The organism is Bradyrhizobium sp. TM102 (assembly GCF_009176685.1).
Lineage (GTDB): Bacteria > Pseudomonadota > Alphaproteobacteria > Rhizobiales > Xanthobacteraceae > Bradyrhizobium > Bradyrhizobium ottawaense.
Genome location: NZ_AP021855.1, coordinates 5,836,972 through 6,065,799 on the forward strand (window position 1 = coordinate 5,836,972; position 228,828 = coordinate 6,065,799).

A 228,828-nucleotide genomic window follows, 5' to 3' on the forward strand; every position below is an offset into this window, starting at 1 on the left:
TGCGATGAGCGGCGACTACGCGGACGATCCGCTGTCGCTGCCGGCGCCCACGACCTCATTCCTGTCGGCGGCTCAGTCCGGCAAGAAGCCGAAGCGCATCGCCTATTCGCCCGATCTCGGCATTACGCCTGTCGATCCCGAGGTGAAGGCGATCACGCGAAAGGCGGCGGAACGCTTTGCCGAGGCCGGCGCCATCGTCGAGGAAGCGCATCCGGACTGGCGCGAGGCGCATGAATGCTTCCACGTGCTGCGCGCCTTCGATTTCGCGATCACCAAGGCCAATCTGCTGCGCACCAAGCGTCACCTGCTCAAGCCCGAGGTGATCTGGAACATCGAGGAAGGCCTCAAGCTCACGGTCGAGCAGCTCGAACGCGCCGAGGCCCAGCGCGTCGGCATGACTGCGCGGGCGGTCGAGTTCTTCAAGACCTACGATTTGTTGCTGACGCCCACCACGATCGTGCCGCCCTTCCCGATCGAACACCGCTATGTCGCCGAATGCGCCGGCAAGAGGTTCGACAATTACGTCGAGTGGCTCGGCATCGTCTACGCCATCACGCTCGCCTGCTGCCCCTCGCTGTCGTTGCCGTGCGGCTTCACGGCGTCTGGCCTGCCGGTCGGCGTGCAGGTCGTTGGCGCACCAAGGGGCGATGCGCAGGTGCTCGCGGGCGCGAAGGTGCTGGAGGATATTCTGGGCCTGCGCAACACGACGCCGATCGATCCGAAGGTGCAAAAGTAATCTCACTCTCGCAGCGCAGCGCCTCTTCGGCGGTGCGCTGCAGAGCGGGGCCCATCCTTCCACGACTTCCCCGTGCATCTTCTGGGTCCCGGCTCTGCGGCACAGCGCTGATGCGCTGCGCCTTGTCCGGGACACGAGATCCTCACGTTCGACTCGTCGCCTCGAGGCTGCGGCTGTAGCGCGACATTGCGAAGCAGAAGATGAAATAGATCGAGGCGACGAAGATGTAGACCTCGACCGAGAACTGCTGCCAGGCGGGATCGATGATCGCCGTCTTCGCCGTCGTCAGCAGATCGAAGATGCCGATGATCAGGACGAGGCTGGTGTCCTTGAAGAAAGCGATGAAGGTGTTGACCAGCGGCGGAATGACATGGCGGATCGCCTGCGGCAGGATGATCAGCCGGTTCTTGCGCCAATAGGACAGCCCCAGCGCATCGGCAGCCTCGTATTGCCCGCGCGGCACGGCCTGAAGGCCGCCGCGGATGACTTCGGCGAGATAGGCACCCGCAAACAGGATGATCGCGATCTGTGCGCGGAGCAGCTTGTCGATATTGAATCCACTGGGCATGAACAGCGGAAACATCACGCTTGCCATGAACAGCAGGCTCACCAGCGGCACGCCGCGGATCAGCTCGACATAGAGCACGCTGAGCGAGCGGATCGCCGGCAGCTTCGAACGCCGGCCGAGCGCGACGAGAATGCCGAGCGGAAACCCGAATGCAAGGCCAAACGTCGCCAGGATCAGCGTGACCGGCAGGCCGCCCCAACGATCCTGCGAAACGAAGGAAAGGCCGAGCACGCCGCCCCACATCAGTACGCTGATCAGCGCGAGCGCTCCGATCCAGAGAAGGACCAGCTCGCGCCGCCACAAAGCGCGACGGGTGGAGAGGTAGAACAGCGCGATGAACAGCAATACCGACAGCGCCGGCCGCCACTGCTCGTCGAACGGATAGGTGCCGAACAGGATGAAGCGGTACTTTTCGGGAATGATCGCCCAGCAGGCGCCGAGGCCACGCACAGCGCGGCAGGCACTGGAATCGTTCGCCGGGGTCAGCCACACGGCATTGGCGATGCCCCACTGCACGAAACTGAAGATGCCCTTGGCGAGGATCGCCAGCAGCACGACGGTGAGGATACCGTTCGGGATCGACGAGAACAGATTGGTGCGCAGCCAGCGCAACGCCGGATTTCCCGTCTGCGGACGGCGGGCGGCGCGCGGCACTTCCGGCATGTCGGCGATCGCGGTCATGTTCAGCGCTCCACCAGCGCGATGCGCGAATTGTACCAGTTCATGAAGAAGCTGATGGAAAGGCTGATGGTCAGGAACACCGCCATGATTAGCGCGATCGCCTCGATCGCCTGCCCGGTCTGGTTCAGCGTGGTGTTGGCGATCGAGACCACGTCCTGGTAGCCGATCGCGACCGCGAGCGAGGAATTCTTGGTCAGGTTGAGATACTGGCTCGTCATCGGCGGCACGATGACGCGCAGCGCCTGCGGCAGGATGATCTGTCGCAGCATGAAGCTGCGGCGCAGGCCAAGCGCGTTGGCAGCATCCCACTGTCCGCGTGGCACCGACTGGATGCCGCTGCGCACGATCTCGGCAATGAAGGCCGAGGTGTAGGTGACGAGCGCGATCAGCAGCGCAAAATATTCCGGGGCAAGCGTCAGCCCGCCGACGAAATTGAAGCCGCGCAGCTCCGGCCATTCGATCTTCCAGGACACGCGAAGCAGTACTGACACCAGCACGGGCAACGCGAGGATGAAGCTCACCGCAAAGGGCCATACCGGCCGCGGCTTGCCGTCGCGCATCTGCTGCGCGATCAGCCATCGCCGGATGAGATAGACCACGGCAAGGCCGAACACCGCCGTGCCGAGCACCCAAAGCTGCGGCGGGCCAAGCGGAATGGCCGGCAGGATCAGGCCGCGATTTGACAGGAACACGCCCTCGATCGGCCGCCATGCCGCGCGCGCGGCCGGCAGCGCCTGCATCAGCACGTACCAGAACAGGAGCTGAAGCAGCAGCGGGATGTCGCGGAGCGTTTCGACATAGACGGCGGCGAGTCGTGACAGCAGCCAGTTGGCCGACAAGCGCGAGATGCCGATCAGCGTGCCCAGGATGGTCGCGAGCACGATGCCGATCACGGCGACGCGCAAGGTGTTGCCGACGCCGACGACGAAGGCCCAGAGATAGGTGTCTCTCGGATTATAGGCGAGCAGGCTGTCGGCGATCGGCATGCCGGCCTCGCGGCCGAGGAAGGCAAAGCCGGTGGTGATGCGGCGCGCCGAGAGGTTGGTGACGGTGTTGGACCAGAGAAACGCGATGACCGCGACCGCGATCCCGACCACCAGCACCTGCCAGAACAGGCCCTGCAACTCGCGGCGTCCCCATGCGCCGAACAGGCGGCGGCGCGGCGGTCTCCGAGCGTCCGTGGTCACAGCGCAAAAATCCTTCTTGAAGAGCGACGATTTCCGACGGCGCACGTCAACTGTTGCACCAATCTATATTTCGTGCAACAAATGTTTCATGCCCGAGCCCGCGAAATCCTCGCCGCTGAGCGAACTGCGCATTGCATTGCCATCGCTGCCGATGCGGCTGCAGGAAGTCGGGCGCTTCGTCGCCGCCAACGATTATGACGCCACCACCCGTTCGATGCGCGACCTCGCGGCCGAAGCCGGTGCCGATCCCGCCGCGTTCACGCGGCTCGCCAAGGCGATCGGTTATTCGGGCTGGGACGAATTGCGCGCGGCGCTGACCGAGGCGCGGCGACCATCGCAGACTTCGCCCTTCTCCGGCCGCGCCAGAAGCCGCCGGCCCGGCCCGAATGCCGATGTCGCGCTGGTCACCGACAAGCTCGAGGCCGAGGCCGCCGGCCTTCCGCGCATTCCGGCGCAGCCGATTGCGGAGGCCGCGCGCTCCCTGCATGAGGCCAAGCGGATCTGGATCGCCGGCTATCGCAGCTGCCGCAGTGTCGCTGAGTTGCTGAACTACGAGCTGCGGCTGTTCCGCCCCGAGCAGGTGCAACTCGTCGGCGTATCCGGTCCCGACGATCTCGATCTCGGCGCCTTCCGGCCCGGCGAGGCCGTCATCGTCATCGGCTTCCTGCCTTACACGCATGCGAGCGTCCGCGTCGCGCAAGCCGCCCATCACAGCGGCGCAACGCTGATTGCCATCGCGGACAGCCTCTCTGCGCCGATGGCCGAGGGCGCCGACCACGTGCTGCTGTTCGAGGCGGCCTCCTCTCCCGGCTTCTTCCCGAGTCTCACCGGCGCCATCGCGATCGCGCAGTCGCTCGCCGCGGTGACGTTCTCGCTCGGCGGCGTGGCTGCGAAGAAGCGCCTGGAGACTACCGAGGCGCGGCTCACTGCTGCCTCCATCTACGTCTCGGAGAAAGGTTGACCCATGGCCCCTCGCACCAGCCGCGTGCTGCACCGCTCGCTCCGCGAGACGCCGCCCAAGGCGATCGGCGGCGAAGGCGTCTATCTCTTTGCCGAGGACGGACGCCGCGTGATCGACGCTTCCGGCGGCGCAGCGGTCTCCTGCCTCGGCCATCAGCATCCACGCGTGATCGCGGCGATGGCGAAGCAGGCCTCGACGCTAGCCTATGCGCATACTGCTTTCTTCTCGTCCGAGCCGGCCGAGGCGCTCGCCGAGACGCTGGTCGGCCACGGGCCCGGCGGTCTCGCTTACGCCTACTTCGTCAGCGGCGGGTCCGAGGCGATCGAAGCCAGCATCAAGCTCGCGAGGCAATATTTCATCGAGCGCGGCGAGCCGCAGCGGCAACATTTCATCGCACGGCGGCAGAGCTACCACGGCAACACGCTGGGCGCCCTTGCGGCCGGCGGCAATGCCTGGCGCCGCGCGCCCTATGCGCCGCTGCTCTCGGCCGCCTTCAGTCATGTGACGCCGGCGTTTGCCTATCACGAGAAGCGCGACGGTGAATCCGATGCGCAGTTCGTGGCGCGCCTGGCGGCGGAGCTCGAAGCGGAATTTCAGCGGCTCGGTCCCAACACGGTCGCGGCGTTCCTCGCCGAGCCCGTCGTCGGCGCCACCGCCGGCGCGGTGACGGCACCGGACGGCTACTTCAGGGCGGTGCGTGAGATCTGCGACCGGCACGGCGCACTGCTCGTCCTCGACGAAGTCATGTGCGGCATGGGCCGCACCGGCACCACGCATGCCTGGGAGCAGGAAGGCGTCGCGCCGGACATCCAGGCGATCGCCAAGGGCCTCGGTGGCGGCTACCAGCCGATTGGGGCGATGCTCGCGAGCGGCAGGATCATCGACACCATCCGCGCGGGCTCAGGTGCCTTTCAGCACGGCCACACTTATCTGGCACATCCCCTCGCCTGCGCCGCCGCACTTGCGGTGCAAGAGGTGATCCGCGAGGACGGCCTGCTCGAGCGCGTGAAGGAGCGCGGCAAGCAGCTCGAACAGCGCCTGACCGAGCGCTTCGGCAATCACCGCCATGTCGGCGATATCAGGGGCCGTGGCCTGTTCTGGGCGATCGAGCTCGTCGCCGATCGCGCCAGCCGCGCCTCGTTCGATCCCGCGCTCAAGCTCAATCAGAAGATCAAGGCGGAGGCCTTCGCTAACGGGCTCGGCTGCTATCCCGGCGGAGGCACCGTGGATGGCGTGCGCGGCGACCACGTGCTGCTGGCACCGCCCTATATCGCCTCGGCCGACGAGATCGACCTGATCGTCGACAAGCTCGGCTCGGCCGTCGACAACGTGTTGCGTAGTGTCAATCACTGAGGGGAGTAGCATGATGAGGAAAGTGGTTATCGCAGCGAGCGTCCTCGCTGCATCGACGGTTGTCGCATCCGCCGCGACGCTCGATACGGTGAAGAGCCGTGGCACGCTGGTGTGCGGCGTCAGCGCCGGCTTTGCCGGCTTCTCGGCGCCCGACTCGCAAGGCAATTACAAAGGTCTCGACGTCGATTATTGCCGCGCGCTCGCTGCTGGCGTGCTCGGTGATGCCAGCAAGGTGCGCTACGTCTCGCTGACGGCGCAGAACCGCTTCACCGCCCTGCAATCGGGCGAGATCGACGTGCTCTACCGCAACTCGACGCAGACCTATCTGCGCGGTGTGACGCTGGGCCTGCGGCAGGGCCCGGTCAACTTCTACGACGGCCAGGGCTTTGTCGTGAAGAAGGACCTGGGCGTCAAGGACATCAAGGATCTCAAAGGCGCCACCGTCTGCGTGGCTCAAGGTACCACGCACGAAGTCACGCTCGGCGATTACGGCCGCGCCAACGGCATCGACTGGAAGCCGCTGGTATTCGACCGCGTCGACACCATGTACCAGACCTTCTTCGGCGGCCGCTGTGATGCCATGACCCAGGACGCCTCCGCACTCGCCGGCGCCGTGACCACCGCGGCGCCGAACCCGGCCGACTACGTCGTGCTGCCGCAGACGATCAGCAAGGAGCCGCTCGGGCCCTTCACCCGCAACGGCGACGAGGTCTGGAGCGACATCGTCACCTGGCTGCATTACGGCCTGATCGAGGCCGAGGAGCTCGGCGTGACGCAGGCCAATGTCGACGAGATGGCGAAGTCGCAGACGCCCGCGATCCAGCGCCTGCTGGGCGCCTCCGGCGACCTCGGCTCGCGGCTCGGGCTCGACAACAAATGGCTGGTCACCGCGATCAAGGTCACCGGCAATTACGGCGAGATCTACGAGCGCAATGTCGGCAAAGCAAGCCCGCTCAAGCTGGACCGCGGCCTCAATGGCCTCTGGAGCAAGGGCGGCTTGATGTACGCGGTGCCGTTCAAGTAGGGAGTTCACCTCTCCCCGCCTGCGGGGAGAGGTCGACCGCGCAGCGGTCGGGTGAGGGGGACTCTCCGCGAGTCCAACTCTCACCGTCCCCGCGGAGACTCCCCCCTCACCCCGACCCTCTCCCCGCAAGCGGGGCGAGGGAGACGAGACATCCCATGCGCATCGCCCTGATCCACGCCCTCAAGCATTCCATCGCCCCGATCGAAGCCGCGTTTGCAAAAGCGTGGCCGGAGGCGCGGCTGATGAACCTGCTCGACGACAGCCTGTCGGCGGATCTTGCCCGGGACGGTGCGCTCAACGATGCCATGACCGATCGCTTCCTCGCACTCGGCGATTATGCGGCGGCGACCGGGGCGAACGGGATCCTGTTCACCTGCTCGGCCTTCGGCCCCTGTATCGAGGCGGTCGCACGCGCGCATGCGCCGATGCCGGTGCTCAAGCCCAACGAAGCCATGATCGAGCGCGCGGCGACGATGGGCAGGCGCATCGGCCTGTTGTCCACTTTCCCCCCGACCCTTGTGTCGATGCCGCCGGAGTTTCCGGCCTCCGTCCAAATCGTGTCGAAGCTTGCCGAGGGCGCGCTGGCGGCGCTCGACCGCGGGGACCGCGCCACCCACGACCGGCTGATCGTCGAAGCGTCAAAGGACCTGCGAGATTGCGACGTCATCGCGCTGGCGCAGTTCAGCATCGCAGCAACGGCACCGCTGGTCTCGGAAGCGACTGGCCGTCCCGTCGTGACCACGCCTGACAGCGCGGTCGACAAGCTGATGAAGCTGCTGAAAGCGAAGGCTTAGGCACCTGTCGCTTTCCGACGCCGCACGTCCTTGATGGCAGCGGCGAGCGCGGCCTTCGTTTCGCTGACGAAATCCTCGACCAGTTCCTCGCGGGTGGCATGCGCGGCCTCGCCGGTGAACAGGCCCTGCTCGGCCAGCATCACCACGCCGTGCAACGCCGCCCAGATCTTGAGCGCCTGGCGCTCGCGCAAATAGCCGACGGCGGGCACTTCCAGGGCTTCGATCACGAGCGAAAAGGTCTCGCGCGTAGCCTCGTGCAGCTCGCTGCCCTTGGCGGCCCATGCCACCGTGCGGGACGCGAACATCAGGCGGTAGATGCCGTTCCGTCGCAATCCGAATTCGAGCATGGCCTGCGCCAGCCGCGACAGTTTAGATTGCGTTGACGGTTTCGCCATCGCCTCCCGAAAGATCGCGCTGAGCTGCCGGAATGCCTCCGCCGTCACCGCCGCGAGCAATGCCTCGCGATCGGCGAAATGCCGGTACGGCGCCGGCTGCGAGACGCCGAGCTGCTTCGCCAGCGCCTTGATGCTGATCGCCTCGGCACCGCCCTGCTCCGCCTCACGCAATGCGGCCTTGATCAGAGCATCGCGAAGGTCGCCATGATGGTAGGTGTTCGCAGGCTTGCGGGCGAGTTGTGAGCGCATGGTGTGGCGAACCTATAAGTTTGCGCTTGACAGGGAAAGCCTGCCGCGAATGTAATAGCATATAACTTAAAGCCCACGGCAAATGCCGCGGACAAAAATCGACATGAGGAACGCGCCGCCCTGCGGGCCCCGCGCATACGACCGAGGATGCCGCCATGACAGAGCGACTGAGGGTTCACGTGGATCCCGACAAATGCCAGGGCCACGCGCGCTGCAAGGCACTCGCGCCGGAACTTTTCGAGCTGGACGAATACGGCAACGCCCACGAAGCCGGCGACGGCACGGTCCCGCCGGGACTCGAGGACAAGGCGTGGCTTGCCAAATCCAACTGCCCGGAAATCGCGATCGATGTGATCGAGGAGTAGTGCGGCCTCTGCCGCCCCGCGTCCTTTCAGCGAACACGAGCCAAGGGATTCCCTGCCATGTCCGACGCCAGTCCGCCCGCCGCCCATCCGCCCGTCACCGACTGGGTCCATGATTTCGACCATACCGATCCGCAATGGACGGAGGATCCCTTCCCGATCTGGGACGAGCTGCGCGCAGCGAGCCCGGTTGTGCACACCGAGCGTTTCCTCGGCTGCTACATGCCGACGACCTATGAGGCGGTACGCGAGATCGCCAACGACACCGAGCATTTCTCCTCGCGCCGCATCATCGTGCGCGACGTCCGTCCCGAGGTGGCGAGGAACGCCGCACCGCCGATCACTTCGGACCCGCCCGTGCACAAGCCGGCCAAGCAGCTGCTGCTGCCGCCTTTCACGCCGGACGCGATGAAGAAGCTGGAACCGCGGATGCGCGCGATCTGCAACGAGCTGATCGACGGCTTCATCGCCGATGGCAAGGTCGACGCCGCCGCACGCTACGCCAAATATATCCCGGTTCGGGCCATCGCCCACATGCTCGGCATCCCCGAGAGCGACAGCGATGTCTTCATCAACTGGATCCACATGATCCTCGAGCTGGGCATCAAGGACGAGAGCAAGCTGCTGCAGGCCGTGCAGGAGATGAGCGCCTATTTCAGGACGCATATCGAAGAGCGCAGATCGAGGCCGACCAGCGATCTCATCTCCTATCTGATGAACGCCAAGGACAAGGAAGGTCAGCCGCTGGAAGAGTCGCACGTGCTGGGCTCGCTGCGCCTGCTCCTGATCGCCGGCATCGACACCACCTGGAGCGCGATCGGTTCCTCGCTCTGGCACCTCGCTAAGACGCCGGGCGATCGCGAACGGCTGATCGCCGAGCCAGGACTGATCCCGATCGCAGTTGAGGAGCTGCTGCGCGCCTATTCGCCGGTGACGATGGCCCGCGAGGTGGTCAAGGAGACCACGATCTCGGGCTGCCCGGTCAAGGCGGGCAACATGGTGCTGCTGTCCTTCCCGGCCGCAAATCGCGACCCCAAGATGTTTCCGGACGCTGACAAAGTCGTGATCGACCGTCGCGAAAACCGGCACGCCGCCTTCGGCCTCGGCATTCACCGCTGCGTCGGTTCCAACCTGGCGCGCATGGAGATGCAGGTTGCGCTGGAGGAATGGCTAAAACGCATTCCAGATTTCCGACTCGATCCGGCAGGCGCCGTGACCTGGTCACAGGGCACGGTGCGGGGCCCCCGCCAGTTGCCATTCTTGCTCGGAAAGGCGATGTAGGCCTTTCCAGACAACGGAGAGGCCGGGCATGACCGAACAAGCAATCGAGCCGGCCTCCGACTACATCGACATCGCCGACGCCAAGCGGCGGATCAAGGCAATCTTCATCGGCTCCATCGGCAATCTGGTCGAATGGTACGATTTCTACGCCTATACGGCGTTCGCGCTCTATTTCGCTCCCGCCTTCTTCCCTGGCAACGACCCCGTCGTGCAGCAATTGAACGTCGCCGTCGTCTTTGCGGCGACGTTCCTGATGCGCCCCCTGGGCGGCTGGTTCTTCGGCTATCTCGCCGACCATTTCGGACGGCGCATCTCGCTCACGCTCTCTGTCGTCTTCATGTGCTTCGGTTCGCTGATCATCGCGCTGACGCCGACCTATGCCACGATCGGATTCGCCGCGCCGGTCATCCTCGCGCTTGCACGCGTCATCGAGGGCCTGAGCCTCGGCGGCGAATATGGCGCCAGCGCCACCTATCTCAGCGAGGTCGCAGATCCCAGGCACCGCGGCTTCTATTCGAGCTTTCAATACGTCACCCTGATCGGCGGCCAGCTCACCGCGATCATCGTGCTGCTGCTCCTGCAAAAGGTCTTCCTCACCCCACAGGAGCTGAAGGACTGGGGGTGGCGTATCCCCTTCGCGATCGGCGCAGCGCTGGCGATCTTCGCAGCGGTGATGCGGCGCGGCCTGCACGAGACGGAGGCGTTCGAGGAAGCCAGGAAGGTGGTGAAGCCGACCGGCTCGATCACCAATTTGCTGCGTTATCCGCGCGAGCTCCTACTCGTGGTCGGCCTCACCGCCGGTGGCACCGCAGCGTTCTACACCTTCACCACCTACATGCAGACCTTCGTCAAGCTTTCGGTCGGGCTGACCGAGGACCAGACCACTTTCGTGATCTTCGGCACCTTGGTCTTCGCGACCATCCTCCAGCCAATCTACGGCGCGATCTCCGACAAGATCGGGCGCAAGCCGCTGCTGATCTTCTTCGGTGTCGCCGGCACGCTCGCGACCGTACCGCTGTTGATGACGCTGAAGGAGACCAAGTCGCCCTTCGTCGCGTTCGTCCTGATCTGCTGTGCCTGGCTGTTCGTCGCCGGTTACACCTCGATCAACGCCGTGGTGAAGGCCGAGCTGTTCCCGACCAATGTCCGCGCGCTCGGCGTCGGCCTGCCCTATGCCATCACGGTGTCGGTCTTCGGCGGCACGGCGCCGGCGATCGCGCTCTATTTCAAGAGCATCGGGCACGAGGAATGGTTCTACTTCTACCTCAGCGGCATCATCTGCCTGTCCTTGATCATCTATGCTACCATGCGCGACACCAAGCACACTTCGGCAATGCATCGGCACGAGTAGACCATGGCTGACGAGACGCCATCCGACAGCAAGCTGACGCGCACCAAGGAGAAATGGGCGCGCGAGGGCCGCTTCCTCACAGGGAAGATCACGCGGCCGGAGGACCAACGGCTGCCGCCCGGCCAGCACCTCACCAAGGACTGGCCTGTGCTCGATCTCGGAGTCGTGCCGCCGGTGTCACGCGAGCGCTGGCGGCTCGACGTCTACGGCGCGATCGAGAGCCCCGTGTTCTGGACCTTCGACGAATTCATCGCGCAGAAGCAGGCCCGGTTCACCTCCGACATCCATTGCGTCACCACCTGGTCGCGCTACGACAATGAGTGGGAAGGGCTTGCCACGCGCGAGCTGCTCGCGGCCTGCCAGCCGCGCGAGGATGCACGCTTCGTGACGCTGCATTCCCATGACGGCTACACCACCAACCTCGCGCTGGAAGACTTTGCCGCCGAGGATGCGCTGCTCGCCCATAGCTGGTCCGGCCAGCCGCTGACGGAGGAGCATGGCGGCCCGGTGCGGCTGGTCGTGCCGCATCTCTATTTCTGGAAGAGCGCGAAATGGCTCCAGGCCATCGAATTCCTGACCGCGGACGCGCCCGGCTTCTGGGAGGTCCGCGGCTATCATAATCGCGGCGACCCCTGGGCCGAGCAACGCTATTCCGACGATTAGAATTCAAGCAGGAACGAGGGGAAGCCCATGTCGACGGAGCGCTTTCAATTCACGGGCGAAGGCGGACATCAGCTTGCCGCCGCGCTGGAGTTGCCGGACGGCGAGCCCGCGGCCTACGCGCTGTTTGCGCACTGCTTCACCTGCGGCAAGGATACGCTCGCCGCCAAGCGCATCTCGGTCGCGCTGGCAGCCAAAGGCATCGCGGTCCTGCGCTTCGACTTCACCGGGCTCGGCTCGAGCGAAGGCGATTTCGCCAATTCGACCTTTTCGTCCAACGTCGCCGATCTCGTCCGCGCAGCCGACCATCTGCGCAACGCCCGCAAGGCGCCGTCGCTCCTGATCGGCCACAGCCTCGGCGGCGCTGCGATCCTCGCGGCAGCCGGACATATCCCGGAAGCCAGGGCAGTTGTGACCATCGCGGCGCCATCCGATCCGGCGCACGTGACCGGCCTCTTCAGGGAGCATCTCGACAACATCCGCGCGCAGGGCGAGGTCGAGGTCTCGCTCGCAGGACGCCCGTTCCGGATCAAGCGCGAGTTCCTCGACGACATCGCCGAGCACGAGCTGATGAAGGACATCACGGGGCTGCACAAGGCGCTGCTGGTGATGCACTCGCCGGTCGACGACACCGTCGGCATCGACAATGCGACCAAGATCTTCGTTGCGGCCAGGCACCCCAAGAGCTTCGTCTCGCTCGACCATGCCGATCATCTGCTCGCCAAGCCCGCCGACGCGCTCTATGCGGCCGATCTGATCGCGGCCTGGTCGAGCCGCTACATCGACACGGCAAAGCCCGCGAAGGCGATGGATCTGCCTGAGGCGCCGCGCCAGGTCGTGGTCCGGGAGACCCGCAAGAGCAAGTTCAACCAGATCATCAGCGTCGGCCCGCATCAGCTTGTGGCAGACGAGCCGGTGGCTGCCGGCGGCGAGGACGCCGGCCCCGGGCCCTACGATTTCCTGCTCGCCGGCTTGGGCGCGTGCACTTCCATGACCATGCGTCTCTATGCCGACCGCAAATCGCTGCCGCTCGACCGCGTCACCGTTACGCTGAAGCATTCGAAAATCTACGCCAAGGATTGCGCGGAGTGCGACACGCGCGAGGGCATGCTCGACCAGATCGAGCGCGACATCGCAATCGACGGCGCGCTGGATGCCGAGCAGCGCAAGAAGCTGATGGAGATCGCCGACAAGTGCCCGGTGCATCGGACACTGACCTCGGAGATCCGCATCGTGACGAAGGCCGTGGGCTAGCGCGACTGCGCTAGAAGCACGATGCCATCGTCCGCAATGCCGCGCTGATCTCGTTCTCACGCCAGGCCGCAAAACCGAGCAGCAGGCCATGATCCCGCGGCCGGTCCAGCGCCAGGCTGGACAGCGCCCGCGTTTCGACGCCCGCGGCAGCCAGTCGTTTGACTGCCGCCCGATCGGCGGTGCCGCGTTTGAGACGGGCGACGAGCTGGATGCCGCCCGCAGGCACTTCGACCGAGAGCATCTCGCCCAGATGGCGCTCCAGTCCTGCAACGAGGTGGTCGCGGCGCGCGTGATAGAGCCGGCGCATCCGGCGCAGATGCGCGAGGATATGCCCGTCGGCGATGAACTCGGCCAGCGCTTCCTGGATGTGGCTCGCGGCAATCAACCCGATGTGCCGCTGCGCGATTTCCAACGTGCTGACCAATGCCGACGGCACGACGAGATAGCCGAGTCGGATATCCGATGTCATCACCTTCGAGAAGGTACCGACATAGAACACGCGGCCATGGGCATCGAGGCCTTGCAAGGCAGGCACCGGCCGGCTGTCATAGTGGAATTCGCCGTCATAATCGTCCTCCACGATCCAGGTCTTGCCGGGCATGCACAGCCCGAGAAATTCGGTGCGGCGCGCCAGTGACATCATCCGTCCGGTGGGATGCTGGTGCGATGGCGTCATGAAGATCAATTTCGGAGCCGCGAGACCCGGCATCCGCTGCATGCCCTCCGTGTCCAGCCTCATGCCGGTCACGCGCGCGCCGGAGGCGCGGAAAGCGGCGGCCGCGCCGGGATAGCCGGGATCCTCGACCCAGACCTCGTCGCCGGGGGAGATGAGAACTGCCGCGATCAAGGTCAGCGCGGTCTGCGCGCTCGGCAGGATCATGACCTGCTCTGCCGTGGCGCGAACGCCTCTGCTCGCGGCCAGATAATGCGCGAGCCCCTCGCGCAGGCGCGTTCGGTTGACGGGTCCGAGCTCGCGTTTGGCCGCACGCACGGCGCTGCGGCGCAGGCAGCGAGCCCAGATCTCGTTCGGAAACTCCCGCGCATCTCCAAGCCCTGGCCGCAACGGTCTGAGCGGCACCTGATAGGACATCGGCCAGTCGGTCTGCTTGAGCTGCGAGGCCCAGGGTGAAAGCCGCAGCTTGCCGGTGCGCACGCGCGCCGCAACGGCCTCCGCTCCTTGACGCCGTTCGCCGCCGTCGACGGTGACCACCGGACGGCGGCCGTGCGACGCCGCGAGATATCCCTCCGCGGCGAGCTGCTCGAACGCATAGGTGACGGTGTTGCGGGAAACGCCGAGATCGCTGGCGAGCCGGCGGCTTGAGGGGAGCGTGCGGCCTTTGCCGAGGCGGCCGGTCGCGATCAAGCCTCGGAGCTGGCTCGTCAGTTGAGCCACCAGCCCGTCGTCGCCGGCCCGCTTCAGGTCGATCAGGGCCGAGATCATATCGTCCAAAACTGGCACCTTGTTCCTTTCCGATCTGGCGCTTTTGTGGGTACCAGTGCGGATGCTATCGGCCGGACCGGACTGCTTCAAGGATCTTGCGATGAACTCCCTGTCCTCCCGCGCGGCCGTCGGCCTGTTCCTCATCGTCGTGCTGGCCTGGGGCGTGAACTGGTCGGTGACGAAGCAATTGGTGCAGCTCGTCCCGCCGCTGTGGAGCTCGGCGATCCGGAGCTGGATCGCGCTGGCAGGATTGTTTGTCATCCTCGGACTGAGCAACAATCTCGTGATTCCGGAGCGGCGCGACGTGCCGGTGGTCCTCAGCGTCGCGCTGCTGCACATGACGCTCTTCTCCATTCTGGTCGCGGCCGGCCTGCGCTTCCTGCCCGCGAGCAAGGGCATCGTGCTCGGCTACACCACGCCGCTCTGGGTCGCGATTGCGGCGCCCCTGCTCGGGAAGGACACGCTGACCGCACCCAAGCTTGCCGGCGCCCTGCTCGGACTGATCGGCCTTGCCGTGATCCTGAATCCGTCCTCAATAGACTGGGGCAATGCCAACGTCGTGCTCGGCGCCGGCATGGTCATCCTGGCCGCGATCTCGTGGGCTGCGAATATCATCTACATCCGCGCGCATCGCTGGATCGCCTCCCCGCTTCAGCTCCTGATCTGGCAGGTGCTCGTGGCCACGGTGATACTCTCGACCCTGGCGATGGTCATCGACGGGCTGCCGCACGTGGAATGGTCGTGGCGGCTGGCTATGCTGTTCCTGTACTCCGGCCTGATCGGAACCGCGCTGGCCTATTGGGCGATGTCGATGGTCAACAAGAGCATCTCGGCGCTGACGACGTCGCTTGGCACCACCGGGACGCCGCTCGTCGGTATCGCCAGTGCCGCGATCCTGCTGGGCGAGCCCCTCGACTTGAGCCTTGCTGTCGCGGCCGGATTGATCGTCACCGGCATAGGACTTGCGACGCTCGGCGACCGGCTGTTGCGCGGTCAGGCCATCGCGAGCGGCTGAACCCGCAGCACGCCACGCAGACCTGCGGTCGTGCCGAGCAGGATGCCGGCGAGCGCGACGAACGAGCCCAGCGCCAGCGTCGACACGCCCGTGAGCCCCTGCCCGATCGAGCAGCCGAATGCCATCACGCCGCCGATGCCCATCAGCGCGGCGCCGCTGCCGGAGCGCAGCATGTGGCGCGGCGAGGAATAGCCCTCAAGCTTGAAGCGGCCCGTGGCGAGTGCGGTGATCAGGCTGCCGGTGAAGACGCCGGCGACCGTCGCAATACCGAAATTGAGCGTCAGGCCGGTCGAGAGCATGGCGTATTGCAGCGCGTCCGCGATCGGCGCGATGAAGGTGAGCGAGGTCACCGGCACCGGATTGAAGTCGTCGGCACCGAGATAGCCGGTGACGAGCCAGCCCGCGGCAACGAGCAGGCCGACGATGATTCCCGCTGCGATCTGACCGGGCGAGCGGCGGAAGGCCGGATGCGCGAAGGCAAACAGGATCAGCACGACGACGAGCACGGCGGCAGCCAGCGCGCGCGAAAGAGCTTCAGCTGGGCCAAGCGTCGCCAGCAGCGACGGCAGCGAATTGGCGCTGACGGTGGTTTGCGAGGCCTGAACCAGCGCGATGCGCGCCGGTGCGATCAGACCCTTGAGGGTCATCTGCGCAGCGATGGCGAGCACGATCACGACGACGAAGGAGCGGAGATTGCCGCGGCCGAGCAGCACCAGGGCGCGCGAGCCGCAGCCGTTCGACAGCACCATGCCGTAACCAAACAGCACCCCGCCGAGGAACAGCACCGGCGCCGAGAACGTCTGCTGCAGGTAGATCGACTTGCCCAAATCGGCCATGCCGTTGCCGGCAAGGAACTGGCTGGCGGCGATCGCGACGGCGATCGCCAGCGCATAGGTCCGCGCCAGCCGCCCGTCTCCTTGCGCGAGCCAGCCGCGCATGCTGCTCATCAGGCAGAAGCCGCTGAGCAAACCGACGGCGCCGTAGACAAGGCCGATGGCGAGGCCGGCGAAGATGACGAGTGCTGCGGACGAATCCATGATTACGGCTTCAGGACCACGCGATCCCGCGAAGAGCCGGCGACCGCGACATACGCCTCCTTGGCGCGCTCCAGCGGATAGACGGCATTCGCCTTGATCGGGAACGGCTTCAGCTGGCCGCTCGCAAAGCCCGCGCCGAGATCGCGCAGCACCGCGCCAGTCGCGGCCGACGACAGGCCGAGCGTGTCGATGCCGACATAGGTGTGCTGGCCCCGGTAGAATTCGAGGATGTTGAACTGCACGATGCGGTCGATCGCGGCGATCAGGATCTGGCGGCCACGCAATGCGAGCGATTTGTGCGCGGCCTGGAAATAGGGATCTCCGACGGTATTGAAGACGATGTCGGCGCCCTTGCCGCCGGTCAATTCGCGCACGCGCGTGGCGACGTCGGTCGCGGACGCGTCGATCACCTCGATGGGGGCATTGGTGTGGCCTTCGTAAGCCTCTGCCTTGCGTACCACGCCGATGACGCGCGCGCCCTGCCAGGTCGCGATCTGCACCGCGGCCTGGCCGACCTTGCCATTGACGCCGAACACCAAAACATTCTCGCCGTTCTTCGGCACGCCCGCGCGGCGAAAACCTTCCATCGCGGTGACGAAGGGCACGCCGATGCCGGCGGCCTCCTCCCAGGACACCGTCTTCGGCTTATCGACGACGGCGTCAGCTTCGACGACGAGATGGGTTGCGTGAGTGCCGTCGCGGCGGATGCCGAGATCCCCGGAGGAGCCGAACACCTCGCGGCCGACCGTGCCGGCCGGCCCGTCGATCACCACGCCGGAATAGTCGCGGCCCGGCGTGCGCGGGAATACGGCATAGGGCATCGACCCGGTCGCGGCCTTCACGTCGGAGGGATTGACGGCGGCGGCCTTCACCTCGATCAGGAGATCATTGGGGCCGCGCGTCAGCGTGTGACGCTCGACCACCGGCGCAACCGCCGCGGCGTTCTCGGCCTTGGCATTGAGGCGCACACAGCGCGCTTCGATGGTTTTGGTATCGGCTGGCGACATGAAAAGACCCGCGATTTCTCGCGGGCCTTGTCGCCTTTGGGGCCGATCAAGTCAATCGGTCAAGTCCGGTCAAATCAGTCCTTGGGCCGCTTATCGTAGAGGCGTTTGGCCTTGCCCAGCGAGCGTTCCAGCGTGGCGGGCGCGACCACCTGCACTCTGGAGGTGATGCCGATGGTGTTCTTGATGTGCGTCGAAATCTGGTCGGCATGGTCGAGAAGACCGCGGCCGTCCCAGCTTTCGGATCGCGCCTCCGCGATGATGGTCAGCTCGTCCATACGGCCTTCGCGGGTCAGTTCCAGGATGAAGTGGCCGCCGCACCAATCGGTCGCGAGCAGCACCTCCTCGATCTGGGTCGGGAACAGGTTGACGCCGCGCAGGATGATCATGTCGTCCGAGCGGCCCGTCACCTTCTCCATCCGCCGCATGCCCGGCCGCGCCGTACCCGGCAGCAGCCGCGTCAGGTCGCGGGTGCGATATCGGATCACCGGAAAGGCTTCCTTGGTGAGCGAGGTGAAGACCAACTCGCCCTTTTCCCCGTCGGGCAGCACGGCACCGGTCTCGGGATCGATCACCTCGGGGTAGAAATGATCCTCCCAGATGTGCAAGCCATCCTTGGTCTCGATGCATTCCTGGGCGACGCCGGGGCCGATCACTTCGGACAGACCATAGATATCGGTCGCGTCCATGTCGAAGGCCTCTTCGATCTCACCGCGCATCGCATTGGTCCAGGGCTCGGCGCCGAAGATGCCGACCTTGAGCGAGCATTGGCGCGGGTCGAGCTTCTGACGCTTGAACTCGTCGAGGATCGCCAGCATGTAGCTCGGCGTCACCGTGATGATGTCGGGCCTGAAATCGTTAATGAGCTGCACCTGCCGCTCGGTCATGCCGCCGGAGATCGGCACCACGGTGCAGCCGAGTTTTTCGGCGCCGTAATGCACGCCAAGGCCGCCGGTGAAGAGGCCATAGCCGTAGGCGTTGTGGATGATCATGCCGGTGCGGCCGCCGGCGGCGCGGATCGAGCGCGCCATCACGTCCGACCAGGTGTCGATGTCTCCTTGCGTATACCCCACCACGATCGGCTTGCCGGTCGTGCCGGAGGACGCATGCACGCGCACCAGCTTTTCGCGCGGCACGGCGAACATGTTGAAGGGATAGTTGTCGCGTAGATCCGTTTTCACCGTGAACGGGAATTTCGCGAGATCGGAGAGCTCGCGAAAATCGGACGGATGCACGCCGGCCTCGTCGAAGGCCTTGCGATAATGCGCCACGTTGTCATAGGCGTGCTTCAGCGACCAGGTCAGCCGCTGCTTCTGCAGCGCCATGATCTCGTCGCGCGAGGCGCGCTCATGCGCGTCCATCTCGGCGCTATAGGCGCTGCCGCCTTCCTTGAGTCTCGTCAAAGCCATCTTCGCTTCCCACCATTGATTAGTTTTTTCTTGATTGATTATTGGTTCTGCGTCGGCAGCCACGTGCCGGGAATGACACGCGAGTGTCCGCGGAATTCGGCGATGACGGTATCGCCTGCGGTAACTCGCACGTCATAGATGCCGGAGCGGCCGCCGCGGGTGACCTCGCACGCCTTCGCAACAAGGCGATCGCCGAGCCTGCCCGGCTTGATGAAGGTGATCTGCCCCTGCGCTGCGACCACGCGTTCGTTGTGCGAGTTGCAGGCAAAGGCGAAGGCGGAATCGGCGAGTGTGAAGATGAAGCCGCCATGGGCGATGCGCTGGCCGTTGACCATATCCGGCCGCACCGTCATCCCGAGCGTTGCATAGCCGGGGCCAATCTCCACGATCTCCATGCCGAGCCCTTTGGAGGCATCGTCCTCCGCCCACATCGCCTCAGCGCAGGCGCGGGCAACATCCTCGGGCGACAGGGCAGCTTTGACGTTCACGCGCTTCTCCCGGCCAGATGGTTTTCCATGATGTTCTGCTGGTTGGCCAAAACTGTCAAATAATGCGACGCATTTGCATCGCCGGCGTCTGAAGCACCTGCTCAGACATGGTCATAATCGACCACGACACGCTCCGACGACGGTTTCGCCTGGCAGGTCAGGACGAACCCGGCCTTCAACTCCCAGGGCTCCAGCGAATAGTTGATGTCCATCGGCGCCTCACCTTCGACCAGCTTGGCGCGGCAGGTCGAGCACATGCCGCCCTTGCAGGCGAAGGGCAGATCGACGCCGGCGCGTAGCGCCGCATCGAGGATCGCCTCGTCCTCGGCGACCGGAACGTCGCGGCGCTTGCCGTCGATGATCAGCGAGGCGATCGCCTTCGGCGGCGCGTCGGGCGCGACCACCTTCTTCGGCCGCGGCTTGCCGCCGAACTCGGAGACGAAGCGCTCGACGTGGATACGCTCTTCCGCGATGCCGAGCTCGCGGCAGGTGGTCTCGATGTCCTCGCTCATGCCGAGAGGGCCACAGATGTAGAGATGATCGACGCTAGCCGCCGGCACCAGCGAGCGCAGCAGCACCCTCACCTTGTCGCCGTCGAGCCGGCCATGCAGGATCGGGATGTCCTGCTCTTCGCCGGAGATAACGTGGAAGATGGAGAGGCGGTCGATGAAGCGATCCTTGAGCTCCTCGAGAGCCTCGAGAAACATGATGTTATCGGTCGTGCGGTTTCCGTAGAACAGGAAGAAGCGACTGCCTTGTTCACGCGCGAGCACGCCCTTCACGATCGACAGGATCGGCGTGATGCCGGAGCCCGCGGCAAAGCCGACATGGATGCGTGCAATATCCGCCGGCGGGACTGCACCGAAGCGCCCGGTCGGCGTCATCACGTCGAGCTCGTCGCCGCATTTGAGATCTTCGGCCGCCCAGTTCGAAAACGCGCCACCGTCGATCTTCTTCACGGCGATACGAATCTCGCCGTCATCAGGGCCGGAACAGATCGAATAGGAGCGGCGCACCTCCTCTCCGTCGAGCGTGGTGCGGAGCGTGAGGTACTGGCCGGGCGTGAAAGCGTAATCGCCGGCGAGATCGCCGGGGATGGCGAAGGTCATCGAGACGGCGTCGGACGCCTCGCGGCGAAGGTCGCTGACGGCCAGGCGATGGAAGCGCGGTGCGGCTGCTGACATGATCAATGACACTTGAAATAGTCGAAGGGTTCGCGGCAGGACTTGCAGCGCCACAGCGCCTTGCAGGAGGTCGAGCCGAATTCAGACAGCAGCTCAGTGTTTTCCGAGCCGCATTGCGGGCAGCCCACCGCCTGTTCACCAAACAGCGCCCGGCGTGAGCTTGATGCCTGCGGCGGCGCGATGCCGTAGGCGCGCAGCTTTTGGCGGCCCTCCTCGCTCATCCAGTCGGTCGTCCAGGCCGGCGACAGCACGGTGCGGACTTTTGACCGGCGAAAACCGGCGCGCTCCAGCGCCAGCTCGATTTCCAGCGCGATCATGTTCATCGCCGGACAGCCGGAATAGGTCGGCGTGATCGCGACCTCGACGTGATCGCCGTCGAGGGAAACCTCGCGCAGCACGCCGAGATCGGCGATGGTCAGCACCGGAATTTCGGGATCGACCACGCTCGCCGCAGCGTCCCAGGCGCGCCGGCGCAGTTCGCTGTCACGATCGAGCAGGCTCACCATGTCAGGCCCGGAAAGGTGCGCTGCATCGATTGCAGCTCGGACAGGAGATGGCCGAGATGTTCGCTGTGCCGGCCCACGCGGCCGCCTTGCTGCATCCAGTCATTCTGCGGCAATACCAGCGTGGCTTCGCTGACGACATCGGAAAGCGTCTGCAACCAGCGACCACGCAAGGTGCCGGGATCGATCGCGATACCAGCATGGATCAGCGCGCGCTCGCCGTCGTCGACGGCAAACATCTCGCCGGTGAAGGCCCAGAGATGATCGATCGCGGCTTGCGCGCGGGCATGACTCTCATCGGTGCCGTCGCCGAGCCGGATGAGCCACTCCGAGGCGTGGCGCAAATGATAGGCGCTCTCCTTCTCCGACTTGGCGGCAATCGCTGCCAGTGTCGTGTCGCGCGAATTCATCATCGCGCGCCAGTAGAGGTCGGCGAACGCGGAATAGAAGAACTGCCGCACCAAAGTCTGGGAAAAATCGCCGTTGGGCTGCTCCACCAGCAGCAGATTGCGGTACTGCCTGACGTCGCGCAGATAAGCGAGCTTGTCCTCGTCGTTATCCCTGCCCTCGGCCTTGGCAGCGTAGGTGTAGAGTTCGCGCGCCTGACCGATCAGGTCGAGCGCGATGTTGGAGAGCGCCATATCCTCTTCCAGCATCGGCGCATGCCCGCACCATTCCGACAGCCTGTGGCCGAGGATCAGCGCATCGTCGGCGCGGCGCAGCGCGTAGAGCACCAGCGGCGTTTCGGAGACATCGATGTTGGCGACCGGCATCACATATGTCCCACTTCTTCCGGCACCTCGTAGAACGTCGGATGCCGGTAGATCTTCGATTCCGCCGGTTCGAACATCATGGCCTTCTCGGCGGGATCGCTCGCAGTGATCGCGGTCGACGGCACGACCCAGATCGACAGGCCCTCGCCGCGGCGGGTGTAGATGTCGCGGGCGGCTTGCAGCGCCATGGTGGCATCGCTCGCATGCAGCGATCCCACATGCTTGTGCGCCAGCCCATTGCGGCTACGAATGAAGACTTCCCACAGCGGCGTGTTCGGAGTGGCCATGTTGATCTCCCTATTCCGCGGCTTGTGCGGTCTGGCGATGCGTGCGCTTGGCGGCGTAGGCGGCGGCGGCTTCGCGTACCCAGGCCCCCTCCGCATGCGCCTTGCGGCGCGCGGCCATGCGGTCGCGATTGCAGGGGCCGTTGCCGGCGAGCACCTGCTTGAACTCGGTCCAGTCGATCTCGCTGTAACGCCAGTGCCCGTCGGCATCCTGAATCATGCCGGGATCGGGGATGGTGAGGCCGAGATATTGCGCCTGCGGCACCGTGGCATCGACGAACTTCTGGCGCAGCTCGTCGTTGGAGAAACGCTTGATCTTCCACTTGGTCGAGGTGTCGCTATGCTGGCTCGTGCTATCTGGCGGGCCGAACATCATCAGCACCGGCCACCACCAGCGGTTCAGCGCATCCTGCGCCATCGCCTTCTGCTCGTCCGAGCCGCGGCACAGCGTCAGCATGATCTCGTAGCCCTGGCGCTGATGGAACGACTCCTCCTTGCAGACCCGGATCATCGCGCGCGCATAGGGGCCGTAGGAGCAGCGGCACAGCGGGATCTGGTTCATGATCGCGGCGCCGTCGACCAGCCAGCCGATGGTGCCGATATCAGCCCAGGTCAGCGTCGGATAGTTGAAGATCGAGGAGTACTTGGCTTTGCCCGCGAGCATGGCATCGACCAGCTCCTCGCGCGATGAGCCGAGCGTCTCGGCCGCAGCATAGAGATAGAGCCCGTGGCCGCACTCGTCCTGCACCTTGGCGAGCAGCGCGGCCTTGCGGCGCAGGGTCGGCGCACGGGTGATCCAGTTGCCCTCAGGCAGCATGCCGACGATTTCGGAATGGGCGTGCTGGGAAATCTGGCGTGTGAGCGTCTTGCGATAGGCCGCCGGCATCCAGTCGTTCGGCTCGATGCGCTCCTCGGCATCGATGCGGGCCTGGAACTGCGCAGCCTTGGCTGCGTCCTCAAGACCGCGGTCGTCGGTCTCGGCCGTATTCAGCGCCTGGGTGTACATGCGCATCCTCCCGATTTATTGGGAGGCAATATATAACAAAAATTACGTCATGCAAGATATTTCTGTAACATAAAACTCAGGCCTCGAACCTCCTTTCCAGAAGCTTTCGCGCCGGCGGCAATGGCCCTTTCTCGTTGGTTCCATGTCCATCAAGCCATTGTTCGGAGGAGGCAAGCAGCGCGCGATAGATTTCGCCGCACAGGTTCCGTGCCGCCCTGCCCGGCCAGTTGGTCGGCAGCAGGCTTTCGGGCAATAGCGGATCGCGCAGCACGACGCGGCGATAGTAGTGGATCAGGAGGATGCGCGCGGTAAACGCGTCGGCCTCGGACAAATCGGTGCCGCGGCCGATCGCGGCGCGCAGCGGCTCGAACGTCTTCATGAATTTCAGATAGGCATCCGCGGTGCGGTCCAGCGGCCAACTCGCACTGAGCAGGCGACGCCCGCTGTCATCCTCAGCCGAAACTTCGAGACGGATCGCGCCCCCGGCTTCATCCGGCACCGGCAGGCCCGACGGCGCGACCCAAACCCCCGGCAGCGGACTGCCGAAGCCGGCGTTACGGAGCGCTTCGCGCGAGACGTCGCGATCTCCGCCATTGCCGATCAGGAGCAGCTCGAAGCGTCCGGTCCAGTCGGATGGCGGCGGATCGTAGATGTGGCGTGTCGCGGCCTCGAAGGTCTGGCGGCCCTTCTCGGCAAGCCGATAGAAGCTGTTGCGGCCGACCTTTTCCCGCGTGAGCCAGCCATCGGCCGCAAGCCGCGACATCGTGGTGCGCACCACGCCGCTGTCGATGTCGAGACCGTCGAAGAATTCGAGCAGCGTGCCGAGCCACACCGAACCGCCGCGGGGCACGATGGCATCGCCGAACACGGTGATGACGATGGAGCCGGTGCGCGACGGTTCACGCTTGAGCTGGTCGATGATGCGGGAGAGCGGATGCGCCATGCGCGAGGCATAGCGCGTTTGATGCGGGCGCGACAATGGACGGGTGCGACGGCTTCTCTTCTCCTCCCCGCTTGCGTGGCCGCAACGAGCTTCGCTCGCGCTGAGAAGGTCGGGATGAGGGGGAGGTTCCGCGGGGACGGAGGGAGTCGGACTCGCGGCGTACTCACAGCGTCATGGCCGGGCCAGTCCCGGCCATCCACGAGCCTTTCACGCAGCACAAAGACGTGGATGCCCGGGACAAGCCCGGGCATGACGATCTCTGCTCAACGTTCAAATCCGATTGCCCTGCCGCACGCGGAAAGAGGCGAAGATCACCGATGCGGATCGGGATAGGCCAAGCTGCGCCAGCCGCTGCGGTCGAATGGCCGCCACTGGCCTTCCTTTTGCGCGAGCCGGTCGGCCACGGCATAGACCGCGGCCGGGTGATGGCCCATGCCGCAATGGCTGCTCTCGATCTCGATGCTCTCGCTCTGCCCGCCCGACTTCTCCATGCAGCCCTGCCAGGCGCAGACGCCGTCAGTGCGGCTGAAGATGGCGGTGGTCGGCACCGGCGGTGGTGCCGCCAGATCGCCGCCGAACCGCGGATCGACCTCGTCCGACTTCCGACCGCTCGCCCATTCATAGACGCGCCAGGCATTGGTTGAACGGGGATCGCCGGCGAAGGGGCTACCAAGCGTGATCACCTGCCGCACGCGCTCGGGCATCATCTTGGCGAGCTGCCGCGCATAGAGGCCGCCAAGGCTCCAACCGACCAGGCTGATCTTGCGGCCATGGGTGTCGCTGAGCTCCTCGACCAGATCGACCATGGCATGCTGCACGCCCTCGCGAAGGCCATAGTTGCGGCCCTGGCGCCAGCCGCTCACCGCATATCCCTTACTGGTCAGAAACGTGCGCAACGCACGCGTGGATGCATCGGAGGCCACGAGGCCCGGCAGCACCAGCACCGGGTGCCCATCACCGCGCGGCGCAAGGCTCAGCAGCGGCAGCGCGCCGAGGAATGCGCCGAACTCGTGGATCGCGCGCCCTTCCATAAACATCAGAGTTCTCGACGGCGGACGCAGCGTCTGGGCAGTAGCGGTCATCAATGTTTCCCCTGAGAAGGCGCCGGGCGCGATACCGGCAAATGGGCATGAATTCCAATACGCCGGCTTCTTGATCGTTCCGCAGCGCAGCATGAATCAGCTAGGCGGCCGGTTCCCGACATTCAAGCGGGAGAGTCGCGGGGCGACAATAGGCCCGCGCGTTAATGCTAACGTCCGTGGCGCAAAAGTCACAGCAATCGGAGCAGGAATTCTACGGAGTAGAGCGCGAGCCCGGCGAGCCCACCGATCAGCGAACCGTTGAAACGGATGTATTGCAGGTCGCGCCCGATGTTGATTTCGATCAGCGAAATCAGCTGCGCCATGTCCCAGGCCTTGACCTGGTCGGAGATGAAGATCGAGACGCCGCTCTTCTGGTCGGCGACGAAGCTGCGCAGCACCGTCACCAGCCCCTTGTTGATCTCGTCGCGCAGCTCGGCATCGCCGGCGAGCGCATCGCCGGCGGAAACGAACATGCCGGCGAGATGATGCTGTAGCACCTGCGTCTCGCCGCTCGCGCTGCGTTCGATGAAGGAGCGTGTGTTGGCCCAGACGGTGCGTGCGAGATCGGCAAGCTCGGGCCGCGCGAGGAGGTCGCGCTTCAAGCCGGCGATGCGGTCGATATAGGCCTGGTCAGTGCCGAGCCGGTCGACGAAGCTCAGCACCATGCGGTCGAACTCGCCGCGGAAGGGATGCTTGGGATCGCTGCGCACCTCGTTGAAGAAGGCGGTCGCGGACGCCACGATCTTGTTCACCAGAAACTTGTCGGCTCGGTAGAGCCGCAGCAGGGTCGGCAATTCCGCGCGCACCTTCTCGCGGATCATCCCCATCGTCTCTTTCTGGTTCAGCGTCTCGTGCATCACGCGCAGGAGATCGTCGAACAGGATCTGATGGCGCCCCTCCGCCACGAAACCGCGCAGCGTGCCGGCGGCGAGTGGCGCAAGGTCGATCGCCTGGAGCTGCGATGACATGCGGCGGATGATGAAGGTCATCAGACCCGAGCTCTCCGTCGCCGAGACGGCCTCCGGCAACAGGCGGAGCGCGAAGCGCGCGAGATCGTCGCTGCGCTTGCGGTCGCGCAGCCAGTCGGCGACGAAGGAGCCGAAATCGATCTCCTTCAGCTTGGCCTCGACCGGTCCCGCCTCGAGGAAATGCACCTGGATGAATTCGCCGAGCTTGTCGGCGATCCGGGCCTGGTTGCTCTGGATGATCGCGGTATGCGGGATCGGCAGGCCGAGCGGCCGCTTGAACAGCGCGACCACGGCATACCAGTCGGCGAGGCCGCCGATGGTCGCGGCTTCCGCGAAGGCGGCGATGAAGCCGAACACGGGATGCGCGTTCAGCAGCAACTTCGCGACGACGAACAGGGCAAGCGTCGAAGCCAGCACCAGCGTCGCCAGCGCTTTCACGCGGCGCAGCTCGGCCGCGCGTTCGGCATCGCCGGGAGTATCGAAGGAGAAGGCGGCGGGTGGGGTCATAGCGGATACTTAGCGTGTCAGTCTCCGCGTGTCCCGGACGCGGTGCAGCGTGCAAACGATGCACCGCAGAGCCGGGACCCAGCAAGCATCCGATGCAGGATGGCCCCCGGATCAGCAGTGCACCACGCCACTGGACGATCCTTCGCATCGCCAGGGGGCGCGCTGCGCTGCATCCGGGGAACGCAAGAGAAGAACAAAAGGCCCGCCGAAGCGGGCCTCAAATTCAGTTTTCACTCAGGGCGCCGGATCAGGCGGTCTTGTTGTAGACCTTGGCAAAATTGTCCTGAGCGGACTTCGCACCGTTGGCGGCGAGCTGGCCGAAATAGTCGGCGGTCGCCTTGGCGCGCGAGACGAACACTTCGCCGCGGGCGCGGAGCAGGCTCGACTGGATCTCGACGGCTTCGCCGACCGACTTGGCGGAAGCAAGCTTGTCGATGCTGGCGAAGAACGCCTGGGCGTCGTCATAGATCGCCTGCTGGATATTGCGGCTGATCTTGCCGGCCTCGGTGACGGACTCGGTCACCGCGTTCTCGACGGCGGCGGTCACGCGCTCGGAGCCAGCGAACACCTCGGCAGCACGGTCCTTGGCGGTGTTGGCGGTCTTCTTGACGAACTCGCGGGCGGCCTCGGGAACTTCCAGGTTCTGGATGTTCTTGAAAGCGTCCTTGAAGCCCTCGAAAGCGGTGTTGGTTTCAGTGGTCATGGGGTTCTCTCCATCCTCATTGGTCTGAGCTATGGGCTCACCCCGTCCTCGATGGCCCGGGGCACGGCTTATATGGCATAGTTAATTGTGCGATGCAATATTCATATTGCAGTGCGATATCACGAAACTGTGAACAGCCTTAACGGGAAGCAATATGATGCCTCCGTGGCCAGGCCGGTTCCCGGAGAGCGGTTGGACCATCTCCCCAGTGCTGGAGACGGCGGTCCTAGTGCTGGACGGCGCGTTTTAGTGCTGGACGGCGCCTGGCAGCCCGTAAGCCTCCATCTGGGCCTGGACCTGCGCGATGTTGTGGCCGAGCACGACGATGTCGTGGGTCTTGCCGTCGACGTCCCGGACGTGATCTCGCAGCAACGCTTCGGCCTTGAAACCGAGGCTCTCGAACACGGCGATCGCGGCCCGCTGGTCGACCGTCATCTGAACCGAGAGTTTTTCCAGGCCCGCGCCGAGCGCGAGCGCGAAGGTCTCCTGCGACAGCGCCCGCCCTACCCCCTTCCCGCGCACATCGAGCGAGACGACCATGCGGATCTCGCCGACATGGGGCGACCAGGAGTGCGGATCGCGCACCAGCGTGCCGCAGCCGACGACCTTGCCGTCCCTGACCGCAAGCAGGCTCGTAATCGCGCCACGCTCGATCTCCTTAACCCAGGCCGACAGCACCTTCGGCTCGCTGATATTGCGCGGCAAAAACAACAGGTCGTGGGTCGGCAGGCCTTTGCCGAAGGCGAGCACCGCGGCTTCATCCGCAGGCGACATCAAGCGGATCTCGATATCGCCGGCGTCGGTCTTGACGTGGCGCGGATAGGAACGCTGCTCGCTCATGTCGATCTCTTCCCTAGCCAGGAATCCAGTTTCGGCCATAGCCGCTTCACGGCGTTGGCTCCCGCGACGAGCGAGACGTGACCGCCCTTCAGCATCACCTCTTCCTTGTCCGCAGATCCGATCTTCGCGATCAGGTGCTTGGCGGCGTCATACGGCACGATGTGATCATGCTCGGCGACCGCATGCAGAATCGGCACCTTGATGTTGTCGAGCTTCGCAGGCCGGCCGCCGACCGACATGGTGTCGTTGAACAGCTTGTTGTCCCACATCAGGTCTTTGGTGATGGCGCGGAAATACTCGCCCGCCAGCGGCAGGGTGTCGGTCGCCCAACGGTCGAACATGCGGTAGGACTTGACGAACTCGTCGTTCCAGATGTTTTCCCAGAGCTGGATCTGGCTCACCGTGCGCGAGGCCGGACGCAGCATCTCGAACGAGGACAGGATCATCTCCGGCGGCACGTTGCCGACGCTGTCGACGAGGCGGTCGACGTCGAAATAGCGACGGTCGGAGAAATTCGAGAACAGCTTCATCTCGCGGAAGTCGATCGGCGTGGTGAAGCAGATCAAATTCTTCATCGGCCCATCCTTGTGGATCGCGCCGTAGAGCAGCGACAGCACGCCGCCGAAGCAATAGCCGATCACGGAGACGTCCTGCTCGCCGGAATCAGCTTGCACCCGGCGAACACAGTCCGGAATGAAGTCGAGGACATAGTCCTCCATCCGCAGGCTCTTCTCCTCCGGCCGCGGCGCGCTCCAGTCGAGCATATAGACGTCGTAACCGCGCTTGAGCAGGAATTCGATAAAACTCTGGCCGGGGACGAGGTCGAGGATGTAGCCGCGGTTGGTGGTGGCCATCACGATCAGCACCGGCACGCGGTAGATCTCGTCCGACATGGGGCGATAATGATAGAGATTCATGGTGCCGCGCGAATGCAGCACGTCCTTGGGCGTCGATCCAAGTGATGGACCCGAGGTCGAGAAATATTCGACGCCCTTGATGCTGCGCTGGATGGCGCGCTGCACCTCGCTCTGCATGCGTTCCGGGATAGAAGCGAAATCAAGTCCGGGAGCTGCATTCATGCCTGCTCTCCGCCCTCAGACGGCGGGCGCTTGGTGCGCGGCGGCCGCAATGCGGAATCGCCCCCCTGAGACACGCCGGCACTTGCAGCCATCTGGTTCAGCAGCGACTTGATCTCACCGATCTGGACTTCGATAGCTTGCAGCCTTTCGGCAAGGCCTGTGACCTGCTCCCGACTCGGCAGGTTCATGGAGACCAAGTACTTCTCCATGAGTTCGCCGAGCTGCTTCTGAGCACCTGCAGCAACTCCCCCCGCACGGTTCATCGCCTGCGAAAACTCGGGCGACGACATGGCCTGGTTGGCGAAGGAGTTGAACCCCTTCTCCATCTCACCAACCATCTTTTGCCACATGGCGACCGGGTCATTGGTCTTGTCGGTCATCGGTGTCCTCCAGATGTCGAGAGCTTCGATGCTCTTCTTTTTCGCCATACCACACCGTTGCGCCGTGCCGGTCAACCGGCAAGCAGCGGCTCGGTGCCGCGCGCGGCTTTCATTGCAACGGGAAACCGTGCGATACAGCATCAGTCAAACGCTTGAGGGAACGCGCCCGTGAACGCCCATCAGCCGCCCCAGACAGTCCGCGCCAATGGCATCGAGATCTGCTACGAGATTTTTGGCAACGACAATGCCGAGCCGCTGCTGCTGATCATGGGATTAGGCGCCCAGATGATCCACTGGGACGATGCGTTCTGCGAGCAGCTTGCCGCACGCGGCTTCCGCGTGATCCGCTTCGACAATCGCGACATCGGCAAGTCGAGCCATCTGACGGGCGGCAAGCGGTTGACCCCGCTCGAGCTGCTTAAGCTGCGATTCTTCAGGATTCCCGTCGCGGCAACCTACAGGCTGATCGACATGGCCAACGATACGATCGGGCTGATGGATGCGCTCGGCATCAAATCGGCGCATCTTGTCGGTGCCTCCATGGGCGGCATGATCGCGCAGGAGGTCACGCTGTCGTTCCCGCAGCGCGTGCGCTCGCTGACCTCGATCATGTCGACGACGGGCAGTCCGCGCGTGCCGCCGCCGACGCGCGAGGCGGCCGCAATGCTGATGGCGCCGCCGCCGCGCAGCAAGGAGGAGTTCATCGTCCGCTACGGCCAGACCTGGAAGGTGTTGCGCGCCGGGCATTTTCCGGAGGAGGAAGCGCTCGACCCGGAACGCGCCGAGCGCGTGTTCGCGCGCGGGCTCAATCCGGCCGGCGTCGGCCGCCAGCTCCGCGCGGTGCTCGCGTCCGGCAGCCGCAAGGAGCGGCTGCATGCCGTGCAGACGCCGACGCTCGTGATCCACGGTACCGTCGATCCCTTGGTGCGGCCTGAGGGCGGCAAGGACACGGCGGCGTCAATCCCGAACGCAAGATTGTTGATGATCGACGGTATGGGCCATGCACTGCCGATGCGGTTCTGGCCTGAGATCATCGGCGCCATCGACAAGCACGCGCATGGCGCGGCGGCGCAGGCAGCTTAACAGTTCTTCGCCATCCAGATCACATGGCGCGCACCGCCGCCCCTGCCGGTCGCGCGGACATTGACCTCGTTGACGTCGAAACCGGCGCTGCGAAGTCGCTTGGTGAAGGCCGGGTTGGGTCCCGACGACCAGACCGCGAGCATGCCGCCCGGCCGCAGCGCCGTCTTCGCCGCCTTCAGCCCGCTCGAACTATAGAGCGCATCATTGCCCTTGCGGGTCAGTCCCTCCGGCCCGTTGTCGACGTCGAGGAGAATGGCGTCGAAAGCCGACCGCTGCGCCCGGATGATTTCGCCGACATCGGTTTCCCGGATGCTCACCCGGGCATCATCGAGGCTCTCGCCGAACACTTCCGCCATCGGGCCCCGCGCCCAGACGACGACCGCCGGCACCAGCTCGGAGACCACGATCTTCGCCTTGGCGCCAAGCACCGCCAACGCCGCACGCAGCGTAAAGCCCATGCCCAATCCGCCGATCAGGACAACGGGCTTGGCGACCGTCTCGATCTGCTTCGCCGCGAGCGTTGCGAGCGCGGCTTCCGAACCCGACAGGCGGTTGTTCATCAGCTCGTTGGTGCCGAGCTTGATGGAGAACTCCTTACCTCGCCGCATCAGGCGAAGCTCTTCGTCGGAGCCGGGGATTTTGGCGGTGTCGATTTTTTCCCAGGGAATCATGAGGGACGTTTAGCATGATCGGGATTCGCAGGGTGGGTTAGCCGAAGGCGTAACCCACCTCTTTACTTTCCACGGGATCAGAAGCGGTGGATTACGCCGGCGGACTGCGCTGCGCGCAGCCGCGGGCTAATCCACCCTACGATCTCTGCCTACCCTCCCGCCCAGACGTCCAGCACATAGCGGTTCTTCGTCCCCATCTCCTCGATCCAGCGCGCACTGACGGCGGCGTCGCTGCCGCTCTTCTCGCGGTGGATCGCGACCAGTGCCGCTTTCACGTCCGGCTCCATCTTGCCGCCGTCGCCGCAGACATAGACGATCGCGCCCTGCTCGATCAGCGGCCAGACCTTGTCCTTCTGCGCGGCGAGCAGGTGCTGCACATAGGTCTTCGGTTCGTCCGCGCGCGAGAACGCAGTGAAGAGTTCCGTGATGCCGCTCGCCGCCAACGCCTTCAGCTCGTCCGCGTAGAGAAAATCCTGGTCGGGATGGCGGCAGCCGAAAAACAGCATCGCGGGTCCGAGGCTGGCGCCCTTCGCCTTGCGTGCGGCCCGTTCCTGAAGGAAGCCGCGGAACGGCGCAAGGCCCGTGCCGGGGCCGATCATGATGATAGGCACCAAGGGATCGTCGGGAAGCCGGAAGCCGGCCTTGGTCTCGCGTACGGTGGCGTAGATCGCATCGCCCGCGCGACGGTTGGCGAGATAGTTCGAACAGATGCCCTTGTAGGTGCCGCGGCCGGAGGCGGCCGGCCCTTCGACCACGCCGACCGTGACACTGCAGCGCGCCGGGTCGACCGACGGCGAGGACGAGATTGAGTAATAGCGCGGCGCCAGCAACGAGAGCATTTCGAGATAGACATGGAACGGCAACTCGCAGGCCGGATATTCGAGCAGAAGATCGAACACCGATTTGCGCCTGGCCAGGATCTCGCCCCGGTAACGCTCGAGCGGCTCAGCTTCCTCGCCGACGAAAGCCAGCAGCTTCGGCTTGGTGACCGGACAGCGGGTGTGCTCGGCCATGATCTGGATCTGCTTGCGCGTCGCCACCTGCTGCAGCTCGACGAACTCGCTGAGCAGGCGGCCGACGGACACGGCATCCCCCACCGGCAATTGCGCGCGGCGGCCCTCGGCGACCTGCAGCCTGATCTGATCGGCGGGCAGGAAGCCGAAGCGGCGCGCGACCGAATCCACTAGCGTGGGATCGTTGCGTGGCACGACACTCAAATGATCGCCGACGCGGTAGCTGGCGTTGGACGGCAGTTGCACCTCGATGTGGCGCGTCGAACGCTCGGAGGGCTTGGACCCGCCCTTGTTCTGAAGCTCGTCATTGACCAGCACTTTCATCGCCACCGCGCCGCCCTGGGCCACGATGGTGTTGACGGCGCTCACCGCCACCGGCTCGATCGCATAGAGCGGATCGTCCTCGGCGGTGCGGGTGAAGTTCCAGTCGATGCCGAATTCCTTGGTCGCGACCTGTGCCGCCGCCGGAAACCATTTCTGGAACTGGCCGTCGAGATCGCTGCGCGCATCGCCCTCGCCGCGCGGATAGACCGCGCGCGCGCCATGCGCCGACAATTGCTCGTCGATCAGACGCGGCACCGATTGATAGGTCGCGGCCCAGTCGCTGTTGCCGCAGCCGAACACGGCGTAGCGCACGCCGGCAAAGGCATCCTTCGGCAGGTCGCCGCCGAGCCATTTGACGAACTGCGTCGCGTTATCAGGCGGCGCGCCGTTATAGGAGGCGCAGATGATCAGAACGCCGCCCTCCTGCGGCAGCTTGCCGACGTAATCGTCGAGCGGGCCGAGATGCACGGCAAAGCCATTGATCTCGGCGAGATCAGCCATGCGCGTCGCCAGCTCCTCGGCGGTGCCGAGATTGGAGCCGTAAAGCACCAGCATCGGCGTGTTGTGGCCGGGCCGGGCGGTCGGCTGGCGCGGCGCCTTCGGCGCCGAAGTAGCGGCCGCGACTGGCCCGCCATAGGCGCCACGCTCGCGATCGACGCGCGGGCGCACTTTGATCTTGAAGCCTTCCGGCTTCATCGTCAGGGTTTCCTTCAGATGCATCTGGTAGCGCTGGTGGTCGATCAGCTTGAAGCGCTGCAGGATCATGCCGAGCGCGAGCGCGGCCTCGTGCATGGCAAAGCCGCGGCCAATGCAGGCGCGCTGGCCGTTGCCGAACGGCTTCCAGGCATTGACCGGCCGCTTGGCTTCCGCCTCGCGGCTGAAATTATCGGGATCGAACGCATCCGGATTCGGTCCCCAGACGCTGGGATCGCGATGCAGCGCGGTTACCAGAATGGTGGTGAAGGTGCCCTTGCGAAGCTTGTACTTGCCGCCGCCGAGCGTCTCGTCCTTGAGCGGCGAGATGCCATAGGCCGGCGCCGGCGGCCACAGCCGCAGCGCCTCTTTCAGGATCTGCGTGATGTAGGTGAGCTGCGTCACCTGCTGGTAGGTCGGCTTCGCGTTGACGTCGGGGCCGAAGACGCGGTCGACCTCGTCATAGGCCTTCTTGAGGATGTCCGGATGCTTGAGCAGCGCATAGAGCGTGTAGGACAACAGGCCGCTGGTGGTCTCGTGGCCGGCGATCAGGAACGTGTTGATCTGGTAGCGGATGTTGACGTCGTCGAGCTGCTCGCCGGTCGAACGATCGACGCCGGTCATCATCGCGGCGAGCATGTCCTTCTTGTCGTCGATCCCCTCCGCGCTCTTGCGGCGCTCGGCAATGATCTCGTCGACCATCTTGTTCATGAAGGCGACGTCTTCGGCGAGCGTCTTGCGCCGCTTCTGCATCCAGATCTGCTCGAACGGCAGGCCGCGTGTCATCATGATGGTTTCGAGCGAGCGCACCAGCGACTCGACGAAGGGATGGTAGTCGCGCCGGTAGAACGAATTGAAGCGATACTCGAAACCGCACAGGCCGATCGTATCCAGCGTCAGCGCCGTCATGTCGTGGACGACGTCGATCTCGTCGTCGGCGTTCAGCCGCTCCCATTTCTGGACGAGCTGCTCGGCGATATCGACCATGCTCGGATGGTAGGACTGCATGGCCCGGTTGCCGAACGGCTGGAGCAGGATGTTGTGCGCCTTGCTCCAATTCGGCTCTTTGGTGTCCGCCGTGAACAGCCCGTCGCCGCCAACCGCGCGTACGCGCCGCAGCGCACCGCGCACGGTCTTGTCGAAGCGCTTCTCATCAGACAGTTCATCGACGAGATCGTGGCCCGAGACGACCACGATCGGCGAGCCCATCATGTCGAGCCAAAAGATCGGACCGAGCTCCTTGGCGAGCCGCGTCAAATGCTGCACGGGGGCGGCCGAGTCCAGCGAAAGCATGTTGCCGACCACCGGCTTGGTCGGCGGATGCGGGATCGGGTCCAGACGGTTCTTGGATGACATTGACGTGCGTTTCCCCTGCCTTGCGTCATTCCGGGATGGTCCGAAGGACCAGACCCGGAATCTCGAGATCCCGGGTTCGACGCTACGCATCGCCCCAGGATGACGACTGCGTCGTCACCCAAACCGCCTTCTACGCCATTCGATCAGCTTGGCGCTGACCTCCTCCGGCTTCTCCTGCTGCGTCCAATGGCCACTGTCGCGGACCAGATATTTTTCGAGATCGGGGATCAGCTTGTCCATGCCATCGGCGGAAGACGGCGGCAACACCGCGTCGTTCTCGGCCATGATCATCAACGACGGCACCCGCACCGTATGATCGAGCCCTTCGGCGCGCGTCCAGTTGCGCGACATGTTGCGGTACCAGTTGATGCCTCCGGTAAAGCCGGTTCTGGTGAAATTGTCGACGAACACCTTCTTCTCTTCCGGCGACAGGATCGGCGTACGCGGATCATGCTTTGCGTCATAGCTGGCGATCATCTGCGGAAACGCCAGATTGACCCGCGGAGAAGCGCCGACGCCGGCAACCACCTCCTCTGCCGGCGCGTCGGCCGGGCGCGGCGCCGGCTTGCGCATGAACGCGTCAAAAGTCTGTTCGACGCGACTTCCGAAAATCCTGTCGGGCTCACGCGCCGGGTCCTGGAACTGCACGATGTACATCTTGTCGCCGAAGCGGGCGCGTAGGAGCTCGATCGGATCGGCCCAGGCACGGTTGGTATGCGGCGTGTTGATGCCGACCACGCCCGCCACCCGGTCGATGTGCCGCAACGGCATCTGCCAGACGATGAAGCCGCCCCAGTCGTGACCGACGAAGACCGCCTTGTCGATCTGCAAATGGTCGAGCAGCCCGACGAGATCACCGGTCAGGTGCTCGATGTCGTAATCCTCGACCGCCTCGGGCCGGTCGGTCGCGCCATAGCCGCGTTGGTCGGGCGCGATCACGCGGATGCCGGCCTCGCTCAGCGCTTTGATCTGGTGGCGCCAGGAGAAGGCCAGCTCGGGCCAGCCATGGCACAGCACGATCGGCGGCGTGTCCGTGATCGGGCCCGCCTCGTAATATCCCATGCGGATTCCGTTCGTGTGCACGAACTTGAGCTGTGGCATTTCAATCATCGAACCATTCCTATTCCGCAGCGCCCTTGATGTCGGTCGCCGGCGGCGCGTAGGCCGCCTCCAGCGCGGCGAACTCCTCCGGCAGCATGTCGCACATCACCTGCACATGTGGAATGATGTTGGCGCCGACGATGAAGCCGAAATCGAGCTGGTCGCGATAGCTCTGCACGGTAATGTTGAGCGCCTGCCCGTGCGTCGAGATCGACACCGGGAAGATGTGCAATAGCTCCGCGCCGGCAGCGTAAAGCGTCTGCCGCGGCCCCGGCACGTTGGACACGGTGATGTTGGCAGCCGGCGGCAGCACGTCCGACAGGTTCGAGCGGCTGTAGAGCAACGCCAGGATCTGCACCATGATCGGCGCGCCCAGCATCGAGATGTTGGAGACCTGGGGCATCAGCGCGCGCAGGGGATGCGACATCTCCTTGGACTTGGTCGATTGCGCGATGATGGCTTCGAGCCGCGCCTTGGGATCGTCGATGTTGGTCGCGATCGCGCAGATCATGCCGAACACCTGGTTGTTGGCTTCGGTGTTGCCCTCCTCGCGCAGCGAGATCGGTACCGCCGCGGTCAGCGATTTCGCCGGCAGCGTGCTGTACTCCTTCAGGTAACGCCGGACCACGCCGGAGGCGAGCGCCAGCACGACGTCGTTGAGCTTGCCGCCGGCCTGCTTGGCCAGCGCCTTCGCGCGAGACAGCGGGATCGACACACCGGCGAAGCTTCGCTCCGACGAGATGGTCTTGTTCAGCATGGTCGGCGGCGACACCATGCTGGCAAGGCTCTCGCGCGATTTGGGATCGGCGACCTTGCCGAGCACATCGGAGACGCTCTTGACCATGGTCGGGATATTGCCCGCGAAGCGCACCGCGCTCTCGATCTGGTACATCGCGTTGTCGAACAGGATCGAGCCGATGTCGCTCTTGCCGGTGCGCGGCAGTTGCAGGTTCTGGGCGGCCTTGCCGGCGTCGAGCGGCTGGTTGAAAAGCTGCTGGTAGGAATCCAGCAGGTTCGCCGCGATGTCGCGCGGCTCCTGTCCGGGCTTGCTGCCAGCCGCCGGCGGATCGACCTTCCGCGGGATCGGCGAGATGTCGTAGATCATGTTGGTCAGCGCCGCACCGGCACCGCCGTCGATGGCGGCATGGTGCATCTTGGAATAGAGCCCGACCTCGTTGTCCTTCATGCCCTCGAACACGTAGAACTCCCAGAGCGGGCGGGCGCGGTTCAACAGCTTGGCGTGCATCCAGCCGACGATGCGCTCCAGCGTGGCGCGGTCGCGCGGCTGCGGCAGGCTGGCACGGAAGATGTGACGGTCGATGTCGAACTGATCGTCCTCGACCCAGGAGGGATGATCGATGTCGAGCGGCGCCTTCTCCAGCCGCGCCTTCAGGATCGGCGCGATATGCAGGCGCGAGACGATCATCGCCTTGAAGTCTTCGAAGAAGTCGCCCTTGTAATCGTCGGGCAGGCGAAAGATCGCCATGCTCCCGACATGCATCGGCATCTCCGGCGTTTCCAGATAGAGAAACGACGCGTCCAGCGACGACAGCTTCTTACCGTCAGCCATAATTCCCTCCCGCAACAATTTTGACGGGCGCCTTCTGGCGCTTCTCGTCAGGCCGATATTGCCTGTTCCGGCGGGGCATATGCAATGGCAAACGGCCCGGCCCGGTCAAATGGCGAGAATTCCCCTTCCGGTTGCGCCAGCCGGTCCGCCACGGCCCATAGCGCCGCGGGGTTCACCCCGAGCCCGATATGGCTCGCCAGGAGCACTTCGATGTTCTCGGCACGGTCGGAGGGACGGAGCAGGCAGGTCCGCCAGTTCACGACGCCGTCGGCCCGCGAATAGATCGACGTCGCCGGCACCGGCAGATCGCCGGCGATCGCCTCGCGCGCCTCAGCAAGATCCTCGACCCGTTCGCCGGACAGCGCTTCGTAGAGCCGCGTCGCGTTGGTCGCCCGCACGTCATTGGCAAACGGGCTGCCGAGCGTGATGACATAGCGAACCATGTCGGGCGCCTGGAGCGCGAGATCGCGGGCATAGACGCCGCCGAGGCTCCATCCGACTAGGCTGACCTTGCGTCCGCTCGCAGCATGGATTTCGGCAAGACGGGCGCGCAGCGACTCCCGAATCCGCCCGAGGCCGCCGAGATTACGGCCCATCCGCCAAGCCTGTGCCTCATAGCCGAGCTCGCTGAGATAGCGCCGCATCGGGGCCATCGAGAGGTCGCTGGCGAGAAAGCCCGGCAGCGCCAGCACCGGATGGCCATCGCCCCTCGGCGCTCGCATCAGGATCGGCGACAGCAACAGGCTTGCATTGAACTCGAACAGGCCGCGCGCTTCTGCAAGCAGCAGGGCGAGGCCCGGCGGACGAAGCCCGCCCGGGGCCTGCCGCCCGTCTGGCCCGGACGGCATTATTTCTTCTTGTCGCTGCTGCGCGTGCCGCCGAGGCCCGCCATCGTGACGAACATGTCCTGAAACCGCTCCGCGATCTTGGGATCGAAGGTGAACCAGCTCTGGATCAGCGATTCCGGCGAGACCTTCTCGATGTTGCTGAGCACCTGCTGCTGCAGCTTGTCCATCACCGCCGTCTGCATCGGTCCCACGTCAGGCAAACCGAAGAACTGGCGGGCCTCGAGGGGGGTGCAGTCGATTTCGATATTAACTTTCATGTCCCCTCCGGATGAGATTCGAGCGGCCTGCCGGCAGTATCGCCGCGAGTTGTGGTGCGACGCAAGCGGCCTGATGCAGGCGCGACATGCCGCGTCCCGCAATCGGCCGATATAGTCAACCAAAGTCGAAAGACGCGGTCCTCCATGCCAGGCGGCACGGTCAGCATTGCTGCACAGCGGTGCAACTTGGCGCGTTCCTTGCTGGAATGGCGCTTGCACCGGTCGAGAACTCTGGGCAACATGGATCAATCAGCCCTGCCGAACAATCAAAAATCATCGGCACGGCAGAGTGGAGAGGGTCAAGAATGTCAGTCGGTCGAAGTCTGTTTGCGGCGACGCTCGCCGGTACGCTTGCGTTGACGGTCGCGCCGGCGTCGAGCCAGACGCTGCGTTATGCCAACCAGGGTGACCTGAAATCCCTTGATCCCTATACGCTGAACGAAAGCACCACCCACGCCCATCTCGGTCACGTCTATCAAGGCCTCACCGCGCGCGACAAGGACCTCAAGATCATTCCGGCGCTGGCGGAAAGCTGGGAAACTCCGGAGCCGACCCGCTGGCGCTTCCATTTGCGCAAGGGCGTGAAATTCCATAACGGCGATCCCTTCACCGCCGACGACGTCGTGTTCTCCGCCGATCGCGTCCGCAAGAAGGGGTCCAATATGCAGACCCGCCTTGCGCCCGACGTCAAGGTCGTCAAGGTCGACGACTACACCGTCGACTTCGTCTTGCCATCGCCCAATCCCATCCTGCATAACTCGTGGGATGTCTGGTACATCATGGACAAGAAATGGGCCGAGGAGAACAACGTCGTCGATCCGACGCCGGTGGCGGCGACCACGCCGAGCTACGCCTCGCTCCACGAGAACGGCACCGGTCCGTTCACCATCGAAAGCCATCAGCCCGGCGTGAAGACGGTTTTCAAGGCCAACCCCAACTACTGGGGCAAGGTCGAGGGTAACCTGAAGGAGATCGTCTTCACCCCGATCGCTTCAGACGCAACCCGCGTCGCTGCGCTGCTCTCGGGCGAAGTCGACGTCATCGAGCCGGTGCCGATCCAGGACATCTCCCGCGTCGATTCCAGCCCCAACGCCCAGGTGCTGAAAGGGCCGGAGCTGCGCACCATCTTCATCGGCTTCGATCAGATGCGCGATGAGCTGCTCTACTCCAACATCAAGGGCAAGAACCCGTTCAAGGACGTCCGCGTCCGCGAAGCCTTCTACAAGGCGATCGACATCGAGCTGATCAAGAAGCGCGTGATGCGCGAGCTGTCGACACCATCGGCGCTGATGATCGCTCCGGAGTTGTTCGTGCTGTCCAAGGAGTTCACGCGGCCGAAATTCGACCCCGATGGAGCCAAGAAGCTCCTGACCGAAGCCGGCTATCCCGATGGCTTCGAGGTCACGATGGATTGTCCGAACGACCGTTACGTCAACGACGCCGCGATCTGCCAGGCCGTCGTCGGCATGCTTGCCCGCATCGGCGTCAAGATCAACCTGCTGGCGCAGCCGAAGGCGCAGTACTTCGCCAAGGTGTTGAAGCAGGGCGGCTACCAGACCTCGTTCTACCTCCTGGGCTGGACGCCGAGCACGATGGACTCCCACAACGTGCTCTATGACATCATGGGCTGCCGCGACGACGCGAAATCCTCACGCGGCGAGGCCAATCTCGGCGGCTACTGCAACAAGGAGTTCGACGCCATCACCGACAAGGTGCTGGTCGAAACCGATACTGCCAAGCGCAACCAGCTGATCAAGCAGGCCTACGAAATAGGCAACAAGGACTGGTCCTACATCCCGCTGCACCAGCAGGCGCTGGCCTGGGGCGTGTCGAAGAAGGTCAACCTGCCGCAGCGCGCCGACAATCTGGTCATGTTCCATTGGGCGACCAAGAAGGAATAGCACCAGTTGAACACGAGGTCCCGGCGGCGTCAGGCATCCGGGACCTTTCCTTTTCCGGCTGACAAAGACGTCGACCGCACGCACACCCAAGGATAGTGGAAGGCATGCTCGCTTTCACTCTTCGCCGCGCCGTTCAGGCCATCGGCGTCATGTTCGCCGTCGGCATCATCGCCTTCTCGATGTTCCGTTTCGCCGGCGACCCCGTCAATCAGATCGTCTCGATCGACACATCGGCGGCCGAACGCGAAGCCGTGCGCAAGTCGCTCGGCCTCGACGATCCCGTGCCGGTGCAGTTCGTGCGTTATTTCGCCGACGCCGCGCAATTCAAGTTCGGCGTCTCCTACCAGTTCCGCCAGCCGGTCTCGACCCTGCTGATGGAACGTATGCCGGCCACGCTGGAACTTGCGATCTGCGCCACCGTGTTTGCAATGGTGTTCGGCATTCTGATGGGCGTCTATTCGGCGCTGAGGCGCGACACCGTGCTCGCCAAATTATTCCAGGCGGTTTCGCTGATCGGCATCTCATTGCCGACTTTCCTGATCGGCATTCTCCTGATCTATCTGTTCGCGGTGACATTGGGCTGGCTGCCCTCGTTCGGCCGCGGCGAGGTGGTCAAGCTCGGCTGGTGGAGCACGGGCCTGCTCACGCTGTCGGGACTGAAGGCATTGATCATGCCCTCGATCACGCTCGGCCTGTTCCAGATGACCCTGATCATGCGACTGGTGCGGGCGGAGATGCTGGAAGTGCTGCGAACCGACTATATTCGTTTCGCCCGCGCCCGCGGGCTGACCACCCGCGCCATTCATTTCGGCCACGCGCTGAAGAACACGCTCATTCCCGTCATCACCGTGGCCGGCCTTCAGTTTGGCTCGGTTATTGCATTTTCGATCATCACCGAAACCGTGTTCCAATGGCCGGGCATGGGACTGCTGTTCGTGCAGGCCGTGCAAAACGTCGATATCCCGATCATGGCGGCCTATCTGCTGATGGTCTCGCTGATCTTCGTCACCATCAACCTAGTGGTCGACATTCTCTACACCGTAGTCGATCCGCGCCTGCGCGCGACCGTCGGCCGCGCTACATAAGGCCCCTGCATGTCCGACGCCGTCGCCTCCAATTCCGACAAGCAGAGCGCGCCGCCCGCGCATGCCGGTCGCAGCTGGCTCAGCCGCGCCCTCGACAGCGACATCTTCTACTCGTTCCGCCGTTCCAAGCTGACCATGGTGGCGGCGGCCATTACCGTGCTGCTCTTCCTGCTCGCGATCTTTGCATCGGCGCTCGCGGTGCAGAACCCGTTCGATCCGGCGCAGCTCCAGTTGATGAACTCGCGCATCTCGCCGCTCTGGACCGCCGACGGCCAAAGCCCGTTCCTGCTCGGCACCGACGAGCAGGGCCGCGACGTGTTCTCCGCCATCCTCTACGGGATGCGCATCTCGCTCGCCGTCGGCGTGGCCGGCGTGATCTTCGCCGGCGCGCTCGGTATCGCGCTCGGCCTGATCGCCGGCTATTTCGGCGGCGCGGTCGATGGCGTGATCATGCGGATCGCCGACGTGCAACTGACCTTTCCCGCCATTCTGATCGCGCTGCTGGTCAATGGCATCGCGAAATCGATCCTCGGCAACCGTCTGGATGCCACCAGCATGTTGGTGGTGCTGGTGATCTCGATCGGCCTCAGTTTCTGGGTCGGGTATGCAAGGACGGTACGCGGCTCCGTGATGGTCGAGAAGAACAAGGACTACGTGGCCGCCGCGCAGCTGATCGGCCTGCCCGCGCCAAAGATCATGCTGCGGCACGTGCTGCCGAACACGATGGGCCCGATCCTGGTCATCGCCACCATCAACCTCGCACTGGCCATCATCACCGAGGCAACGCTGTCCTTCCTCGGCGTCGGCCTGCCCGACACCATGCCCTCGCTGGGCACGCTGATCCGCATCGGCAACAATTATCTGTTCGCGGGCGAATGGTGGATCGTCGCTTTCCCCGGCCTCGCGCTGGCCGGACTGATCCTGTCGATCAACCTGCTCGGCGACTGGCTACGCGACGCGCTCAACCCGAAGCTCCGATGAGCAAAACTTCGATAAGAGCGCCTCACCCATGACCGAGCCCATCCTCTCCGTTCGCAACCTTCAGGTGGAGTTCGCCTCCCGCCGCGGCACGCTGCGCGCCATCGACGGCGTCTCCTTCGACATTGCCAAGGGCGAGGTGCTGGGCGTGGTCGGCGAATCCGGCGCCGGAAAATCCGTGACCGGCCTCGCCGTGATCGGCCTGATCGACCCGCCCGGCCGGATCGCGGGCGGCGAGGTTCGCCTGGCCGGCCTGCGCATCGACAATTTGCCGCCGGAGGAGATGCGCCGCATCCGTGGCAAACGGATCGGCATGATCTTCCAGGACCCCCTCACCTCGCTCAATCCACTCTACCGGGTCGGTGACCAGATCATCGAGACGATCCGAACCCACCTGAACCTGTCCGAGACGGCCGCCCGCCGCCGCGCCATCGACCTGCTTGCCGAGGTCGGCATTCCCGCGCCGGAGAAGCGCATCGACGGCTACCCGCACGAATTCTCCGGCGGCATGCGCCAGCGCGTCGTCATTGCGCTGGCGATCTGCGCCGAGCCCGAGCTGATCATCGCGGACGAGCCGACCACCGCGCTCGACGTCTCCGTGCAGGCGCAGATCATCTCGCTGATCAAGCGGCTCGGCCGCGACCACGGCACCGCCGTGATGCTGGTGACGCACGACATGGGCGTGATCGCGGAGACCTCCGACCGGGTCGCCGTGATGTATGCCGGCCGTGTCGCCGAGATCGGTCCGGTGCAGGATGTCGTCAGAAACCCGCTGCATCCCTATGCCAAGGGCTTGATGGGCGCGATCCCGACGCTGGCCGGCGACGACAAGCGTCTCATGCAGATTCCCGGCTCGATGCCGCGGCTGTCGGCGATCCCGCGCGGCTGCTCGTTCAACCCGCGCTGCGCCTTCGCGTTCGACCGCTGTCGCGTTGATCGACCGGAGCCGCTGCCGCGCGGTGCGCAATCGGTCGCCTGCCATCTCTATGACAGCGTGCCGGCGGAGAGCGCGGCATGAGCGCTTCCTTCGTCCAGGCCACAAATCTGCGCCGGGTGTTCGACGTCTCGAAACCCTGGCTCAACCGCATGCTCGAAGGCGGGCATCTCGAATATCTCAAGGCGGTCGATCACGTCACCTTCGACATCAGGAAGGGCGAGACGTTTGCGCTGGTCGGCGAGTCCGGCTCGGGCAAGACCACGGTGGCGCGGATGGTCGTGGGACTGCTGCCGCCGAGCTCCGGCGATGTCTTGATCGACGGCGTCTCGATGACGGATCCGCGGCAGGCGCCGGCGCGCAGGAAGCTGCGCCGCCGCATCCAGATGATCTTCCAGGACCCCTATGCGAGCCTGAACCCGCGCTTTCGCGTCGATGCCATCATCTCCGAGCCGATCCGCGCCTTCGACCTGATCCAGGGCGAGCGCGACATCCAGGCCCGCGTCGGCGAGCTGCTCAGCCTGGTCGGCCTGCATCCCGACGACCGGCTGAAGTTTCCGCACGAGTTCTCCGGCGGCCAGCGCCAGCGCATCGCGATCGCCCGGGCGCTCGCATCGGACGCCGAGTTCATCGTCTGCGACGAGCCGACTTCGGCGCTCGACGTCTCGGTGCAGGCGCAGATCCTGAACCTGATGCGCGACCTCCAGGACAAGTTCGGCCTGACCTACATGTTCATCAGCCACAACCTCGCCGTGGTCCGCCACATGGCGAGCCGCGTCGGCGTGATGTATCTCGGCCGCATCGTCGAGATCGCTGAAGGCAAGGAGTTGTTCGCACGTCCCCGCATGCCCTACACCAAGATGCTGCTGGGCGCCGTGCCTGATCTTGCCATGAGCGGCCGCCAGCGCATTCCGGTGAAGGGCGAGATCCCGAACCCGATCAATCCGCCGCCCGGCTGCGCCTTCAATCCGCGCTGCCCGCTGGCGTTCGATCTCTGCCGCAAGGAAACGCCGGAACTGATCGACGGCGTCGCCTGCCACGCCGTCAACACCGCGCCGGTCCCGGCGTGATGCGCGCGTGCCATGCCGGCAGCGCATTGGCGGCGCGACATCGCCTGTGATCAATTGCGCGCGCCGCAAATGAGGTAATCCATGGCCAGCATCGTCAATCCCGATCCGTTCACGACCCGCCCCGAGATCGAAGGCACGTTCGGGGTCGTCGCCACTACGCACTGGATCGCGACCGCCGTCGGCATGGCCATCCTGGAAAAGGGCGGCAACGCCTTCGACGCCGGCGTCGCTACCGCCTTCACGCTCCAGGTGGTCGAGCCGCATCTGAACGGCCCCGGCGGCGATGTCCCCATCATCGTCCACGACGTGAAGCGCGGCCGCACCGAGGTGATCTGCGGCCAGGGCCCGGCACCGGCACGCGCCACCATCGCGCATTACAAGAGCGAAGGCCTCGACATGGTGCCCGGCACCGGCCTGCTCGCGGCCTGCGTCCCCGGCACCTTCGAATCCTGGATGATGTTGCTGCGCGATTACGGCACGATGCGCGTGCGCGACGTGCTGGAACCCGCGATCGCCTATGCCCGCGACGGCTATCCACTGGTCGAGCGCGCCTGCGCCACGATCCAGACCGTCGAGCAATTATTCCGCAAGCACTGGCCGACCTCCGCCGCGGTCTATCTCCCCAACGGCGAGGTGCCGAAGCCCGGCACACTCTTTACCAACGAGACGCTGGCCGCGACCTACGCACGGATTCTCAGCGAAGCCGAGAGCGGCGGCGGTGGCCGCGACGCCGAGATCGAGCGCGCGCGCAAAGCCTGGTCGCAAGGCTTCGTCGCGGAAGCCATCGACAAATTCTGCCGCACCCAGGAGGTGATGGACGTCAGCGGCTCGCCGCATCGCGGCGTGCTTTCCGCCGACGACATGGCGCGCTGGCAGCCGACGGTCGAGGCGCCGCTCACCTACGACTATGGCCGCTACACCGTCTGCAAGGCCGGCGTCTGGAGCCAGGGTCCGGTGACGCTGCAACAGCTCGCACTGCTGAAGGGCTTTGCCCTCGACGGGCTCGACCCGACCGGGCCTGAGTTCATCCATCTCCAGATCGAATGCGCAAAACTCGCCTTTGCCGACCGCGAGAAATTCTACGGCGATCCCAAGTTCAGCGAGATCCCGATTACGACGCTGCTATCGGACGCCTATAACGACGAACGTCGTAAGCTAATTACCGAGAAGGCCTCGCTCGATCTCCGGCCCGGCGCGATCGAGGGCTTTGGCGGCGTCGTCAAGCTGCGCCGCGCTGAAGGCCAGCGCGAGGCCGTTGGCGCGCTAGGCGCCGGTGAACCAACCGTGGGGCGCTTCGGCGAGGTGCGCGGCGACACCGTGCATTTCGACATCATCGACAAAGCTGGCAACATGGTGTCTTCGACGCCGTCGGGCGGCTGGCTGCAATCCTCGCCCATCATTCCCGAGCTCGGCTTCTGTCTCGGCAGCCGCGCCCAGATGTTCGATTTGGAGGAGAACCAACCCGGTTCGCTCGCACCGGGCAAGCGGCCGCGCACAACGCTGTCGCCGACCATGGCGCTGCGCGACGGCGAGCCTTACCTCGCCTGGGGTTCGCCCGGCGGCGACCAGCAGGACCAGTGGATCACCCAATTCTTCCTACGCCACGTCCATTGCAATCTCAATCTCCAGGAAGCGATCGACGCGCCGGCCTGGCATTCCGAGCATTTCCCGATCTCGTTCTGGCCGCGTACCGCGCGCCCCGGCGTGCTCGTGGTGGAAAATCGCGTACCCAAGGCGACGATCGAGAACCTTCGTGAGCGCGGGCATATCGTGGAAGTCGGTCCCGACTGGTCCGAAGGCCGGCTCACCGCAGCCTCGCGCGTGGGTCGGCGCCGGCGCGCCGCCGCCAATCCGCGCGGCATGCAAGGTTACGCCGCGGGACGCTGAAGGCAGCACATGACCTGGTCGATCATCGCGCGAGACCCTTTCACCGGCCAGTTCGGCATCGCTGTTGCGACACGTTTTTTCGCCGTCGGCGCACGCGTGCCGTATATTGCCGCCGGCGTCGGCGCCATCGCGACGCAGGCCTTCGTCAATCCCTATTACGGCATCGACGGCGTCAAGCTGTTGCGGGAAGGCCTTAATGCGCGCGACGTGCTGGCCGCGCTACTCGCGACCGACGATGGCCGCGAGAGCCGTCAGATCCACATCATGGATGCGAGCGGCGAGATCGCCGCACATACCGGGCGCGACTGCGTCGACTGGTGCGGGCACATCGCAGGCAGCGGCTTTTCCATCGCCGGCAACATGCTGGCCGGCGCCGACGTGCTCGACGAGACCGCAAAGACCTATATCGCCAACGACAGCCTGCCCTTCCCGCGCCGCCTGCTCGCCGCGATGCGCGCCGGGGAAGCCGCCGGCGGCGACAAGCGCGGCAAGCAGTCTGCCGCGCTGTTGATTCACGGCGAGGAGGAATGGCCGGCGCTGGACATTCGCGCCGACGACCATCCCGATCCGCTCGGCGAACTCGAGCGACTCGAACACGTCAGCCACGAGCTCTGGGTGCATTTTCGCGATTCCATGCCGACGCGACGGAACCCGGCCGGCAATACCGACCGCGGCGTCATCGACGCCAGCATCCAAGCAGCGCGTGCAAGGCAATCATGAGCGCGAGCCCTCTCATCGAGATCAGGGACCTCCGCATCCGCTTCCACGGCGACGACGGCCGCATCACCCACGCGGTCGACAGTGTCGACCTCAGTGTCGCCAACGGCGCGACCCTCGGCCTCGTCGGCGAATCCGGCTGCGGCAAGAGCGTGACCTCGCTGGCGATCATGGGCCTGCTGCCGAAACAAAGCGCGGAGATATCGGGCGCGATCCGCTTCGACGGCCTCGACCTCCTGAAGACGCCGGACCAGACCCTGCGCAATCTGCGCGGCAACCGGCTCGCGATGATCTTCCAGGAACCGATGACCTCGCTCAATCCGAGCTTCACCATCGGCGACCAGATCATCGAGACCATTTTGCGCCACCGCGGCGGCTCGCGGAAAAGCGCGCGCGAGCGGGCGATCGAGCTGCTGCGCCGGGTCCACATCCCCTCGCCCGAGCGGCGCGTCGACGAATATCCGCACAAGCTCTCCGGCGGCATGCGCCAGCGCGTGATGATCGCGATGGCGCTGGCCTGCGACCCGCGCCTGCTGATCGCCGATGAGCCGACCACTGCGCTCGATGTCACCTTGCAGGCGCAAATCCTGGAGCTGATGCGGGAGTTGAAAGCGGCAAGCGGCGCCGCGATCATCCTGATCACGCACGATCTCGGCGTGGTCGCCGAGGTCTGCGACGAGGTCGCGGTGATGTATGCCGGCGAGATCGTCGAGCGCGCGCCGGTGGACGAATTGTTCTCGGCGCCGCAGCACCCCTACACCGTCGGCCTGCTCGGCTCGATCCCGCGGCTCGACCATCGGGCCGAACAGCTTGCCACGATCGAGGGTATGGTGCCGAACATGGCGCAGCCGCCGGCAGGCTGCCGCTTCGCCGCGCGCTGCCCGTTCGTGCTGGACGCCTGCACCACGGCGCCGCCACCACTGATCGAAGTCAGCCCCGGCCACCTCTCGCGCTGCATCCGCGCGCCGCTCGAACGCCTGGTGTCGTGATGGCCACGTTCTCTCTTCCCGTTCCCCGGGGGCAGCGCAGCACAAGCGCAGCGCGGTGGTGCGCTGCTGAACCGGGGCCCATGTGGCGGCAGACTGGCTCCCGGTTCAGCGTCGCAACACTTCGCGTTGCGCCGCGCCCGGGACACGAGACTGAGTTTCGTCGGGATCACGAACGATGACCGCTCTGCTCGAGGTTACAGGCCTGGTCAAGCATTTCGTCGCCGAACGCTCGCTGTTCGGCCGGGCGCTGGCGCATGTCAAAGCCGTTGATGGCGTCTCCTTCTCGCTCGAGGCCGGCAAGACGCTGGCCCTGGTCGGCGAATCCGGTTGCGGCAAATCCACCGTCAGCCGCCTGGTGCTGCGGCTGATCGAGCCGGATGCGGGCACGATCCGGTTCGACGGCCGCGATCTCCTCTCGCTCGATCCCTATGCGCTCCGCGCCTTCCGCCGCGAGGCCCAGATCATCTTCCAGGACCCCTACGCCTCGCTCAATCCGCGCATGACGGTCGGCCAGATCCTGACCGAACCGCTGGCACTGCACGATCTCGTGCCGCCGGCAGAGCGGCGTGCGCGCGTCGCGGAGCTGCTGCGGCTGGTCGGGCTGGAGCCGAGGCTGGCGCGGCGCTATCCGCACGAATTCTCCGGCGGCCAGCGCCAGCGCATCGCCATTGCTCGCGCGCTCGCGGTCGAGCCGAAGCTGATCATCTGCGACGAGCCGGTCTCGGCGCTGGACGTCTCGATCCGCTCGCAGATCCTCAATCTGCTGCGCGAGCTCCAGGACCGGCTCGGCCTCGCCTATATTTTCGTCTCGCACGACCTCGCCGTGGTCAAGCACATCGCCGACCACGTCGCGGTGATGAATCTCGGCCAGATCGTCGAGACGGCGGAGGCGGACGCGCTGTTCGCCTCGCCGCGCCACCCCTATAGCCGGGCGCTGTTGTCCGCGATCCCGCTGCCGCAGCCGAAGGTGAAGCGCGCGACCGTCCTGCTCGAGGGCGAGATCCCGAGCGCGCTCAACCCGCCTTCTGGCTGCCGCTTCCACACCCGCTGCCCGTTCGTGATCGAGCTCTGCCGCAACGAGGCGCCGGCGCTTCTAGCTGACGGCACGGGCCACGCCGCCGCCTGCCACCGCACGGCGGAACTGCCGTCTGCCGACGCCATATTGCCGGCAGCCGGCGGGTTTTCGCCGGCGCTTGCAAAATTGGTCGCCGCCTTCAGCCAAAAGACGGAAGGCGCTGCCACCGCCGGGGTTGGTATACAAGGCACCGCGCCCACAACGACATAGCCGAAGCAATGGGGACTGTCCGATGAAGATGTTTCGCCTGGCCGCAACGGCCGCCGCCGTCCTGCTGTCGCTTGGAGCCGCGCAGGCCCAGACCACGCTGCGCATCGGCCTCGCCGAGGACCCTGACATCCTCGATCCCACGATGGCGCGCACCTATGTCGGCCGCATCGTGTTCTCCGCCTTCTGCGACAAGCTGTTCGACATCGACGAGAAGCTCAACATCGTGCCGCAGCTCGCGCTGTCGAGCGAAACCGCCGACGACGGCAAGGCGCTGGTCATCAAGCTGCGGCCCGGCGTGAAATTCCACGACGGCGAACCGTTCGGCGCGGAAGCCGCCAAGTTCTCGCTGGAACGGCATCTGACGTTCCCCGGATCCTTCCGCAAACCCGAGCTCGCCTCGGTCGATCACATCGAAGTCGTCGATCCCCTCACGGTCAAGCTGGTGCTGAAGTCACCGTTCTCGCCGCTGCTCGCTCAGCTCACCGACCGCGCCGGGATGATGGTGTCGCCTAAGGCGGCGAAAGAGGCCGGCGACAAATTCGGCCTGCGCCCGGTCTGCGCCGGCCCGTATAAATTCGTCGAGCGCGTGCAGCAGGACCGCATCGTGTTCGAAAAGTTCGCGGACTATTGGAACAAGGACAACGTCTTCATCGACAAGATCGTGTTCCAGCCGATCGTCGATGCCACGGTGCGGCTTGCGAACTTGAAATCCGGCGGCCTCGATTTGATCGAGCGCGTGCTTGCCACCGACCTGAAGGAAGTCCGCGCGGATTCACGGCTGAAAGTCGCGACCGCCATCGAGCTCGGCTATCAGGGCATCACGCTCAACATCGGCAAGGACAAGGCCAAGGGGCCGCTCAGCCAATCCGCAAAGGTGCGGCAGGCGCTCGACCTTGCGATCGACCGCGACGCCATCAACCAGGTCGTGTTCAACGGCGAGTTTCAGGTCGGCAATCAATGGGTCAACCCTGATCATCCCTACTATCAGAAATCCCTTCCGGTCCGTCCCCGCAATGTCGAGAAGGCCAAGGCGCTGCTGAAGGAAGCCGGCGCGACACCGCCGGTCAGCGTCGATTTCCTGGTGCCCAAGGGCGCGGAGACCGAGACGCCGGCGCAGGTGATCCAGTCGATGGCGGCCGAGGCTGGGTTCGACATGAAGATCCGCCTCACCGAATTCGCGACCGGGCTGAAGCAGGCCGAGGCCGGCGACTACCAGGCCTATATGCTCGCCTGGAGCGGGCGCGTCGATCCCGACGGCAACAGCTTCGTGTTCCTGCACAGCGGCGCGCCGCAGAATTACGGCGCGTGGAACAACCCGCAGGCCGACAAGGCACTGGAAGACGCGAGATCGGTCACCGATCCCGCCAAGCGCAAGGCCAGCTATGAGGCCCTGGCCAAGCTGGTCCAGGACGAAGAGCCGCTGCTGTACCTCTACCACCGCCGCATCATCATCGCGCACACGACCAAGCTCGAAGGCTACAAGCAGATGCCCGACGGCCTCGTGCGTGTCATCGGACTCAAGCTGAAGTGACGCCGCGAGAATGCTGAACTTCCTCGCCCGCCGCCTTGCGCAGATCGTGCCGACGCTGTTCTTCGTCTCGGTGCTGATCTTCTCGCTGCAGCAATTGCTGCCGGGCGATCCCGCGCTGGTGATGGCGGGCGAAGAGCGCGATCCCGCCGTGATCGAGCAGATCCGTCATCAGTACCGGCTCGATCAGCCGGTCCCGGTGCAGTACGCCTACTGGATCAAGGGCGTGCTCTCGGGCGATTTCGGCGAGTCGCTGCGCAACAAGATGCCGGTGCGCGAGCTGATCGCGCAGAAGCTGCCGGTGACGTTGCAGCTCGGCGGCATGGCGATCGTGATCGCGTTCCTGATCGGCATCCCCGCCGGCATCGTCGCGGCCGTGAAGAAGGGCTCGGCCTGGGACTACGGCGCGAACCTGTTTGCGCTGTGGGGCATCTCGACGCCGAACTTCTGGCTCGGGATCATGCTGATTTTCCTGTTCTCGATCGAGCTCGGCTGGCTGCCGGCGTCCGGCTACGTGCCGCTCACCGAGAACTGGCGCGCGAGCCTGGCGGCCACCATCATGCCGGCTTTCGTGCTCGGCAATGCCATTGCCGCGGTCCTGATGCGGCATACCCGCAGCGCCATGCTGCAGGTGCTGGAAAGCGACTACGTCCGCACCGCCCGGGCCAAGGGACTCCTGGAGCGCTCGGTGATCCTGAAGCACGCCATGCGCAACGCGCTGACGCCCGTCATCACGCTCGGCGCGCTCGAGCTCGGGACGCTGTTGTCCGGCGCAGTCCTGACCGAGCAGATCTTCTCCATCCCCGGCTTCGGCAAGCTGATCGTGGACGCCGTCTTCAACCGCGACTACGCCGTCGTGCAAGGCGTCGTGCTGGTGACGGCCACGATCTACATCACGCTGAATCTCGTTGCCGACATCGCCTATATCCTCGTCAATCCACGGCTGCGGGGCTAGAGCATGACCGACGCCGCGCTGCCCGGCCCTCTCACGCAAGCCGACGAGCTGGATAGCCCGGCCCGCCGCGCGCGCCGGCGGCTGTTCAAGCGCAAGGCGGCGATATTCGGGCTCGTCGTGCTCACGATGTTCATCGTGCTCGCCGTGCTGGCCCCACTGATCGTGCCCTATGATCCCATCGCGACGAGCTGGAGCCTGGTGCGCAAGCCGCCCACCTCGGCGCACTGGTTCGGCACCGATGAGCTCGGCCGCGACATCTTCAGCCGGATCGTCTACGGCGCGCGCGCCTCGCTGCTCGCGGGCCTCATCTCGGTGGCGATCGCGCTCGGCATCGGCGTGCCGCTCGGTCTCGTCGCTGGCTATCGCGGTGGCTTCGTCGATGCGCTGATCAGCCGGATCACGGATGCGATGCTGGCCTGCCCGTTCCTGATCCTGGCGATCGCGCTGGCGGCGTTCCTCGGGCCGAGCCTCGGCAATGCCATGATCGCGATCGGCATCTCCGCAACGCCGATCTTCATCCGCCTGACCCGCGGCCAGGTGCTCGTCGTCAAGGCCGAGGACTATGTCGAGGCCGCGCGCGCGCTCGGCAATCCGCCATGGCGGATCGCGCTCTCGCATATCCTGCCGAACATCCTGCCCGCGCTGCTGGTGCAGGCGACACTGTCGATTGCCGCCGCCATCATCGCCGAAGCCGCGCTGTCGTTCCTCGGCCTCGGCCAGCAGCCGCCGGCGCCGTCCTGGGGCAGCATGCTCAACGCCGCGCAGCGCTTCCTGACCCAGGCGCCGTGGATGGCGATCTGGCCGGGGCTTGCGATCTTCCTCGTGGTGCTGTCGCTGAACCTGCTCGGCGACGGCCTGCGCGACGCGCTCGACCCGCGGCAGCGCTAGATCACCGCTTCCCGCATCACGCGGCGGCAATCCATCTCGTATTCGAGATCGACCACCGGCGGGCGGGCGAAATGCCAGGTCAGGCCGGAGCGCAACGCGCCGCGGCGGACCAGTTCGTCGACGAGCGTATGGTGGAAATCGTGCACTGAATATGCCTGCACCGCAGTGGTGTCGTTCCAGCCGAAGCCGAAAGCCGCCATCCGGTTTTCCATCTGCGACGTCGTGGTGAAGCGCACCTTCTCCCGCAGCCCCTCAGGGCTGAGGTCGCGATAGCGCACGGTGCGCTCGACATAGGTGCCGCTGCCCTCGCGTGCCTCGGCGCCGCCTGATATCACGAAGGACGGCGCTTTCGAGCGGGTCGGACGCGTGAACGAGAACGCATAGAACGACGGCTCGGACGGCGGATCGATCTCGGGACAGACATTGCTGCGCGCCACCGGATTGGTGGTGCCGTCGAAGATGCCCCATTCGGACAGCGTCTTCACATAGTGCAGGTTGAACGCGCGAAAGCCCTCTTCGCTGAAGGCTGCCGGTGAACGCAGCTCGCAGGCACAGAATGCCGTCAACGGCCGCCCGGCCTCCTGGATGAATTTCGCCGCCAGCGCAAACCCTTCCGCGAGCGGGACCACACGGTCGAAGCGGACGCGTTCGATTTCGTAGCCGTCATCCGCGGCGGCGCCCGCCGAATACTGGAACACGGACGGAATGAAACGGTAATTGCCGGCAGAGAAGTCACGCATCATGTCGAACCCCTATTCCAGTTGCATGCGAATGCCCTTGGCGCCGTTGAGCAGGCGCTTCAGGTGAAAGCCGGCCAGGGAATCGTCGGCGTGCATGCCGACCAGCGCGGCAAAGGCCGGCATGGCCGCGGCATCGCCGGCCTCCATCTTGGCGAAAGCCTCCGAATACAGTGCCGTTTCCGGCGCTTCGAACTTGCCCGGTGGCAGCGGCTCGAAGGCGCGCAACGGCTCGCTGCGTCCGCGCAGCATCAGCTCCCCCACGGGGCGGCCTTGAAAATTCTCGGCCGCCTCGGCGACGCTGGCGCTGACGCACATGCGGGTGCCCAGATGCTTGTTGGCGGCCTCCAGCCGCGCCGCAATGTTGATGGAGTCCCCATAGGCGGTGTAGTCGAAGAAGCGATTGCCGCCGAAATTGCCGACCAGCGCGGGACCGGCGTGAATGCCGATGCGGGTGGCACCGAAAGTCACACCCATGGCGCTCTGGCGCGCGCGAAAGTCCTGCGCCCAGGCGTCGAGCTCATGGGCGCAGGCGACCGCACGCGTGGCATAATCCGGCTGATCGCCGGGCGCATTGAAGAGCACCTGGATCGCATCGCCGATGATCTTTGCGACCGTGCCCTCATGGACGAAGACGATTTCGGTCATGCCGCCGACATACTCGTTGAGCAGCTTGCCCAACGTCTCGGGCGGCGCGCTCTCGACCAACGAGGTGAAGCCGGTAATATCGGTGAAGATGGTGGCGACATCGCGCCACTGAACTTCGATCCCCTCTCCGTCGCCGCTGGCGGCCAGACGCTTGGCGAGCTCGGGCGAGAAATGGCGCGACAGCGCGGCGTGGGCGCGCTCGGCTTCCATCTGGCGCCGCCGAACCTCGCGCAGCATCTCGATATGGCGGATGGTCTTCTCGATCGTGGCCTCCAGATCGGCGAAGTCGATCGGCTTGGTCAGGAAGTCGAACGCGCCGCGGTTCATGGCGGTGCGGATATTGCTCATGTCGCCATAGGCCGAGACGATGATGGTCGATTTCTTGTCCTCGGCCTCCTGGAGTTTCGCGAGCAGCGATAGCCCGTCCATCCTGGGCATGTTGATATCGGAGACCACCATGTCGACCTGCGGATTCTGCTCGAGCGAGGCCAGCGCCTCGAGACCGTCGCGAGCGAATATGATGACGACCTGTCCGTCGCGGATCTGCCTGCGAAATTTTTGCAGGACCAGCGCCTCGAGATCCGGCTCGTCGTCGACGAAGAGGATGGTCGCGCTCATGCGGCTTGCTCGAGCCTCGTGTCGATCTCCTGCCGCAGCAAGGCAAAGTCGATCGGCTTGGTGAGGAGCCCGACGGCGCCGCGCTCGATCGCCTTTCGCCGCGTCTCGGCGTCGCCATAGGCCGTGATCATGATGACGGGAACGTCCGGATGCGCGGCACGCACCTTCGGCAGCATGTCGAGCCCGCTCATGCCGGGCATGTTGATGTCGGACAGGATCAGGATCAGCGAGGGATCGCGAACCTCGGCGGCCCGCTTGAGCGCATCGGGCGCGGAGGAGGCGAACTCCATCTGGAAGCGGCCGGCGCGCAGCTCGCGCCGGAATTGCTGCCGGAATAGCGCCTCGACGTCGGGCTCGTCATCGACGACCAGGATGTAAACGTTCACGACTTGCCTCCGGAAGTGCCCTCCGCCGCCATCGTACGCGGCAGGGTGATGATGAACTCGGTGAATACACCTTGCATGGTGTTCACGTCGATGGTGCCGCCGTGCTGCTTCACGACGATATCGTGGCTCATGGACAGGCCGAGCCCGGTGCCCTCGCCGACCGGCTTGGTGGTGAAGAAGGGGTTGAACATCTTCTCCTTCACCTCGGGCGGAATTCCGGTGCCATTGTCACGGATCCGGATCTCGACCCTGTCGCCGAGGTCCTTGGTTGCCGCGCTCAAGGTCGGCTCGAAGGCCTCACCCGCGCTCTCCTTGCGTTTGGCCGTGGCATAGAAGCCGTTCGAGATCAGGTTGAGGAAGACGCGCGTGATCTCCTGCGGATAGATCTCGACCATACCGGCAGCGGGATCGAACGTGCGCTGAAGCGTGACGTTGAAGGAGGGACGTTCGGCCCGCGCGCCGTGATAGGCGAGATTGAGGCTCTCCTCCACGACCGCATTGATGTCGACGGCCCGATGCTCGCCGGAACCTTCGCGCGAATGCAGCAGCATGTTCCTGACGATGGAATCGGCACGCTTGCCGTGCTGCACCACCTTCTCGAGATTGCTCCTGAGCATGCCAGTCAGCTCGTCGACCTCCTCCCTGGTCTTGCCGTCGAGCGCAGCCGATTGCAGGGCCTCCTTGAGCTCGTCGATCAGCTCGGTGGAGACCGCGGAGAAATTGTTGACGAAGTTGAGCGGATTCTTGATCTCGTGGGCGATGCCGGCGGTGAGCTGACCGAGCGAGGCAAGCTTCTCGGTCTGGATCAGGCGATCCTGGGCGGCGCGCAGGTCGTCGAGGGATCGCGACAACTCTGTCGTGCGTTCCTGAACCTCCTCGAACAATCGAACATTTTCGATCGCGATAAGGGCTTGGTCTGCAAAGGTCGTGGCGAGTTCGATTTGCTTCTCGCTGAAGGGACGCACCATATGTCGCGTCAAGACGAACACGCCGATTGGCGATCCTTCTCGAAGCAGGGGGACACCGAGCATCGTACGCACATTGGACCGCCTTCGCGCGGATGAGGGTGCATAGTCCGGATCGGCCTGCACATCGGGGACGTGAACCGTCTTGGCTTCGAGCAGCGTACGCCCGACCACACTTCCCCGTTCTGGTAAAGAAGCAAAGGTCCGAAGCTTGCTTTCCTGCTCCGCATCGAGGCCGCAGCTTGCCGCCAAATAGAAAGCGCCATCGCGCGGTCGAAAGATCGTTCCCTCGTCGGCGTCACACAAGCGGGCGGCCGATCCGACGAGCGTATTCAGCACGGTTTGCAGATCGAACGCCGAGCGGCTGATGACCTTCAGCACGTCGGCGGTCGCCGTCTGCTGCTGGAGAGACTCGCTCAATTCCGCTGTTCGCCGTTCGACCTTGTTTTCGAGATCGGCATAGGATTCCTGCAAGCGCGCGCCCATGTCGTTGAACTGGTCGGCGAGCCCTTCGAGCTCGTCGCCCGTCCGGATCGAGATGCGCTGGGAGAAGTCGCCACCGCCGATCCTTTCCGCGCCGCTGCGCAGCGCCTGGATCGGCCCGACCATGCGGCGCGCCAAAAATATCCCCGCAAGCACCGCGAAGATCGACGCCGCGAGCAGCACGATCGCAAGCCGCTGCAGCGAGGCGTAGAGCGATGCATAGGCCTCCTCGACCGGCAGCTCGACGAACATGGTCCAGTGCAACGGCTCGATCGGCGCCGATGCGGTCAAGACCTTCTGTCCCTGGATGTTGCGCGCTTCCTCGAGCGCGTTCGGCATGGTGCCGCCGGCAGCCTGGGCGGCGCGCACCTGCGCGAGGCCGGACATGTCGGTGTTGCGCAGCACGAGACTGATATCGGGATGCGCGATCAGGCGCCCTTCCGGACCGACGACATAGGCGTGCCCGTGCTGGCCGACCTTGATCTGCGAGACCACGTCCCAGATCAGCTTGAGATTGACCTCGGCAATGCTGACACCGGCATCCCTGCGCGCGCCGGCCAGGGCCAGCGTCATGTAGGGCTCGGACTCCCGGCGGAAATAGACCGGGCCGTAATAGACCTTGTGCGCGACCGCCTCGGTGAACTTCGGATCGTTGGACAGGTCGATCCCGCTCTCGATCGCGTCCATCGCCAGCCGCGAGACACGCAACCGTTCCTTGCCGGTCGAGTCCACCTGGGCAAGCTCGGTAATCCCGGGCACCTGGCGCAACAGCCGCAGCGCGTCGAACCGGCGCTGCTCGATCGAGCCCGCCGACCAGGGCAGTTGCGTGGTCCAGCCGAGCTGGCTCTCGATCTCCTTGACGAACTGGCCGATCTTGGCCGCGGCCGCCTCGGCCTGCTCATGCTGGACCCGGATCAGGGAAGCCTTGTGTTCGCGATAATAGAAGAAGACCTCGAACAGACCGTTGGCCAGCAGCGCGATGGCCACGACAGCCACGAACAGCGCGACATATTTGGTGAACAGCCGGGTCCTGATCCCTCGTCCCGTTCCCCCGCCGGCAGCGACGCCATCCGAGGCCACGCTCGGCAGCGTCCTGGCTTGCGGGGTGTCGGGATGGAGGGAAAGGCTCATCACCCGAAACCTAGCAAGAAGACGGGACCTTGTCTTTCGCAAGCGCGGGATAAGGCCCTCGCCCATCGAAACCGGCGCCCGGGCGCAACGAAAAAGGGCGGCAGCGGACCCGCCGCTGCCGCCCTGGATCGCTTGCGAGCCAGCGGCTTCAGGTCGGCCGCAGGGCCTTGGAGCCGAGGTCGAGCTCGTTGACCTGCTTGTTCCGCTCGGAATCGGCCGCCGCGCGATGGTCGGTCGCCAGCACCACGTAGACCGCGGGCAGCACGAACAGCGTGAACAGCGTGCCGATCGACATGCCGGCGACGACGACCAGGCCGATCGAGAAGCGGCTGGCCGCCCCCGCGCCGGTTGCGGTCAGGAGCGGGATCAGGCCGGTCACCATCGCGGCCGTCGTCATCAGGATCGGCCGCAGGCGGATGCGGGCTGACATTTCGATGGCGGAGCGGCGGTCGAGCCGCTCGTTGACCTGGAGCTCGTTGGCGAACTCCACCATCAGGATGCCGTGCTTGGTGATCAGGCCGACCAGGGTGAGCAGACCGACCTGGGTATAGATGTTCATGGTCGCCACGCCGAAGAACAGCGGGATCAGCGCACCGACGATCGCCATCGGAACCGAGATCATGATCACCAACGGGTCACGCAAGCTCTCGAACTGCGCAGCCAGCACCAGGAAGATGATGATCAGCGCGAAGCCGAAGGTGATCGCGAGCTGATTGCCTTCCTGCACGTACTGCCGGGAGTCCGCGAGATAGTCGTGGCTGAAGCCTTGCGGCAGCTTCTTGGCCTCGCTTTCGAGGAAGTCGACCGCCGCACCGACGGTCACGCCGGGCATCGGCACGGCCGAGAACGTCGCCGAATTGAGCTGATTGTAGTGCGTCAGCGAGTTCGGATCGGTCTTGGTCTCGATCGACACCACCGTCGACAGCGGAAGCTGTTGGCCGGTGTTGGTCGTCACATAGAAGCCGCCGAGCGATTCCGGCGAGAGCCGCTTGGCGCGCGGAACCTGCGGGATCACCTGGTAGGACCGGCCCTCCAGATTGAAGCGATTGACGTAGTTGCCACCCAGCAGGACCGCGAGCGTGGCGCCGAGGTTCTGCATGTTGACGCCGAGATCCTGTGCCTTGGTGCGGTCGATCGTCACCTTCACGTTCGGCTGGTTGTAGGCAAGATCGCTGTCGGAGACGATGAACATGCCGCTCTTGCGCGCAGCGTCCTTCAGCTTCTCCATCTGCTCATAGACCGTCTGGAACCCGGCGGTGGAATTGATCACCATCTGCACCGGAAGACCGCCCGGCCCGCCCGGCAGCGGCGGCAGGTTGAATGCGAAGGCCTGCACGCCCTCGATCTTGGAGAGCTCGGTCTGCACCAGCGGCTTCAACTGGATCGACGAGCGCTTGCGCTCCTCCCAGGGCTTGAGCAGCATGCCGGCGATGCCGCCCTGCGGGCCGTTGATGCCGTTCAGCACGAAACGCAGATCGGTCTCGGGAAATTTCGAAAATTCGTGGTCGAGCTTGTCGCCGTAGAAATCGACATAGTCGATGTTGGCGTATTTCGGCGCCTTGGTCACCGCGAACACGATGCCCTGGTCCTCCTCGGGCGCCAGCTCCTTCGACGTGTGCATGTAAAGGAAGCCGACGAGTCCGAGGATCGTTACCGCGAACAGGCCCGTGATGGCCTTGTAGTCGAGCGAGCGGTCGAGCCTGCGGCCATACCAGCGCGTCAGCGCGCCGAACACCTTGTTGACGGCCTTGGCGAAGCGGCCCTCTTCGGTGTTCTTCAGCAGCACCGAGCACATCATCGGCGACAATGTCAGCGCGATCACGCCCGACACGATCACCGAGCCCGCCAGTGTGAACGCGAATTCGCGGAACAGCGAACCGGTGAGGCCGCCAAGGAAGCCGATCGGCGCGTACACCGCGGCGAGCGTGATGGTCATCGAGATGACCGGGCCGACGATTTCACGCGCGCCTTGCAGCGACGCCTGGACCGGCGTCTTGCCCTCCTCCAGATGGCGATGGATGTTCTCCACCACGACGATGGCGTCGTCGACCACGAGGCCGATCGCCAGCACCATCGCGAGCAGGGTCAAAAGGTTGAAGCTGAATCCCAGCGCCAGCATCAGGGTGCAGACGCCGATCATCGACAGCGGGATGGTGACGACGGGAATGATGACCGACCGCAGCGACGCCAGGAACAGGAAGATGACCACGATCACGATGATCACGGCTTCGCCCAGCGTCTTCTCCACCTCGTCGATCGAGGATTGGATGAACTTGGTCGAGTCGTAGGCGACCTTCATCTTCATCGACGGCGGCAGATTGCGCTCGAGCTCGGGGAACAGCGCGCGCACGCCCTTGACCAGTGTCAGCGGGTTGCCCTGTGGGGTTGCCTGCACGCCGATGAAGATCGCGTGCTCGCCGTTGAACGCGACGCTCGCGTCCGTGCTTTGGGCGGCAAGCTCGACGGTGCCGATGTCCTCCATCCGCACGAAGCCGCCGTCCTTGGCCTTGACGATCATCTTCTTGAACTGGTTGACGTCGGTCAGGCCCGTGTTCGTCGAGACGTTCGAGACGATGAGATAGCCCTTGGTCTGGCCCGCCGCGGACTGGAAGTTGTTGGCGGTGATGGCCGCAGCGACGTCAGCCGGCGACACGTTGCGGCCGGCCATCTTCTCGGGATCGAGCCACAGCCGCATCGCGAAGGTCTGCCCGCCGAGAATGTCGGCGGAAGCCACGCCGTCGACGGTCGACAGCACCGGCTGCACCACACGCGTCAGATAATCCGAGATCGCCGAGCCCGAGAGCTCCTCGGACGAGAAGCCGAGATACATCACGGCCGTGGTCTGGCCCGTGGTCTTGGTGACGATCGGGTCGTTGGATTCCTTCGGGATCAGGTATTTGACCGAATTCGTCTTCGCCAGCACCTCGGTGAGAGCCTGGTTCGGATCGAAGTTCAGCTTGATGTAGACCTGGATCGTCGAGGTGCCGAGCACCGAGGACGAGGTGATGTAGTCGACGCCTTCAGCCGAGGCGACGGCCTGCTCGATCGGCGTCGTGATGAAGCCCTGGATCAGGTCCGCGGACGCGCCCGGATAGACGGTCGTGATGTTGATGACCGTGTTCGACAGCTTGGGATATTGCCGGATCGGCAGCACCATCGCCGCGCGCAGGCCGATCAGCAGGATCAACAGGCTGACGACGACCGACAGGACCGGGCGTTTGATGAAGATGTCGGTAAAGCGCATCGCGGCGATCTCGATTTATATGTCTCAAGAAAAGTGATCCGGCCAAGCCGGATCACTTGAGTGTCATGGATCAGTAGCGCGGCGGCTGCGCCGGGATCTGCGGAGCCGGGTCGGTCGAAATCGACACCGCCGCACCCGATTGCAGCTTGAGCTGGCCGACGGCGACGACCTTGTCGCCCGCCTTCACGCCCTTGATGATTTCGACGCGACCTTCGACCCGGTTGCCGGTCTGCACGAAGGTGCGCACCGCGGACAGGCTGGTCTTGCCGTCGGCTTCCTTCTTCTCGGTGATCACGAACACCGAGTCGCCGTACAGCGTGTAGTCGACCGCCGTCTCCGGAACGGTGATCACGGCCGGCTTGTCCGGCAGCACCACCGTGGTGGTCACGAACATGCCGGGCTTCAGGATCTTCTCCGGATTGGCGATCGTCGCCTGCACGCGGATATTGCGGGTGTCGGTCGAGATTTGCGGTTCGATCGTGGTGATCTTGCCTTCGAAGATGCGGCCCGGATAGGCATCGACCTTCAACTTGACAGTCTGGCCGACCTTGAGGCTGCCGGAATCCTTTTCCGTCACGGTGAAGTTGGCCCACAGCTCCGACAGATCGGTCAACGACACGATCGCCGTACCCGCCGTCAGATACTGACCGACCTCGACCTTGCGGACGCCGAGATCACCGGAGAACGGTGCGCGCACCAGCTTCTGCGAGATCAGCGCTTCGGTCTTGGCGATGCCGGCCTGCGCCTGGTCGTAGGCGGCCTGCGCGGTATCGACGGTCGCCTGCGGACCGAACTGGCGCGCGGCCAGCTGCTTGGCACGATCAAGCGACAGCTGTGCGACGGTCGCCTGGGCCTTGTAATTGGCAAGATCGCCCTGCTCCGGCGCGTCGAACAGCTGGACCAGCGGCGTGCCGGCTTCGACGCGCGTGCCCGGCGCGAACTTGATCTCGGTGACGCGGCCGTTGACGTCGGCACTGACGTCGACCTGGTGCACGGCGACGAGGCCGCCGACCGCGGTGAGCAAGTTCGGCACCACCTCGGACTTGGCCTCTGCCGCGCTGACAGCGGTCGGCGGCGGCTTGTTGTTGGCGAAGAACTGCTTGATCATCTGGCCGCGGAAATAGTTGAACCAGACGAGGCCGCCGACCAGCACCGCCAGGAGCGTGCCGACGATGATGAACCAGAGCACCGGCCGGACCGGACGCTTGGGAGCCTTGTTGTCGATCGGTTCGCCCGAAATCTTGTGTTCGGTTACGATGTTCATGTCATGCACTCTCTGCAATCGCCGCCTTGCCGGCATCCGCGGCCTGATTGTGGCCCAGATGCGAAGCAATTGCGGCGTCGTTAAGTCCGATACCCCTCAGGAGAAACTCACACAGCTGCCGCTCGAGGTCTTCAGCCTTGCCGTAAGCGAGGCAAGGCGTGGCCGGCAGCCTGGTCAGCGCCGCAGTCATCACCGAGTGATGCGCAAACCAGAACAGATTGAGCGGATCGCCGCTGCATAGCCGCGCGTCCCCGGCGGCAACGGCACGTTCGAGCGAGGAAACGAAGATCGCCCCGATCAGCGTCTCGATCTTGGCATACAGCAAACGGGCGAATTCGCCATCATCCAAGTGGCTGGTGGCCATCAGCCGCAGGCGCTGGGCCTCTTCCTGATCGGGACCATCAGCGATGTGCAGGAAATGCTCGACCATGCCGCGGATCACCTCGACCAGCGTGGCGGTCGAAGGCTCCCGCTCGAGAAGCTCGGTGAGCGCCGGGTCCGCCTCGCATTCGTCGCTGAGGATTTCGGCGTAGAGGGCCGCCTTGGACGGGAAATGCTTGAACAGCAACGCCTCGGAAATGGCAGCGGCGGCCGCCACGCTCTTGGTCGTGGTGCCGGTATAGCCATGTCGGGCAAAGCAGCGTTTCGCGGCTCCGAGGATCAATTGACGCCTCAGGTCGCTCGTCATACGCAATGAGCTCATGCTAGTGAGTAAGCACTCACCCACGCAAAAAGTCAAGCACTATGTTGCATCGCAACCTGAATGCGTTGTTAATTTAGTCGAAATTGCCCCCGCCTGCACGGCCTCCGTGCAGGACCTGGGCGCCGGTGGGAATGGACAGGCTCGTCCTAGATTGGCTGGAAGCCGAGGTCGCCGCGGATCCGGTTGAGGATGTAAGTCCCATCCCGGCTTGGCAATATCCGCTCCAGGCTGGCGCTGTCGATCTTCATATTGGCAAAGCGAGGCCCCGCAGAGACGTCGTGAACGGCTTTGGCAAAGGCCTCGACCTCGGCCATGGTCGTGACCGCCCGACTATCCCCGATGCCGCAGGCCCTGGCGACGCCGACGAGGTCGGCGGCAGCGGAGGTGTGGCTGGTCTGGCCGCCCGTTTCGCCATAGGCCTCGTTGTCGAGAACTGCGATCGACAGGTTCGACGGCTTTTGCAGCCCGATGGTGGCCAGGCTGCCCATGCCCATCAGCATCTCGCCGTCGCCGGTGATGACCAATACCGGCAGTTTTGGCTGCGCCAGGGCGAGCCCCAGCCCGATCATCGCGGCGCCGCCCATGCCGCCCCAAAGGTAGAAATTGCGGGCGTGGTCGCCGGCCGCGCACATGTCGTTGGTCGAGGCCCCGAGGCCGCCGATCGCGACGACGTCCTTGCGGTTCGCGAGCAACGTGGACACCACCTGCCGACGGTCGAGGAGATTGGCCTTGCTCATTTGGTGAAAACCTTGGCGCCGATCAGGCGCTGCGACAGAAGGACGGCGGTAGGCGTGAGCGCGTTGTAGGCTTGCGACGCAGCGGCTTCGAGCACGGCCGGCACCTCGGCTGCGTTCGAGGCCCGCAGCACTTGGACACCCGACAGTTCGAACACGCCCTGTGTGGTCGATCCCATCGGCACCTGCCACGGATTGAACTCGCCCCACTCGCCGCGCATGGTCACCAGCGTGAGGAAGGGGAAGCGCAGGATCGGGATCAGCGACAGCATGTTGATGCAATTGCCGACGCCGCTCGACTGCATCAGCAAGACGCCGCGCTGTCCGCCGGCCCAGGCGCCGGCGAGAAGCGCCACGCCCTCCTCCTCCGTCGTGAGCGGAATGCCGCGCATGGTGGATGAGGCCAGCACGCGCTGGATCAGCCTCGAATGGCCGGCATCCGGCACGTAAGGCACCTGCCTGATATCGAAACGTTGCAAGGTCGCGAAAATATCGTCGGGCCAATTCGGCGCCGTGTCGGCAGCGTCAGCGCGTGCGTGCATTTTCCTGTCCGGTCGGCTAGCAAGGTGGGAAGACTGTAGACGCATGCATGCGCCGACCAGAACAACAAAAACGGCATAACGGCTTTAACCGGCGAGTATAACGGGATGAACGCAGATGCGAAGGCGCTGGCGGCAAGCTTCGACCTCGAGAAGCTGACGCCGGAATTTTACGACGACCCCTACCCGACCTATCGTGCACTGCGGGAGAACGAGCCGGTCAAGCGCCTGCCGAACGGCACCGTGTTCCTGACCCGTTATGACGATCTCGTCACCACCTACAAGAACACCAAGTCGTTCAGCTCGGACAAGAAGCGCGAGTTCGCGCCGAAATACGGCGACACCCCGCTCTACGAGCATCACACTACCAGCCTCGTCTTCAACGATCCGCCGGCGCATACCCGCGTACGTCGCCTGATCATGGGCGCGCTGTCGCCGCGAGCGATCGCCGGCATGGAGTCTGACATCATCAAGCTGGTGGACGGCTTGCTCGACGCCGTCGCGGCCAAAGGGGCTTGCGAGCTGATCGAGGATTTCGCGGCGTCCATCCCGATCGAGGTGATCGGCAATCTGCTCGACGTGCCTCATGAGGAACGCGGGCCGCTGCGCGACTGGTCGCTGGCGATCCTTGGTGCGCTCGAACCTGTGGTGTCGCCCGAGGTCGCCGCCCGCGGCAACAAGGCGGTGACGGATTTTCTCAGCTATCTTCAGACGCTGGTGGCACGCCGGCGCGACAAGCCGGGCAATCCCGAGCGCGATGTTCTGACGCGCCTGATCCAGGGTGAGGAGAATGGCGAGCGGCTGACCGAGAAGGAGCTGCTGCACAATTGCATCTTCCTGCTCAATGCCGGCCACGAGACCACCACCAATCTGATCGGCAACGGCCTCGTGGCGCTGGACCGCAATCGCGACCAGAAGCGGCGGCTGATCGGCAGTCCCGATATGATCAAGACCGCCGTCGAAGAGATGCTGCGCTACGAGAGCTCCAACCAGCTCGGCAACCGCATGACCACGGAAAAGGTCGAGCTCGGCGGCGTCACGCTCGATGCCGGCACGTCGGTGACGCTGTGCATCGGGGCGGCCAACCGCGATCCTGCGCAGTTTCCGGACCCTGAAAGCTTCGACATCGCCCGCACGCCGAACCGGCATCTCGCCTTCGCCACCGGCGCGCATCAATGCGCCGGCATGGCGCTGGCGCGGCTCGAAGGCGCGATTGCGATCTCGCGCTTCCTGGCGCGCTTCCCGGACTACGCCGTGAGCGGCCAGCCGGTGCGGGGCGGACGGGTGCGGTTTCGTGGCTTCTTGAACGTGCCGTGTGCGCTTCGCTGAGGACCCGGCACCAAAAACTGCGAAAACAACCCCATGCACAGTAGAGAACCCTCTGATACTTTTGGCAAATCAGATCGGGCTACGCCACCGGAGGGGATGAAGACTTCCAAGGCGGCAAGTTGATACCCAGATCAAGCTGAGGGCCGGCGGTGCAGTCGGGCACCGCCCCGCGCAGCAATGGAGTGACGACAGATGAGCGCGTCGGTCATTGATTTCGTCGCAACGGAAGCACGCTTTGGGGCCCACAATTACGAGCCGATCGGGGTCGTCCTGTCGCGCGGCGAAGGTGTCTGGGTCTGGGATACCGAAGGCAACCGCTATCTCGATTGCCTCTCGGCCTATTCGGCGGTCAGCCAGGGCCACTGCCACCCCAAGATCCTGGCGGCGATGGTGGAACAGGCGCACAGGCTGACGCTGACCTCGCGGGCTTTCCACAACGACCAGCTCGCCCCCTTCTACGAAGAGATCGCGTCGCTCACCGGCTCCCACAAGGTGCTGCCGATGAACAGCGGCGCCGAGGCGGTCGAAAGCGCGATCAAGTCGGTGCGCAAATGGGGCTATGAGGTGAAGGGCGTGCCGGACGGCCACGCCGAGATCATCGTCTGCGCCAATAATTTCCACGGACGCACGCTGGGCATCGTCGGCTTTTCAACCGACCCCGACACGCGCGCACATTTCGGGCCGTTCGCGCCGGGCTTCAAGATCATCCCGTTCGGCGACGCCGCGGCACTGGCGGAGGCAATCACCCCAAACACGGTCGCCTTTCTGGTCGAGCCGATCCAGGGCGAAGCCGGTGTCATCCTTCCTCCGGCCGGCTATTTCACTGAGGTGCGGGAGCTCTGCACCACCAACAACGTGATGCTGGTGCTCGATGAGATCCAGACCGGGCTCGGCCGCACCGGCAAGCTTCTCGCTGAACAGCACGAGGGAATCGAGGCGGACGTGACGCTGCTCGGCAAGGCCTTGTCCGGCGGCTTCTATCCGGTGTCGGCCGTGCTCTCGAACAACGACGTGCTCGGGACATTGAGGCCCGGCCAGCACGGTTCGACGTTCGGCGGCAATCCGCTTGCTTGCGCGGTGGCGCGCGCGGCGCTGCGCGTGCTGACCGAGGAAGGCATGATCGAGAACGCGGCCAGGCAGGGCGCGCGCTTTCTGGAAGGTTTGAAAGACATTCGTGCCAACACGATCCGCGAGGTGCGCGGACGCGGCTTGATGCTGGCGGTCGAACTGCATCCCGAGGCCGGCCGCGCCCGCCGCTACTGCGAGGCGCTTCAGGGCATGGGCATCCTCGCCAAGGATACCCACGAGCAAACGATCCGCATCGCTCCGCCGCTGGTGATCACAAGCGACCAGGTCGACTGGGCGCTGGAGCGGCTCGCCAGCACCCTGACGCAGGATTTCTCCTGAGCGGCCTGCGTCGGAAGATCGCAATGCCGGCCGCGGCCAGCAACGAACGATTCCGCCAGCTGCGCGTTGAACGTCGTGGGCGATTACGAGCTGGGAGCGACAATCATGCTTCCGCATGGCGCTTGCCTTACGGCTGCTTTAGTTGGTGTCTCTGTGCTGGCGACGAGCGTCGGCGCGTTCGCCCAAGGACCCGGCCAGGGACATGGAAGGGGCGGACCTGCCGGTCCAGCCGCAGCGCCTGCACGCCCAGCAGCACCACCGGCCATGGCCCGTCCGGCGGCGCCGCCAGCCATGGCACGTCCCGCCGCCCCGGCATTCCATCCACCGGCCATGCCGCAGCGACCGGCCATGGCGCCGCACCCGGCGCCCCACATCGCCGCACCGCCGCCGCGTCCGGGCCCCCGTTTTGCAGCACCACCGCCGCGAGCCGCCCCGCACGTGGCGGCGCCGCGACCTGAATTCCACCGGGCGCCGGCAGCGCCACAACGTCCGGCCATGGCCCCGCGGCCGACGCCGCATATCGCCGCCCCCTCGCGCCCAAGCGCGCCACCTGCTGTGAGCGCGCGGCCGCCGCGACAGGAGCGGATGGAGCAGCGCGCGCAGCAACATCAGCAGCAGATCCAGCAGCGACAGCAAATCGTGCAGCAGCGGCAGCGCGAGACGCTCACACGTCAGAGCTCGGAACGGCAGAGCCGCATCGACCGGATGCAACAGCGCGTGCAGCAATTGCAGTCGCAGAAGCCGGAAGGCGTGCGGGCGCAACGTGCACAGGAGCGGACGCTGCAGACGCAGAACCGCCTGCTCCAGCGCGAACAGGGCATGCAGCAGCGCGATCAGGCGCGCCTGCAGCGGCTGGGCCCCGAGTCCACCACAGTTGGGCGAGCCGCCATTGCCGCCGCCGTGCAGGCGGCCGAGCGCGGGCGATTTGCCGAGCGCTTCCGCGAGCAGGCCCCTGCGCAAGCGCAGGCAGCGCTCACCACCCGCCAGAGCGGCTGGGCTCCCCGGCAGGCCTGGCGACACCGCCATCCCGCGGTGTTCGTGGCGTGGCTTGGGCCCGTGTTCTGGCCTTACGCTTACTCCGACATTTTCAACTACACGTTCTGGTCCTATGGCTACGAGCCCGGTTATTGGGCATACGCCTATGACGACTTCGTCGACACCGTGTTCTGGGGTGGTGACGGCCCCTATTCCGCCTATGCCAGCACCAACCCGTATGACTATCCGCAAGCCGGTGGCGGCAGCCGCGCCCGTCCGCGCGCGAGCGTGAGCCCGCAAACGCTACAGCAATTGTGCGGTACACCGGACAAGGGCGTCACCGCCTGGCCGCTTGCCGATATCGCGAAAGCGGTGCGGCCGGCGCCGGAGCAACGCGCACTGCTCGACGAATTGAAAACCGCGGCGGCCAACGCTGCCGGCGTGTTCAAGGACTCTTGCGCGGAGACTTATGCATTGACTCCCCCTGGTCGCTTGCGCGCGATGATGAACCGCATCAGCGCGACGCTGGAAGCCGTCAAGATCGTGCGACCGGCACTGGAGAATTTTTACAACTCGCTCAGTGACGAGCAGCAGGCCAGCTTCAATGCGCTCGGTCCGAATATCGGCGAACGCTCGCCACAGCAGCAAGCCAACGTCGAGGGCTGCGGCGATCCGAAATCCGGCCTGACCCAGCTGCCGATCCAAAGGATCGAGGCTGTGCTCCACCCAGCCGGCAAGCAGAAGGAGGCGCTCGACCGCCTCAGTGAAGCGACAGCCAAAGGCGTTGAAGGCCTGCAAGCGGCTTGCCCGAACGATGTGCCGCTGACGCCGGTCGGACGGCTGGAGGCGATGCAGCACCGGCTCGAGGCGATGCTGACGGCCGCCAAGCTGGTAGAGCCTGCGCTGGACGAGTTCTATGCCACGCTGAGCAGCGAGCAGAAGGCGCGCTTCAACACGCTGCAACAGGTCGCGGGGCCGTGAGGACGGCATCGCGTTTTCTCGTTGCAATTTGCGCCGCGGTCGAACGAAGCGGGGTGACGTAATCGTCCTGCTTCAAAGCTCGACGAGACCATGCATGTCCCTACCGCGCACTCTCTGTGAGGGTGCAGCGGCACGTAACGCAAGCGACAGCCTCGTTTCCGACCTCACGAGGAAATCGTCTTCCGCCCAGCCTAGTTCGCGCTTGGGATCGCGTTGCATTGCTGGAAGTGAGAAGACAACTCGAGATTAGCCAGATGATCCCAGTATTCCGCTTCTGCGAGCAGCTTCCATTTGTTCATGCTGTTGTACGCGGCCTGTTGGCGGCACAGTGAGCTCATCGCACGCAAACGCTGCACCTTATCCACTGCGGACCCTCCTTCACGCTTGCTTGTTTGCAAGCGCATTTGTGTTGTCACAGCTTCGCAGATCGAATTGACGGGTGATAGTCCGGTGTTTGACGGTGAATCAATGATAGCGCAATCGTCCGACTTTTCAGCGCCCGGCAAATTCGATCGCAAACCAGTTTGGCCCCGCGCATTGAATGAATTGCAGATTGTCCTTGGCGGTCTTTCGCCGCAATAAAGCACGCTGGTGCCTTCGGCAAAGCTCGCCAGCTATGTCACGCCGATCACGGCAATGGCCCCGACGGTTGCACGTCGGGGCCATTCAAGATCAACAGGCATGGGTACATCCGCCGTCCCTGCCGATCGTTGATGCCACTGATTACCGCCTCCGATCTGGCACAGACTGTGGCGAGGCTGCGGCATCGGCATGATGACATTCTGCCTGAAAGCTGATGGTAGTCCACCACATCTTTGGTGGTACTCCGACCAGTTCGGTGCTTCGCGAGCGGGGCGAACTTGTCTGGACGAGTTCTATGCGACGCCGAACAGCGAGCAGAAGGCCCGCTTCATCACGCTGCAACAGCTCGCAAGCCCGTAGGGGCCGCACTCGTGGTAACTCTACACCACCGTCTTATGACGCGCGATGCAGGTCTGCAGCACCTCGCCCATTGGCCTGCTCCACCAGGCGTTGGAGAAGATCTCGATCTCGGAATAGCCAGCGAAGCCCTCCGCCTCGACCGCCGCACGCACTGATTTGATGTCGATGACGCCGTCGCCCATCATGCCGCGGTCGTTGAGGATGTCCTTTGTCGGCACCAGCCAGTCGCAGACATGGAACGCGAGCAGGCGATCCTTGCCGGCGCGCGCGACCTGGCTCATCAGCTCCGGGTCCCACCAGATGTGATAGACGTCGAGCGCGACGCCGAGCATGCCGCTGCGAGCGGGATCGAGCCGGTCGCAGATATCGAGCGCCTGCTTCGTGGTGTTCACACAGGCGCGGTCGGCCGCGTAAGCCGGATGCAAGGGCTCGATCGCCAGCGGCAGGTTTGCCTGCCTGGCATAGTCGAGCATATCGGCGAGAGCTTCCTCGACCTGCCCGCGCGCTGCCGCGATGTCCTTCGACACCTCGCTGCCCGGCCTGGAATATTGCGGCAGGCCACCGACGACGAGGACGATGCAGGGCGCGCCCAGCGCCTTGGCTTCATCGACGCAGCGCCTGTTGTCGTCGCGCACCTCGCCTCTGCGCGATGCGTCCGAGGTGAACATACCGCCGCGGCAATAGCCTGAGAGCTCGAGGCCGGCATCGCGCACTGCGCGCGCGGCGCGTTCGAGACCGACGGATGCGACCTGGTCGCGCCAGGGATCGATGGCGCGGATGCCTTGCTTTGCACAGGCGTTGATGATCTCGACCAGGTCACCCTGCTTGCGGACGGTCGCCGTGTTCAGCGACAGCCAGCGATGGTCGGACGAAAAATCGCGCATCAGGATTCGATACCGTGGGTGGCGAGCACGGTCTTCATCCGCTGCGTCGCGAGTTCAGGGTTGGCGAGCAGGCCGGCCTTGTCGGCCAGACGGAACAGCTCGGCCAGATGCAACGTGGAGCGCGTACTCTCCTGTCCCCCAACCATGGTGAAATGGTCCTGGTGGCCATTGAGATACGCCATGAATACCACGCCGGTCTTGTAGAACCGCGTCGGCGTCTTGAAGATGTGACGCGACAGCGGCACTGTCGGCCCCAGCACGTCATGGAAACCGGCCTCGTCGCCAGCCGCCAGTCGCGACAGTGCGTAGGATGCCGCCGGCGCAATGGCGTCAAAAATACCAAGCAGCGCGTGCGAAAAACCCTGCTCGTCGCCGGCGATCAGCTCCGAATAATTGAAGTCGTCGCCGGTGTACATCTTGATGCGCTTGTCGAGGCGCCGGCGCATGTCGATCTCGCGCTGCTTGTCGAGCAGCGACACTTTTACGCCGTCGACCTTGGCGGCGTTGCCGTTGATGATGGCGACCGCAGTGTCCATCGCATTGTCGAGATCCCCGGTGCCCCAATAACCCGTCAGCGCCGGATCGAACATGTCGCCGAGCCAGTGGATGATCACGGGCTGCGCTACCCCCGACAGCACGCGATTATAGACCTTGGCGTAGTCATCGGCGTTGCGGCCGAGTTTCGCCAGCGCGCGCGATGCCATCAGGATGATGCGGCCACCGACCTTCTCCACCGCCGAGATCTGTTCCTCGTAAGCGCGGATCACGTCGTCGAGGCTACTGGCATCCTCGACCGCGAGATGGTCCGTGCCCGCGCCGGAGAACACCAGCGCGTTGCGGCGCTTGGCGGCGGCGACCGAGCGCGTGATCAGCTCCAGCGAGGTCGGCCAGTCCAGCCCCATGCCGCGCTGAGCGGTGTCCATGGCTTCGGCAACGCCGAGACCGAGATCCCAGACGTGCTCGCGGAAGGCGATGGTCCTGTCCCAATCGACGGCAGCCGACAGCCAGGGATCGTTGTCGGTGAAGGGATCGACGACCGTGTGCACGGCCGAGAAGGCGATGCGGTTCAAGGGGCCTTCGAGCTTTGCGGGGAACGTGCGCGAGGCCGCAAGGCGGTAGGTCTCGATCGAGCGATCGGCCTTCGGCAATTTCAGCGACAATGATGACATGGGTTGGACGGGCTTGTTCATGATTTCGGACCTCTCCCCGTCATTGCGAGGAGCGGAGCAACGAAGCAATCCAGGCTCCTCTGCGGAAAGACTCTGGATTGCCTCGCTCCGCTCGCAACGACGGCTTGGCAGACATCGGGACTCTATCTATTCGATCTCACGCCTTGATCGGCGCGACGTCGATCCAACGCCGTTCCTTCCAGCTCTTGAGCGCGCATTCGGCAAGCTGCACGCCCTTGACACCTTCGAGCAGCGTGAACTTGTAGGGCGCGTCCTCGTAGACGTGGCGGATGAACATCTCCCACTGCTCCTTGAAGCCGTTGTCGTAGCTGACGTTGTCAGGCAGCTTCTGCCAGTCGCCGTAGAAATCGTGCAGCCGCTTCTCGTCGGGATTCCAGACCGGCCTCGGGGTAGCCTGCCGCGCCTGGATCATGCAGTCGCTGAGCCCCGCGACCGCCGAGCCGTGCGTGCCGTCGACCTGGAAGGTGACGAGGTCGTCGCGATAGACGCGCGTCACCCAGGACATATTGATGTGCGCGATGACGCCGCCTTCGAGCTGGAAGGTCGCGTAGGCGGAATCATCCGCGGTCGCCTTGTACTTCTTGCCCTGCTCGTCGAAGCGCTCGGGGATGTCGGTGTTACCGATGCAGACCACGCTCTGGACATTGCCGAAGAGGTTGTCGAGCACGTAGCGCCAGTGGCAGACCATGTCCAGAATGATACCGCCGCCGTCTTCGTCGCGATAGTTCCAGGACGGCCGCTGCGCTTCCTGCCAACCACCTTCGAACACCCAATAGCCGAACTCGCCGCGCACCGAGAGGATGCGGCCGAAGAAACCGGAATCGCGCAAAAAGGCGATCTTCTTCAGGCCTGGCAGGAACAGCTTGTCCTGCACCGTGCCGTGCTTGACACCCTTGGCATTGGCGAGCTTGACGACTTCGAGCGCCTCCTCGAAGTTCGTCGCGATCGGCTTCTCGCAATAGACGTGCTTGCCGGCATTGATCGCCTGGGTCAACAGGCCCGGGCGCGCCTGCGTGGTCGCGGCGTCGAAGAACATGGTGTCGTTCTTGTCGGCGAGCGCCGCATCGAGGTCGGTGGTCCAACGTGTGATGTTGTAGCGCTTGGCAAGCGCCTCGACCTTCTCGGCGCTGCGGCCGACCAGGATCGGATCGGGCATCACGCGGTCGCCGTTCTTCAGCCGTACACCGCCCTGCTCGCGGATCGCGACGATCGAGCGGATCAGATGCTGGTTGAGCCCCATGCGGCCGGTGACGCCGTTCATGATGAGGCCGAGGCGTTGGGTGGTCATGTCAAATGCTCCTGAAGTGATCTTGGCTGTTCGAGCGGGAGAAGCGCCGACCAGTCCGGATGGACCGACGTCGCAAAGCCCGTTGCATGAAGCGATCCCGTCAGGAGATCGCCGTCGTGAATGGAGAGCCGGATGCCCTGCCCGGTATCGGCGTAGAGATCGGGATCCGCGGCGGCGAACGCCTGCGCTTCAGCGAGAGGCGTGTCGCCAAAGCCGTCGACATAGTGATGGCCGTTGCGTTCGGCGTGGGTGACACCGAGGAAGGCGCCGAGCGCGAGGTCCTGCTGCACGGCGAGGCCGGCTTGGCAGGTGAGGTCCTCGCCGGTGACGAAGAACCTCTCGCCGTTCGCGCTCCATTTCGCGGCGCGCGTCGCGTTGATGATGGACTTGTAGAGCCCCTTGCAGGATTTCGAGGAAATGCCGCAATAGCCGAGCGCCCGCGCTGCCGGGAAGGCATCGTAGGAATCGTCGGCCTCGTCGATGATGAAGCCGTGCGCGGCCAATGCGCCAAGCGGCGATTGCCTCGTGATGTCGCGCGGCATCGGCTGCTCGACATAGAGCAAGCGCGTGGCGATCGGGCGTAGCGCTGCGTCGTGATCGAGCCGGCCCATCAGCGCCTGCAACGCAGCGAGGTCGGCATATTGCTCGTTGGCGTCGAGCGTCACCTTGTAGTCGTGTCCCAGCGTAGCGAGCTCCTTGCCGATGCGGGAGAGCCGCGCCGCGTCGGCTGCGGGATCGCCCGACAGCTTCAGCTTGAAGTATCGTGCACCGGAGTTCTCGCGGGCATCGGCGACGCCGCGCTCGCCTTCGACGGCATCATCAAGGCCTACGGTATGCCTGATGGCAACACGCTCCAGCGGTACCCGGCCGGAGAGAAAGGTGGTGATGTCCAATCCCACGAGGTCAGGTGAGAGTCGCGCATCGATGCCGGCGATGTTGCCGGCCATTCCATCGAAGAAGCTGGTTTCGGCGGCGCGCAGCAACGCATCGAGGATCGCCTTGTCGATCTCCGCCGGACCGTAAGCCGCGGCAAGCGGCGGAATGTTCTTTTTCGCACACGTCGCGACCTGCGCACCGATGCACGAGGCATGCAGATCGAACGCCGTCAAGAATCCGGTCCGTGCCAAATAGAGCCCGCGCGCAATCTCCAGCGAGCGGCGCAGGCCATCGACCGTCTGCGCCGGCGACAATTCCGGCCGCTTGTCGAACCATTTTGGCACCAGCAGCTCGGCGCTGGCGCCGACCGCGACGCCCCTGCCCTCGACCTCGATCTCGGCGCGCACGAACAGCTGCGGCGTCGCGTTGATCGTGATCGCGCCGAAGCGGAACGGCCGCGCGAACTGCACGGGACGTTCGAAGAAGGCGATGTCTCGCAGCTTCAGGCGCACGGGGATGGTCCTGGAAAGGTCGTCATGCCCAGGCTTGTCCCGGGCATCCACGTTCCTCGTCGCGCGGGGCAGGACGCGGATGGCCCGGACAAGCCCGGCCATGACGCTCTGGGAAGTAGAGCTTCTCCCATCGTCTCTAGTCCAATGCCCCTTGCGAGAAGAAATGCTTGCGGATGCGCTGCACGAGTTCGGTAAACACCGGATCGGCCATCACGTCGAGCGAGCGCGGGCGCGGCAGCGGCACGTCGTAGATCGCAGCGACCGCGCCGGGACGCTCGGTCATGACGAGGACGCGGTCGGCGAGGAACACGGCTTCCGGAATCGAATGCGTGATCAGCAGCACCGTCTTCCTGGTTTCGCGCTGAATCCGCATCAACTCGACATTCATGCGCTCGCGCGTCAGCGCGTCCAGCGCGCCGAACGGCTCGTCCATCAGCATGATCTTGGGGTCGTGCACCAGCGCGCGGCAGATCGAGGCACGTTGCTGCATGCCGCCGGAAAGCTGCCAGGGCAGCTTCTTCTCGAAGCCTTCGAGCCCGACGAGCTTCAACAGCGCCTTGGCACGGGCAAGATATTCGTCCCGCGGCAGCCGCTTCATGTCGATCGGCAGCATGACGTTGGACAGGATGTTGCGCCAGGGCAGCAGCAACGCGTTCTGGAAGACGATGCCGACATTGCCATGCGGCGTCGTCACCTTCTCGCCCTCGACCAGGATCTCGCCCGCGGTCGGCGGCAGCAAGCCCGAGATCAGCTTGAGCAGCGTGGACTTGCCGCAGCCGGATGGCCCGACCACGACGAAGAACTCGCCGTCATTGATGTGGAAGTCGAGCGGACGCAGCGACGGCACATCGCCGTCGCGCGTCCGGTAGGTTTTGGACACGCCGGAGAGCTTGATGCCCGAGGCATCACCGGCCCGGTCGTTCACCAGTCTCAGATGCGCGGCCGGCTGGACGTCGATTGGTTTGGTCGCAGGGTTCATCGCAGCGCTCTCCCCCCGTCGTCCCTGCGAACGCAGGGACCCATACGCCGTGCCGGCGCGTCCGGGCACGCGGAGTGAGACCTTTCGTAACAATCGAGGCCGGTGGTAATGGGTCCCTGCGTTCGCAGGGACGACGGCGAATATTGATCGCTCACGAGCCGCTCTTCGGCAGATAGTCGTTGGTGTAGAAGGCCTTCGGGTTGTCCTTGGCCTTGGCATCGAGGCCGCCATATTCGACCATCAGATTGACTGAGTCCGTCATGTTCTGGTCGGTGACCTGGAACGGCCGCTTGCTCTTGGTCTCCGCGGTCCGGTACAGCGGAATCGTCAGCTCAAAGCCCTGCGTCAGCGTGTCGATCTTGCCGCCCTTGGGGTTGGCATCGAGGATCGACTGTGCGGCGGCCTTCGGCTCCTTCTCGGCGGCTTCGACCGCCTTGGTCGTCGCCGACATGAAGCGGCGGACCAGATCGGCATTGGCTTTCACATAGTCGGCATTGGCAATGATGCCCGAGGAGACCATGTTGATGCCGTAGTCGGCGAACTTGATCGGGTAGACGTCCTTGCCGGTGGCGTCCTTGATCTTCATCGACTGGTCCATGACGTAGCCGAGCAGCAGATCAGCCTGGCCGTTGATGACCGCGTTGAGCTTGGTCTGGCCGTCGCCTGCGACGGTCTGGAAGTCGCTCTCCTTCAGGCCGGTCTTCTTCAGGAACAGCGGCCAGATCTGGGTCATGGAATCGGCCGGCGTGATCGCCACCGTCTTGCCCTTGATGTCCTCGGGCTTTTTGATGTTCTTGTCAGCAAAACCCATGGCGGACATCGGTGAGGTCTGCAGCAGCACGCCGGTTGCAACGACAGGCGCGCCCTTGATGGCGGCGCGCATCATGGTGGGAACGTCGACATAGCCGAAATCGGCGGTCTTGGCGGCGACGGCCTGTGTGGTCGCAGCCGAGCCCCGGCCTTCCTGGATTTCGAGCTCGATGCCTTCGGCTGCGTAGATGCCCTTGGCCTTGCCGTAATAGAACGGCGCGTGCTCGCCGTAGACGTACCAGTTCAACATCAGCACGACCTTGTCGGCCGCCTGCGCCGGCACGGCCGCAAAAACCATCAGCGCCACTGATGCAGCCCCAATCAACCGCTTCATCGTCACTCTCCCTTGCCGTTGTTGTTTCGGCCGTTGGTGGCCGTTGTGCTTTAGTTAAGAAGCGAAAATCACGTCCTCGCGCTGGCTGACATGCCAGGGAATGACCAGCTTCTCGATCCTGTCGACGATCCAGAACAGGATCACGCCGAGCAGCGCGAGGATCACCAGGGCCGCGAACATCGTCGGCAGATCGAACGTGCCGATCGAGCGCTGCATCACATAGCCGATGCCGGAATTGGACCCCACGAACTCGCCGACGACGGCGCCGACCACCGCAAGCGTCACCGACACTTTGAGACCCGAGAAGATCGCCGGCAGCGCGTGCGGCAGATTCACCGCACAAAACACCTGGAAGCGGCTGCCCTGCATGGCGCGGGCGAGATCGACCATGTCAGGATCGACCGACTTGAAGCCCTGCACCGCCGAGACCACCACCGGGAAGAAGCCGAGCAGGAACGCCGAGATGACCTTTGGAATGATGCCGAAGCCGAACCAGACCACGAACAGCGGCGCGATCGCGATCTTGGGCACGGATTGCGAGAACACCAGCAGCGGATAGATGTAGCTCTCCACCGTCTTCGAACCCGCAATCAGCATCGCGACGGGAATGCCGAACAGAGCGGATAGCGCGAAACCGCAGACCGTCGCATAGGTTGTCGGCCAGGACTGGCGCAGCAATTCCGGCCAGTCGGTACGCAGCACCGCGACGACGTCGAGAGGCGACGGGATCTGGTAGGCAGGGATTCGGAACAACCGGATGGCCAGATCCCAGGCCACGACGATGAAGACGAGGAACAAGAACGGCCGAACCCAGGCCGCATTCAGCACCTTGGAGATCGCATTCTGCGGCTTCGGCTCGGCCAATTTTCACTCCCGGCAGTCTTCTTCATTGTGGAGAGAAATTAACCCGTTGGATAAATACTGTCCAGAGGATTTACTGTGACGTTTTGCGGCGGCGGTTCCCAGGTGCTTTGGAAATGGAACGGTCGCCTCCGTGTCCCGGACGCGCTGCAGCGCTCTTGCGTTGCTGCGCAGAGCCGGGACCCAGGAGCCACGCGTCCCGTCGATCCATGGGCCCCGGCTCTGCAGCGCACCGCGAAGACGCGCTGCGCTGCGTCCGGGGCACGAGACCGCTCCACTCTCGACGTCATATCAGTGAAAGCGGGCAATAACGGCGGAGATTGAGAAAACGACGGACGATCCGTCCACCAATGCGCGGGACCAGACCGCCCTAAACCGTTTGCGCCACCGTGGCGCGCGACTTCGGCGCCTTCGCGATCTCGAACAGCGCGACCGACTGCCCGGTCAGCGCGGCCAGCACCAGGCCGACCATGTGCGCCAGCCGCTCGTCCTTGGCCTTTTTGTCCAGGAGGTCGCGGCCGAAGATCACGCTGAGGGTCGCCGAGTTCGAGAGATAGAAGAAGCAGAGCCCTGCGATCGAGATGTAGAGCTGCACCGGATCGACTGCGACCTGGAAGTCGCCACTGTCGACGCCGCGCCGGACCACGGTGCGGATCATCTCGACGAAGGGCGAGTGCATCGACTTGACCTTGGTCGAGCGCTTCAGGTGCTTTGCGCGCGCGAGGTTCTCGGTCTGAAGCAGCGACAGGAATTCGGGATTGCGCAGGAAGTAATTCCAGGTGAACTCGATCAGGCGCCGGATCGCCTCGGGCGGCTCGAGGTGCTCGAGATCGAGCCCGCGCTCCTCGCTGCGGATCTTGTCATAGGCGCCTTCGAGCACCGCGAGGTAAAGCTCGTCCTTGTTGCCGACGTGGTAGTAGAGCATGCGCTTGTTGGCGCCGGCCTTGGCCGCAATGCGGTCGACGCGAGCGCCGGCGAGCCCGTGAGCGGAAAACTCCTGCTTGGCGGCTTCGAGAATGCGCAGTCGCATCCCCTCGGGATCGCGCTGCCATTTCAGAGTTCGCTTTGCCTTCGCCAAACCGGGTGCTCGCTGGGTGCTGTCGGTACGCGTGTAACACGCGGGCAGCCCGCCGCATAGTTTCGCGACAGTGAAAGCCAAGCAAGCCGGTTTCGTAGGGTGGGCAAAGGCGCTCTTGCGCCGTGCCCACGTCTTCGCATCAATTGGGCAAAGACGTGGGCACGCTTCGCTTTGCCCACCCTTGTATTAGCGCGCCGGATTAGAATGGCCTGGTTCCGTGAGGAATGGCCCAGCCCGGGTGGCCGCCCGGGCTGGGCCGCCGATCGATCGGATCGATGCCCACCGAAGCCTTGAGGGCTGCGTTTTGTAGCAAGATCGCGGTCGGCACTTCATCGGGACCCGCATGGTTGAACGAACTTCAGGTTCGCATCACAAGGGAGGGTCGAGGAAGATGGCCAAACGTAACACGATCTGTGCTGGAATCGATACCAGCAAAGATAAGCTCGACGTGGCGCTCGATGGCAGTTCGGAGGAGCTGCAGGTCAAGAACACGGCGGAAGGCCACCAGGAGCTGGTGGAGTGGCTGAAGCGCCACAAGGTCAAGCGGGTTGGGATCGAGGCAAGCGGTGGTTACGAGCAGGCGGCGGTCGCCGAACTGCGACGCCAGCGGTTTGTCGTCATCGTGTTTCAGCCGATCCAGGTCCGCGCCTATGCCACGTTCCATTTGCAACGGGCCAAGAACGACAAAATGGATGCCGCATTGATTGCGGCCTGCACCGCCGCGGTCAAGAAGATCCATCCCGCTCCAGACCCCCGGCTGCAGCCTTTTGCCGTGCATCTGACGATGATCGACCAGATCAAGGAGGACATCGCAAAGCTCAAGAATCGGCTGGAGAGCTGCCCTGACGAACGTATCCAGAAGTTCTGGAAGGAGCAGATCGCTCTGTTGGCCAAGCACAGACGAGCCGAGTTCAAGGCCCTGGTGGCAGCGATCCGCAAGCATCGCGATCTCGCCGCACGGCTCGATCTGATCTACAGCGTTGGCGGCAGCGGCTTGCCGACCGCGGTTGCCATCTTGATCAGGATGCCCGAGATCGGTCAGATCACCCGCGAGCAAGCCGCAGCCCTCACCGGGCTTGCGCCGTACGATGACGACAGCGGCAAGCATGTCGGCGCCCGCAGGATTGACGGCGGACGCCAGCGCTTGCGTCAGGCGCTCTACACCGCAGCTCTTCCGGCATCCTTCCGCTGGAATCCGCAGCTCATGGCCCTGTACAGCCGGCTGATCGCCGCCGGCAAGGGCCACAAGCGCGCGCTGGTCGCCTGTGCCAGGAAGCTGATCGTCATCATCAACGCCGTCGTCGCCCGCGGAACACCGTGGGTCGCCGAACCGCCCAGAACCGCGAGTGTGTCCGTCACCTGATCTCGTTTCTTTGTTCGATCAGGCGACCGTTTCTTCGTCCCGACCTGCCGTCAAGACGACGCCGCGCGCCGCGGCCGTCAAGGATGGCCGTCGCGCTCGTCTCACCTCACGTCGACTGCCGCCAGGCCACGCCTTGACGGCCGCAAGCACGGCGTCATGCTCGCGGAAATCGGGCGTGCTTTAATGGTTGCTATGGGAGTCTTCGAACGGAGAAAGCGGCGCTTTCACTCCACCGGCTTCGGCGAGCGCTCCAGCAGGACCGTCTGAATGCCGCAGGTACCGTTGCGCACCGTCATGATTCGCGTGCCGGGCTTGCGGCCGTTGCGGACCTCGGTGACGTCGAGGCCGGCGGCGATCAGGCGGGCGCGCGTGGCGTCGATGTCGGCGACCCGCCAGCTCAGGCCCCAGAGCCGGTCATGCGCAAGGTCGCCGCCGGCGACCGGCCGTCGGACCACCTCGACGATCAGATCGCCGCAGCGGAAGAACATCAGCTGGCCCCAATCCTGGTGCGAGCGGTCGAGCGCCAAATCGAGCCCGAGCCGTGCGCCATAGAGCGCGGCAGCGCGTTCGGAATCCTCGGTGGTGACCACGACGTGGTCGAGTGCGTCGATCGGCGCGATGTCGGTCGCGGGGGAGAGCGGACGCTCGTCGGCCAGTTCGAGGAAGAACATGCGCACGCCGCGCGTGAGTTCCGTGGCGGCGCGCGTGCGCTTCCAGTGCAGGACGGCGCCCGACTCGTCGTCGCTGCTTTCGACCTCGGCAACCGGATCCGGGCTCAAGGCCACTCGCTGCAGCCGCCGCTGCATCCTGCTCATGTCTGCGACACGAAAGCACAGGCTGGCGAGCACGCCCTCCTGGTCGTCGAGCAGCGCGCGCATGCGATCGGCCGTCACGCTGAAACCGCTCGGCGCCATCAATTCGATCGTCATGTTCTCGAGGGTGAACAGCACGCGGTCGGCGCCCTCGCCGGAGTTCTGCCAGGCCGGCGCGCGGGCGAGTAGCGTCTGGTAGGCCGCCTTGGCTGCACCGATATCCCTGACGAGAGCGACGACGTGATCGAGGCCGGTGATCATATGTCCCCCTTTTGATCGACCCTTTTATTGACGTGGAACCAATGCGCCGAAACACGGCGTTTGTCCGGGCTTGGCATTGCCCGGTGATGGTCGTATTCCGGCCTCATGCTGACCTCAAGCGCTTGGGGCGGCAGATTTGCGAATAATTTCAGCGATCCCTGAGCGGAACCGGTGCTACAGTAAGCGCGCCGGCCTGGACCACAAAGCGCATGACGGACAAGCAATGCAGGCTCTCTTCATCGGACAGACCTATATCGACGTCGTCTTCATCACCGACCATATGCCGACCGGGGACGAGAAGCACGTGGCCTCGGACTACGCGGTCTCCTTCGGCGGCAACGCGGTGACGGCGGCGTTCTGCTGCGCCAAGCTCGGCATCGTGCCTGACCTGATCGCTACCGCGGCCAATGACTGGCTGGGGCGCATGTTCCAGGACATGTGCGCGAAATACGCGATCTCGCTGCACGGGCGGAAGGTGAACCAGTCCTCGCTCTCCTTCATCATGCCCAAGGACGGCAAGCGCGCCATCGTCCGCTGCCGCGACGACGAGCACATCCATCCCTTTCCGATGCTCAATCTCGGCGGCTGCCGCGCGCTGCACGTGGATGGTCATCAGCCGGATGCCGCGATCCACTACGCCAAGGTCTGCCGCGAGGCCGGCATCCTGACCTCGCTCGACGGCGGCGGCCTGCGCACCAACACGCATGAGCTGCTGGAATATATCGACGTTGCCATCGTCGCCGAGCGCCTGTGCGAGCAGATGGACCTGACGCCGGAGAAGATGCTCGACTATCTCAAGAGCCGCGGCTGCAAGATCGGCGGCATCACCATGGGCGAGAAGGGCCTGCTCTGGTACAACGAGACAGGTGCGGTCGAGATCATGCCGGCGATGCCGATCCCGCGCGAGCGCGTGATCGACACCAACGGCGCCGGCGACGTTTTCCACGGCGCCTATGTCTATTCCTACCTCGCTCATCCCGGCAAAAGCTGGCGCGAGCACTTTGATTTTGCCCGAGCCGCCTCGACCTTCAAGATCCAGCGCCTCGGCAACGAGGCCGGCTTGCCGACGCTCGTCGATATCGCCAAGGTTCGGCACGAGTTCGAGGTCAGGGTTTAGATCCAGATGGGGCGCGTTTTCGTCGCCGGCAGCATCAACATGGATGTGGTGGCGACCGCCGATCGCCACCCGCGCGTCGGCGAGACCGTCGCCGGCCGCGAGGTACTGTATTTTCCAGGCGGCAAGGGTGCGAACCAGGCGGTGGCGGCGTCACGGCTTGGCGCGCGGACCACGCTGATAGGGCGGCTGGGGAAGGATTCCTTTGGCGCTGAGCTAAAGACGTTCCTCGGCGCGCAAGGCATCGATCTCGGCTCGGTGCGCGACGCCGACACCCACACCGGCACTGCGATCATCACCGTCGCGGCCTCAGATAACACCATCGTCGTCATTCCCGGCAGCAATGCGCAGGTCGGCGCGGATGATGTGGCGGACGTGCCGCTGACGAAGGGTGATGTCGCGGTCAGCCAGTTCGAGATCCCGCTGCCGACGATCGCCGCGTTCTTCCGGCGCGCACGCGAGGCCGGCGTCGTGACCGTGCTCAACCCGGCGCCGGCGCAAAAGATGTCCGGTGAGCTGCTCGCGCTGGTCGACATCCTCGTGCTGAACGAGACCGAACTCGGCTTCCTCGCCGGTGAGGAATTGTCCGACGGCGACGAGGCCGCGAAGATCTTCGATGTCGCGCGAAAACTTCAGGCGCGCGCGGACCAGAGCATCTGCGTCACGCTCGGCAGGCGCGGCGTGCTTGCGCTTGCGGGGCGCGAAGAGGCCGCCGTGCCCGGGCGTGCCGTGAAGGCGGTCGATACCACCGGGGCCGGCGATTGTTTTGTCGGCGCGCTCGCCGCGCAACTGGCTGACGGTGTGCCCTTGCGTGCCGCCCTCGCCTTCGCCAACGCCGCCGCCTCGATCAGCGTGCAGCGCATGGGCGCGGGGCCGTCGATGCCGACGGCCAGGGAAGTTGCTGCTGTGTTGTCGGCGCCCTAAGCCAGCGCGCTCTTCAGGTCAAAGCTTTCGTCCGCAGCCTGCGCCGGCGTGATCGAGCGATTCATGCCCTGCAACCGCCGGCCGAACATGTGGTCACCGGCGCGGTTGATCGATTCGATGCCGAGCAGCGTCTCACCCTTGTAGCAGAACGCGGAGAACGCCTTGTTCGCGGCGCTGCCACGCAGCACGACGCGGTCGTAGCCGGTGGTGAGGCCTGAGATCTGGAGCTTGTCGTCGCCCTGGTCGCTCCAGAACCAGGGATGGCTGTCGTACGGCTTCTTGTCGCCCGTCAGCCGCGCGGCGAGGCAGCGGGCGTGGTCGGTGGCGTTCTGCACCGATTCCAGCCGCAGCGATCCGCCGAAGCGGGGGCTTGCGAACAGCGCGCAATCGCCGATCGCGGAGATGTCAGGGTCAGCCGTCGACAGATATTCGTCGACGATGATGCCGGCGGCGACCGGCAGCCCGGCCTCAGCCGCAAGCTCGATGTTCGGCAGCACGCCGACGCCGACCACGACGAGATCGGCGGGCAGATGCCGTCCGTCGCTCAGGGAGACCCCTGTGACCTTGCCGCCTTCTGCCTCGATCGAGGTCGCCTGCACGCCGAGATGGACGCGGATACCGGCCTCGCGATGGCGTTCCTGAAAATACTCCGACACCTCCGCCGTCACCGCACGCGCCATCACGCGCGGGGCAAGCTCGAGCACGTCGACCTCGAGGCCCTTGATCCGGGCGGTGGCCGCGAATTCGAGACCAATGAAACCGGCGCCGATCACCACGACCCGTGTCTTCGAGGGCATGATCGCACGCAGCGCATCGCTCTCGTCGAGGATGCGCAAATATTTCACGTCGGGCAGATTGGCGTTGGGCAGGTCGAGCAGCCGGTTGCGTGCGCCGGTGGCCAGCACGAGGTGAGCGTAGGCCAGCGTCTCGCCCGAGGCGAGCAGCACCTTGTGGCCGGCGCGATCGATCGACACTGCGCGGCCCGCGATCAGCTCGATCTTCTGGTCCTGATAAAATTTCTCCGGCCGGAACATCAGGCTCTCCGGCCCGGCCGAGCCCTTGATATAGGCCTTGGACAAGGGCGGCCGCTGATAGGGCAGATGCGCCTCGTCATTGATCAGGCAAATGCGCTGCGAAAAGCCCGCCTGGCGCAGCGATGCCGCGACCTGATAGCCGCCATGGCCGGCACCGACGATGATCACCGGACCGTCGCTCATTGGACAGCCCATTTCCGGAAGACACGAGCGTGACCCATGTCGTCTCCTCTCTCGCTGATTTTGGTTGCTGGCCTTACGAGGAGCCGGCGCTCGTGTCCGTCCCTTGGCGAAGGCGGCCCCATTTGAGCCTATCGTTTCGCCCCGCGCAAGGGCGGCGGTCGGGGATTGTCACTCCTCCGCTTCTGCGATTTAGTCGCACGAGCCACCTCATGCCGGGGATATTCCAGATGCCAGCTCCCATCTCCCTGCCCGATGATCCCGCCCTGCTGCGGATCGACGGCCCGATCGCGACCATCACGCTCAACCGTCCCGCCGCGTTCAACTCCATCAATCTCGCCATCGCGCAGAAGCTCGAGCAGCTCGCGGCCTATATCGAAGCCGCTGACGACATCAGGGTCGTCGTGCTCGAAGGCGAAGGCCGTGCCTTCTCGGCCGGCGGCGATCTGCAGACGATTGGTGCCGCCGCCGAAGCGGGCACGGTGACGCCCGTGGTCGGCGAGCTCTTGAAGCACTATCACGCCTTCATCGAGATCGTCAGGCGCATGCCGAAAATTTCGTTATCCAGCGTGCACGGCTCGGCGGCCGGCGCCGGCATGGGCCTCGCCTTCGTCACCGATCTCTGCATCGCCGCTGATGACGCCAAGTTCACACCCGCCTATGCCAAGATCGGAGTGTCGCCGGACGGCGGTTCGACGGTCGGCATCGTCGGCACGGTCGGCTCCCGCCGGGCGCTGCAGATCTTCCTGTCCGAGGACAACTTTACCGCGCAGCAGGCCTATGAATGGGGCCTCGTCGCCAAGACGGTTCCGGCCGCCGAACTGAAGGCGGCCACGCGAAAACTCGCCGAGCGTCTGGCGCAGAACCCGCCGGCTGCAATCGCCGGCACCAAATCGCTGGTCTATCAGGCCGCCACCACGCCGGTGAAGCAGCAGCTCGATGCCGAGGAACACAAGATCATCATGGCGATGAACACGGAGGAATTTCGCAGCGCCGTGAAGAAATTCACGAGCAAGTCAAAGTGACGACACCAGCGCGTACGTTCTACGGCCTTCGTCACGGCGCGACCGACTGGAATCGCGAGGGACGATTCCAGGGGCGGACCGACAATCCGCTGAACGAGGACGGCCTCCGGCAGGCGCACGAGGCCGTGGACATGCTGCGCGGCGCCGGCATCAGCCGAATCGTTGCAAGTCCCTTGGCCCGCGCGGCACGAACGGCCGAGATCATCGCGGCCGCGATCGCGGTGCCGCTGGCGATCGACGACGGCATCATCGAGTTCGACTTCGGAAGCTTTGAAGGCCTGCCTGTCCGCGACCTCATGATCAAGCACGGCGTCACGTCGGCGACGGGCCTCGTCTCGATCCTGCCGGCCGACGGCGAGAGCTGGGACGCCATGACGGAACGGTCGCTGGCTTGCGTCGCCGCGTGGCTCGACCGTCATCCCGGCGACGATCTCCTGTTCGTCTGCCATGACGCGGTGATGCAGGGGATGGCCAACGCGCTGTCCGGCAGCTACTTCAAGAACAGCCACGGCACGCCGTTTCGCTACGTCTGCGACGGCGCGCATTGGCGGGTCGAGCAAGTCGTTACTTTGGACAGATATAGCCCGTCCCCGCCGGCGACTTGAAGCAGCCGACCGATTCCGGCAGCACCTTCTGCGGCAGCCACAGCACCACGCTCGGGAAGTAGATCGCGAATGCGATCGTCCCCAGGAACACCAGATAGATCGGCAACGCAGCGCGTAGCGCTTTCGCGAAACTTATGCCGACGAATTTCGACGCCATCAGCAGCACCAGCCCGTAAGGCGGCGTGATCAGGCCGAAGGCGAGCGTGGCGATCAGCACCACGCCCATATGGACGCTATTGATGTCACCGGCCTCCGTCAGTGTGTTGACCAGCGGCATGAAGATGATGATGGTCGGCACCGGTTCGATGAAGTCGCCGACGATGGTGAAGAGCAGCACCATCAGCAGCATGATCAGATGCGGATCGTTACCTGCCATCGAGGTGATGATCTCGGCGATGTAGCTCGCACCCCGCAGATAAGCGAGCATCCAGCCGAAGGCATTGGCTGCGCCGATGGTGACCAGCGGCAGCGAGAAGATCAGTCCGGCAATGCAGAAATCGTAAGGGATACTCTTGATGTGCCCGCGATTGAGCGCGGGAATCACGACCAGGACGATCCAGACCACGGCGACCACGCCGGCTTCGGTCGGCGTGAACCAGCCGGTCAGGATGCCACCGAGCAGGATCACCGGGATCATCAGCGGCAAGGCCGCATCGCCGGCCGCGAACACCACCTGCCGCAGCGGCGCGCGCGGCTTGCGCAGGCCGGAGGGGCCGAAGAAGTAGCAATAAAGCATCAGACCGAAGCCGATCATCAGGCCGGGCACCACGCCCGCCATGAACAGGCCGGCGATCGAGACGTTGCCGACCGCGCCATAGACGACGGCGGTAATGCTCGGCGGCACCAGCGCGGCGATTGTGGAGGCCGAGGCGATGATGGCGGCGATGAAGGCCGGATCATAGCCTTCGCGCTTCATCGGGCCGCCCAGCGCCCGGCTCATCACGGCGACGTCGGCGGTGGTCGAGCCCGACATTTCCGAGAAGAACATGCTGAAGACGACCACGACCTGCGACAGCCCGCCCCTGATGTGACCGACCAGCGATACCGAGAGATTGGCTATTCGCACCACCACATTCGCCGAACTCATGAGCTCGCCGACCAGCAGGAAGAACGGGATCGCCAGCAGCGCCTCGGAATCGACGCCGTCAAAGATCTTCTGGATGATGGCGGCGAGCGAGACGTCGGACAGGATCGCGCCGATGAAGACACCGGCCATCAGCGAGAACGGCACCGGCACGCCGAGATAGCCGAACGACAGGAAGCAGACCGTCATCAACGCCAGGACAACAGGTGCGCTCATAGCTGCGCCCTCGCCTGCGCGTCGGTGACGATGGGCGTTCCATCTTCCTCGGGCGGCTCGGGATGATCAAAGCCGTTGCGCAGGCCGTTGACCAGCTGCTCGATGGTGAACAGGCCGATCAGTACGCCCGAGAGCGGAATGATCGCGTAGAGCGAGGCGATCGGGGTGCCGGACGGCAACCGAAAGCTGCCGAAGCCGCGCAGATAATTCTGATAGCCGTACCAGATCAGGCAGAACGCAACCCCGAGCACGACGATGCGGATGATGACTTCGACGATCATGCGCGACGTGCCGTGCATCGCCTCGGAAATCGCGGTGAGATAGAGGTGGTCGTTGCGCCGGGTCGCAGCCGCCGTGCCGACGAAGATCGCGTAGATGAACAGCGTCGAGGTCACCTCCTGGAGCCACAGCCAGGGATGACCGATGGTCCGGGTGACGATGTCGGCGGTGACCGACAGCGAGAAGCCAAAGCAGAGCACGCCGCAGAGGATCATCAGCGCGAGCTCGAGCCAGTCGAGCCCGCGCCATTTCAGGTGGCGTTGGCGATGCACAAGCAGTTTGTCGGCGATGGCCATTAGTCCCCCGTCCCAAAGCTATCGGATGTGACAGCTGCGAAGCTGCCGATCACGCTCGGCCTGCATGGTTCGAGGCGCCCGCTTCACGGGCTCCTCACCATGAGGGTCTAAAATCTCGCCGCGAAACGAGACCTCATCCTGAGGGCCCGCCGCAAGGCGGGCGTCTCGAAGGATGGCCGCAAGCGCCCTAGTTAATCGACCGGATCAAGTCCTTGACCTTCTCGGCGTGCGGGCCAAGCTCCTTGGCGAGCTTGTCAAGATAGGGATCGGCGACCGCCGTGAAGCTCTTCTTGTCGACGTTGTCGACGATCTTCACGCCCATCTTCTTCAGCTTTTCGGCGGCGGTGCGCTCCAGCTCGAACGCCTTCGCCGGCTCTTTGGTGCTGATCTCGTTGGCCGCGGTCTGCACCCAGCCCTTTTGCTCGGCCGAGAGGCTCTGCCAGAGCTTGTCGGAGATGAACACCAGCGCGTTGTTGGCCTCGTGCTCGGTGATGTTGAGGACCGGCGCGACCTCGTAATGCTTGTTGACGAGGTAGACGTTGATGCTGTTCTCGGCGACGTCGACGACGCCGGTCTGCAGGCTCGTGTAGACGCTGCCGAACGGCATGTGCACGGTCTGGGCACCGTAGGCCGGGAACATGGTGTCCTCGGTCGCGGTCGCCTGCACGCGGACCTTTGCGCCCTTGATATCGGCCACATTGCGGATCTCCCGCTTCGCGTACATGTGGCGCACGCCCTGCGAGCCGGTCGCGATCACATGCAGGCCCTGGGTGGTCTCGTCGATCATGGCCTTGAGCGCTTCGAACACGCGGGGATCCGCGAGGCCCTTGACCACGTGGTTCTCGTCGCGGAACAGATAGTGCAGCGACATCACACCGGCTTGCGGCGAGATCGTCGCGGTGTTCGCAGAGGAGATGATGGAGAATTCGACATCTCCGGCTTTCACGAGTTGGAGCACTTGCGGCTCCTGCCCGAGCTGCGCGCCCGGATACTGGTCGATGATCATGGTGCCTTTGCTCAACTCCTTGAGCTTTTCGGCAAAGATGTCGCCCGCGATGGAATAGCCGGTGTTGCGCGGCTGGTCGTAGGCGAAGCGATAGTGCTTCGCCTCCTGCGCCCCCGCCCCGGTCACGAACAGCACGGCGGCCGCAGCCGCCAACCCACGCATGGATCGTGCAATCATCGTTTCCCCCTGTGTTATGCCCGCCGCTTGTGCGGTCTGGGCGTTCGTCGTTCGGTCAGCTTGTCTCGGTCTTCCCAGTCCTCTGCATGAAATCGAAGTCGCAGCCCTCGTCGGCCTGCATGATGGTCTCGTTGAACAGCCAGGCATAGCCGCGCCGCGCTTCATCGGGCGCGGCCGCCGGCTTCAATGCAGCGCGCCGGCGCTCCAGCTCGGCCGCATCGACCAGCAGCTCGATGCTGCGCTTGGCCACATCGAGGCTGATCATGTCGCCGTTCTTCACCAGCGCCAGCGGCCCGCCGACGGCGGATTCCGGGGTGATGTGCAGAACGATGGTGCCGAACGCGGTGCCGCTCATGCGCGCATCGGAAATGCGCACCATGTCCTTGGTGCCGCCGCGCGCCAGCTTCTTCGGGATCGGCAGGTAGCCCGCCTCCGGCATGCCCGGCGCGCCCTTCGGGCCGGCATTGCGCAGCACCAGCACGTCGTCGGCGGTCACGTCGAGATCGGGATCGTCGACCCGCAAGGTCATGTCCTCGACGGATTCGAACACGACGGCGCGGCCGGTGTGCTTCAACAGCTTGGGACTCGCGGCCGATTGCTTGATCACCGCGCCGCGCGGCGCGAGATTACCGTGCAGGACGGCGAGGCCGCCTTCCGTCTTGATCGGATTGTCGCGCGGACGGATCGCATCCTGGCCCGGCACGTCCTCCGCATTGGCGACGACGTCGCGCAGCGTTTGGCCCGAGATCGTCTTGGCATCGAGATCGACGAGGTCGCCGAGTTGCGCCAGCAGCTTCGGCACGCCGCCGGCGTGATGGAAATGCTCCATATAGTGCTCGCCCGACGGCTTGAGGTCGACCAGCACCGGCACCTCCCGGCCGATCTGGTCGAACACTCCGAGATCGAGCCGATGCGGCGAGCGATGCGCCATCGCGGTCAGATGGATCAGGCCGTTGGTGGAGCCGCCAATCGCCTGGAGCACGACCTGCGCGTTCTTGAAAGACGCGGGTGTCAGAAGCTCGCTCGGCTTCGGCCCCTTGGTCTTGGCCATTTCGGCGGCAACCTTGCCGCTCGCTTCCGCAAGTCGGAAACGTTCGGCATGCGGCGCCGGGATCGTCGCGCTCATCGGCAGCGACAGGCCCATGGCTTCGATCATGCAGGCCATGGTCGAGGCCGTGCCCATCACCATGCAGGTGCCGACCGACGGCGCGAGGCGGCCGTTCACTGCTTCGATTTCGACATCGTCGATTTCGCCGGCGCGATACTTGCCCCAGAGACGGCGGCAATCGGTGCAGGCGCCCAGCACCTCGCCCTTGTGATGGCCGACCACCATCGGCCCGACCGGAATGACCACGGTCGGCAGGTCGGCGCTGATCGCGGCCATCACCTGCGCCGGAAGCGTCTTGTCGCAGCCGCCGATCACGATCACCGAATCCATCGGCTGGGCCCGGATCATCTCCTCGGTGTCCATCGCCATCAGGTTGCGCAGATACATCGAGGTCGGATGCGCAAAGCTCTCGGCGATCGAGATGGTCGGAAACACGAACGGCATCGCGCCCGACAGCATCACGCCGCGCTTGGCGGCTTCGATGATCTGCGGAACGTTGCCGTGGCAGGGATTGTAGTCGCTATAGGTATTGGTGATGCCGACGATCGGACGCTCCAGCGCGTCGTCGGAATAGCCCATGGCCTTGATGAACGCCTTGCGCAGGAACAGCGAGAAGCCGGCATCGCCATAGCTCGTCAGACCCTTGCGCAACCCACTCGTCATCATGCCACTCCTGAAGTTGCCATTGTGGTACAGCCTGAACGTGGATTGTCAATAAGCCTGGTCCATATTGTCGCATTTTCCGCCCATAAGCACCTTCTTCGGCACAAATTATTGACAATCTGTCCCTTGCCTGCTCCACAGGGCGAGCCGGCCAGACGCCGGGAGGCCGAAGGCATGTCCGACATTCGCACCGCAGACAGCACGCCGGTCCGGCGCGACGATCCGGACGACGTCGTCGCGCGGCTGGAGGAGGACATCATCTTCGGTCGCCTGCCGCCGGGCGCGCGCCTGACTGAAGACGCGCTGATGTCGCGCTACGGCACCTCCCGCCACTTCGTGCGGCAGGCCTTGGTGGATGCGGAGCGGCGCGGCATCGTCCGCCGGGAGAAGAACGTCGGCGCCACCGTCCGGTTCTACTCGGCCGAGGAAGTCCGGCAGATCTACGAGGTCCGGGAGATGCTGACGCGGCAGGCCGCGTTGATGATCCCGCTGCCCGCGCCGCGAGTGCTGATCGACGAGCTCTCCGCGCTGCAACGACAATATTGCGCGAAGGCCGATGCGCAGGATCTGCGCGGCATCCACGAAGCCAATGACGCCTTCCACCTCGCGCTGTTCTCGGCCTGCGGCAATCCCTATCTGGTCCGCTCGCTCCAGGACTACATGAACCTGACCCTGCCGATGCGCGCCAAGAACCTCGCCGACCGCGAGGGGCTCGCGCAATCGCGGCGCCAACATGAGATGATGATCGAGCTACTCAGGGGACGCGACAGCTGGGCGCTGGCGCAGTTGTGTGTCGATCACATGCAGTTCAGCAAGAGTGATTACCTGGCGAGGATTGGAGGGGCTAGCGCGTAGACCGATCGAGCTGCCGTTGGACGACGCTGAAGATCCGTTCAGTACCGCCTCAACAGCCCACGATCCACGCTCGCCTCGCCATAATCGGCGCAGGCCCTTTTCGGGTTTCTGATCAAGTCCGTGCGGATGCGCCTGAAGGTCTTGCTCGCCGCGTCGGACACTTCAGGGCGGAATTTGCCGGGATCGTAGCTCTCGCCGTCGCGGGCCCTGATGGCCGCGGCATAGGCGTCGATCATGGCCATCGCGACGTCGGGACTGCCGAGTAGCCGGGCGCCGAGCTGAATGCTGCCGCTGCCATCGACCTCGTAACCGTCGCATCGCTGTTCGAGCACCACCGATGCCGTGACAAGCTGGTCGAGGAATGCCGCCTCGGCCTCGGTGAGGGGGGCGGCTAGCGTCGGTCTGGAAACCATCATCGCGAATATCGCGACTGACAATTTGATTTTCATTGCCGTGGCTTTCGCTGCCGCCTCTGCGGCGTCATCAACGCAATCGTTGCTGAATTCCGATCGCACAGATCGAAAGCCGAAAAGCTGGAGTACCATTGATCCACATCAAGGGGCGGGACACCAGAACAAAGCGGCGGCGCCGGCTGACCCGAACGAAAAACCACGTGCCGCTTGACAAGGCAGGGACGCATCGCGGACGGTCGCTAGGCAGCGCGTCCCGTCGCACGCATATCGGCCTCGCGTCGCAAAGCCGCACACTCAGCCTCGAACTTCCGAGAGCCTAGTTCGCCGGCCACGAGCCGCGCCGCATGAATTTCCGCCGAGGCGCCTCGAACGTCATCATGCGCCAATTGCAGCTTCGCGATCCGCAGCCTCAACCTGACGGCCTGCACTCGCCCGTCGATGCTCGACCACAATTGCCGGCCCAGATGCAGATGTCGCAGTGCTGCCTCATAGTCGTCGCGCGCATGCGCGAGGACCGACTGCGCTTCGTTCGTCAATGCCCGGATCGACGGCATCGGCCACCGGTCCGGACTTCCGGAGAGTTCCTCGATCAGTTCAAGCGCCTGCTCACGACGGCCCGTGTGCGCGGCCGCGAGTGCAAGATGTGCGAACAGGATCCCACGCCGCTGCAGGGTCCACCAGGACTTTCCGATCAGACTGCGCTCGAGGCTGGCGTAAGCCGCCTCCGCTTCACCGCGTTCCAGCAACAGCATGGCGCGACCGGGTTCCGGGCACCAGCCGAGCGCGTAAGCCTTTTCATAGGCCTCGAGCGCGTCGTCTTCATTGCCGATCGCTGCGTAAACGTCGCCAAGCACGCGATTGGCGTCGCCGATCGCCCAAGGCGCATCACCGGTGAGCCGTGCCAACGAGTCCTGAATTCGGAGCAAAGCTTCGCCGAGCGAGCCCCTGACACCGAGAACTTCTGACCGATGAAGCTGGCAGGAGCCGGACAATTCCATCCCGCTCTCGGTGCAATATTTCTGATAGCCCAGCGTCCACTGGTCGGCCCTCGCCCAATCTCCGAACATCCGCGCCGCCCACAGGATGTTGCAGTAGAGGATGCCTCCGACGATTGGATCGATATCGCCACTGGAGAGCGCCATCGCAGCGGCGAGGTCCTGATCCGCTAATCCAGCACGTGTATCGCCAAGACACAGCCGGTAGAACCCGCGATAAGCAAGACTCAGCGCCTCGATGCCAATAGCGTTCTTGTGCCGGACCGTGCTGTACGCGACATCAGCAAGTGAAAGCGCCTGTTCAGGCTCGCCCTCGAACGCGGCGACCTTCGACTTCATCCAGAGAATGAGCGCAGTCGTGGCGGGATCCTCGACTTCGGAGGCCCAATCTTCCGCCCGTGCCAGCCAGCCCTTGGCAATCGCCGCCTGGCCGCGCTCGAAGTGCAAGCCGGAGAGCGTGACGGCGTCGACGACGGCCAGCGGGACGTTGCCGGCCCTGGTATGGGCGGCAACTGCACGAGCCAAAAGAGGCAGGGCCGCATCGGCCTTGCCAGCGCATTGCAAGGCCAGCGCCCATTGGTGCAAGTCGGCGCCATCAAGCGGTTCGACGGTATCGGCCGCCTCGAACAACGCTGCGGCTTCGTCCCAGGCTTGCACGGCAGCGGCGCGTTGCGCTTGCGCCCGCACGTCCGGGGCCTGCTCGTCCGTCGTCTCGGAAGCGGCGACCTGCATCTCGGATACGCCGTCGATGCAGAAACGATATCCCCTGCCCGGCATGTTCCGGATGGCACTATCCATGCCACCCTTGCGCAGCACGCCACGCAGCATGCTCACCGCCCGCTGCAACGAATTGTCGGTGACGGTTACATCAGGCCAGAGGGTATCGAGCAGCTCTTCCTTGGTGACGACCCGATCCCGGTTGCGCGTCAGGTAGACCAGCAGATCGAACACACGCGGCTGCAACGCGACTTCCCGCTGCGCGTGGATGAGCGCACGGCCCTCTTCATCGAGCTCGAAGGGTCCAAACCTGAGGGTCATATCGTTAAGTCCAGGCGATGCGGAAAAGGTTCAGACAAGGATCAGGCAATGATCAGCCCGCGGTAAGGACGGTCAGCACCGGTCGCCTCTATAGCTCCTCACGGCCTGGGTCGCTTCCGCCCCGCAGGCAAAAACCCCGAGGAGATGTCTGATGGAACTCTATGTCATCCGCCGCCCGAGCGCCTGGGCAAATTTGAGCGAACTGGAAGCCGCCGGCGCGAGGTCCGCTCGGATCGGCAACGAGCAGATGTCCCACCGCGTCCGTTGGATCCGCAGCTATGTGGTCCATGAGGCCGACGGCCGCATCGGCACCTTCTGCATCTATGAAGCGCGCGATGGGGAGTCGATCCGCGAGCATGCACGGCGCGTCGGCATGCCGGGCGAGGAGTTCTACAAGGTTGCCACGACAGTGGTCGTCCGCGGCGATCCCACACCGCAGACGGCCGCCGCCGAATAGCAAATCAGCGCGGGCGCCGTCATCGACTCGTGATTCCACGAAAGGATAAGAAAATGTCCGTTCAGTCTCAGGCGCCGCCCGCACTGAGCCCCTCGCAGCGGTATCTCGCCGGCATCCTGTTGCGGCTTCGCCGGCTCATCAATCAGTCTGTCGCCAGCATGCTGGCGAACCGCGAGAAGGCCGCAATGCAGTTCGCGAAAGGTTGCGGCGGCACCACGGCCAGCGGTGATGGCACGGTTCGAGACACGCTTCACGATCAGAGGATTTGCATTTCCAGCAACAGCTTCAATTCGAGGAGATAGTCATGAATTCTTTCTTCCAATCCGACGCTTCCGAAGCCAAGACCTCCTATTTCAAGAATTTCAAACTCGGAAATTTCAAATCCAGAACCGCCGCGCTGGCGATCGGGACGATCGGGGCCGTCCTGATGTCGCTTGTTCTGGCTTCGGCTGCGACGACGTTCGGCGACCATCGCACCGAGGGCGTGAGCGGCGGCGCAATGGTCCGGAAAAGCCCCGGCAAATGCAAGGCCGCGACGGTTCCGACAGCCTTTGCAACCTGACGAAGGCGGCGGTGACACGCCCGCTGAAACAGCCGTTCAAGCTCTCACCACTGAACTGGAAACTCTATCATGTCCATCACCATGCAAAACGGACCTACACAGACGGCAAGCTCGCTCTTGGCACGAAGCTTCGTGCTCGGCTATGGCCTCCTTGCCTATCTCATCTTCTTCGGGACCTTTCTCTACGCCGTCGGCTTCATTTCGCGGTTCATCGTGCCCAAGACGATCGACAGCGGCGTGGCTGGTTCGACCGCACAGGCCCTCTTGATTGATCTCGCGCTGATGTCCCTGTTTGCCGTCCAGCACAGCGGCATGGCTCGCCAGGGCTTCAAGAAGCTGTTCGCCGCCTTCGCCTCACCCGCGCTCGAGCGCAGCACCTATGTGCTGCTGGCAAGCCTGAGCCTGATCCTGCTGTTCTGGCAATGGCGTCCCATCACCGCCGTGGTTTGGGAGATTGAGACGCCGGTGGCAGCCTACGCCGCTGTCGCCGGCAGCTTCGCCGGCTGGCTCATCGTGCTGTACAGCACGTTTCTGATCAGCCATTTCGAATTGTTCGGACTTACGCAAGTCGTCAGCCACTTTGCGGGGCGGCTCGCCGAGCCGATGAAGTTCAGGACGCCGGGCCTCTACCGCCTGATCCGGCATCCTATCTATCTCGGCTTCATTATCGCGTTCTGGTCGACGCCTACCATGACGCTCGGGCACATGCTGTTCGCGATGGTGACGACGGCCTACATCTTCGTCGGCATCTGGTTGGAGGAGCGCGACCTGATCACTCTTTTCGGAGATCAGTACCGACACTACAGGGAGAAGGTAGCGATGCTGCTCCCGGGCCTGTTCTGATCCGGCGCGAAGCTACGGTTTGAGCGGCCAAGCAGAGCTCGGCCGCTCTGGCCATGTCGAGCGCGCTCCCTAGCGCTTCTTCCAGTCGATGATCCGGCTCGGGTCCGCATCGAACTCCATGCTGCAGAACGTGCCGCCCTGGAAATAATCCCCGACCGGATCCGGCTTCAGCTTGGCCTGCTCGGCCATCGCGTGCTCGCGGAAATCTTCGGCGCGGCCGGTGGGGCGATAGCCGAGTTCATAGGCGCGGTGGTTGTCCCACCAGGCGCGCTCGTTGAGGGAGGCGCCGTAGAACACCTCGAAATGGATGTCGGGATGCTCGAGCCCGATGCGGCAGAGCTGCACGAGGTCATCGGGCTTGAGCCAGATGGCGAGCCGGCGTTGGTCGAGCGGCATGTCGCCGAAATTGCCGATGCGCAGGCACGTCACCTTCAGCCCGTGCTTGTCGGCGTAGAGCGCGCCGACGGCTTCGCCGAACACCTTGCTGACGCCGTAGCGCCCGTCGGGGCGCGGGGTCACGTCGGCGCCGATCCTGTGGTGTCGCGGATAGAAGCCGACGGCGTGGTTCGACGAGGCGAACACCACGCGCTTGACGCCCTTGCGGTACGCGGCCTCGAACAGATTGTAGCCACCGATGATGTTGGCCTGGAGGATCTGGTCCCAGGTGCCTTCGACCGAATAGCCGCCGAAATGGATGATGCCGTCGACGCCCTCGCATATCGCCTCGCACTGCGCGAGATCGGCGAGGTCCGCTGCCTTGAACTTCTCGTTCGCGCCGAGATCGGCGGGCGGCTTGATGTCGGACAGCAGGAGGTCCGAATAGATCGGCGGCAGCAGTTTTCGCAGGCTCGTGCCGATTCCGCCCGAAGCTCCCGTCATCAAAATACGCGGCATGTCTTCCCTCACCGTTGGTGACCAATTTGCCGTCACGTGTCCCTAATGATAGCAGGATTGTCCAGAGGGAACGAAACGTGAGAACCGACATGAATGAGGCATCGTCCCACACCCAGGAACGGCCAGGCTGGCGGCCGGCGACCTATTACCCCGACCCCGCGATCATGGCGCTCGATCCCCGCTTCGAAAAATACTGGTTGAAACTGTCGGCGGTGGAACGGCTGGCGACCGGCCTGCGCTGGGCCGAGGGACCGGTGTGGTTCGGCGACGGGCGTTATCTGCTCTGCAGCGATATCCCAAACCAGCGCATCATCAAATGGGAGGAAGAGACCGGCGCGGTCTCCGTGTTCCGCAAGCCCTCCAATTTCGCCAACGGCAACACGCGCGACCGCCAGGGCCGGCTCGTCACCTGCGAGCACGGCGGGCGGCGCGTGGTGCGCACTGAATACGACGGCAGCATCACCGTGCTGATGGATCAATTCAACGGCAAGCGGTTGAACTCGCCGAACGATGTCGTTGTTAAATCGGACGGATCGATCTGGTTCACCGACCCGACCTTCGGCCTGCTCGGCAATTACGAGGGCTACAAGGCCGAGCCCGAGATCGACCCGAACGTCTACCGGCTCGATCCCGCGACCGGCAAGGCGACCATCGTCGCAGAGGGCGTGCTCGGGCCGAACGGGCTGTGCTTCTCGCCGGACGAGAGGATATTGTACGTCGTGGAATCCCGCGGCGTGCCGAACCGCAAGATCCTCGCCTATGACGTTTCGCCCGACGGCACCAAGATTTCCAACAAGCGCGTCCACATCGACGCAGGTCCCGGCACGCCGGACGGCATGCGCTGCGACATCGACGGCAATCTCTGGTGTGGCTGGGGCATGGGCGATCCCGAACTCGACGGCGTCGTGGTGTTCGCGCCCGACGGCGTGATGATCGGCCGCATCGCGCTGCCCGAGCGCTGCGCCAATCTCTGCTTCGGCGGCGTCAAGCGCAACCGCCTGTTCATGGCGGCGAGCCAGTCGATCTACGCGTTGTATGTGAACACGCAGGGTGCGCTCGGCGGCTAGCGCCGCACTCGTAGGGTGGGCAAAGCGAAGCGTGCCCACCACTGCTCGCTTGTGGCGTGATGGTGGGCACGTCGCTTCGCTCCTTTGCCCACCCTACGGCACCTCGCCGTGTCGCGACACGCCGCCCAAAACAAAAACGCCGGAGCGGTTGCCCGCTCCGGCGTCATTTGTTCAACCGCTAAAAACTTACGCCGCGTTGAAGCCGGCGACGGCCTTCACTTCGAGGAAATCCTCGAGGCCGTACTTGCCCCACTCACGTCCGTTGCCCGACTGCTTGTAGCCGCCGAACGGCGCGGTGCGGTCGTTGGGCACGCCCTGGAGGTTGACGTTGCCGGCGCGGATCTGGCGGCCGACGCGCTTGGCGTCTTCGACCGAGGCACCCGTGACGTAGCCAGCGAGGCCATACGGCGTGTCGTTGGCGATCTGCACGGCTTCGGCTTCGTCCTTGGCGCCGATGATGGTCAGCACCGGTCCGAAGATTTCTTCACGAGCAATCGTCATGTCGGGGGTGACGTCGGCGAAGATGGTCGGGCGGACATAGAAGCCCTTGTTGACGCCTTCGGGCAGGCCCGGGCCGCCGGCGACGAGCGTTGCGCCCTCGTCGATGCCCTTCTTGATCAGGCCCTGGATCTTATCCCACTGGCCGCGGTTGACGACTGGACCGATGGTGGTGCCTTCGGCGCGGGGATCACCGGCCTTGGTCTTGTCGGCGACGGCCTTCGCGATCGCGGCGACGTCCTTCATCTTGGACAGCGGCACGATCATGCGCGAGGGTGCGTTGCAGGACTGGCCGGAGTTGTTGAACATGTGCATCACGCCGCCAGTCACCGCCTTCGTGAGGTCGGCGCCTTCGAGGATGACGTTCGGCGACTTGCCGCCGAGCTCCTGGCTGACGCGCTTCACGGTCGGCGCGGCGCGCTTGGCCACGTCGATGCCGGCACGGGTCGAGCCGGTGAAGGAGATCATGTCGATGTCGGGGTGCTCGCTCATGGCGGCGCCGACCTCGGGGCCGAGGCCGTTGACGAGGTTGAACACGCCCTTGGGCACGCCGGCTTCATGGAGGATCTCCGCGAAGATCAGCGCCGAGGTCGGGGTGAACTCCGACGGCTTCAGGATCATGGTGCAGCCGGCGGCGAGCGCGGGCGCGACCTTGCAGGCGATCTGGTTGAGCGGCCAGTTCCAGGGCGTGATCATGCCGACCACGCCGATCGGCTCGCGCAGCACCATGGCGGTGCCGACCGGCTCCTCGAAATGATAGTTCTTGAGCACGTCGAGCGTGGTCATGAGATGGCCGAGGCCGGCGCCGGCCTGGAGCTTCTCTGCCATTGGCAGCGGTGCGCCCATCTCGTCGGACACGGCGGCGCCGATCTCCTTGAGGCGGCCCTTGTAGACCTCGATGACCTTGGTGAGCAGCGCGACGCGCTCATCACGGCTGGTCTGGGAGAAGGTTGCGAAGGCGCGCTTGGCGGCGGCAACCGCCTTGTCCACGTCGGCCTTGGAGCCCAGCGCAACCTCGTACATCGCCTCTTCCGTCGCGGGATTGACCACGGCGGTCGACTTCTTGACGGCGGGATCGACCCAGGCGCCGTCGATGTAGAATTGCATGCGATTGACCATCGTTAACCTCTTCTTGGGGGCATGTGGGGGCGTTTCGGCAGGCATCCTTGCACGAAAGCGCCGGCAATTGAACCCGCCATATGCGGGGCCAGCGTTGCGGCGGACGCGCGGAATATGGGCGGAGAGACGGGGCGAGGCAAGGCTCTGTCCGGTCGTCATTCCGGGCGCCCTCTCGGCGCGAGCCCCGGAATGACAACCGAGCTTTTTCAGTTACACCGCCATCTTCCGATGCAGCACCGGCGCGCCGGTGGTGAGGCTTTCGGCCGCATCGATGATTGCGTTGGCATCGATGCCGTAGTGTCGATACAGGTCAGCGATCGTGCCGGTCTGGCCGAACTGCTCGACGCCGAGCGCCTCGACGCGGTGGCCGCGGACGCTGCCGAGCCAGCCGAGCGCGGACGGATGGCCGTCGATCACGGTCACGATGCCGCAGTCGCGCGGCAGCGGCGCCAGCAGTTTTTCGATGTGGCTGAGATGCTGCACGCCGCGGCGATCCCGCCGCAATTTCCGTGCGGCGGTCCAACCCGCATGGAGGCGGTCCGCCGAGGTGATCGCGAGCAGGCCGATGTCGCGCCGGCTCTCGCCGACGAAGCCCGTGGCCTCGATCGCTTCCGGCGCCACCGCGCCGGTATAGGCGATCACGACTTCGGCATTGGGGCCAGGCTTACGCAGCCAATAGGCGCCGTCGGTGATGCCCTGCGCAAGCTCCGGCGTCATGATCCGCTGCACCTGCTCGATGCTGCGCGTCGAGAGGCGCAAATACACCGAGCCGCCCTCGCCCGGATCGCGCTGCATGTGCTCAAAACCGAAAGCCATGATCACGGCGAGTTCGTCGACGAAAGCCGGCTCGAACGAGGCGAGCCCGTCCTGCGCCATGCCGATCAGGGGCGTTGCGATCGACTGGTGCGCGCCGCCCTCGGGCGCGAGCGTGATGCCTGAGGGCGTCGCCGCCACCATGAAGCGCGCGTCCTGGTAGCAGGCGTAGTTCAGCGCATCGAGCCCGCGCTCGATGAAGGGATCGTAGAGTGTGCCGACCGGCAGCAGCCGCTCGCCGTTGATCTGGTGCGACAGCCCGAGCGCCGAGAGCATGATGAACAGGTTCATCTCGGCGATCCCAAGCTCGAGATGCTGGCCCTTGGGCGAAAAGTCCCAGTTGAAGGTGGAGGGAATTTTCTCGCTGCGGAATAAGTCCGCCTTCTCGGCGCGCGCGAACAAGCCGCGCCGGTTCACCCAGGGACCGAGATTGGTCGAGACCGTGACGTCGGGCGAGGTCGTGACGATGCGCTTGGCCAGTTCGCTGTCGCCGCGGGCGATCTCATTCAGCACGAGACCAAAGCCCTGCTGGGTCGACATCTGCGGCGACGGCTTGAACGCGAGCTGCTGGGGCACCTCGACGACGGGCGCGGTCAGCCGGCGGCCGTCCTGGTTGAACGGCACGCGCGCGAGGAACGCATCGAGCTCGGCGGCGGATTGCGCGAGGCCTTCATACTTCTCCCATTCATGCCCGGGCCGGATGTTCTGGCTGTCGCGATATTTCTCCATCTGCGCGACCGTCATCAGGCCGGCGTGGTTGTCCTTGTGGCCCTGGAACGGCAGGCCGACGCCCTTGATGGTGTAGGCGATGAAGCAGACCGGGCGATCGTGGTCGATGGATTCGAAGGCGTCCAGCATGCTCGCCATGTCGTGACCGCCGAGGTTCGACATCAGCGCCAGCAATTCCTCGTCACTGCGGCTGTCGATCAGTTTCGTGATCGGCCCCTGGTCGCCGATCTCGTCGTGCAGATGTTTTCGGAACGCGGCGCCGCCCTGGAAGCAGAGCGCGGCGTAAAGCGCATTCGGGCAATTGTCGATCCAAGCTTTAAGCGCCTCGCCGCCGGGCTCGGCGAAGGCCTCGCGCATCAGGCGGCCGTATTTCACGATGACGACGTCCCAGCCGAAATTGCGGAACATGGTCTCGAACTTTTCCCAGAGCCCCTCGCGCACGACGGCATCGAGCGACTGGCGGTTGTAGTCGACCACCCACCAGGTGTTGCGCAGGCCGTGCTTCCAGCCTTCGGCAAGCGCCTCCCAGATGTTGCCCTCGTCCATCTCGGCGTCGCCGACCAGCGCAATCATCCGCCCTTCGCGGCGATCCTTCATCCAGCCATGCGCCTTGACGTAATCCTGCACCAGCGAGGCGAACAGCGTCTGCGCGACGCCGAGGCCGACCGAGCCGGTGGAGAAATCGACGTCGTCGACGTCCTTGGTGCGCGAGGGATAGGACTGCGCGCCCTTGAAGCCGCGAAAGTTCTCCAGCTTCTCGCGGCTCTGCCGGCCGAACAGATACTGAATGGCGTGGAACACCGGGCTCGCATGCGGCTTCACCGCCACGCGGTCCTCGGGGCGCAGCACATGGAAATACAGCGCCGACATGATGGTGGCGAGCGAGGCGGACGAGGCCTGATGTCCCCCGACCTTCAACCCGTCGGCATTGGGGCGGATGTGGTTGGCGTGGTGGATGGTCCAGGACGACAGCCACAGCGCCTTGCGGCTCAGCGCGGTCAAGGTGTCGAGGCGGGCGGTATCGACGGGCATGGCAAAGGCTCCCGGAAAACAGGTGGGGCGATGATACGCCTGCGAGGGGCGCCAAACTTCTCAATTTTTCGCGCAATACCTGATGATATTGGGATATCATACTAATAACTACCCAAAATATGCAGGTTTTATCCCAATGCCAGAGCTAGACGCCATCGACCGAAAGATCCTCGCACTGCTTCAGGCAGACAGCCGGCTGACCATGCAGGAACTCGCCGACAAGGTCGGCCTCTCGGTCTCGCCCTGCCATCGCCGGGTCAAGCTGCTGGAGGAGCGCGGCGTCATCAGCCGCTACGTTGCGACCGTGGACCAGAAGGCGCTCGGCCTGCATGTCAGCGTCTTCATCTCGATCAAGCTGGCGCGGCAGAAGGAGGAGGATCTCAACCGCTTCGCGCGCGCGATCTCGAAATGGGACGAGGTGCTGGAGTGTTATCTGATGACCGGCAACCGCGATTACCTGCTTCGCGTCGTCGCAGCCGACCTCGCCTCCTACGAGACCTTCCTCAAGACCAAGCTGACCCGGCTCGACGGCATCGCCTCGATCGAGTCGAGCTTTGCGCTGAGCCAGGTGAAGTATTCGATCGCGCTGCCGGTGTGATGCCCGCAGTCCTGCTCCGGGCTGTCACAAGGGTGCAATAAACGCCACCGATGGTCCTCGGCGACTGGCACCCGAGCCGAGAGAAGGACCCATGACCGCATCCGACCGCACCCCTGAAATGGCCAAACGCGAGCGCATTATTCGGGAAATGACCGACGATCTCGACGAAGAGCTGGAGATGGAGCTCGACGATGCGCGTCTCGACGAGCTCCTGGAGGAGACCGATACGCTGGGCCCGGCGGTCGACCGCAAGCTCTATTTCCGGGAGTTGCTGCGGCTCCAGGGCGAGCTGGTCAAGCTCCAGGACTGGGTCCAGAGCGAGAAGAAGAAGGTCGTGGTGCTGTTCGAGGGCCGCGACTCCGCCGGCAAGGGCGGCGTGATCAAGCGCATCACCCAGCGCCTCAATCCGCGCATCTGCCGCGTCGCCGCGCTGCCAGCACCGAGCGAGCGCGAGCGCACGCAATGGTATTTTCAGCGCTACGTGTCCCATCTGCCGGCCGGCGGCGAGATCGTGCTGTTCGATCGCAGCTGGTACAACCGCGCCGGCGTCGAGCGCGTGATGGGCTTTTGCACCGACGAGCAATACCAGGAGTTCTTCCAGACGGTGCCGGAGTTCGAGCGGATGCTGATCCGCTCCGGCATCATTTTGGTCAAATACTGGTTCTCGATCACCGACGACGAGCAGCAGTTCCGCTTCACCATGCGCATCAAGGACCCCTTGAAGCAGTGGAAGCTGAGCCCGATGGACGTCGAGGCCCGCAGCCGCTGGGAGCTCTACACCAAGGCCAAGGAGACCATGCTGGAGCATACGCACCTTCCGGATTCACCGTGGTGGATCGTCGATGCCGTCGACAAGAAGCGCGCGCGGCTGAACTGCATCGCGCATCTGCTGAGCCAGATGCCATACCAGGAGGTCGCGCGGGTCCCGGTGGTGCTGCCGGCGCGCGTGCGGAACCCAGATTACCACCGCGGGCCGGTCCCGCCGGAGATGTACGTGCCGGCAAAATATTGAGAAAGGTTTCGTGGGTTGAGCAAAGCGGCTTGTCCGCCATAGCTCGAAGAGCGACGGCGGAAGCGTGCCCACCAATCTCACCAGGAACGCGGATGCATGGTGGGCACGGCGCTCTGCGTCTTTGCCCACCCTACGCAGTACCGTCATCGCCACGGCTGCACGATGATCTTGGTGTGGGCTTCAGGATTGGCGAGATCGGCGAAGGCCTTGGCGACGCCGTCGATGCCGACCTCGGCCGTGACCATCGCCGCCGCATCCACCTGCCCTTCCGCGATCAGCCGCAGCGAGCCTGCGAATTCGTCCGGCGTATAACCGAGCACGTATTGGACGTTGAGCTCCTTCATGATGCCGAGCATGGGTTCGCTCTTGTCGGTCTCCATGCAGACGCCGACCACCACGATCCGAGCATCGCGCGGCGCGCCTTCGAACACCTGCTGCAGCAGCCCGGGCACGCCGACGCATTCGAAGATGATCGCAGGCTTCAGCGCCGGCAGCATGAGCTGGAACGGCGGCCGCGCCGCCTTCTCGGCATCCGACATCTGCGCGTGCTCGGCCCAGGTCGCATAGGGCTGCGACACCCTGGGATCGACGACGATATCGGCGCCGAGCTTTGCCGCTAGCGCGCGGCGCGCCGGCGAATAGTCGGCGGCGACGATGGGGTGCAGCCCCTTGATCTTCAGCGCCGCGATCACCGCGAGCCCGACAGGGCCGCAACCGATGACGAGCGGCACCTCGCCGCCCCGGATGTTGGCTTTCGCCACGGCGTGAACGCCGACTGCGAGCGGCTCGGTCAAGGCCGCATGCTCCGGCGCAAGACCGTTGGGCACCTCGAGCAGGAGCGGCTCGCTCAAGACCATCTGCTCCGCATAGCCGCCGACGAAGTCGTTGGAGTAGCCGATCCCCTTGATGCCCTCCGGCGTCACCAGCGCGGGCAGCGAGCAGACATGCGTCCCCGGTTTGAACTTGCGTTCCGTGCCGGGGGCGTAATCGATGATCTCGCAGCAGAATTCGTGACCGAACACGACGTCACGCGACAGATCCATCGGCGTGCGACCGGTCTTCCTGGCCATCTCCACCATCCGCGGCGCATGCTGGCGCGCATGCAGGTCGGAGCCGCAGATGCCGCAGGCGAGCGTCTTGACCAGCACCTGGCCGGGGCCCGGCTTCGGATCGGCCATCCTGTCGACGACAATCTCGCCGTTCCTGAAAATCGCAGCGCGCATCCGGCTCCTCCCGCATTGTTGGAGCCGTTGATAGCACGTAACAGGGCGCGCGAACTTGCGTCAGGGGTTCGGGGAACGCTCTTCCAGCACCAGCAACTGGGCGCGGCGGATACGCTCGCGATGAGCGATGTAGAGGCCGCTGGCGACGATGAAGGCCGCGCCGACGACCGTCCAGAGATCGGGGACCTCGCCGAAGATGAAGAAGCCGAGAATGCTGACCCACAGCAACTGGGTGTAGGAGAACGGCGCCAGCACCGAGGCATCGCCATAGCGATAGGCCAGCACGATGATCCACTGGCCGACGGTGGAGGCGACGCCGATCACGATGCCGAGCCCGATCGCGGTCCAGCTCGGCGTGACCCAGACGAACGGCACCATCACGGAAAGGATCGCAACGCCCGTGAGCGCAGAATACGCCATCGTGGTGAGCACGGCTTCACGCCCGCTCATCATCCGCGTCAGGATCAGCGCGGCGGCCCAGCAGAACGCAGAGACGATCGGGAAGAACGCGGCGGCGTGAAACGCGCTCGAGCCCGGCCGCAGGATGATCAGCACGCCCGTCAGGCCGATCGCGGTCGCGATCCAGCGTCGCATGCCCACCGTCTCGCTGAGGAAGACGATCGAGAGCGCAGTGACGAACAGCGGCGAGACGAAGCCCGTCGCGGAGGCTTCCGCGATGGGAAGGAAGCGCAGGCCGGTGATGAAGAACAGCGAGGAGCCGAGCAGCGCGGCACCGCGCATCAGTTGCAGGCCGAGCCGCTCGGTGCGCATCGCATGGAGCGGAGAGCCCGGCAGCATCACCGGCGTGAACATCAGCGCGAACGTGACGAAGCGGATCCAGGTGATCTCGATCGACGGCAGGCTGGTCGACAGATATTTCGCGGTGACGTCGGAGCAGCCGAGGAAGATCGTCGACAGCAGCACCAGCGCAATGCCCTTGAAGGGATGGTCGACACGCGCGGGCGCGCGGCGAGCCGTCTGCTTCTTCTCCGGCACGGGCATGGGGATACTGTCGAGCCTTGCGGCTGCGGCGGGCGGCGGTGTCACGGCTGGAACCCGGGAAAATGCGATCGAGAACGGTGGTAAAAAACGACAAATGCGCCGCGTTCACAACTTCCGAAAACAGGATGCCGATATGCGCAGGCCGCCGCGCGCGTCAATGCTCCGTTAATAATGGGCGTTTGTGCATTACAGCATGGGCAGGCTGCGCGGCTTCGGCCCGCGCGGAAACGCCGCATCGAGCGCCGTAATCTCGTCTTTCGTTAGCGCGAGATCACCGGCCGCCGCATTCTCGCCGGCATGTTCGGGGGACGAGGCCTTCGGAATCGCGAACACCGTAGTCGCACGGGTGAGGAAGCTGAGCGCGACCTGACGCGGCGTCACGCGACGCGCCTCTGCGATGCGCTCCAGCACGGCACCGCCCTTGCTGCGCGCATCCGGAAAATCGTCGTGACCGAACGGCGAGTAGGCGACGACGGCGACGCCATGCTGCTCGCACCACGGGATCACCGCATGCTCGATCGCGCGTTCCTTCAGATGATAGAGCACCTGATTGCAGGCGATACGACCTTCGCCCGCGACGTCGAGAATTTCGTCGAGATCATCGGCATCGAAATTGGACACGCCCCAGGATTTGATCTTGCCTGATTTCACCAGCTCCTCGAACGCGGCGACGGTGTCTTCGAGCGGATAGGAACCGCGCCAGTGCAGGAGATAGCAATCGAGATGATCGGTCTTGAGCCGCTTCAGCGAACGCTCGCAGGCGGTGATGGTGCCGCGGCGCGACGCGTTGCTCGGCAACACCTTGGAGACGAGGAACACTTCATCACGGCGGCCCGTGATCGCATCGGCAATGACGAGCTCGGCATCGCCATACATCTCGGCGGTGTCGATGTGGGTCATGCCGAGATCGAGCCCGCGCTGAAGCGCCGCAATCGCGCGCTTGCGGTCGCCATGGTCGAGATACCAGGTGCCCTGCCCGATGACGGAGACTTTGGCGCCGGCTTTGCCGAAGAATTTTGTGTTCATGTTAGAGCTCACAGTCCGCCGATATCCGCAACCAGCACGCTGCCAGTCGACGACTCCGTGATATAGAGCCGATTCCCGCTTTCGCCACCGATCGCCACATTGGTGCAATTCGGCCCCTCGCACGACTTGATCCGCGCAAGCAATTCGCCGTTCGGCGCGAACACGAAGACGTGGCCGAGCGAAGCATGGCCGACGAACAGGCGACCCCTGGCGTCCATGGTCAAGCCATCGGGACCGCTGGTGCCGAACAGCGAGCAGAAGCGGCCAACCTTGGACACACTGCCGTCCTTCATGAACGGCAACCGCCACACCGCGTTGTCGCGCGTCATCGCGACGAACAGTACGGTTTCGGTGAGATCGAGCACCAGGCCATTCGGGCTGATGCCGGTGTCGATCAGGCAATCGAGCCGGCCGTTCGATGCGAGACGATACACGCGACCGCTGGGGTCGTGCAGGCCGGTCTGGCCCTGATCGGTGAAATAGATGTCGCCGTTGGAAGCAAGATGCAGGTCGTTGCAACCGCGGAAAGATTCTGAATTGCGCGCGGTCAGGACGGGCTTGATGCGACCGGCGTTGGGGTCGAGCTCCATGATGCCGTGCCTGTAGTCGGCCACCAGGATGCGCCCATCAGATGCGATCTTCAGTCCGTTCGGCCAACCCTCATATTCGATCACGAGCGACCATTCGCCATCAGGCGCGATGCGAAAGATGCGGCCGAAGGGAATGTCGACGATGTAGAGATTGCCGTCGCTGTCGAAAGACGGTCCTTCGATGAAGCTGTCGGTCGGCACATTCGGCCGGTTGGCGTCAGCCCAATCGGTCCGCACGCCCTTGCGGCGGAACTTTTCGGGCATCGCGGAGAAAAGCCTCGTCTCGATCAGGCGCGGCGGCGTTTCCAGGTACATCATTGTTGTTTTTGGGCGTGTTGAGGGGGAAGCCGCGGCACCATAGGGCACAATCGAGGGCGCGTCGATTGGGCCGGGGGAATGGCTGCGTCCACGCCACCCTCGCGTCCCGGACGCGCTGCAGCGTGAAACGCTGCTGCGCAGAGCCGGGACCCAGAAAGGCCAAACACTCGCTTCTAGATGGGCCTCGGCTCTGCAGCGCACCGCTACGCGCTGCGCTGCGTCCGAGGCACGAGGCCTACCCCACCGCGCCCGCGACCTTCGCCTGCTTCACCGGCGCCGTGTCCGTCGCTGCGATCAGGCGCTTCAGTTCCGGAATGCAGGAGCCGCAATTGGTGCCGGCCTTGAGCTTGGCGCCGATCTCGGCAGCCGAGCGCGCGCCGGCCGCGATGGTCTCGCAGATGGTGCCGCGGCCGACGCCGAAGCAGGCGCAGACGACCGGCCCGGTCGAGGCGGCGCCTTCGCCGGACTTGCCTGACAGCAGCATGCGGCGCTGATCGTCGGTGACGAGGTCGGCCACGAACAGGCTCTTCACCACCTCCCAGTCGCCCGCATCATGCGCGGGGCCGACGAACAGGCAGGTCTCGATGCGATCGCCCGCGAACGACGCCGCACGATAGACCCCGCCGCCGAAGTCGCGATAGTCGGCGACGTCCTCGCCGGCGACGCTCTCGAGCCAGGCCGGCCAGCGCGAAAGGTCGGCGTTGTCGGCGAAGAGATAGCCGAAGCCGCCGGTGACCGTGACGCGGGTCCACAACAGGTTCGGCGGCAGATCGAGCTGCTTCCGCGACAGCGCAAAGCCGCGGAAGACGAATTCATAAGGCGCGATCGCGGCCGGCGTCGCCTTGGATTCCGGCTGCCCCGAGAACGGATCGGTGAAGGACTGCACCAGCGCTCCGACGCGGCCATGCGAGGCATTCATTGCGCTCCAATGGATCGGCGCGAACAATGTGCCACGCTGAGTGCCGTCACTGACGACGACCTTCAGGATGCACTGACCGTAGTCGGTGGTCACGCGGGCAAAGCCGTCGTGAACGATGCCGTATTTGCCGGCATCATCAGGATGGATCTCGACGAAGGGCTCCGGCAGATGCGCGCCCAGGCGCTGGCTGAGCCCCGTGCGCGTCATGGTGTGCCATTGGTCGCGGATGCGTCCGGTGTTGAGCCTGAGGGGGCGCGAGGCACCGGTCTCGCCGCGCAGCGACGGCACCTCCGGCGCAATGAACCGGCCCTTGCCGTCATTGGTGAAGAAGCCGCCCTTCGCAAAGAAACGCTCGCTCGACGCCTCGCCTTCGCGCACCGGCCACTGCACCGGCTTCAAGGCATCGAAGGCGTCGTCGGACAGCGAGGTCAGCGCGCCGATATCGAAATCGCGGCTGCCCTCGTTCTCGAACGCCGAGAGCGCGGCGTGCTCTCGGAAGATCTCGGCGGCGGATTTGTAGTTGAAGCTGTCGCCGAAGCCGAGGCGCTTGGCGGTCTCGCTGAGGATCCACCAATCGGGGCGCGCCTCGCCCGGCGCCGGCAGGAACGAGCGCTGGCGCGAGATGCGGCGCTCGGAATTGGTCACGGTGCCCGACTTCTCGCCCCAGGCGAGCGCCGGCAGCAGCACATGCGGACCGGCATCGACCGTGTCGTTGGAGAGCACGTTCTCGGACACCACGAACAGCTCGAGCTTCTTCAACGCCTCGCGCACGAAGTCCGCATCGGGCAGCGACACCGCGGGATTGGTGCCCATCACCCAGAGCGCCTTGACCTCGCCGCGATGGATGGCCTCGAACAGCTGCACCGCCTTCAGCCCCTCATGGGTGGCGATGCGCGGTGCCTTCCAGAACCGCCTGACACGATCGATGTCGGGCGGCGTGAAGCCCATATGCGCGGCAAGCATATTGGCGAGACCGCCGACCTCGCGGCCGCCCATCGCGTTGGGCTGGCCCGTGAGCGAGAACGGCGAGGCGCCGGGCTTGCCGATGCGTCCCGTCGCCAGGTGGCAGTTCAGGATCGCGTTGACCTTGTCGGTGCCCTGTGCCGACTGATTGACGCCCTGCGAATACAGCGTGACGACGCGGTCCGTGTCGCGGAACATCTTGAAGAAGGTGGCGACATCCTGCTCCGAGAGGCCCGTCGCGAGCGCCGTCGCAGTGACGCTGCCGGCGATGCTGCGCGCACGCGCCAAGGCGTCGTCGAAACCGCTCGTGTTCTGCGCGATGTAGTCCTGGTCCAGCGCGCCGCTGTCGGCGAGATGGACAAACAGGCCGGAGAACAGCGCGGTATCGGTGCCGGGCTTGAGACCGAGGAACAGATCGACATCGCTTGCAGTGTCGGTGCGGCGCGGATCGATCACGATCATGCGCGCGCCACGCTCCCCGCGGTTCTTCAGCATGCGCTGGAACAGCACCGGATGGCACCAGGCCGCGTTCGAGCCGACGAACACCAGCAGATCGGCCTGATCGAGATCCTCGTAGCAGCCGGGGACTGTGTCGGCGCCAAAGGCGCGGCGATGGCCGGCGACCGAGGACGACATGCAGAGCCGCGAGTTGGTATCGACATTCGCCGTGCCGACAAAGCCCTTCATCAGCTTGTTGGCGACGTAATAATCCTCGGTGAGGAGCTGGCCGGAGAGATAGAACGCGACCGCATCGGCGCCATCTCGCGCCACGATGTGCTGCATGCGATGGGCGACATGATCGAGCGCATCGCTCCAGGCGACGCGCTCGAGCACGCCCTTGCAGCGGATCATCGGATAGAGCAGACGGCTTTCGAGGCCAACGGTCTCGCCGAGCGCTGAGCCTTTCGAGCACAGCCGGCCGAAATTGGCGGGATGGTCAGGATCGCCAGCGATCGCCGCCCCGCCCATGCCGTCCGGCGTCGCCAGCACGCCGCAGCCGACGCCGCAATAGGGACAAGTCGTCTTGGTGGCACGAAGCGTGGGATCGATCACCGTCATATCAAGCTGCCCTGTCACGCCGGCTCTATCAAGCCGCCTTGGGAGAACGCGCGAACGCGCGACCAAACATCATGTCGGTCCGGATCGCCGCCACCTTGTCGCGATTGCGGATCAGCTCGAGATACCAGAGCGCATCGACGGTATCGCCGATCAGCACCGCGCCGGTGAGCCGGCCGTCGGCGATCACGAGCTTCTTGTAGGTGCCGCGCCTGCGGTCGGTCAGCACCAGGCTCTCGCTGCCCTCCCCGCCCATGAAGTCGCCGGCGGAGAACACGCTGACGCCGGAGACCTTCAAATTGGTCGAGACCACGCTGCCCTGGTAGGCGGCGGGCCGGCCGGCCAGATGCCGTGCCAGCACCCGCGCCTGCTCATAGGCGGGCTCGACCAGGCCATAGCAGGTGCCGCGATGCTCGGCGCATTCGCCGAGCGCGAAGATGTCGGGCGATGCCGTCTGCATCAAATCGTTGACGACGATGCCGCGGTTGACCGCGATGCCGGCGTCTTTGGCAAGCGCCACGTTCGGCTTGATGCCGGCGGCGAAGATCACCGCGTCGGCCTCGATGCGGCTGCCATCGGCAAGCTCGACGGCCTCGACATGGCCATCGCCATGGATGCGGGCGGTCGAGGCACTGAGCAGGATGCGGATGCCCTTGCGCTCGACCAGCATCTTGAGCAGGTCGGCGGCCGGCCCATCGAGCTGACGCTCCATCAGCCGGTCCATCAGATGCAGCAGCGTTACCGGCGCGCCGGCCTTGGCAAGGCCGTAGGCTGCCTCAAGTCCGAGCAGGCCACCGCCAACCACGACGACACGCTTCTTCGCAGCGGCCAGCGTCAGCAAAAGGTCGACGTCGCGCGTATCGCGAAAAGTGTGCACGCCGGCGAGATCGGCGCCCGGCAAATTGAGCCGCAGCGGCGTCGATCCGGTGGCGAGCACGAGCTTGGAATACTCCATGCTCTCCTCGCCCTCGATCTTGAGCTCGCGGCGGCCGGTGTCGATCTCGGTGACGCGATAGCCATAGCGGACCGTGACGCCACGATGGCGCCACCAGTCGGCCGGCCGCAGCTCGATCTCGTGCGAGCCGGTCTCGCCGGCCAGCACGGAGGAGAGCAGCACGCGATTGTAAGCGAGCCGCGGCTCTTCGCCGATCACCGCGACCGCGTAGCGGCCGAGCGAGGTCTTGGCGAGCTCGTCGACCAGACGCGCGGCCGCCATACCGTTACCGACGATGACCAGCGGTTCACTCACGAGGCATCTCCTATTCAGCGGCCTGCGCTTGCGCGCCGTAGGCCTCGGACATCATGAAGCCGGACAGAACGCCGTAGGCGTCGGTCCAGGCCTTTGCCAATTCGGGCGTCCAGGCCTCGCCAAGACCCTTCTCCAGGGTCCACAGCAAGGTCGCACCGACCACGGGATAGTGCTCGGCCGTGGCGCCGTAAGCGACGTGACGCTTGGCGAGCGCGGATGCCGCGGGAAGAACCGTCTCCAGGTTCGACAGGCCGCTGACGACGGCGGCGAGCATCCCCATCAGCTTCTTGCGCTGCTCGGTCATATCTTCAGGGAACATCGCGCGCACGGACGGCGCCACCTCGAACAGGCGGTCGTAGAACAACACGGAGGCAGCTTCCGAAATCGGCGCGACCTTGGCGAAGCTCTGCTGGATGAGAGTGATCTGTTCGGGCGTCATGTGGTTCTCCTGTCTGTTTCGGTTTGCCTTGGTGCGCTTCGTTGCGAACAAGGTTCATGGGTCAAACGTCATCAGAGAGTCTTCTCCCCGCGTACGGGGAGAAGCGACATTCGTGCCAAGTGTCAGACCCGCGCCTCGGCGAGGCTTGAGGCGCCCTCACCCTGCGGGCCGCGACGCAGGTAGAACCACCAGGTCAAGCCGAGGCAGCTGGCGTAGAAGGCGAGATAGATCGCGAGCGCGAGCTGCGGGCCGCCGGTCAGGGCGATCGACTTGCCGAAACCGGTCGGGATCAGGTAGCCGCCGACGGCACCGATCGCGCCGATGAAGCCCACCGCTGCACCGCTCTCGATGCTCGCCGTCTTCAGCGCGAGCGCGCGCGCTGCCTCGCCCTTGCCGCGCACCCTGAACAGGTTCTCTTCGCGGAAGATCGAGGGGATCATGCGATAGGTCGACCCGTTGCCGATGCCCGTCGTCACGAACAGGAACAGGAACATCGACAGGAAGCCGATGAAATCCTTTTGCCCGACGAAGTAGAGCACGCCGACCGTTGCGCCTGCCATCACGATGAAGTTCCAGAAGGTGATGATGGAGCCACCGATCTTGTCGGCGAGCCAGCCGCCGAGCGGACGCGACAGCGAGCCGACCAACGGCCCCAGGAACGCGATCGCAATCGTGATTTGCGGGAACTGGGTCTTGATCAGCAGCGGAAACGCAGCCGAATAGCCGATGAAGGAGCCGAACGTACCGATGTAGAGATACGCCATGATCCAGGTGTGCTTGCGCTTGACGATCGCAAGCTGGTTCTTCACCGACGACTTCGCCGTAGTCAGATTGTTCATGAAGAACACGGCACCGAACACCGCGATCGCGATCGGCAGCACCCACATCAGGCCAGCATTCTGCAGGAAGATGCCGTCGACGGGGGTTGCCTGGAACAGGTTGAAGACGGCGAGCGTCATCAGGATCGGGGTCAGCAGCTGCACGCTGGAGACGCCGATATTGCCGCCGGCTGCATTCAAGCCGAGCGCCCAGCCCTTCATCCGGTCAGGGAAGAAGAAGGAGATGTTGGTCATGCTGGAGGCGAAATTGCCGCCGCCGAGACCTGCGGTCGAGGCGATCAGCAGCATCAGCCAGAACGGCGTATCAGGCTGGCTCACGAAATAGGCAAGCGACAAGGTCGGGATGAACAGGATCGCCGCGCTGAAGATGGTCCAGTTGCGGCCGCCGAACGTCGTGACCGCGAACGTATAGGGAAAGCGTATCAGGGCGCCGATGAGCCCCGGCACAGCGATGAGCTGAAACAGCTGGTCGGTGGTGTAGTGAAAGCCTGCCTGCGGCAGCTTGGTAGTGACGATGCTCCAGATCAGCCAGACCGAGAAGCCGATATGCTCGGCCACGATCGACCAGATCAGGTTGCGTCGCGCGATCGTCTTGCCGGTCGCATTCCAGAACGCCTCATCTTCGGGGCGCCAGTCTGAAATCCAAGTAGGATTCTTCGTCATTGAGTATCCCTTCCAGGCTCACCGCTGCGTCGTTGCAGGCTCCGCCTCACATGGAGGCGCGCTCCGAGGCTTCACCCCGGTGGCGAGTTCACGATGCTGATTGATGATGTTGAGGGACGTCGTCGTTGGCGTCGCGCAAAGACATTTCAATTTCCGTGCCAGTTGCGCGCACACTGGAAATACAGGGATTTCAGGACGTTATTCGCATTGCCAGAAATTCTGGCAGGGCTTTTCCGCACGCTAAATTTGCGATTCGCTCAATCCTTGTGCGACGCACAAGGATTGAGCTAGATGTCGATTATTTGTGCGCAGGCATCCGCTTGCGTTAACTCTTCGTTACGCGGCCTCGACGAAGCGATGACGCTCGTAGAGGAATTCGAGCACGCGCTGGCGGCACTTCAGATAGGTGGTGTTGGTGGCCAGCTCGAGCCGCTTGCGCGGGCGCACCAGCGGCACCTCCAGCACCTCGCCGATCCGCGCGCTCGGCCCATTGGTCATCATCACGATGCGGTCGGACAGCAGCACGGCCTCGTCGACGTCGTGAGTGATCATTAAAATGGTGTTGCCGAGCTTCTGATGCAGCGCCATCACCGAGTCCTGCAAGTGAGCGCGGGTCAGCGCGTCGAGCGCGCCGAACGGCTCATCCAGCAGCAGCACCTTCGGCTCCATCGCCAGCGCCCGCGCAATGCCGACGCGCTGTTTCATGCCGCCGGAGATTTCGGAAGGACGCTTGTCCTTGGCATGGGCCATCTGCACGAGATTGAGATTGTGCATGACCCAGGCGTCGCGCTCGGCGCGGGACTTGGTCCTGGCAAAGACCTTGTCGACGCCGAGCCTGACGTTCTCGTAGACGGTCAGCCACGGCAACAGGCTGTGGTTCTGGAACACCACGGCGCGGTCCGGCCCCGGCGAGTTGACCTCGCGGTTTTCCAGCAGCACCCCGCCGGTGGTGGCGTTGGTCAGCCCCGCGATGATGTTGAGCAGGGTCGACTTACCGCAGCCGGAATGGCCGATGATCGAGACGTATTGACCCTTCTCGATCGTGAGATTGATCTCCTTCAGCACCTCCGTGGTGGCGGCACCGCGGGTAAAGACCTTGTCGATGTGGTCGAGCTTCAGATAAGCGGTCATGTGCCCTCTCCTCTCAGTTCAGCGCGGTGCCGCGGGTGACGAACTTGCCGAGACCCGCGATCAGGCGGTCCAGCACGAAGCCGACGATGCCGACATAGAACAGCGCCAGGATGATCTCGCTGATATGCGAGGAGTTCCATGCGTCCCAGATGAAGAAGCCAATGCCGACGCCGCCGATCAGCATTTCCGCGGCGATGATGGCGAGCCAGGACAGCCCGATGCCGATGCGCAGGCCCGTGAAGATGTAAGGCGCCGCCGCCGGGATCATGATCTTGGCGAAGAACTCGAGCGGGTTGAGCTGCACCACCGCGGCGACGTTGCGATAATCTTGCGGGATGTTGCGGATGCCGACCGCGGTATTGATGATGATCGGCCAGATCGAGGTGATGAATATGACGAAGATCGCCGAAGGCTGGCCGTCGCGGAAGGCCGCGAGCGACAGCGGGAGCCAGGCCAGCGGCGGAATGGTGCGGAGCACCTGGAACAGCGGATCGAGCCCGCGCATCGCCCAGACCGACTGCCCCACCAGCACGCCGAGCGCGATGCCGGCGATCGCCGAGAGCGAATAGCCGAAGGCGACGCGCTGGAGACTGGCGGAGAGATGCCAGAACAGGCCCTTGTCGATGCCGCCATGGTCGAAGAACGGATCGAGGATCAGCTCCTTCGTGTCCTTGAACACACGTGACGGCGGCGGCAGCGCCGAGCCGGCGCGACGGCAGACCAGCTCCCACACCAGCGTCAAAAGCGCGATCACGACCAGCGGCGGGATCACGCGCACGGCAGTTTCTCGCGCCATCCGCGCATAGGCTTCAGCGCGCGGCGGGCGCTTCGGTGTCAGCGCGACGACCGGTGCGGCAACGGCCGCAGGCGACGCGGTCTCGACCTCAATCTTCGTGGCAGGCATATTCATCGCAATATCTCTCCGGCTGCAAAGGACGATGCGGCCGCCCATGGGCGGCCGCTGGCTCCATCAGACTTCGACGCGCTTGATCGCGAGCGACTTCAGATAGGCTGCCGGATTTTCGGGATCGAACACCTTGCCGTCGAAGAAGGTCTCCTTGCCGCGCGAGGTGGATGTCGGGATGTCGGAGCTCGCGACGCCGAGTGTCTTGGCCGCATCCTTCCACATGTCCTCGCGGTTGACCTTGGCGATGAGCGCCTTGCTGTCGAAGCCGGCCTCGTATTTGCCCCAGCGAATGTCCTCCGTCATGAACCAGAGGTCGTGGCTCTGGAATGGATAGGAGGCATGGTCGCGCCAGTACTTCATGATGTGCGGCGAGTTCTCGACCACCTTGCCGGAAAGGCCGTAATCGAACTTGCCCTTGGCGCGATCGGCGATGTCCTCGACCGGGCAGTTGATCCACTGGCGCTTGGCCATGATGGTGGCGAGCTCCTCCTTGTTCTCCATCTTGTCGGCCCATTGCTGGGCTTCCATCACCGCCATCAGGATCGCTTTCGCAGCCTTCGGGTTCTTGTCGACCCAGGCCGCGCGCATGCCGAGTGACTTTTCGGGATGCTTGCTCCAGATCTCGCCGGTGTTGACGGCGGTATAGCCGATGCCCTGGTGCACCAGCTGCCCGGGCCAGGGCTCACCGACACAGAACGCATCCATGGTGCCGACCTTCATGTTGGCCACCATCTGCGGAGGCGGCACGGTGATGGTCTCGACATCCTTGTCCGGATCGATGCCGCCGGCGGCGAGCCAGTAGCGAACCCAGAGGTCATGCGTGCCGCCGGGAAAGGTCATCGCGACCTTGGCCGACTTGCCCTCGGCCTTCTTCTTCTCGAATGCCGCCTTCAGCAGCGAGGCATCGACGCCGACCTTGAGGTCGGCATATTCCTTGGCGACCGAGATGCACTGCGCATCGAGATTGAGCCGGGCCAGGATGTACATCGGCGTCGGCTGGTTGTTCTGCGTCACCTTACCGGCCGAGATCAGATACGGCATCGGGGTGAGGATATGCGCGCCGTCGATGCCGTTGCCCTCGGAGCCGAGCACGAGATTGTCGCGCGTGGTGCCCCAAGAGGCCTGCTTCTGCACGTCGACGTCGGGCATGCCGTATTTGGCGAACAGACCCTTGTCCTTGGCGACGAAGAGCGGGCCGGCATCGGAGAGCGCGATGAAGCCGAGCTTGGCGCCCTTGACCTCGGGGCCAGCGTCCTGCGCGAAGGCGCCGGCGGGAAAATTCAGTTTGGCGGCGGCGAGAAGTGCGGCGGTAGAGCCTGCGGCCTTCAACAATTGGCGGCGGCTGAGCCCATTGTCCGAGGGCCTGCGGGTGCGCTTGGTCATATGTCGTCCTTTGCGTCGTTGCAGAATTGATGGCGTCAGTGCACACGAGCAGCCCGTCCGTCCGGCGGCGCCGTCTTTGGCGCATGCGAACGCACGACGGGGGAGACCCCCGTCTGGTGGCGTCGGCAAGTCGGATGAGAAGTCTCGCGGGACGGCTTCAATGGCGTCGGCACGGAACTATTCAAGCTTCATGCCAAGCCCTTCATCGCCAAAAATGGCGGACAATGAAGGGGTTACGGTGACCGCGCCAGACTGCCGCACCCCCCGCTCCGCACGCGAAATTTGCGGCCTGCTCAATCCTTGTGCGTCGCACAAAACTTGTGCAGCAGCCCAGGCAAAAGGCTCGGGGCACGTCGGCAGCCAACCAAGCAGCAACACATCGTATTGAGATTGCTTGATCTTTCTCGTTGGCCCGAACGGCACGCGACTTGCTTCTCCTGGGCCGTCAACGAAGACTGCGGCTCGCCGCATTGTTGCAGCCTCTGGCGGCTGCATCCCGGAAGCTCACTGCTTCGCGGCCCTCACCGGCTCAGTCCTCGTGACGCGATTCTCACGGCTTCCAACTCTCCATACCGCTCGTGCGCGGCAAGCCAGCCCGCACGGCCAAAGATGTTCAGCCGCGCTCTCGCCAGGTGCGCGTCGACCTCTCTTACGAAGCAAAAGGAACCATTGATGTCGTATCTCGCGCCTTCGGAATTCGTCACCAAGATGGTGGATGCGGGCGAGTCCAAGATCTTCATGTCCACCCGGGATACCATCATCCGCGCCTACATGGCCGGCGCCATCCTCACGCTCGCCGCATGGTTCGCCGTCACGATCAACGTCAACACGGGTCAGCCGCTGGTCGGCGCGCTCTTGTTTCCGGTCGGCTTCGTCATGCTGTACCTCCTCGGCTTCGACCTCCTGACCGGCGTGTTCGTGCTCTCGCCGCTTGCCCTGATCGACAAGCGTCCTGGCGTCACGATCGGCGGCGTGCTGCGCAACTGGGGCCTCGTGTTCATCGGTAATTTCGCCGGCGCGTTCACGGTCGCCTTCATGATGGCCTTCGTCACCACCTTCGGCTTCACGCAGCCGCCGGACAAGGTCGGGACCGCCATCGGAATCATCGGCGAAAGCCGGACGCTCGGCTACGCCGCGCACGGTGCGGCCGGCATGGCGACGCTGTTCCTGCGCGGCATGCTCTGCAACTGGATGGTCTCGACCGGCGTCGTCGGCGCCATGATCTCGACCTCGGTCCCCGGCAAGGTCATCGCGATGTGGATGCCGATCCTGGTGTTCTTCTACATGGTGTTCGAGCATTCCGTCGTGAACATGTTCCTGTTCCCGTCCGGCCTGCTGCTCGGCGCGAAGTTCTCGATCCTCGACTATCTGATCTGGAACGAGATCCCGACCGTGCTCGGCAACCTCGTCGGCGGCCTCGCCTTCACCGGCATGACCCTCTACGCCACGCACGTCATGACCCTGCCGAAGCGCCAGGTCGACAAGGCTGCAAAGCCCCGCGTCGCCGCCTGATCGAATACGTCTCGACAGGGGAGCCTCGCCCGAGCAGGGTGAGGCTCCCCTCTCCTGGTGATGACGATGACCCGCGGACTCCTGATTTCGGTCGGCCAGCACTCCGACAAGGGCCGCAAGCCCGTCAACCAGGACTTTCACGGCGTCCTCATTCCAGAGGAGCCGCTGCTCGGCCTGAAGGGCATCTCGGCGGTCCTCGCCGACGGCATCTCCTCTAGCAGCGTGAGCCAGATCGCCAGCGAGTCGGCGGTCAAGAGCTTCCTGATGGACTATTACTGCACGTCGGAATCCTGGACGGTGAAGACCTCCGCCCGCCGCGTGCTGGACGCCACCAATTCCTGGCTGCATGCGCAGACGCGCAAGAGCCAATATGCCTATGACCGCGACAAGGGCTATGTCTGCACCCTCAGCGCCATGGTCATCAAGGCGACCAGCGCGCACATCTTCCATGTCGGCGACTGCCGCATCTACCGCGTCGCCGGCAAGGCGCTCGAGCAGCTGACCGACGATCACCGCATCATCGTGTCATCGGAGCAGACCTATCTCGGCCGCGCGCTCGGCATCAATCCGCAGCTCGAGATCGACTACCTGGCGTTCGAGGTCGAGGCCGGCGACACGTTCCTGCTGGCGACCGACGGCGCTTACGAATTCGTCGACGCGCGCTTCATCACGAGCGCGCTGAACGAGCACGCAGGCGAGCTCGACGGTGCGGCGAGGGCGATCGTCGAGGAAGCCTACCGGCGCGGCAGCGACGACAACATCACCGTCCAGATTATCCGCATCGACGCGGTGCCGCAGCGCGAGCCGGCCGGCATCTTCAATCAGACGTCACAATTGCCGCTGCCTCCGCTGCCTGAGCCGCGCGCGATGTTCGACGGCTATCGCATCGTCCGCGAGATCCACGGCAGCAGCCGCAGCCACATCTATCTCGCCGTCGATGCCGAGACCGAGGAGCCGGTCGCGCTCAAGCTGCCGTCGGTCGATTTGCGCGACAACGCCGCCTATCTCAAGCGCTTCCTGATGGAGGAGTGGATCGCGCGCCGGATCGACAGCCCTCACGTGCTGAAGCCGCTGTCGCAGTCGCGGCGCCGCAATTATCTCTATGTCGCGACCGAATTCGTCGAGGGGCAGACCCTGAAGCAGTGGATGACCGACAATCCGCGCCCCGATCTCGAAACCGTGCGTGGCATCGTTGAGCAGATCGCCGCGGGCCTGCGCGCCTTCCACCGCATGGAGATGCTGCATCAGGATCTCAGGCCCGAAAACATCCTGATCGACAAGACCGGCACCGCGAAGATCATCGACTTCGGATCGGTCAGGGTTGCGGGCGTCGCGGAGGCTGCGCCACGGGACGAGGCCGACGAAATCCTGGGCACGGTCCAGTATACGGCGCCGGAGTATTTTCTCGGGCAAGGCGGCTCACCGCGCTCCGACATGTTTTCGCTTGCGGTGATCTGCTACCAGATGCTGACCGGAAAGCTTCCCTACGGCGCCCAGATTGCCAGGATCCGGCGCAAGGCGGACGTGCGGAGGCTCAAATATCGCTCCGCAGACGACGACCGCAATGTGCCGGCCTGGATCGACGGCGCGCTCCGCCGCGCGCTGCATCCCGATCCCTACAAGCGGCACGAGGACCTGTCCGAATTCGTCTTCGAGCTTCGCACGCCCAATCCAGCCTATCTGGACACGCGGATCACGCCGCTATTGGAGCGCAGCCCGCTGATGTTCTGGAAGCTGACCTCCGCGGCACTCGCCTGCGCTGTCGTCGTGCTGCTGGCGCTGCTGCACGCCCGCTAGGGCCGAAGCGTCAGCTTCTGGCGGTCATGCGGAAATTCTATCGAGGTCTCCCCTGGATCAATCTTTTGTCGGACGCGTTCATCGGCGCCGACTATCTGCCAGCGTAATAGCGCCTGCAGCCACTAGGACAATGATGATGACCGTGGCAAGCGCCTCCACCGAGGCAAAGGTGTCGTACCAGCTGTTCCAAAGCTCAAGCATGCGCTGGCCTCTATCGAGCGCCGCCCATCAGCGATAGACTACACTTTCTCAAAAGGACGCGCCTTCGCGCGCAAGCACAATGCTGCGTTTCGCCGCGTGCCTTTTGATCGCGCGGCAACGTGACCCATGCCGAAGATGTTGACCAACTGTGAAGTGGTTTACATCCTTGGGTTCTTGGCTCGGGCTAAAGTGGCGAAGGCTTCTTACTTTGAAGGAGGCATCCAATGCTCGCGGCAATCAGATGGAACTCCCGATATAACGCTCGCGAATGGGTGATGAAGGCTGGGGCGCTCGTCGTCCAACTCCGCGCACCGAATGCAAACCGACAGACCGGTGAAAGTAAGTCGAGGCGGCCACTCTGGAAGCACTTCGACGACACCCATCATTGGGACGCAACCGCGGAGGAATGGGTCCCAAACCCTGACCGGTGATCGCAACGCATTGTGCGCGCACCGGCCGAATTCGGAGACTTCAAGATGCCCGTTGCTGACGGGCCCGTCTAGCGGTGAGGCGGCGTCTTGACTTGCTCTGACATCCGTATCACGGACTGACGCAGTCGGCCCTACGGGGCTTGATCGTAGGCCTGCAGGATCCTGACAAAATCAGCCATGCTGGATCGATCTTGGCTTTCAGCCATAGCCGCAATCTGAGTATTGGACGCGGGTCGGCTTCCCTGCCAGAACCGCATCAAGAGATCGGCGATGTTTCTCATGGCGTACTCTCTGCACCAACCATGGCAATAAGCATCAATTGAGCGGCAAAGCGCCCGCTAGTTCGGGAGAAGGGCCGGCGGGCGCTACGCCGCCGGCCTTGTCCCGCAACTGCCGGCTCACAGGGCCGGTTCCGTTGCTTTCCACTCTGGATGCATCGGTAACACCAAGCACTTGGTCGGCGCCATCGCGCGCAGGTATGAAGTGACCATACCTAGGTAGACTTGGGTTGGTGAATCGGGATCAGTCGACCAAGTGTAGGTTTAATCGCTGGTAGGTTGACGACTTGCGTGGATGGCCCAACTCGTACGCGCCCGGACTGCCCCGGCATTCCGGCGGGCCATCAGGCCCGCTCCACAGCCTTCACCCCGAGCGGCGTCGGCGCCATGCCGCCGCCGGGCTTGAGGTGGAATTCGTAGGTCATCAGATGCCACTGACCGTTCGCCTTGGAGCCGTCAGGCATCGCGGGATCGTTGCGCGGCTCGACCTTGGCGACGAGATCATCCTTGACCCCGAACACCACGTCGGAATCCAGATATTTGTCGCCGTCCATGAAGACGTGCGTGATCAGGGGCTCGTATCCCCTCGCGTTGACCAGGAAGTGCACATGCGCCGGGCGCATCGGATGACGCTTGGTCTGCACGATCATCTCGCCGACCGGGCCGTCGGTCGGGATCGGATAGCTGCATGGCAAAATGGTCCGGAAGAAGAAGCGGCCGTCGTTATCGGTGATGAAGCGCGCCCGCGCCGAAGCGCCGACCTCGTCATAGTTCGGCTTCTGGGAATCGTAGAAGCCGTCGTCATCGGCATGCCAGACGTCGACGGGGACATTGGCCAGCGGCTTGCCCTGGAGGTCGGTGACGCGGCTCTGCACGAACATCCGCTCGCCGGTTTGATTGTTCGGCGAGATGTCGGTGCCGTGCGCGGTCACCTTGTGCTCGCCGACATAGAACGGGCCGAGCACCGTGGTCTGGGTGGCGCCGTCGCGGTCGCGATGGTTGACCGCGTCGACCAGCATGGAGACACCGAGCACGTCGGACAGCAGGATGAACTCCTGGCGGGTGTCGGTGCATTTCTGCCCGGTGCGGGTCAGGAAATCGATGGCGTAGTCCCATTCCTCGAAGGTGAGACCCGTCTTGCTCACGTAATCGTGCAGCGACTTCACCAGTTCCTGGAGCAGGAATTTGGCGCGCGGATTGGGCGTGCTGTCGAAGCTTTTCACGACGGCCTGGGTGAGATCAGTCTCGTTGAACTGGGTCATGATGGTTTGCCCTGCGTTTTCTCATTGGCCCCGGGGGGCTTGGAGGCGTTCCAGGGGCCAGCCTACACCAGTCGGCCCGCTCGCGTTAAGCGCGAGCGGCTTGGAATGGGGCCGTCATTTGGCTATCAACGGACCGACAAAACTGCCCGGAGGAACTGATGCTCGCCCCCACCCCCGCCTCGCCCGAATCCGTCGGCATGTCCAAGGCCGCGCTCGACCGCATCGATGCGCATCTGAGGAAACGGTACATCGATGCCGGCCGCTTCCCCGGCACGCATCTTCTCGTCTACCGCCGCGGCAAGGTCGCGCACAGCTCGGTTCAAGGCTTTGCCGACGTCGAACGCAAGCTGTCGGTCAAGGACGACACCATCTACCGCATCTATTCCATGACCAAGCCGCTCACCAGCGTCGCCTTCATGATGCTGGTCGAGGAAGGCCTGGTCGCGATCGACGAGCCCGTCGCCAAATACATTCCGGAATGGAAGGATCTCGGCGTGTTCATCGCCGGCAACTCGCCGGCCTTTCTGACCCGGCCGCCGTCCCGGCCGATGCTGATCGTCGACCTCCTGCGCCACACGTCCGGCCTCACCTACGGCTTCCAGCAACGCTCCAATGTCGATGCCGCCTACCGCACTGAAAAGATCGGCGAGGTCGAGAAGTCGGGCACGCTCCAGACCATGATCGAGGCTCTGGCCAAGATCCCGCTGGAATTCTCGCCGGGCGAGGCCTGGAACTACTCGGTCGCAACCGACGTGCTCGGCTATCTCGTCGGCAAGATCTCGGGAATCCCCTTCGAGCAATTCCTGAAGCAACGCATCCTCGACCCGCTCGGCATGACCGACACCGACTTCCACGTGCCGGCCTCCAAGGCGCATCGGTTCGCGGCCTGCTATTCCGCAGATCCCGGTGGCGGCATGACCTTCCATGCCGGCCAGCGCCGCGAAGGCCTGACACTTCAGGACGATCCGACAACGAGCTCGTTCCTCACCCCGCCCTCCTTCATCTCCGGCGGCGGCGGCCTCTGCTCGACGGTCGCAGACTATCTCACCTTCTGCCGCGCACTGCTCAACGGCGGCGAGCTCGGCGGTATCAGGCTGATCGGACCGAAAACGCTGGCCCTGATGACCAGCAACCACATTCCGGGCGGCCGCGCCCTGCCCGAAGTGTCGCGCTCGCTGTTCTCCGAGGCCGCCTATAACGGCATCGGCTTCGGTCTCGGCTTCGCGGTGACCATGCGCCCCGCAGAGACGCTGATCGCCGGCAGCCCCGGCGAATACAATTGGGGCGGCGCGGCCACGACCTCGTTCTGGATCGATCCGGCCGAAGAGCTGATCGCGATCTTCATGACGCAGGTGCTGCCGTCGAGCGCCTACCCGATCCGGCGCGAGCTGCGCAGCATGGTCTACGCCGCGATCACCGAGAGCAATCTGTAACCAATCCAGCCGATCCCGCGGCCCACCGCCGCGGGATCGCGCCATCAGACGCTCATTTGAGCATCTCCGGCACGATCAGGCGCGGCAGGAACAGCGACACGCTTGGCCAGACGATGACGGCCGCGAGCACGAGCAGCATCGGGATCAGCATGATCACCGTGTCCTTCAGAGCATAGCGCAGCCGCACGCCGGCGATCGAACAGGCGATCATCAGACACAGGCCGTAGGGCGGCGTCACCAGTCCGAACGCCAGCGACACGATGGAAATGATCGCGAACTGGACCGGATGGAGATCGACGGACCTGGCCAGTGGTTCCAGCACGGTGCCGACGATGACGATCGCCGGGATGGCGTCGAGGAAGCAGCCCACCACCAGAAAGCAGAAGGCGATGAAGAAGCCGGCTGAGACAGTGCCCATGCCCCATGTCGAGACGTTGGCCAGCAGCTCCTGAGGGATCTTGTAGTAGGCGAGCAGCCAGCCGAACGCACTTGCGGTGCCGACGCAGAACAGCGCCACGCCGGCAAGGCGCCCGGTGTCGAGCAGGGCCTTGTACAATTCCCGTACGCCTGTCTCCCGATAGAAGAACGCCGACAGCGCGACGGAATATAGCACCGCGACGCAGGCGGACTCGGTTGCGGTGAACCAGCCGAGCAGAATGCCCCCAACGATGATGAAGGGCGTCATCAGCGCCGGAATTGACTTCCAGATGGCGCATCGCATCTCGACCCAGCTTGCCTTCGGATAGGTCGGGTAGCCGCGGCGCACTGCATAGACGTGCACCGTCGCCATCTGCGCGCCCGCGATCAGCAAACCCGGCACGATGCCGGCCAGATACATCGCCGCAATCGAGGTCGAGATCAGCCCGCCCCACACGATCATGAGGATCGACGGCGGGATGATGACCGCCAGGACCGCCGACACCGCGGTGATGGCAATCGAGAACGAGAGATCGTAGCCCTCCTTGGTCTGTGCATCGATGAAGATCTTTGACTGGCTCGCTGCATCAGCGGTGGAGGAGCCCGAGATGCCGGCAAAGAATACCGACAGCACGACATTGATCTGCGCCAGCGATCCGGGCCAGTGCCCGACCATCGAGCGCGACAGCGCCACCAGGCGATCGGTGATGCCGCCGATGCTCATCAGGTTGGCCGTCAGCAGGAAGAACGGCACCGCGAGCAGGATGAATGAATTGTAGGCGTTGAAGGTTTCCTGCGCGAGCATCATCATCGAGAGATGAGGCTCGATCAGCAGAATCGGCACGCAGGCAAGGCCGAGCGCGAATGCGACCGGCACGCGCACGATGAGCAGGCCGATGAAAACCCCGAACAGCACCATCGCGGCCTGTCCGGCGGAGAGTATATTGCCGCTCATCGCCCTGCCCCAACCAGAATGCGCATTTCATCGATGATCTGTTCACCCGCAAAGACGATCCACGTCACGCCGGTCACAGGCCAGGCGACGTGAATCAGCCAAAGCGGCAGATCGGCCAGCTCTGAAGTCCTGTTCCAGGCAAAGCGGGTGAACTCGAGGCCGGCCGATACGAACACCAGCGCCAGCGCCAGTATGCCGAGCCGCGCGAGGATTCGCACCGCGGCCTCCGACCGCCGCGACAGGTCAGGCCACACATCGACCTCGAAATGCTGCGCTTCGCGCACGCCGACCATGGCGCCGATCATGATCGTCCAGACGAACAGGAAGCGCGCCATCTCCTCCGTCCAGATGTAGGACGGAATGAAGGGCGTGTAGCGTGAGATGATTTGCAGCGTGACCGGAACAACCAGGACGCCGACGCAGGTGGCCAGCAGGAATTCCAGCAGCTTCGCATAGGCCGCCGATACGCGGCGCCACAGCGACGGTGTGGACGGGACGGGCATTTCAGACATTGGGGCTCCGTGCAGCAGCTCATCCGCCAGCTCCGGGCAAGAAGCGGGGCTTGCCCGGACGTGCTGTCGGCGGACGCAAAGACCTCAGACGACGTTGATCTTCTCGAAAATGCCCTCCGCACCGATTTCCTTGGCGTAGGTGGCCATCACGGGGTCGGCAAGCTTCTTCATGGCGTCCCGCTCCTCGAAGGGAACGCGCTTGAGCTTGCCGGCCTTCTCGAGCGTGTCGAGCTTGACGACCTCTTCGCTCGACTCGAGCTGACGGCCGTAGTCGCCGGCCTCCTTGCCGGCCTTCATGATCGCGTCCTGCAGCTCCTTCGGCAGGGTCTTCAGCGTCTTCACCGAGAAGCAGATCGGCCGGATCGACACGGCGTGCTGGGTCAGGTTGAGATGCGGAGCGACTTCGTAGAACTTCATCGCCTCGACGCCGGCCGCCTCGTTTTCGCCGGCCGATATCACACCGTTCTGGATCGCGTTGTAGATCTCGTTATAGGCGATCACCGTCGGGCTCATGCCGACCGCCGCAAAGGTCTTCGACCAGATCGGCGCGCCCTGCACGCGAACCTTGAGTCCCTTGAGATCGGCGAGATTCTTGAGTGGCTTGTTGGCGAAGATGTTGCGGATGCCGCCGCCGGAATAGCCGATCAGGACGACCTCGGCCTTCGCCGCGACCTCGTCGGCGATCGGCGCCAGGATATTGGCTTCGACGACCTTGTTCATGTGCTCGATGCCCTTGAACACGAAGGGCGCGTCGATGAAGGGAGCGGCCTTGGCGAAGGTCGACATGTGAGCCGGCGAGACAATGCCGTAATCGACCGCCTTGCCCTGTGACATGTACTCGAAATACTGCTTCTCGAGGCCGAGCGAGGAGTTCCTGTGCAGGGTGAAGTTGACAGGCTTGCCGTAGTACTTCTTCACCAGCTCCTCGAACCGGAGCAGTGCCCGGTTGAAGGCGTGGTCGTCGTTGAACTGGACCGCGCCGTTCAGCGAGATCGGCGCTTGCGCCCTGAGGATCGACGGCATCCCAATCGTGGCCGCCGCAGTGGTCGCACCGATACCAGCGAGAAATGACCTTCGCTTCATCGTCTCCCCTCCCTTTGATGCTCCGGCCCTGTAGCCGGGCCGTGAGCGCAGCCGGTATGCGGCTTGCGAAATGGAAGCGTATGAAAAACGTCGGCCGGACGGAAGTCATTTCGCGTGCGCTGGAGGTACTCTTCGTCGCAGGGTTACGCCCGGCGCACCTGCTGCACTGCAACTCGCGCTCCTGCCGGCGCGGCCAGTCCGTATGGGCGCAGTCGCACTCTCGTAGGAGGCGGACCACGAGCGGACCTGTGCGCTGCACGCACGGACCCGCTCGCCCGTTACTGCTGGCCTAGTGCATATGCCCGATCAGATAGATGCCGCCGCCGATCGCCAGCACGGCCGGCACGGCCCACAAGATCAATACCGGCATTTGTCATCCTCCTCAGTTTGCTCCTCAGTTTGACGTGCAGACCTTCACGGTCTTCATGCCGCCGGTCCGCGATTTGTAGATCGTGCCCGACGGGCTGACGACGGTCATCGTCGTGTCCGTCGGCTTCTTGTCGACGACGGTGCACTTCTTCGTCTTGACGTCCTGCACGACGTAGAACTCGTCGGCTGCGAACGCGGGCAGGGACAATGCAGTAAGCATCAACGCTGCAGGCGCGGACATCCCGAACTGCGCTGCAACATCTCGTTTCCGAACCGCTCGCCATCTGCGAAAAACATGGCGCCGCGCAAGTCCCGCACGTATGGTCTGCCCAAAATCATACTCCGGCGCCGCTGCGCCGGAACCGGGACGCCCGCGTTTGTCAAAGCTCACCCTGCCGGTCCGGCTCGCTCTTCTGGTGACGGGAACGATGTTGCCGCTGATCGTCTTTGCGGTTGGCATTGTGTTCTACAATTACAAGCAGGATCGAAGCGACGCGACCCGCCGAGTGCTGGAGAACGTGCGCAGCATGCGCCTCGTGCTCGACTCCGAGGTGCAGCGGATGACCGGCGGCTTGCAAGTGCTTGCACTGACGAATTCGCTTCGTAACGACGACTTCCAGAACTTCCGCCGCATCGCGCTCGGCTTTCTCGACCAATATGGCAAGGGCGGGCTGGTGCTGATCTCCGATCGCAAGGGCCGGCTGCTGTTTTCCTCCGCAACGGAAGACACCGCAAGCCTGCCGCCACGCGGCCATCTCGAGATCGTCGAAAAAGTCTTTGCGACCAGGTCGCCGCAATATTCCGACCTGTTCACCGGCGCGATCAACGGGCGGCAGGTGCTCACCGTCGAGGTTCCGGTGTTCCGCGACGGCGAGGTGATCTACGACCTCTGCTTCAGCCCACCGATCAGCATCTTTCAGGAACTGGTGGAGAAGCAGCGGCCCGACCGGCTCTGGACGGTGACTCTGCTCGACACCAAGGGCATCGTGTTTGCACGCGCGCCGAACCCCAGCGAGACCTTCGGCAAACGCGCCTCGCCCTCGCTCTATGCCGAGATGTTCCGCCGCAGCGAGGCATCGCTCCCGACGGTGTCGCTCGACGGCATCGCTCTGGCCGCGGCCTACACACGATCGCGGCTGACGGGCTGGACGATCGCCGCCGGCGTCGACGAAAGCTCCCTGATCGCGCCGCTCTGGCGCAACATCGCGATCACCAGCCTGATCGGCGGCATCCTGCTGCTGACCGGCCTGACCTTCGCGGTCAGGATGGCAACCACGATCGCGCGCGGCGAGATGCTGCACAATCTCCTGATCGACGAGCTCAACCATCGCGTCAAGAACACGCTGGCCTTGATGCAGGCGATCGCGGTGCAGACCTTCCGCAGCGCCAGCCGGGACGAGCGGACGAAATTCGAGGGACGGCTCGGCGCACTGGCCGAAGCGCATAATCTGCTGAGCCAGGAGAAATGGGCGGGCTCCGAGCTGCGGGAGGTGATCGCCCGTGCGCTTCAGCCGTTCCTGATGAACAGTCCTGACCGCATCCGCATGGCCGGACCCGCGGTGCCGCTGTCGCCGCGGCTCGCCGTGGTGCTGTCGATGATCGTGCACGAGATCGCCACCAACGCCGCGAAATATGGCGCGCTGTCCAACGAGACCGGCCGGGTGACGCTGGACTGGGAGATCATCGCCGATGCTCCGAAATCGCGGCTGCGCCTGATCTGGACCGAGATCGGCGGACCGCCGGTGACCGCGCCGGTACAGCGCGGCTTCGGCTCGCGCCTGATCGAGCGCAGCGCACGCGACCAGCTCGGCGGCGAGGCCACCGTCGACTTCCTGCCGCGCGGCGTGGTCTGCACGGTGGTCTGTACGCTGGACGAGGCGCGGTAGCCGCTCCAGGCCTGGCGCCATATCGCAGCGCAATACAGCCTTCCTGCGACAATTGCGCTCGCCCCACGCAATCATCCGATGTTAAACATCGGATGATTGTGAAGCTGCCGGCGGGCGGCCAATACAAATGAACCGGCCGCGACAGGCCGGCGGGGAGAAACAAACCGGTGGCAAGAGCGCGGCCGAGCCCAGCCGACAAACCGATCAAGCCCGGCCGCATCCGCGCCGTGCTGACGACGCTCGGCCGCGAGATCGCCCAGGATCTCATCCCCGTCGGCACGACCCTGCCGCCGGAGCCGGAACTCGAAGCCCGTTTCGGCGTCGGGCGCGGCGTGGTGCGCGAGGCGATCAAGACGCTCGCCGCGAAGGGCCTCGTCAGCGTGCGACCGCGACACGGCACGCAAGTGCTGCCGCGCCACGAATGGAGCCTGCTCGATCGCGACGTGCTGAGCTGGCTCGTCGGCCAGGACGAACCGGATCGCGACCTCCTGCTGGCAATCCAGGAGGTGCGCTCGATCATCGAGCCTGCAGCCGCAGCGCTTGCGGCCGAACGCGCGACGAGGAACGATCGCTGGCGGATCGATACGGCCTTGGCCGCGATGCAGACCGCAAAGGACCAGGCCAGCGCCCTCGCAGCCGACAAGGCCTTTCATCTTGCCATCCTGGATGCGACCCATAACCCGGTGTTGCAGGGCTTTCGCAGCGCGATCGACACCATCCTGAGCACCGTCTTCACCGTCGCCGTCGGAAGCCCCGGGGGCTGGTTCAAGGATAATTTGCCGAACCACGTGGGGGCAGCGCGGGCTATCGAGAGCGCCAACCCCGAGAAGGCGCGCGCCGCGATGGAACGCCTGCTCGGCTATACCCGATTGAAGCTCTCGAACCGGAAGACGGTCATCGCCGCGGCAACTCGCAACGGGTCAGCCGTGCGCGCGGCCAGGACGTCGAGCGTCAAGAGCAGGAGGAAACGTCGTGGACCGTGACAGGAAGGGCTCGCCCCACATCCACGCTCCGCCCGGGATCGCGGTCGTGGCAACCGACGGGCGGCCGCGATCGCGCGAGACACGGTGACGATGTCAGGAATGATCAGCGTGAAATGCCGGCACAGGCATAGCTGAGCGTCAGGGAGGTCAAATGCAGGTGACGGGCAGTCTGAAAGGTCGATCGTCGCGATTGATCCGCAGCGTCAATTCGCTGGCGGGCGCTGCGATGTTCGTCGCGCCGCTGCTTGCGCTGGTGGCGATCTGGGCGATCGTCGTCCCGCTGTTCAACGTCAATCCGCGCGTGTTTCCATCGGTCGGTGCGGTCGGCGCGGCCGCCATGGAGTCGATCCGCGACGGCACGCTGTTCGCCCATGTCGGCGCCAGCCTTTTGCGCGTCGGCCTCGGCACGCTGATCGGCATCGCCACCGCCGTGCCGCTCGGTATCGCCATGGGCGTGAGCCCGACGGTGGCGGCCTTTCTCACGCCGCTGTTCCGCTTCTTCTCGGTGCTCGCCGGCATCGCCTGGATCCCGATCGCGACTTTATGGTTCGGCTACGGCTTCGGCGCGATCGTCTTCGTGATCTTCAACGCCGTGTTCTTCGTCGTCGCCTACAACACCCTGCTCGGCGTCAGGACCATTCCGCACACGCTGCGCAATGCTGCCGCCTCGCTCGGCGCCGGCCGCTGGGCGCTGCTGACCGAAGTATTGCTGCCGGGCGCGCTGCCCAACATCGTCACTGGCATCCGCACCGGCCTGGGCTTTGCCTGGCGCGGGCTGATCGCCGCCGAGATGATCGCGACCAATGTCGGGCTCGGCTACATGCTGTTCGTCGCACGCGATTTCTACCGCACCGAAGTGATCGTGTTCGGCATGATCGTGATCGGCGTGCTCTGGCTATTGATCGACCGTCTGCTGCTGGTCCCGCTGGAACGCGCGACCATCGAACGCTGGGGCTTGGTGAGGCGCGCATGAACCTGCTGCTGCAAATCTGGGGCGACTATACCCGCCTGACCCGGCGCTGGCCCGGGGTCGCCGCCATCATTCCGTTCATCCCGGTGCTGGCGTTGTGGACGGCGGTCAGCGAGGCCGGGGTGTTTCCGCGAGCGTTCTTCCCCGGCCCCGCCGATGTGCTGCGCGCGTTCTTCACGCTCACCTACAAGGGGATCCTGCCCGACTATCTTCAGGACAGCCTGATCCGGCTCGCAACCGGCGCCGCCGTCGGCATGGCGCTCGGCATTCCCTTGGGCATCCTGATCGGCACGAGCCGCTGGGCACACCGGATCTGCTGGCCGGTGCTGCTGTTCTTCCAGGCCATCGGCGACATTGCCTGGCTGCCGATCCTCTTGATCTGGTTCGGCTTCGGACTGACGACGATGACTTTCGTCATCGTCTACACCGTGCTGTTCCCGGTCGTGCTCAACACCGTGCTCGGGGTTGAATCCGTGCCGCGCGACCTCGCGCGCGCCGCCCTCAGCCTCGGTGCCTCGCGCGCGCGGGTGCTCTGGGAGGTGACGCTGCCGGGAGCGCTGCCCAACATCATCACGGGCCTGCGCAACGGCCTCGGTTATGGCTGGCGCGCGCTGATCGCGGTCGAGATGATCGTCGGCACATCGGGCATCGGCTTCATGATGTTCGATGCCCGCCGCGCCGGCTCTACCGTGGAGATTCTGCTCGGCATGATCATTCTCGGATTGCTCTGGTACATCGTGGACGCCTGGGTCCTCGCGCCGCTCGAGCGCGTGACCGGCCAACGCTGGGGATTGGTGACATCATGAAGACGCTTTCGCTGCGCAATCTCGGCAAGACCTATTTCGATCCTTACGCAGGCGCGCATGTCACCGCCGTTCACGACGTCTCGCTGGACGTCGAGCCCGGCGAGTTCATCTCCGTGGTCGGCCCGTCCGGCTGCGGCAAGACGACAATCCTCAACATGATCGCCGGCTTCATCCCCTATTCGAAGGGGGACATCCTGCTCGACGGAAAGCCGGTGCACGGACCCGGCCCCGAGCGTGGCGTCGTGTTCCAATCGTTCGCGCTGTTTCCCTGGAAGACGGTGCTCGACAATGTCGGCTTCGGCCCGAAGATGCGCGGCGTGCCGAAGGCCGAGCGCGACCGCATCGCGCGCGAATATCTCGCGCTCGCGGGGCTGTCGCACGCGGCGCACCGCTATCCAAACGAGCTCTCCGGCGGCATGCAGCAGCGCGTCGGCGTGGTGCGCGCACTCGCCAACAATCCCGACGTCCTGCTGATGGACGAGCCGTTCGCCAGCGTCGACGCGCAGACGCGCATGACGCTCCAGGAGGAGCTGACCCGGATCTGGCAGGAGCGCAAGCCGACGGTGATCTTCATCACCCATGACGTGCCCGAAGCGGTGTTTCTCGCCAACCGCGTGGTCGTGCTGTCGAAGGGACGCGTGCTCGACGAGATCGCGGTGGACCTGCCGCGGCCTCGCGTCTGGGACGACCTCGTCAAGGACGACCACTTCAAGCAGCTCTCGGCGCGGGTGCTCCAGATGGTGCGCGCGGCATGAGCATCGCCTCCGACGTCCTGCGCTCGCCCAAGGGCCGCATCGTGCTCGGCGCCATTGCCGCATGGGCGCTGTTTCAACTCTGGTTGACGGTTGCCGCGCCGGGAAAGATCTCGCCGGAGCTCACGGGCACATCGGAAAAAGTGAACGTGCAGATCGAGCTGCCGTTCACGCCGGAGCGCTTCCACGTGCTCGCATTCCAGCAATATGGACGCGTCTCGGGAACGGATGAGCATTCGATCGAGCTACGCGGCGTCAAACGAACGGACCTCAACGCCGTCGCCCGCCCCTATTGGGTGACGGCGGTGGGGCCGATAAAAGAGGGAGGCTGAGAATATGAAACGACTCTTGCTGCTCGGAATCGCGCTCTTGGCCGGCATGGTGCCGGCGAGCGCCCAGACCCCGACGAAACTGAAGGCCGGCATGGTCACCGGCATCGACCAGATCGGCCTGCCGATCGCACTCGAGCGCGGCTTCTTCGAGAAGTACGGGCTCGATGTCACGATCGCACGCCCCTACGCGACCGGCGTCGACGCGCTGAACGCACTGCAAGCCGGCGAGAGCGAGATCGTGCAGGTCGGCGTGCCCATGATCGGCGCCGTGCTGCGCGGCATGGATCTTGTCGCACTCGGCAATTACAGCGGCAACGCCACCAAGGCCGGCTCCGATGCCACCATGGCGATCATCGCGCGTGAAGGTTCAGGCATCGTCAAGGGTGACCTGTCGACGCTCAAGGGCAAGAAGATCGCGGCCTCCTTCGGCACGATCAATCATCTCTACATCCTGGCGACGCTGGAGAAGGCCGGGCTGAAGCCCGATGACGTGACGCTGGTCAACACGCCGCCGCCGGACATGACCGTCGCCCTGCTCGCCAAGGGTATCGACGCGTTCTCGGGCTGGGATCCCTGGCCGATCGTTGCAGGCAAGGATGTGCCCGGCGCGGTCGAGATCATCAGAGGCGGCGACGTGATCTCCTATATCGGCTTCAACGTCGCGCTTCGTCCCTGGGTGCAGGCCAACGGCGAGACCATCGAGAAATTCCTCGCTGCCGTCTCCGAGGCCGATCAATGGATGCGCAAGAATCCGAAGCAGGCGGCGCAAGTCGCCACACGCTGGATTCCCGGCCTCAAGCAGGACGTCGCCGAGGCTGCGATGCAGTTTAACATCCAGCAGGCGGACCGTCGGCTGTCGGCGAACAATTACCGTGCGCTGTGGAGCGCCGAGGATCGGCTCTCCCGCCTCGGCATCCTCAAATCGACCTTTGACGTCAATGCGCATATCGAGCCGAAGCACATTCTCAAGGTCATGAAGGATCGTCCCGAACTGTTCACCGACCTGCCGCCGATCCCGGAGACGGCGGCGATCTCGCCGGGCTACGTGTTCAAACCCTGAGCAACTGCACACGGGGACGCCGGCGCGATCAGCGCGCCGGCATTTTCCGGATCAAGCCCTACCCGATGGTCTGCAGCGCCGGGAACGTCTCCAGCAGCCAGATGCTCACATTCGAGACCGCGCCGGTGAGAAAGCCGATGCCGGTGATCACCATCAGGACGCCCATGGCGCGCTCGACATTGACGAGATGTCCCTTCATCCGCGCGAACAGTGCCGAGAACTGCTCGATCATCAGCGCGGCGATCAGGAAGGGAATGCCGAGACCGGCCGAATAGACCGCGAGCAGCCCCGCGCCCTTCGTCACCGTAGCCTCAGCGGCCGCGATCGAAAGGATCGCGGCGAGGATCGGGCCGATACAGGGCGTCCAGCCGAAGGCGAAGGCGAGCCCCATGATGTAGGCGCCCCAGAGGCCGACCGGTTTGGGGATCGGCAGCCGTCCCTCGCGCATCAACAGGCCGATGCGCGTCAATCCGAGAAAGTGCAGGCCCATGATGATGATGACGATGCCGGCGAGGATCGACAACTCCGCCGACCAGGCGCGGATCAGCCCACCGACCAGCGAGGCGCTGGCGCCGAGCGCGACGAACACCGTGGAGAAGCCGAGCACGAACAGGAGCGCCGACATCATGATCGCGCGCTTGGAGGCCGAGCCCGGCTCGTCGCTCTCGACATGCTCGATCGTGGCGCCCGTAAGATAGATCAGATAGGGCGGGACCAGGGGCAGGACGCAAGGCGAAAGGAAGCTGACGAGGCCTGCAATCAGCGCCGCCGGGATCGAAACATTTTGCATGATGCCGTCTGAGCCATCTCAGGCCCCGGTGCGGCGCGCCGGGAATGCGCGCGGCCCGGAGCCGAACCGGCTCTGGTGTAACCGATGCCGGAGAATGCGCAACAGAGGCGCATCAAACCAGGGCTCCTCCCGATGCCGCCTGCGATCACAGGTGCGGCATCGGGACGCGCACAAACCTCGCCAAAAAGCGAGATTCGGCGGCGCGGCTACTTCACCACGCGGAGCAGCGGACGCCGGGGCTGGTCCTGCGTCTGCTTGGAAGGGGACGGCGGCTCGCTCGCAGCGCTCCGCAGCATTTCGTCGCACAGTGCCTTGAGATCGGCACTGTCAATTCCTTTGAGTTTCATCCTGACGTCGAGGATGACAATGGACAGCAGCTCGGCCGACTCACGGCTGTCGCACGCGTTGAGAACCCTGCGGCACCCCTCGAGCGTTTCCAGCACCGACTGCAACTGTTCGTCTGAATGCGACACCGGCGTTCTTTCCGTTAATTCGGCCTGCGAGACGTGTTGGTGACGACCCCTTCGGCCCCCATGGAATACGGAGGATAGCACGAGGCCACAGCGCCTCTGAACCTGATTTCAGTGGGTTTCTGCCGCGGAACTGCGGTTCCGGCTAACATCGCCGCGCTGCTCCGTTGGCCATGGTCGAAACGGTCCGAGAGCAAACGCCCCGCGCCCTGTGATTGATCCATTGAGAGAGATGGCGCCGGCTTTCGCGCAAGCACACTCATTGCCGACAGCGCCTGCAATCCCGCAGCCATTTCACGGCTCGCAACGGCACTCACGCCACACCCCTCATCCGGGCAATGGCCTGCCCGATTCCCAACCCTTGGCAGCATTCAGATACCACCCACGAGGTAGTAAGGATGACGTTCAAAACTCATCATCCCCCAACCCGCAGTGGTTGTGGTTTGCGCCAGATTCTGCCAGTTTAGCTAACCGAAGGGACTTGTATGCACTCCTTGGCGGAAAGGGGCGTTCCTGTGGCGGAACGCCCAAAGACAAATCTCAGCGGCCTCTCTGATTGGGATGCCGCCCGCATATTCCTTGAAGTCGTCCGATGCGGGAGTTTCCGATCGGCGGCCGAGCGCCTGTCGCTGTCGATCAACGCCGTGCGCCGGCGAATCGACGATTTCGAACGCCAGACCGGCACCACACTCTTCACCCGCGACGTCCATGGCACCCATCTCACCGATGAGGGCGCGCTGGTGGTCTCCGCCGTCGAGCGCATGGAGGCCGCCACCTTCGACGTACTGCGCGCCAGCGATTCGATGGCCAACGCCCTGTCCGGCGAGGTGCGAGTCGCCGTTACTGAGGGGCTCGGCACGTTCTGGCTCGCCCCGCGCCTGGTTGAATTCCAGCAGGCCTATCCGAAGATCCTGGTCGACCTGCATTGCGCGATGCGCTCGGCCGACGTCTCGCGCCACGAAGCCGACGTCGCCATCCATCTGTCGCGTCCCTCGGCGCTCGACATCAAGCTAGTGCGGCTCGGTCGCATGCATCTGATGTTCTGGGCCTCCGAGAAATACATCGAGAAGCATGGCGCGCCGCGCTCGGCGGCGGAATTGATCAAGCATCGCCTGGTGCTGCAATTCGCCGACCAGCTTGCCGCCAAGGAATCCTTCGAGAGCTTCTTCCCGGGCGTATCGGAACGTGACCTTCTGGTCATGAAGACCAACGTCTCAAGCGCCAACTACTGGGCGGTCGCGAATGGCGCCGGCATCGGCGTCTTCCCGAGCTACGCCATTGCGCTTGGCGGGAGGTTGATTCCACTGGAGGTCGAGTTGAACCGACCGCTGGATATCTGGTTGTCCTACCATCCCGGTAGCGGCCGTATTCCGCGTGTGCGGCACATGATTGATTGGCTGATCGAAGCTTTCAGTCCGGCTCGCTTCCCGTGGTTTAAGGAAGAGTTCGTGCATCCGCATGAATTCAAGGACTCGTATATGGGCGAACCCCTGACCCAGCTCTTCGGGGGATTTTCAACCGAAGAACAAAGGTGAAAACGAAGATGAAAGCAGCGGCGAAAAGAATGAAGCAGCGCAGTGCTGGCAAGCCGGACATCGAGCTTGGCAAGCGGATTCGTCTGCGGCGCGTCGAGATGAAGATCTCGCAGGCCGAGCTCGGCGAGAAGCTTGGCGTCAGCTTCCAGCAGGTTCAGAAATACGAGAAGGGCGTCAATCGCGTCGGCGCGGCTCGTCTGCAGCAGATCGCTTCCGCCCTCGACGTGCCCGTGACCTTCTTCTACGACGGTGACAACAAGGCGCGCGAAGTCGAGAGCCTGCTGTTCCTCGATTCGGCCTTCAGCCTCCGCCTGCTGCGCGCCTACAGCAAGATCAAGGACCAGACCGTGCAGCGTCAGTTGGTCTCGCTGATGGAATCGATCGCGGCGAACGAGAGCTGAGACCGGTCGACGGTCTGGCCTTTGCGGCCGATCTTCAATCCGCCGCGTCGCGGGGACGCGGCCGGATTGAACGATCATATTCCGGCTCGCGCGCTTGCGCGCGGCCTTTGCGGGGCGGCACGACCGCCCCTTTTCTTTGCGCGCGCGACACTCGGGACGACGCGCCATGCAATCCCGCTACAGGCGGATGCAGACTCGCCCACCCTGCCGCGGTTGACCCCGGAAGCGCCAGCGCAGCACATTGCCCCTCGCACATGACGAGCGAGCAAGCGATGTCCGACATATTCAGCACGACCGGTACACCCTACGCGGACGGCAAGATTCTCCAGCACACCACCGACGGCGTCGGCGTGATCACCTTCAACAATCCCGACAAGCGCAACGCGATGTCGCTGGAGATGTGGGAGGGATTTGGCGAGGCCTTGACGAGCCTGCGCGACGACGAGACGGTGCGCGTCGTGGTCCTGCGCGGAGCCGGCGGTAAGGCCTTCGTCTCCGGCGCCGACATCAGCCAATTCGAGAAGACTCGCCACAACGCGGCAGCGTCCGAGGAATATGCCAGGCGTAGCGCCGCCCAGCGCGCACTGCTCGCAGACTATCCCAAGCCGACGATTGCCTGCATCGACGGTTTTTGCCTCGGCGGCGGCATGCAGGTCGCCATGCTCGCCGATATCCGCATCGCCGCGCACGACAGCCAGTTCGGCATTCCCGCGGCCAAGCTCGGCATCGCCTATGGCTTTGACGGCCTGCGGCACCTGGTTTCGCTGGTCGGCCCGTCCTGGGCGCGGCTTCTGATGTACACGGGCATGCGCATCGATTCCGCCGAAGCGCTGCGCATTGGCCTTATCGAGCGCGTGTTCCCGGTCGACGAGCTCTGGGGCGAGACCATGACGATTGCCGAGACGATCTCGCAGAACGCCCCGCTCGCGATCAAGGCCGCCAAGATCACCATCGCGCAGGTGCTGAAGGATGAGAGTCAGCGCGACATGGACGCGATCAAGGCGATCGGCAATGCCTGTATGGACAGCGCAGACTTTCGCGAGGGCCGGCAAGCCTTCATGGAAAAGCGCAAGCCACAGTTCCAGGGGCGTTGAAGCTGAACCGACGTTCAGGAAGATTAAATTCCTCGTGCAGCTCCGCGCGGTAGCAACTAGTTGATCTGACGAAAGTTCTCCCGCCACAACGAGGGAGATCGCGATGACACTGAAATCTGCTGTTCTTGCTCTGGCTGCCATCGGCGGTGTGGCGCTCGCGTCGGGCGAGGCGCTCGCAGCCATGCCGAATGGCATCCCGCAGGCGGACAAGATTGCAAGCGGTCCGGCCGCTGACGTGGATCAGGTGCGCTGGGTGTGCAACCCCTGGGGCCGCTGCTTCTGGCGTCCGAACTATTACGGCGCCTACGGCTATTACGGCGGCCCGCGACGCTTCTACGGCCCGCGCCCGTGGGGCTGGGGCCATCGCCACCACCATTGGCGCCGCTGGTGAACGACAAAGGGGCCGCGAGGCCCCTTTTCTTTTGAGATGAACCGGCGCCGCGGCTCGGCTGCTTCTCAGAGCGCCGCCAGCACCGCTTTGGTGATGTCGGCAGTCCCGTTGCTGCCGCCGAATTCCATCGGCTTGATGCCGCCGGCATAGACCTGATCCACCGCACGCTCGATCGTCTCGCCGGCCTCCGCCGCGCTCTCGACGCCGTGCTTGTCGGCGAGCCAGTCCAGCATCATCGCCGCCGACAGGATCATGCCAGTGGGATTGGCCTTGCCCTGCCCCATGATGTCGGGCGCGGTGCCGTGGCAGGGCTGGAACACGGCATATTTGTCGCCGATGTCCGCCGACGGCGCCATTCCGAGGCCGCCGATCAGGCTCGCAGTGATGTCGGAGACGATGTCGCCGAACATGTTCTCCATCACCATCACGTCGAAATCCCAGGGACGCTTCACCAGCATCGCCGAGCAGGCATCGACATAGAGCCGATCGGTCTTCACGTCGGGATGCTTCTTGGCGATCTCGTCGAAAATGCCGCGAAAGAACGCGAACGCCTTGAACACGTTCGCCTTATCGACGCAGGCAAGCGCGCCGGGCTTGCCGCGCGCCTTGCGCCGCTCAGCGAGGCGAAACGAGAAATCGAACAGGCGCTCGGATGTCCTGCGTGTGATCACCATGGTCTCGCGCGCGTCCTCATGGGTGACGACGCCCTTGCCCATCGAGGCGAACAGGCCTTCGGTCGATTCCCGGATCACGACGAGATCGATGCCGCGCGCATCAGCGCCGACGATCGGGCTCGGCACGCCCGGAATAAGGCGCGCCGGTCGCACGCCGGCATAGAGATCGAAGATGAAACGCAGCTCGATCTGCGGCGCGATCTCGGTATTGTCGGGGTAGCGCACCGACGGCAGGCCGCAGGCGCCGAGCAGGATTGCGTCCGCCTCCTCGCACAGCTTGATGGTCGAGTCAGGCATCGACTTGCCGGTGGCAAGATAATTGTTGGCGCCGGCGGGTGCTTCAGTGAAACGGAAGCGCAAATCCGATTTCTGCTCGATCTTGCGCAGCACCTCGACGGCCGGCGCCATGACTTCGGGACCGATGCCGTCACCGGCGAGCACGGCAATGTGGAAGGCGTTGTTTGCGGACATTTAAGGCCTCAAGGAAAGGAGCTAGCCAAGTCGTCATTGCGAAGAACTCTTGCGACGAAGCAATCCAGACTGTGTCCGCGGAGGGATTTCTGGATTGCTTCGCTGCGCTCGCAATGACGGAGGAGAGAGTGTTCGCTACGGCGTCAGCACCGTGCGCCCGACCACCGCGCCCTGCTGCAATTGCACCAGCGCATCGTTGGCCTTGGCGAGCGGCGCCGTGGTCACCGGGATCGGCGGCACCTTCTTGGTGCGGACGAGGTCGAGCAACTCCTGCGTCTCGCGCAGGTTTCCGACATAGCTGCCCTGGATCGTCACCGCCTTGATCGGAATCAGCGGCAGCGCCCAGGTTGCGCCGCCGCCGAACAGGCCGACGATCACGAGTTTGCCGCCCTTGGTCAGGCAGTCGAATCCAAGCTGCGTCGTCGCGGCATTCCCGACGAGGTCGATCACGGCACGGATCGGCCCGCCCGCCTTCTTGGCGAGTTGCTCCAGCGCATCCGGCGCCTTCGGGTCGACGGTGGCGAGCGCGCCGGCCTTCTCCGCCGCTTCGCGCTTCCTGGCATCGATATCGACCATGATCGCGCCCTTGCCGCCCATGGCTTTCAAGAGCGACAGCGCCATCAGGCCGAGCCCGCCGGCGCCGAACATCACGATCGGCGTGTCGAAATGCTGCTCAACCTTTTTCAGCGCGCTGTAGGTGGTGACGCCCGAGCAGGCATAGGGCGCGGTCGTTGCGGGATCGAGTCCCCTGAGATTGAGCAGATAGCGCGGATGCGGCACCAGCATGTGATCGGAATAGCCGCCGTCGCAATAGACGCCGAGCGAGCGCGGCGTCAGGCACATGTTCTCGTCACCGGCGAGGCACGTCGCGCACTTGCCGCAGCCAATCCAGGGATAGACCAGCCCGACATCGCCGAGCTTGAGGTCGCCCTGGTCGGTCGGTTTCACGTCAGGGCCGAAGGCCAGGATTTCGCCGACCGTCTCGTGACCCATGGTCAGCGGCAGATTGATGCCGCGGTCCTTCAGCGAGAGCGGCTTGCGGCCATGGCCGAGATCGTAGCCGCCCTCCCAGATGTGGAGGTCGCTGTGGCAGACGCCGGCGGCCTTCACCTTGATCAGCACCTGCGTGCCCGAAGGCTGCGGCGTCGCCTCGTCGAACTCCTGCAGCGGCGCCTTGAAATCGGCGACCTTGAAACTCTTCATCGGCGTTCTCCCGGCATGCTTCTCGTTGTCGCGCCACCATGCCATGGCCGGCGAGGCGAGACAAACCGGTCTTAGTTCAGGTCAGCGGATGATGGCAAGCCGCGAACTGGCGAGGCCCGATTTCGCGCAACTCCGGTATCTCCGCGCTGCATCGCTTATCGGCGCGTGGGCAGCGGGTGCGGAAGCGGCAGCCGGACGGCGGCGCAATCGGCGATGGTGGCTCACCCGCCGCCACACTCTCGGCGGGACGCACATCCGGATCGGGCACCGGGATCGCCTGCAACAAGAGCCCGGTATAGGGATGCGCAGGATTTGCGAACAATTGCTCCGACGGACCGACCTCGCAGAGCCGGCCGAGATACATCACCGCGACGCGGTCGCTGACCGCTTTGACCACTGCGAGATCATGCGCGATGAACAACAGCGTCAGGCCGAAGCGTGCTTTCATCTCCTCCAGCAAATTGAGGATCTGTGCGCGGATCGAGACGTCCAGCGCCGAGACCGGCTCGTCGCAGACGATGAATTCCGGATTGAGGACGAGCGACCGCGCGATACAGATGCGCTGGCACTGCCCGCCGGAGAATTCATGCGGCAGGCGGCCCGCGACGAGATCAGGATCGAGCCCGACCGCGCTGAGCACCTCGTGAACCCTGCGCTTGCGCTCGGCGGCATCCTTGACGCCGGCAATGATGAGCGGCTCGGCCACGATGTCGCCGATGCGACGGCGCGGATTGAGCGAGGCGATCGGATCCTGGAAGATCAACTGCACGCGGCGGCGCATCTTGCGCAACGCCTCGCCCTCCATCGCGGTGAGATCTTCGCCGTCGAACAATACCCGGCCGGATTTGGCACGTCGCAATTGCAGCACCGCGCGCCCCAGCGTCGACTTGCCGCAGCCGGATTCTCCGACCAGCCCCAACGTCTCGCCGCGCGCGACCGCAAGGCTGACACCGGACACCGCATGCACCGTCTTGTTGCCGAGACCATATTCGACGACGAGATTGTCGACGTTCAGCAGCGGCTCGGCGCGCGCGGCAAGCTGCATCATGCGCCAACTCCCTCCGCCATCTGGATCGGGTGGAAGCAGGCATAGAGATGATCGGGCATCTCGGCGCTCTTCAGGTCGGGCTTGGCCTCATGACAACGGCTAGCGGCATAGCGGCAGCGAGGCGCGAAGGAGCAGCCCTTTAGCGGTCGTGTCGGATCGGGCGGACGGCCGGAGATCGCGGGCAGCGGGGTATGGGGCGCGGTCTCCAGCTTCGGGATCGCCGCCAGCAACGCTTCGGTGTAGGGCATGTGCATGCGCTTGAACAGCGCCTGGGTCGGGGCGCGCTCCACCACCCTGCCCGCATACATCACGGCGACCTCGTCGGCACGGCCCGCGACCACGCCGAGATCGTGGGTGATGATGATCATCGCCATGTGGCGGCGGCGCTGCTCGCGCGCGAGCAGATCGAGGATCTGTGCCTGGATGGTGACGTCGAGCGCGGTGGTCGGCTCGTCCGCGATCAGCAGCTTCGGTTCGCAGGACAACGCGATCGCAATCGCGATGCGCTGGCGCATGCCGCCGGAACATTGATGCGGATATTGCGCGAGCCGCTGCTCAGGCGCCGGGATTCCGACAGCCGCCAGCAGCTCGATGCTGCGCTTCCGTGCTGCGGGGGCATCGAGCTCGAGATGCTCCTGGATCGTCTCCATCAGCTGCGTGCCGATGGTCAGCACCGGGTTTAGCGAGGTCATTGGGTCCTGAAACACGACTGCGAGATCGCGCCCGCGCAAGCGACGCAAGGGTTCCGCATCGAGCCGCACCAGATCCTGGCCGTCGAACATCACGCGGCCCGTGAGCTTTGCCTTTTTCGGTAGCAGCTGAAGCACCGCGCGCGAGAGCATGGTCTTGCCGCAGCCGGACTCGCCGACGATGCCGAGCGTGCAGCCCGCCTCCAGCGACAGGTCGACATGATCCACGGCGCGCAGATTACCGCGCGGCGTCGGTAGCTCGACTGCAACGTCCTCGATGATCAAGAGCGGAGCGCTCACAGCGCCCCCTGACGCGGGTCGGTCAGCGCCCGCAAGGTATCGCCGACCAGATTGAAGGCCAGCACGGTGAGGAACAATCCGGTCGCCGGCAGGAACGCCAGCCGCGGCGCGACGTCGAGGCTGTCGCGCCCTTCGCCGATCATGCTGCCCCAGCTCGCCATCGGCGGCGGCACGCCGAGACCGAGGAAGGACAGCGCCCCCTCGACCACGATGGTGACGGCAACGCCGAGCAGGAAGAAGGCCAGCAGCGGCAGGATCACGTTCGGCAATAGCTCGCGCAGCAGGATGCGCGCATGGCTGGCACCTAACGCCTCGGCCGCGATCACGAATTCCCGCCGCGCCAGCGTCAGCGTCGCGGCCCGCGCCACACGCATGAAGGCGGGAATGCCGAGCACGCCGAGGATCAGGGTGAGGTTGGGGACGGACTGACCGAGATAAGCCGTCACCGCGAGCGCGAAGATCAGCGGCGGAAAGGCGAGCAGCACGTCCATGCTGCCGACCACCAGCGTCTCGAACCGGCCGCGGAAATAACCGGCGAGCAGGCCGAGCGCGCCGCCGAGCGTAAGGCCGATCATCGGCGCGATCAGCCCGACGGTCAACGACACGCGCGCGCCAAAAATCAGGCGGGCGAGCTCGTCGCGGCCGAGCCCGTCGGTGCCGAGCCAGTGCTCGGTGGAGAACGCCGCGCGGCGCTCCAGCATGTCCATGTCTACGGGGTTCTGCAGCGGCAGCACCGGCGCAAGGATCGCGAGCGCAAGGATGATCGCGAGCCAGGCGCTCGCGATCCAGAACAGCAGGCCGAGCCTGCGCTTGCGGCCGACCGGCACGGGCGCCGCCTCGTCCTGCATCGAGAGCTCAAGCGTGGCCATGGCGGATCCTGGGGTCGAGCACGGCGTAGAGCATGTCGACGATGAAATTCACGATGACGAAGCCGCAGGCAACCAGCAGCACGACGCCCTGGAGGATGACGAGGTCGCGGGTGTAGATCGCCCCGACCAGCAGCCGGCCGATGCCGGGCAGCGCAAAGATCGATTCCACGATCAGGGTGCCGCCGAGCAGGCGGCCGATATTGATGCCTGTGACCGTCACCAGCGTCAGCGACGAGGGCTTGAGCGCATGCACGAACAGGATACGCGCGGGCTTGAGACCCTTGGCCTTGGCGAGCGCGATATAATCCTCCTGCAAGGTCGCGATCATGTCGGAGCGCAGCACCCGCATGATTCCCGGCCATTCCGCCAGCGCCAGCGTCAGTGCCGGCAGCACGAAGAAGCGTAAATTCGCCAGCGGCGCCTCGGTGAACGGCACATAGCCCGTCGCCGGCAGCCAGTGCAGCTCGACCGCGAACAGATAGATCAGCAGGATCGCCACCAGGAACGACGGCATCGACAGCATCGCGAACGCGCTGCCGGTCATGAAACGGTCGAACGCGCCGCCGGCACGCGCGGCACAGGCGATCGCAACCGGGACGCCTATCAACAGTCCGATGAACTCGGCCATCAGCATCAGTTGGAGCGAGACCGGAATGCGCTCGGCGACCGCCTGCAACACCGTCTGCCCGGTGCGGAACGAGCGGCCGAGATCGCCCTGCAGGACGTGACCGAGCCAGCTCAGGTAACGCCACCACAGCGGCTGATCGAGCCCCATGTCACGGCGCAGCGCCGCAACATTCTCCGGCGTTGCCTGATCGCCGAGGATGACGAGAGCGAGATCGCCCGGCAGCAGCGAGGCGATCAGGAAGGTCAACAGCGACACGGCGAGCAACACCGGCAGCATGCCAAGCAGCCGCCGAACGACGAAGTTCAGCATCGTGCCATCATTCCAGCCAGGTCGTCGAAACGTCGATCACGCCGTTGTAGATCTTGGGGAAGCCTTTCAGCTTGGCGCTCGACAGCGCGTAATAAGTGTTCTGGAAGGTCCAGAACCAGATTGCCTCCTTGTTGATCAGGCGGCTGATGGCGCAGTAATCCTCGGTGCGTTGGCCGAGGTCGGCGGTGACGCGCGCGTGGTCCAGCAGCTTGTCGAGCTCCGGGTTTGAGTATCCGGCCAATGCCAGCGGGCTGCCGCTGCGGAAATTCGCGTACATCTGCGGGTCGGGATCGGCGAGATCGACGATGCGCCACGGCGTCATCTGGAACTGGCGGGTGAAGGCGCGTGACGGAATGGTCGCCTGATCGACCTGCTCGATCTCCATGTTGGCGCCGGCGCGCTTCCAGAATTGCTGAAGCACCTGGCCGATCATGCGGCCGCGCGGGGTTGCGGTCACCAGCATCTTGAACTCGACCGGCTTGCCGTAATCCTTGATCAGCGCCTTGGCCTTCTCGACATCGAACGGCAGCGCGCCGTCATCCTTGCATTTGACCCAGGAGCCATCGCCATAGGGATTGGTCGCGGGCCGGCTCAGGCCGTTGCTGATCGCCTGCGACATTTTCGGGCGGTCGAGCGCCATCACCAGCGCCTGACGCACGCGGACATCGTCGAACGGCGCGACCTTGGTGTTGAAGGCGTAGACCTGCGCGCCCGAGCCCTTGTAGGTGTGCACCGTGAGCTTGGAGTCCTTCTGCGCCTTCATGATGTTGTCGGCGTCGTTCTCGTCGTCCCAGATGATGTCGGCCTCGCCCGATTGCAGCGAGGCGAAGCGCGACTGCGCATCGGGCAGCGGCTTTAAGATGATGCGGTCGAGATAGGGACGGCCCTTGTCCCAGTAGTTGGGGTTTTTCTCCAGCACCATCCGGTCGCCTGCGGTCCATGATTTCAGGATGTAGGGACCAGTGCCGACGGGATTGCGATTGTAGTCGTCACCCTTGGTCTTCCACGCGGTCGGCGAATGAATGACGTTGTTGGAGCTCTGGATTGTGATCACCGCCGGCCAGTTCACCGAGGGATCGGTCAGATTGAAGACAACGGTGGTTTCGTCCGGCGCCAGCACCTCCTTGACGTTGGTGATGTAGAAGGCACAGCGGCACTTGTTGGCGGGGTCTTTCTGCCGGTCGAAATTCTCCTTGAAAGCCTGCGCATTGAACGGCGTGCCGTCGTGGAATGTCACGCCCTGGCGCAGCTTGAAGGTCCAGCTCTTGTAATCGTCGGAATGGGTCCATGACACCGCGAGCTTCGGCGCGGCTTCGCCCTTGTCGTCGAGCGTGGTCAGCGTATCGAAGATCGCCGCGGCCGCGGTGAAGGTCGAGGTGTCGTAGACGCCGACCTTGAGCGGATCGAAGCCCGCGATCTCCAGCTCCTGGCCGACGGTGATGCTGCCGCCCGGCTTCTGCGCTTGCACCGGCCCGGCCAGCGGAAGGAGGGCAAATGCCGCAACAAGGAAAATCGGCGCGTGCTTGCGCGCCGCGGCAGCAATGTTCGTCATGGTTCCTCCCGGGATCCCTCGTCCGATGTTTCGGATCGTTGAATGACTGGGGACGAGATTGGCGACAAAAGCTCGCCACGGCAAGAGGAACGCGCGACAGATCACACGCCGCACGTGCGGCGTAATGGTGCTCAGCCTGTCGCAGCAGTTTTGCCTGTCGGAATTGATGCATCATCGGCGAGGCTGATCTCTTCGCGCAGGGCATCGGTATGCTCGCCGAGCACGGCCATCGTCTTGGCCGGCGTGGTATCGGCACCCGACATCCGGAATGGCAGGTTGAGCACCTGAAAGGAGCCGCCCTCGTCCCGCACCTCGGAGAGCGCCTGCCGGTGCGCAAGCTGCGGATCGGCCAGCGCCTCGGACACGGTGCGATAGGCCGAAGCCGGCACGCCGGCAGCCCCTAGCGCTGCGAGACACGCATCGGTCGTGAGCTGCCGCGACCAGGCCTCGACGCCGTCCATCACCTCGGCCCAATTCTCGCGGCGCGCGGCATAGGTCGCAAAGCGCGGATCGGAGATCCATTCGGGGTGACCGATCACGCCCATCAATCCCTGGAACGTCTTCTCGCTGGCGACCGTGATCATGACATAGCCGCTTGCCGTCTCGGTCGGGCCGAACATCGGGCGCGGCGGTGGCTTCACGGCGAATTGTGCGCTCTGCAATTCGGTCAGCGTCAGTGACAGCATCGATTCCAGCATCGACACGTCGATGTGCTGGCCAAAGCCGGTCACGGTCCGCTGATAGAGTGCGGACGCGATCGCGCCGAAGCCGTAGGTGCCGGTGACGACGTCGGCGTGATAGATGCCGCAATAATCAGGGCGATTGCGGCCGGGCTGGTAGGCCAGATGCGCCATATCATAGCCGGAGGCGGCATGGATCACCGGCGCATAGGCCGGCAGCTCGGCCGAGGGGCCGGTCTGGCCGTAGCCCGAGATCGAGCAATAGATCAGCTTCGGGTTGACGGTGCGCAGCCTGTCGTAGTCGAGCCGCAGCCGATGCATCACGCCGGGGCGAAAGTTCTCGACCAGGATGTCTGATGCCGCGGCCAGCCGGCGCACCGCCTCCTTGCCGTCCTCGGACTTGAGGTCGAGCACGACGCTCTTCTTGCCGACATTGAGCTGGCCGAACGCGGTGCTGCACCCCTTGCGCAGCGGCGGCCGGGTCCGCATGGTCTCCCCGCCGTCGGTCTCGATCTTGATGACCTCAGCGCCCATGTCGGCAAGCATCCGCGCGCAGTGAGGACCGGCGATGGTGGTGGAAAAATCCAGGACCCTCAGCCCGGCGAAGGCTTTTGTCGTCGTCCCCTCATGCTTATCTGCTAGCTGCATGCCTGCTCACGTCCTTGGGTCTTAGGAACTCTCGAAGTTCTCTGTTGTTGATGCGGCGACCCTAGAGGGCGGCGGCCGAGTAGGAAAGTGTTTACCGAACCGACACGCCGCGTGGGTGGGCTTTAAGAATTCCCGGACAACTGGACCCGTTCTTGCATAGTAGCGAACGGGATCGACAGAGGGCAGCTGTTCTTGAGGGTCTTGTTCGTCACCACGGAGATGGACGACTTCGTCCGCGTCGGCGGCCTTGGAGCCGTGTCCGCTGCGCTGCCCCGCGCCCTTCGCTCCTTTACCGATATCCGGATCATGCTGCCCGGCTATCGCGACATCATCGAGCAACTCACCCATATTCAGATCGTTGGCCGCAGCCCGGCCTTTGCAGAGATGCCGGCCTGCTCGCTCGGACGGGCAGCGACCAAGGACGGCCTGCCGGTCTACGTGCTGTTGTGCTCGCAACTTTACGACCGGCCCGGTAACCCCTATGGCGACGAGTCCGGGCGCGACTGGCCCGACAATGACATCCGCTTCGCGCGCTTTGCCTCTGCCGCCGCTGAGCTGGCCATGGGCAAGCTGGACAAGAATTGGGCAGCTGACCTGATCCATGCCAATGACTGGCAGGCCTCGCTCGTGCCGGCCTATCTCGCCTGGCGCGGCTCCAAGCTACCGTCGATCCTGACCATTCACAATCTTGCCTATCAGGGCCTCTTTCCGAAGGACTCGCTGCGGCGGATCGGCGCACCGGAGAGCTCTTTCCACATCGACGGTGTCGAGTTCTACGACCAGCTGTCCTTCCTCAAGGCGGGCCTCGTCTACGCCTCGCACCTCACCACCGTCAGCGGCACCTATGCGCGCGAGATCACCACGGCCGAATTCGGCTGCGGCCTGGAGGGCCTGCTCCGCCTGCGCTCGGACGCGTCCGAGCTCACCGGCATCCTCAACGGCATCGACGAGAGCTGGGACCCGCGCTCCTGCGCCCAGCTCGCCCAGCAGTTCGGCGCCGGCGACTGGGTCGGCAAGAGGGCCAATGCGGACTACGTCCGCAAGCAGTTTGGCTTAGCGGTCTCGCGCGGCCCGATGTTCGGCATCGTCGCGCGTCTCGTGCACCAGAAGGGCATCGATCTCGTGCTGTCGGCGGCCGACGAGATCGTCGATGCCGGCGGACAGATCGTGGTCACCGGCTCCGGCGAGCCGGCGCTGGAGCAGGCCTTGATCGACGCGCATCGCCGCCGCCCCGACGCGATCGGAGTTGTGATCGGCTTCAACGATGCCCAGGCCCGCCGCATCTTTGCGGGCAGCGATTTCACCCTGATGCCGTCGCGCTTCGAGCCGTGCGGGCTCAGCCAGATGTACGCCCAGCGCTTCGGCTCGCTGCCAATCGGTCACCAGACCGGCGGCCTTGCCGAAACCATCACCGACGGTGAGACCGGCTTCCTCTTCTCGAGGCCCTCGCGCGAGTCCTTCCTTGGCGGCGTCCGCCGCGCCTTCTCGGCCTTCATGGCGCAAGACCAGCTCGACACCATGCGCCGCAGCGCCATGGGACGGTCCTTCTCCTGGAGCATCTCGGCGGGGACCTACAGCGCGCTCTACCGGAAGCTGGCTTCGGTGTGAGGCAGAGGCGTATCTCTGTTCTCCGCCGTTGCGAGCGCAGCGAAGCAATCCGAGAGATCGGGCCTTTACCCCTTTCCGCGCACATCCATTTGCGGCCGCCCGATCCACGCCCTGTTGAGGCAGCGCGTCATCCAGTCGGGCTGCGGCTCGCCCCGCAGCCGCGCCTGCGCTTCCTGGTAGGGCCCGACATAGCGCAGCCGATCCGGCAATGTCGGATAGATGCGCCGGATCCATCGCAGCGCGTTGTCGGCCGATCTGACCTCCCGCTCGCCGAGCTCAAACCCGAAGCCGGCGCGCAAGCGTTCCGGCAGCAGGCTCGCCGTGAGCGAGCGATACCATCGTGGCGGCCGCAACCACGGACGCGCGCCGCCAAAAATCTGCGCCGCGATCTCGCGCGCCGCCGGGCTCACGGTCAGCGTGTCCGTCTGCACCATCGCCGCGGTGTAGGACGTAAAGCCCGACCAGTCCGCGGGCAGATCATCCGCCGTCAATCCGAACAATGCACCGAACGTCCGACTCTCGCTCCAGTAGCGCTCGCGCTCCTCCACCGAGAATGGCGGCAGAACCAGCTCGTGCGCCATCAGCGCCGTCTCGACCAGCGTCGCATGGACCCAACGCAGCGAGGGGATATCGTTGGCGCAGTAGCGCGAGCCTGCCGCAAAGGGACCGACCGTCTCCGGCATCTCTCCGACGATCATGCTGTGTCGTCGGTGCAGCTGCCGGGAGGACAGCAAGGCACGGTCGAGCGAGCCGAACACCATGGCAAAGACGATGTCAAAGGTGCGATGGAAGCGGCCAATCGGATCGGCCAGGGTTTTCGAATGCTCGGCGATGGCGGCGGCGACCCAGGGATGCGCCAGTTGCAGCAACAACGCGCGGCCGGCACCGAGAAAGATGACCGCCTCCCGGTCGATCCGCCAGGTCAGCGTATCAGGACCGAACACGCCCGCTACCGGCCCCGCCGCGTTGGCGCGGACCAGATCGAGCGTTGCCTCCAGATCTTTCTCAGCGACCAATTGCAAGCCTCGCGACGAACACGGGGCAACAATAGCCCAGACCTAGCCCTCGGGAAATCGCCACTGCGCAAGACAATCACGCGTCAAGCCCTCACTCCGCCGCAATCGGCATCTCCTCCATATGCTCGTGCAGCACCACCCCGGCGAGCGGATCGAATTCGCCGATCCAGGGCTTGCGTGCCAGGACCGATCGCGTGTGAGCGTAACCAGCGTGCCAACGCCGTGTGATCCCCGACGGACTGAAGTCGATATCCTTGGTATGGGTCTCGCGCTCAAGCTGCGGCGCCAGCAGCCGTACCACATGCATGCGGGTCGGACAGCCATAGCTCGTCAACTCTCTCACCGCGGGATCGCTGCGCTCGCTCTCCGGAAGCCGTGCCGCGAGCTGGTTGATGACATGGCGCAGGCGATGGGCCTGCTGCTGGCGCGCAATCTGACTCGAAATGCGGCTGGAATATTGCACGTCCTTGTGCCGGTTCAGCACCTCCGCGATCGTGTTCGGCTCGGGTCCGACGGGATTCCACAAATGCACGGAGAAAATCAGCGAATCCCTGCGCGGATTGTCGTCGAACACCGCTTCCGTCGGCGTGTTCGACAGGATGCCGCCGTCCCAATAGAGCTCGCCGTCGATGCGCACCGCCGGGAAAGCCGGCGGCAGCGCGCCCGACGCCATTATGTGCTTCACCGTCAGTTCACTGTCGCGGCTGTCGAAATAGCGCATTTCACTGGTGCCGACATGAGCCGCACCGACCGTCAGGCGCGGCGCGCAGCGATTGGCGAGATCGAAATCGACGAGCTCGCTCAGCGTCTTCTCCAGCGGCGCGGTCGAATAATAGCCCGCGTTGTCGGCACCGAGCGGATAGGAATCGCCCGCATGCGCCAGTGGATTGGGCCGGAAGAAGCCGCGAATGCCGCCGGTGACCGTCGACCAATAAGCGAGCCTCTCGTTGAAGTCGGGAAAGGCGCCGCCCAGGGTCCAGACCGGGGCCTGCTCCATCCGCTTCCAGAATTCCTTCAGGCGCGCAAGCCGTTGCTCCGGCACGTTGCCGGCAATCAGGCTCGCATTGATGGCGCCGATCGAGGTGCCGATGACCCAGTCCGGCTCGATGCCGGCCTCGTGCAGCGCCTGGTAGACACCCGCCTGATAGGAGCCAAGCGCACCGCCGCCCTGAAGCACCAGCACGACCTGACCCGGGATATCCGCACCTTTGCCCTTCATGCCGTTCATGGTTCGCTCCTGGTGAGCCTGCACCGGCCGAATTTTCGTCGCACGCGGCGGCATTGTTACCCGCGATCATTTTAAGAGATGGCGGGATCTTTTGAAATGCCGGTTGGCTTCCAAGTCCATACGTCCGTGCTATCGCGCGTGGGATGTCATTTCTGGTTCCGATCGGCTAGATTTGAGGTCGATTTCGCTGGGAGCCGATCCATGGAAATGCACCAGGTCCGCTATTTCCTCGCGGTGGCGCAGCTGCTCAATTTCACGCGCGCGGCCGAGGAGTGCAACGTTACACAGCCCTCGCTGACACGCGCGATCAAGCAACTCGAGGCCGAGCTTGGCGGCGATCTGTTCCGCCGCGAGCGGCCGGCGGCGCAATTGACCGAGCTCGGCCAGCGCATGCATCCGCTCCTGAAGCAGTGTTTTGACGCTGCCGCCGGCGCGCGCTCGCTCGCCTCCTCGTTCAAAAGCGGAGAGGTCGGCGCGTTGCGCGTTGCCTTGACGCATTCGATCGACCTAGCGCTGCTCATTCCGCATCTCAACGAGATCAGGCGGCAATTCAACCAGCTCGAATTCCGCTTCCTGCGCGGGACGAGCCGCGAGGTCGGCGAGTTCTTGAAGAAAGGTGAAGCCGAGCTCGGCATCGCCGCCGAGATCGATGAGGCCTGGGAACGGCTCGACGCCTGGCCGCTGTTCACCGAGAGCTTCGAGCTCGTCTTTGGCGACGGACATCGGCTGGCCGGCCGCAGCAGCATCGAACTGGACGATCTGCGCTCGGAGCAACTGTTGAGCCGGACGTTCTGCGAGCATTCGCGCCGCATCTCCGCGAGCCTGCGCGAGCACGGCATCGAGCATGGCCACGAGATTTCGAGCGAGCGCGACCTGATCGAGCTGGTCGAGGCCGACATCGGCGTCGCCATGATGCCGCACACCTCGCCCCTGCCGCAGACACTGACGCGTGCCGCCGTCGCCGGCCTGGACGCCCGCCGCACCGTCAGCCTTTACGGCGTGGCCGGCCGGCAGCGCACGGCGGTCGCCAGCGCCGTGATGCGCATGCTGCGCGGCGCCGACTGGCGCGAGATCGCGGGGTAGCGAGAACGGTCTTCGATAAGGGGAGAACTTAGTTCTCCCTGCCCGCGCTCTCCAGCGCGGCGAGCAGATCGTCGATCTCCATGCGTTTGCGGAAATCGGGATCGACGAAGCGGGCCTTCACGATGCCGTCGCGGCCGACCACGAACACGGCCGGGATCGGCAGCATCCAGCCATCATTGCCGTGGAATTTCGCCATGTCCTGATAGGACAACAGGCGCTGGATCTCGGCACCGAGCCAGATCGCGAGATTGAGCGACAGCGCATAGCCGTTGTCGAGATCGGTCAGGACCGGAAACGGCGCGCCGGATTCAGCCTTGAGCTGGCGGGTAAATTCCTGCGTCTCCGGCATGACCGCAACGATCTGCGCACCCATGGCCTCGATGCGATCGAACGCCTGAACCACGGCACGGACATTGAGCCGGCAATAGGGACACCAATGGCCGCGGAGGAACATCACGGCGAGCGGGCCGCGCTGCAGCAGCGAAGGCAGCGTGACGAGACGCCCGGCCTCGTCCGGCAGCATGAACGCCGGCATCGCATCGCCCGGGTGAGGCGCGGTCTCGCCACCGCCGTTCCCGCCCAATCTCGCCACCAGGCGATCGACGGCCTCGCCATAGGCCGGAAACACCGCACGGCTGGCGTCGGCATAGGCGCAGAGCTGTTCGTTCAGCGTGCCGTCCATGTCGCGGCAGCGCTGGAAAGCAAGCCTGAGCTGCTCGGCATCGGCTGGCGAGAGAGATGTCATCTTCTGCTCCGGCATTCCCTTCAGCGAATATTAGTTTCCCGGTTCGGCCGCCCGCAAGGGGCGGCCGCGATGCCAGGCCGGCTCAGTTCACGTAGAAATTGCCGGTCGGATCGAGCCGTCCCGAGGTGGAGTACAGCGATCCGTTGCGCATGAAGAAGACGGTGTTGTCGGGCACCTTCTTGGCGTTCTTCATCATCGCCTCGTGGTTCTTCTCGGCCGGACCCATGGCCATCGCCGACATCTTGCCGGGGCCGCCATAGACATAGGCCATGCCGGCCTTGAAGTCCCAGGCGGCCTCCGAGAAGGCCGAGGTGGCGATGACCGCAAACGCGGCGGTGGTAATCAGGGTCTTGGACAATTTCGGCATGAGTGCTCCTCCGAATTGACGTGAACGCCCGCCAATCGGGCGCCGTGCCATCGGACGCCGGATACGCCGGAAGCGGAAATGCCGTTGCCCAATCGGATCGATAGCCGCCGCGCATCAACATAGCACCGCGCTATCGCATCGAGAGCAAGCCGGCATTTCAGGATCGACGCGATCTCGATGAAGCTCCCGTCATAGCCGCCGACCAGCGGGGTCGCGGCCAACGCAGGAGACCCTTCCATGTCTAGGAGCCACGCCCTGTCGCGTCCGATCTGGCCAGGCCTTGCCATTGCCGGCGCGCTCGCACTCTCGGCGCAGCCGGTCGTTGCCGGCGAGTGCCCGGCCGGTAAGATCAAGCCGAACGCCCAGCAGATGGTCGATCACAAACCCGTCGGCGTTATCGACGTCACGCTCGGGGCGATCGATCTCGGCAAGCAGCCGGCGCATATCGAGGGCCGCGAGCTGCGCTTCCGCAAGCTCACGATCGAGCCCGGCGGCATCGTGCCCTGGCACAGCCATGACGACCGCCCCGCGTTGATCTTCGTGCAGCAGGGCGAAATCGTCGAATACGCCTCCAACTGTGTCGACCCGATCGTGCACAGGGCCGGCGACATCCGCCCGGAGGTGTACGGCACCTCGCATTGGTGGAAGAACCTCGGCAAGGAGACCGTCATTCTCTATGTCGGCGACATCCGCAAGGATCCCAACGATCGCCACATGTAACGAGCGCATTCCAGCCCCAGCGCACCGTTATGGATGAGGCGCCCGCGATCCCCATGCCGGGCGCCAAATCCTCACAGGACAATCACGCCATGACCGATCTTTCCGCACCGATCAACCGGCCGCGATGACGATGGAGGCGCACTCGCCGGGTCTGGCGCTACGCTCGCTCGTGATCGGCCTCACCGCGTTCCTGACCGTTGTCGATCTCTTCGCAACGCAGGCGATCCTGCCCTCGCTGACCCGCCATTACGGCGTCACGCCCGCAGCGATGGGCTTTGCCGTCAACGCCAGCACGTTCGGCATGGCCACAGCCAGCCTCGTGGTTGGCTTTCTCAGCCCGCATATCGACCGCCGGACCGGCATCCTGCTCAGCTTGATGCTGCTCGCACTCCCGACCAGCCTGCTGGCGATCGCGCCAAATCTCGCCGTGTTCACCGTCCTGCGCGTCGCACAGGGCCTGTGCATGGCCTCCGCCTTCGCGCTCACCCTCGCCTATCTCGGCGAGCAATGCAGCGCGATGGACGCCGGCGGCGCCTTTGCCGCCTACATCACCGGCAATGTCGCGAGCAATCTCGTCGGCCGGGTGATCTCGGCCGCCGTTGCAGACGGCCTGGGCCTTGCCTGGAACTTCTATCTGTTCGCAGCTCTCAATCTGGCCGGCGCGGTGCTGGTCTACTTCACGATTCGACGCCTGCAGCCGATGCATGCGATGATGCCGACTGCTTCGCCGCTCAAAGCCACCATCGCGCATTGGCGCAATCCGCGATTGCGTGCGGCCTACGGCATCGGCTTCTGCATCCTGTTCGCCTTCATCGGTACCTTCACCTTCGTCAATTTCGTCCTGGTCCGACCGCCGCTGTCGCTCGGCATGATGGATCTTGGCCTTGTCTATCTGGTGTTCCTGCCCTCGGTCGTCACGACCTTGCTGGCGGGACGGGTCGCCTCACGCATCGGAGCGCGCCCGACGATCTGGGGCTCGCTCGCCGTTGCCGGCATCGGCCTGCCGCTGATGCTGACTGCGCGGCTGCCTGAAGTGCTCACCGGAATGGTGCTCGTCGCGGTCGGAACCTTCTTTGCACAGGCGGCGGCCACCGGCTTCGTCGGGCAGACGGCGACCGAGAACCGTGGGGTCGCCAGCGGCACCTATCTTGCGTGCTATTTCTGTGGAGGGCTCGTCGGCACAGCCGTTCTCGGCCGACTGTTCGATGCCTTCGGCTGGCACGCTTGCGTGACGGGCGTGGGCATAGCCCTTGCGGCCGCTGGCCTGCTCGCGCTGAACTTGAAGCGCTAGCGCTTGACTGGGGCTTCCTGCGGCGGCTCGTCATCGGCGATGGCGCGCCAGGCGGCACCATCGAGATCGTCGTACTGGCCGCTCCGGAGCGACCAGAGAAAGGCGACGAGACCGGCGCCGCCGAGCATCAACGCCAGCGGGACCAAAATGACCAGAATCTCCATTACACGATCTCCCGCGAGGTGCTGCGCGCCCGCAGCGAATTCAGCATGACCAGGATCGAGGATCCGCTCATGGCCGCAGCCGCGATCAGGGGCGTCACGACGCCACTGATCGCAACCGGCACCGCGAGCACATTGTAGCCGATCGCAAGCCAGAGGTTTTGCCGCATCAAATGCAGCGCCTTGCGCGAGGCGTCGATGGCCGCAACCACCGGAGCCAGCGGCCGGCCGAGGAAGACGAGATCGGCGGTGGCCTGGCTCAGATGCGCGGCCGAGATCGGCGACATCGAGACATGGGCTGCCGCGAGCGAAGGCGCGTCGTTCATGCCGTCGCCCACCATCAGCACCTTGGCGCCGCGCTGCTTCAATTCCTCGATCCGTGCGATCTTGTCGGCCGGCGTGACGCCGGCGCGCCATTCGGGGATTTCGAGCGCGTGAGCCGCGGCCTTCACCGCCGGCTCGCGGTCGCCGGAGAGAATCTCGATGCCGATATTGCGCGCCTTCAGCGCCGCGATCACAGCTTGCGCGTCCGGACGCAGGCCCTGGCGGACCGAGAGCACGAACCTCTCGCTGCCCTTGCTGAACGCGACGATGGAGGCTTCGGGATCGACGACGGTGCTGCCAACCAGCGCCTCCGCGCCGCAGAAGGAGGGTCGGCCAAGGCGAAGCTCGACGCCGTCCACGGTCGCACGGACGCCCTGCCCGGCCTCTTCGACCGCACCGACAACAGGCGATTTGGCGGCGGCGGCCTGCGCCACGGCGGCGGCCACCGGATGATGGCTCGACAGCGCGAGCCGGCCGGCGAGCTCGAAGATGTCGGCGGGGATGTTGGCGGCATTCATCACTTCGAGATCGGGCAGCGTCAGCGTGCCCGTCTTGTCGAAGATGACATGGTCGGCTTCGGCCAGCCGCTCGATCGCGTCGCCGGAATTCAGCAGCACGCCGGACTTGAACATTGCGCCGGAGGCGATGGTCTGCACGGTCGGAATGGCAAGCCCCAGCGCGCAGGGACAGGTGATGATCAGCACGGCGACGCCCGTCACGATCGCATCATGCCAGGACGCGCCGGCAATGACCCAACCGAGGATGGTGATGAACGCGGTCGCATGCACCACCGGCGCATACAGCCGCGAGGCGCGGTCGGCGAGGCGCATATAGCGCGAGCGCGCCTGGAGCGCGTTGTCGAGCAGCCGCGTGATCTCGGCGAGCAGCGTCGCCTCGGACGCGGCTGAAACCCGCACCCGCAGCGTGCCGGAGATGTTCATGGAGCCCGCATAGACCGGCGTGCCCTGCTCGGCCGTGACGTAGAGCGTCTCGCCGGTGATCAGGCTCTGGTCGATCTCGGAACGGCCCTCGATCACGGTGCCATCGACCGCGCAACGCTCGCCGGGCCGGAGCAGCACGATGTCGCCGGGATTAATCGCGGCCACCGGCACCTGCGATATCTCGTCGGGACCGATGAACTTGGCCGCCGTCTCCGCCTTCAGCGCGGCGAGATTGCCGGCGACTGCGCGGGTGCGCCGCCGCATGTTCTGGTCGAGGAAGCGGCCGACGAGCAGGAAGGTCAACAGCATGATCGCTGCGTCGAAATAGGCGTGTTCGGCGTGGTGGAAGGTCTCGACCACGGACATGCCGAGCGCCAGGATCACGCCGATCGAGATCGGCACGTCCATGTTGGTCGTCTTCGCCGACAGCGCACGCCAGGCCGAGCGGAAGAACGGCTGGCCGGCATAAGCCGCCGCCGGCAATGCGATCAGCGCCGACAGCCAGTGGAAGAAGTCGCGCTGCTCGGGCAGCATGTCCGAGACGTTGCCCGACCACACCGGGATCGACAGCATCATCACGTTCATCGTGGCGAACGCCGCGACACCGAGGCAGCGCAGCAGGAAGCGCGATTCGGCGACCTCCGCCACCTCCGCGCTCTCGGTCTCGAACGGATAGGCCTTGTAGCCGAGCTCCTCGAGGCGATCGATGAAACGGCCGGGGTCGAGCGTACCCGCCTTCCATTCCAGCGCGACGCGGCGATCGGTGAGGTTGACGCGCGCCAGCGTGACGTCGGGGATGGCGGACAGGCCGCGTTCGATCTTGGCCATGCAGCCGGCGCAGTGAACGCCTTCGACCGCGAGATCGATATGCTGGACGCCCTCGCCCGCGGTCCGGACGTAGTGCGAGAAATCCCGCGTGACGTGCATGTCGAAGTCCTTCAGTTCAGGATCACGCGGTTGCGCGACAGGAACACGCGCGTTCCCCGCGCCTCGCCCTCGATCACCAGGTCCCACTGGCCCGGCGCGACGGACGCGGCATCGCCGCGATAGAGGCCGATGCCGGCTTCGGTGAGCTCGACGGCGAAATCGGCGCGCTTGTCAGTCGGCCGCTCCAGCCGGCCGCCGAATTTCAGTCCGGCGATCGGCTGGCCGCCGGCATCGCGCGCCTCGACCTGAACCACCGCGCCGCCGTCGTTGCGGCGTTCGATATGGGCGTTGACCTTCCATTTGCGCGCGGCCTGGTCCTGCGCCGCCGAAATCTCGCGGTCGTAGGTCAGGCCCGCGGCATAGGGGCTGTCGACCTCGGTGCCGGGCAGCGTCGCGATCGCCAGCTTCATCATCGTGACGTTGACGCCGATCACGAGGCCGAAGAAGGCGACCAGCATCAGGAAGACCTTGGTTCCGGTCAGCGGCTTGGATGACATGACGGTCTCCTGGATTTACGGCGCGACGAAATTGTCGGTGGCGCTCGCGGCGACACCCAGTCCGATATCCATGACGTGGAAGCGGACCGGAATCGACTTCTCCGGATTGTTTTCGGCCGGCGCGGTGACGAGCAACCGCAGCTCGCTGGTGGAGTCGCGCGGGATCACGATGATCGGCCGATCCGGCGTCACCGAATCGACGCCGACGACGTGCATCGTGGGATTGGCTGGCCCCTCCACGTCGATGGCGATGGCGCGGTCGTAGCCGCTCTTGTTCAGCAGCCGCACCGTATAGGCGTTGCGGATCGAGCCGTCGCTGAGCTTGACCGCGACCGGATTGCGGTCATGCAGCACGTTGACGTCGAGCAGGCTGCGGGTCGCGAGCGTATAGACCATGAAGCCGCCGATCGCCGCGATGATCGCGCTGTAGACGATGGTGCGTGCCCGGACGATCCGGTAGATCGGCGCCTTGCCCTCCTGGCGTCGATGGATGTTGATGTCGTTGTCGTAGCCGATCAAGCGCTTCGGCCGGCCGATCTTCGTCATCACGTTGTCGCAGGCGTCGATGCAAAGGCCGCACTGGATGCATTCCATCTGCGGTCCGTTGCGAATGTCGATTCCGGTCGGGCAAACCGCGACGCACTGGTAGCAATCGACGCAATCGCCAACCTGCTCGCCGAGCGCGCGCAGCTCGGCGGCCTTCTTGACCGAGGTACGCTTCTCGCCGCGGTCGTAGCGGTAGGTGACGTTCAGCGCCCATTCGTCGGTGAGCGCGGCCTGGATGCGCGGCCACGGGCACATATAGGTGCAGACCTGCTCGCGCATGTAGCCGGCGAGCAGATAGGTCGAGGCCGTGAGAATGCCGATCCAGATATAGGCGATCATCGGCCCCTGGAAGGTGACGAGCTCCTTCACCAGGGTCGGTGCGTCGTTGAAGTAGAGCACCCAGGCGCCACCGGTCCACCAGGCGATCATGAGCCAGATCGAATGCTTGAGCACGATCTCGGAGATCCGCTCGAGCTTCAGCGGGTCGGACGATTTGTCCTTCTTCATCCGCTCGCGCCGGTCACCTTCGATCAGACGCTCGACGGCATAGAACAGGTCGGTCCACACCGTCTGCGGACAGAGATAGCCGCACCAGATGCGGCCGCCGACCGAGTTCATCAGGAATAGCGCCACCGCGGCCACGATCAACAGGCCGGTGAAGTAGTAGACCTCCTGCGGCCACAGCTCGATGAAGAAGAAGTAGAAGCGGCTGTTGGGAAGATCGATCAGCACCGCCTGGCTGGGGGCGCCGAGGCCGCGGTTCCAGCGCACGAACGGCAGGAAATAATAGACGCCGAGGCAGATCGCCATCAGGCTCCATTTGATCCGGCGGAACGTGCCGGAGACGCTCTGGGGATAGACCTTCTTGTGGGCTGCGTAGAGCGGCCCGTTGTCATCATCCAATGTGAGGTCTTTGGGGTTCACGGTCTTGTTCATCGCCTGGAGCTTCTCGAAAAGGTGCGATTGAACCTAGACCCGACACCGCCGCGTCAGTTGATCCAGCTCAAACGGGGGCACTTTTGTTCACCCCCGTCTGCAGCGAGATCTGCTATTTTCCACCGCCCAGCGAATGAACGTAGACCGCCATTGCCTTGATGGTGGCGGGATCGAGCCGCCCTTCCCAGGCCGGCATGACGCCGGCACGGCCCTGGCTGATGGTCTCGATCAGGGCCGCCTCGTCGGAGCCGTAGAGCCAGATCTTGTCGGTCAGGTTCGGGGCCCCCATCTCCTGGTTGCCCTTGCCGCCGTCGCCGTGGCAGGCGACGCAATTCTCCGCAAAGATCTTCTCGCCCTTGGCGGCATCGAAGCCGTTACGGGTCGAAAGGCCCGCCAGCGACCGCACGTAGTTGGCGACCGTGACGATCTCGTCGGACTTCAGCACACCGTCCTTGCCGAAGGCGAGCATCTGGCCCTCATGGGTCTTGGCATGACCGGAGCGCGCGCCGAACTGGATGGTCTGCATGATCTGGTCGAGCGTGCCGCCCCACAGCCAGTCGTCGTCGTTCAGGTTCGGATAGCCCTTGGCGCCGGCGGCGCCGGAGCCGTGGCAGGGCGCGCAATTGTCGCCGAACACGGTCTTGCCCTTGGCGCGGGCGAGCGCCAGCAAGGCCGGATCCTTCTCGATGTCGGCGAGCGAGGCTGCGCCCAGCGCCGCCATCTTGTCACCGCGGATCTTCTCGAGGTTGGCGAGCTCGACCGCGACGTCGGCGCGCGAGGAGTAGCCGAACATGCCCGTAGTATTGCTTTGGATCAGCGGCCAGGCCGGATAGACGATCCAGTAGCCGATCGACCAGATGATGGTGAGGTAGAACGAGATCACCCACCAGCGCGGCAGCGGTGTGTTGAGCTCCTTGATACCGTCCCACTCGTGTCCGGTCGTGGACTTGCCGGAGACGGAATCGATGTCGCTATGATGATCGGTCATGGTCTCTCACTCCTCCCGCAACGGCAGGTGCGCTGCTTCGTCGAAGACAGCCTTGTTACGGGGCCAAAATGCGTAGGCGATGATCGCGAGAAAGATCGCGACGAACACCGGGGTCCAGATCGTCGTCACGAGCTCGGACGCTAGATTATGGACTGACAGGATAGCTTTCATCGTTCATGCCTTCTCAGCGAAGATTGGCTTTCTCGTTGTAGATCTTGAAGTCGACCAGCGTGCCGAGCATCTGCAGGTACGCAACCAGCGCGTCCATCTCGGTCGGCGTGCCGGCCTTGCCGTCGAAATTGCGCACGACGGCTTTGGCGTAGCGCTTGTTGAAGGCGTCGCCGCCGGAATTGTCCGGGTCGGCCTGGGCCTTCATGTCGGCGCCCGCGTTGGCGATCTGGTCGTCCGTGTACGGCGTGCCGACGGCCTTCAGCGTGCGCATGTGGTCGGCGATCGTGTCCGGGTCGACCTCGGTCTGGCTGAGGAACGGATAGCCCGGCATCACCGACTGCGGCACGATCGCGCGCGGGTTGGTCAGATGGGTGACGTGCCAGTCGTCGGAATACTTTGCGCCAACTCGGGCAAGGTCTGGACCGGTGCGCTTCGAGCCCCACTGGAACGGATGGTCGTACATGCTCTCGGCGGCGAGCGAGAAGTGGCCGTAGCGCTCGACCTCGTCGCGCAGCGGGCGGACCATCTGCGAGTGACAGAGATAGCAGCCCTCGCGAACGTAGACGTTGCGGCCCGCCAGCTCCAGCGGCGTGTAGGGCCTGACCCCGTCGACCTTCTCGATCGTGCTCTTGAGGTAGAACAGCGGGGTGATCTCGACGAGACCGCCGATCGCGATCACCAGCAGGATGCCGACGATCAGGATGATCGAGTTCTTTTCGAAGATTTGGTGGCGTGTCCAGAACGACATGGTGGAGCTCCTCATTCCGCCGGCTGAAGAGCGACGGGCATCTGGACTTCCGCCTCGCCGACGCGAACGGTCATCCAGAGGTTATAGGCCATGATCAACGAGCCGATCAGGAACAGCCCGCCGCCGGCGGCGCGGATGATGTAGAAGGGATGCATCGCCTCGACCGTCTCGATGAAGGAATATTCGAGGAAGCCGAGCGAAGTGTAGGCGCGCCACATCAGACCCTGGAGGATGCCGGACACCCACATCGCCGAGATGTAGAGGACGATACCGAGGGTCGCGACCCAGAAGTGCCAGTTGACGAGCTTCAGGCTGTAGAGCCCCTTGCGATTCCAGGCCCACGGCACCAGGCAGTAGAGCGCGCCGAAGGACACGAAGCCGACCCAGCCGAGCGCGCCGGAGTGCACGTGGCCGATGGTCCAGTCGGTGTAGTGGCTGAGCGAGTTGACCACCTTGATCGACATCATCGGACCTTCGAAGGTCGACATGCCGTAGAAGGCGACGGAGACGACGAGCATGCGCAGCACGGGATCGGTGCGCAGCTTGTCCCAGGCACCCGACAGCGTCATCAGACCGTTGATCATGCCACCCCAGGAGGGCATCCACAGCATGATCGAGAAGGTCATGCCGAGCGTCTGCGTCCAGTCGGGCAGCGCCGTGTAGTGCAGATGGTGGGGACCTGCCCAGATGTAGAGGAAGATCAGTGCCCAGAAGTGGATGATCGACAGCCGGTAGGAATAGATCGGCCGTTCGGCGCGTTTCGGGATGAAGTAGTACATGATGGCGAGGAAGCCGGCGGTCAGGAAGAAGCCGACCGCGTTGTGGCCGTACCACCACTGGAACATGGCGTCCTGGATGCCGCCCCAGGCGACGTAGGACTTCGAGCCGAACACCGAGACGGGAAGCGCCGGGTTGTTGCCGAGATGCAGCACCGCGATCGTCACGATGAAGGCGAGATAGAACCAGTTCGCGACGAAGATGTGCGGTTCCTTGCGCTTGATGACCGTGCCGAGGAAGACGAGCAGATAGGTCACCCAGACGATCGTCAGCCACAAATCGGCATACCATTCCGGCTCGGCATATTCCTTCGACTGGGTGACGCCGAGCAGATAGCCGGTGCCGGCGACGAGAATGAAGAAATTGTAGCCCACCACGACGAACCAGGGCGCGAGGTCGCCGGCGAGGCGCGCGCGGCAGGACTTCTGCACCACGTAGAACGATGTGCCGATCAGCACATTGCCGCCGAAGGCGAAGATCACGGCGGAGGTGTGCAGCGGCCGCAGCCGGCCGAAGCTGGTCCAGGGCAGATCGAAATTCAGCGCGGGCCAGGCCAGCTGAGAGGCGATGATGAGGCCGACGAGGAAGCCCGCGATGCCCCAGAACATCGCCATGAAGGCGGTGAACTTGATCGGCCCCATGTTGTAGTTGGGGCGGCCGTTGATCTCCGCCGGCGGCAGCGTAGCCGGCCGGTCGAGGTAGCGATTGACGATGACGAACACTGCGGCAAGGCTCGCTGCCGCACTGAGCGCGGCATGGAAGGCGAACGGCGCATCCAGCGCCTTGGCCGAGGCGATCACGCAGAGGAAGGCGGTGACTGCGAACACGACAGCCAGGCCGCTTTCACCGATGGACATGGATTTGGAAATGGAGGGCTGGCTCATGCGGATTCTCTCTGAAAGAACACAGCGCCAGAAACCACATTCACCCTCACTCGGAATTGATTGAAATCAAGACAGGCATTTAAGTTCTACGTAGCCGGCGATGATCCTTTTGGTTCCCCTTGAAATCTCGACCCGCGAGCACCCGGCGTGACGCGCAAACGGGAATAGCCTCCGTATAATCACGGAGGCGACAATGAAATCGATCAGGGATAGTCCGTCAGTCGCGCGCGGTCGCCTTCAGCGCCGCGATGACATCCTCGCGGGCGATGATTCCGACCAGCTTCTGCGCACCGTCGAGCACGATGATGCTCCTGATGCGGTGCTCCACCATGATCTGGAGCACGCGCGTCAGCCGCGTGTCGGGGCTGACATAGATGAACTCGGGCGTCATGACGTCGCCGATCTTGCGGCTCATCAGGTCGTGATAGCGGGGCAGCATCTGGCTCGGCGTGAAGGCGAAGCACTTCAGGATGTCGAATTTGGTGACGATGCCGACCACCTGCCCGTCGTCCTCGACCGGATAGGAGTTGAAATCATCGGTCTCGAACATCTCGCTGAGCTCGAGCAGGTCACGGTCGCGCTGCACCGCCTTGACGTTGCGCGTCATGTAGCCGTCGACGGTTTGTTCAAGAAATCTGTACACGGCGCGTCCTCCTCGATTCGATTCTGGCCGGCCGTCAGTGCGACAGCAGCACGCTGCGGGCGGTCTGCGTGACCAGATATTGGGTGACGCCTCCCAGGATCAGTTCACGAAATCTCGAATGACCATAGGCGCCCGCAACGATCAGGCCGGCATCGACGTCGCCGGCGACTTTCTCCAATTGCGCGGCGGCGGTTTCGTTCCGGGCGCCTTCGTAGATGCGCGCGGTCGCGGTGACGCCGTGGCGGGCGAGCCAGGCGGCAACGTCGGTGACGCCGGCCATCACGACCGAACGGTCGTCGTCGCGCTCCGGAATTGTGGTGATGGTGACGTCCCTCGCCTTGCGCAGCATCGGCAGCGCGTCGGACACGGCCCGCCGGGCCTCCGGCGTGTCCTTCCACGCCACCAGCACATTCCGCAGATCGAGCCAATTGACCCGATCGGGGACGACGAGAAGCGGACGGCCGGCCTGCATCACCAGGTCCTTGGGGCTCGCGAGCGCGAACGCATCGGAGAAGGCCGGGCTCTGCCCGCCGCTGACCACGATGTCGGCGCAGCGCGCCTGCGCCAGGACGAATCGCGCCGGAAAGTCCATGGCGCTGCGCCACTCCGCATATCCGCCGCGATTCCTGGTGGCGGCGCGGAACTGCGCCTCGAGGCCAGCCAGCCGCCGCTTGACCGAAGCTTCGCCCTCGTCGATCAGCGCTTGCGCCTCGGCGCCGTCGGTGAAATAGAGCGGCGGCGCGAACTGGGCCGCGGCGACCCCGACGATATCAGCCTCGAATCGTTCGGCGAGCTCGCCCGCGACCTGAAGACGCGCTTCGTTGGACTGGTCGAGCGCCAGGCTGACCATCACCGTCGCGTATGTCATCGGAATTCTCCAGTGCAAAGACTTTGGTGAAATTTACGCCTGCCTCCGCACATCGGGATGAGATAGATCAAGGAGGGCGCCGGCGCTCGACTTGCCGTCAATCGGCAAACCGACAGAACTTGCCTCCGGCCCGGCCTTAGGCGACATTAGGGGAGCGGTAACCGCGTCCGGAGCCGCCGCATCAGGATGAGGAGCATCATTTGTCGCCGACCCGCGTAACGCACTCGCAGGACGACGGTCGGGGCGAACGATTTCGCGTTCGGATCGAGGGGTTCGGCGTCGGCACCTGGGACCTCGACCTCGCGACACGGGAATTGGACTGGTCCGATACCGCCAGGGCTCTGCTCGGCGCCGAACCGGGTCAGCCGGCGAGCTACGATCTCTTCCTGTCGCGGCTTCAACCGACCGATAGGGAGCGGGTCGAGAGCGCAATCAAGCGCGTTTCCGAGCGTGGCGGCAGCTTTGACGTGTCTTTCAAGGTCGCGCACCCCTCAGGCAACGGGCAATGGATTCGCGCCCGAGCCGGACTCATTCGGGACGAAGCCGGCACGGCGCGTCATCTCAGCGGCATCTTTCTCGACATCGACGAGGAAAAGCAGGTGGAGGAGGCGCTGCGCACGCGCGAGACCCACCTCCGCTCGATTCTTCATACTATTCCCGACGCCATGATCGTCATCGACGGCCACGGCATCATGCAGCTGTTCAGCACGGCTGCGGAGCGCCTGTTCGGCTGGTCCGAGCACGAGGCGATCGGTCAGAACGTCAGCATTCTGATGCCGGAGCCTGATCGCACCCGCCACGACGGCTACATCGCCCGCTACCGCTCCACGAACGATCCGCACATCATCGGCATCGGCCGCATCGTGACCGGCAAGCGCCGCGACGGCACGACATTTCCGATGCACCTGTCGATCGGAGAGATGGAATCCGCCGGCGAGCCCTATTTCACCGGATTCGTCCGCGACCTCACCGAGCACCAGCAGACCCAGGCCCGGCTCCAGGAATTGCAATCCGAGCTCGTCCACGTCTCGCGACTGACTGCGATGGGCGAAATGGCCTCCGCGCTCGCCCACGAGCTCAATCAGCCACTGGCCGCGATCAGCAACTACATGAAGGGATCGCGGCGGCTGCTCGCCGGCAGCACCGACGCGAACACGCCGAAGATCGAAAGCGCGCTGGATCGCGCGGCGGAGCAGGCCTTGCGCGCCGGCCAGATCATCCGGCGCCTGCGCGACTTCGTCTCGCGCGGCGAGTCGGAGAAGCGGGTCGAGAGCCTGTCCAAGCTGATCGAGGAGGCCGGCGCGCTCGGGCTTGCCGGCGCGCGCGAGCAGAACGTACAGCTCCGCTTCAGCCTCGATCCCGACGCCGATCTCGTCCTCGCCGACCGGGTGCAGATCCAGCAGGTGCTGGTCAATCTGTTCCGCAACGCGCTGGAGGCGATGGCGCAGTCGCCGCGCCGCGAGCTCGTCGTCGCCAACACCCGCGTCGCCGACGACATGATCGAGGTGGAGGTCTCCGACACCGGCTCCGGCTTCCAGGGCGACGTCATTCCAAACCTGTTTCAAACCTTCTTCACCACCAAGGAAACCGGCATGGGCGTGGGACTGTCCATCAGCCGCTCGATCATCGAGGCTCACGGCGGCCGCATGTGGGCCGAGAGCAATGCATCGGGCGGCGCGACATTCCGCTTCACCTTGCCGGCGACCGCCGAGAACTGACTGACGAGAACCGATTCATGACGACCAAGGGACATGTCTACGTCATCGACGACGATGCGGCGATGCGGGATTCGCTGAACTTCCTGCTGGATTCCGCCGGCTTCGGCGTCACGCTGTTCGACAGTGCGCAGAGCTTCATCGACGCCCTGCCCGGCCTCGCCTTCGGCTGCGTCGTCTCCGACGTGCGCATGCCGGGACTCGACGGGATCGAGCTGCTCAAGCGGATGAAGGCGCAGCAAAGCCCGTTTCCGATCCTGATCATGACCGGTCATGGCGACGTGCCGCTCGCAGTCGAGGCGATGAAGCTGGGGGCGGTCGACTTCCTGGAAAAGCCGTTCGAGGACGACCGCCTCACCACGATGATCGAATCGGCGATCCGCCAGGCCGAGCCCGCCGCCAGGAGCGAGGCCGTCACGCAGGACATCGCCGCCCGCGTCGCCTCCTTGAGTCCCCGGGAGCGCCAAGTCATGGAGGGGCTGATCGCGGGCCTGTCCAACAAGCTGATCGCCCGCGAATACGACATCAGCCCGCGCACCATCGAGGTCTACCGCGCCAACGTCATGACCAAGATGCAGGCCAACAGCCTGTCGGAGCTGGTCCGCCTCGCAATGCGCGCCGGCATGCTCAACGATTGAGGCAAGTCGGATAGGGGCAAACGGGATTGAGGCAAGTCAAGGCCCCTTCCCGGCGCCGTGCTAGCCAAGCAGCATGATCGAGGTCGGTTCACATCATGAGCGGCCGTCGTCCTCAGCGCTCCCCACCGTCTACGTGGTCGATGATGATGCCGCCGTCCTGGGCTCTCTGCGGTTCCTGCTGGAAACCGACGGCTTTGCCGTGCGGACCTTCAGGAGCGGCACCGCGCTGCTCAACGCCGGCGGCGCGCGCGGGGCGGACTGCTACGTGATCGACTACAAGATGCCCGACATCAACGGCATCGAGTTGGCGGGCCGCCTGCGCGAGGCCGACCGCGGCGCCCCCGTGATCCTGATCACCGGCTATCCGGACGAGAACATCTCGACCCGGGCGGCCGCGGCGGGCGTCAAAGACGTGGTTTTGAAGCCGCTTCTCGACGAAAACCTGATCAAGCGCATCCGCCGGGCCATTCAGGACCGCCCCCGCGCGTGACCTACGGGATTCTACGTAGGTAGACCCCCTTAAGATATCGCTCGAAATTTTCGAAGCCCCCGATACCGCGTACCAAAGCGTCATCACAACGGAGATGGCGCAGATGCTCACCCAGACCCTCAACACCCAGGCGATCAACACCCAGATTGTTGGCAAGATCGCCCCAGGCCATCCCGTTACCGACCAGTTCGGCGCCATCACCGGCCATGTCGGCCTCGTCGCCACCGAGTTCTCCTACCGCAAGGACGAGGAGATCTATGGCGAGGACGAGCCGGCCGAATATGTCTACCAGGTCGTGTCCGGCGCAGTGAGCAGCTACAAGCTCCTGTCCGACGGCCGCCGCCAGATCGGCGCCTTCCATCTTCCCGGCGACGTGTTCGGCCTCGAATCCGGTCCGGCTCACCGCCTTGCTGCCGAAGCCATCATCGACACCACCGTGCGCCTCGTGAAGCGCGCCAGCCTCGAGAAGGCCGCCGGCACCGACGTCCAGGTCGCCCGCAAGCTCTGGGCCATGACCGCCTCGGAGCTGCGCCATGCCGAGGATCACATGCTGCTGCTGGGCCGCAAGACCGCGATGGAGCGCGTTGCGACCTTCCTGCTCGAAATGGACCGCCGCCTCGCCGTTGCCGGCATGATGGCGCTGCCGATGTGCCGCCGCGACATCGGCGACTATCTCGGCCTCACCCTCGAAACCGTGTCGCGCGCGCTGTCGCTGCTTCACGCCCAGGGGATTCTGGGCTTCTCCGGCGCCCGCCAGATCGTGCTGCGCAACCGCCAGCGCCTGCAACATCTCGACGCCTGATCTTCCTCCTCCCTACCCACTTGGCCGGCCGAACGCGTTTCGGCCGGCCATTTTCTTTGGGCCTCGAATCATGCCGTGCGCCGCGTCTCCGGCATCACGAACAGAATCAGCAAGAGCCCGGTCGCGGCAACGCCGGACAGCCCGATGAAGGCGGTCGCATTGCCGAACTTGTCGCTGACATAGCCTCCGAGCGCAGTGCTTAAGGACGCGCCGATGCCGATCGCAGTGCCGACGATGCCCTGCGCCAGGTTGAAATGGCCGCTGCCGAAGGCGACATCGGCCACGATCAGCGGAATCATCACCGCGAACACCGCCGCAGTGAGGCCGTCGAACACCTGCACTGCGACCAGCAGATACGGATCACGCACGGTCGCAAACAGCAGGCCGCGAATCGTCAGCGCGCCGAATCCGATCAGGAGCAACGGCCGCCGGCCCCACGCTTGCGCCTTGCGCCCGACCGTCGGCGACAGCAGCGCCACGATCGCTTGCGGAACGACGATGCAAAAGGCGACGAGCACCGTCGCCCATTGGGCGGACCGCGCCGTCACAGCGCTCGCCATCAGCGGCATCATCGCGGCATTCGCCAGCTGCAACAACAGCACGCTGAGGGCGAAGACGATGAGCGGCCGCTGCCGGATCAGGTGCCAGATATTGGTGTCGCCACGGTCCGCCGCTTCGCGCGGCATCTCGCCGTGGCAGCGCGCAATGTCGACCTCGTGCTCGCGGATGCGCGAGAGGGCGATCAGGGTCGGAATCGCGAGTAGGAATGTGACCAGGAAGACCGAGCGGCTCGACAGCAGATAGCCCGCGGTGCCCATCACCGCCGCCGCTACGCCGTTGCCGAGCGAGGCAAAGCGCGCGTTGCGGCCGAGCCGCTCGCCGATCGCGAGCGGGCCGACGAGGCCAAGGCTGATCGCCGCAATCGCCGGCCCCAGCACGCAGCTCGCCGCCGCATGCAGGGTGGCCGCGGCCACCACCACCGGAAAGATCGGCATCGCGGCATAGGCCAGCGCGCAAGCGCCGATGGTGGCGATCGCAAGGGCGGCGACCAGTCGCTCCGATTTGGCGGCATCGATGATCGCCCCGCCCGGCATCTGCCCGATCAACGCGACGATACCGCCGATCGACAGCACGAGGCCGATCTCGACCTGGGTCCATTTCTGGGTCGTCAGATAGACTGCGATGAAGGGACCGAATCCGGTCTGCACGTCGGCGAGGAAGAAGATGAACCAGTCGAGGCCACGCAGGCTCTGGCGCGACGGCGCAGGAATGCCCGCGGCCGATGGCGCGGTGACGTTGTCCTGCTCGGCGCGGCCGTCACGATCCGCATGGTTCGGCTTCCTCGACAACAGCACAGGCGGTCAGCCCTCCCGGCACCTCACTGGATCGCTTGCAGCGGTTGAAGGCTGCCGGACGCGCCGAGCACGACGATCGGCGTGTCTTCCTTGTATTCCGGCGCGGCCGCGACCTGCGCCTTGGTCAGTTCCAGCGTGATGCTGTCCTTCTTGTTGGCAATCTTGCCGAAGCGCAATGCGTTCCAATCCACCACGATCTTGCGGCTGCCGACCCCGAGAAATCCGCCGAAATCGATGGCCGCGGCGCGGACATGGCCGCCGCGGTCGACGATGACGTCGACGATGCGACCCATGTCCTCATCCGCGGCGCTACGCACGTCGCGGCCGAGCACGCCATGGGCCTCGCTCGCGCCGATGATGGTCACCGACGGCGGCGGCGCGGCGTCCTTCGGCGTGACCGGGACGGCCGAGGTCGGCGACGCTGCCGTCGGCGCTTTCGCCTCGCTCTGCCCTGCAGGCGGCTCCTCTGCGGCGCGCGACGTGGCCACCGCCAGGCCCGCGACGATGGCTATGCCAAGGATCAACGCTCCGATCGCACGCATGACACTCTCCCTGCGCGCCGCTAGCGCGCCAGCACGATCGACACCTGGATCTGGCCGCGCGTGCGCAAGACTTCCAGCGCCACGTCGTCGCCGTGTCGGCTGACACGAAGATCGACACTGGATTCGCCGAGCCTGAGATCGCGCAGGATCACCTCGTTGAGGAACGCCGGCAGATGCGGGTTGCGCAGGCGAATCTCGCTGCGCGCCACGTCGAACTCGATGCCGAGCGCCGCCTCCAGCAGCGTGAACGGCGTCGCGCTGGCCCAGGCCTGCGGCGCGCAGGCGACCGGATAGAGCGTCGGGCCACGGCGCTTCTCGCGCCGGAAGCCGCAGAACAATTCGGGCAACCGGCGCAGGTCCATATAGGTGGCGGCGTCGAACAGCCCCTTGAAGACATGCGCGACCGAATGCTTGAGGCCGTAGCGCGCGAGCCCGAGCGCGATCAGCGCGTTGTCGTGCGGCCAGATCGACCCGTCATGATAGGACATCGGGTTGTAGCGCACTTCACCGACAGCGACCGTACGAATGCCCCAACCCGAGAAGAAATGCGGCCGCATCAAATCGGCGGCGACGAGGCGGGCACGGTCCTCGCGGATCATGCCGCTGAACAGCACCTGTCCGGCGTTCGAGGTCCGCACCTTGCAGGGCCGCTTCTTGCCGTCGAGGGCGGGAGCGTAGCTGCCGAGCTCCTCGCACCAGAACGCCTTCTCGAAGCGCTCAGCCAGCGTCCTGGCTTCGGCCTCGAGCTTACGCGCACGGTCCGGCTTGCCGAGCCTCAGCGCGCAACGCGCAGCGAGCAGCTTGGCTGCGTAGACGTAGCCCTGGACTTCGGCGAGCGCGATATTGCCTTCCGCAAGCTGGCCGTCGGCATGGAAGATCGCATCGTACGAGTCCTTCCAGCCCTGGTTGGCGAGCCCTTTCTCGGTCGCGCGCTGGTATTCGACGAAGCCGTCCTGGTCCGGATCGCCGGGACCGTCGATCCAGGCCAGCCCCGCCTCGATCGCCGGCCATAGCTCGATCAAGGTCTTCTCGTCCCCGGTCCGCTCGAAATAGCTCCCGGCGAGCAGCACGAACAGCGCGGTCGAATCGACGCTGCCATAATATTGCGCGAACGGCACCTCGCGCAGCGCCGCCATCTCGCCGCCGCGCATCTCATGCAGGATCTTGCCGGGCGCGGCATCGGCGAGCGGATCTGTCGCCTTGGCCTGGAAATGCGCGAGCCGGCGCAACACGCCCTTGGCGACGCGCGGATCGACCCACAGCATCTGGAGCGCGGTGATCAGGCCATCTCGGCCGAACGTCGTCGAGTACCAGGGAATGCCGGCATAGGGATAACGCCCCTGCGGCGTCTCCGTCATCAGCATGTTGAGGTCGGCCATGGCCTGGCACAGCACCTCGTTGAAGATGTTGTTCGAGGTCTCGATGCTGGCGGCGCCCATCGTGGACCGGCGCATCTCGCGGCGATGGGCGAGCAGGCCCCTGAAGAAGCGTGCGGGCTTCTCCGCGACCGGCCGGTTGCAGGATACGGCGACGAACAGCGATTTGGATTCATGCGGGTCCAGCTCGATCTGCCAGGTCGCGGCATTCACCGACAGCCGCGTCGGACGCGGGTCGAAATGCAGGCCGGTGGTGCGCTCGGTGTCGTCGAGGCCGCGATATTCGAACAGGACGTCGGTCGGCCCGAGCAATTTGCTCGTGCCGGTCCCGCGGCGCGGGCGGCGCTCGCCGCGGACCTCGAACAGATCGGCAAAATCGTTGTCGAACAGCAACGTCAGCTCGAAACTGGCCCGCCCGTCGCCGTGGTTCTGCACGCCGATGCGCTGATAGGCCGTGCCGCGCCACAGGAAGATCGTGCGCACGATGTGCAGCAGGTCCTTCTGGAAGACGAGGCGGCCCTGACGGTAGATGTCGGGATTGGTGAGATCGACGGTGAGCGACGAATTATCGTCGCGCAGATTGGAGCCGAGCAGCAGCGGCTGGAGGTCGTCGAGCACGAGCTCCAGCCGCGCCAGATAGCGGGTGTCGTAGTGAAACAGACCGTCCGGCCCGCCGGCGGAGGCGCCGATGTCGCCATGGCTGTCGAGCACGATGAAGGTGTCGTCGTGCTTTAGGGACCGCCGCGGCCGGGCCGACGGCCCGGTCATGGGAATGTAGAAAGGCTGTTCCGCAACCTGTTCGGAGGTGCGCGTCACGGAGACGAATTGGGCTACGGCTTCGGCCGACATGAGCTGCTCCCCTGCGCTTGTTTCGAAACGCAACCGACTCGAGAACGCGACTGTGGGTTTACGCGGCGGCTTGCGCGAGCCGGCTCATTTCCCGCGTGACCAGCTCACGATATGGCCCGTGGCCCTGCATCAGACGCTCCGGCGAGCCGTCCTCGATGATCTTACCATGCTTCAGCACCACCACGCGGTCGAAATTGCGCAGCGTCGCCAACCGGTGCGCGATCGCGATGACGGTCCGGCCGCGCATAAGGCGCGACAGTGCCTCGCGGATCGCTTCCTCGGACTCGCTGTCGAGCGCGGCGGTCGCCTCGTCCAGCAGCAGGATCGGCGCATCCTTCAGGAAGGCGCGCGCGATCGCGATGCGCTGGCGCTGGCCGCCGGACATCTTGACGCCGCGGTCGCCGACCATGGTGTCGAGGCCATCGGGCAGGCTCTCGACGAAATCGCAGCGTGCTGCGATCGCCGCGCGCAGCACTTCGTCATCGGTCGCATTCGGCCGACCATAGCGGATATTCTCGCGGATGGAACGGTGGAACAGGGAAATGTCCTGGGGCACCACGGAGATCGCCTCGCGCAGGCTCTGCTGCGTGACCTTCGAAATGTCCTGGCCGTCGATCGTGATGCTGCCCTCGTCGGTATCGTAGAAGCGCTGCAGCAGCGTGAACAGTGTGGACTTGCCGCCGCCGGATTGGCCGACCAGGCCGACGCGCTGGCCGGGCTGGAGCCGCAGGCTGAAGCGCTCGAAGATCTTCTCGCCGCCGGGATAGCCGAAGGTGACGTTATTGTACGCGATCGCGGCGCCGCTCTTGACCAGGGGCTCCGCCTCGGGATGATCACGCAATTCGTGCGGCACCAGCAGCGTGGCGATCGCCTCGGTCAGCCGCGCAACGTGCTGGGTTACGTCGACCAGCGCCACCGCAAGGTCGCGCGTCGCGCTCAGGATGGAGATACCGAGCGTACAGACCAGCACCACGTCGCCGGTGGTCGCCTCGCCCTGCTGCCAGAGCGTGACCGCCCAGGCCATCAGCGCGATCGTCAGAAGCACGGTCACAGCGGCATGCAGCAGCCGCAGCTTTTCCAGATAACGCAGGCTGCGGCTTCGCGCGGTCAGTTCCCGGCTCACGGTCGCGTCGAACCGCTCGTGCTCGTGGCCGATACCGCAGAAGGCCCGCACCAGGGGCATGTTGCTGATGACGTCGATCATCTCGCCGTCGACGACGGCGGCCTTGTCGGCGAAATCGTCATGCAGCGGCTTGCCCGCGGCGGCGAGGCGGAACATCGCAACCACCATGCCGCCGGCAATCACGATCAGGCCAAGCGCCATGTAAGGACTGACGGTTCCAATCAGGGCGATTGCCGCAATTGTGGCAATGCAGGGCGGCAAAACGTTCCAGACGAACATGTTCTCAACCGTGAACACCGCGTTCGACGTCGCGGTGATACGGCTCGTCAGCATGCCGGGCATCCGGTCCGAGAAGTAGCTCGGCGCGTGTCCGGTCAGATGACGAAATATGTCACGTCGTAAGTCTCCCGTGACACGAACGAAGGTGAAGCTCGCCGTCCAGCTCGCGATCCGCCACAGGAAGTTGTCAGCGGCGATCAGCGACATGAGTAAAATGAATGCCAGCCATACGCCGCCGCCTTGCGAAGGACCCGCAGACAAGGCGTCGACAAGGGATTTGACCCCGTATTGGGTGCCTACGGAGCAGGCAACCGCCGCAACGACCGCGGCCAGGATCACCAGATGCGATGCCATTCGCATCCGAAGATAGCGCAAGACAAAGGCAAATGGCCTGCGCGCGTATCCAGAAAGATGATCCATATGGCTATCGCCCCGTTTGCTGGTCTTCATTTTGTTACTGATCGACTGAACATCGACCAGTTCGCCTCGGTTCCCGGGCAACCTCATCACGACATGCGGATGCGGACGATCTGCGAAGATGTGATGGCAGCATCGCGACGAACACCGGACGTGTCGAATAAGTAACCTTTGGAGGAAGGAACTTCGCAAGTGCGGGAACGTTCCCTTGGCTGGCATTGCCGGTGCCGACAAGCGGGGGCTTTCTACGATCATGATCGCACAAAGGAGATGGTGAGATGCGCATCGCGCAGGTTGCTCCGTTGACGGAGGCTGTTCCACCCAAGCTGTATGGCGGCACCGAGCGGGTGGTGCATTGGTTGACGGAAGAGCTGGTGGCCCTCGGGCACGACGTGACGCTATTTGCCAGCGGCGACTCGCAGACATCAGCCAAGCTGGATGCGCTGTGGCCCAAGGCGCTCCGTCTCGACGGTTCCGTACGTGACCCCAATGCACTGCACATGGTGCTGCTGGAGCGTGTGCGGCAAAAATGTGACGACGAGGAGTTCGACTTCCTCCACTTCCATCTCGACTATTATCCGTGGTCGTTGTTCCACCGCCAGCCGACGCCATTCCTGACCACGCTGCACGGCCGGCTCGACCTGCCGGAGCATCAGCCGGTGTTCAACACCTTCTCGAAGATGCCCGTCATTTCGATCTCCAATGCGCAGCGACGGCCGGTGCCGCAGGCGAACTGGGTGACCACGATTCATCACGGTCTTCCGGAGAACTTGCTGACGCCGAAGCCGGCGAAACAGGAATATCTCGCCGTGCTCGGCCGCATCGCGCCCGAGAAGGGCGTCGACCGCGCCATCAAGATCGCGACCCATTGCGGCATTCCGCTGAAGATCGCGGCCAAGGTCGATCGTGCCGACCAGGATTACTACGACGAGCTGATCCGGCCGATGATCGAGAACAATCCGCTGGTGGAGTTCATCGGCGAGATCAGCGATCACGAGAAGTCGGACTTTTTGAGCGGCGCGCTCGGCCTTCTGCTGCCGATCGACTGGCCGGAACCGTTCGGCCTTGTGATGATCGAAGCCATGGCCTGCGGAACGCCGGTGGTCGCCTTCAACCGCGGCTCGGTGCCGGAGATCATCGACGAGGGGCTGACCGGCTTCGTCGTCGAGGACGTCCTGAGTGCAGCCGGCGTCGTCAATCGCCTTCCGCAACTTGACCGCACTGCGATCCGCAAGCAGTTCGAGGCGCGTTTCACGGCGCGGCGAATGGCACTGGATTACCTCGCCGCCTATCGCAGCCTCGCCGAGGAACAGTCGCCGCGGATCAAGCTGGTGAGCAGCGCGGAGTAGGCTAGCCACAATCACAACTGTCGTCCCGGACAAGCGCGCCCTAAGCGCGCGCCGATCCGGGACCCATACTCCGCAGCATTAGTTTTGCGAAGACTCGGAGTTGCCAGCTCGCGCAAAAACGCAATCCTGTGGTCATGGGTCCCGGCTTTCGCCGGGACGACACTGGTATTGTTGCGAAAGCACCTACCTCACCACCGCCCGCTTCGGCTCCACGATCTCGAACATGCGCGGAAACTCGTCCATCAGGCCCATCAGCTCGGCGAGCTTCATCGGGTTGCCCGACAGCTTGACCTTGCCCGCAGCCACCGCCTCCGGAAAGCTCGTCAGCTTGGCGATCACCTCGTCGAGCGTTGCGCGCGCCAGCGTGAAGCTGGCATCGGCGCCCTCTGCCTGCACGCCCTCGCTATAGGTCAGCGCGCAGTTCTCCAGATTGAGCACGAAGGTCTCGCCGGTATCGGAAAAACTCCAGTTCAGCACGATGCGCTTGCCCTCGGCGTTGGGACCGTTGAGGCGGATGCCGAGCACGTCCCAGAGCTGGCTGGTGCGCAGCGCAGCCAGCGTCTCGCGCGGCATCGGCGGGCGCGCCGGCACCTTCGGCATGCCCTGGCGCAATTCCTGCGCGCCGAACAGATAGGCGTTGCGCCAGGTCGCGCTTTCGGCGGCGTAGCCGAGCTGCTCCAGCGTGTCGGCGAGCAACGCGCGCGCTGCCGCATGGTCGGGCTCGGCGAAGACGAGATGGCCGAGCACTTGGGCGACAAAGCGGAATTCCCCCTTATCGAAATCCGCACGCGCCCGCGCGAGGATCGCATCCGCCCCGCCCATATACTCGACGTACTTCCTGCCTGACTCCACCGGCGGCAGCGGATCGAGATTGACCGGGTTGGCGTCGTACCAGCCGAGATATTTCTGGTAGATCGCCTTCACATTGTGCCGGATGTGGCCGTAATAGCCGCGGCCGTGCCAGGCGCCTTCCAGGCTCTTGGGCAGCTGGATCGTCTCGGCGATCTCGGCCGCGGTGAGGCCGTGATTCATCAGGCGGATGGTCTGGTCATGCGCAAATTTGTAGAGGTCGCGCTGCTGCCGGATCATCGTGCCGATGCGCTCAGCTCCCCACACCGGCCAATGATGCTGGCCGCACATCGCCTCCGCCTTGCCGTCCCAGAGCTGCAAGGCCTCGCCCAGATATTTTGACCAGGCCAGCGCGTCGCGCACGTCGGCACCGCGGAACGGCAACAGATTGTGGAAATTATGAGTGCAGTTCTCGGCGAGGTTCAACAGCCTGTAGCGCGGGATGAAGAAATGCATCTCCGCCGGTGCTTCGCTGTTCGGCGCCATCTGGAATTCGAACTCGACGCCGTCGATGACGCGCCTGTCGCCGGTCGCCATGATCAAATCGGTCGGGCGTAGCAGCGCAACTGATCCTGCCGCCATCGACTTGCCGAGCCCGCAATCGACCTGCCCCCGCGTCCCCTTGGCGAGCAGCGGCCCGAACTGATACTGCGCCCGGCGCAGCATCGCGGGGCCTGCGATGATATTCTCGGAGACAGCGTGCTCCATGAACAGGTTCGGAGCGATGATCGGCACGCGGCCGGCGGCGAGCGCGTCGTCCTCCAGCACGCCGCGCGCGCCGCCCCAATGATCGGTGTGGGTGTGGGTGAAGATCACGGCAGCAACGGGCTTCAGGCCGCGATGCCTAAAGTAAAGATCGAGCGCGGCGCGGGCGCCTTCGATCGAGGTCAGAGTGTCGACGACGATGACGCCGCCGTCGCCCTCGATCAGCGTCATGTTGGCGATGTCGAGCCCGCGTACCTGGTAGACACCGGGCACGACCTCGAACAGGCCGTGCTGCATGTTGAGACGCGACTGCCGCCACAGGCTCGGATTGACCGTAGGCGGCGCCTGATCGGTGGACAGAAAGCCGTAAGGCTCGAGGCTCCAGACCGTCCTCCCTTGCGGGTTCGTGATCGTCGCGTTCTCGATCGTTCCGAGGAAGCCACGCGCGGCGTCGTCGAAATCCCGCGTGTCGGAAAACGGCAGCGCGTTCAGCATCGTTGTTTGCTGCGCGATGACGGACGGCGTCGCGTCCTTCGGCTCGCTGTTCGAAATGTCCGTCATCGAGATGGCTCCCCTGATCTGGTGAGAGCCATCTAACCGCATCTCACAGCCGTTTGCCATTAAGGGAGCGAAGCGCAGCCGGGTTCACTCTCCCCTGGAGGGGGAGGTCGCTTCGTGCAGCTCCTATCGCTACATCCCCAGCAATCGCGGCAGCCACAGCGACAGCCCGGGCCAATACGTCACCACCACCAGGAATCCCAGCATCGTCAACAGCCACGGCCACACCGCGACCGTGAGCTCGGTGATGCCCATCTTGGCGATGCCGGAGGCGACGTAGAGGTTGAGGCCGACAGGCGGATGGCAGAGGCCAACCTCCATGTTGACTGTCATCAGGATGCCGAAATGGATCGGGTCGATGCCGAGCTTGACCGCGACCGGAAACAGGATCGGGGCCATGATCAGGATGATCGAGGACGGCTCCATCACGTTGCCCGCCAGCAGCAGCAGCAGGTTGACGAGGAGCAGGAAGCCGATCCACCCCAGGCCCTGGTCGATCATCCATTGCGCCAGCGCTTGCGGCACATTTTCGTAAGTCATCAGGAACGAGAACAGGACGGCGTTGGTGATGATGTAAAGCAGCATCGCCGAGAGATTCGCCGACGACAGCAGCACCCGCGGCACGTCGCTCAGCTTCAGGTCTTTATAGATGAACACGGCGACGATGAAGGCGTAGACCGCACTGACGGCGGCAGCTTCGGTCGGCGTGAACAGGCCGCTGTAGATGCCGCCGATCACGATCACGATCAGCAGGATGCCCCAGATCGACTTGCGGAAGGCATCGAAGCGCTCGAACAGCGTTGCCTTCGGCATCCGCGGATAGTCGTTGCGCCAGGCCCGATAGAACGTCGTGGCGCCGAGAAGCGAGGCCAGGACCAATCCCGGCACGATGCCGGCGATGAAAAGCTTGCCGACCGAGCTGTTGGTGGAGACGGCGTAGAGAACCATCGGGATCGACGGCGGAATGAGAATTCCAAGCGAGCCCGACGTCGTGATCACGCCCGCGCCGAACCGCTTCGGGAAGCCTTGCGCGACCATCGCCGGCAGGATCACCGAGCCGATCGCCACCACGGTCGCCGGCGACGAGCCGGAAATGGCGGCAAACAGCGCGCAGGCGACCACCCCCGACAGCGCGAGACCGCCGTACCAATGGCCGACCAGCGAGGTCGCGAAGGTGATCATCCGCCGCGCCACCCCGCCATGGGTCAGGAAGTTGCCGGCGAGGATGAAGAACGGGATCGCCATGATCTCGAAGTTCTCGATGCCGGTGAACAGCTTCAGCGCTACCGATTCCGTGCGCACGTCGGTCAAGGTGAACATGAAGCTGAGCACGGTGAGACCGAGCGCGATCGAGATCGGCATACCCGTCAGCATCAAGGAGAGCAGAAGCGCGAACACGATGAGGACGCGCAAGCCCTGCGGCAACGTGATGACATGGCCCGCATGCGCGAAGCAGAGCGCGACGATCAGGACCGGCAGCAGCATCAGGATCCAGCCGAGCGGGCTGCGCTCGTCGCGGACGACCTGACTATGCGTGACCGGCGCCGGATGCACCGGATCCGCCTCGACGCCCTCGACACCCGCCATGTCGTGATGCGGCAGCTCGCCGGTGCGATGGAACGACCAGGCGACCTGCAGGAAGCGGAAGCACATCAAGCCGGAGCCGAGCGGGATGGTGAGATACACCATCCACATCGGTGCTTCCAAATCGTTGGATTGCTGGCCGGTCTGCCACATCTGCCCCACGAACGCGGCGCCGAAATAGGCGACGATGGCGGTGAAGAGAGCGCCGCACAACAGACCGAAGGTGATGACGCGACGGCGCGATCCGCCGGGCAGGATGTTGACCAGCACGTCGACGCCGACATGGATGCCGGTCCGCACGCCGTAGGCGGCACCGAACTTCGCCATCCAGATGAACATGTAGATGCAGAGTTCCTGCGCCCAGGACAAATCAAGCGCGGCAAGCCAGACGAATGCAGCGCGCGCCGGGACGGCGAGGAAGGTCAGGTTACGGGCTTCCGCCCATTTGGCGATGTCGATCGACAGGCCGGCGCCGTAGCGGTGCAGCACGGCGACGAAGATGAGCGACGTCGCAGCCGCGATCATCGTCGCGATCAGCCATTCTTCGAGATGATCGAGCACACGATTCAGCACACGCAGCAACTTCGTCCCCCCAGCATTGGCTCGTCCATTCAAGAGCGAAACGGCCGGGAGTGCGATCACCCCCGACCGTTGCTATTGTTCTTGTCAGGGCGCGGCCGTCAGTTCATCTTGACGTCGAGTTCCTTGGCGACGAGATCGAGCACTTCCTGCCCGACCCGGCCCTTTGCCCATTTATAAGTCGGCTGCATCGCGTCCTGCCACGCCTTGCGATCGGCATCGGTCAGGTAATGCAGATTGGTCTTGCCTGTCTTCTTGATCTCGGCCAGCGCGTCCTCGTTCTCCTGGCGCGCGATCGAGTTGGTGTAGTCGGATGCCTCCGCCATCGCCTTGTCGAGTTGGGTGCGGATATCGGGCGGCAGGCCCGACCAGAACTTCGAATTGACGATGACCGCATATTGCAGATGCGCGTGATAGGAAACGGTGATGTCTTTCTGCACCTCGTAGAACTTCTGCGTCAAGTAGTTGGACGCGGTGTTCTCGCAGCCGTCGACCACGCCGGTCTGCAAAGCCTGGTAGACCTCGGAGAACGCCATGATCTGAGGGATGGTGCCGACCAGGCGGAAATACTGGTCGGCGACCTTGGATCCCGAGATGCGGAACTTGAGGCCCTGGAAATCCGTCGGCTTTATCAGCGGACGATTCGAGGAGACCATGTGGAAGCCGTTGTCCCAGTAAGCGAGGCCGGTAATGCCCTTGGCCTCGAGCTTCTGGAATAGCCACTTGCCGATGGTGCCCTTGATCGCGCTGGAATAGGTTTGATCGTCCTTGAATAGCCAGGGCAGATCGAGCGCCTCGAACTCCTTGATACCAAGGGGCGCGAATTTGGCGGTCGAAGGGGCAAGCATGTGCACCGAGCCGAGCTGCAGCGCCTCGATCTCCTCTTTGTCCTTATAGAGTGTGGAGTTCGGGTAGACTTCGACCTTGACCTTGCCGTCGGTGTAGTTCTCGGCGAGCTCCTTGAACTTCAGCGCGCCCTTCCCCTTCGGCGTGTCGTTGGCGACGACGTGGCTGAACTTGATGACGATCGGAGTTTGGGCCTGCGCAACAACGGGGGCCAAAACGAGCGCGGCCGCCGCGACCGCGAGAAGCAGTTTGCGCATGAAGACCTCCCAACAACCTCGACAAACCGGGTGCTTTTTTTGTTTTCCGGTTTGAGTAGTGGCAGCAATCCGCAGGCCGAACAACTAGACCTAAGCCCAATTTGCCGCAGCCAAGCTATCTTGACGAGCGCTGTCTACGCAACCCGGCACCTGCTTCCATCCAGGGGAACGAGCGCTTATGTCGCATTGCGGCAGTGCATTAGCTCTTGCGCTGGGCGACCATGAAGAGACGGCGGAACGGGAACAGGGTCTGCCCCGCCGCATTCTTCGGATAGGCCCTCGCAACCCGCGCGCCATAGGCGGCTTCGAATGCGATCTTCTCCTCGCCTGCGAGCACGTCGAGATAGCGCGTCAGCCAAGTCCCCTTGGTCCATTCCTTGACGGGGTTCTCGCCTTCCAGCACTTGCAGATATTCGGTCTCCCAGATGTCGATGTTGGCCGACATCGGCGCAAGAAGATCGTGATAGAATGCCGGGCCCTCGACCGGCGGCGGCGTCACGAGATGCTCGACCTTGGACCGCCACGGACCATCAAGCGCCGTCTCGCCGATCAGCACATGCGACGGCGCCAGAAAGTTGCGCGGCATCTGCACCGCGAGCATGCCGCCAGGCCTCACCTTCTCCATGACCGATGGAAACAGCGCCGCATGATTGGGCAGCCAGTGCAGTGCGGCATTGGAATAGATCAAGTCGTACTGCCCGGCGGGGCGCCAATGGCCGAGGTCCTCGTGGGACCATTCCACATCGGGTGCAGCCTTGCGGCCGGCGGCAACCATCTCGGCGGAGCCCTCGACGCCGGTCACGCTCGCCTCCGGCCAGCGCTCCTTGATGAGTTTTGTCACGTTGCCGGCGCCGGCACCGAGATCGGCAATCTCGCGCGGGCCAAAATCCGGAATCCGCATCAAGAGGTCAACGGCGGGCCGGAGCCGGTGGCCGGAGAATTTTAAGTATTGCTGCGGATCCCAGACCATCGTCTCAACGCCTTTTTCTTTTTCGTGTTTCCTTCAACGGCGCTCTTGGTTACCACTGCTCGTCCCGCTCAGGCAATTCGCAAGGCGCGCGGGACGGGCAGGAAACGAACAGCAATAAGCAAGAACCAAACAAGAGAGCGTGTCACCATGGACCTCGGGCTCAAATCGAAAACCGCTGTCGTCACCGGCGCGAGCATCGGCATCGGCCGCGCGATCGCCAAGGGCCTCGCCGCCGAGGGCGTGCGCGTCGTCGGCGTGGCGCGGCGCACCGATCTTCTCGCCGAGCTGGTGAAGGAGGAAGGCACCGGGCTGATCACGCCGCTCGAACAGGACGTCATGGCCAAGGACGCGGCGGAGCGGATCGCGGCCTTTGCGGTGAAGGAGCTCGGCCATGTCGACATCCTCATCAACAATGCCGGCGGCAGCCGGCCGCTGCCGGTCGATGCCCCCGACAGCAAATGGGACGAGGCGATCGCGCTGAATTTCACCAGCTACCGCCGCATCGCGCATGCGCTGCTGCCGCAGATGATCGAACGCAAATGGGGCCGCATCGTCAACATCACCGGCAAGTCCGAGCCGGAAGGCCTCAACGCGGCGTTCGCCGCCAAGGCCGCCGTGCACGCCTGGGCCAAGGGCCTGTCGCGCGAGATCGGCGAGCACGGCATCACCATCAACTGCATCCCGCCCGGCCGCATCATGAGCGAGCAGATCCGCCGCAACTACGCGCCTGATTATCGCGAGCGCTTTGCGGAGGAAGAGATTCCGGTCGGCTATTGGGGCGAGCCGGAAGATCTGGCGGCACTGGCAGTATTTCTGGCCTCACCGGTGGCGCGCTACATCACGGGCACGGTGATCCCGGTGGATGGCGGGCTGAGGCGGTATCAGTTCTAGGGTTGGTCTCCTGAATCCACGGCCCGCGAACGCACGCCTTCTCCGGGTTGCCGCCGGACCTCACGGTTTGACGTAACTCCAGCCCTGCTCCTGCAGCTCCATGACGCGGACGACGCCGGATTTGACGATCGTGGCCTGTGGAATCAGGCTTATGTCCTTGTTCTCCGCCTTGCGCATGTTTTCCTGCGTGTTGCCGCAAGCTTTAAAGGAGATTTCGGGATGGCTCATCGCGAGCACCTCGATGCGCGGCTTTACCGGCGAGGTGTCATCGCGCAGCATGTGAAGGCCAGGACCAAAGGTGACTACCTCGATCGACACCGGTTCACCGAGATCGCGATAGTACTGCGCGACGTTGCTCGCATTGTTGAGCGTGAGGTTCATCATCGCAGGGTCGTTGGAATTAACCTGCAGCACCAGCCGGTGCGACTTTTTCGCGCTCTCGGTTTTTGTAGCCTGAGCCATCTTCGTGCTGTTCGGAGGATCCTGCCTGATCGCGTGGTTCTGCCGCGGCTTGCCCACCTGCTTCTGTCCACCCGGATGCTTCGCGTTGCTCGCTTGGCTCTTCTCGCGCGCCTGCGGGATCCACTGGTTGTCCTGCTGCGCCTGCGCGCCTGGTCCGACCAGAAGCAGTATCGTCAAGCCTCCGATGAGTGCCATCGCCAATTTTGGATTGATCATCTCGTGTCTCCCATTTCCTGACCATCACCTACCCGGTCTGGCGATGGCATGTGGCCATTTGCATGCAGCCGCCATTTTCTTGCGCACGTTTTCGAATCCGCTGAGCAGGAATTGTCCGCCTTGCACCGGGCCAGTGCGGGTGAAAAGGCTCACGACGATGTGGCCGTCGTCGGGTAGTGAGCTCAACAACTTTACGACGTCGCCCCCGAAAGCGACGCCCGATCCGAATGACGGCGACGCTGCTGCGAGTTGCATTGGCGTATCCGCATTCAGCCGAAAGGAGATCACGTATTCGTTGGCGCTGCGTGACAGCGCCGGTCCGGCGACTATGACTTCCGTGCGGCCTCTGCGGCAGTGGATTGCGAGCTGCATCGCGGCGCCATCCGAGCTGCCGACAGAAGTGGCGGTGGCGGTGACGACCGGCAGATAATCGACTGGCGAAGTCGTCTCGCTGACGATCCAGCCAGCATCCCGGCCACCCCGGCTGGACGGTGGAATCTTGCGCGACAAGTCTTGCAGACATTCCAGCCGGGCTTGTCCCTCCATCGCCGAACAAGCCCTAAGTGTTTCCATGGGATCGGTCGTACTTTGCGCGTAGGCGATACCGCAGGCGACGTTGAAGGCGACAGCGAGCGGAGGAGCGGCAGTCTTCATGGCCTCGCCTGTACGCTGCGCGCTTTGCGATCCAGCCATTCCTGCGCGGCTTGGAAGCGGGTGAGACCCGGGACCGATGCCGCAAGATTGATCGACTGCCATTTCGGATCGAAGCCTGGTGCCTGCAGGCGGTCGATGCGCGAGAACAGGTACTCGACAAGGCGAGCCACGCGTTGGTAACGATTGGAGCCGAGCGGCCAGTTGAAAGCGACAAGCGCTGTCGGGACCGCGATGGTCGAGACCCGCTCACCCTGCTTGATCAAATTTGGATACTCGTTGGCGTCCAAGGTCGCGGGCAGATAATAGTCCTCGAACTTCTTGTCGTAACGGATCGGGAGGAACTTGAATCCAGCCTCCCAACGGCCCTTTACGAAGGCGTCGACGGGTTTCGAGGTGATGAACACCACGGCCGACATTTCGCCTTTGCGCATCTGTTCCAGGGCAACCTGATGCGGGATGAATGTCTTTTCGACATCGATCCCGAGACGGCTGAAGATCAGTGGTCCTGAATAGGCGGCCGCGGTGCCCAGGGTGTTGAAGTTCACCTTCTTGCCGACAAGATCCTGCAGGCTTGTGATTTCAGGCCGCACAAAAATGTGCAGCTCGGATGGGAAGAGATTGAGCAGATAGGTGATGCGGCTTCGGATCTGCGGTGCCTGAATCTTATACTCCTCGAGCGCGTCGGAATTGATGATGGCAGTATCGACGCCGCGCAAATAGAGCAGCGCATTCAGATTGTCGGTGGCCCCGCGGGTGACGATCGGCAGGAGATGCAGGTCTGCTCCGTCGTCGACGACGCGAGCCATTTCTGCGGCGAGGCGGATCGGCGCGCCCTCGAGCAGGCCCCCGGCGAGCCCGACCGTCCAGGCGTTCATCCGGTCCTTTTCGTTCTCTTTCGGAAGCGGCCGTCGGTCGAGCTGTGCATCGGCCTTGGCATTTCTCGCCGTTTGCGCATCCAGGCAGGCAGTTTGAAGCATCATAGCGACCGGCACCAACCAAGTGAGCAGGAGCAATGAGCGTAACTTTGGCGCCTTGTTCATGTCGTTCCCTTCCGGCTCAGCCACCGCAAGCTTTCGTCTCTCGGACTGCAAGAAGCCCATTCTCAGGGTCGCAACGCATCCAGCCGTTCCTTCGCTTCGCGAATACCGGCCCTGTGTGCCTTCGCGTAGAGCTCGCGCGCCTTGGCCGCTTCGCCGCGAGTTCCATAAGTACCCCAGGCGGATAGAACCGCCGGATCGTAGGTCTCGGCGAGCATGAAACTTGCCTGCGCAACGTCTTTCTCAGCCGCGAGCTCGAGTACAATGCGTGCTGCACCGATATTTCCCTGATCGAGGAGCGCCCTGGCACGCGGGATCAAACGGGCCTCCGCCTCGTTCTGGGCGGCAGCGGTCGGTGGCTCCGCCACTTCCACGCTCCGCGTCGCCGGCAAGACCGGGGCGTCATTTGCTTGCTCGGCGAGGACGCGCTCATGGGTCGAGCGCCACCCCGGTGCAAGATCTCTCTCCCTGGCCTCGGTTTTGCTCAGCTCCTGTTTCAGCGACTGTCGCAGTTCGCTGATCTCTTGTTTCGCTGCCTGGCCCTGCTGCCAGGTCGCATTTTCGGCCTCGCGCAGTTGCACGTTGCGGGCTTCGATCTCCCGGCGCACTTCGGCAAGTTCGCTCTCCAGCGCAGCGGCGTGCGCCTGGGCCTTTTCCAGAGCGCGGCGTTGTTGATCGGCATCGGCAGCTGCTGCCTGTGCTGCTTTGGCTTCCGTGACGAGAACGGCGTTCTTTTCCTGCTCTTGCTGCAGGGACTGCCGCAGTTCCGCAATCTCCAGCCCCGCCGCCTGGCTTTGCTCCGCGGTCGCAGCTTCCGTCATAGGCAAGCGGCGAGGCATTCCGGCGAGTTCGCTCGCGAGCGCGGCGGCGCGCGACTGCGCCTCGTGGCGTTCCTGCTCAGCGCTCGCCGCTGCTGCCTGTGCGGCGTTCACCTGCCTTGCGCGGACGGCGCTATTTTCCCGCTCGCGCTGCAGGGACTGCTCTAGTTCTGCGATCTCCCGCTGCGCCGCCTCTCTCTGCTGCGCGGCCACATCCTCCGCCTTCCGCGATCCTGCGTCGCGGGCATCGATCTCGCGGCGGAATTCGGCGACTTCGTTCGCAAGCGCAGCGTTGCGCGCTTGCTCCTGTTGCAGCGATTGCCGCAACTCGTCCGCCGCAATTTTTGCCGCGTGCGCGTGCTGGACCGCCTCGTCAAGTTCCCTGCGCGCCCCGTCCAGTTCACTGGCGCGCGCATTAGCGTGCAGAGCATCTCGATCCGGCCATGGCTCGGGCTGCACCATGCCTGCCGGCACCGTGTACGTCAGGGCTCCGCTTGCTTCGCGCTGAAGGAGCGCTTGCGACCCCGCCCCTATCTCCGGCCGTTGCTCGAAGCTGAGGGCACTCTCGCCGCCGATTTGCGTCGTTTCCGGAATTGCTCGTGCGCCGAAAGTGTCGAACACACCCAGTAAGGCCGCTCCAATCAGGATCGCGGGAAGCAAAATGACAGCCGCTGCGAGCGGAATGCCCAATGGCCCGCCCTCTGGGTCAATGTCCTCAGTTTCGGGAGACCAATGGGTCGGCTCGGCGTTGATTGGAGCGCCGTCTTTGGAGACCCATTTGCCTGCTTGAGGCGACCAGCGAGCGACGTCAACAACCCCGGTCGCATCTTCCACCCAGATGTCTTCTCCGTCCCTGGGTGCAGTATCAATCGGTCGGCGCATTGATCACGCCTCTTTAGATAACAGCTAGAACGGCGCGATTGCTCCGCCTGTTTCGCAGTTCGGCATGGCACCATACCCACAATTAAATAATTAAATAAATTATATATTTTGAACCAAATGCGAAGTCAAATTAAATCAGCCTGGTACGGCAAAGGGGACGTCAAATCAGGCGCATCGTCTTCATTGTGCAGTCGGGTACGTTGCCGTCCACGGTGAACCAAAGCTCGTACATCGTATGGAATATGGGCAGGGCACGGCGAACATGCGAAGCTGACGGCGTTTTCGCAGCGTCTCGGAGCTGAGGAGTGACCGATGCGCCTTGCATTGCCCTATTTGGGAATTGGCGTCTGCTTGTCTCTTGCGACCTGGTTGGCGTTAGGGCTTGTATTCGAGTGACGGTTTTCCACAACGAGCGTTGATCTCCACGTCACTTGGCCCGCTGGCTTCTTACCAGCCGTCTTGCCGCGACCTCGCGCCGGAACAATGTCGGCGACAGCCCGCCGAGCATCTTCCTGGCCTTCAAATGCGGTCAATCGTGCTCCCGAGAGGCGCGCGCACGATCACTGACCCGCCGCCAGCTTCTTCAACCACCACCTGCGGATCAACAGGTACTGCATGGCGCAAGTCGCCCCTCCCGTGGCAGCAACCACTCCTGAAGAGCGGAAGAGCGAAACGAAATTGAACGGAAACGGATGAGTGAGCAGCGCGCCTGTCGTGCACCAGCGTCACAGCTCGGAAGGTCCGAGCCACGCCATGAACGCGCAGCGACACCCATCGACGAACGTTCAGCACTCAGCACGATGAGTTTCGCAAATGCTCTGCCATTCTGCGCGTTAGACGCTCGGGAAGGCACAACTCGGTTCCCCGCAAATCTGCGCCGTTCTGATGCCGGAACGCCAAATCCGCCAACGCGTTATCTCCAATATCGAAGGAGAAGATCATGAGCGTTGAAGGCAAGATCAAGGAAGGCGCCGGTTACATCAAGGAAGAGATGAACGAGCACGGCAAGGGTCCCGAGAGCCAGCGCAAGGCTCAAGAGGGACGCGATCTTCGCAATGAGGGCCGCATGGAAGACGGCAAGCCCCCGAAGACCACCAAGCCCGGCACCGGCCACTGATACGATCTCATCCAAACCGCCCCCGGCTGATGTCGGGGGCGGTTTTATTTCGAGGTAGAAAGAGCGCATCAATCAGACCCGCCGACGGCCCCTTCCTTCAAACCCGCCAAGCCTGCATCAGCGAAGTAATGGCCGGTGGGCATGGACCCCCGCTCTATTCATCAGGGAACACGGCCTGCATCCCGCCGTTGCTCCAGCCCCACTGGAGGAAAGTTCATGTCCAAGACATCGCTCGCCGAGATCGCGAAGGAAATGGCCGACATCGACATCGCCATTCTTTCGACCCACACCGAGAACGGCGAAATCGCCAACCGTCCCATGAGCAACAACGGCGATGTCGCCTACGACGGCACGTCTTATTACTTCGCCTATGAACAGACCCGCACCGTATCGGACATCCAACGAAATCCGAAAGTCGCGCTCGGGTTTTCGTCGGAAGCGGGCCTCTTCTCGAAGGGGATCTACGTCGCCGTCGAGGGGACGGCCGAACTGATCCGGGACAAGGCGGCTTTCCAGCAGCACTGGACGAGCGATCTCGACAAATGGTTCGACCGCGGCATCGATACGCCGGGCATCGTGCTGATCAAGGTCAAAGCCAACCGCATAACTTATTGGAAGGGCCGTGAAGAGGGTGAAGTTGCGCTCTGATCGGCTCCGTGACGGTGCGGCGATTCGTTGATTGGTTCTTCCGGAGCCGCGAAACAGGTGCCATCACCATCGCGCAGTGGCCGAATCTTCTTCTTTGGATCGTTATCGTTGCGGGCCTTCTGCTTTGGATCTGGCCTTCCGCAGGCAACATCAGCGTCGGCTTGACGATCGTCGTGAAGGGCGGACTCTTCGTCTGGGGCGCCGACGAGGTCTTCCGCGGCGTGAATCCCTGGCGGCGCTGTCTCGGCGCTGCCGTAGTCGTCTATGAGTTCATGACACTTCTGCCGTGAACCCACGTACTTCAGTCCATCACCTGATCGGCGCCGATCAGAAAACTTTCGGCGATCACGAGGTCCAGAGCCTTGGCGGTCTTCAAATTGGCCTTCCGTAACGGACCGGCATCCAAGTCTTTTTCAGGATCGCTGGCACGTTAGCATCCTGCCAGCGTTTTGCCCGACGGGTCAACTTGATCGCAGCCGCGACTGCCGTCGCAATGCGGTTCGAAAATCCGTTATCAATCAAGGAGACTTCTACTGTGCATGGGGTTGTTTTTCGACTTTTTGTCTTGGGCCCCGAGAAAAATGTGCACGGCTCACTCCGCCTGCAGGATCTCCGCAATCACCGCACCTGCGGCGATGGTGCCGAGCTTGCCGCCGACGTCCCGCGTCGCACTGCCCTCGCCAATCGCCTTCGCCACCGCCGCCTCGATCGCGTGCCCGGCCTCTTCATAGCGGACCGCACCAGTCTTCTCGCCGTGCCAGACCAGCAGCAGCGCGGTCGACAGGATCAACGAGACGGGATTGGCGACGTCCTGTCCGGCAATGTCGGGCGCCGAGCCGTGCGCGGCCTGCGCCATCGCGTAGCGCTCGCCGACATTGAGCGAGCCGCCGAGGCCGAGGCTCCCCGAAAGTTCGGCGGTAAGATCGGACAGGATGTCGCCGAACATGTTGGTGGACACGATGACGTCGAAACGATCGGGATTGCGCACCACATGCGCCATCATGGCATCGACCAGGATGTCGTCGACGCTCAGTCCTGGATAGGCCTTCGCCGTCGCGCGGCAGATCTCGAGAAACATGCCGTCGCCGATCTTGAGCACATTGGCCTTGTGCACGATGGTAAGGTGCCTCTGCCGCTTCATGGCGAGCCGGCATGCGGCATGCGCGATGCGCTCGCAGCATAGGCGTGTGATCCTTCGCAGCGAGATCACCACGTCGGGCGTGACCAGCATCTCGCCATTGCCCTGCTCCAGATTGCGGTCGGCGTAGAACCCCTCGGTATTCTCGCGAACCACGACGAGGTCGAAATCACCGACGCGGCCGGGCCGCCCCGCATAGGTGCGCGCGGGCCTGATATTGGCGTAGAGGTCGAGGTTCTTGCGGAAGTACCTCGACGGATTGATCTCGCCATGCGCCTCGTCCTTGAAGTCGAACGTCGCAGTCGGGCCCAGGATCAGGCCGTCAGCGGCGCGGACGATGTCGAGCATCTCGGGGCGCACGGTCGTGCCTGATAGCTTCAGGCTCGCATGCCCGACCGCGTGCTCCTCCAGGCGCAAATTGAGCTGGAAGCGCTCGGAGGCGGCGCGCAACACACCCGTTGTCGCGGTCGTGATCTCAGGTCCAATGCCGTCACCGGGCAGAACGACGATTTGCATGGCGATCCCCTGATTTTTGCAGCAGCGGCGCGATCATACGGCAGCGCGAGGCGGCATCGCCCCACCTTCACGCATACACAGCATGCAAGCATATGCCTGTGGAACGCGGCCCCACCGTAGTACATGCGAAATGACCGATTTGAGCCGCGCCGCCGGAGCCACGCGCCAACGCAATGACGATCACGTTACCTGCCGCCGCGCGCGAGCCCGACCACACCATCTCTGACGGCCTCCCCGCCGCGCAGCGGCGATGGGCGATCGCCGCGATCTTCACCGCGCTGGCGATGGCCTCGCTCGACACCGCCATCGCCAACATCGCCCTGCCCGCCATTGCCGCCGATCTGCATGTCTCGCCGGAGCAGTCGGTCTGGGTGGTCAATGTCTACCAGATCGCGCTGGTGGCGACGCTGCTGCCGTTGGGCGCGCTCGGCGAGATCGTCGGGCACCAGCGCATTTATCTCGGCGGCCTCATCCTGTTCACCATCGCCTCGCTGCTCTGCGCGGTGGCGTGGTCGCTGGAGAGCCTGCTGGTCGCGCGCACGCTGCAGGGGCTGGGTGCCAGCGGCATCATGAGCGTCAACACCGCGCTGGTGCGCTTCGTCTATCCCGGCCGGATGCTGGGCCGCGGTTTTGGGCACAACGCGCTGGTGGTCGCGACCGCCTTCACATTCGGGCCCACGATCGCCTCCGCCATCCTGGCCATCGGCCCATGGCCGTGGCTGTTCGCCGTCAACATCCCGTTCGGCCTCGTCGCCATCGGCATCGGCTTTGCGATGCTGCCGAAGACGCCGCGCGCCGATCACGGCTTTGATTTCCTCGGCGCGGTGCTGGCGTCGGCCTGCCTCGGCCTGTTCATCACCGGCATCGGCAGTGCCGCCCATAATCTGTCGCCGGTCGTCGTGGGCATCGAGCTGGTCACGGCCCTCGCGCTCGGCGTCATCCTGACGCGCCGCCACGCCGACCACCCGGCGCCGATGCTGCCGATCGACCTGTTCAGTCGGCCGATGTTCGCGCTGTCGGCCGCGACCGCGGTGTGCTCCTTCGCCGTGCAGGGGCTCGCCTTCGTCTCGCTGCCGTTCTATTTCGAGGACGTGCTCGGCCGCTCGCAGGTCGAGACCGGCTTCTTCATGACGCCGTGGCCACTGGTGGTCGGCATCATGGCGCCGATCGCTGGACGCCTGTCCGACCGCCACGCGGTCGGCCTGCTCGGCGGCATCGGCCTGGTGCTGCTCGGCCTCGGCATGGCGCTGCTTGCGACGCTTCCGGCCAACCCCGCCATTGCCGACATCATCTGGCGGATGGTGATCTGCGGCATGGGCTTCGGCTTCTTCCAGGCGCCAAACATGAAGGCGGTGATGTCAAGCGCGCCGCCGCATCGCAGCGGCAGCGCCTCGGGCATCGTCGCGACCGCGCGCCTGACGGGACAGACGACGGGGGCGGCCCTCGCGGCACTCTGCTTCGCGCTCGCCGGCCACGACGGCGCAACCGTCGCGCTGGCGCTCGGCGCCGGCTTTGCCGCACTTGGCAGCGTGATGAGCTTCCTGCGGCTGGCGGTGAAGTAGCCCGAACGCGCGTCCGCGCCTCAATCGGCCGGCCCGCCTTCACGGAGCCTTCTGCGCGATGGGACGGCTCACGATTGCCGCGGCATCGAGCGGCTCGCATTTGATCGTCCGCATCAGCCTTGGCGGACCGTTCCAGCCCGCAGTCTCGCTCAGGGGCACGAACGTGCCCCCTTGCGGCGTCAGGATGATCGGCTCCGACTTCAGGCAGAGATCGGGAAATGCGAGGCCATGGCCGCCGCCTTGGCTGAACCGTCCAACCAGCGTCTGGGAAGCCTGCATCCGCGTCGCCGGCGAGGCCCGCATCGTACGGTCGGGGTCGAACGCGCGATAGCACGGCCAATCGGTGTGGTTCGCTTCGAACTCATAGACGATCCGGCATGCCGCGCCAGCCGATTTCACGAATGGCGCATCCGACGGCGCGGCCGCATCGCGTTCGAAAACCAGGGTCTGCAGCGTCAACACTTCGGTCGTCGCGCGGGACACGTCAGGCCTGCCCGGTTCGACCGCTATCTCCCCACGCGAGAACACCAGCTTGGTCCTCGGTCGCGCCTCCCTGGTCTCCAGCACCAGCACGGGCCTCACCGCCCACGAGCGGTCCAGGTCCACGTCACCATTGCCCATCGTCAGCCGCGCATTGCCAATGGAAGGGTTGTCCCTGGCGAAATCGATCGTGCGAAGGTGTACACTCGACTTCGACGCCTCCAGGCTCAGGAATCTCAAATCGTCCACCTTGCGCGTGATCGGCATCATCGGATCAAAGCGATCGTCGATGTTGAACCGGACGATCTTCTTCAGCTTGGCCGCAAGGGGCCCTTTGGCGGCGAGCGGTGGCGCCACGTCGATCACGAGCAGGGCACCGTCGGGCGAAAAGCTGTTGCCGAAGGCGCGCTGCCAGGCGGCAGTCAGCAGCGAATCCGTCCGCTGATCGATGTCCCGCGCGAAATAGATCTGCTGTCCGGCGCGAACCAGCGGAAAGTTCTGAAATGCACCGAGCGCCGCGCCCTTGCGAACCTCCGGTTCGGGGAAGGTGACGCATTTGGACTGGTCGTCGCCTCCGGAGTCCTCGACCTTCCTGGACGCAGAGCGGGAGCAGAAGCTCAGATGCTGCTCCTTTGTCTTCTGTGTGCTGATCGACGTCGCGTAGACGAAATCCGGACTTCCGGGCACTTCCATCGGAAGCGGAGAGGTCGCGAACATGTCGACCTCCACCCTGCTGAGCGACGGGCCGGCATCGACCGAGCAGAGATCCCGGGCCGGCAGGGTATTGGTGAGGAGACGCGCCGGATCGGCGCCGACGATGCAGGACATGCTGTCCTGCGGGTTGTTCCGGCTCATCCAGATCAGATGGTCCTTGCCCGCTCCGTCGACCAGGAGATGCGGCGCCGCGTGTCGACGGCGCGGCGGCAGCCAGACCGGCATGGTTTCGGACAGCATGGGCTCCCGCTTGAGCAGCGCTTCCGGCAAGCGCATCACACCGACCGAGCGCAACTCGGCGCTGACGGCGTTGGGATCGGTCGTCCAGTCGAGAACGGGAACACTCGCGCAGGTGATGCAGGTCACCGCAAGATTGGAGCGGACGTTCTCGAACATGAGAATGACCTGATCGGGGTCGCTGCCGTATTTCGCCGGCGCGACCGCCTTGAACGGATGATCCACCACACGGCTGACCAGAAATCCGTTCGACCGCGACGGGTCCGAATCGAATTCGAAATAGGTCGATCGGTCCCAACCGCGATAGGCGTCGTATCCGCCGAGGCTCACGCCTGCCAGAACCATCTTGGAGTCGGTCTGACAACGCGCCGCGCTGCTCTCCTGGCTGCCGTTTCGTACGTAGAGACAGAGTCGAAAAGCCGCGTTCTGCAGAATGCGATCGCAATCGTTCTGGTTATAGCCGTAGGTCGCAAGGCCGTGGCGATAGCACAGATCGTGAAAGACGCATGCCTGCCTGAAGCGCTGCAGGACGAGATGGCGCTTTTGGTTGGAATCCCTGCCGCCGTCGAAAAATATGTTGGCCCAGGGCGGCAGGCTGCAGTTCAAGCCCTCGCCGCTGCCACCGATGGTACTGACGACGTCCGGCCCCGATTGAAAGGCCGTGACGGTGGCGGGCATCTCACCATCGGTGATGTCGTCGACGTTCTTGTAGATGGAATCGGCGATGAAGGAAGGCAGATACGCGAGGACCAGCACCGCCACGACAATCAGCGCAACCGACCAGCGGATCACCTTCCTGAACATGGCCCAACCCCGCTAAAGCTCTTCCGGCAGTGACGCCGGTCGCAATGGCAGACGAGCACTGAGCCTCGCGGGCCAATTCAAATGCCCGCGGAACGTCCAGACGCGGCAGGCGCGGTGTCGTCCTGATGACGATCAGCTTGAGGTTGTCATGCTGTCAAGCCGGGATCTCACACATGACAGCCAGTTTGCGCCCCGGACGGCACGCCGGGCAGAGCATCAAAGGGTCGACGGTTCCATCGCTCCGGATGTCAGGCCAGAGGTCGAGCCTCGATCGCGCCTGCAGCCACGGCTGGACTCGGAATCTGCTCGTCCAGCGCCGCCAGCCGCTCATCGATGGCGGCGATGACCTTGCGCGAGAACGGTCCGAGATGGGCATAGGCGGCGATCATCTGGACCGCAATGCGCGCCGATGACGTGTCGCGCTTGGCGCAGTTCATGAACGTCTGCCACAGTGGCCCGCGCGCTTCGGGAAGCGCGGAGACGACACGATGCACGGTCTCCATCGCACCGAGCTTGGCGCGGATATCCCCTTCCGCGAGTTCGTGGCGCTGCCGCGAACGGTCGAGCAGCGTCATCAAGCGATCGACCCGTCCCGCATAGGCGGCCGGGCTGTAGACGTGCTCCAGCACGCGCTTGTAGTCCGTCAGGATGTCGCGCAGCGGGCGCACAGGATCGAAATTGATCCCGGCCGTGCACTGATCGGCGCCGATGGTCGGCGCCACATCGTGGCCGGTGTGGAGCCGGCCCTCGCGCTCCAGGCGGCGCGTCAGTTGCGTGTTCGGCAAGGCATAGAGCAGTCCGACCATGCTGACGGGAATCGCCGCTTCCTCGATGAAGTCGATCATGGCGTCCGCCATGGAGACCTTCTCGTTGTCGAAGCCGACGATGAAGCCAGCGGTGACGAGCATGCCGGCGGCGTAGATCTTGTGGATGCTCTCGGCGATGTTGCGCCGCGTGTTCTGCTTCTTCCGCATCGCGACCAGCGTCGCCGGATCCGGACTTTCGATGCCGACGAAGATGGCGAAGAAATTGGCCGCCCCCATCAGGTCCAGCAGTTCGGGATCGTCGGCGAGATTGACCGAGGCCTCGGTGGACAATTCGAAAGGATAGCCGTGGGTACGCTGCCATTCTGCGAGTTTCGGCAGGAACTGCCGCAGCGACTTCTTGTTGCCGATGAAATTGTCGTCGACGAAGTCGAGATGGCCGCGGTAACCCATCTGATAGAGCCTCTCGAGCTCGACGAACATCTGCTCGATCGTCTTGGTCCGCGGCACGCGGCCATAGAGCTCGATGATGTCGCAGAACTCGCAGGTGAAGGGACAGCCGCGCGAATATTGCACCCCGAGATAGAGATAGTCCTCGAACTTGAGCAAGTCGAAACGCGGCACCGGCGTCTTGGTCACGTCCGCCTGGAATTTCGGTGCGGTGAAGACGCCGCTCCGCGCGCCACCCTCCCAGGCCGCAATGAATTCGTCGATGACGCTCTCGGCCTCGCCGAGCACCCGGAAGTCGGCCCGCTCATAGATGTGGGGGCTTGAAGTCGGATCGGGACCGCCCACGACCACCGGCTTGCCGGCCGCGCGGCAGAGCTCGATCAGACGCAGCGTGTCGGCCTGCTGCGGCATCATCCCGCCGGTGAAGACGACGTCGGCCCAGGCGAGATCCTCGTCGTTGAAGGACGCCGTGTTGCAATCGATCAGCCGGACCGTCCAGCTTTCGGGCAGCATCGCGGCAACGGTGATCAGGCCCAAAGGAGCGGCCGGGCGCTTTACGCCCAATACCTTGCAGGATTCGCCAAAGGTCCAGAAGGACTCTGCCGAGAACAGCGGGTACAGCATCAGTACGTTGGGACTCGGCACGTTCATGGAACTCCTTCTGGCGTCGGCGCAGTGTACCAAAGCGCCTGCGTCTTGCACCCCGGCAAAAGGGACAAACTGTCGCCGTGGCCTCGACCGGCCATGGAACCGGCCTTCACAGCCGGGCGTCGCCTCAGACCCACGGATTGGCGCCCGCGGAAGGTCGACCGAATCAACCATGATGGAGGGCGAGACAAAACACCACCCTCCCCACAATCTTCCCTCGGCGGCGTAATTCTTCGCATTTCACCCCTCGGACTGTTGATTTGAACAGTTCCAGTTTGCCGGACACATTGCGCCCCTGAGTTCAATCGGTGGATTGGGCCAATCAGGGGACTGCGATGGCAAACCTAACAATCAACGGAAAAACCTTCACACTCGACGTCGAGCCGGATACGCCGCTGCTCTGGGCGATTCGCGAGAATGCCGGCCTGACGGGCACCAAATATGGTTGCGGCATTGCACAATGCGGCGCCTGTACCGTGCACATCGAAGGCGTCGCCACCCGCTCCTGCGGCGTCTCGGTCAGCGAAGCCGAGGGCAAGAAGATCACCACCATCGAGGGGCTCGCCTCCGGGGATACGCTGCACAAGGTACAGGAGGCCTGGATCGCCCAGGACGTGCCGCAATGCGGCTATTGCCAGAGCGGCATGATCATGGCGGTGGCGGCGCTGCTGAACGAGAAGCCGAAGCCCACCGACGCCGATATCGACGAGGCCATCACCAATATCTGCCGCTGCGGCACCTTCCAGCAGGTGCGCGAAGCGATCCACACGATCGCAAGCGCGTAAGGAAATCCCCACATGAATAAGCATATCTCGCCGCGGCTCAACCGCCGCGCCTTCGTCATCGGCAGCGCCACGCTCGGCGCCGGCCTTGCCATCGGCCTCGACCTCCCCTTCGGCGGGCCCGCCGTGGTCCGTGCGGCCGACGGCTCGCCCGAGATCGGCGCCTGGGTCGTGGTCAGGCCCGACGACACCGTCGTGATCCGCATCGCCCGCTCCGAGATGGGCCAGGGCTCGCTCACCGGTCTCGCCCAGCTCGTCGCCGAGGAGCTCGAATGCGACTGGACCAAGGTCACGACCGAATATCCGACACCCGGCCAGAGCGTTGCCCGCAAGCGTGTCTGGGGCGATTTCTCGACCGGCGGCAGCCGCGGCATCCGCTCCTCGCAGGACTATGTCCGCAAGGGCGGCGCCACCGCGCGCGTGATGCTGATCCAGGCCGCCGCCGACGCATGGAAGGTGCCGGCCTCCGAATGCGCGGCCGCGAACAGCGTCATCACCCATACGCCATCGGGCCGGACCACGACCTACGGCAAGGTCGCCGAGGCCGCAGCCAAGCTGTCGCCGCCGGCCGAGGTCAAGCTGAAGGATCCGAAGGACTGGAAGCTGATCGGCAAGGGTGTGAAGCGGCTCGACACCGTCGACAAGACCACCGGCGCCATGATCTACGGCGCCGACATCAAGCTGCCGGGCATGCTGAATGCCGCGATCAAGGATTGCCCCGTGTTCGGCGGCAAGCTGAAGAGCTTTGACGAAGCCAAGATCGCCAGCATGAAAGGCGTCAAAAAGGTCGTCAAGGTCGGCGATACCGCGGTCGCGGTCGTTGCCGACACCTGGTGGCACGCCAAGGCCGCGCTGGAGGCGTTGCCGATCGTCTGGGACGAGGGCGACAACGCAAAAGTCTCCAGCGAGACGATTGCCAAGTGGCTGGCTGAGGGCCTTGATAACAGCGAGCCGGCCTATGTCGGCAACAAGAACGGCGACGCCAAGGCGGCGATTGCGAGCGCGGCGAAGAAGGTCGAGGCCGTCTACAGCTATCCCTACCAGAACCACGCCACGATGGAGCCGATGAACGCCACCGCGCTCTACACGGCGGACAAATGCGAGGTCTGGTGCGGCACGCAGAATGGCGAGGCGGCGTTCGCAGCGGTGCTGGAGGCTTCCGGCCTGCCGGCCGACAAGTGCGACGTGCACAAGGTGATGTTAGGAGGCGGTTTCGGCCGGCGCGGCCAGACCGACTATGTCCGCCAGGCCGTGATGATCGCCAAAGAGATGCCGGGCACGCCGGTCAAGCTGTTGTGGTCGCGCGAAGAGGACATGGCGCACGGCCGGTATCACCCGATCACCCAGTGCAAGATGACCGGCGCGTTCGACGCCGATAACAATCTGGTCGCGCTGCACTACCGCCTGTCCGGGCAATCGATCCTGTTCTCGCTGCGCCCCGAAGCGCTGCAGAACGGCATGGATCCGGCCGCCTTCCAGGGCGTCGCCCAATCCGGCGAAGCCGCGTTCGGCTATTCGGTGCCGAACCTGCTGGTCGAGCACGCGATGCGCAATCCGCACGTCCCGCCGGGGTTCTGGCGCGGCGTCAACGTCAATCACAACGCGATCTATATGGAATGCTTCATGGACGAGCTGGCCCAGGCCGCAGGCCAGGACCCGCTCGAATTCCGCCGCAAGCTGATGGGCAACCATCCCAAGCATCTGGCGGTGCTCAATGCGGTCGCCGAGAAGATCGGCTGGACCACACCCGCGCCGCAGGGCGTTTATCGCGGCATCGCCCAGGTCATGGGCTATGGCAGCTATGTCGCCGGCGCCGCAGAGATCTCGGTGACCGACGGCAGCAAGATCAAGGTGCATCGCATCGTCGCCTCCACCGACCCCGGCTACGTTGTCAATCCGGCGCAGGTCGAGCGGCAGATCGCGGGCTCCTTCGTCTATGGCCTCTCCGCGCTGTTCTACGGCGGCTGCACCGTCAAGGACGGCAAGATCGAGCAAACCAACTTCGACACCTATAATTCGATGCGCATCAACGAGATGCCGAAGGTGGAATCGGTGATGGTGCCGAGCGGCGGGTTCTGGGGCGGTGTCGGCGAGCCGACCATCGGCGTCGCCGCGCCGGCGGTGCTCAATGCGTACTTCGCCGCGACCGGCAAGCGCATCCGCTCGGTGCCGCTGCGGGACCAGAATATCACCTTCGCCTAAGAGCAGCCGCGGCGGCCCTATCGACCGCCGCGGCATTTTGCGGACAAAATTCATGAATGCGCCGGTGACACGGCGGAATGCCGTTCTCGGCATCACCGCCGCGGCTACATCGTTCGCCGTCCCCTCCATCCTGCGCGCGCAATCGGCAGGCCGCATCGTCGTGATCGGCGGCGGTTTTGGCGGCGCGGCCTGCGCGCGGGCGCTCAAGCGCGCGCAGGCGGGCTTGCAGGTGACGCTGATCGAGCCGAACAAGACCTTCACGTCGTGCCCCTTCAGCAACGAGGTGATCGCCGGCCTGCGCGAGATCGACGCGCAGCAGTTCGGCTATGACAGGCTCGCCGCCGAGGGCATCACCGTCGCCGCTCAGGCCGCGACGGCCGTCGACGCGCAAAAGCGCAGCGTGACGGCCGCCGATGGCGCCACGTTTGCCTATGACCGCCTCGTGCTCTCGCCCGGCATCGACTTCCACTTTGAAGCTCTGCCCGGCTATGACGACGCCGCATCGGAGAAGATGCCGCACGCCTGGAAGGCCGGCGCGCAAACGCTGTTGCTGCGCAGGCAGCTGGAGGCAATGGCTGACGGCGGCACGGTCGCCATTGCAATCCCGGCCAATCCCTCGCGCTGCCCGCCCGCACCTTACGAGCGTGCCAGCCTGATCGCGCATTATCTGAAGACGAACAAGCCACGCTCAAAAGTGCTGGTGCTCGACGCCAAGGACGGTTTCTCCCAGCAGCGGCTGTTCGAGAAGGCGTGGAAGGAGCTCTACGGCGACATGATCGAGCGCGTCGCGCTGTCGCAAGGCGGCCGCGTGACCTCGGTCGATCCTGCAACCAGAACCATCATCACGGAGTTCGGCAACTACACGCCCGATGTCGCCAACGTCATCCCGCCGCAGCGCGCGGGTCGTATTGCCGCGATCGCGGGCGCTACGGATGCGACCGGCTGGTGCCCGATCGACCCCGTGACCTTCGAGTCGAAGCTCGTCAAGAACATCCACGTCATCGGCGACGCCTGTCTCGGCGGCGGCATTCCCAAATCGGCCTCGGCCGCAAGCGGGCAAGGCAAGGCTTGCGCCGCTGCCATCGTCGCTTTGCTCGCGGGCCGCGCGCCGGAAATGCCGCGGCTGACAGGCGTCTGCTACAATACCGTGGCACCCGGTTACGGCTTCTCCCTCGCCGGCAACTACCAGCCGAAAGGCGACATCTTCGCCGAGGTCGAAGGCGGCGCGACGAGCCCGGTCGATGCCCCGCGCGAATTGCGCGCCCGCGAGGCGACCGAAGCCGAGCGCTGGTTTCAAACCATCACGGCGGACACCTTTGGCTAAATCCTCCGTCCATGGCGTGGCGCTGATCGCCGCCAGTCTCGCCCTCGTCAGCGTTGCGCGCGCGGACGAACTCGCCTCCTACAAGGTAGCCGGCGACGGCATAGTGGAATCGCTCACGGGCACGCCAGGCGATGCCGTGCGCGGCCGCGCGCTGGTGCTGGCGCGCACCACGACCTGCATCCTCTGCCATTCCGGTCCCTTCCCGGAAACGCGGTTCCAGGGCGATCTCGCACCTGACCTCACAGGCGCCGGGAACCGCTGGTCGGTGAGCCAGTTGCGGCTTCGGCTGGTCGATGCGGCCCGCTTCAACCCGGAGACCATCATGCCGTCCTATTACCGCATTGACGGCTTCGTGCGGGTCGGGCGCAACTTCACCGGCAAGCCGATATTGTCGGCGGCGGAGATCGAGGACATCGTGGCTTTTCTTGCAACGCTTCGCGACTAGGACTGTTCATGCCAACCACGCGACGACAATTTTTGAGCCTCGCCGGAGGCGTCACTGCCGCCGGCACGATCCCGATCGTCACCCTGCGTCGGCTTCACGCGACCCCAGCGATGCTCAATACCGCGATCCGCAACGTCGTCGGCGAAGCGCCGATTCGCACCGGCAGGGTGAAGCTCGACATTCCGCCGCTGGTCGAGAACGGCAACACCGTGCCGATGATGGTGAGCGTTGCAAGCCCGATGACCGCTGACGACCACGTCAAGAGCATCCACATCTTCAACGAGAAGAACCCGCAGCCGAACATCGGCAATTTCTATCTCGGCCCCTCCTGCGGCCGCGCCCAGGTCGCGACCCGCATCCGCCTCGCAGACACCCAGAAAGTGGTTGCGATCGCGCGCCTGTCCGACGACACGTTCTGGCAGGTCGCCGTCGACGTGGTCGTGACGCTGGCCGCCTGCACCGAGGAGATGAACTGATGGCCGCGCTCATCAACGTTCCCGCGAAGGCCAAGCGCGGCGACGTCATCGAGATCCGCACGCTGACCTCGCACATCATGGAGACGGGCTTCCGCCACACCGTGGAGGGCAAGCTGGTGCCGCGCGACATCATCACGAGCTTCACCTGCCGCTACAATGGCGCCGAGGTCTTTCGCGCCGACCTGTTTCCGGCGATCGCAGCCAATCCTTATCTGTCGTTCTTCACGGTCGCCAGGGAAAGCGGCAAGTTCGAATTCGAATGGATCGGCGACAACGGCTATTCGTCCACTGCGTCGGCGTCGATCACTGTCGAATGAGCGTTTGGCACGCGATAGCAGCAGCGGCCTTGTTCGCCGCGGCCCCAGCCCTGCTCGCCGGTGAAATCCCGCCCGATGCGCGCCGGTCCGGCTACTCGTTCATGGGCCCGGACACGCGCTCCATGCAGGATGACGACACCTCCAATCCTGGCATGCTATTCGTGCTCGACGGCGAACAGCTCTGGACGAAGAAGTCCGGCAGCGCGGAGAAAGCCTGCGCGGATTGCCATGGCGATGCGCACAGCAGCATGAAGGGCGTCGCTGCGCGCTATCCGGCCATCGACAAGACGCTGGGTCGCCCCGTCACGCTCGACCAGCGCATCAATCTCTGCCGCGCCAATCATCAGCAGGCGTCGCCACTGCCTTACGAGAGCCGCGACCTCCTGGCGCTGTCCGCCTTCGTTGCCCATCAATCGCGCGGTGTCGCGATCACCGCCGGCGACGATCCGCAAGCAAAGCCCTTCGTGGCGCAAGGCCGCGACCTCTTCATGCAGCGGGAGGGCCAACTCAACCTCGCCTGCACCAATTGCCACGACGACAATTTCGACAAGCGCCTTGCGGGCGCGCCGATCACGCAAGGACAGCCGACCGGCTATCCGCTCTACCGCCTCGAATGGCAAACGCTGGGATCGCTGGAGCGGCGGCTGCGCAGCTGCATGAGCGGCGTCCGCGCCCAGGCCTATGATTACGGCTCGCCCGAGCTGGTCGCGCTCGAGCTTTATCTGATGTCGCGGGCGCGCGGCCTGCCGATGGAGACGCCGGCCGTACGGCCCTGAACGAGAACGGCTGGGATCACCCAGCCGTTCCGCAAGGAGCTTGACCTCGTTGACTACTCCGCCGGCGCGGCCGACATCTCCGGATGTGCGGCATAGTGTTCGCTGGCGCCGAGCTTGCTGGCCGCGAACAGGCCGGCGGCCATCGCAGCGTAGGCCAGCGCGACGGCGGGCGTGACACCGAATCCACCGCCAATGCCGACGGCCTCGCCATGCATGAAGCCGAAATAGGTCAGGACCGCACCGACCAGCGCGAAGCCTGATGCCTTCTCGAAGTCGCGCTCGATGATGAAGACGCCGATCGCGCCCAGGATGAGGCCGCCGAGGATGGAGCCGCCGCCCATGACTTCGAGCCCGTGGTAGAACACGCCCTGCTGCGGCAACGCTGCGATCGCGGCGGCCTTCACCGCGTCCGCCTTGTCGGCGGCCATGCCGCCGACGGTTGCCGCCGCATTCATGGTCGAGCCGAGCATCGTGTCGATCTGCAGCTTGGCCCAGGCCGCCAGATGCGGCGTCAGCGCCAGCACGATCGCGGGCGCGTGCTTGACCGGCGTGGTCTGGAACGCCTGCGCCCCGATCAGCATGCCGATGTAGAGCAGGATCGGCGAGATCGCGACCACGGGCACGAGCGCCAGCAGCACCGAGATGATGCCGAACCAGGCCAGCACGATCACCATGATGCCGGTTGCCGCGGAGTAACCGATGCGGCCGCCCATCGCCTTCCAGCCGGGATGGCCGATATAGACGGCGTTGATGAAGGGATTGCCCATCAGGCAGCCGATCAGGCTGACGACGCCGTCGGCCGTGAGTACCCGCGTGGTCGGATATTCGTCGCCGGCGGCTTCCGCGCTCTCGACATTGTCCATGGCTTCGACGAGGTCATAGATGCCAAACGGAATGGCGGTGACGAGGATGATGCCAAGGAATTCGAAGCCGGAAAAGACGTAGCCTACGGCGGGGAGCGGCACCGAGAAGCCGAAATTGGCAAAGGCATCGCCGACACCCTTGACGCTTAGTCCACCGAGACCGAGCCCGAACAGGTTCGAGCCCCATGCGATGATCATGCCGACGGCGATGGCGACGAGGCCTGCGGGAATGCCGCGCGGATATTTCACGCCGCCAAACCAGCTCACCAGGATGATGGCAAAGCAGACGAGGCCGATCTGCGGCGTCATGTACATTTCCAGCGCCGGCCGCATCGAGATGAAGGTGACGGAGACACCGGCGAGCGTGCCGAGCAACGCCGCGCGCGGCGTGATCTCGCGGATGAACGGCGCGATGAAGCCGCCGATCATGAGGATGAAGCTTTGGAAGAATACCCAGACGAGGCCGGCGGACCAGCCCTTGAGCGGATCGCCGGTCTTCAGCGTGATCGGCAGCATGATCACGAAGGTGACGATGAACATGTGCGGCACGCTGACGCCCGAGGGCAACGCGCAGACGTCGTTACGGCCGGTCTTCTGCGCCAGACGGTAGGCGAGGTAGGCGTAGTAGAAAGTCGAGAGGCACATCATCAGCCCGAGCGCGGGGAGGATGCGGCCGAACACCAGACTATCAGGCATCTTCAGGACGAAGCGCAACAGGCCCGTGAGCACCAGCATGTTGACGAGGATGTTGGTGCCGAAGCCGAAAAACGCATTCCAGTCGCCCGATGTCCATAGTGCCGGCTTGTACTCAGACGTATTGAACTCAGACTTGCCGGCCGTCCCCGTCAATATGCTCATGACAATACCCCTATGTGGTCGAAACCTTCATTGCCTCCAGAACCGCGGCCGAGGTTGCGACCCAGCCGAAGATGCCGCCCTGGGCCTTGATCATCTTCAGGCCCATCTCGTGAAACTCGGGGAAGTAGGACGCGCAACCGTCCGACATGACGACGCAGCGGTAGCCGCGGTCATTGGCTTCGCGCACCGTGGTGTTGACGCACACTTCAGTGGTGACGCCGCACACCAGCAGATTCTCGATGCCGTATTTCTCCAGCACGTCGCCAAGCTCGGTGGCGTAGAACGCGCCCTTGCCGGGCTTGTCGATCACGATCTCGCTGTCGAGCGGGTAGAGCTCAGGAATGATGTCGTGGCCCGCTTCGCCGCGGATGAGGATGCGGCCCATCGGGCCGGCATCGCCGATGCGCAGGCTCGGCGCGCCGCGCTCGACTTTCGCCGGCGGCGCGTCGGAGAGATCGGGCAGATGGCCCTCGCGGGTGTGGATCACCAGCATGCCGGTGTCCCGCGCCGCCGTCAGCACCGCGCCGATCGGCTTCACCGCGCGCGCAAGCTGGCTGACGTCGTTGCCGAGCGTCTCGCCAAAGCCGCCGGGCTCCATGAAGTCGCGCTGCATGTCGATGATGAGAAGCGCGGTGCTCGGCCAGTCGAGCTTGATCGGCTCGGGCTCGGCGTTGATGACGCCCAATGTCGGCTTGCTCGAGTCCAGCATGACGCCCGCCCCTCGCGAGAACTCTCTTTGCCGGAGTTCTGCAAGCGCCGTGCCATTGTGTACAATTGCGATGGCGCGCCGGACGTTAGGGAATTCGTTGTGTGGTCAGAAGGTTACGTCGGCGATCGGCGTCTGCATATTCCCTGTGCGACGACTTCGCGGCGGGCATTTGCCTAGAGGATGGGCGGCCTCCGCCGTCATGCCGAGGCGACGCTCTCTCTTTTCCCTCTCCCCGTTCTTACAGGGAGAGGGTCGGGGTGAGGGCTGCCTCCGCAATCACGGTGAGAGACGGACTCGCGGAGAGTCCCCCTCACCCGGATTGCATCTTCGATGCAATCCGGCCTCTCCCCGCGAGCGGGGAGAGGCGAAGCACTCGCGGCTCGCCCCTACGCCCCATACAGCTGCCGATACTCTTCCTCGTACGGCGCATAGGAGTCCTTCATCGTCGCCATGTTCAGCAGCATGGTGGCCACCATCGTGCCCGCCTTGTCGAACACACGCGTCCTGGCCCAGGCGCTTTCGGTGCGCCGGCTGCCGGAAAGCGCGACGATCTCGCGCTCGACTTCGTAGTCCTCGTCGACGAAGAGCGGCCCCTTCACCAGCCTGATCTCCTGGTCGGCGAACAAGCCGACTGCCGGCCCCTTGGCAGGCAGCGGATCGTCCTTCGAGCGATACTGGAACAGCACGCTCAGCATCTCCATCGGGACGATCGGTCTGCCCCAGGGGTTGTCGACGCCCGAATAGTACGGCGAGTTTTCGGTGATGACGGCGAGCTTCTGCCGCAGCGAGAAGGGATAAAGGTCGCCCATGGTTTGATCAAACGCCATGCGGACCGTCTGCCGCTTGCCGGTCTGTGCCACCTTGACGTCGCGCAGGATGACGGGATCGGCGAGCGGTTTGAGCTCGGCGAGGCGCGCCTCCAGCGCGGTCGCGGCGTGCGGTTCGCCGACGGAGGCCGTGCCGCGCAGCACCTCCGTGCCATCGCGCTTGACCATTCGAATCTGGCACTGGCTCGTCCCGGGCAGTGGCTTCGACAGGATCGCTTGCACCTCCTCACCCTCATAGCAGACGCTGCGATAATGCGCGGACAGGCAGCCGGTCTCGAACCAGGCGCGTCCCCACAGCTGCGCGCCGAGCGGGGCGAACTGGCTGAAATGCGTCGGGCCCTCGATGGTACCGCCCTTGAAGCCGAGCTTCTGCGCGGTGGCGTCGTCGTGAATGGACGCGTGCGCGTCGTAGGTTTGCGCTTGCAGCATCTGACGCGGCTGGCGCCACGGTCCGATCAGGGCCTCAGCCGTCGCTGTGATCTCGGTGTCGAATGCCTTTGCAGCCATGATGTTCTCCACTGGAAGCCATGACTAGCAGGAGCGCCACGGATGCGGCCAGCGATATTGACTTCGCCGGCCCATGCTCTTGACTGGGTATCTTCCGCTTCGCAAGGCCGCAAATCTCCCGCGGCGCAAAATCCCTCGCCGGACCAGGACAACAAGGATCCCCGACATGACGCTGTTGCAGGTCGAGCTGGACGATAAATACCGGCTCGAATCGAAGCGGATCTTCCTGTCCGGCACACAGGCTCTGGTTCGCTTGCCGATGTTGCAGCGCGAACGCGACCGGCTCCAGGGTCTCAACACCGGCGGATTCATCTCCGGCTATCGCGGCTCCCCGCTCGGCATGTACGACCACGCGTTGTGGCGCGCGAAGTCGCACCTCCAGCAGCACGACATCGCCTTCGTCCCTGGCCTGAACGAGGATCTGGCTGCAACCGCGGTCTGGGGCAGCCAGCAGGTCGGGCTGTTTCCCGGCGCCAAGGTCGATGGCGTGTTCGGCATCTGGTACGGCAAGGGCCCCGGCGTCGACCGCTCGGTCGATGCGCTCAAGCACGCCAACGCGGCCGGCACGTCACTCAATGGCGGAGTGCTCGCGCTCGCCGGCGACGACCATGGCTGCCAGTCCTCGACGCTGGCGCATCAGAGCGAGCAGGTGTTCGCGGCGGCGCTGATCCCCGTAATCAATCCGGCGACGCTGCAGGATTATCTCGATCTCGGTCTCTATGGGTTCGCGCTGTCGCGCTTCTCCGGCTGCTGGGTCGGCTTCAAGGCCATCAGCGAGACGGTGGAAAGCTCGGCGTCGATCGACAGCGATCCGGAACGCATCAGGATCGTGCTGCCCGACGATTTCGAGATGCCACCCGGCGGCCTCAACATCCGCTGGCCCGATCCGCCGCTGGAGGCGGAGCGGCGCCTGTTGGGCCCGAAAATGGCCGCAGTGCAGGCCTTCGCGCGCGCCAACCAGCTCGACCGCATCGTGCTCGATTCAAAGCCGGCGCGGCTCGGCATCGTCGCGACCGGCAAGGCCTATCTCGATCTGCGCCAGGCGCTGGCTGATCTCGGCATCACCGACAAGGACGCGCAGGATCTGGGCCTTCGCATCTACAAGGTCGCGCTGACCTGGCCGCTGGAGGAGAGCGGCGCCAAGCGTTTCGCCGAGGGTCTGCAAGACGTGCTCGTGGTCGAGGAGAAGCGCGGATTCATCGAAGACCAGCTGATGCGCATCCTCTACAATATCGATGCGTCCAGACGCCCGACCGTCACTGGAAAACGCGACGAGCGCGGCGCGCCACTGCTGCCGAGCGAAGGCGAACTGACGCCGACCATCGTCGCGGGCGCGCTGGTGGCACGGCTGCGCAAGCTCGGCCATCACAGCCCGGTGCTGGAGCAGCGGCTCGCGCGGCTGGAGGCCTTCGACAATCCGGTCACCGCCAACACGCAGATCAAGCTCGCGCGCACGCCGTTCTTCTGCTCGGGCTGCCCGCACAACACCTCGACGCGCGTGCCCGAAGGCAGCCGCGCCATGGCCGGCATCGGCTGCCACGGCATGGCCCTGAGCATGCCGACCCGCCGCACCGATCTGATCTCGCATATGGGCGCCGAGGGCGTGAACTGGATCGGGCAATCGCCCTTCACCACCGAGACGCACATCTTCCAGAATCTCGGCGACGGCACCTACACCCATTCCGGCCTGCTTGCGCTTCGCGCCGCCTCCGCCGCCGGCATCAACATCACCTACAAGATCCTCTACAACGACGCCGTCGCGATGACCGGCGGCCAGCCCGCCGAAGGCGCCTTCAATGTCGCGCAGATCGCGCATCAGGTCTGGGCCGAGGGCGTCAAGCGTCTTGCAATCGTCTCGGACGATCCGGGCAAGTACCCGCAAGGAAACTACTTCCCGCAAGGCGCGACTATCCACCATCGCCGCGAGCTCGATGCCGTGCAGCGCGACCTGCGCGACATCAAGGGTCTCACGGTCATCATCTACGACCAGACCTGCGCGGCGGAAAAGCGCCGCCGCCGCAAGCGCGGGCTCTATCCCGATCCCGCCAAGCGCGCCTTCATCAATGAGCTGGTCTGCGAAGGCTGCGGCGACTGTTCGCAGGCCTCCAACTGCGTCTCGGTGCAACCGCTCGAGACCGAGTTCGGCCGCAAGCGCCAGATCGACCAGTCGAACTGCAACAAGGACTTTTCCTGCGTCGAGGGTTTCTGCCCAAGTTTCGTGACCGTCCATGGCGGTTCGCTCAAGCGCATGAAGACTTCGGCCGTCGATTCAGGCCAGCTCTTCGCCGACCTGCCGCTGCCGCCCGCACGCGAGCTGGACGCGCCCTACAACATCCTCGTCACCGGCATCGGCGGCACCGGCGTCATCACCATCGGCGCGCTGCTCGGCATGGCCGCCCATGTCGACGGCCGCGGCTGCTCGGCGCTCGACTTCACCGGCCTGTCGCAAAAGAACGGTGCCGTGATGAGCCATGTCCGCATCGCACGGAGGCCGGAGGATATCTCCGCGGTCCGCATCACCACGGGCGGCGCCGACGTCATCCTCGGCTGCGACATGATCGTCTCGGCCGGCCCCACCGCGCTCAGCCGCGCCGAACGTGGCGTGACCAAAGCCTATATCAACGCCGACCTGCAGCCGACCGCGAGCTTCGTGCAAAATCCCGATCTCGACTTCGAGATGGGCACGATGCAGACGGTGCTGCGCGACGCCGTCGGCGACAAGAACCTCGATATCATCGATGCCACCGGCATTGCCGCCGCGCTGTTGGGCGACAGCATCGCGACCAACCCCTTCATGCTCGGCTTTGCCTTCCAGAAGGGCGCGATCCCGCTGTCGCTGGAAGCACTGCTGCGCGCCATCGAAATCAACGGCGCCGCGATCGAGATGAACAAGCTCGCCTTCACCTGGGGGCGCATGGCCGCCCACGACATGTCGCGGGTGCGCAGCGTGCTCCAGTTCAAGAGCCGTGCATCCGCGCCTGTGAAGTCGCTCGACGACATCATCGCCACCCGCGCGGCGTTCTTGACCAGCTATCAGGACAAAGCCTATGCCGGCCGCTACCTCGCGGCTGTTGCCAAGGTGCGCCAAGCCGAGAGTGCGGCTTCGCCAGCGTCAACCGAGCTGACCGAGGCCGTCGCGAAAAACCTGTTCAAGCTGATGTCCTACAAGGATGAGTACGAGGTCGCGCGGCTCTACACCGACGGCAGCTTTGCTAACAAGGTGTCCGAAAAATTCGACGGCGACTTCACCCTGAAATACCATTTGGCGCCGCCGATCTTCGCGAAGCGCGACAAGACGACAGGCCGGCTGCAGAAGCAGGAGTTCGGCGGCTGGATGATCCATGCCTTCCGCGTTCTCGCCAAGCTTAAATTCCTGCGTGGCAGCGCGCTCGATCCGTTCGGCCGCACCGAGGAGCGCCGGAAGGAGCGGAAGCTGGTTGAAGATTATCTCGGCATGATCGATCAGCGGATCGCGGGTTTGAAGGCAGAGCAGATCCCGCTGCTGGCAAGGCTCGCGAGGGTGCCCGAGACGATCCGAGGCTTCGGCCACGTCAAGGAGGCCAATATCAAGCTGGCAGCGGCCGAGACGGCGCGGCTGGAGGCGGAGCTGGAGAACAGCCGTTTTGCGGCGGCGGCGGAGTAGCGGTGAGGACGCAAGCTCTCTCCACGCGTCATTGCGAGGAGCTCGCGACAAAATTGCGCAGCAATTTTGCGCTGATGCGACGAAGCAATCCAGACTGCCTCCACGAAGGATTCTGGATTGCTTCCGCCATCGCCAAGGCTTCGGCGGACAAGTCGCTACGCTCGCAATGGCGCGGATATAGCGGGTGCGCTCCTCAGACAACCGCCTTCGCAGCACTCGGCGCTATCATCGCCCCCTCCGCCAGGTGCCGCCCCGCAATATACCCGAACGTCAGCGCCGGCCCTAACGTGATCCCCGGCGCCGGATAATTGCCGTTCATGATCGAGCCCATGTCGTTGCCGCAGGCGTAGAGGCCGGCGATCGGCGTGCCGTCCTCGCGCAGCACACGGGCTTGCGCATCGACCTTCATGCCGATGGCCGTGCCGAGATCAGCCGGATGGATGCGCATCGCGAACAACGGCGCGCGGACGATCGGCGCAACGCAGGGATTGGGCTTGTGGCTGATATCGCCGAGATGGCGCTGGTAGAGGGTGCTGCCGCGGCCGAATTCGCCATCGCGCCCCTCCTTCGCGCCTTCGTTGTAGCTCGCGACCGTCGCCGCCAGCACCGGCGGCTGGACGCCGATCTTCGCCGCGAGCCCCGCGATATCAGGCGCCTCGACCAACTCGCCGCTCGCCACATAGCGCCGATAGCTGCGCGTGAACGGCTTGATGCGGCCGAGGCCGTAAGCCCACAGGAACCGGCGGTCGCAGATCAAATAGAACGGCCGGTCCGGCTCGCCATCGCCATGACGGAGCATGGCGAGCACGAACTCGTGGTGGGACAGCGCCTCGTTGACGAAACGCCGGCCCGCTGCGTTGACGGCGATCACACCGGGCTTGGCGCGGTCGGTCACAAGGTGCGGGAACACGCCGCGGCTGCCGTCGGCGCGGCGGAACAGCGAGGCCGGCACCCAATAGGCCGGGCTGGTCGCGTCCGTATTGAGCGCGGCACCAGTCGTTGCCGCGAGCCGAAGTCCGTCGCCGGTGCTGGAGGGGTTGGTCGCCGAGACAAATCCAGCCGCCGCCGGGAAGAAGCGCTTGCGCAAGCTCGAATCGTGCGAAAAGCCGCCGGTCGCCAGCACCACGCCGCGGCGCGCTGCGATGGGCCGATCGCGGGAGCCATGACGGATCACCACGCCGCTGACGCGTTCGCCCTGCATCGAGAGGTCTTCGACGTCGGCGCTGAAGAGAACTTCGACCTGCCGCGCCAGCAGCGAAGCATAGAGCTGCGCGGCAAGTGCGTTGCCGAGATGCAGCGACGTTCCGCGCGGGCTGCGCAGCCGCTGCAGCGCATATCGAGAGACCAGCCGCGCCGCGCGCATGGTCGAGCGCAGCGATTTTCCAACGCTGCGCAAATGCGGAACGTCGAGAGGATTGACCATCATCCCGCCGAACAGGGTGAACTCCGGCAGCGGTGGCCGCAATCGCGCAAAAGCGGCGCCGAGCCGCGTGCCAGCGAAACCGACCGGCTCCAGCACGCGGCCGCCAGACGTTGCGCCCAGCCGCTCCGGATAACAATCCGGACAGGTCTTCACCGGCTGGAGACGAACTTCCGTGTTGGCTTCGAGATAGGCGATCGCCTCGGGCCCGCGCGCGAGGAAGGCGGCACGCAGGCCGGCATTGGCGGGCTCGGGCACCGTGCTCGACAGATATTGGACGGCATCCGCGACGCTGTCGGAGAGCCCGGCCTCCTTCATCTTAGCATTGGCGGGGATCCAGACCATGCCGCCGGACCACGCGGTGGTGCCGCCGACGAACGCGGTCTTCTCGATCACCAGCACGCGCAGGCCCTGCGCAGCGGCAACGGCCGCCGCCGTCATGCCACCGGCACCGGCGCCGATGACAATGACGTCGTAGGTCTCATGCGCCGGCATCATGCGGCGGGTTTCCGGGGACGAGGCATGACACCGTCATACCTCGCCCGGAGGGGCCGACGCTAGCGCTGCGGCTTACGCTCGATCGGATCGATGTCGATCGCCCGCAGGCGGCCGAGCCGCAGCACGTCCAAGGCGAGGCGCCGGCCGATCCGGTCGCGATCGAGCACGCGGATCAGATCGTCGACGCCGTTGATCTCGACGCCGTCGAGCCTGATCACGACGTCGCCGGGCAACAGTCCCGCCTTCGCCGCCGGACCGTCCGGCTCGATCTGCGCGAGCAGCGCGCCCATCTTGTTTTCGATGCCGGCCAGCACCGCATGCCGCCGCGGCACCGGCGCGGTCTGTCCGGCGACGCCGATATAGGCGCGGCGGACATAGCCGTGGCGGATGATCTCCGACAGCACGAATTGCGCGGTATTGCTGGCAACCGCGAAGCAGATGCCTTGCGCGCCGTTGATGATGGCGGTGTTGATGCCGATCACCTCGGCATTCGACGACAGCAGCGGGCCGCCGGAATTGCCGGGGTTGAGCGCGGCATCGGTCTGGATCACGTCCTCGATGGTGCGGCCGCTGACCGAGCGGATCGAGCGGCCGAGCGCCGAGACCACGCCGGCAGTCACGGTCGATTCGAAGCCGAGCGGATTGCCGATCGCGATCACGAGCTGCCCGCGGCGCAAGGTCTTGGAGTTGCCGAGCGCGGCATAGGGTAAGTCGCGCACGCCATTGGCGCGCAGCAACGCGAGGTCGGTGTCGGGATCGACGCCGAGCACCTGGGCCTCGCCGACATGGCCCTCGACGTCGCGCAGCCGGATCTCCTTCGACGTGCCGACCACGTGGCTGTTGGTGAGGACGAGGCCATCAGGTGAGATCACGATGCCCGAGCCGAGTCCGCCGCGCTCACGGCCGTTCGGCACTTTTGGCCCGGTCTCGACACGCACGACCGCGGGGCCGACCCGGTCGGTCACATCGATCACGGCATTGGAATAGGCGTCCAGCAACGCCCGGTCATCGGCCGGCGCAGATGCCGTCGTTCGCGATGACGCGGCGTCATCGACGATATCTGAGGTGAAATCCAGCATGGCAAGAGTCCTTGAAGGCTCACACAGATGGTGGCCTGTGCCCGGCCGCGCAAGGTGCCAGCCGGGGGCGCAGGGCTGGACTGCCCAGATGGCTAGGGCGCCCGCCTGAGCGTACCGGCCCTCGCCTTCACCGGGTCGAGCAGCGACCAGTCCCCATCCGGAAGCACATGGCCCTTCGGGAATGGCGCCCGCAGTTCGATCCCCAGCGAACCCAGCACGCGGTCGTCGCGGTAGTAGCATTGCAGCACGACGCGGACGAGCGTCGCGGCGGCGACGCCGCCGTGTTTGCGAAACTCCTGCGCCACCGCATCGCGCCTGGCGGCATCGAGCTCGGCGAGCGGCGCTCCTGCCAGCCGCGCCAGATCATCCAGCGCGGCCGCGACCAATTTGGTATCGCGGCCAAGCGTTGCGAGCATATCTGCCTGGATCGCGGGATCGTCGGCGCCGGGCACCTTGTACTCGTCGCTGGCGGGAACGATCATCGCGGCGATGCTGCGGAGGTCGTCGCGTTGGGTGCGCGTGAGATTGTCTGCGGACATGGCGGCCTTAATCAAACAAATTGGCGAGGCGCTGCTTCATCTGGTCGGCGATGTAGAGCGCGAGGGCTTGGATGGTGGAGGTCGGGTTCACGCCGCCTGACGTGACAAAAATGCTGCCGTCGACGATGAAGAGATTCTTGACGTCGTGCGTGCGGCCCCATTCATTGACCACGGAGCTCTTGGGATCGGTCCCCATCCGCGCGGTGCCGAGCAGGTGCCAACCGCCCCAGGGGATCGGCGAGTTGATGCAGATATCGGTGGCGCCCGCGGTCTCCAAAACCTCCCGGCCACGCGCCAGCGCATGTTCCATCATCTTCCGGCTGTTCTCGCTGATGGTGTAGTCGATCTTCGGCGCGGGAATGCCGTGGCTGTCTTTCAGGACGGGATCGAGCGTGACGCGATTATGCTCCTCCGGCAGATCCTCACAGATCGCGGAAAATCCGAGCCGGTGGCCGTTGAGCTTGCGGAAGACGCGGTGATGATCCTCGCCCCAGGGCAGAATGCCCTTTTGCTCGCTGACGACAGCCTCGAACACCGGTCCGGCCCCGCGCACGAACTGAACGCCATAGCCGCGCACGAAGCCGCGCGAGGGGTCCGTGTCGTACCACTCCTTGCTCCACAGGCAGGTCGGCGGCGCGCGGTTGCTATCGGTCGGTTCTTTTACATAGCCGTAGATCTGCGCGTAGGGATGGAACATCAAGTTCTTGCCGACGAGGCCCGACGAATTGGCAAGGCCATTCGGAAAACGCGAAGACGCTGAATTCAGCAATAGCCGCGGCGTGCCGACGCCGTTGCAGGCGATGATGACGACATGCGCGGGTTGGAACTGCTCGATGCCGTCCTTGTCGTAATAGACCACGCCCGAAGCCATACCGTTCTCGTCGGTGGTGATCTCGCGCACCCGGCAATGAGTGCGCAGCTCGACGCCGGCGCGAATCGCCTGCGGCCAATAGGTGATGTCGGTGGAGGATTTCGCGCCCTGCGCGCAGGCCGGCGTGCAATGGCCGAGATTGATGCATCGCGCCCGGCCCTCATAATCCATCGTCGCGACCGTCGTGTCTGACGGCCACCAGTGCCAGCCGAGCTTGTTCATGGCCTTGCCGATGATGGCGCCGGACAATCCGAGCGGCTGTTGCGGCATCGGCGGATGCGTCAGCGGCGAGAGCGGATCGCCTGACAAGCCCGACGTGCCCATGATCCGGTCGTTCTCCTCGAAGAACGGGGTCAGCGCGTCGTAATCGATCGGCCAGTCGTCTGCGACGCCGTCCAGCGTCCGCACCTTGAAATCGGAGGGATGCAGCCGCGGCCAGTGCGCGGTGTACATCACCGTGGAGCCGCCGACCGCATTGTAGTTCACGACCTTGATCGGCGAATTGTCGTCGTTGATCGGATAGTCCTCGGGCCGGCCGCGGATATTCGGGCTCGACGACCACTCGCCGTAGAACTTGGCTTCCCAGTCGCGGCCGGTGCTGGGATATTCCGCCGGGTTCATCCAGCCGCCCTGCTCCAGGCAGAGAATGTGCATCTTGGTCTCGGCCAGCGACCACGCCACCGCCGCGCCCGAAGCGCCGGCGCCGATGATCAGCACGTCCACGGGGTCTTTCATCGCAACCTTTTCCTCCCGCCCTCGCCGCTTCCCGGGCGATTCGGCCTGCACGGTCCGCAAGGCCCGCGAACGATAGGGTCAGAGCGGGCGGGGAGTAAAGCCGCGGGGCCGGAATGTCGCACTTCGCAGGGTGCAGACCATTGGTATCGCCACATCCGGATGCTAGGAACAGGCGCACGAGCAATCGATAGCGAGACCGTATGTCCTTCCGAAATGTCTTTGCCGCCGCCCGCGCCTTTGCGCTCGTTTTCTTTTTCGCCTTGTCCGGAGTCCTGGCGTCTTCCGAGCCGGCTTCCGCGCTGACCGCCGCCGCGACAGTCCGCGACGGCAACTCCATCCAGCTTGGCGACGTTACCTACCGGCTCGACGGCGTCGACGCGCCCGAGCTCGACCAGGTCTGCATCGACGACCACGCCGATCCCTGGACCTGCGGCATCGAGGCTCGCGACCAGCTGGCGAAGCTGATCAACAAGCGCTCCGTGCGCTGTGACGATGTCGGGCCGGAGAAGAGTTTTGGCAAACGGCACCGGGCGATCTGCACGGCCGAGGGCGACAAGGCCAGCTTGAACGAACAGCTGGTCAAGCTCGGCTTTGCCGTTGCGCGGGAGCCGATCAAGGCGAACGTCAAGCCGGCCGTGGCCGAGGCCAAGTCAGCCGCCGCCGGGATCTGGAAGGGCTGTTTTGTTGCACCGCAAGACTTCCGCGCGGGCAAGAAGGACGGCGCACTGCTGGGCGCCGCCTGCCGCCCGGACCGCGACAAGGAAATTCGGGCCGTGCTGTTCCCGGAGGAGCTGACGATGCCACCGAGTTGCAGCATCAAGGGAAAGCTCGCGGTGCGCGCACGCGTCACCGGCAATATCGGCATCTATCATTTGCGGGGTTGCCCGAGCTACCCGGCGACCACCAAGCCGGACCGCTGGTTCTGCTCGGAGGACGACGCCCAGGCGGCCGGCTTCCGCAAGGCCTATAACTGCCGCCGGCCGAAGTGAATAATTCCCTCACGCATCCGTGAGTAGTAGACCGGGACCGTATTGATCCGGAATTGAACTCCTTCGCGAGTTGCTGCACTCATAAAGGTAACGCAAGCGCTTGCGCGAGCGTTTCCTTGGCAGCAATCCGGCTCCGGCCCGATTGCCCTGCTTGGGCGTTTCCTCCCTAGACTTGGGCCGCTTGTCACAACAAGCGGCTCTTCTTTTTTGGGCGGCTCTATCACTGCATCCGCATGATCTGGTCCATCGGCGGCATGTTCGCATTCAGATGCGCCATGATCCAGACCGTGCCGCCCACCACCAGGAAGACCACCAGCAGGCCGAAGGCCAGCGCCAGCACGTTGTTGGTGTTGTCGGGACCGGTCGTGATGTGCAGGAAGAACACCAGATGGACCCCCATCTGCGCGATCGCCAGCACGATCAACGCAACCGGGATGGAGGGCTGCCAGACCAGATCGGTGCCGGCGATGAAGAACGACGTCGCCGTGAGCAGCAGCGCCAGGACAAGGCCGACGACGTAGCCGAGAATACGGGTGCCGACACTGTGTTGCTCTTCCTCGCCCGGCGCGAGGTCGTGGTCGCTCCGCGCGTGGCTCTGATCGCTCATGCGGCACTCCCAAGCAAATAGACGACGGAGAACACCCCGACCCAGACGATGTCGAGCGCGTGCCAGAACAGCGCAAAGCACATCATCCGGCGCAGGACGTCGGCGCGAAAGCCTTTCGCGAACACCTGGGCCATCATGGTGAGCAGCCACAGCACGCCGGCCGAGACATGCAGGCCGTGGCAGCCGACCAGCGAGAAAAACGCGGTCAGGAACGCGCTGCGCGACGGGCCATAGCCGCGCGCGATGAGATCGGCGAATTCGCGGAATTCGATTGTCAGGAATATGAGTCCCAACAGACAAGTCACGGCCATGCCGAGATAGAACCAGAACCGGTTGCGCACATCGGCGGCAATGCTGGCCATGCCGCAGGTAAAACTCGACAACAGCAGGCAGACCGTCTCGATCGCGACATTCCTCTGCTCGAAGATCTCCGAGCCCTTCGGGCCGCCGGCCGTCTGCCCAGACAGCACCGCATAGGCCGCGAAGAAGCAGGAGAACATCACGATGTCGGACAGCAGGAAGACCCAGAAGCCGTAGGCGGTTACGATCCGCTTCGAAGCGGGTCCGGGATGCTCGATGACGAGCCCGATGTGATGGGGATCGGCATGCGCATGGCCGGCGGTCGCGGTCATCGCCATCAGACCGGCCCCGCCATGCTGACGAGGCTGCGTCGTTCCTCGAGATTGATGCGGTCGATCGCGGCGACCTCCTGCGCGGGAATGACGTATTCGTCGTGGTCGCGCCAGGCGAACACGACGAAGGTCGCGAACGCGCCGATCCCGCCCAGGATCACCATCCACCAGATATGCCAGATCAGCGCAAAGCCCATGATGGTGGCGAAGAACGCGCAGACGAAGCCGGTCGGGGAATTCCGGGGCATCTCGATGTCCTGGTATTCCGGCCTGTCGCGTTCGAGCGATTGCTGCTGGGCATGGACTTTCATGTCCCAATAGGCGTCCTCGCCGCGCACGTCGGGATTGAAGGCGAAGTTGAACACCGGCGGTGGCGACGAGGTCGCCCATTCCAGCGAACGGCCGTCCCAGGGATCGCCGGTGCGGTCGCGCAGCGCCTCGCGGTTGCGGATGCTGACCACGAGTTGCACGATCTGGCAGATCACCCCGATCGTCAGCACGGCCATGCCAATTGCTGCAACGATCATCCAGGGCCGCCACGCCGCGACGTCGTAATGCTGCATGCGCCGGGTCATGCCGAGCATGCCGGCAATGTAGAGCGGGATGAAAGTGATGAAGAAGCCGAGGAAGGTGAACCAGAACGCCAGCTTGCCCCAGCGTTCGTCGAGACGAAAACCAAACGCCTTCGGAAACCAGTATTCGAAGCCGGCAAAGGCGCCGAACAGCACGCCGCCGATGATGACGTTGTGGAAATGCGCCACCAGGAACATGCTGTTGTGAAGCATGAAGTCGGCCGGCGGCACCGCGAGCAGGACGCCCGTCAATCCGCCGACGATGAAGGTCACCATGAAGCCGACCGCCCACAGCATCGGCGTCGCGAAGCGGATGCGGCCGCCATACATCGTGAACAGCCAATTGTAGATCTTCACGCCCGTCGGCACCGCGATGATCATGCTGGCGATGCCGAAGATGGCATTGACGTCCGGCCCCGCGCCCATCGTGAAGAAATGATGCAGCCAGACCATGAAGGAAATGACGCAGATCGCCATGGTCGCAAGCACCATCGAGCGATAGCCGAACAGCCCCTTGCCGGAGAAGGTCGAGACCACCTCGGAGAAGATGCCGAAGGCCGGCAGCACGAGGATGTAGACCTCCGGATGTCCCCAGGCCCAGATCAGGTTCATGAACATCATGATGTTGCCGCCGGCCTCGTTGGTGAAGAAGTGGAAGCCGAGGTAGCGGTCGAGCAGCAGCATCGCGAGCGTGGCGGTAAGGATCGGAAAAGCTGCAACGATGAGGAGGTTCGAGGCCAGCGTGGTCCAGCAGAACATCGGCATGCGCAGGTAATTCATGCCCTTGGTGCGTAGCTTCAGCACCGTGGTGACGAGGTTGATGCCGGCCACCAGCGTGCCGACGCCGGATATCTGCAGCGACCAGGCGTAATAGTCGACGCCGACGCCCGGCGAATAGGACAGCTCCGACAGCGGCGGAAAGGCGAGCCACCCGGTGCGCGCGAACTCGCCGACCACGAGCGAGAGATTGACCAGCAGCGCACCGGTCGCGGTCAGCCAGAACCCGACCGAGTTGAGCGTCGGGAAAGCGACGTCGCGCACGCCGAGCTGCAGCGGCACGATCAGGTTCATCAGCCCGATCACGAACGGCATCGCCACGAAGAAGATCATGATGGTGCCGTGCGCCGAGAAGATCTGGTTGTAGTGCTCCGGCGGCAGATAGCCCTGCGACTGGTAGGCGACGGCCTGCTGGATCCGCATCATGATGGCGTCGCTGCCACCGCGCAGCAGCATCACCGAGGCCAGCAGGATGTACATCACGCCGATGCGCTTGTGATCGACGCTGGTGATCCATTCGCTCCAGAGATAGGGCAGATGCCCCTTCGCCACGACCCAGATCAGCACGCCCAGGATCGCGACCAGCACCACTGCGCCCGCGACCAGCGGGATGGGCTGATCGAACGGAATGGCCGACCAATCGAGCTTACCGAGCATCGTGGCCTCCACTGTGCGGACGGCCTGCATCGGAGAGCAGTTCCGGCCCCGGTCCCGGCGGAATGTGCTGGGTTGCGATCAGATCGAACAGCCGGGGATCGTCGAGACGGTAGGTCGGCCTGCCCTTCTCGACGCCCTGCTGCATCAGCTTCTTGTAGCTGTCCTCATTCAGCACGGCATCGGTCTTCGCCGTGGTCGCCACCCATTCCGGAAAGGCGAGCGGCGAGACCACGTTGACGTCGAACATCATGTCGGGAAAGCCGTCGCCGGAGAAATGCGCGGACAACCCCTGCAGCTTGCCTTCGTTGTCGGCGCGCAGGTTCAGCTTCGTCACCATGCCGTTCATGGTGTAGATCATGCTGCCGAGCTGCGGGATGAAGAACGTGTTCATCACGCTCGACGACGTCAGCTGAAAGTTCAGCTCGGCGCCGGCCGGCACCGTCAGCGTGTTGACGGTGGCGATGCGCTGGTCCGGATAGATGAACAGCCATTTCCAGTCGAGCGAGACCGCTTGAATGCGCACCGGGCTTCCAGTCCCCGGCACCGGTGCTGCGGGATCGAGTTGATGCGAGCCGATCCAGGCGACGCCGCCGAGCAGGATGACGGTGAGCGCAGGGATCGCCCACACCACCATCTCGACGCGGCCGGAATAGACGAAGTCAGGCTGGTAGCGCGCTTTTGGATTCGAGGCGCGAAACCAGAACGCAAAACCGAGAATCGCGAAAATGGTCGGCACCACGATCACGAGCATGATGAAGACGGAATCGACCAGAATCGTGCTGTTAGCCGCAGCCACGGGCCCTTGTGGGTCGAGCAGATTCATCGGCAAGCCACTGGCGGTTGGGAAGCCCCAAGACAGAGCCTAGCGCGGGAAAGGCTCCGCAACAAACGCGGCGACCTCAGAACGGTTCCTGAACCGCGAGGGCCAGCCATGCGCGTTGGGCCGGCGCAACATGCAAATCCATGCGATGTCAATGACATGAACGCAAAAGCCGCGCCCTTCTCTCCGGTCGGGGCGATTGCTAATCTGCACGAAAATAATGGGAAGTCCGGATCAGGGAGTGAACCGAGATGCGCTTGAAGGACAAGGTCGCCATCGTCGTCGGGGCCGGACAGAGCCCCGGCGAAGGCATGGGCAATGGCCGCGCCACCGCGCTGACCTTCGCGCGCGAGGGCGCAAAGGTCTTGTGCGTCGATCATCATTTGGAATCGGCTCAGGAAACGGTGGCGATGATCACCGCGAAGCATGGCACCGCCGCGGCCTTCAAGGCCGACGTCACGAAGTCGGCCGACATCAAGGCGATGGTTAAGGACGCGCAGTCGCGCTGGGGGCGGATCGACGTGCTGCACAACAATGTCGGCGTCAGCCTGTCCGGCGGCGATGCCGAGCTGCTGCAATTGACCGAGGAAGCGTTCGACCGCGTCGTCGCCATCAATCTGAAGAGCTGCATTCTGGCGGCGAAAGAGGTGATCCCGATCATGCGCGCGCAGGGCAGCGGCGCCATCATCAACATCTCCTCGATGGCGGCGATCACGAATTATCCCTATGTCGCCTACAAGGCGACGAAGTCGGCGATGATCGCCTTCACCGAACAGCTCGCCTACCAGAACGCCGAATTCGGCATCCGCGCCAACGTCATCCTGCCCGGCCTGATGAACACACCGATGGCCGTCGACACCCGCGCCCGTGAATGGCACAAGACCCGCGCCGAGGTCGAAGCCGAACGCGACGGCAAGGTGCCGCTGCGTCGGAAGATGGGCACCGGATGGGATGTCGCCAACGCCGCGCTGTTTCTGGCGTCGGATGAGGCGAACTTCATTACGGGCGTGACGCTGCCGGTGGATGGTGGAGCCAGCGTGAGACGGGGGTAGGTCAGGCGAGCGCCTTTCTTACCCTCTCCTGGAGGGGTGCACCGTCACTGCGGCGCGTGCGTCACCCGCCAGATCGTGCCGTTGCCGTCCTCCGACACCAGCAGCGATCCATCCTTCGCCACGGCTACTCCCACCGGCCTGCCCCACACCTCCGTGTCGCTCACGACAAAACCCGTGACGAAATCCTCGTACTCACCCGTCGGCTTGCCGTCCTTGATCCGGATGCGGATCACCTTGTAGCCGGTGCGCTTCGACCGGTTCCAGGAGCCATGCTCGGCCGCGAAGGCGTCGCTCTGATACTCGGGCGGAAACTGCGTGCCCTGATAGAAGGCCATGCCGAGCGAGGCCGAGTGCGGCTGCACCAGCACGTCGGGGACCGTCACCTTGTCCTTGATGTCCGGCCGCGCACCGGCATGGCGCGGGTCCTCGTTGGCGCCGATATAGAACCAGGGCCAGCCGTAGAATGCGCCTTCCTTCACGCTGGTCACATAGTCGGGGACGAGATCGTCACCGAGGCCGTCCCGCTCGTTGGTCGAGCACCAGGGCAGACCGGTTTGCGGCTGAATTGCGAGACCAACGCAATTGCGGATGCCGGTGGCGTAGATCTTCCGCTCCTTGCCATCGGGATTGAAAGCCAGCACCGCCGCGCGTTCGGTCTCACTTGCCCAGGCCGCGCCGAGCGGTTGCGTTTTCGACCACGCCTCCATCCCGCCCGGCGGCGTGCCCAAACCTTCCGCAACGTTGCTGAGCGAGCCGACGGAGACCAGCATGCGCTTGTTGTCAGGCGTGAAGACGATGTCGCGGGTGGAATGGCCGCCGTCATGCGGCAGGCTCGGCACGATCGTCTCGGCCTTGCCGCGCGCCTTGAGATCGCCGGCCTGATAGGGAAAGCGGACGACGCTGTCGGTGTTAGCGACATAGACCCATTGCGGATTGTCACCGTTCGGGAAGAAGGCGATGCCGAATGGCTGCCTCAGTCCGCTGGCGAACACTTCATTGGTCGCGATCTTGTTGCCGTCCCCGGCACGAAGCACGCGAATGGTGCCGGCCCGCGTCTCCGCGACAAAGACGTCGCCGTTCGGCGCCACCCGCACGATGCGCGGCGCGCGCAGGCCTTCGGCAAACAGCTCGATCTTGAACCCCGCCGGCACCTGAAGCGCAGCCTCGGCCGGGCGCGGCACCACGCGTGACGAGCTCGCAACCGAGCGCGTGGCGCCGGGCCTGACGAGATCCTGCGGCCGGATCAGCCTGACCGTGCCTGGCTTGTCGGCTTGCCAAGCACCATAAGCGTCCCTGCCCTGCAACACCGGCTCGGCCTGCGCACCGGTAGCAATCAGTAGCCCCGCGGATATCGCGACGGACAAAATTCTGCTCTTCAAATTGTCCTCCCGGCCTGCAATCTCTCGAACATCGATACCACCGCGACACGTCGAAGCTCTGCCGCATCCCACGTCACCTGATGCCCGCACGATGTGCATCAGCTGCGCCCATCGTACTGGAAAACACCGCGGATAGGTGCGACACATTGTAAGGGCGGGGGTTGCGGTCATCAAAGCTGCGGCATCGCTGTCGCAATTGACGGGATGATCATGTGGGGATCCATCATATCGGAATGGGCGAGCCTGCTGCTGCGCTGGCTCCACGTGGTGGCGGCGATCGCCTGGATCGGCAGTTCCTTCTATTTCATCGCCCTCGACCTCAGCCTCAGGCCCAAGGGCAACCGAACGAGTGACCTGCCCGACGGCGTCCAGGGCGAAGCCTGGCAGGTCCATGGCGGCGGCTTCTACCGGATCATGAAATATCTGGTCGCCCCCTCCCAGATGCCGGACGAGCTCACCTGGTTCAAATGGGAGGCCTACACCACCTGGCTGTCCGGCTTCGCGCTGATGGTGGTGGTATATTATCTCGAGGCCGATCTGTTCCTGGTCGACAAATCGATCCTCCACCTCACGCCGTTCCAGGCCGGCCTGTTCAGCCTTGCGAGCCTGGCACTGGCGTGGCTGCTCTATGAAGCCGCCTGCCGTACCGGCCTTGCCCAGCGCGAGCTGCCCTTCGCCATCGGCGGCTATCTGTTCCTGGTCGCACTGACCTATGCCTTCACCCATGTGCTGAGCGGCCGTGGCGCCTTCAACCAGATCGGCGCCATCATCGGTACCATCATGGTCGCCAACGTCTTCGCGCTGATCATCCCGAATCAGAAGAAGATCGTGGCCAGCCTGATCGCGGGACAGGTGCCGGATCCAAGGCTCGGCAAAGCCAGCAAGGAGCGCTCGGTCCACAACAACTACCTGACGCTGCCCGTGGTCGTGCTGATGATCAGCAACCACTATCCCCTGCTCTACGCCACGCGCTTCAACTGGATCATCGTCGCGATCATCCTGGCGCTGGGCCCCGTGATCCGCCACTTCTTCAACGAGCGCCACGCGGGGCGGAAATCGCCATGGTGGGTGTGGGGCGTCGCAGCAATCGGCGTGATTGCGATCCTCTTCCTCTCCGCCGCAGGACCGCGCGAGGTCAAGTCGGGCGCACTGCCGACACAGCCGACCCTTGCCGCGGTCGAGGAGATCGTGATGTCCCGTTGCAGCATGTGCCATGCCGCCGAGCCGGTCTGGGCCGGCATCGTGACCGCGCCGAAGGGCATCCTGCTCGATGCGCCCGAGCACATCCATCGCAACATCCGCCTGATCGGCCGGGTCGCGGCCTGGTCCAGCGCGATGCCACCGGGCAACATCACCGAGATGACCAGCCAGGAACGTGCCATCCTTGCCGCCTATCTCGAGCAGGCTCGCTGATGCTGCCGTGCGTCGACAGATCCGCGGAATGAAATTCCGCATCTCCTACTGAATTGAAAATGACTTGACCGCCTATCCGGCGTAGACAGGACCAGCGGCCGCCGACGCGGCCCAAAGTCATTTGCATGCGCGGGGAAAGAACAGTGGCCCTCAAGAACATAATCGGTATCGACCACGCCGTGGTCATGGTTCAGGACCTCGACAAGGCTGCCGAGAACTACCGCCAGCTCGGCTTCACCGTGTCGCCGCGCGGCACCCACAGCGCGCATATGGGCACCGGCAATTACACCATCATGTTCGACCCCGATTATATGGAGCTGCTCGGCGTGCTCGTCGCGACCGAGCACAATGTGCCGGCGCGCGCCTTCCTCGACAAGCGCGGCGAAGGCATCGAGCGTATCGCCTTCACCGCGGTCGATTCCGCTGAAGGCGCGGAGGAGATCCGCGCACGCGGCCTGACGCCGATCGGCCCGACCGATTTCGAGCGGCCGGTAACCTTGCCCAACGGCACGGTCTCGACGGCCAAATTCCGCACTTTCATGTGGCCGACAGCGGAAGCGCCCGGCGGGGTACGCATCTTCGCCTGCCAGCACAAGACGCGTGACACGGTTTGGATTCCCGAGTTGATGAAGCACGCCAATGCGGCGAAGCGGATCAGGCAGACGCTGATCGCAACGCCGGAGCCGGCAAAGGACGCCGCGCATCTCGGCAGGCTGATCGACCGCGAACCGACCGCCGAGGCCGACGGCGCGGTCACGGTGCCCTCCGGCGGCGATCGGGCCGACTTCGTCTATCTGACGCTGGACCAGCTCGCCAAACGCTATCCCGGCGTGCCGCTCGCGGGCCTTTCCGACCGCGGCGGCGCTGCGCTGGTGCTCGTCAGCGGCGATCTGGCCGCGACCGAGAAGGCGCTGGGGTCCGCCGCCGTGCGCAGCGGGGCTGCGCTCTGTGTGCCGCCGGCCAAGGCCAACGGCACCCTGCTCGCCTTCATTGCCGCCTGATTTGAACTAATTCTTTAACGCGTGTTTACCCGGCGGCTCTAGGATTCCCTGCAATCCAAGCCACCGGGACCCGACGCATGTTCAAAGAGGGATCGCCGATCGCCTATGACGCCCCGGCCGAATTGAAGAAGTGGCCGTCGCTGAAGGGCGAGAGGCAGAAGGACCGAGGTCCGCCCTATCTCGTCTACAACGGCACGCTCGCCGACTGCGTCCGCGAGCTCATGGGCAAGCCGATCAAGGGCATCTCGCTCTACGACATCATGACGAAGCCGCAAGCGGCCTTCGAGCAGACCGTGCTGTCGCCGGGCGATGCCGCCGAGATGGCGATGCGCAAGGATTTCCCCAAGGACTAGCAAGAACTAATTCGCGGCGCGCCTGCCGGGCGTCTTGTCCTTCTGCTTCGAGGAAGATTCCGTCGGCGCATCGAGGAAGACGACGGGCGTACCACGCTTGGTGTTGTCGCCGAGCGTGCGGGCGTCCCAATTGGTCAGCCTGACGCAGCCGTGGGACGCCGACTTGCCGACCCTGTCGGGCTCCGCCGTCCCGTGGATGCCATAGCCCTGCGCCGACAGCCCGATCCAGTACGATCCCACCGGATTGTTCGGGCCTGGCTTGATGTCGAACGGCTCCCTGGATTTTACGCTCTTGAACTTGTACTCGGGATTGTAGTGGTAGGTCGGCTTCTCGTTGGTGCTTGTGACCTTGAGTGTGCCACTCGGCGTCGGACGATCCGGGCTACCGATTGAAGCCGGGTAGAACGCGAGCAGAGCACCACTCCCGTCGAACGCTTTGAGCATCCCCTGTTTCTTGTCGACCTCGAGCCGTGCAATGCGAGGCAGCTCTTTTCGCGCGGAAACATTCGCAACGACGATCGTCTCGCCGGCCTTGCCAAAGGATTTTCCCGGATTGAGCACCTTGAGCAGATCCGCGCTCATGTGGAATTTCTCGGCGAGCCCCTCGAGCGCGCTGGTGTAGCTCAGCGCCTTCAGCGACCTCATCTGCTCGAGCCTGGCCGGCAGCTCCTTCAGGAAAGGTCCTTTTACATCGGCCTCGTCGATCTTGTAGTCGACGACAATGGCTCCCTCGCTCGCTGCCGTCAGCTTGTCCCAGAGTTCGGGCGCAATTCCCTTCTCGGATGCGATACCGTTCTGCTCGGCAAATGCCTTCAGCGCCTTCTGCGCGTTCTCGCCGAGCTTGCCGTCGATCTCGCCGGGCGAGAATTGCGCACGATCGAGCAGGACCTGAAGCTTCAGCACCGATGCGTTGAGCTTGTCGGTGGCCGGCTGTTTTGCGGGCCGCGCGGCATCATTCACCGCTTTTGTATCGAGATTGCCCGCGAGCACCGGGCAGATGAGCCACAGCGACATCACCGCGCCAAGCATCCATCGCATCATGATCGCTCGTCCAATTCGAAAAATAGAGGTCCGCGAAACCGCGGGAAGTTTCTGTTTGGGAACACCGTAGTAACACCGAAGGAACCGACGAGACCGCAGCTTTGCCGCAATCGGACGGTTAATAACTTCTTATCGCCGGCGCACCGCTGGCCGTTCATCCCACAGTTCGAGGTTGTCTCCGCAAATGCGATTTGTCATCGCGGCTTGCGCCGCGTTCTTGATTCTGATGTGCGACCTCGATCCGTCGGCGTCCCGGCAAACATCAACTTTCGACCGCGCCGTTATTCAAAACAATCGGGCCTCCCCACTTGTTCCGGTGGTCGAACTCTTCCTCGCAAGTGTGCAGGCCATCGAGCTCGCCAACGCGCGTGCCGCCTATGAGCAGGTGATCGAGCCGCCCCGCGCGGACGAGCCAGCCCTACAGGCGCCGGTTTCCCCGACCGAGCGATTTTGCCACGCGCTTCGCGAGGCCGCCGAGGCCAGCGGCATTCCCGTGCCATTCTTTGCCCGCCTGCTCTGGCAGGAGAGCCGCTTCAAGTCCAACGAGGTGAGCCAGGCCGGCGCCCAGGGCGTGGCGCAGTTCATGCCTGGGACGGCCGCCGAAGTCGGGCTCGACGATCCCTTCGATCCCATGAAGGCGCTGCCCGCATCGGCAAAATTCCTGCGCAAGCTTCGCGACGATTTCGGCAATCTCGGACTCGCCGCGGCTGCGTATAATGCCGGTCCCGGCCGCGTTCAGAAGTGGCTCGCCAAGGAGAGCGAGCTGCCCCGTGAGACGCGCGACTATGTCCGCATCATCACCGGCACCAAGGCTGAGGACTGGACCGAGCGGTCGGAGGCGCTCGCGATCAGGATCGACCTGCCGCGCGAGGCGCCGTGCGAAGGCATCGGCAGCCTCTCCAAGGCCAAGGATGTCGCCTGGGTCCCGGTGAACCTGACACCCTCGGTCGCGACCATCATTCGCAAGGCCGAACAGCTTGCGGCGCGCCTGTCGACAAACCGCGCGCGCAAGCGGTTCGTATCCCTGCTCCACAAAAGCGCCTCGGCCCGTGGCAAGGCGAGGAGCATGATTGCGGCCCGCGCGGCGAAGGGCACCAAGGCTCGCGCCATCCGTATCGCGGCACGCGAACGTTCGGCGATCTGACGCACAAATCGAGAAGCCGCCCGGTGGGCGGCTTCCGACGGCGATGAACTAATCGATCTCCTCGATCACGCGTCGTTCGCGAGGCTCGATGACATAAGTCCGGGTATCGCGATGGATGTAGCGGTACTCCCGCAGGTCGGGCGCATCACGGTAGACCGTGCTCGGAAATTCCTCGACCTCGACGCTATCAGGGACGCGATCGCCGACATGGATCTCGGTGCGTGCGGTGCTTCCGGTGGTCTGCCGTTCGCTCCGGCCCTCGGGACGAGCTTTCGCATGCTTGCGGATCGCATCGCGATCGCGGTCAGAGAACTTGCTGGCGCTGCGCTCGCGGGCGGTCGACATCGTCGTTGCCGTGGATTTCCCCGAATACGGCAGCACCGTCACGATCTTGTAGGTCGCAGGATCCACCACGACGATCTCATCCTTCACCAGCGCGAAGCTGTAGCCGCGATACTGCGGCACGATCTCGACGACATCAGGCGGAAGGGTCGAGAGGTGCACATCGCGCGGCACCACCGTGCCGACATTCAGCGAGAAATTGACGCTGGTCAGCGGCCGGACGTTCAGATGCGAGATCGAGGCGCTGATCTTCGTCTCCTGCTGGCGGTTCAGATTGACGTTGG

Annotated in this window: 204 protein-coding genes and 2 pseudogenes (2 of these 206 cut by a window edge); 81 read left to right on the top strand and 125 right to left on the bottom strand. The window is 64.4% G+C overall.

Annotation, left to right across the window (positions count from 1 at the left end; translation table 11 throughout):
* Positions 1-736, top strand: the 3' portion of a protein-coding gene (locus GDN70_RS27695; RefSeq protein WP_097669160.1) for an amidase. The gene continues 683 nt to the left of window position 1, outside the view; 736 of the gene's 1,419 nt are visible here — the last part of the coding sequence; its start codon lies beyond the left edge, outside the window; it ends in the stop codon at positions 734-736.
* A 142-nt stretch (positions 737-878) separates the two neighbouring features.
* On the opposite strand, the gene GDN70_RS27700 is transcribed toward GDN70_RS27695, so the two are convergent.
* Together GDN70_RS27700 and GDN70_RS27705 are read right to left on the bottom strand one after the other, a co-directional pair.
* Complete coding sequence (locus GDN70_RS27700; protein WP_038947085.1) at positions 879-1,985, bottom strand: amino acid ABC transporter permease; 1,107 nt, start codon at positions 1,983-1,985, stop codon at positions 879-881.
* Positions 1,986-1,987: 2 nt separating this feature from the next.
* Entirely contained in the window at positions 1,988-3,172 is a 1,185-nt protein-coding gene (locus GDN70_RS27705) for an amino acid ABC transporter permease (protein WP_038947084.1), read from the bottom strand.
* Between the two features lie 88 nt (positions 3,173-3,260).
* Here GDN70_RS27705 and GDN70_RS27710 point away from each other — a divergent pair, with 88 nt between their 5' ends.
* From GDN70_RS27710 to GDN70_RS27725, 4 genes are all read left to right on the top strand, one after another.
* The gene (locus GDN70_RS27710) at positions 3,261-4,133 is read left to right on the top strand and encodes a MurR/RpiR family transcriptional regulator (protein ID WP_152103296.1); all 873 of its coding nucleotides are present in this window, start codon (positions 3,261-3,263) and stop codon (positions 4,131-4,133) included.
* A gap of 3 nt (positions 4,134-4,136) precedes the next feature.
* Positions 4,137-5,486 carry an aspartate aminotransferase family protein gene (locus tag GDN70_RS27715; protein WP_152103297.1) on the top strand — a complete coding sequence of 450 codons (1,350 nt, stop codon included), beginning with the start codon at positions 4,137-4,139 and terminating at the stop codon, positions 5,484-5,486.
* A 10-nt stretch (positions 5,487-5,496) separates the two neighbouring features.
* A complete protein-coding gene (locus GDN70_RS27720; protein WP_028143403.1) occupies positions 5,497-6,510 on the top strand; it encodes an amino acid ABC transporter substrate-binding protein in 1,014 nt (337 codons plus the stop codon).
* Between the two features lie 155 nt (positions 6,511-6,665).
* Positions 6,666-7,304 (top strand): aspartate/glutamate racemase family protein, encoded by a 639-nt coding sequence (locus GDN70_RS27725; protein ID WP_028143404.1) that lies wholly within the window; start codon positions 6,666-6,668, stop codon positions 7,302-7,304.
* On the opposite strand, the gene GDN70_RS27730 is transcribed toward GDN70_RS27725, so the two are convergent.
* A complete protein-coding gene (locus GDN70_RS27730) occupies positions 7,301-7,948 on the bottom strand; it encodes a TetR/AcrR family transcriptional regulator (protein WP_028143405.1) in 648 nt (215 codons plus the stop codon). The genes GDN70_RS27725 and GDN70_RS27730 overlap by 4 nt on opposite strands.
* A gap of 155 nt (positions 7,949-8,103) precedes the next feature.
* Here GDN70_RS27730 and GDN70_RS27735 point away from each other — a divergent pair, with 155 nt between their 5' ends.
* The 5 genes from GDN70_RS27735 to GDN70_RS27755 are packed head-to-tail and all read left to right on the top strand — an operon-like array spanning position 8,104 to position 12,856.
* On the top strand, positions 8,104-8,313 hold the full coding sequence (locus GDN70_RS27735; RefSeq protein WP_007607931.1) for a ferredoxin: 210 nt from the start codon (positions 8,104-8,106) through the stop codon (positions 8,311-8,313).
* A gap of 57 nt (positions 8,314-8,370) precedes the next feature.
* Complete coding sequence (locus tag GDN70_RS27740; RefSeq protein ID WP_095426340.1) at positions 8,371-9,591, top strand: cytochrome P450; 1,221 nt, start codon at positions 8,371-8,373, stop codon at positions 9,589-9,591.
* Positions 9,592-9,619: 28 nt separating this feature from the next.
* A complete protein-coding gene (locus GDN70_RS27745) occupies positions 9,620-10,942 on the top strand; it encodes an MFS transporter (RefSeq protein WP_152103298.1) in 1,323 nt (440 codons plus the stop codon).
* A 3-nt stretch (positions 10,943-10,945) separates the two neighbouring features.
* Entirely contained in the window at positions 10,946-11,605 is a 660-nt protein-coding gene (locus GDN70_RS27750) for a sulfite oxidase-like oxidoreductase (RefSeq protein ID WP_152103299.1), read from the top strand.
* Between the two features lie 27 nt (positions 11,606-11,632).
* The gene (locus GDN70_RS27755; RefSeq protein ID WP_152103300.1) at positions 11,633-12,856 is read left to right on the top strand and encodes a bifunctional alpha/beta hydrolase/OsmC family protein; all 1,224 of its coding nucleotides are present in this window, start codon (positions 11,633-11,635) and stop codon (positions 12,854-12,856) included.
* Positions 12,857-12,866: 10 nt separating this feature from the next.
* On the opposite strand, the gene GDN70_RS27760 is transcribed toward GDN70_RS27755, so the two are convergent.
* Positions 12,867-14,297 (bottom strand): PLP-dependent aminotransferase family protein, encoded by a 1,431-nt coding sequence (locus GDN70_RS27760; RefSeq protein WP_173015965.1) that lies wholly within the window; start codon positions 14,295-14,297, stop codon positions 12,867-12,869.
* A 100-nt stretch (positions 14,298-14,397) separates the two neighbouring features.
* Here GDN70_RS27760 and GDN70_RS27765 point away from each other — a divergent pair, with 100 nt between their 5' ends.
* On the top strand, positions 14,398-15,312 hold the full coding sequence (locus GDN70_RS27765) for a DMT family transporter (RefSeq protein ID WP_028143412.1): 915 nt from the start codon (positions 14,398-14,400) through the stop codon (positions 15,310-15,312).
* On the opposite strand, the gene GDN70_RS27770 is transcribed toward GDN70_RS27765, so the two are convergent.
* The 16 genes from GDN70_RS27770 to GDN70_RS27845 all read right to left on the bottom strand — a co-directional run bounded on the left by GDN70_RS27770 (position 15,291) and on the right by GDN70_RS27845 (position 29,502).
* Positions 15,291-16,349: a YeeE/YedE family protein gene (locus tag GDN70_RS27770; protein WP_028143413.1), complete on the bottom strand. Its 1,059-nt coding sequence runs from the start codon at positions 16,347-16,349 to the stop codon at positions 15,291-15,293. The genes GDN70_RS27765 and GDN70_RS27770 overlap by 22 nt on opposite strands.
* 2 nt (positions 16,350-16,351) lie before the next feature.
* Entirely contained in the window at positions 16,352-17,356 is a 1,005-nt protein-coding gene (locus tag GDN70_RS27775) for a zinc-binding alcohol dehydrogenase family protein (RefSeq protein ID WP_028143414.1), read from the bottom strand.
* Positions 17,357-17,430: 74 nt separating this feature from the next.
* Positions 17,431-18,762 (bottom strand): phenylacetate--CoA ligase PaaK, encoded by a 1,332-nt coding sequence (gene paaK, locus GDN70_RS27780; RefSeq protein WP_038972767.1) that lies wholly within the window; start codon positions 18,760-18,762, stop codon positions 17,431-17,433.
* 38 nt (positions 18,763-18,800) lie between these two features.
* The gene (gene paaI / locus GDN70_RS27785) at positions 18,801-19,250 is read right to left on the bottom strand and encodes a hydroxyphenylacetyl-CoA thioesterase PaaI (RefSeq protein ID WP_152103302.1); all 450 of its coding nucleotides are present in this window, start codon (positions 19,248-19,250) and stop codon (positions 18,801-18,803) included.
* A gap of 101 nt (positions 19,251-19,351) precedes the next feature.
* Positions 19,352-20,434, bottom strand: a complete 1,083-nt coding sequence (paaE, locus tag GDN70_RS27790) for a 1,2-phenylacetyl-CoA epoxidase subunit PaaE (protein WP_028143417.1) — start codon at positions 20,432-20,434, stop codon at positions 19,352-19,354.
* A gap of 2 nt (positions 20,435-20,436) precedes the next feature.
* Positions 20,437-20,940: a 1,2-phenylacetyl-CoA epoxidase subunit PaaD gene (gene paaD / locus GDN70_RS27795; protein ID WP_038947069.1), complete on the bottom strand. Its 504-nt coding sequence runs from the start codon at positions 20,938-20,940 to the stop codon at positions 20,437-20,439.
* Positions 20,934-21,710: a 1,2-phenylacetyl-CoA epoxidase subunit PaaC gene (paaC, locus tag GDN70_RS27800; RefSeq protein ID WP_028143419.1), complete on the bottom strand. Its 777-nt coding sequence runs from the start codon at positions 21,708-21,710 to the stop codon at positions 20,934-20,936. Before paaC ends, paaD begins: the two co-directional genes overlap by 7 nt.
* The gene (gene paaB / locus GDN70_RS27805) at positions 21,710-21,997 is read right to left on the bottom strand and encodes a 1,2-phenylacetyl-CoA epoxidase subunit PaaB (RefSeq protein WP_028143420.1); all 288 of its coding nucleotides are present in this window, start codon (positions 21,995-21,997) and stop codon (positions 21,710-21,712) included. The genes paaC and paaB overlap by 1 nt, the downstream gene beginning before the upstream one ends.
* Positions 21,998-22,007: 10 nt before the next feature.
* Entirely contained in the window at positions 22,008-23,000 is a 993-nt protein-coding gene (gene paaA, locus GDN70_RS27810; RefSeq protein WP_038947068.1) for a 1,2-phenylacetyl-CoA epoxidase subunit PaaA, read from the bottom strand.
* Between the two features lie 76 nt (positions 23,001-23,076).
* The gene (gene paaX / locus GDN70_RS27815; protein WP_152103303.1) at positions 23,077-23,943 is read right to left on the bottom strand and encodes a phenylacetic acid degradation operon negative regulatory protein PaaX; all 867 of its coding nucleotides are present in this window, start codon (positions 23,941-23,943) and stop codon (positions 23,077-23,079) included.
* Positions 23,944-24,254: 311 nt separating this feature from the next.
* Positions 24,255-25,025, bottom strand: a complete 771-nt coding sequence (locus GDN70_RS27820) for a triacylglycerol lipase (RefSeq protein WP_173015880.1) — start codon at positions 25,023-25,025, stop codon at positions 24,255-24,257.
* A 188-nt stretch (positions 25,026-25,213) separates the two neighbouring features.
* A complete protein-coding gene (locus GDN70_RS27825; protein WP_038947065.1) occupies positions 25,214-26,500 on the bottom strand; it encodes a DUF445 domain-containing protein in 1,287 nt (428 codons plus the stop codon).
* 247 nt (positions 26,501-26,747) lie between these two features.
* Positions 26,748-27,203 carry a phasin gene (locus GDN70_RS27830; RefSeq protein WP_152103305.1) on the bottom strand — a complete coding sequence of 152 codons (456 nt, stop codon included), beginning with the start codon at positions 27,201-27,203 and terminating at the stop codon, positions 26,748-26,750.
* Positions 27,204-27,449: 246 nt separating this feature from the next.
* Positions 27,450-28,043: a GNAT family N-acetyltransferase gene (locus GDN70_RS27835; protein ID WP_173015881.1), complete on the bottom strand. Its 594-nt coding sequence runs from the start codon at positions 28,041-28,043 to the stop codon at positions 27,450-27,452.
* A complete protein-coding gene (locus GDN70_RS27840; protein WP_152103307.1) occupies positions 28,040-29,122 on the bottom strand; it encodes an alpha/beta hydrolase in 1,083 nt (360 codons plus the stop codon). Before GDN70_RS27840 ends, GDN70_RS27835 begins: the two co-directional genes overlap by 4 nt.
* Positions 29,119-29,502, bottom strand: coding sequence for a hypothetical protein (locus GDN70_RS27845; protein ID WP_038947063.1), 384 nt, complete (start codon positions 29,500-29,502; stop codon positions 29,119-29,121). Before GDN70_RS27845 ends, GDN70_RS27840 begins: the two co-directional genes overlap by 4 nt.
* A gap of 168 nt (positions 29,503-29,670) precedes the next feature.
* Here GDN70_RS27845 and GDN70_RS27850 point away from each other — a divergent pair, with 168 nt between their 5' ends.
* Positions 29,671-30,585: an alpha/beta fold hydrolase gene (locus GDN70_RS27850; RefSeq protein WP_152103308.1), complete on the top strand. Its 915-nt coding sequence runs from the start codon at positions 29,671-29,673 to the stop codon at positions 30,583-30,585.
* Here the strand turns inward: GDN70_RS27850 and GDN70_RS27855 are convergent.
* From GDN70_RS27855 to GDN70_RS27880, 6 genes are all read right to left on the bottom strand, one after another.
* Entirely contained in the window at positions 30,582-31,256 is a 675-nt protein-coding gene (locus GDN70_RS27855; RefSeq protein WP_095426351.1) for a hypothetical protein, read from the bottom strand. The genes GDN70_RS27850 and GDN70_RS27855 overlap by 4 nt on opposite strands.
* A 149-nt stretch (positions 31,257-31,405) precedes the next feature.
* Positions 31,406-34,642, bottom strand: a complete 3,237-nt coding sequence (locus GDN70_RS27860) for a bifunctional cytochrome P450/NADPH--P450 reductase (protein ID WP_095426352.1) — start codon at positions 34,640-34,642, stop codon at positions 31,406-31,408.
* 114 nt (positions 34,643-34,756) lie between these two features.
* Positions 34,757-35,752 (bottom strand): alpha/beta fold hydrolase, encoded by a 996-nt coding sequence (locus tag GDN70_RS27865; RefSeq protein ID WP_028143432.1) that lies wholly within the window; start codon positions 35,750-35,752, stop codon positions 34,757-34,759.
* Between the two features lie 10 nt (positions 35,753-35,762).
* On the bottom strand, positions 35,763-37,313 hold the full coding sequence (locus GDN70_RS27870; protein ID WP_028143433.1) for a wax ester/triacylglycerol synthase family O-acyltransferase: 1,551 nt from the start codon (positions 37,311-37,313) through the stop codon (positions 35,763-35,765).
* Positions 37,314-37,360: 47 nt separating this feature from the next.
* Positions 37,361-38,161: a triacylglycerol lipase gene (locus tag GDN70_RS27875; protein WP_038947054.1), complete on the bottom strand. Its 801-nt coding sequence runs from the start codon at positions 38,159-38,161 to the stop codon at positions 37,361-37,363.
* The gene (locus tag GDN70_RS27880) at positions 38,161-38,418 is read right to left on the bottom strand and encodes a DUF6489 family protein (protein ID WP_028135213.1); all 258 of its coding nucleotides are present in this window, start codon (positions 38,416-38,418) and stop codon (positions 38,161-38,163) included. Before GDN70_RS27880 ends, GDN70_RS27875 begins: the two co-directional genes overlap by 1 nt.
* Before the next feature lie 305 nt (positions 38,419-38,723).
* Here GDN70_RS27880 and GDN70_RS27885 point away from each other — a divergent pair, with 305 nt between their 5' ends.
* From GDN70_RS27885 to GDN70_RS27940, 12 genes are all read left to right on the top strand, one after another.
* Positions 38,724-40,319 (top strand): ABC transporter substrate-binding protein, encoded by a 1,596-nt coding sequence (locus tag GDN70_RS27885; RefSeq protein WP_038947053.1) that lies wholly within the window; start codon positions 38,724-38,726, stop codon positions 40,317-40,319.
* A gap of 104 nt (positions 40,320-40,423) precedes the next feature.
* A complete protein-coding gene (locus tag GDN70_RS27890) occupies positions 40,424-41,404 on the top strand; it encodes an ABC transporter permease (RefSeq protein WP_026201522.1) in 981 nt (326 codons plus the stop codon).
* 9 nt (positions 41,405-41,413) lie between these two features.
* On the top strand, positions 41,414-42,385 hold the full coding sequence (locus GDN70_RS27895) for an ABC transporter permease (RefSeq protein ID WP_028143436.1): 972 nt from the start codon (positions 41,414-41,416) through the stop codon (positions 42,383-42,385).
* Positions 42,386-42,413: 28 nt separating this feature from the next.
* Positions 42,414-43,400, top strand: coding sequence for an ABC transporter ATP-binding protein (locus GDN70_RS27900; RefSeq protein WP_028143437.1), 987 nt, complete (start codon positions 42,414-42,416; stop codon positions 43,398-43,400).
* Positions 43,397-44,386: an ABC transporter ATP-binding protein gene (locus tag GDN70_RS27905; RefSeq protein WP_028143438.1), complete on the top strand. Its 990-nt coding sequence runs from the start codon at positions 43,397-43,399 to the stop codon at positions 44,384-44,386. Before GDN70_RS27900 ends, GDN70_RS27905 begins: the two co-directional genes overlap by 4 nt.
* 81 nt (positions 44,387-44,467) lie before the next feature.
* Positions 44,468-46,273, top strand: a complete 1,806-nt coding sequence (locus GDN70_RS27910; RefSeq protein WP_038972769.1) for a gamma-glutamyltransferase family protein — start codon at positions 44,468-44,470, stop codon at positions 46,271-46,273.
* A gap of 9 nt (positions 46,274-46,282) precedes the next feature.
* Positions 46,283-46,993 (top strand): DUF1028 domain-containing protein, encoded by a 711-nt coding sequence (locus GDN70_RS27915; RefSeq protein ID WP_038972770.1) that lies wholly within the window; start codon positions 46,283-46,285, stop codon positions 46,991-46,993.
* On the top strand, positions 46,990-47,979 hold the full coding sequence (locus GDN70_RS27920; protein WP_095426356.1) for an ABC transporter ATP-binding protein: 990 nt from the start codon (positions 46,990-46,992) through the stop codon (positions 47,977-47,979). Before GDN70_RS27915 ends, GDN70_RS27920 begins: the two co-directional genes overlap by 4 nt.
* Before the next feature lie 175 nt (positions 47,980-48,154).
* Positions 48,155-49,264, top strand: a complete 1,110-nt coding sequence (locus GDN70_RS27925) for an ABC transporter ATP-binding protein (RefSeq protein WP_038947050.1) — start codon at positions 48,155-48,157, stop codon at positions 49,262-49,264.
* Positions 49,265-49,286: 22 nt separating this feature from the next.
* Positions 49,287-50,795, top strand: a complete 1,509-nt coding sequence (locus GDN70_RS27930; RefSeq protein WP_038972772.1) for an ABC transporter substrate-binding protein — start codon at positions 49,287-49,289, stop codon at positions 50,793-50,795.
* A 10-nt stretch (positions 50,796-50,805) separates the two neighbouring features.
* The gene (locus tag GDN70_RS27935) at positions 50,806-51,747 is read left to right on the top strand and encodes an ABC transporter permease (RefSeq protein ID WP_028143444.1); all 942 of its coding nucleotides are present in this window, start codon (positions 50,806-50,808) and stop codon (positions 51,745-51,747) included.
* Positions 51,748-51,750: 3 nt separating this feature from the next.
* Entirely contained in the window at positions 51,751-52,635 is an 885-nt protein-coding gene (locus GDN70_RS27940; RefSeq protein WP_028143445.1) for an ABC transporter permease, read from the top strand.
* On the opposite strand, the gene GDN70_RS27945 is transcribed toward GDN70_RS27940, so the two are convergent.
* From GDN70_RS27945 to GDN70_RS27985, 9 genes are all read right to left on the bottom strand, one after another.
* Positions 52,632-53,378 (bottom strand): hypothetical protein, encoded by a 747-nt coding sequence (locus GDN70_RS27945; RefSeq protein ID WP_028143446.1) that lies wholly within the window; start codon positions 53,376-53,378, stop codon positions 52,632-52,634. The genes GDN70_RS27940 and GDN70_RS27945 overlap by 4 nt on opposite strands.
* Before the next feature lie 9 nt (positions 53,379-53,387).
* On the bottom strand, positions 53,388-54,638 hold the full coding sequence (locus tag GDN70_RS27950) for an adenylate/guanylate cyclase domain-containing protein (protein WP_038972773.1): 1,251 nt from the start codon (positions 54,636-54,638) through the stop codon (positions 53,388-53,390).
* On the bottom strand, positions 54,635-55,024 hold the full coding sequence (locus GDN70_RS27955; RefSeq protein ID WP_018315558.1) for a response regulator: 390 nt from the start codon (positions 55,022-55,024) through the stop codon (positions 54,635-54,637). The genes GDN70_RS27950 and GDN70_RS27955 overlap by 4 nt, the downstream gene beginning before the upstream one ends.
* A complete protein-coding gene (locus tag GDN70_RS27960; RefSeq protein WP_028143448.1) occupies positions 55,021-57,603 on the bottom strand; it encodes an ATP-binding protein in 2,583 nt (860 codons plus the stop codon). The genes GDN70_RS27955 and GDN70_RS27960 overlap by 4 nt, the downstream gene beginning before the upstream one ends.
* 148 nt (positions 57,604-57,751) lie before the next feature.
* The gene (locus tag GDN70_RS27965) at positions 57,752-60,847 is read right to left on the bottom strand and encodes a MexW/MexI family multidrug efflux RND transporter permease subunit (RefSeq protein WP_152103309.1); all 3,096 of its coding nucleotides are present in this window, start codon (positions 60,845-60,847) and stop codon (positions 57,752-57,754) included.
* Positions 60,848-60,917: 70 nt separating this feature from the next.
* Positions 60,918-62,111, bottom strand: coding sequence for an efflux RND transporter periplasmic adaptor subunit (locus GDN70_RS27970; protein WP_028143450.1), 1,194 nt, complete (start codon positions 62,109-62,111; stop codon positions 60,918-60,920).
* A gap of 1 nt (position 62,112) precedes the next feature.
* Positions 62,113-62,799 carry a TetR/AcrR family transcriptional regulator gene (locus tag GDN70_RS27975; protein WP_028143451.1) on the bottom strand — a complete coding sequence of 229 codons (687 nt, stop codon included), beginning with the start codon at positions 62,797-62,799 and terminating at the stop codon, positions 62,113-62,115.
* Between the two features lie 161 nt (positions 62,800-62,960).
* A complete protein-coding gene (locus GDN70_RS27980) occupies positions 62,961-63,551 on the bottom strand; it encodes a thiamine pyrophosphate-dependent enzyme (RefSeq protein WP_038972776.1) in 591 nt (196 codons plus the stop codon).
* A complete protein-coding gene (locus tag GDN70_RS27985) occupies positions 63,548-64,090 on the bottom strand; it encodes a phosphonopyruvate decarboxylase (protein ID WP_028143453.1) in 543 nt (180 codons plus the stop codon). The genes GDN70_RS27980 and GDN70_RS27985 overlap by 4 nt, the downstream gene beginning before the upstream one ends.
* A gap of 105 nt (positions 64,091-64,195) precedes the next feature.
* On the opposite strand from GDN70_RS27985, the gene GDN70_RS27990 reads away from it, so the two are divergent.
* The 3 genes from GDN70_RS27990 to GDN70_RS28000 all read left to right on the top strand — a co-directional run bounded on the left by GDN70_RS27990 (position 64,196) and on the right by GDN70_RS28000 (position 68,779).
* On the top strand, positions 64,196-65,416 hold the full coding sequence (locus GDN70_RS27990) for a cytochrome P450 (protein ID WP_038972777.1): 1,221 nt from the start codon (positions 64,196-64,198) through the stop codon (positions 65,414-65,416).
* Positions 65,417-65,608: 192 nt separating this feature from the next.
* Positions 65,609-66,823, top strand: a complete 1,215-nt coding sequence (gene rocD / locus GDN70_RS27995) for an ornithine--oxo-acid transaminase (protein WP_038972778.1) — start codon at positions 65,609-65,611, stop codon at positions 66,821-66,823.
* Positions 66,824-67,408: 585 nt separating this feature from the next.
* Entirely contained in the window at positions 67,409-68,779 is a 1,371-nt protein-coding gene (locus GDN70_RS28000) for a Spy/CpxP family protein refolding chaperone (RefSeq protein WP_244625831.1), read from the top strand.
* A 191-nt stretch (positions 68,780-68,970) separates the two neighbouring features.
* Here the strand turns inward: GDN70_RS28000 and GDN70_RS35205 are convergent, their stop codons facing one another.
* The 9 genes from GDN70_RS35205 to GDN70_RS28045 all read right to left on the bottom strand — a co-directional run bounded on the left by GDN70_RS35205 (position 68,971) and on the right by GDN70_RS28045 (position 78,533).
* On the bottom strand, positions 68,971-69,144 hold the full coding sequence (locus GDN70_RS35205; RefSeq protein WP_162832241.1) for a hypothetical protein: 174 nt from the start codon (positions 69,142-69,144) through the stop codon (positions 68,971-68,973).
* Positions 69,145-69,741: 597 nt separating this feature from the next.
* Positions 69,742-70,605, bottom strand: coding sequence for a sugar phosphate isomerase/epimerase (locus GDN70_RS28010; protein ID WP_038972781.1), 864 nt, complete (start codon positions 70,603-70,605; stop codon positions 69,742-69,744).
* Positions 70,605-71,795 (bottom strand): dihydrodipicolinate synthase family protein, encoded by a 1,191-nt coding sequence (locus GDN70_RS28015; protein WP_152103311.1) that lies wholly within the window; start codon positions 71,793-71,795, stop codon positions 70,605-70,607. Before GDN70_RS28015 ends, GDN70_RS28010 begins: the two co-directional genes overlap by 1 nt.
* A gap of 136 nt (positions 71,796-71,931) precedes the next feature.
* Positions 71,932-73,083: a Gfo/Idh/MocA family protein gene (locus GDN70_RS28020; protein ID WP_028143459.1), complete on the bottom strand. Its 1,152-nt coding sequence runs from the start codon at positions 73,081-73,083 to the stop codon at positions 71,932-71,934.
* Positions 73,080-74,477 carry a hypothetical protein gene (locus GDN70_RS28025; RefSeq protein ID WP_038972784.1) on the bottom strand — a complete coding sequence of 466 codons (1,398 nt, stop codon included), beginning with the start codon at positions 74,475-74,477 and terminating at the stop codon, positions 73,080-73,082. The genes GDN70_RS28020 and GDN70_RS28025 overlap by 4 nt, the downstream gene beginning before the upstream one ends.
* A gap of 130 nt (positions 74,478-74,607) precedes the next feature.
* Positions 74,608-75,450: an ABC transporter ATP-binding protein gene (locus GDN70_RS28030; RefSeq protein ID WP_028143461.1), complete on the bottom strand. Its 843-nt coding sequence runs from the start codon at positions 75,448-75,450 to the stop codon at positions 74,608-74,610.
* A 151-nt stretch (positions 75,451-75,601) separates the two neighbouring features.
* Positions 75,602-76,594 carry an ABC transporter substrate-binding protein gene (locus tag GDN70_RS28035; protein ID WP_028143462.1) on the bottom strand — a complete coding sequence of 331 codons (993 nt, stop codon included), beginning with the start codon at positions 76,592-76,594 and terminating at the stop codon, positions 75,602-75,604.
* A 54-nt stretch (positions 76,595-76,648) separates the two neighbouring features.
* Positions 76,649-77,458: an ABC transporter permease gene (locus GDN70_RS28040; RefSeq protein ID WP_028143463.1), complete on the bottom strand. Its 810-nt coding sequence runs from the start codon at positions 77,456-77,458 to the stop codon at positions 76,649-76,651.
* Between the two features lie 367 nt (positions 77,459-77,825).
* Positions 77,826-78,533 carry a TetR/AcrR family transcriptional regulator gene (locus tag GDN70_RS28045; protein WP_173015882.1) on the bottom strand — a complete coding sequence of 236 codons (708 nt, stop codon included), beginning with the start codon at positions 78,531-78,533 and terminating at the stop codon, positions 77,826-77,828.
* Between the two features lie 391 nt (positions 78,534-78,924).
* On the opposite strand from GDN70_RS28045, the gene GDN70_RS28050 reads away from it, so the two are divergent.
* Complete coding sequence (locus tag GDN70_RS28050) at positions 78,925-79,896, top strand: IS110 family transposase (protein ID WP_049801720.1); 972 nt, start codon at positions 78,925-78,927, stop codon at positions 79,894-79,896.
* Positions 79,897-80,120: 224 nt separating this feature from the next.
* Here GDN70_RS28050 and GDN70_RS28055 read toward each other — a convergent pair whose 3' ends face one another.
* Positions 80,121-80,969 (bottom strand): VOC family protein, encoded by an 849-nt coding sequence (locus GDN70_RS28055; protein ID WP_028143465.1) that lies wholly within the window; start codon positions 80,967-80,969, stop codon positions 80,121-80,123.
* A gap of 223 nt (positions 80,970-81,192) precedes the next feature.
* Here GDN70_RS28055 and GDN70_RS28060 point away from each other — a divergent pair, with 223 nt between their 5' ends.
* Together GDN70_RS28060 and rbsK are read left to right on the top strand one after the other, a co-directional pair.
* Positions 81,193-82,086, top strand: a complete 894-nt coding sequence (locus GDN70_RS28060; protein WP_028143466.1) for a sugar kinase — start codon at positions 81,193-81,195, stop codon at positions 82,084-82,086.
* Between the two features lie 6 nt (positions 82,087-82,092).
* The gene (gene rbsK / locus GDN70_RS28065) at positions 82,093-83,007 is read left to right on the top strand and encodes a ribokinase (protein WP_028143467.1); all 915 of its coding nucleotides are present in this window, start codon (positions 82,093-82,095) and stop codon (positions 83,005-83,007) included.
* Here rbsK and GDN70_RS28070 read toward each other — a convergent pair.
* Entirely contained in the window at positions 83,004-84,224 is a 1,221-nt protein-coding gene (locus GDN70_RS28070; RefSeq protein WP_028143468.1) for an NAD(P)/FAD-dependent oxidoreductase, read from the bottom strand. The genes rbsK and GDN70_RS28070 overlap by 4 nt on opposite strands.
* Before the next feature lie 227 nt (positions 84,225-84,451).
* On the opposite strand from GDN70_RS28070, the gene GDN70_RS28075 reads away from it, so the two are divergent.
* Together GDN70_RS28075 and GDN70_RS28080 are read left to right on the top strand one after the other, a co-directional pair.
* Complete coding sequence (locus tag GDN70_RS28075) at positions 84,452-85,246, top strand: enoyl-CoA hydratase/isomerase family protein (protein WP_028143469.1); 795 nt, start codon at positions 84,452-84,454, stop codon at positions 85,244-85,246.
* Positions 85,243-85,851: a histidine phosphatase family protein gene (locus GDN70_RS28080; protein WP_028143470.1), complete on the top strand. Its 609-nt coding sequence runs from the start codon at positions 85,243-85,245 to the stop codon at positions 85,849-85,851. The genes GDN70_RS28075 and GDN70_RS28080 overlap by 4 nt, the downstream gene beginning before the upstream one ends.
* On the opposite strand, the gene GDN70_RS28085 is transcribed toward GDN70_RS28080, so the two are convergent.
* The 4 genes from GDN70_RS28085 to GDN70_RS28100 form a co-directional block, all read right to left on the bottom strand.
* Positions 85,811-87,151 (bottom strand): TRAP transporter large permease, encoded by a 1,341-nt coding sequence (locus GDN70_RS28085; RefSeq protein WP_028143471.1) that lies wholly within the window; start codon positions 87,149-87,151, stop codon positions 85,811-85,813. The two genes, GDN70_RS28080 and GDN70_RS28085, sit on opposite strands and share 41 nt — an antisense overlap.
* The gene (locus GDN70_RS28090; protein ID WP_028143472.1) at positions 87,148-87,726 is read right to left on the bottom strand and encodes a TRAP transporter small permease; all 579 of its coding nucleotides are present in this window, start codon (positions 87,724-87,726) and stop codon (positions 87,148-87,150) included. The genes GDN70_RS28085 and GDN70_RS28090 overlap by 4 nt, the downstream gene beginning before the upstream one ends.
* Positions 87,727-87,913: 187 nt before the next feature.
* Positions 87,914-88,909 (bottom strand): TRAP transporter substrate-binding protein, encoded by a 996-nt coding sequence (locus GDN70_RS28095; protein WP_028143473.1) that lies wholly within the window; start codon positions 88,907-88,909, stop codon positions 87,914-87,916.
* A 55-nt stretch (positions 88,910-88,964) separates the two neighbouring features.
* Positions 88,965-90,680, bottom strand: a complete 1,716-nt coding sequence (locus tag GDN70_RS28100; RefSeq protein ID WP_049824224.1) for an IlvD/Edd family dehydratase — start codon at positions 90,678-90,680, stop codon at positions 88,965-88,967.
* Positions 90,681-90,854: 174 nt separating this feature from the next.
* Here GDN70_RS28100 and GDN70_RS28105 point away from each other — a divergent pair, with 174 nt between their 5' ends.
* Positions 90,855-91,535: a GntR family transcriptional regulator gene (locus tag GDN70_RS28105; protein ID WP_028143475.1), complete on the top strand. Its 681-nt coding sequence runs from the start codon at positions 90,855-90,857 to the stop codon at positions 91,533-91,535.
* 38 nt (positions 91,536-91,573) lie between these two features.
* Here the strand turns inward: GDN70_RS28105 and GDN70_RS28110 are convergent, their stop codons facing one another.
* Positions 91,574-91,984 carry a hypothetical protein gene (locus GDN70_RS28110; protein ID WP_028143476.1) on the bottom strand — a complete coding sequence of 137 codons (411 nt, stop codon included), beginning with the start codon at positions 91,982-91,984 and terminating at the stop codon, positions 91,574-91,576.
* 203 nt (positions 91,985-92,187) lie between these two features.
* Positions 92,188-93,981, bottom strand: coding sequence for a transcriptional regulator (locus GDN70_RS28115; RefSeq protein ID WP_028143477.1), 1,794 nt, complete (start codon positions 93,979-93,981; stop codon positions 92,188-92,190).
* A gap of 151 nt (positions 93,982-94,132) precedes the next feature.
* Here GDN70_RS28115 and GDN70_RS28120 point away from each other — a divergent pair, with 151 nt between their 5' ends.
* The 3 genes from GDN70_RS28120 (at position 94,133) to mddA (ending at position 95,843) form a co-directional block, all read left to right on the top strand.
* Positions 94,133-94,438: a nickel-binding protein gene (locus GDN70_RS28120; RefSeq protein WP_028143478.1), complete on the top strand. Its 306-nt coding sequence runs from the start codon at positions 94,133-94,135 to the stop codon at positions 94,436-94,438.
* 265 nt (positions 94,439-94,703) lie between these two features.
* Positions 94,704-95,000 carry a hypothetical protein gene (locus tag GDN70_RS28125; RefSeq protein WP_152103312.1) on the top strand — a complete coding sequence of 99 codons (297 nt, stop codon included), beginning with the start codon at positions 94,704-94,706 and terminating at the stop codon, positions 94,998-95,000.
* A 69-nt stretch (positions 95,001-95,069) separates the two neighbouring features.
* Positions 95,070-95,843 carry a methanethiol S-methyltransferase gene (gene mddA / locus GDN70_RS28130; RefSeq protein WP_038974296.1) on the top strand — a complete coding sequence of 258 codons (774 nt, stop codon included), beginning with the start codon at positions 95,070-95,072 and terminating at the stop codon, positions 95,841-95,843.
* Positions 95,844-95,912: 69 nt separating this feature from the next.
* On the opposite strand, the gene GDN70_RS28135 is transcribed toward mddA, so the two are convergent.
* Positions 95,913-96,737, bottom strand: a complete 825-nt coding sequence (locus GDN70_RS28135; protein WP_038971858.1) for an NAD(P)-dependent oxidoreductase — start codon at positions 96,735-96,737, stop codon at positions 95,913-95,915.
* Between the two features lie 89 nt (positions 96,738-96,826).
* On the opposite strand from GDN70_RS28135, the gene GDN70_RS28140 reads away from it, so the two are divergent.
* Positions 96,827-97,804 (top strand): SMP-30/gluconolactonase/LRE family protein, encoded by a 978-nt coding sequence (locus GDN70_RS28140; protein WP_038947019.1) that lies wholly within the window; start codon positions 96,827-96,829, stop codon positions 97,802-97,804.
* Between the two features lie 186 nt (positions 97,805-97,990).
* Here GDN70_RS28140 and GDN70_RS28145 read toward each other — a convergent pair whose 3' ends face one another.
* Positions 97,991-99,421, bottom strand: a complete 1,431-nt coding sequence (locus tag GDN70_RS28145) for an aldehyde dehydrogenase family protein (protein ID WP_028144301.1) — start codon at positions 99,419-99,421, stop codon at positions 97,991-97,993.
* Positions 99,422-99,631: 210 nt separating this feature from the next.
* Positions 99,632-101,995 (bottom strand): transketolase, encoded by a 2,364-nt coding sequence (locus tag GDN70_RS28150; RefSeq protein ID WP_028144302.1) that lies wholly within the window; start codon positions 101,993-101,995, stop codon positions 99,632-99,634.
* A gap of 136 nt (positions 101,996-102,131) precedes the next feature.
* On the opposite strand from GDN70_RS28150, the gene GDN70_RS28155 reads away from it, so the two are divergent.
* Together GDN70_RS28155 and ppk2 are read left to right on the top strand one after the other, a co-directional pair.
* Positions 102,132-102,593: an Lrp/AsnC family transcriptional regulator gene (locus tag GDN70_RS28155; protein ID WP_028144303.1), complete on the top strand. Its 462-nt coding sequence runs from the start codon at positions 102,132-102,134 to the stop codon at positions 102,591-102,593.
* Between the two features lie 91 nt (positions 102,594-102,684).
* A complete protein-coding gene (gene ppk2 / locus GDN70_RS28160) occupies positions 102,685-103,605 on the top strand; it encodes a polyphosphate kinase 2 (protein WP_038971857.1) in 921 nt (306 codons plus the stop codon).
* Positions 103,606-103,748: 143 nt separating this feature from the next.
* Here ppk2 and GDN70_RS28165 read toward each other — a convergent pair whose 3' ends face one another.
* The 11 genes from GDN70_RS28165 to GDN70_RS28215 form a co-directional block, all read right to left on the bottom strand.
* A complete protein-coding gene (locus tag GDN70_RS28165) occupies positions 103,749-104,828 on the bottom strand; it encodes a zinc-binding dehydrogenase (RefSeq protein WP_152103313.1) in 1,080 nt (359 codons plus the stop codon).
* A 60-nt stretch (positions 104,829-104,888) separates the two neighbouring features.
* The gene (locus tag GDN70_RS28170) at positions 104,889-105,830 is read right to left on the bottom strand and encodes a DMT family transporter (protein ID WP_028144306.1); all 942 of its coding nucleotides are present in this window, start codon (positions 105,828-105,830) and stop codon (positions 104,889-104,891) included.
* Positions 105,831-106,016: 186 nt separating this feature from the next.
* Positions 106,017-106,856 (bottom strand): aldo/keto reductase, encoded by an 840-nt coding sequence (locus GDN70_RS28175; RefSeq protein ID WP_028144307.1) that lies wholly within the window; start codon positions 106,854-106,856, stop codon positions 106,017-106,019.
* Between the two features lie 8 nt (positions 106,857-106,864).
* Positions 106,865-107,761, bottom strand: a complete 897-nt coding sequence (locus GDN70_RS28180; RefSeq protein ID WP_095426380.1) for an SMP-30/gluconolactonase/LRE family protein — start codon at positions 107,759-107,761, stop codon at positions 106,865-106,867.
* A 238-nt stretch (positions 107,762-107,999) separates the two neighbouring features.
* Positions 108,000-110,705 (bottom strand): nitrate reductase, encoded by a 2,706-nt coding sequence (locus GDN70_RS28185; protein ID WP_038971854.1) that lies wholly within the window; start codon positions 110,703-110,705, stop codon positions 108,000-108,002.
* Between the two features lie 28 nt (positions 110,706-110,733).
* A complete protein-coding gene (locus tag GDN70_RS28190; RefSeq protein ID WP_081494327.1) occupies positions 110,734-111,951 on the bottom strand; it encodes an NAD(P)/FAD-dependent oxidoreductase in 1,218 nt (405 codons plus the stop codon).
* Between the two features lie 10 nt (positions 111,952-111,961).
* Entirely contained in the window at positions 111,962-112,390 is a 429-nt protein-coding gene (locus tag GDN70_RS28195; protein WP_028144310.1) for a globin family protein, read from the bottom strand.
* A 122-nt stretch (positions 112,391-112,512) separates the two neighbouring features.
* Positions 112,513-113,892: an MFS transporter gene (locus tag GDN70_RS28200; protein ID WP_028144311.1), complete on the bottom strand. Its 1,380-nt coding sequence runs from the start codon at positions 113,890-113,892 to the stop codon at positions 112,513-112,515.
* A gap of 336 nt (positions 113,893-114,228) precedes the next feature.
* A complete protein-coding gene (locus GDN70_RS28205; RefSeq protein WP_028144312.1) occupies positions 114,229-115,023 on the bottom strand; it encodes an ABC transporter ATP-binding protein in 795 nt (264 codons plus the stop codon).
* Positions 115,024-115,036: 13 nt separating this feature from the next.
* Positions 115,037-115,933 (bottom strand): nitrate ABC transporter permease, encoded by an 897-nt coding sequence (ntrB, locus tag GDN70_RS28210; protein WP_028144313.1) that lies wholly within the window; start codon positions 115,931-115,933, stop codon positions 115,037-115,039.
* Positions 115,934-115,993: 60 nt separating this feature from the next.
* Positions 115,994-117,313 (bottom strand): CmpA/NrtA family ABC transporter substrate-binding protein, encoded by a 1,320-nt coding sequence (locus GDN70_RS28215; protein WP_095426383.1) that lies wholly within the window; start codon positions 117,311-117,313, stop codon positions 115,994-115,996.
* A 672-nt stretch (positions 117,314-117,985) separates the two neighbouring features.
* On the opposite strand from GDN70_RS28215, the gene GDN70_RS28225 reads away from it, so the two are divergent.
* Together GDN70_RS28225 and GDN70_RS28230 are read left to right on the top strand one after the other, a co-directional pair.
* The gene (locus GDN70_RS28225) at positions 117,986-118,825 is read left to right on the top strand and encodes a formate/nitrite transporter family protein (RefSeq protein ID WP_028144315.1); all 840 of its coding nucleotides are present in this window, start codon (positions 117,986-117,988) and stop codon (positions 118,823-118,825) included.
* A 60-nt stretch (positions 118,826-118,885) separates the two neighbouring features.
* Positions 118,886-120,622, top strand: coding sequence for a bifunctional protein-serine/threonine kinase/phosphatase (locus tag GDN70_RS28230; RefSeq protein ID WP_173015967.1), 1,737 nt, complete (start codon positions 118,886-118,888; stop codon positions 120,620-120,622).
* A 1,254-nt stretch (positions 120,623-121,876) separates the two neighbouring features.
* On the opposite strand, the gene GDN70_RS28235 is transcribed toward GDN70_RS28230, so the two are convergent.
* Entirely contained in the window at positions 121,877-122,794 is a 918-nt protein-coding gene (locus GDN70_RS28235; RefSeq protein ID WP_028143051.1) for a dioxygenase, read from the bottom strand.
* Between the two features lie 158 nt (positions 122,795-122,952).
* On the opposite strand from GDN70_RS28235, the gene GDN70_RS28240 reads away from it, so the two are divergent.
* Positions 122,953-124,227, top strand: a complete 1,275-nt coding sequence (locus tag GDN70_RS28240; protein ID WP_152103315.1) for a serine hydrolase — start codon at positions 122,953-122,955, stop codon at positions 124,225-124,227.
* A gap of 52 nt (positions 124,228-124,279) precedes the next feature.
* Here GDN70_RS28240 and GDN70_RS28245 read toward each other — a convergent pair whose 3' ends face one another.
* The 4 genes from GDN70_RS28245 to GDN70_RS28260 all read right to left on the bottom strand — a co-directional run bounded on the left by GDN70_RS28245 (position 124,280) and on the right by GDN70_RS28260 (position 127,804).
* Positions 124,280-125,599 carry a TRAP transporter large permease gene (locus GDN70_RS28245; protein ID WP_152103316.1) on the bottom strand — a complete coding sequence of 440 codons (1,320 nt, stop codon included), beginning with the start codon at positions 125,597-125,599 and terminating at the stop codon, positions 124,280-124,282.
* Positions 125,596-126,111, bottom strand: coding sequence for a TRAP transporter small permease (locus tag GDN70_RS28250; protein ID WP_028143054.1), 516 nt, complete (start codon positions 126,109-126,111; stop codon positions 125,596-125,598). Before GDN70_RS28250 ends, GDN70_RS28245 begins: the two co-directional genes overlap by 4 nt.
* An 84-nt stretch (positions 126,112-126,195) precedes the next feature.
* Positions 126,196-127,194, bottom strand: a complete 999-nt coding sequence (locus GDN70_RS28255) for a TRAP transporter substrate-binding protein (protein ID WP_018322778.1) — start codon at positions 127,192-127,194, stop codon at positions 126,196-126,198.
* Positions 127,195-127,588: 394 nt separating this feature from the next.
* Complete coding sequence (locus GDN70_RS28260; protein WP_038971847.1) at positions 127,589-127,804, bottom strand: hypothetical protein; 216 nt, start codon at positions 127,802-127,804, stop codon at positions 127,589-127,591.
* Positions 127,805-127,991: 187 nt separating this feature from the next.
* On the opposite strand from GDN70_RS28260, the gene GDN70_RS28265 reads away from it, so the two are divergent.
* From GDN70_RS28265 to GDN70_RS28295, 7 genes are all read left to right on the top strand, one after another.
* The gene (locus GDN70_RS28265; RefSeq protein ID WP_152103751.1) at positions 127,992-129,449 is read left to right on the top strand and encodes a sensor histidine kinase; all 1,458 of its coding nucleotides are present in this window, start codon (positions 127,992-127,994) and stop codon (positions 129,447-129,449) included.
* A 167-nt stretch (positions 129,450-129,616) separates the two neighbouring features.
* Positions 129,617-130,432, top strand: coding sequence for a FadR/GntR family transcriptional regulator (locus GDN70_RS28270; protein WP_095426386.1), 816 nt, complete (start codon positions 129,617-129,619; stop codon positions 130,430-130,432).
* A 151-nt stretch (positions 130,433-130,583) separates the two neighbouring features.
* Positions 130,584-131,405 carry an ABC transporter permease gene (locus tag GDN70_RS28275; RefSeq protein ID WP_038947001.1) on the top strand — a complete coding sequence of 274 codons (822 nt, stop codon included), beginning with the start codon at positions 130,584-130,586 and terminating at the stop codon, positions 131,403-131,405.
* Positions 131,402-132,208, top strand: a complete 807-nt coding sequence (locus GDN70_RS28280) for an ABC transporter permease (RefSeq protein WP_028143058.1) — start codon at positions 131,402-131,404, stop codon at positions 132,206-132,208. Before GDN70_RS28275 ends, GDN70_RS28280 begins: the two co-directional genes overlap by 4 nt.
* Positions 132,205-132,963, top strand: coding sequence for an ABC transporter ATP-binding protein (locus GDN70_RS28285; protein ID WP_028143059.1), 759 nt, complete (start codon positions 132,205-132,207; stop codon positions 132,961-132,963). The genes GDN70_RS28280 and GDN70_RS28285 overlap by 4 nt, the downstream gene beginning before the upstream one ends.
* Entirely contained in the window at positions 132,960-133,292 is a 333-nt protein-coding gene (locus GDN70_RS28290; protein ID WP_028143060.1) for a hypothetical protein, read from the top strand. Before GDN70_RS28285 ends, GDN70_RS28290 begins: the two co-directional genes overlap by 4 nt.
* Positions 133,293-133,296: 4 nt before the next feature.
* Positions 133,297-134,352, top strand: a complete 1,056-nt coding sequence (locus GDN70_RS28295; protein ID WP_028143061.1) for an ABC transporter substrate-binding protein — start codon at positions 133,297-133,299, stop codon at positions 134,350-134,352.
* Between the two features lie 58 nt (positions 134,353-134,410).
* Here the strand turns inward: GDN70_RS28295 and GDN70_RS28300 are convergent, their stop codons facing one another.
* Both GDN70_RS28300 and GDN70_RS28305 read right to left on the bottom strand, forming a co-directional pair.
* A complete protein-coding gene (locus tag GDN70_RS28300; protein ID WP_038947000.1) occupies positions 134,411-135,142 on the bottom strand; it encodes a cytochrome c biogenesis CcdA family protein in 732 nt (243 codons plus the stop codon).
* 206 nt (positions 135,143-135,348) lie between these two features.
* Entirely contained in the window at positions 135,349-135,615 is a 267-nt protein-coding gene (locus tag GDN70_RS28305; protein WP_028143063.1) for a hypothetical protein, read from the bottom strand.
* 482 nt (positions 135,616-136,097) lie between these two features.
* On the opposite strand from GDN70_RS28305, the gene GDN70_RS28315 reads away from it, so the two are divergent.
* The 4 genes from GDN70_RS28315 to GDN70_RS28330 all read left to right on the top strand — a co-directional run bounded on the left by GDN70_RS28315 (position 136,098) and on the right by GDN70_RS28330 (position 139,033).
* Positions 136,098-137,147 (top strand): LysR family transcriptional regulator, encoded by a 1,050-nt coding sequence (locus GDN70_RS28315; RefSeq protein ID WP_028143064.1) that lies wholly within the window; start codon positions 136,098-136,100, stop codon positions 137,145-137,147.
* Positions 137,148-137,176: 29 nt separating this feature from the next.
* On the top strand, positions 137,177-137,548 hold the full coding sequence (locus tag GDN70_RS28320) for a helix-turn-helix domain-containing protein (RefSeq protein WP_020608151.1): 372 nt from the start codon (positions 137,177-137,179) through the stop codon (positions 137,546-137,548).
* Positions 137,549-137,820: 272 nt separating this feature from the next.
* Positions 137,821-138,642 (top strand): enoyl-CoA hydratase, encoded by an 822-nt coding sequence (locus GDN70_RS28325; RefSeq protein WP_028143065.1) that lies wholly within the window; start codon positions 137,821-137,823, stop codon positions 138,640-138,642.
* 103 nt (positions 138,643-138,745) lie between these two features.
* Positions 138,746-139,033 (top strand): hypothetical protein, encoded by a 288-nt coding sequence (locus GDN70_RS28330; RefSeq protein ID WP_028143066.1) that lies wholly within the window; start codon positions 138,746-138,748, stop codon positions 139,031-139,033.
* A 65-nt stretch (positions 139,034-139,098) separates the two neighbouring features.
* Here GDN70_RS28330 and GDN70_RS28335 read toward each other — a convergent pair whose 3' ends face one another.
* The 8 genes from GDN70_RS28335 to GDN70_RS28370 all read right to left on the bottom strand — a co-directional run bounded on the left by GDN70_RS28335 (position 139,099) and on the right by GDN70_RS28370 (position 148,104).
* Positions 139,099-140,178 (bottom strand): isocitrate/isopropylmalate dehydrogenase family protein, encoded by a 1,080-nt coding sequence (locus GDN70_RS28335; protein WP_038946999.1) that lies wholly within the window; start codon positions 140,176-140,178, stop codon positions 139,099-139,101.
* Positions 140,179-140,313: 135 nt separating this feature from the next.
* Positions 140,314-141,381 (bottom strand): alcohol dehydrogenase, encoded by a 1,068-nt coding sequence (locus GDN70_RS28340; protein WP_028143068.1) that lies wholly within the window; start codon positions 141,379-141,381, stop codon positions 140,314-140,316.
* Between the two features lie 76 nt (positions 141,382-141,457).
* Positions 141,458-142,429 carry an ABC transporter ATP-binding protein gene (locus GDN70_RS28345; protein ID WP_028143069.1) on the bottom strand — a complete coding sequence of 324 codons (972 nt, stop codon included), beginning with the start codon at positions 142,427-142,429 and terminating at the stop codon, positions 141,458-141,460.
* Positions 142,426-143,418, bottom strand: a complete 993-nt coding sequence (locus tag GDN70_RS28350; RefSeq protein ID WP_028143070.1) for an ABC transporter ATP-binding protein — start codon at positions 143,416-143,418, stop codon at positions 142,426-142,428. Before GDN70_RS28350 ends, GDN70_RS28345 begins: the two co-directional genes overlap by 4 nt.
* Positions 143,415-144,287 carry an ABC transporter permease gene (locus GDN70_RS28355; protein WP_038946996.1) on the bottom strand — a complete coding sequence of 291 codons (873 nt, stop codon included), beginning with the start codon at positions 144,285-144,287 and terminating at the stop codon, positions 143,415-143,417. The genes GDN70_RS28350 and GDN70_RS28355 overlap by 4 nt, the downstream gene beginning before the upstream one ends.
* On the bottom strand, positions 144,274-145,224 hold the full coding sequence (locus GDN70_RS28360; RefSeq protein ID WP_038946995.1) for an ABC transporter permease: 951 nt from the start codon (positions 145,222-145,224) through the stop codon (positions 144,274-144,276). Before GDN70_RS28360 ends, GDN70_RS28355 begins: the two co-directional genes overlap by 14 nt.
* 7 nt (positions 145,225-145,231) lie before the next feature.
* Positions 145,232-146,776 (bottom strand): ABC transporter substrate-binding protein, encoded by a 1,545-nt coding sequence (locus GDN70_RS28365; protein WP_038971843.1) that lies wholly within the window; start codon positions 146,774-146,776, stop codon positions 145,232-145,234.
* Between the two features lie 131 nt (positions 146,777-146,907).
* Positions 146,908-148,104, bottom strand: coding sequence for a CaiB/BaiF CoA-transferase family protein (locus GDN70_RS28370; RefSeq protein WP_152103317.1), 1,197 nt, complete (start codon positions 148,102-148,104; stop codon positions 146,908-146,910).
* Between the two features lie 192 nt (positions 148,105-148,296).
* On the opposite strand from GDN70_RS28370, the gene glgA reads away from it, so the two are divergent.
* On the top strand, positions 148,297-149,712 hold the full coding sequence (glgA, locus tag GDN70_RS28375; RefSeq protein WP_038971841.1) for a glycogen synthase GlgA: 1,416 nt from the start codon (positions 148,297-148,299) through the stop codon (positions 149,710-149,712).
* Between the two features lie 65 nt (positions 149,713-149,777).
* Here the strand turns inward: glgA and GDN70_RS28380 are convergent, their stop codons facing one another.
* Together GDN70_RS28380 and GDN70_RS28385 are read right to left on the bottom strand one after the other, a co-directional pair.
* Positions 149,778-150,728 (bottom strand): oxygenase MpaB family protein, encoded by a 951-nt coding sequence (locus GDN70_RS28380; protein WP_038971840.1) that lies wholly within the window; start codon positions 150,726-150,728, stop codon positions 149,778-149,780.
* Positions 150,729-150,819: 91 nt separating this feature from the next.
* A complete protein-coding gene (locus GDN70_RS28385; protein WP_028143077.1) occupies positions 150,820-151,956 on the bottom strand; it encodes a patatin-like phospholipase family protein in 1,137 nt (378 codons plus the stop codon).
* A gap of 201 nt (positions 151,957-152,157) precedes the next feature.
* Here GDN70_RS28385 and GDN70_RS28390 point away from each other — a divergent pair, with 201 nt between their 5' ends.
* On the top strand, positions 152,158-153,039 hold the full coding sequence (locus tag GDN70_RS28390) for a LysR family transcriptional regulator (RefSeq protein ID WP_028143078.1): 882 nt from the start codon (positions 152,158-152,160) through the stop codon (positions 153,037-153,039).
* A gap of 28 nt (positions 153,040-153,067) precedes the next feature.
* Here the strand turns inward: GDN70_RS28390 and GDN70_RS28395 are convergent, their stop codons facing one another.
* Together GDN70_RS28395 and GDN70_RS28400 are read right to left on the bottom strand one after the other, a co-directional pair.
* On the bottom strand, positions 153,068-153,784 hold the full coding sequence (locus tag GDN70_RS28395) for a peroxiredoxin-like family protein (RefSeq protein ID WP_152103318.1): 717 nt from the start codon (positions 153,782-153,784) through the stop codon (positions 153,068-153,070).
* 82 nt (positions 153,785-153,866) lie between these two features.
* Complete coding sequence (locus GDN70_RS28400; RefSeq protein WP_152103319.1) at positions 153,867-154,151, bottom strand: hypothetical protein; 285 nt, start codon at positions 154,149-154,151, stop codon at positions 153,867-153,869.
* A gap of 237 nt (positions 154,152-154,388) precedes the next feature.
* On the opposite strand from GDN70_RS28400, the gene GDN70_RS28405 reads away from it, so the two are divergent.
* Together GDN70_RS28405 and GDN70_RS28410 are read left to right on the top strand one after the other, a co-directional pair.
* Positions 154,389-154,871, top strand: a complete 483-nt coding sequence (locus GDN70_RS28405) for a cupin domain-containing protein (RefSeq protein ID WP_038971839.1) — start codon at positions 154,389-154,391, stop codon at positions 154,869-154,871.
* A gap of 89 nt (positions 154,872-154,960) precedes the next feature.
* Positions 154,961-156,162 (top strand): annotated as a pseudogene (locus GDN70_RS28410) (MFS transporter).
* Here the strand turns inward: GDN70_RS28410 and ccoS are convergent.
* The 10 genes from ccoS to GDN70_RS28460 all read right to left on the bottom strand — a co-directional run bounded on the left by ccoS (position 156,159) and on the right by GDN70_RS28460 (position 165,573).
* The gene (ccoS, locus tag GDN70_RS28415) at positions 156,159-156,326 is read right to left on the bottom strand and encodes a cbb3-type cytochrome oxidase assembly protein CcoS (protein ID WP_008138466.1); all 168 of its coding nucleotides are present in this window, start codon (positions 156,324-156,326) and stop codon (positions 156,159-156,161) included. The pseudogene GDN70_RS28410 and the gene ccoS sit on opposite strands and share 4 nt — an antisense overlap.
* Positions 156,326-158,515 (bottom strand): cation-translocating P-type ATPase, encoded by a 2,190-nt coding sequence (locus tag GDN70_RS28420; protein WP_028143082.1) that lies wholly within the window; start codon positions 158,513-158,515, stop codon positions 156,326-156,328. Before GDN70_RS28420 ends, ccoS begins: the two co-directional genes overlap by 1 nt.
* A gap of 11 nt (positions 158,516-158,526) precedes the next feature.
* Positions 158,527-159,012: a FixH family protein gene (locus GDN70_RS28425; RefSeq protein WP_028143083.1), complete on the bottom strand. Its 486-nt coding sequence runs from the start codon at positions 159,010-159,012 to the stop codon at positions 158,527-158,529.
* 15 nt (positions 159,013-159,027) lie between these two features.
* Positions 159,028-160,494 carry a cytochrome c oxidase accessory protein CcoG gene (gene ccoG / locus GDN70_RS28430; protein ID WP_028143084.1) on the bottom strand — a complete coding sequence of 489 codons (1,467 nt, stop codon included), beginning with the start codon at positions 160,492-160,494 and terminating at the stop codon, positions 159,028-159,030.
* Between the two features lie 112 nt (positions 160,495-160,606).
* On the bottom strand, positions 160,607-161,482 hold the full coding sequence (gene ccoP, locus GDN70_RS28435) for a cytochrome-c oxidase, cbb3-type subunit III (protein ID WP_028143085.1): 876 nt from the start codon (positions 161,480-161,482) through the stop codon (positions 160,607-160,609).
* 6 nt (positions 161,483-161,488) lie between these two features.
* Positions 161,489-161,653: a cbb3-type cytochrome c oxidase subunit 3 gene (locus tag GDN70_RS28440; RefSeq protein WP_018322742.1), complete on the bottom strand. Its 165-nt coding sequence runs from the start codon at positions 161,651-161,653 to the stop codon at positions 161,489-161,491.
* A 13-nt stretch (positions 161,654-161,666) separates the two neighbouring features.
* The gene (gene ccoO, locus GDN70_RS28445; protein ID WP_018322741.1) at positions 161,667-162,401 is read right to left on the bottom strand and encodes a cytochrome-c oxidase, cbb3-type subunit II; all 735 of its coding nucleotides are present in this window, start codon (positions 162,399-162,401) and stop codon (positions 161,667-161,669) included.
* Positions 162,402-162,412: 11 nt separating this feature from the next.
* Positions 162,413-164,062 carry a cytochrome-c oxidase, cbb3-type subunit I gene (gene ccoN / locus GDN70_RS28450; RefSeq protein WP_028143086.1) on the bottom strand — a complete coding sequence of 550 codons (1,650 nt, stop codon included), beginning with the start codon at positions 164,060-164,062 and terminating at the stop codon, positions 162,413-162,415.
* 217 nt (positions 164,063-164,279) lie between these two features.
* Entirely contained in the window at positions 164,280-164,705 is a 426-nt protein-coding gene (locus GDN70_RS28455; protein WP_028143087.1) for an HPP family protein, read from the bottom strand.
* A 34-nt stretch (positions 164,706-164,739) separates the two neighbouring features.
* Positions 164,740-165,573, bottom strand: a complete 834-nt coding sequence (locus tag GDN70_RS28460) for a universal stress protein (RefSeq protein WP_028143088.1) — start codon at positions 165,571-165,573, stop codon at positions 164,740-164,742.
* Positions 165,574-165,773: 200 nt separating this feature from the next.
* Between GDN70_RS28460 and fixL the strand changes: the two genes are divergently transcribed.
* The 4 genes from fixL (at position 165,774) to GDN70_RS28480 (ending at position 169,218) form a co-directional block, all read left to right on the top strand.
* Entirely contained in the window at positions 165,774-167,291 is a 1,518-nt protein-coding gene (gene fixL / locus GDN70_RS28465) for a sensor protein FixL (RefSeq protein WP_028143089.1), read from the top strand.
* Positions 167,292-167,308: 17 nt separating this feature from the next.
* Positions 167,309-167,926 carry a response regulator FixJ gene (gene fixJ, locus GDN70_RS28470; RefSeq protein ID WP_028143090.1) on the top strand — a complete coding sequence of 206 codons (618 nt, stop codon included), beginning with the start codon at positions 167,309-167,311 and terminating at the stop codon, positions 167,924-167,926.
* A 73-nt stretch (positions 167,927-167,999) separates the two neighbouring features.
* Positions 168,000-168,416 (top strand): response regulator transcription factor, encoded by a 417-nt coding sequence (locus tag GDN70_RS28475; RefSeq protein ID WP_028143091.1) that lies wholly within the window; start codon positions 168,000-168,002, stop codon positions 168,414-168,416.
* A gap of 103 nt (positions 168,417-168,519) precedes the next feature.
* The gene (locus tag GDN70_RS28480; protein ID WP_038946979.1) at positions 168,520-169,218 is read left to right on the top strand and encodes a helix-turn-helix domain-containing protein; all 699 of its coding nucleotides are present in this window, start codon (positions 168,520-168,522) and stop codon (positions 169,216-169,218) included.
* A gap of 68 nt (positions 169,219-169,286) precedes the next feature.
* On the opposite strand, the gene GDN70_RS28485 is transcribed toward GDN70_RS28480, so the two are convergent.
* Genes GDN70_RS28485 through GDN70_RS28500 form a run of 4 tightly spaced genes read right to left on the bottom strand, consistent with a single transcriptional unit; the run spans position 169,287 to position 175,162 of the window.
* The gene (locus tag GDN70_RS28485; RefSeq protein WP_028143093.1) at positions 169,287-170,573 is read right to left on the bottom strand and encodes an MFS transporter; all 1,287 of its coding nucleotides are present in this window, start codon (positions 170,571-170,573) and stop codon (positions 169,287-169,289) included.
* A 23-nt stretch (positions 170,574-170,596) separates the two neighbouring features.
* Positions 170,597-171,115, bottom strand: a complete 519-nt coding sequence (locus GDN70_RS28490; RefSeq protein WP_028143094.1) for a PRC-barrel domain-containing protein — start codon at positions 171,113-171,115, stop codon at positions 170,597-170,599.
* 20 nt (positions 171,116-171,135) lie between these two features.
* A complete protein-coding gene (locus tag GDN70_RS28495) occupies positions 171,136-173,340 on the bottom strand; it encodes an amylo-alpha-1,6-glucosidase (protein ID WP_028143095.1) in 2,205 nt (734 codons plus the stop codon).
* Between the two features lie 58 nt (positions 173,341-173,398).
* A complete protein-coding gene (locus GDN70_RS28500; protein WP_028143096.1) occupies positions 173,399-175,162 on the bottom strand; it encodes an ABC transporter ATP-binding protein in 1,764 nt (587 codons plus the stop codon).
* A 275-nt stretch (positions 175,163-175,437) separates the two neighbouring features.
* Here GDN70_RS28500 and GDN70_RS28505 point away from each other — a divergent pair, with 275 nt between their 5' ends.
* Positions 175,438-176,508 (top strand): glycosyltransferase family 4 protein, encoded by a 1,071-nt coding sequence (locus GDN70_RS28505; protein WP_028143097.1) that lies wholly within the window; start codon positions 175,438-175,440, stop codon positions 176,506-176,508.
* A gap of 183 nt (positions 176,509-176,691) precedes the next feature.
* Here the strand turns inward: GDN70_RS28505 and GDN70_RS28510 are convergent, their stop codons facing one another.
* The 5 genes and pseudogenes from GDN70_RS28510 to GDN70_RS28525 all read right to left on the bottom strand — a co-directional run bounded on the left by GDN70_RS28510 (position 176,692) and on the right by GDN70_RS28525 (position 182,856).
* Positions 176,692-178,623, bottom strand: coding sequence for an alkyl/aryl-sulfatase (locus GDN70_RS28510; RefSeq protein WP_152103320.1), 1,932 nt, complete (start codon positions 178,621-178,623; stop codon positions 176,692-176,694).
* A gap of 129 nt (positions 178,624-178,752) precedes the next feature.
* Positions 178,753-179,994, bottom strand: coding sequence for a TRAP transporter large permease (locus GDN70_RS35810; RefSeq protein ID WP_371731597.1), 1,242 nt, complete (start codon positions 179,992-179,994; stop codon positions 178,753-178,755).
* Between the two features lie 306 nt (positions 179,995-180,300).
* Positions 180,301-180,729 (bottom strand): annotated as a pseudogene (locus GDN70_RS35815) (TRAP transporter small permease); the annotation flags it as partial.
* A 155-nt stretch (positions 180,730-180,884) separates the two neighbouring features.
* On the bottom strand, positions 180,885-181,886 hold the full coding sequence (locus tag GDN70_RS28520; RefSeq protein WP_038946977.1) for a DctP family TRAP transporter solute-binding subunit: 1,002 nt from the start codon (positions 181,884-181,886) through the stop codon (positions 180,885-180,887).
* Positions 181,887-182,085: 199 nt separating this feature from the next.
* Positions 182,086-182,856, bottom strand: a complete 771-nt coding sequence (locus GDN70_RS28525) for a methyltransferase domain-containing protein (RefSeq protein ID WP_028143101.1) — start codon at positions 182,854-182,856, stop codon at positions 182,086-182,088.
* Positions 182,857-183,003: 147 nt separating this feature from the next.
* Between GDN70_RS28525 and GDN70_RS28530 the strand changes: the two genes are divergently transcribed.
* A complete protein-coding gene (locus GDN70_RS28530) occupies positions 183,004-183,747 on the top strand; it encodes an SDR family NAD(P)-dependent oxidoreductase (RefSeq protein ID WP_152103322.1) in 744 nt (247 codons plus the stop codon).
* 60 nt (positions 183,748-183,807) lie between these two features.
* On the opposite strand, the gene GDN70_RS28535 is transcribed toward GDN70_RS28530, so the two are convergent.
* From GDN70_RS28535 to GDN70_RS28550, 4 genes are all read right to left on the bottom strand, one after another.
* Positions 183,808-184,425 (bottom strand): hypothetical protein, encoded by a 618-nt coding sequence (locus GDN70_RS28535; protein ID WP_244429085.1) that lies wholly within the window; start codon positions 184,423-184,425, stop codon positions 183,808-183,810.
* A 24-nt stretch (positions 184,426-184,449) separates the two neighbouring features.
* Positions 184,450-185,079 carry a hypothetical protein gene (locus GDN70_RS28540; RefSeq protein ID WP_038946971.1) on the bottom strand — a complete coding sequence of 210 codons (630 nt, stop codon included), beginning with the start codon at positions 185,077-185,079 and terminating at the stop codon, positions 184,450-184,452.
* Complete coding sequence (locus GDN70_RS28545; protein WP_152103323.1) at positions 185,076-186,119, bottom strand: TAXI family TRAP transporter solute-binding subunit; 1,044 nt, start codon at positions 186,117-186,119, stop codon at positions 185,076-185,078. Before GDN70_RS28545 ends, GDN70_RS28540 begins: the two co-directional genes overlap by 4 nt.
* A 62-nt stretch (positions 186,120-186,181) precedes the next feature.
* Positions 186,182-187,768 (bottom strand): hypothetical protein, encoded by a 1,587-nt coding sequence (locus GDN70_RS28550; RefSeq protein ID WP_152103324.1) that lies wholly within the window; start codon positions 187,766-187,768, stop codon positions 186,182-186,184.
* Between the two features lie 988 nt (positions 187,769-188,756).
* Between GDN70_RS28550 and GDN70_RS35210 the strand changes: the two genes are divergently transcribed.
* The 3 genes from GDN70_RS35210 (at position 188,757) to GDN70_RS28560 (ending at position 189,871) form a co-directional block, all read left to right on the top strand.
* Positions 188,757-188,933, top strand: a complete 177-nt coding sequence (locus GDN70_RS35210; protein ID WP_162832242.1) for a hypothetical protein — start codon at positions 188,757-188,759, stop codon at positions 188,931-188,933.
* Positions 188,934-189,149: 216 nt separating this feature from the next.
* A complete protein-coding gene (locus GDN70_RS28555; protein WP_038946968.1) occupies positions 189,150-189,581 on the top strand; it encodes a pyridoxamine 5'-phosphate oxidase family protein in 432 nt (143 codons plus the stop codon).
* Positions 189,582-189,595: 14 nt separating this feature from the next.
* Positions 189,596-189,871, top strand: a complete 276-nt coding sequence (locus GDN70_RS28560) for a hypothetical protein (protein WP_038946967.1) — start codon at positions 189,596-189,598, stop codon at positions 189,869-189,871.
* 302 nt (positions 189,872-190,173) lie between these two features.
* Here GDN70_RS28560 and GDN70_RS28565 read toward each other — a convergent pair whose 3' ends face one another.
* Entirely contained in the window at positions 190,174-191,235 is a 1,062-nt protein-coding gene (locus GDN70_RS28565; RefSeq protein ID WP_038946965.1) for an isocitrate/isopropylmalate dehydrogenase family protein, read from the bottom strand.
* Positions 191,236-191,408: 173 nt separating this feature from the next.
* Here GDN70_RS28565 and GDN70_RS28570 point away from each other — a divergent pair, with 173 nt between their 5' ends.
* Positions 191,409-192,797, top strand: coding sequence for an MFS transporter (locus GDN70_RS28570; RefSeq protein WP_038946964.1), 1,389 nt, complete (start codon positions 191,409-191,411; stop codon positions 192,795-192,797).
* Between the two features lie 39 nt (positions 192,798-192,836).
* On the opposite strand, the gene GDN70_RS28575 is transcribed toward GDN70_RS28570, so the two are convergent.
* Both GDN70_RS28575 and GDN70_RS28580 read right to left on the bottom strand, forming a co-directional pair.
* Positions 192,837-195,032 (bottom strand): hypothetical protein, encoded by a 2,196-nt coding sequence (locus GDN70_RS28575; protein ID WP_038946963.1) that lies wholly within the window; start codon positions 195,030-195,032, stop codon positions 192,837-192,839.
* Positions 195,033-195,280: 248 nt separating this feature from the next.
* Positions 195,281-196,897: a B12-binding domain-containing radical SAM protein gene (locus GDN70_RS28580; protein WP_038971824.1), complete on the bottom strand. Its 1,617-nt coding sequence runs from the start codon at positions 196,895-196,897 to the stop codon at positions 195,281-195,283.
* A gap of 332 nt (positions 196,898-197,229) precedes the next feature.
* On the opposite strand from GDN70_RS28580, the gene GDN70_RS28585 reads away from it, so the two are divergent.
* From GDN70_RS28585 to soxA, 7 genes are read left to right on the top strand one after another with little or no spacing between them, the layout of a single operon-like run.
* Positions 197,230-197,679 carry a (2Fe-2S)-binding protein gene (locus GDN70_RS28585; RefSeq protein WP_028135089.1) on the top strand — a complete coding sequence of 150 codons (450 nt, stop codon included), beginning with the start codon at positions 197,230-197,232 and terminating at the stop codon, positions 197,677-197,679.
* Positions 197,680-197,691: 12 nt separating this feature from the next.
* Complete coding sequence (locus GDN70_RS28590) at positions 197,692-199,878, top strand: molybdopterin cofactor-binding domain-containing protein (protein ID WP_152103325.1); 2,187 nt, start codon at positions 197,692-197,694, stop codon at positions 199,876-199,878.
* Positions 199,879-199,930: 52 nt separating this feature from the next.
* The gene (locus GDN70_RS28595) at positions 199,931-201,202 is read left to right on the top strand and encodes an NAD(P)/FAD-dependent oxidoreductase (protein WP_038971819.1); all 1,272 of its coding nucleotides are present in this window, start codon (positions 199,931-199,933) and stop codon (positions 201,200-201,202) included.
* A complete protein-coding gene (soxX, locus tag GDN70_RS28600) occupies positions 201,195-201,647 on the top strand; it encodes a sulfur oxidation c-type cytochrome SoxX (protein ID WP_038946958.1) in 453 nt (150 codons plus the stop codon). The genes GDN70_RS28595 and soxX overlap by 8 nt, the downstream gene beginning before the upstream one ends.
* Before the next feature lie 8 nt (positions 201,648-201,655).
* Complete coding sequence (locus tag GDN70_RS28605; RefSeq protein ID WP_038971818.1) at positions 201,656-202,123, top strand: SoxY-related AACIE arm protein; 468 nt, start codon at positions 201,656-201,658, stop codon at positions 202,121-202,123.
* On the top strand, positions 202,123-202,440 hold the full coding sequence (gene soxZ / locus GDN70_RS28610; RefSeq protein WP_038971817.1) for a thiosulfate oxidation carrier complex protein SoxZ: 318 nt from the start codon (positions 202,123-202,125) through the stop codon (positions 202,438-202,440). The genes GDN70_RS28605 and soxZ overlap by 1 nt, the downstream gene beginning before the upstream one ends.
* Positions 202,437-203,216 (top strand): sulfur oxidation c-type cytochrome SoxA, encoded by a 780-nt coding sequence (gene soxA / locus GDN70_RS28615; RefSeq protein ID WP_038971816.1) that lies wholly within the window; start codon positions 202,437-202,439, stop codon positions 203,214-203,216. Before soxZ ends, soxA begins: the two co-directional genes overlap by 4 nt.
* 53 nt (positions 203,217-203,269) lie before the next feature.
* Here the strand turns inward: soxA and GDN70_RS28620 are convergent, their stop codons facing one another.
* The 3 genes from GDN70_RS28620 to GDN70_RS28630 form a co-directional block, all read right to left on the bottom strand.
* Complete coding sequence (locus tag GDN70_RS28620) at positions 203,270-204,937, bottom strand: hypothetical protein (protein ID WP_038971815.1); 1,668 nt, start codon at positions 204,935-204,937, stop codon at positions 203,270-203,272.
* A 10-nt stretch (positions 204,938-204,947) separates the two neighbouring features.
* A complete protein-coding gene (locus tag GDN70_RS28625) occupies positions 204,948-205,646 on the bottom strand; it encodes a cysteine hydrolase family protein (protein WP_038971814.1) in 699 nt (232 codons plus the stop codon).
* A gap of 386 nt (positions 205,647-206,032) precedes the next feature.
* Complete coding sequence (locus GDN70_RS28630) at positions 206,033-206,980, bottom strand: hypothetical protein (RefSeq protein WP_173015883.1); 948 nt, start codon at positions 206,978-206,980, stop codon at positions 206,033-206,035.
* A 166-nt stretch (positions 206,981-207,146) separates the two neighbouring features.
* Here GDN70_RS28630 and GDN70_RS28635 point away from each other — a divergent pair, with 166 nt between their 5' ends.
* On the top strand, positions 207,147-210,623 hold the full coding sequence (locus GDN70_RS28635; RefSeq protein WP_152103327.1) for an indolepyruvate ferredoxin oxidoreductase family protein: 3,477 nt from the start codon (positions 207,147-207,149) through the stop codon (positions 210,621-210,623).
* Positions 210,624-210,816: 193 nt separating this feature from the next.
* Here the strand turns inward: GDN70_RS28635 and GDN70_RS28640 are convergent, their stop codons facing one another.
* The 4 genes from GDN70_RS28640 to GDN70_RS28655 all read right to left on the bottom strand — a co-directional run bounded on the left by GDN70_RS28640 (position 210,817) and on the right by GDN70_RS28655 (position 215,765).
* On the bottom strand, positions 210,817-212,541 hold the full coding sequence (locus GDN70_RS28640) for an FAD-dependent oxidoreductase (RefSeq protein ID WP_152103328.1): 1,725 nt from the start codon (positions 212,539-212,541) through the stop codon (positions 210,817-210,819).
* Between the two features lie 59 nt (positions 212,542-212,600).
* Entirely contained in the window at positions 212,601-213,620 is a 1,020-nt protein-coding gene (locus tag GDN70_RS28645; RefSeq protein WP_028143126.1) for a S1C family serine protease, read from the bottom strand.
* A gap of 92 nt (positions 213,621-213,712) precedes the next feature.
* Complete coding sequence (locus GDN70_RS28650) at positions 213,713-214,159, bottom strand: hypothetical protein (RefSeq protein ID WP_038946952.1); 447 nt, start codon at positions 214,157-214,159, stop codon at positions 213,713-213,715.
* A 7-nt stretch (positions 214,160-214,166) separates the two neighbouring features.
* Complete coding sequence (locus GDN70_RS28655) at positions 214,167-215,765, bottom strand: GMC family oxidoreductase (RefSeq protein ID WP_038971809.1); 1,599 nt, start codon at positions 215,763-215,765, stop codon at positions 214,167-214,169.
* A gap of 200 nt (positions 215,766-215,965) precedes the next feature.
* Here GDN70_RS28655 and GDN70_RS28660 point away from each other — a divergent pair, with 200 nt between their 5' ends.
* Entirely contained in the window at positions 215,966-216,754 is a 789-nt protein-coding gene (locus GDN70_RS28660) for a thermonuclease family protein (protein ID WP_028143129.1), read from the top strand.
* Positions 216,755-216,974: 220 nt separating this feature from the next.
* Here GDN70_RS28660 and cyoD read toward each other — a convergent pair whose 3' ends face one another.
* The 4 genes from cyoD to GDN70_RS28680 are packed head-to-tail and all read right to left on the bottom strand — an operon-like array spanning position 216,975 to position 220,822.
* Positions 216,975-217,361, bottom strand: coding sequence for a cytochrome o ubiquinol oxidase subunit IV (gene cyoD, locus GDN70_RS28665; RefSeq protein ID WP_018322693.1), 387 nt, complete (start codon positions 217,359-217,361; stop codon positions 216,975-216,977).
* On the bottom strand, positions 217,358-217,999 hold the full coding sequence (locus GDN70_RS28670) for a cytochrome (ubi)quinol oxidase subunit III (protein WP_028143131.1): 642 nt from the start codon (positions 217,997-217,999) through the stop codon (positions 217,358-217,360). The genes cyoD and GDN70_RS28670 overlap by 4 nt, the downstream gene beginning before the upstream one ends.
* Positions 217,999-219,999: a cytochrome o ubiquinol oxidase subunit I gene (cyoB, locus tag GDN70_RS28675; protein ID WP_038946947.1), complete on the bottom strand. Its 2,001-nt coding sequence runs from the start codon at positions 219,997-219,999 to the stop codon at positions 217,999-218,001. Before cyoB ends, GDN70_RS28670 begins: the two co-directional genes overlap by 1 nt.
* The gene (locus tag GDN70_RS28680) at positions 219,989-220,822 is read right to left on the bottom strand and encodes a ubiquinol oxidase subunit II (protein ID WP_028143133.1); all 834 of its coding nucleotides are present in this window, start codon (positions 220,820-220,822) and stop codon (positions 219,989-219,991) included. The genes cyoB and GDN70_RS28680 overlap by 11 nt, the downstream gene beginning before the upstream one ends.
* 248 nt (positions 220,823-221,070) lie before the next feature.
* On the opposite strand from GDN70_RS28680, the gene GDN70_RS28685 reads away from it, so the two are divergent.
* Positions 221,071-221,871, top strand: a complete 801-nt coding sequence (locus GDN70_RS28685; RefSeq protein WP_038946946.1) for an SDR family NAD(P)-dependent oxidoreductase — start codon at positions 221,071-221,073, stop codon at positions 221,869-221,871.
* Positions 221,872-221,915: 44 nt separating this feature from the next.
* On the opposite strand, the gene GDN70_RS28690 is transcribed toward GDN70_RS28685, so the two are convergent.
* The gene (locus GDN70_RS28690; RefSeq protein ID WP_038946945.1) at positions 221,916-223,250 is read right to left on the bottom strand and encodes a sorbosone dehydrogenase family protein; all 1,335 of its coding nucleotides are present in this window, start codon (positions 223,248-223,250) and stop codon (positions 221,916-221,918) included.
* Between the two features lie 210 nt (positions 223,251-223,460).
* Between GDN70_RS28690 and GDN70_RS28695 the strand changes: the two genes are divergently transcribed.
* The 3 genes from GDN70_RS28695 (at position 223,461) to GDN70_RS28705 (ending at position 226,017) form a co-directional block, all read left to right on the top strand.
* Positions 223,461-224,663 (top strand): urate hydroxylase PuuD, encoded by a 1,203-nt coding sequence (locus GDN70_RS28695; RefSeq protein ID WP_038971808.1) that lies wholly within the window; start codon positions 223,461-223,463, stop codon positions 224,661-224,663.
* Between the two features lie 143 nt (positions 224,664-224,806).
* Positions 224,807-225,664: a VOC family protein gene (locus GDN70_RS28700; protein WP_038946941.1), complete on the top strand. Its 858-nt coding sequence runs from the start codon at positions 224,807-224,809 to the stop codon at positions 225,662-225,664.
* 77 nt (positions 225,665-225,741) lie between these two features.
* Entirely contained in the window at positions 225,742-226,017 is a 276-nt protein-coding gene (locus GDN70_RS28705; protein ID WP_038946940.1) for a hypothetical protein, read from the top strand.
* Between the two features lie 6 nt (positions 226,018-226,023).
* On the opposite strand, the gene GDN70_RS28710 is transcribed toward GDN70_RS28705, so the two are convergent.
* A complete protein-coding gene (locus tag GDN70_RS28710; protein ID WP_038946939.1) occupies positions 226,024-227,058 on the bottom strand; it encodes a L,D-transpeptidase family protein in 1,035 nt (344 codons plus the stop codon).
* A 184-nt stretch (positions 227,059-227,242) separates the two neighbouring features.
* On the opposite strand from GDN70_RS28710, the gene GDN70_RS28715 reads away from it, so the two are divergent.
* Positions 227,243-228,202, top strand: coding sequence for a lytic transglycosylase domain-containing protein (locus GDN70_RS28715; RefSeq protein ID WP_038946938.1), 960 nt, complete (start codon positions 227,243-227,245; stop codon positions 228,200-228,202).
* A gap of 48 nt (positions 228,203-228,250) precedes the next feature.
* Here GDN70_RS28715 and GDN70_RS28720 read toward each other — a convergent pair whose 3' ends face one another.
* Positions 228,251-228,828, bottom strand: the 3' portion of a protein-coding gene (locus GDN70_RS28720) for a DUF1236 domain-containing protein (RefSeq protein ID WP_152103329.1). The gene runs 550 nt beyond the window's last position; the window shows 578 of its 1,128 coding nt (coding positions 551-1,128); its start codon lies beyond the right edge, outside the window; the stop codon is at positions 228,251-228,253.

What these genes read in the sequence shown, in the direction of transcription:
- GDN70_RS27700 (WP_038947085.1), bottom strand. Translation starts at nt 1,985, where the DNA reads ATGACCGCGATCGCCGACATGCCGGAAGTGCCGCGCGCCGCCCGCCGT.
- GDN70_RS27710 (WP_152103296.1), top strand. Translation starts at nt 3,261, where the DNA reads ATGCCCGAGCCCGCGAAATCCTCGCCGCTGAGCGAACTGCGCATTGCA.
- GDN70_RS27715 (WP_152103297.1), top strand. Translation starts at nt 4,137, where the DNA reads ATGGCCCCTCGCACCAGCCGCGTGCTGCACCGCTCGCTCCGCGAGACG.
- GDN70_RS27720 (WP_028143403.1), top strand. Translation starts at nt 5,497, where the DNA reads ATGATGAGGAAAGTGGTTATCGCAGCGAGCGTCCTCGCTGCATCGACG.
- GDN70_RS27725 (WP_028143404.1), top strand. Translation starts at nt 6,666, where the DNA reads ATGCGCATCGCCCTGATCCACGCCCTCAAGCATTCCATCGCCCCGATC.
- GDN70_RS27730 (WP_028143405.1), bottom strand. Translation starts at nt 7,948, where the DNA reads ATGCGCTCACAACTCGCCCGCAAGCCTGCGAACACCTACCATCATGGC.
- GDN70_RS27735 (WP_007607931.1), top strand. Translation starts at nt 8,104, where the DNA reads ATGACAGAGCGACTGAGGGTTCACGTGGATCCCGACAAATGCCAGGGC.
- GDN70_RS27740 (WP_095426340.1), top strand. Translation starts at nt 8,371, where the DNA reads ATGTCCGACGCCAGTCCGCCCGCCGCCCATCCGCCCGTCACCGACTGG.
- GDN70_RS27745 (WP_152103298.1), top strand. Translation starts at nt 9,620, where the DNA reads ATGACCGAACAAGCAATCGAGCCGGCCTCCGACTACATCGACATCGCC.
- GDN70_RS27750 (WP_152103299.1), top strand. Translation starts at nt 10,946, where the DNA reads ATGGCTGACGAGACGCCATCCGACAGCAAGCTGACGCGCACCAAGGAG.
- GDN70_RS27755 (WP_152103300.1), top strand. Translation starts at nt 11,633, where the DNA reads ATGTCGACGGAGCGCTTTCAATTCACGGGCGAAGGCGGACATCAGCTT.
- GDN70_RS27760 (WP_173015965.1), bottom strand. Translation starts at nt 14,297, where the DNA reads ATGATCTCGGCCCTGATCGACCTGAAGCGGGCCGGCGACGACGGGCTG.
- GDN70_RS27765 (WP_028143412.1), top strand. Translation starts at nt 14,398, where the DNA reads ATGAACTCCCTGTCCTCCCGCGCGGCCGTCGGCCTGTTCCTCATCGTC.
- GDN70_RS27770 (WP_028143413.1), bottom strand. Translation starts at nt 16,349, where the DNA reads ATGGATTCGTCCGCAGCACTCGTCATCTTCGCCGGCCTCGCCATCGGC.
- GDN70_RS27775 (WP_028143414.1), bottom strand. Translation starts at nt 17,356, where the DNA reads ATGTCGCCAGCCGATACCAAAACCATCGAAGCGCGCTGTGTGCGCCTC.
- paaK (WP_038972767.1), bottom strand. Translation starts at nt 18,762, where the DNA reads ATGGCTTTGACGAGACTCAAGGAAGGCGGCAGCGCCTATAGCGCCGAG.
- paaE (WP_028143417.1), bottom strand. Translation starts at nt 20,434, where the DNA reads ATGTCAGCAGCCGCACCGCGCTTCCATCGCCTGGCCGTCAGCGACCTT.
- paaD (WP_038947069.1), bottom strand. Translation starts at nt 20,940, where the DNA reads ATGGTGAGCCTGCTCGATCGTGACAGCGAACTGCGCCGGCGCGCCTGG.
- paaC (WP_028143419.1), bottom strand. Translation starts at nt 21,710, where the DNA reads ATGCCGGTCGCCAACATCGATGTCTCCGAAACGCCGCTGGTGCTCTAC.
- paaB (WP_028143420.1), bottom strand. Translation starts at nt 21,997, where the DNA reads ATGGCCACTCCGAACACGCCGCTGTGGGAAGTCTTCATTCGTAGCCGC.
- paaA (WP_038947068.1), bottom strand. Translation starts at nt 23,000, where the DNA reads ATGTACACCCAGGCGCTGAATACGGCCGAGACCGACGACCGCGGTCTT.
- paaX (WP_152103303.1), bottom strand. Translation starts at nt 23,943, where the DNA reads ATGGCGCATCCGCTCTCCCGCATCATCGACCAGCTCAAGCGTGAACCG.
- GDN70_RS27820 (WP_173015880.1), bottom strand. Translation starts at nt 25,025, where the DNA reads ATGACCGCTACTGCCCAGACGCTGCGTCCGCCGTCGAGAACTCTGATG.
- GDN70_RS27825 (WP_038947065.1), bottom strand. Translation starts at nt 26,500, where the DNA reads ATGACCCCACCCGCCGCCTTCTCCTTCGATACTCCCGGCGATGCCGAA.
- GDN70_RS27830 (WP_152103305.1), bottom strand. Translation starts at nt 27,203, where the DNA reads ATGACCACTGAAACCAACACCGCTTTCGAGGGCTTCAAGGACGCTTTC.
- GDN70_RS27835 (WP_173015881.1), bottom strand. Translation starts at nt 28,043, where the DNA reads ATGAGCGAGCAGCGTTCCTATCCGCGCCACGTCAAGACCGACGCCGGC.
- GDN70_RS27840 (WP_152103307.1), bottom strand. Translation starts at nt 29,122, where the DNA reads ATGAATGCAGCTCCCGGACTTGATTTCGCTTCTATCCCGGAACGCATG.
- GDN70_RS27845 (WP_038947063.1), bottom strand. Translation starts at nt 29,502, where the DNA reads ATGACCGACAAGACCAATGACCCGGTCGCCATGTGGCAAAAGATGGTT.
- GDN70_RS27855 (WP_095426351.1), bottom strand. Translation starts at nt 31,256, where the DNA reads ATGATTCCCTGGGAAAAAATCGACACCGCCAAAATCCCCGGCTCCGAC.
- GDN70_RS27860 (WP_095426352.1), bottom strand. Translation starts at nt 34,642, where the DNA reads ATGTCATCCAAGAACCGTCTGGACCCGATCCCGCATCCGCCGACCAAG.
- GDN70_RS27865 (WP_028143432.1), bottom strand. Translation starts at nt 35,752, where the DNA reads ATGATTGAAATGCCACAGCTCAAGTTCGTGCACACGAACGGAATCCGC.
- GDN70_RS27870 (WP_028143433.1), bottom strand. Translation starts at nt 37,313, where the DNA reads ATGGCTGACGGTAAGAAGCTGTCGTCGCTGGACGCGTCGTTTCTCTAT.
- GDN70_RS27875 (WP_038947054.1), bottom strand. Translation starts at nt 38,161, where the DNA reads ATGCCGTCCGGGCCAGACGGGCGGCAGGCCCCGGGCGGGCTTCGTCCG.
- GDN70_RS27880 (WP_028135213.1), bottom strand. Translation starts at nt 38,418, where the DNA reads ATGAAAGTTAATATCGAAATCGACTGCACCCCCCTCGAGGCCCGCCAG.
- GDN70_RS27885 (WP_038947053.1), top strand. Translation starts at nt 38,724, where the DNA reads ATGTCAGTCGGTCGAAGTCTGTTTGCGGCGACGCTCGCCGGTACGCTT.
- GDN70_RS27890 (WP_026201522.1), top strand. Translation starts at nt 40,424, where the DNA reads ATGCTCGCTTTCACTCTTCGCCGCGCCGTTCAGGCCATCGGCGTCATG.
- GDN70_RS27895 (WP_028143436.1), top strand. Translation starts at nt 41,414, where the DNA reads ATGTCCGACGCCGTCGCCTCCAATTCCGACAAGCAGAGCGCGCCGCCC.
- GDN70_RS27900 (WP_028143437.1), top strand. Translation starts at nt 42,414, where the DNA reads ATGACCGAGCCCATCCTCTCCGTTCGCAACCTTCAGGTGGAGTTCGCC.
- GDN70_RS27905 (WP_028143438.1), top strand. Translation starts at nt 43,397, where the DNA reads ATGAGCGCTTCCTTCGTCCAGGCCACAAATCTGCGCCGGGTGTTCGAC.
- GDN70_RS27910 (WP_038972769.1), top strand. Translation starts at nt 44,468, where the DNA reads ATGGCCAGCATCGTCAATCCCGATCCGTTCACGACCCGCCCCGAGATC.
- GDN70_RS27915 (WP_038972770.1), top strand. Translation starts at nt 46,283, where the DNA reads ATGACCTGGTCGATCATCGCGCGAGACCCTTTCACCGGCCAGTTCGGC.
- GDN70_RS27920 (WP_095426356.1), top strand. Translation starts at nt 46,990, where the DNA reads ATGAGCGCGAGCCCTCTCATCGAGATCAGGGACCTCCGCATCCGCTTC.
- GDN70_RS27925 (WP_038947050.1), top strand. Translation starts at nt 48,155, where the DNA reads ATGACCGCTCTGCTCGAGGTTACAGGCCTGGTCAAGCATTTCGTCGCC.
- GDN70_RS27930 (WP_038972772.1), top strand. Translation starts at nt 49,287, where the DNA reads ATGAAGATGTTTCGCCTGGCCGCAACGGCCGCCGCCGTCCTGCTGTCG.
- GDN70_RS27935 (WP_028143444.1), top strand. Translation starts at nt 50,806, where the DNA reads ATGCTGAACTTCCTCGCCCGCCGCCTTGCGCAGATCGTGCCGACGCTG.
- GDN70_RS27940 (WP_028143445.1), top strand. Translation starts at nt 51,751, where the DNA reads ATGACCGACGCCGCGCTGCCCGGCCCTCTCACGCAAGCCGACGAGCTG.
- GDN70_RS27945 (WP_028143446.1), bottom strand. Translation starts at nt 53,378, where the DNA reads ATGATGCGTGACTTCTCTGCCGGCAATTACCGTTTCATTCCGTCCGTG.
- GDN70_RS27950 (WP_038972773.1), bottom strand. Translation starts at nt 54,638, where the DNA reads ATGAGCGCGACCATCCTCTTCGTCGACGACGAGCCGGATCTCGAGGCG.
- GDN70_RS27960 (WP_028143448.1), bottom strand. Translation starts at nt 57,603, where the DNA reads ATGAGCCTTTCCCTCCATCCCGACACCCCGCAAGCCAGGACGCTGCCG.
- GDN70_RS27965 (WP_152103309.1), bottom strand. Translation starts at nt 60,847, where the DNA reads ATGCGCTTTACCGACATCTTCATCAAACGCCCGGTCCTGTCGGTCGTC.
- GDN70_RS27970 (WP_028143450.1), bottom strand. Translation starts at nt 62,111, where the DNA reads ATGAACATCGTAACCGAACACAAGATTTCGGGCGAACCGATCGACAAC.
- GDN70_RS27975 (WP_028143451.1), bottom strand. Translation starts at nt 62,799, where the DNA reads ATGACGAGCGACCTGAGGCGTCAATTGATCCTCGGAGCCGCGAAACGC.
- GDN70_RS27980 (WP_038972776.1), bottom strand. Translation starts at nt 63,551, where the DNA reads ATGAGCAAGGCCAATCTCCTCGACCGTCGGCAGGTGGTGTCCACGTTG.
- GDN70_RS27985 (WP_028143453.1), bottom strand. Translation starts at nt 64,090, where the DNA reads ATGCACGCACGCGCTGACGCTGCCGACACGGCGCCGAATTGGCCCGAC.
- GDN70_RS27990 (WP_038972777.1), top strand. Translation starts at nt 64,196, where the DNA reads ATGAACGCAGATGCGAAGGCGCTGGCGGCAAGCTTCGACCTCGAGAAG.
- rocD (WP_038972778.1), top strand. Translation starts at nt 65,609, where the DNA reads ATGAGCGCGTCGGTCATTGATTTCGTCGCAACGGAAGCACGCTTTGGG.
- GDN70_RS28000 (WP_244625831.1), top strand. Translation starts at nt 67,409, where the DNA reads ATGGAGCAGCGCGCGCAGCAACATCAGCAGCAGATCCAGCAGCGACAG.
- GDN70_RS28010 (WP_038972781.1), bottom strand. Translation starts at nt 70,605, where the DNA reads ATGCGCGATTTTTCGTCCGACCATCGCTGGCTGTCGCTGAACACGGCG.
- GDN70_RS28015 (WP_152103311.1), bottom strand. Translation starts at nt 71,795, where the DNA reads ATGAACAAGCCCGTCCAACCCATGTCATCATTGTCGCTGAAATTGCCG.
- GDN70_RS28020 (WP_028143459.1), bottom strand. Translation starts at nt 73,083, where the DNA reads ATGACCACCCAACGCCTCGGCCTCATCATGAACGGCGTCACCGGCCGC.
- GDN70_RS28030 (WP_028143461.1), bottom strand. Translation starts at nt 75,450, where the DNA reads ATGAACCCTGCGACCAAACCAATCGACGTCCAGCCGGCCGCGCATCTG.
- GDN70_RS28035 (WP_028143462.1), bottom strand. Translation starts at nt 76,594, where the DNA reads ATGAAGCGGTTGATTGGGGCTGCATCAGTGGCGCTGATGGTTTTTGCG.
- GDN70_RS28050 (WP_049801720.1), top strand. Translation starts at nt 78,925, where the DNA reads ATGGCCAAACGTAACACGATCTGTGCTGGAATCGATACCAGCAAAGAT.
- GDN70_RS28055 (WP_028143465.1), bottom strand. Translation starts at nt 80,969, where the DNA reads ATGATCACCGGCCTCGATCACGTCGTCGCTCTCGTCAGGGATATCGGT.
- GDN70_RS28060 (WP_028143466.1), top strand. Translation starts at nt 81,193, where the DNA reads ATGCAGGCTCTCTTCATCGGACAGACCTATATCGACGTCGTCTTCATC.
- rbsK (WP_028143467.1), top strand. Translation starts at nt 82,093, where the DNA reads ATGGGGCGCGTTTTCGTCGCCGGCAGCATCAACATGGATGTGGTGGCG.
- GDN70_RS28070 (WP_028143468.1), bottom strand. Translation starts at nt 84,224, where the DNA reads ATGAGCGACGGTCCGGTGATCATCGTCGGTGCCGGCCATGGCGGCTAT.
- GDN70_RS28075 (WP_028143469.1), top strand. Translation starts at nt 84,452, where the DNA reads ATGCCAGCTCCCATCTCCCTGCCCGATGATCCCGCCCTGCTGCGGATC.
- GDN70_RS28085 (WP_028143471.1), bottom strand. Translation starts at nt 87,151, where the DNA reads ATGAGCGCACCTGTTGTCCTGGCGTTGATGACGGTCTGCTTCCTGTCG.
- GDN70_RS28090 (WP_028143472.1), bottom strand. Translation starts at nt 87,726, where the DNA reads ATGGCCATCGCCGACAAACTGCTTGTGCATCGCCAACGCCACCTGAAA.
- GDN70_RS28095 (WP_028143473.1), bottom strand. Translation starts at nt 88,909, where the DNA reads ATGATTGCACGATCCATGCGTGGGTTGGCGGCTGCGGCCGCCGTGCTG.
- GDN70_RS28100 (WP_049824224.1), bottom strand. Translation starts at nt 90,680, where the DNA reads ATGACGAGTGGGTTGCGCAAGGGTCTGACGAGCTATGGCGATGCCGGC.
- GDN70_RS28105 (WP_028143475.1), top strand. Translation starts at nt 90,855, where the DNA reads ATGTCCGACATTCGCACCGCAGACAGCACGCCGGTCCGGCGCGACGAT.
- GDN70_RS28110 (WP_028143476.1), bottom strand. Translation starts at nt 91,984, where the DNA reads ATGAAAATCAAATTGTCAGTCGCGATATTCGCGATGATGGTTTCCAGA.
- GDN70_RS28115 (WP_028143477.1), bottom strand. Translation starts at nt 93,981, where the DNA reads ATGACCCTCAGGTTTGGACCCTTCGAGCTCGATGAAGAGGGCCGTGCG.
- GDN70_RS28120 (WP_028143478.1), top strand. Translation starts at nt 94,133, where the DNA reads ATGGAACTCTATGTCATCCGCCGCCCGAGCGCCTGGGCAAATTTGAGC.
- mddA (WP_038974296.1), top strand. Translation starts at nt 95,070, where the DNA reads ATGTCCATCACCATGCAAAACGGACCTACACAGACGGCAAGCTCGCTC.
- GDN70_RS28135 (WP_038971858.1), bottom strand. Translation starts at nt 96,737, where the DNA reads ATGCCGCGTATTTTGATGACGGGAGCTTCGGGCGGAATCGGCACGAGC.
- GDN70_RS28140 (WP_038947019.1), top strand. Translation starts at nt 96,827, where the DNA reads ATGAATGAGGCATCGTCCCACACCCAGGAACGGCCAGGCTGGCGGCCG.
- GDN70_RS28145 (WP_028144301.1), bottom strand. Translation starts at nt 99,421, where the DNA reads ATGGTCAATCGCATGCAATTCTACATCGACGGCGCCTGGGTCGATCCC.
- GDN70_RS28150 (WP_028144302.1), bottom strand. Translation starts at nt 101,995, where the DNA reads ATGCCCGTCGATACCGCCCGCCTCGACACCTTGACCGCGCTGAGCCGC.
- GDN70_RS28155 (WP_028144303.1), top strand. Translation starts at nt 102,132, where the DNA reads ATGCCAGAGCTAGACGCCATCGACCGAAAGATCCTCGCACTGCTTCAG.
- ppk2 (WP_038971857.1), top strand. Translation starts at nt 102,685, where the DNA reads ATGACCGCATCCGACCGCACCCCTGAAATGGCCAAACGCGAGCGCATT.
- GDN70_RS28165 (WP_152103313.1), bottom strand. Translation starts at nt 104,828, where the DNA reads ATGCGCGCTGCGATTTTCAGGAACGGCGAGATTGTCGTCGACAGGATG.
- GDN70_RS28170 (WP_028144306.1), bottom strand. Translation starts at nt 105,830, where the DNA reads ATGCCCGTGCCGGAGAAGAAGCAGACGGCTCGCCGCGCGCCCGCGCGT.
- GDN70_RS28175 (WP_028144307.1), bottom strand. Translation starts at nt 106,856, where the DNA reads ATGAACACAAAATTCTTCGGCAAAGCCGGCGCCAAAGTCTCCGTCATC.
- GDN70_RS28180 (WP_095426380.1), bottom strand. Translation starts at nt 107,761, where the DNA reads ATGTACCTGGAAACGCCGCCGCGCCTGATCGAGACGAGGCTTTTCTCC.
- GDN70_RS28185 (WP_038971854.1), bottom strand. Translation starts at nt 110,705, where the DNA reads ATGACGGTGATCGATCCCACGCTTCGTGCCACCAAGACGACTTGTCCC.
- GDN70_RS28195 (WP_028144310.1), bottom strand. Translation starts at nt 112,390, where the DNA reads ATGACGCCCGAACAGATCACTCTCATCCAGCAGAGCTTCGCCAAGGTC.
- GDN70_RS28200 (WP_028144311.1), bottom strand. Translation starts at nt 113,892, where the DNA reads ATGACGAAGAATCCTACTTGGATTTCAGACTGGCGCCCCGAAGATGAG.
- GDN70_RS28205 (WP_028144312.1), bottom strand. Translation starts at nt 115,023, where the DNA reads ATGACCGCTTATCTGAAGCTCGACCACATCGACAAGGTCTTTACCCGC.
- ntrB (WP_028144313.1), bottom strand. Translation starts at nt 115,933, where the DNA reads ATGAATATGCCTGCCACGAAGATTGAGGTCGAGACCGCGTCGCCTGCG.
- GDN70_RS28215 (WP_095426383.1), bottom strand. Translation starts at nt 117,313, where the DNA reads ATGACCAAGCGCACCCGCAGGCCCTCGGACAATGGGCTCAGCCGCCGC.
- GDN70_RS28225 (WP_028144315.1), top strand. Translation starts at nt 117,986, where the DNA reads ATGTCGTATCTCGCGCCTTCGGAATTCGTCACCAAGATGGTGGATGCG.
- GDN70_RS28230 (WP_173015967.1), top strand. Translation starts at nt 118,886, where the DNA reads ATGACGATGACCCGCGGACTCCTGATTTCGGTCGGCCAGCACTCCGAC.
- GDN70_RS28235 (WP_028143051.1), bottom strand. Translation starts at nt 122,794, where the DNA reads ATGACCCAGTTCAACGAGACTGATCTCACCCAGGCCGTCGTGAAAAGC.
- GDN70_RS28240 (WP_152103315.1), top strand. Translation starts at nt 122,953, where the DNA reads ATGCTCGCCCCCACCCCCGCCTCGCCCGAATCCGTCGGCATGTCCAAG.
- GDN70_RS28245 (WP_152103316.1), bottom strand. Translation starts at nt 125,599, where the DNA reads ATGAGCGGCAATATACTCTCCGCCGGACAGGCCGCGATGGTGCTGTTC.
- GDN70_RS28250 (WP_028143054.1), bottom strand. Translation starts at nt 126,111, where the DNA reads ATGTCTGAAATGCCCGTCCCGTCCACACCGTCGCTGTGGCGCCGCGTA.
- GDN70_RS28255 (WP_018322778.1), bottom strand. Translation starts at nt 127,194, where the DNA reads ATGAAGCGAAGGTCATTTCTCGCTGGTATCGGTGCGACCACTGCGGCG.
- GDN70_RS28260 (WP_038971847.1), bottom strand. Translation starts at nt 127,804, where the DNA reads ATGTCCGCGCCTGCAGCGTTGATGCTTACTGCATTGTCCCTGCCCGCG.
- GDN70_RS28265 (WP_152103751.1), top strand. Translation starts at nt 127,992, where the DNA reads ATGTTGCCGCTGATCGTCTTTGCGGTTGGCATTGTGTTCTACAATTAC.
- GDN70_RS28275 (WP_038947001.1), top strand. Translation starts at nt 130,584, where the DNA reads ATGCAGGTGACGGGCAGTCTGAAAGGTCGATCGTCGCGATTGATCCGC.
- GDN70_RS28280 (WP_028143058.1), top strand. Translation starts at nt 131,402, where the DNA reads ATGAACCTGCTGCTGCAAATCTGGGGCGACTATACCCGCCTGACCCGG.
- GDN70_RS28285 (WP_028143059.1), top strand. Translation starts at nt 132,205, where the DNA reads ATGAAGACGCTTTCGCTGCGCAATCTCGGCAAGACCTATTTCGATCCT.
- GDN70_RS28290 (WP_028143060.1), top strand. Translation starts at nt 132,960, where the DNA reads ATGAGCATCGCCTCCGACGTCCTGCGCTCGCCCAAGGGCCGCATCGTG.
- GDN70_RS28295 (WP_028143061.1), top strand. Translation starts at nt 133,297, where the DNA reads ATGAAACGACTCTTGCTGCTCGGAATCGCGCTCTTGGCCGGCATGGTG.
- GDN70_RS28300 (WP_038947000.1), bottom strand. Translation starts at nt 135,142, where the DNA reads ATGCAAAATGTTTCGATCCCGGCGGCGCTGATTGCAGGCCTCGTCAGC.
- GDN70_RS28315 (WP_028143064.1), top strand. Translation starts at nt 136,098, where the DNA reads ATGCACTCCTTGGCGGAAAGGGGCGTTCCTGTGGCGGAACGCCCAAAG.
- GDN70_RS28320 (WP_020608151.1), top strand. Translation starts at nt 137,177, where the DNA reads ATGAAGCAGCGCAGTGCTGGCAAGCCGGACATCGAGCTTGGCAAGCGG.
- GDN70_RS28325 (WP_028143065.1), top strand. Translation starts at nt 137,821, where the DNA reads ATGTCCGACATATTCAGCACGACCGGTACACCCTACGCGGACGGCAAG.
- GDN70_RS28330 (WP_028143066.1), top strand. Translation starts at nt 138,746, where the DNA reads ATGACACTGAAATCTGCTGTTCTTGCTCTGGCTGCCATCGGCGGTGTG.
- GDN70_RS28335 (WP_038946999.1), bottom strand. Translation starts at nt 140,178, where the DNA reads ATGTCCGCAAACAACGCCTTCCACATTGCCGTGCTCGCCGGTGACGGC.
- GDN70_RS28340 (WP_028143068.1), bottom strand. Translation starts at nt 141,381, where the DNA reads ATGAAGAGTTTCAAGGTCGCCGATTTCAAGGCGCCGCTGCAGGAGTTC.
- GDN70_RS28345 (WP_028143069.1), bottom strand. Translation starts at nt 142,429, where the DNA reads ATGATGCAGCTTGCCGCGCGCGCCGAGCCGCTGCTGAACGTCGACAAT.
- GDN70_RS28355 (WP_038946996.1), bottom strand. Translation starts at nt 144,287, where the DNA reads ATGGCCACGCTTGAGCTCTCGATGCAGGACGAGGCGGCGCCCGTGCCG.
- GDN70_RS28360 (WP_038946995.1), bottom strand. Translation starts at nt 145,224, where the DNA reads ATGCTGAACTTCGTCGTTCGGCGGCTGCTTGGCATGCTGCCGGTGTTG.
- GDN70_RS28365 (WP_038971843.1), bottom strand. Translation starts at nt 146,776, where the DNA reads ATGACGAACATTGCTGCCGCGGCGCGCAAGCACGCGCCGATTTTCCTT.
- GDN70_RS28370 (WP_152103317.1), bottom strand. Translation starts at nt 148,104, where the DNA reads ATGCAGCTAGCAGATAAGCATGAGGGGACGACGACAAAAGCCTTCGCC.
- GDN70_RS28385 (WP_028143077.1), bottom strand. Translation starts at nt 151,956, where the DNA reads ATGAACGGCATGAAGGGCAAAGGTGCGGATATCCCGGGTCAGGTCGTG.
- GDN70_RS28390 (WP_028143078.1), top strand. Translation starts at nt 152,158, where the DNA reads ATGGAAATGCACCAGGTCCGCTATTTCCTCGCGGTGGCGCAGCTGCTC.
- GDN70_RS28395 (WP_152103318.1), bottom strand. Translation starts at nt 153,784, where the DNA reads ATGACATCTCTCTCGCCAGCCGATGCCGAGCAGCTCAGGCTTGCTTTC.
- GDN70_RS28400 (WP_152103319.1), bottom strand. Translation starts at nt 154,151, where the DNA reads ATGCCGAAATTGTCCAAGACCCTGATTACCACCGCCGCGTTTGCGGTC.
- GDN70_RS28405 (WP_038971839.1), top strand. Translation starts at nt 154,389, where the DNA reads ATGTCTAGGAGCCACGCCCTGTCGCGTCCGATCTGGCCAGGCCTTGCC.
- ccoS (WP_008138466.1), bottom strand. Translation starts at nt 156,326, where the DNA reads ATGGAGATTCTGGTCATTTTGGTCCCGCTGGCGTTGATGCTCGGCGGC.
- GDN70_RS28420 (WP_028143082.1), bottom strand. Translation starts at nt 158,515, where the DNA reads ATGCACGTCACGCGGGATTTCTCGCACTACGTCCGGACCGCGGGCGAG.
- GDN70_RS28425 (WP_028143083.1), bottom strand. Translation starts at nt 159,012, where the DNA reads ATGTCATCCAAGCCGCTGACCGGAACCAAGGTCTTCCTGATGCTGGTC.
- ccoG (WP_028143084.1), bottom strand. Translation starts at nt 160,494, where the DNA reads ATGAACAAGACCGTGAACCCCAAAGACCTCACATTGGATGATGACAAC.
- ccoP (WP_028143085.1), bottom strand. Translation starts at nt 161,482, where the DNA reads ATGACCGATCATCATAGCGACATCGATTCCGTCTCCGGCAAGTCCACG.
- GDN70_RS28440 (WP_018322742.1), bottom strand. Translation starts at nt 161,653, where the DNA reads ATGAAAGCTATCCTGTCAGTCCATAATCTAGCGTCCGAGCTCGTGACG.
- ccoO (WP_018322741.1), bottom strand. Translation starts at nt 162,401, where the DNA reads ATGTCGTTCTGGACACGCCACCAAATCTTCGAAAAGAACTCGATCATC.
- ccoN (WP_028143086.1), bottom strand. Translation starts at nt 164,062, where the DNA reads ATGAGCCAGCCCTCCATTTCCAAATCCATGTCCATCGGTGAAAGCGGC.
- GDN70_RS28460 (WP_028143088.1), bottom strand. Translation starts at nt 165,573, where the DNA reads ATGACATACGCGACGGTGATGGTCAGCCTGGCGCTCGACCAGTCCAAC.
- fixJ (WP_028143090.1), top strand. Translation starts at nt 167,309, where the DNA reads ATGACGACCAAGGGACATGTCTACGTCATCGACGACGATGCGGCGATG.
- GDN70_RS28475 (WP_028143091.1), top strand. Translation starts at nt 168,000, where the DNA reads ATGATCGAGGTCGGTTCACATCATGAGCGGCCGTCGTCCTCAGCGCTC.
- GDN70_RS28480 (WP_038946979.1), top strand. Translation starts at nt 168,520, where the DNA reads ATGCTCACCCAGACCCTCAACACCCAGGCGATCAACACCCAGATTGTT.
- GDN70_RS28490 (WP_028143094.1), bottom strand. Translation starts at nt 171,115, where the DNA reads ATGCGTGCGATCGGAGCGTTGATCCTTGGCATAGCCATCGTCGCGGGC.
- GDN70_RS28495 (WP_028143095.1), bottom strand. Translation starts at nt 173,340, where the DNA reads ATGTCGGCCGAAGCCGTAGCCCAATTCGTCTCCGTGACGCGCACCTCC.
- GDN70_RS28500 (WP_028143096.1), bottom strand. Translation starts at nt 175,162, where the DNA reads ATGGATCATCTTTCTGGATACGCGCGCAGGCCATTTGCCTTTGTCTTG.
- GDN70_RS28505 (WP_028143097.1), top strand. Translation starts at nt 175,438, where the DNA reads ATGCGCATCGCGCAGGTTGCTCCGTTGACGGAGGCTGTTCCACCCAAG.
- GDN70_RS28510 (WP_152103320.1), bottom strand. Translation starts at nt 178,623, where the DNA reads ATGACGGACATTTCGAACAGCGAGCCGAAGGACGCGACGCCGTCCGTC.
- GDN70_RS35810 (WP_371731597.1), bottom strand. Translation starts at nt 179,994, where the DNA reads ATGCTGACGGGTATGCCGATCTCGATCGCGCTCGGTCTCACCGTGCTC.
- GDN70_RS28520 (WP_038946977.1), bottom strand. Translation starts at nt 181,886, where the DNA reads ATGCGCAAACTGCTTCTCGCGGTCGCGGCGGCCGCGCTCGTTTTGGCC.
- GDN70_RS28525 (WP_028143101.1), bottom strand. Translation starts at nt 182,856, where the DNA reads ATGGTCTGGGATCCGCAGCAATACTTAAAATTCTCCGGCCACCGGCTC.
- GDN70_RS28530 (WP_152103322.1), top strand. Translation starts at nt 183,004, where the DNA reads ATGGACCTCGGGCTCAAATCGAAAACCGCTGTCGTCACCGGCGCGAGC.
- GDN70_RS28535 (WP_244429085.1), bottom strand. Translation starts at nt 184,425, where the DNA reads ATGATCAATCCAAAATTGGCGATGGCACTCATCGGAGGCTTGACGATA.
- GDN70_RS28540 (WP_038946971.1), bottom strand. Translation starts at nt 185,079, where the DNA reads ATGAAGACTGCCGCTCCTCCGCTCGCTGTCGCCTTCAACGTCGCCTGC.
- GDN70_RS28545 (WP_152103323.1), bottom strand. Translation starts at nt 186,119, where the DNA reads ATGAACAAGGCGCCAAAGTTACGCTCATTGCTCCTGCTCACTTGGTTG.
- GDN70_RS35210 (WP_162832242.1), top strand. Translation starts at nt 188,757, where the DNA reads ATGAGCGTTGAAGGCAAGATCAAGGAAGGCGCCGGTTACATCAAGGAA.
- GDN70_RS28555 (WP_038946968.1), top strand. Translation starts at nt 189,150, where the DNA reads ATGTCCAAGACATCGCTCGCCGAGATCGCGAAGGAAATGGCCGACATC.
- GDN70_RS28565 (WP_038946965.1), bottom strand. Translation starts at nt 191,235, where the DNA reads ATGCAAATCGTCGTTCTGCCCGGTGACGGCATTGGACCTGAGATCACG.
- GDN70_RS28570 (WP_038946964.1), top strand. Translation starts at nt 191,409, where the DNA reads ATGACGATCACGTTACCTGCCGCCGCGCGCGAGCCCGACCACACCATC.
- GDN70_RS28575 (WP_038946963.1), bottom strand. Translation starts at nt 195,032, where the DNA reads ATGTTCAGGAAGGTGATCCGCTGGTCGGTTGCGCTGATTGTCGTGGCG.
- GDN70_RS28580 (WP_038971824.1), bottom strand. Translation starts at nt 196,897, where the DNA reads ATGAACGTGCCGAGTCCCAACGTACTGATGCTGTACCCGCTGTTCTCG.
- GDN70_RS28585 (WP_028135089.1), top strand. Translation starts at nt 197,230, where the DNA reads ATGGCAAACCTAACAATCAACGGAAAAACCTTCACACTCGACGTCGAG.
- GDN70_RS28590 (WP_152103325.1), top strand. Translation starts at nt 197,692, where the DNA reads ATGAATAAGCATATCTCGCCGCGGCTCAACCGCCGCGCCTTCGTCATC.
- GDN70_RS28595 (WP_038971819.1), top strand. Translation starts at nt 199,931, where the DNA reads ATGAATGCGCCGGTGACACGGCGGAATGCCGTTCTCGGCATCACCGCC.
- GDN70_RS28605 (WP_038971818.1), top strand. Translation starts at nt 201,656, where the DNA reads ATGCCAACCACGCGACGACAATTTTTGAGCCTCGCCGGAGGCGTCACT.
- soxZ (WP_038971817.1), top strand. Translation starts at nt 202,123, where the DNA reads ATGGCCGCGCTCATCAACGTTCCCGCGAAGGCCAAGCGCGGCGACGTC.
- soxA (WP_038971816.1), top strand. Translation starts at nt 202,437, where the DNA reads ATGAGCGTTTGGCACGCGATAGCAGCAGCGGCCTTGTTCGCCGCGGCC.
- GDN70_RS28620 (WP_038971815.1), bottom strand. Translation starts at nt 204,937, where the DNA reads ATGAGCATATTGACGGGGACGGCCGGCAAGTCTGAGTTCAATACGTCT.
- GDN70_RS28625 (WP_038971814.1), bottom strand. Translation starts at nt 205,646, where the DNA reads ATGCTGGACTCGAGCAAGCCGACATTGGGCGTCATCAACGCCGAGCCC.
- GDN70_RS28630 (WP_173015883.1), bottom strand. Translation starts at nt 206,980, where the DNA reads ATGGCTGCAAAGGCATTCGACACCGAGATCACAGCGACGGCTGAGGCC.
- GDN70_RS28635 (WP_152103327.1), top strand. Translation starts at nt 207,147, where the DNA reads ATGACGCTGTTGCAGGTCGAGCTGGACGATAAATACCGGCTCGAATCG.
- GDN70_RS28640 (WP_152103328.1), bottom strand. Translation starts at nt 212,541, where the DNA reads ATGATGCCGGCGCATGAGACCTACGACGTCATTGTCATCGGCGCCGGT.
- GDN70_RS28645 (WP_028143126.1), bottom strand. Translation starts at nt 213,620, where the DNA reads ATGCTGGATTTCACCTCAGATATCGTCGATGACGCCGCGTCATCGCGA.
- GDN70_RS28650 (WP_038946952.1), bottom strand. Translation starts at nt 214,159, where the DNA reads ATGTCCGCAGACAATCTCACGCGCACCCAACGCGACGACCTCCGCAGC.
- GDN70_RS28655 (WP_038971809.1), bottom strand. Translation starts at nt 215,765, where the DNA reads ATGAAAGACCCCGTGGACGTGCTGATCATCGGCGCCGGCGCTTCGGGC.
- GDN70_RS28660 (WP_028143129.1), top strand. Translation starts at nt 215,966, where the DNA reads ATGTCCTTCCGAAATGTCTTTGCCGCCGCCCGCGCCTTTGCGCTCGTT.
- cyoD (WP_018322693.1), bottom strand. Translation starts at nt 217,361, where the DNA reads ATGAGCGATCAGAGCCACGCGCGGAGCGACCACGACCTCGCGCCGGGC.
- GDN70_RS28670 (WP_028143131.1), bottom strand. Translation starts at nt 217,999, where the DNA reads ATGGCGATGACCGCGACCGCCGGCCATGCGCATGCCGATCCCCATCAC.
- cyoB (WP_038946947.1), bottom strand. Translation starts at nt 219,999, where the DNA reads ATGCTCGGTAAGCTCGATTGGTCGGCCATTCCGTTCGATCAGCCCATC.
- GDN70_RS28680 (WP_028143133.1), bottom strand. Translation starts at nt 220,822, where the DNA reads ATGAATCTGCTCGACCCACAAGGGCCCGTGGCTGCGGCTAACAGCACG.
- GDN70_RS28685 (WP_038946946.1), top strand. Translation starts at nt 221,071, where the DNA reads ATGCGCTTGAAGGACAAGGTCGCCATCGTCGTCGGGGCCGGACAGAGC.
- GDN70_RS28695 (WP_038971808.1), top strand. Translation starts at nt 223,461, where the DNA reads ATGTGGGGATCCATCATATCGGAATGGGCGAGCCTGCTGCTGCGCTGG.
- GDN70_RS28705 (WP_038946940.1), top strand. Translation starts at nt 225,742, where the DNA reads ATGTTCAAAGAGGGATCGCCGATCGCCTATGACGCCCCGGCCGAATTG.
- GDN70_RS28710 (WP_038946939.1), bottom strand. Translation starts at nt 227,058, where the DNA reads ATGATGCGATGGATGCTTGGCGCGGTGATGTCGCTGTGGCTCATCTGC.
- GDN70_RS28715 (WP_038946938.1), top strand. Translation starts at nt 227,243, where the DNA reads ATGCGATTTGTCATCGCGGCTTGCGCCGCGTTCTTGATTCTGATGTGC.